We start from the raw sequence: 203,854 nt of genomic DNA on the forward strand, positions 1-203,854 counted from the left end.
GTCATCGGCATGAACGAACTGTTCGCGAAGGACGCAGCGTTCTTCCACGACAACTTCGCGGGCTCGCTCACCAAGCGGGTGCTGAGCTTCGCCACCCGCTTCGAGGAGTTCGGCGACACGCTCACCTTCAACATCGTGGGCAGCTTCGTGCCGCTGGCGTTCGGGTCGGTGGTGCTGTGGCGCTACCAGCCGCTGCTCGTCGTCGCGCTCCTGGCGATGATCGCGGTGACGGCGGTGTGCGTGCTGCCGCTGATCCGCCGCCGGCAGCGGCTGGTCGACCGGCGGGAGGAGGCGATCGCCCGGGTGTCGGGGCATGTCGCCGACAGCCTGATGAACATGGACACGGTCCGGGCGTTCGCCGCCGAGGAGCGGGAGGCCGCCGAACACCGGTCCCGGGTCGCCGAGTCGCGGCGGCGCACCCTGCGCTCCTGGGACTACGGCAACCTGCGCATCGACACCTTCGTCGCGCCGATGTCCGTCGCGACCAACGCGCTGGGTCTGCTGCTCGCGGTGGCGCTGGCCGGCGGCGGGCACAGCGTGGAGGCGGTCGTGGTCGCCTTCACCTACTACACCAACGCCACCCGGATCATGTTCGAGTTCAACCAGATCTACCGGCGCATGGAGAGCTCCATGACGGAGGCGGCCCAGTTCACCGAACTGCTCCTGGAGCCGCCGACCGTGCTCGATCCGGTGATCCCGGAACCGCTCGCGCCCCGGGCCGCCGATGTCCGCTTCGAGAAGGTCTCCTTCACCCACGCGGGTGCCAAACCGCTTTTCGAAGGGCTTGAGCTGGACGTGCCCAGCGGCTCGAAGTTCGGGTTCGTCGGCCGGTCGGGCGGCGGCAAGACCACGCTCACCCGGCTGCTGCTGCGGATGACCGACATCGACGCCGGACGGATCACGATCGGCGGCCAGGACATCAGCCGGCTGCGCCAGGCCGACCTGCGCAGCCAGATCGCCTACGTACCGCAGGACCCGGCGATGTTCCACCGCACCCTGCGGGACAACATCGCCTTCGCCCGGCCCGACGCCACCGACGCCGAGATCAGGCTCGCCGCCGAGGCGGCCCACGTCACGGAGTTCGCCGACGCGCTGCCGGACGGCTTCGACACGATGGTCGGCGAGCGTGGCGTCAAGCTCTCCGGCGGCCAGCGCCAGCGGGTCGCCCTGGCCCGGGCGATCCTGCGTGACGCCCCGATCCTGCTCCTGGACGAGGCGACCAGCGCGCTGGACTCCGAGAGCGAGATGCTGGTCCAGGAGGCGCTGTGGCGGCTCATGGAGGGGCGTACGGCACTGGTGGTGGCGCACCGGCTGAGCACGGTCGCCTCCATGGACCGGCTCGTGGTCCTGGACCGCGGCCGGATCGTCGAGCAGGGCACGCACCACGAACTGCTGGCCGCCGAGGGCGCATACGCCAAGCTGTGGCAGCACCAGTCGGGCGGTTTCCTCGACGAGGGCCCGGCGCGGGCCGAAGTGCACTGAGCGCTCCGCCGGAGGTGCGGGGGTGTGTCGTCGGCCGTCCGCGGCACCGCCGTGGCCGGCCGCACATCGACACAGCCCAGCGCCCCTTCGGGGGCGCTGCCGAACCGTAGTGGACTTTGCTCGGCCCGACCAGGAGACGCAGGCCGGACACGGGCGGGTGGTAGACAGGTGATCATGAGTGACCTGAACGCCCCCGTCCGCCCGGCCGGTGCCCGATGACCGCCGGAACCGACACCCCCGACCGCCGGGGCCGCACCGGACTCGACCGTACCGGCCTGGACCTGACCGGCAACCCGCGCGTGAGGGTCCGGGAGGTGAAACTGCTGTCCAGCCACTGGTACGTCGAGCGGGCCACCACCTTCGACTACCAGCACGCCGACGGCACCTGGCACACCGAGGAACGCGAGACCCACGACCGCGGCAACGGCGCCACGCTCCTCCTCTACGACGCCGAGCGCGAAACCGTCCTGCTCACCCGCCAGTTCCGCTTCCCCGCGTACGTCAACGGCCACCCCGACGGCATGCTGATCGAGACCCCGGCGGGCCTCCTGGACGCCGAGGACGAGCACCCGGAACACGCGGTCCGCCGCGAGGTCGTCGAGGAGACCGGCCACACGGTCGGCGACGTCCAGCACGTCTTCGACGTCTACATGAGCCCCGGCTCGGTCACCGAACGGATCTCCTTCTACGCGGCCGCCTACACCCCCGCCACCCGCACCCACGAGGGCGGCGGCCTGGACGAGGAGGGCGAGGACATCGAGATCCTCGAACTCCCCTTCCGCCAGGCCCTGCAGATGATCCGCACCGGCGAGATCGCCGACGCCAAGACGATCATGCTGCTCCAGTGGGCGGCACTGGACGGCCCGTTCGCGGCACAGCGCTGACGCGCTCGACGCCCTTGACCTGAAGCGCACTTCAAGCTGAAGACTCCCCACCGTGCACCCGGACGCCCGGGTGCACGGACGGAGGAGACGCCATGAAGTACCGCACCATCGGCACCGACCCAGCGGGCCCGCCTGGACGCGGCTCACTGACCGCGCGGCTCCCGTACGACGGCGATCTCGCCGGGGGCCACGGTGACCGTGCCGCCGGCCGGCTTCCCGGACAGCAGCTCCACCGACCCCGCCGCCACCGCGACCTCGGCGCCCTGTCCGGCGTGGTCGATCACGAACACGTAGTCCGCGTCCGTACCGCGCCGCAGGGTGACCTCCACGCCCGCCGGTGCGGTGCGGCCCGCGGCCACGCCCGCTTGCGTACGGATCCGGTCGAGCAGCCCCGCGAGGGTCTCCGCGTCGGGCAGGGTCGCCAGGTACCAGGCACTGCCCGTGCCGTACGCGTGCCGTGTCACCGCGGGGACACCCGACAGCGGGCCGTCGGCGTACGACATGACCACCTCGGCGCCCTCCGGCCGCACCCGCTCCGACCAGAGCGAGCCCGAGCCGCCCTCGCTCAGCCGCACCCGCTCATCCGGCAGCAGCGGGAACAGCTCGTCCGTGCGGACGCCCAGCACGTCCCGGAACGCGCCCGGGTAACCGCCCAGCCGGACATGGCTGTTCTCGTCCACCATGCCGCTGTGGAAGCCGACGGCGAGGGTGCCGCCCGCCTCGGCGAAGGACGTCAGGTTGGCCGCGCCCGCGTCGTCCACCAGGTACAGGCTCGGCGCCAGGACCACCCGGTAGGCCGACAGATCGGCGTCCGGGCGGACGAAGTCCACGGCCACCCCCGCCCGCCACAGCGGCTCGTACCAGGCGCGGACGACGTCCAGGTAGCGCAGTTCGCCGCTCGGCTGGGAGGGGAACTCCACCGCCCAGCGGGCGTCCCAGTCCCAGACGACGGCCACCTCGGCGGTGCCGGTGCTGCCCCGCACCTCCGCCAACGCCCGCAGATCCGCGCCCAGTCGGACCACGTCCCGCCAGATCTGGCTGTCGGTCCCGGCATGGGGCAGCATCGCCGAGTGCCACTGCTCGGCGCCCGCCTTCGCCGCCCGCCACTGGAAGTAGCAGATGCCGTCCGCGCCGTGCGCCACATGCGCGAGCGCGTTGCGGCGCAATTCACCAGGGCTCTTGGCCCGGTTGACGGGCTGCCAGTTCACCGCACCCGTCGAGTGCTCCATCAGCAGCCAGGGCCCGCCCGCCAGCGACCGCATCACGTCACCGCTGAGCGCGATGTCGATCTCCGACTCCGGGTCTGCGGACATCAGATAGTGGTCGTTGGCCACCACGTCCAGCTCCGGTGCCCAGCGCCAGTAGTCGAGGGCGTCGAAGTTGTGCATCACCATGAAGTTGGTGGTGGCGGGGATCGACGGGGCCGCCTCCCGGAGCACGTCCCGCTCCGCCGTGTACAGCGACAGCAGCTCGTCCGAGCAGAACCGGCGCCAGTCCAGCTGGTGCGTCGGGTTGGGTACGGCACCGGTCGCGCGCGGCGGCAGGATCTCGTCCCAGTCGTAGTACCACTGGCTCCAGAAGGTGGTGCCCCAGGCGGCGTTGAGGGCGGCCAGGTCGTCGGCGTACTTCGCGCGCAGCCAGCGGCGGAAGGACTCCGCGCTGGTGTCGCAGTAGCAGGCCGCGTTGTGGCAGCCGTACTCGTTGTGGACGTGCCACATCTTCACGGCCGGGTGGCTCGCGTACCGCTCGGCGATGGCGCCCGCGATCCTGAGCGCGGCCTCGCGGTAGGCGGGGCTGCTCGGGCAGAACGTCTGCCGGCTGCCGTACGACAGGGTGCGGCCGTCGTGGTCCACCGGGAGCGCCTCGGGGTGGGCGCGGAAGAACCAGGCCGGCGGGGCGGCCGTCGGGGTGGCGAGGTCGGCGGCGATGCCGTTCTCGTGGAGGAGATCGAGGATCCTGTCCATCCGTGAGAAGTCGTGGACACCCTCGGACGGCTCCATCAGCGCCCACGAGAAGATGCCGACGCTCACCATGTTCACACCCGCCTCGCGCATCAGACGGACGTCCTCGGCCCACACCTCCTCGGGCCACTGCTCGGGGTTGTAGTCGCCGCCGTAGGCGATGCCCGGGACGGAGAGGGTGCGGTCGGTCATCGGTGAACTCCGGTTGCTCCGGTGAGAAGGCGGCGGGTCGTCTCCACGCCCCACGGGTCGAGGGAGAGCAGCCGGTCGCTGGAGGCGACCAGGCCGCCGACGGCCTCCACATGGGTCGCCCAGCGGGCGCGGGTCTCCACGGCGGGGCGGGCCATCAGACAGTCGGGGTCGTTGATCCAGAGCCGGCCGTGCTGCCACTGGCGGCCGACGCCGGCGAACTCGGCCGGGTCCTGGCCCGGCTGGCTGTAGTCATCGGCCTCGGGGCGGCGGTGCGGGGCCGTGTCGGGGCTGACCCGCATCGCGTCGAACAGGCCGATGGAGGGCAGGATCGGCGCCCCGCAGCCGAGGAGGTAGGCGTCCGCGCCGATCGCCTCGCGGATCAGGGCGATACCGAGGCGGTACGCCGTGAGCGGGTCCGCGCCCGAGTGCCGTACGCCGTCCATCGCGCCCGCGTAGAGGAAGTCGACCTTGAAGTAGTCGTAGCCCTCGGCGCGCAGCGTCGCGAAGACGTCGGTGAGGTAGGCCGCGGCGGCCGGGTGGGTGGTGTCCAGGACGTACAGGTCGTGGCCCCAGTTGCGGCCCGCGTGCAGCGGGTTGCCGTCGGGGTCGCGGACCAGCCAGTCCGGGTACGTCTCGGCGAGGGCGCTCGCCGGGTCGACCAGGAAGGGCGCCGTCCAGATGCCCGCCCGGCGGCCGCGGGCGCGGATGGCGTCCGCGATGCCCCGCCGGGAGCGGAAGCGGCCGGAGAGGTTCAGCCAGTCGCCCAGGGAGCTCTGGTAGCCGTCGTCGATCTGCACCACGTCGATCGGCAGGTCGAGGGTGTCCATCGCCCGCAGGTTCTCGTGGACGTCGTCCTCGGTGACGGCCGTGAAGTACTCGTACCAGGAGCACCAGACGGTGGGTGCCGGGCGGGGGGCCGGCAGGGCCAGGGAGTCCGCCCACCCGGCCAGCGCGGACTGGATGTCCGCGCCGGTCCACTCCTTGACCGGGCCGTCCGCCTCGACCTCGGCGGAGCCGCCCGCGACGGTCAGCCGGACCGACGGCACCTCGTGCAGCGGGTCCGTCCCGGCCCAGAGCCGGACCGGGGAGCCGTCGCCCGGGTCGAGCGCCAGCAGGCCCTCGCCCTGGAAGGCCCCGGCGGGCACACTGCGGCCGGGGCGGTAGCAGACGGTCGCCCAGTTGTCGTTCGTCGGGCGGTACGGGGCCGCGTCGAGGGCGTAGGCGCCGCTGGGCGACCAGGACTGCCAGCCCTCCTCGTGGACACGGGCGGTGCGCGCGTCCACGGGCACGGAGGCGACCGGGGTGAACGGGTTGTGCACGGGGTTCTCTTTCAGAGGGGGGCCGGATCAGCCCTTGGCGGAGCCCAGGGTCAGGCCGCTGACGAACTGGCGCTGGAGCGCGAAGTACACCACCAGCGTCGGGATCGCGGTGAGCAGGGAACCGGCGGCGACCAGGTTGGGGTCGGTGAAGTACTGGCCGGAGAGGTTGTTCAGCGCCGAGGTGATCGGCATGTTCTCTCCGGTCGAGATCAGCACCAGGGCCCAGAAGAAGTCGTTGTAGATCCAGATCGACAACAGGGTCGCCAGGGCCGCCATCGCCGGCCGGCACAGCGGCAGCGTGATCTGCCAGTACAGCCGCCACACCGACGCGCCGTCGACCAGCGCGGCCTCGGTCAGCTCGTGCGGCAGCGAGCGCATGTAGTTGGACAGCACGAACGCGCAGAACCCGGACTGGAACGCCACATGGATCAGCACCAGGCCGAGCGCCGAGTCGTACAGCTTGCCGCTCGCGGTGATGCCCGGCAGGTTCGTCAGCAGGTACATCCGGTACAGCGGGGTGATGATGACCTGCTGCGGCAGCAGGTTGCCCGCCGTGAACACCAGCAGCAGCGCCAGGTTGACCCGGAAGTCGAAGCGGCTGACGTAGAACGCGACCATCGACGACAGGAACAGCGTGAGCAGCACGGCCGGGACCGCGATGATCAGCGTGTTCATGAAGTAGTGGGTCATGTCCGACTGCGTGAACGCGTTCTTGAAGTTGTCGAAGTTCAGCGTGTGCGGCCAGGACAGATAGCCCCGCGCGCTGGTCTCGCTGTAGGGGCGCATGGCCGAGAAGACCGCCCACAGCAGCGGGGCGAGCCAGGCCAGGGCCGCACCGGCCAGGAACACGTGCAGCAGGATGCGGGCGGGGCGGATCGGGGTGCGCTGCTTGCCCAGCGCGCTCACGGTGCTCATGCGCGCCGCTCCTTCCGGAAGGTCGCGATCAGATACGGGATGATCACGATCAGCGAGATGAACAGCAGGACCACCGCGATCGCGGAGCCGTAACCGATGCGGCTCGACTCGCCGATGATGTTGTTGGTCACCAGGATGGAGAGCAACTCGGTGCCCTGGGCGCCCTTGTTGAAGACGAAGACCAGGTCGAAGGCGCGCAGCGCCTCGATGATGGTCACGACCAGGACGACGGTGTTGGTCGGGCGCAGCGTCGGGAAGATGACGTTCTTGAACGTCTGCCACTCGTTGGCGCCGTCCAGGGCCGAGGCCTCCCGCAGCGACGGGTCGACGCTCTTGAGGCCGGCCAGGTAGAGGATCATCATGTAGCCGGCGTGCCGCCAGGACGCGGCGATCAGCACGGCCCACAGGTTGAGCTTCGGGTCACCGATCCAGTCGATGTAGTGGCCGGGTTTGTTGGCGCCGATGATGCTGTTGATCAGACCCGTGTCCGGGTTGTAGATCAGCTGCCACACAAAGCCGATGCAGGCCATCGAGATGACGACCGGCAGGAAGAACGCCGTCTGGTAGACCCGGCTGAACCGGATCTTCTTGTCCAGCTGCACGGCCAGGAAGAGGCCGAACGGGGTCGGGATCAGGATGAGTACGACGAACCAGATGACGTTGTGCTGGACGGCGGGCCAGAACTGCGGGTTGTCGGTGAAGAGCTGTTTGAAGTTGTCGAGTCCGACCCATTTGATGGAGTCGAAGCCGATGCCGTCCCAGGTGGTGAAGGCGAGGAGGATCGAGGCGAGGGCGGTAACCCAGACGAGGACCACATGCAGAATCGTCGGCACGCCCGCCATGAAGGCGAGCGTGATCCGGTCGCGGCGGGTCAGCAGGCGCTTGTGCCCCTGCGGGACCCGCTTCTTTTCGGACGCGCGCCCCGGAGGCGGCACGGCGGCCGCCTCCGGGGACTTCGTGGGGGATTCAGTCGTCATTCAGCAGCTCACTCGGACGCGAAGATCGTCTTCTTCTGCCGCTCGATTGACGAGAGCAGGCTGTCGACCCCCTTGGGGTTCTGCAGGAACTTCTGCAGGCCGGGCTGCATCACCGTGGAGGTGAAGTCCGGGCGGGAGTCGCGGTCCATGAACTGGGTGAGGCTCTTGGCGCCGCTGATCATCGTGTACGCCTTCTTCTGCAGCGCGGTGTACGACGAGGTGTCGGCCTTGCTGGAGGCGGCCACCACGCTGTTGTCGGCCTTGAGGTAGATCGACTCGGCCTCGGGGGTGCCGAGGTACTCCATCAGCTTCACGACGCCGGCGTGGTTCTTCGGGGACTTGCTGACCATGAAGCCGTCGGTGGGCGCCTCGACGGTGTCCTGGCCGTACGCGGAGTTGAGCTCCGGGAAGGCGAAGAAGTCGAGGTCGTCCAGGTCGGCCTTGTTGGTGAACTGCTGGCCCACGAAGGAACCGAGGACGTACATGCCGGCCTTCTTGGAGACCAGGGTCTGGGCGGCGTCCTGCCAGGTGCGGCCCATGAAGCCGTCCTGGTGGTAGGGGAGGATCTCGGCCCAGTGGTCGAAGACGGCCTTCACCTTGGGGTCGGTCCACGCCTCCTTGCCCGCCATCAGGGACTTGTGGAAGTCGTAGCCGTTGAGGCGGAAGTTGATCTGGTCGAAGGTGCCCATCGCCGGCCAGGCGTCCTTGTCGCCGAAGGCGATCGGGACCAGGCCGTCGCCCTTCATCTTCTTGCACAGGGCGACGAACGCCTCCCAGGTGGTGGGGACTTCGTAGCCCTTCGCCTGGAACACGCTCTTGCGGTAGAAGATCGCCCACGGGTACGTGTACAGCGGGACGAAGTAGTACTTGCCGTCCTCGCCCTTGCTGAGCTGCTTCATCGCGTCAGGGAAGTTGTCCCCGATCTTCGCCCACACGTCGTCGATCGGCGAGGCCAGGTTCTTGGCCGCGAAGAACTGCATGCGGTACCCGGCGAACCAGGTGAACACGTCGTCCGGCGTGCCCTGCAGATAGGAGTTGATCTGCTCCTGGAAGGTGTTGTGGTCCTTCGTGTTCACGTCGACCTTGACGCCGGACTGCTTGGTGAAGGCCGCGTAGATCTCCGCGAAGGCCTTCTTCGGCACAGCGTCGGACGAGTTGGAGCCGAGGCTGACGGTCTTCGGGTCGGAGGAGGACCCGCTGCCGCCGCAGGCGGACAGCAGGGGTATGCCGGCACCGGCGAGGAGGGCGGCCGAACCGGCGCCTCGCAGAACGTTTCGGCGGCTCGGACCCGGCACGTGAAGACCGGACGGGGAGATGCGCATGGCGGCTCCTGAGTAACAGGGTTCGGCAAGGGGAAGAGTTGATCTTCGAAAGGTCCCGAAACCGATCAGAAACCAACTCGGCCGAACATCGTGGGCGCAATAACAGCCGCTTGTCCGCTCATGCGTCAATAGCCTGCGTCTCTCTCGCCCGTCTCTTGCCCGAAACGTAATCGACATGGTCGCCTGCCGGTTTGTTGAACGGAGCCGTACGACGGAGCCCCCGGGGGTCGAACTCCGTGGGGGCTCGTGTGCGGGCATGTTGGTTTCCCGTGGCAGGACCAGCGGTTAAACCGGCCGCGGCCGTACCGCCACACAGCGTTCCACGCCCGTCCTACGGCCGTACGAGCAGCTGGAAGTCGAAGGCGTACCGGGAGGCCCGGTAGACATGGCTGCCGTACTCCACCGGCCGCCCGGTGTCGTCGTAGGCCGTGCGCCGCATGGTGAGCAGGGCGGCGCCCTCCTTCTCGTCGAGGCGGGCGGCCTCCTCTGCGGTCGCGCTGCGGGCGCCCACCGTCTGGTGAGCGCTGTGCAGGGTGATGCCCGCCGTGCGCATCATCCGGTACAGGCCGGTCGACTCCAGGCGTTCCGTGTCCAGTTCGAGCAGGGTGGCGGGCAGGAAGTTGCAGAGGAACGCCACCGGCTGGCCGTGCGTACAGCGCAGCCGCTCCAGGACGACCACCTCCGCGCCCTCCGCGATGCCGAGCTGGGCGGCCACCTCGCCGGTCGCCGGGATCCGCTCGTTGCGCAGCACCCGGGTGGTCGGGCCCTGCCCGGCCGACTCCAGGTCGTCGTAGAGGCTGCTCAGCTCCAGCGGCCGCTTCACCTGGCTGTGCACCACCTGGGTGCCCACGCCCCGGCGGCGCACCAACAGCCCCTTGTCGACGAGGGACTGGATCGCCTGCCGGACCGTGGGCCGGGACAGGCCCAGCCGCACCGAGAGGTCGATCTCGTTGCCCAGGAGGTTCCCCGGGGCGAGGGCGCCGTGCTCTATGGCTCCCTCCAGCTGCTGGGCGAGCTGGTAGTAGAGCGGCACCGGACTGCCGCGGTCCAGCGCGAAGTCCAGGGAGTCGAGTGCCGAGACGGTCGCGGCGCGGGCGGAATCACCGGTTCGGGCCACCGGGACACCTCCTTCCGGGGTTCGTGGGGTCACAGGTGCCGACGGCGCTCGGCGCGCCGCCGGTCGTAGTCCTCGCGGGCCCGTACGGCGGCCTCGCGGGCGGCGGTCTCGGCGACCGGCACGTCCCACCAGGCCTCGGCCGGGGGAGCGGTGGGCGCGGGATCCGTCTCGACGTACACGCACGTCGGCCGGTCGCTCGCCCGGGCCGCCGAGAGGGCCTCGCGCAGCTCCCGCACCGTCTTGGCGCGCAGCACCTCCATGCCGAGGCTGGCCGCGTTGGCGGCGAGGTCGACCGGCAGCGGGGCGCCGCCGAAGGTGCCGTCGGCCAGGCGGTAGCGGTAGGCGGTGCCGAACCGCTCGCCACCCACCGACTCGGAGAGGCCGCCGATGGAGGCGTACCCGTGGTTCTGGATCAGCACCAGGTTGACGGGCAGGCCCTCCTGGACGGCGGTGACGATCTCGGTCGGATTCATCAGATAGGTGCCGTCGCCGACCAGGGACCAGACCACCCTGTCCGGGGCGGCCTGCTGGACGCCGATGCCGGCCGGGATCTCGTAGCCCATGCAGGAGTAGCCGTACTCCAGGTGGTATTGGCGCGGCGAGCGGGCCCGCCAGAGCTTGTGCAGGTCGCCCGGGAGCGAGCCGGCCGCGTTGATGACAACGTCGTCATCCCCGACCACGGCGTCCAGGGCGCCGAGCACCTGCGTCTGGGTCGGCACGGCGTCCTCGTCGTCCGCGCGGTAGGCGGCCTCGACGACGGCCTCCCAACGCTCCTTGCCGGCCCGGTACTCCGCCTCGTAGGCCGCGGCCACGCGATGCCCGGCGAGGGCATGGGTGAGGGCGCCAAGGCCCGCCAGCGCGTCGCAGACGAGGGTGCGGGCGGCCAGCTTGTGGGCGTCGAAGCCGGTGATGTTCAGGTTGAGGAAGCGGACGTCCGGGTTCTGGAAGAGGGTGCCGGAGGCCGTGGTGAAGTCCGTGTACCGGGTACCGACGCCGATGACCAGGTCGGCGGTGCGGGCCAGGTCGTCGGCGACGGCGGTCCCGGTGTGGCCGATACCGCCCAGGTTGGCCGGGTGGTCGTGGCGCAGCGAGCCCTTGCCGGCCTGGGTGGAGGCGACGGGGATGCCGGTGGCCTCCACAAGGGCCCTCAGGGCGTCCTCGGCCCGGCTGTGGTGGATGCCGCCGCCCGCCACGATCAGGGGGCGCCGAGCGGCCCGTACGGCGGTCACGGCGTCCGCCAGCTCGACCGGGTCCGGGGCCGGCCGGCGGACCCGCCAGACGCGCTCGGCGAAGAACTCCTCGGGCCAGTCGTACGCCTCCGCCTGGACGTCCTGGGGGAGGGCGAGGGTGACCGCGCCGGTCTCGGCCGGGTCGGCGAGCACCCGCATGGCGTTCAGCGCGGACGGGATCAGCGCCTCGGGGCGGGTGATCCGGTCGAAGTAGCGGGAGACCGGGCGCAGCGTGTCGTTGACGGAGACGTCGAACTCGGCCGGGTGCTCCAGTTGTTGCAGCAGCGGGTCGGGCGCGTGGCTCGCGAAGTAGTCGCCGGGGAGCAGCAGCACCGGCAGCCGGTTGATGGTGGCGAGGGCGGCGCCGGTCACCAGGTTGGTGGCGCCCGGGCCGATGGACGTGGTCACCGCCTGCGCGGAGAGCCGGTCCAGCTGGCGGGCGTGACCGACGGCCGCGTGCACCATCGCCTGCTCGTTTCGGCCCTGGTGGTACGGCATGACGTCGCCGTACTCCAGGAGCGCCTGGCCGATCCCGGCCACGTTGCCGTGGCCGAAGATGCCCCAGGTGCCGGCGATCAGCCGGTGCCGGACGCCGTCGCGCTCGGTGTACTGGGCGGACAGGAACCGCACCAGCGCCTGGGCGACGGTCAGGCAGGTGGTCGGCTGGCTCATGGGGACCTCATTCGGACGGGATGGTGTACAGGGGTACGCCAGGCGGGAGCGGGTAGGGATCGCGAGGCTCCCAGGGTGGGGCGGGATGCCTCTCAGGTGTAGATCGGGACAGGTGGAGCTGTCAATGGTTTGTACTTACATTCGGACCTGAGTGTGAAATGATGTCTTAACAAAGTATTGACAGCGGGCCGCGCAGGGACTTGTATCCCGTCCCAACGCACAGCGCCGACCCGGACCAGTACTTTCCGGGCCGGGTCCGGGATCCTCACGGATCCCCTTCCTCTCCCGTCGCACAGTGAGGTGCAGGCAAGATGGACCGCTCATCCCGTATCCGTCCGCGGAGACTCGCCCCCTTCGTGGCCGTGGCCGCGGCGGCCGCCCTGACCCTCGCCGGCTGCTCCAGCAGCTCCGGAGGAAAGAAGTCGGAGGAGGGCGGCGGGTCCGCCGCCGCCGGCAAGGCGAGCACCCCCCGCATGACGGTCGCGCTGGTCACCCACCAGTCGCCGGGCGACACCTTCTGGGACATCGTCCGCAAGGGTGCCGAGGCGGCCGCGGCCAAGGACAACGTCAAACTCGTCTACTCGGCCGACCCGAACGCCGGCAACCAGGCCAACCTGGTGCAGAACGCGATCGACCAGAAGGTCGACGGGATCGCCGTCACCCTCGCCAAGCCGGACGCCCTCAAGGCCGTCATCGGCAAGGCGACCGCGGCGAAGATCCCGGTCGTCGGGCTCAACTCCGGTGTGAGCGACTGGAAGAAGCTCGGCCTGCTGGAGTTCTTCGGCCAGGACGAGACGGTGGCGGGCGAGGCGCTCGGCAACCGGCTGAACACGGAAGGCGCCAAGAAGGTCGTCTGTGTCATCCAGGAGCAGGGCAACGTCGGCCTCACCCAGCGGTGCGACGGGGTGAAGAAGACGTTCTCGGGGACGACGGAGACCCTGTACGTCAACGGCACGGACCCGACGGCGGTCAGGTCGACGATCACCGCCAAGCTCAAGACGGACAGCTCCGTCGACCATGTGGTCACGCTCGGCGCCCCCATCGCGCTGATCGCCGTGCAGTCGCTGTCCGACGCGGGCAGCAAGGCGCAGATCGCGACCTTCGACCTCAACAAGGACCTGACCGGCGCCATCAGCAAGGGGACCATCGAGTTCGCCGTGGACCAGCAGCCCTATCTGCAGGGCTACCTGGCGGTCGACTCGCTGTGGCTCTACAAGAACAACGGCAACTACATGGGCGGCGGTGAGCAGCCGGTGCTGACCGGGCCGGCCTTCGTGGACAAGTCCAACGTCGACAAGGTCGCCCAGTTCGCCGCGAAGGGCACTCGGTGATCGGTATGAGCCACCAGGTACAGCCGGCGGTGACCACACCGCCGCCGGCCTCCGGCCCCCAGGAGAAGGACGGCCGTACCGCACAACGCCCCCTGGCGCTGCGGGTGCTCGCCCGTCCGGACGTGGGCGTGTTCCTCGGCGCCGTCGCGGTGTACGTCTTCTTCCTGATCGCGGCGCCGCCGGTGCGGGAAGCCAGCTCGATGGCGAACATCCTGTACCAGTCGTCCACCATCGGGATCATGGCCCTGCCGGTGGCCCTGCTGATGATCGGCGGCGAGTTCGACCTCTCCGCCGGTGTCGCGGTGGTCACCTCGGCGCTGACCGCGAGCATGCTGAGCTACCAGCTGACGCTGAACGTGTGGGCGGGCGTGATCGTCGCGCTCGTCGTGTCGCTCGCCATCGGCGCCTTCAACGGCTGGATGGTGGTCAGGACGGGGCTGCCCAGCTTCCTGGTCACCCTGGGCACCTTCCTGATCCTCCAGGGCGTCAACCTCGCGGTCACGAAGCTGGTCACCGGCAACGTCGCCACCGACGACATCAGCAACATGGACGGCTTCGACCAGGTCAGGAGCATCTTCGCCTCCTCCTTCCACATCGGCGGCGTCGAAGTGAAAATCACCATCGTGTGGTGGCTGGTCTTCGCGGCGATCGCCACCTGGGTGCTGCTGCGCACCAGGTACGGCAACTGGATCTTCGCGGTGGGCGGCAACAAGGAGAGCGCCCGCGCGGTCGGCGTCCCCGTGACCTTCACCAAGATCTCGCTGTTCATGCTGGTCGGCTTCGGCGCCTGGTTCGTCGGGATGCACCAGCTGTTCTCGTTCAACACCGTGCAGTCCGGCGAGGGCGTCGGCCAGGAGCTGATCTACATCTCCGCCGCGGTCATCGGCGGTTGCCTCCTGACGGGCGGTGCGGGCTCGGCGATCGGCCCGGTCTTCGGCGCCTTCATGTTCGGCATGGTGCAGCAGGGCATCGTCTACGCCGGCTGGAACCCCGACTGGTTCAAGGCCTTCCTCGGCGTCATGCTGCTCGGCGCCGTCCTGATCAACCTGTGGGTCCAGCGCACCGCGACCAGGAGGTGACCCGATGACAGACAACGGAACCGGAACCCACGGCGCCTTCCTCCAGGACACGGCACCCGCCGAAGGCGCCCCGATCGTCGAACTGCGCGGCGCGGGCAAGTCCTACGGCAACATCCGCGCCCTGCACGGCGTCGACCTCAAGGTCTTCCCCGACCAGGTCACCTGCGTCCTCGGCGACAACGGCGCAGGCAAGTCCACCCTCATCAAGATCATCTCGGGGCTGCACCAGCACACCGAGGGCGACTTCCTCGTCGACGGCGAGCCGGTGCGTTTCACCACCCCGCGCGAGGCCCTCGACAAGGGCATCGCCACCGTCTACCAGGACCTCGCCACCGTCCCCCTGATGCCGGTGTGGCGGAACTTCTTCCTCGGCTCCGAGATGACCAAGGGCCCCTGGCCGGTACGGCGTCTCGACATCGCCAGGATGAAGGAGACCGCCGACCGCGAACTGCGCAACATGGGCATCGTCCTGGACGACCTCGACCAGCCCATCGGCACCCTCTCCGGTGGCCAGCGCCAGTGCGTGGCCATCGCCCGCGCCGTCTACTTCGGCGCCCGGGTGCTGATCCTCGACGAGCCCACCGCCGCCCTCGGCGTCAAGCAGTCCGGTGTGGTCCTCAAGTACATCGCCGCCGCCCGCGACCGCGGCCTCGGCGTCATCTTCATCACCCACAACCCCCACCACGCCTACATGGTCGGTGACCACTTCAGCGTCCTGCGCCTCGGGACCCTCGAACTCTCCGCCGAACGCAGCGAGATCACCCTCGAAGAGCTCACCAACCACATGGCGGGCGGCGCCGAACTCGCCGCCCTCAAGCACGAACTGTCCCAGGTCCGCGGAGTCGACACCGAGGAACTCCCGGAAGAGGAGGACCTCACCGCCCCCGCGGTGACCGGTCCGGAAGGAAAGTCCTGAGCATGGCGAACGCCCTCGACCGCATCCGTGTCGGCTCGGCCCCCGACTCCTGGGGCGTCTGGTTCCCCGACGACCCCCGGCAGGTCCCCTGGGAACGCTTCCTCGACGAGGTCGCCGAGGCCGGGTACTCCTGGATCGAACTCGGCCCCTACGGCTACCTTCCCACCGACCCGGCCCGCCTCACCGACGAGATCGGCCGGCGGAACCTGAAGGTCTCGGCCGGCACGGTCTTCACCGGCCTGCACCGCGGCCCCGCCGTCTGGGACGCCACCTGGGAGCACGTCAGCCAGGTCGCCGCGCTCACCCAGGCGATGGACGCGAAGCACCTGGTGGTCATCCCGTCCTTCTGGCGCGACGACAAGACCGCCGAGATCCTGGAGCCGCACGAGCTGACCGGCGAGCAGTGGGCCCACCTCACCAAGGGCATGGAACGGCTCGGCCACGAGGTGAGGGAGACGTACGGCCTGGACATCGTCGTCCATCCGCACGCCGACACCCACATCGACACCGAGGAGCACGTGGAGCGCTTCCTCGACTCGACCGACACGGACCTGGTCAACCTCTGCCTGGACACCGGCCACTACGCCTACTGCGGCGGCGACAGCGTCAAGCTGATCGAGACCTACGGCGAGCGGATCGGCTACCTCCACCTCAAGCAGGTGGACCCGGCGATCCTGGCCGACGTCCAGGCCAAGGGCACCCCGTTCGGCCCGGCCGTGGCCCAGGGCGTGATGTGCGAACCGCCCACCGGGGTACCGGAGCTGGGCCCGGTGATGGAGGCGGCGCAGCGGCTGGGCGTCGATCTGTTCGCCATCGTCGAGCAGGACATGTACCCCTGCGAGCCGGACAAGCCGCTGCCCATCGCGGTGCGCACCCGGAAGTTCCTGCGGTCCTGCGGCGCCTGAGCCCGGGAACACACGCCGGAACCCGGACGTTCTTCCTGACGACGGGACGAAAGCGAACTCCACCGTCGTGGCGGAGCGTCGCCGCGGCGGAGGAAACGGGCCATGGGGGCGAGGATGACACACGAAGAGCACGCTGAGCCGGTCGTCGACGGTGCTGCCGCGGTGTTGCGGCAGCACCGTTTCGGGGTGTTGCCGGAGCGGATCCGCCCGGAGGACATGGTCGAGACCAGGCCGGCGATCCAGCATGACCCGGACCGGGACGCCTACGACCCGGACGAGTTCGCGGTCCGCTACGGCCTCTGAGCCGGCGGGAGGTCCATCGCGCCGCGGGCGGGCAGGCTCTCGGCGCGGTCCCGCACCGTCTGCCGGGCCGGGCGCGGCTGCCGGCCGAGCAGCCGCGCCGCCTTCTCGGTGCTGTGCCGGTTGCGCCGGCCCGGTGCCGGGGTGCTCTCCCGTGGCGCGGGGCCCCGGAAACGGGCCGCGAGACGCATCGCGAAGTCCGGCAGCCGACGCGTCGGCACCCGCCGTCCGCGCTCGCCGAGGTCTTCTGTGCACGCACCGGTACCCCGCTCGACGTCGGCGCGGCGGACGGCACGCTCAAGCAAGGACATCGACCCGGAGGACGTACTCCTCCAGCTCGGCGTCAGGGGAAATGACGAAGGGGCGGGCCGGGACCGTGCTCCGGTCCCTCTGCCCGCCCCGCCGCCGTGCCCGGTGTCAGGCGCCGCGTACCTCCGCGATCGTCACCGGACGGTGCTCGTGCAGGGACAGCGTGCAGGCCTCCGCGATCCAGCCGGCCTCCAGGGCGTCCTCGACCGTGCACGGGGAGGGCCGGGTGCCGGCCACGACCTCGGCGAACGCGGCGAGTTCGGCGCGGTAGGCCGCGGTGAAGCGGTCCATGAAGAAGTCGTGCGGGGTGCCCGCCGGGAAGGTCACCCCGGGCTCGACCGAACGCAGCGGGAGCTTGTCCTCCAGGCCGACGGCGATCGAGTCCGCGAAGCCGTGCAGCTCCATACGGACGTCGTAACCCCGTGCGTTGTGGCGGGAGTTGGAGACCACCGCGATGGTGCCGTCGTCCAGGGTGAGGATCGCGCCGGTGGTGTCGGCGTCACCCGCCTCCTTGATGTAGTCGGCACCCCGGTTGCCGCCGACCGCGTACACCTCGGTGACCTCACGGCCGGTCACCCAGCGGATGATGTCGAAGTCGTGGACCGAACAGTCCCGGAAGATGCCGCCGGACACCGCGACGTAGGCGGCGGGCGGCGGGGCCGGGTCCAGGGTGGTGGAGCGGACGGTGTGCAACTTGCCCAGCTCCCCGGCCTGGACGGCGGCACGCGCGGCGACGAACCCGGCGTCGAAACGGCGGTTGTAGCCGATCTGGATCGGTACGTCCTTGCCCTGGACGGCCTTGAGTACCTCGACACCGTCACTCATGTGCTTGGCGACGGGCTTCTCGCAGAAAACGGGGATGCCGGCCTCGACGGCAGCGAGGATCAGGGCCGGGTGGGCGTCAGTGGCGGCGGCGATCACCACGCCGTCGATGCCCGCGGCAAGCACGGCCTCGGGCGAGTCCGCCACCTCGCCGCCGAACTTCTCCGCGGCTGCCTTGGCGGCGTCCGCGAAGGGATCGGCAAGAACGAGCGACTCGACCGCGTCGAGCCCCGAGAGGGTCTCGGCATGAAAGGCACCGATACGACCGAGCCCGAGAATTCCAATACGCATGGGCGTCTTACTCCTTGGTGTGTATGCGCCCCCTCAGGGGCGCGGGGAACTGCGCGATCAGCCACAACGCAGCCGCAGACGACCCGCGGCCCGGGGCGGCAACCCCTTTAGTCGAGCCCACCCAGCACGTTCTGGTCCCAGTCGATCACCGACCCGGTCACCACCCCCGACCGCTCCGACAACAGCAGCACCACGAAATCCGCGATCTCGTCCGGTTGGCCGAGCTTCCCCATCGGCAACTTGGACGCGGCCTCTGCCAGCCACCCGTCCCCCGCCCCGTGGAACGCCCGCTGCGTCGCGTCCTCGCCCTCCGTCGCCGTCCAGCCGATGTTCAGGCCGTTGATCCGGACCCGGTCCCAGCGGTGGGCGTGCGCCGCATTGCGGGTCAGGCCGATCAGGCCGGCCTTCGCGGCGACGTACGGCGCGAGATACGGCTGCCCGCCGTGCGCGGACGACGTGATGATGTTGACGACCGTGCCGGGCGCCTTGCGCGCGACCATGTCGGCGACCGCCGCCTGCATCGCGAAGAACGGCCCCTTGAGGTTGATCGCGATGTGCTGGTCGAACAGCTCGGGCGTGGTGTCCAGCAGGGTGCCCCGGGAGGTGAGTCCCGCCGAGTTGACCAGGCAGTCGATCCGGCCGTACGCCTCGATCACCTCACCCACCGAGGCCTTGGCCTGCCCGGCGTCCGAGAGGTCGGCCCGCACGTACAGCGCCTTGCCGCCGGCGGCGGACAGTTCGGCCACCAGGGCCTCGCCGGGCCCGGGGCGGCGGCCGGTGACGGCGACCGTGGCGCCCTCCCGGACCGCGGCCCGCGCGATGGCCGCGCCGACGCCCTGGCTGCCGCCGTTGACGAGGACGATCTTGTCGTCGAGAAGTCCCATCGAATCCTTGGCCTTTCAGCTCTCACGCCGGGCCGCGGCGGCCCGCAGCTCGTCCCGCAGCACCCGGGTCGCCCATCCCTCGCGCAGCGCCCGCCGCACCAGGTCCGCCTGCGAGGGCGGGGCCATGCCGTCGACCGGCGGATCGCTGTCGAGGTTGGTCGGGAACGGGTAGCCCTCGGCGCTCGCGGCGATGACGTGCTCCAGCCAGGCCTCGGCGACTCCCTCCGTCAGGCGCCGGCGCAGCACCGGGTAGACCGCGTTGGTCACCGCCTCCCGGTCCACCGTCTCCATGGCCCGCCCGAAGGCCGAGGACACCTGGAGCAGGTTGGCCATCCGGCGCACGTCGGGGGTCCGGTTGGTGCCGGCCGCGTGGAACACCGCCGGGTTGAAGAACGCCGCGTCGCCCTTTGCGAGGGGCAACTGCACGTGGTGGGCCTTGAAGTAGTCCTGGAACTCCGGCCGCCGCCAGGCCAGATAGCCCGGCTCGTACGTCTGCGAGTACGGCAGGTACATCGTCGGCCCGGACTCCACCGGCATGTCGCAGTGCGCGACCGCGCCCTGGAGTGTGAGCACCGGGGAGAGGCGGTGTACGTGCGCCGGGTAGGCCTCGGCCTGCTCGTCGGAGAGGAAACCGAGGTGGTAGTCGCGGTGCGCGGTCTGCGCCATGCCGCCCGGGTTGACCACGTTGATCTGCGACGTGATCTGGTAGCCGGGGCCCAGCCAGGCCCGGAAGACCAGGGCCAGGACGTCGTTGGCGTAGTAGTCGGCGAACACCTCGGGGTCGTACAGCGCCGTCTTCTCCAGCGCGTTCCACACCCGTTCGTTGGCGCCCGGCTTCGCGAAGTGGTCGCCCGCCCCGGCTCCCGACTCGTTCTGCTCAGAGATCAGCGCGTCGAACACCGCCGTGGCCCGGTCGACGACCTTCGGATCGGGGAACGCGCCCTTGAGGACGACGACGCCCGGGCCGTCGGTGAGGGCGCGCACGAGTTCGGTCCGCACCGCGTGGGGCGCGTCGGCGGTGCGCAGCCGCTCGCTGTCGTAGACGAGCACGTTGCGCTCGACGGCCGAGGCGTACGGATAGCCGGCCGGGTCGGTGCTCCGCTCGACCAGCGCGCGGAAGGTGTCGAGGTCGCAGTCCTGCTGCGAGAGCCAGGCGCGGCCCTGTTCGGCGGCGAGGGACATCGGTGTCCTTCTTTCGGTCATGGCCACGGGCACGGCCACGATCAGGGCCGTGGGAGCGGCGGGGCTCTGTCATTCTTGTCAGTACAAACCCCTCGAACAACCAGCAGTGAGCCATCAAAAACCCCTCAAGGAGCCAGGCCGTGGGCCACCCCTTCCCCATCCGTGAAATCGCACGTCAGGCAGGGCTCAGCGAGGCCACCGTGGACCGGGTGCTGAACGGCAGGGGAGGGGTGCGGGAGAGCACCGTGCGGGAGGTGCGGCAGGCCATCGCCGATCTGGACCGGCAGCGCACCCAGGTCCGGCTGGTGGGCCGTACCTTCATGGTCGACATCGTGATGCAGGCGCCCGAGCGGTTCACCACGGCCGTGCGCGGCGCGCTGGAGGCCGAGCTGCCCTCGCTGCACCCGGCGGTGGTGCGCTCCCGGTTCCACTTCCGGGAGACCGGTCCGGTGGCGGAGCTGGTGAGGACGCTCGACCGGATCGCCCGCCGGGGCTCGCAGGGTGTGATCCTCAAGGCGCCGGACGTCCCCGAGATCACCGCCGCCGTGGGGTGCCTCGGGGCGGCGGGGATACCGGTCGTCACCCTGGTCACCGACCTGCCCGCCAGCGGCCGGCTCGCCTATGTCGGCAGTGACAACCGGGCGGCCGGCGCCACCGCCGCCTATCTCATGGGCCAGTGGCTCGGCGACCGGCCCGGCAATGTCCTCACCAGCCTCAGCAGCGGCTTCTTCCGCAACGAGGAGGAGCGTGAGATGGGCTTCCGCAGCGTCATGCGGGCCGCCCATCCCGAGCGGACTTTGGTGGAGATCGCGGAGGGGCAGGGGCTGGACGCCACCCAGTACGACCTGGTCCGCGCCGCCCTGGAACACGACCCGGAGATCCGCGCGGTCTACTCGATCGGCGGCGGCAACAACGCGACCCTGCGTGCCTTCGCCGACGTGGGCCGGGAGTGCGCCGTGTTCATCGCCCACGACCTCGACCACGACAACACCCACCTGCTGCGCGCGCACCGCCTGTCCGCCGTCCTCCACCACGACCTGCGGCAGGACATGCGCGAGGCCTGCCATCTGGTGATGCGCGCCCAGGGCGCCCTGCCGCCGGCGGGCCCGACCCTGCCGTCGGCGATCCAGGTGGTCACGCCCTACAACATGCCCGCCTCCACGACCCGCTGAGCGCGCTCACAGATTGATCGCGTACGCCTTGCGCAGCGTCTCGTGCACCGTCCACGTCGTACGGTCGCCCTCGCGCAGTACGGCCATGTCCCCGGGGCCCACCGTGAACGTCGCCCCGCCCTCGACCTCGATCGTCGCCGAGCCACTGACCACCACGAACAGCTCGTCCGCCTCGGTGTCGGTGACCACGCCCGGGGTGATCTGCCAGATCCCCCGGACCTGCCTGCCGTCGGCCGACTCCCAGACCACCTTCCCGGTGACCTCGGGCGTGCCGGAGACGATCTGCGCCGGATCCAGCGGGTCGGGTTCGAGTTCGGCGTCGGGGATGTGCAGGGCGAAGCTGTGCGTCGTCATACGGCGACCCTAGCGAGCCCACCGGCACCCTGGGCGTGGACAGGGTGTGGGGCATCGGGCCTGGTGGAAGGACACTTCGTCGGGCTGCCCGGACTGGCGGGAGCGGCGCGCCGGGGTGATCGTGGAGAACATGGCCGACTCCACGGCGGCGGTGGCGGAGCCGCACACGAACGACACCCGCGAGGCCATCCTGTTCGGCGGGGTCTACGGCTCAGTGCTGGCCTCCTCGATGGTCGCCGCGCTCAGCCAGTACGGCCACACCTCCGCCGCCGGCCGCCGCTACGACGCCCTCTGGGTCCTGGTCACCGCCTGCGCCTCCGCACTGGCCCACGGCTACGCCCACTACATCGCCGAGCGGGCCCCGCACCAGCGCTGGGACGCGCTGCGCACCGTGGCCGACGAGTGGCCGCTGGTCACGGCCGTCCTGCCCACGGTCTTCCTGCTCGCGGGCGCCGGCTGGGGCTGGTGGCCGGCCAAGGGCGTGGAGTACCCGGCGTTCGTCCTGAACATCGTGATCCTGTTCGGTCTGGGCCTCGTCACTGCCCGCTGGTCGGCGCGGAGTTGGCCCGCGGCCGTGCTCATCGGCATGCTCGACGCCTTGCTCGGGGTGATCGTGGTGGTGGCCAACGCGCTCATCAAGTAGATCCGGAAACGATCCGGTTCATTGAACGGTAAACGGTTTACGATCACTCAAGGTCACTGTTCCCCCGGGCAAGGAGCCGGTATGACAACCGAAGACGCGGTCACCACCGAGGCCGTCGACAGTCTGCGGGGCACCGACGACCCCCGGCTGCGCGAGCTGCTCGCCGCGCTGATCCGTCATCTGCACGCCTTCGCGCGCGAGACCCGGCTGACCCAGCGCGAGTGGGAGGCGGCGGTCGCGTTCCTCACCGCGACCGGGCAGACCTGCACGGACACGCGGCAGGAGTTCATCCTGCTCTCCGATGTGCTGGGCCTGTCGATGCTGGTCGAGACGATCAACGGGCACAGCGACCCCGGCAGCACCGAGTCGACGGTCCTTGGCCCCTTCCACATGACCGAGTCCCCGGTCCGGGAGCTGGGCGCGGACATCGACCTGGTCGGCACCGGCGAACCCTGCGTGGTAAGCGGTGTGGTCCGGTCCGCCGACGGCACCCCGCTGCCCGGCGCCGTCCTGGACGTCTGGCAGGCCGACCCGCACGGCTTCTACGACGTGCAGCGGCCCGACGTCCAGCCGCCCGGCAACGGCCGGGGCCTGTTCACGGCCGACGGCGAGGGCCGCTTCCGGTTCCGGACCTGCGTGCCCAGCGCGTACCCGATCCCGACCGACGGCCCGGTGGGCGCCCTGCTGAAGGCCACCGGACGGCACCCCTACCGCCCCGCCCACATCCACTTCATCGTCTCGGCCGAGGGACACGCTCCGGTCACCACGCACATCTTCGTCGCCGGCGGTGCGTACCTGGATTCCGACGCGGTGTTCGCGGTCAAGGAGAGCCTGGTCAAGGACTTCACCCCGACCGACGACCCGGCGCTGGCAGGGGAGTTCGGCGTGCCGAACCCGTTCCGGCACGCCCGGTTCGACCTCGTACTGGAGCGCTCGTGAACCCCCTGGACTTCGTGTACGAGACCCGGCCCGTGCGGGTGGTGTTCCGGCGCGGCGCCGCGCTCACCGCGCCCGCCGAGGAGGCTCGGCACCTCGGTCTGCGGCGGCTGTTGGTGCTCAGCGGAGAGCGGGGTGCCGAGACCGCGCGGGCCGTCGCCGACTCGCTCGGGCTCGCCTGCGCCGGCCTGCACACCGGGGCCCGGATGCATGTGCCCGTGGAAGTCGCGGCCCGGGGCGTCGCGGCGGCCCGGGCCGCGGGCGCCGACGGCTGTGTGGCCGTCGGCGGCGGCTCCGCCATCGGCCTCGGCAAGGCCATCGCCCTGCGCACCGGCCTTCCGCTGATCGCCGTGCCCTCGACCTACGCGGGCTCCGAGATGACCCCGGTCTGGGGCCTCACCGAGCACGGCGTCAAACGCACCGGCCGCGACCCCGTCGTCCTGCCGCGCAGTGTCGTCTACGACCCCGAGCTCACCCTCTCCCTGCCCGTCCCGCTCTCGGTGACCAGCGGGATCAACGCCCTCGCCCACGCCGTGGAGGCGCTGTACGCGCCGGACGGCTCGCCGCTGGTCGCGCTGATGGCCGAGGAGGGCGTACGGGCGCTGGCGGGCGCTCTGCCCGCGATCGCCGCCGCCCCCGACTCGGTACCGGCCCGCTCCCGCGCCCTGTACGGCGCCTGGCTGTGCGGGGCCTGTCTGGGCGCCACCACCATGGGCCTGCATCACAAGCTGTGCCATGTCCTCGGCGGCACTTTCGGACTCCCGCACGCCGAGACACACACCGTCGTGCTGCCGTACGCCTTCGCCTTCAACGCGCCCGCCGTACCGGAGGCGGCCGCCGCCGTGGCCCGGGCGCTGGGGGCGGACGACGCGCCGGCCGCCCTGCGGGAGCTGGCGGGCCGACTCGGCGCACCCCGTTCCCTCGCCGAACTCGGTCTGCGGGAAGCCGACTTGGCGGTGGCAGCCGGACAGGTCGCGGGGCAGCCGTACGCCAACCCGAGGCCGGTCACGGCCGACGACGCCCTGAGCGTGCTGCGGGCGGCGTACGAGGGCGGCTCACCGCGCACATAAGGGCCTAGCGGCCCGCTCTCACCCCGTCCAGGGCGATCCCGAGGACGCGGTCGCGCTGGGCGTCGTCCTCGAAGGCCGTCGCCGTGACCCCGGAGACCAGCCGGAGCAGATCGCCGATCTCCATGTCGGTGCGGGCCGCGCCCGCCTTCTGCGCCCGCTCCAGCAGCGGGCCGCCGGCCGCGAACATCGACTCGCGGCAGGTCTGGAAGATCTCCGACTCGCCGTCGAGGGCCTCACGCACCGCCCGCTTGGTCGCCGCGTAGCCCACGAAGCGGTTCAGCCAGGCCGCCAGTGCCTCCCACGGCTCCAGCCTCTCGGACAGTTCCACGGCGGCCTGGCACAGGGCGTTGACCTCGTCCGCGTAGACGCTCTCGAAGAGTTCGCGACGGGTGGGGAAGTTCCGGTAGAGGGTGCCGATCCCCACCCCGGCGCGGCGGGCGACGTCCTCCAGGGAGACGTCCGCGCCCCGCTCGGCGAACGCCTCGCGGGCGGCCGTGATCAGTGCGTCGTAGTTGCGGGCCGCGTCCTTCCGGTGCGGCCGCCGGGACGCGACGATCTCACTGACGGCGAACGGGCTGTCCGTCATTGCTGCCTCCCGTGGGACACGGATGAACCGGAGGGGTTCCTCGACTTCGGTTGAAACGGAGGGTTGCCTCCATTAGAGTGGAGGGGTACCTCCACTTTAGCAGTGGGGAGCGGTATGCCATGGCCGGACGCGGCCCGGTGCCCGCACCCGCGCACGCTCACAGGCATTCCCCTGACATTTCCCTCCGTTCCGATGTCGGAGAGGCTCCTTCATGCCCCGGAAGTCCACCCGCCTCACCTTCGCGGTCCTCGCGACCGGTGCCGGCGTGTTCTCCATGCTCCAGTCGCTGGTCGCCCCGGCTCTGCCGACCGTCCAGCACGCCCTGCACACCTCGCAGTCCAACGCGACCTGGGTGATGACTGCCTATCTGCTGTCCGCCTCCGTCTTCACCCCGATACTCGGCCGGGTCGGCGACCTGACCGGCAAGAAGCGCACCCTCGTCGCCGTCCTCCTGGCCGTCCTGGCCGGCTGTCTGCTCGCCGCCCTCGCACCGAACATCGGCGTCCTGGTCGTCGCCCGCGTCGTCCAGGGCGTCGGCGGGGCCCTGTTCCCGCTCTCCTTCGGCGTCATCCGGGACGAGTTCGCCCCGCGCGAGGTCAGCGGCAGCATCAGCAACCTGTCCGCGGTGATCGCGGCCGGCGGCGGCGTCGGCATCGTGGCCGCGGGCCCCATCGTCTCGGCTCTTGACTACCGCTGGCTGTTCTGGATCCCGGTCGCGGTGGTCGCCGTGACCGTCCTCATCGCCGCACGCTATGTCCCCGAGTCCCCCAAGAGGGCCGAGGGCAGCGTCGGTTGGCTCGGTGCCGGGCTGCTCTCCGCCTGGCTGGTGGCGCTGCTGCTGCCGCTGAGTCAGGCCGGGCAGTGGGGCTGGGGCTCGGCCAAGGTGCTCGGTCTGTTCGGCGTGGCCGTCGTGCTGTTCGCGGTGTGGCTGCTCGCCGAGGCCCGCTCCCGCACCCCGCTGATCGACCTGCGCGTCATGCGACTGCCCGTCGTCTGGACCACCAACGCCGCCGCGCTGCTGTTCGGCGCGGGCATGTACGCGCTCTGGTCCTTCCTGCCCGGCTTCGTCCAGACACCGTCCGCCGCCGGATACGGTTTCGGCGCCGGCGTCACGGCCTCCGGGCTGCTGATGGTTCCGATGCTGATCGCGATGTTCCTCTCGGGCATCCTCAGCGGCCGGCTGGAGCCCCTGGTGGGCGCCAAGGCGCTCCTCACCGCCGGTGCGGCCTTCGGCGCCCTCGCGCTCGGCCTGCTCACCCTGTGGCACACCGAACAGTGGCAGATCGCCGTCGTCTCCGGCCTGTTCGGTCTCGGCATCGGCCTGGCCTTCGCCTCGATGGCCAACCTCGTCGTGGGCAGCGTGCCGCCCGAGCAGACCGGCGCCGCGACCGGTATGAACGCCAACATCCGCACCATCGGCGGCTCCATCGGCGCCGCGCTCACCAGCGTCCTGGTCACCGGCCGGCTCCAGCCCTCCGGGCTGCCGTACGCCTCGGGCTACACCCACGCGTGGGCCCTGCTCACCCTGTTCTGCCTGACCGCCGCCGGGGCCGCGCTCCTCGTCCCGGTCCGCCGCGCACAGCGCGTCACCGCACCGGTCACGGAACGGGCGGCAGCAGCACCGGCACGCGTGCGGTAGTGTTGACCTGCGTGATCACGCGGCACACACCGCGTGACTCCGCAGCGGGACGTGGCGCAGCTTGGTAGCGCACTTGACTGGGGGTCAAGGGGTCGCAGGTTCAAATCCTGTCGTCCCGACTCGTATGAGTCGCAGGTCAGGGCCGGTTTCGGAGGCATCCGAAACCGGCCCTTGATCATTCTTGGGGACCAGTTGGGACCGGCGTCCTTGACCGCGTCAGCGAGTCATGATGATCGGGCCTGGCAGCGAGCGCGGTGCGCGGAGCGTACTGAGGTGTGCGCTTCGCGAATCTCCAGCGGCCCAAGAACGGCGGGCCGTGGGTCGGCAAGGCCGGACGGCGCGTGCTGAAGTAGCCGCCGCTTCCCGAACCGCATCGCGTGATCGCGACGTCAACGCAACTGACACTATTCACTGTTACTCGGGACTTCCGACGGTTCGATCGGGAACTCCACGCCGACCTGGCCAATCCCAGGCTGGTCCGGGCCCAGCAGGCCGCCCGGACGCTGGGAGAGGCCCGTGGCTGGAGCCGCTGGATCACCAGCGACGTGAACCGAGCCCTGGTCATCGTGCTGTCCGGCTTCCGCGAAGGTGAGTCGATCCGATACTCCGAGCTCTTCGCGGCCCTACGAGTCCGTGGGCTTCCCGTCGTGCGGACCGTCGAAGTCCTCGACCTTCTCGGCCTGTTCGCCGACGACCGGGCCCCCGTCGTCGACCGGTGGTTGGAGCGAAAACTCGACGGGATGCCCCCGGGCATCCGTCGCGCCGTCGAAGCCTGGGTTCGCACTCTCCTTGACGGTGGCCCGCGGTCCGAGCCCCGCTCCCGGCATATGACATGGGCCTACCTGGGTGAGATCCAGCCGGTGCTGCTGGAGTGGTCCAGCCGTTACGACCACCTGCGGGAAGTCACCCGGGAGGACATCACCGCCACCCGGGATGCCGTCACTGGCAAACAGCGCGAAACCCGGATTGTCGCCCTGCGGTCACTTTTCCAGCATGCGAAGAAGAACGGTCAGATCTTCCGCAACCCCACGATCCGCATCCATGTCCCCCGCCAGAGCGGTGGCGTTGTCCAGCCTCTCGACCAGGCGGACATCGACGAGGCAATCGGCACAGCGAGCACTCCAGACATCCGGCTCATCATCGCCTTGGCCGCCGCCCACGCAGCACGACCGAAGACGATCCGGACGATGCAGCTGGACGACGTGGACCTGGGCAACCGGTGCATCACTGTCGGCGGCCACGTCCGCCCCCTCGGCGACCTCACGCGCCGTGCCGTGCTGGACTGGCTCGACTACCGCCGCAACCGCTGGCCGAATACAGCCAGCCCGCACCTGCTGATCACCCAGAAGACCGCCGTCGAGCTCGGCCGGCCGGCAAGCTCTGGACCACCCGGGCCACCCGCAACCTCACCGCCACTCTCGAACGACTCCGTGCCGACCGCCAGCTCGAAGAAGCCCTCACTCACGGCGCCGACCCACTCCACCTCGCCCTCGTCTTCGGCATCGATGAGAAGACCGCCATCCGCTACGCAGACTCAGCACGCGCGCTTCTGGGAGAGGCTGCCGAGCAGGTATCGCAGTGAAACCGGCTCGCTTTGCTCAACCTGGTGACGAGATCATGGACAGATGACGTCGACCGAACCAGCAGCCCGCGAGCTTCAGGACCGTGCCGTTCTCTGGAGCATGGGCGAGATCCATGCAACCGATGTCGTCACTGGCGCCTGTGATGCGCTCGTCGCTGGCCTCGACAGTCCCGCCCTGCGGATGCTGGCCGCGTGCACACGCGCGGAGGCAGATTACGACGTCCCCGATCTCCTTCCCCCAGCACTCCATGAATTGGGCCTCACCTTCTACCCAGCGGGCAGCGTTGCCGGACAGGAAGCCGCCGCACGAGCACTCGCCGCCCGGACGCTGGCCGGCGAGCTGACACCACGCGAGCTGGCCTTCCGGATCCACCAGCGCTTCGGGCACAAACTGCCCTTGGTCGAACAACTTGCCAACCTGGACGACGAGTACGACATCCTCGAATACGGCGACAGGACACCGGCACAGGTCGACGCCGAAGTTCTGGCCGAAGCTCTTCGGCTCACTCGGCACCCTCGTGCTGCACCCGAACCCACGGATCCACTGACCTGAAGCACATCGGTGGACCGGTGGGTTCACACTGAAGAGACTTCGGTTTCCGTGAACCCACGCGACTCCCGGCCCTTGTCTCGTATAGCTACGGTGAACGGACATGTAGCGCAGGGTGATACTCGAAGCTGGAACTCGGGGGAGGACCAACGATGCGGCTCTGGCCGAAGCTCGTTGAAGTCCTGCTTTTCGTCGGTGAGCCCGGCGAGCGTTGCGGTCAGTGTGGCGTTGGCGCGAAAGCCGGCCCAGGTCCACCATCGGACGTCGTCGCCGATGCGTGTGATGACGGTGCCGCCGGGGTGGGTGGTGTCGATGGCGGATTCGCGGAGCTGTGCGAGATAGGTGACGGCGCGCTCGGTGAGCTGGACCGGAGGGTCCTGTCCGAGTACGACATTGCGCATGGCTCGGACGAGTTCGTAGGACGCCCCGTCGAGTACGCTGCCGTACCAGCGAGCCTTGCCGCCGCCATCGGCAGATCCGCGTCGCCGGCCAGGTCGTCCCGGCCGGCGACCGCATCGTCATGCTCCTCGCAGTCGGCAACCGTGACCCGCGCCGCTTCACCGCCCCGGACCGCTTCTGGCCGGAACGACCGCACAACGCGCGCCTCTCCTTCGGCGGCGGCGTGCACCACTGCCTCGGCGCGGCACTGGCCCGCATGGAGGGCGAAGCCGCGCTGACTGCGGTCGCGACCCGGCCGGCCGACCCGCGCCTGGTCGCCCACCCCCCTCCCTACCGGCAGAGGGGGCCCGAGGAACTCCGGGTCGCCTGCGATCGCAGCTGTCCGAAGTGTGGAACTCCCGTGCCGGGGACTTCCCGTGCCGCCGCGTCGAGAGGGGCTCGCGTCCCGTTCAGTCGGCCTTCGGTCCGGGCGCTCCCGCCCGCAGTCCGTCCATGACCAGGTCGAAGAGGCGGGCGGCTCGCGCTTCCCAGTCGCCAAGCGGGTCGATCGTGAACAGGCCGTTGATGGCGAGGAAGAAGTCGTCCGCGGTGACACCGGTGCGGATGGTGCCGGCCTTCTCGGCGGCGCGGAGCAGGAGGTCGGACGCGGCGGTCACCGGGGTGTGCTCGGGCTTCGCCGCCGCGCCGGGCGCGCACGTGGCCTGGCGGATCGCGTCGGCCAGGCCGGCCTTGGCCATGGCGAACCGGGCGAGCCGGTCCATCCACTCGCGAAGGGCCCGGTCCGGTTCCCGCGTCTCGAGCAGGTGGACCGCCCAGTCGGCGACCTGCTGCATCTCGTGGCGGTAGATCTCCAGGACGAGCGCCTCGCGGTTGGGGAAGTTGCGGTAGAAGGTGCCCTGGCCGACGCCCGCCTTCTTGGCGATCGCGCTGAGCGGGGTGTCGGCGCAGCGGGTCAGTTCGGCCAGTGCCACTTCCAGGATGCGTTCGCGGTTGCGCTGCGCGTCGGAGCGCAGCGGTGCGTCCTTCTTCTCCGGCACTCGGACCCTCCTCGCGGGCTCGTGGAGGCGCCCGGCCTTGCTAAGCGGACAGCTGTCCGGTACGTTTCCTGGTAACGGACAGCTGTCCGGTTGGACCCATCATAGCCATGGCCGACCCGATCCAGCCATGTACTGAGCTGCCTTTTTGCCTCCCGGCGCATCCAAGTTTCCCTTACGCCTGCGTGCCGGACCGCCTTCTCGGCGCGTTCCGGATCTGTGAAAGAAGGCTGATCATGGCCCCAGCCACCTCGTCGACGCACAGTGCCATCACCCTGAACATCAACGGCGAGAAACACTCCCTTGCCGTCGACCACCGCACCACCCTGCTCGACGCCCTGCGTGAGCGGCTTGCTCTCACAGGCACCAAGAAGGGCTGTGACCAGGGGCAGTGCGGCGCCTGCACGGTTCTGGTCGACGGCCGCCGCGCCGTTTCCTGTCTGCAACTGGCGGTGGCCGTCGAGGGGCGGGAGATCACCACTGTCGAAGGCCTGGCCGACGGCGAACGGCTGCACCCTGTGCAGCAGGCCTTCCTCGACCTCGACGGCTATCAGTGCGGTTACTGCACACCTGGCCAGATCTGTTCGGCCGTCGCGGTGATCGAGGAGCACGCGGCCGGCTGGCCGAGCGCCGTCACCGGCGACGTACGGCCCGAGGCGGGACCGCCGCCGTTGACCGCCGAGGAGATCCGTGAGCGGATGAGCGGCAACCTGTGCCGCTGCGGCGCGTATGTGTCGATCGTCCAGGCGGTCGCCCAGGCGGCCGCGGCCGAGACGAAGGCCACGGAGGCGGCGGCATGAGGGAGTTCGGCTATCAGCGGGTGCACGACGTCTCCGGCGCGGTCGGATTGCTGGACGCCGATCCGGACGCGAGGTTCCTCGGCGGCGGCACCAACCTCGTCGACCTGATGAGGACCGGCGTCGAGCGGCCCGCCCGCCTCGTCGACATACGCGAACTGCCGCTGGACCGCATCGAGTCGACGCCCGACGGCGGCCTGCGGATCGGCGCCACCGTCACCAACAGCGACCTCGCCGCCCACCCCGAAGTCCGCCGCCGCTACCCGGCGTTGACGCAGGCGGTGCTGGCCGGCGCCTCCGGGCAGCTGCGCAACATGGCCACGGTCGGCGGGAATCTGCTCCAGCGCACCCGCTGCGGCTACTTCGCCGACGTGACCCAGCCGTGCAACAAGCGCAACCCCGGCAGCGGTTGCCCCGCCATCGCCGGCGAGCACCACAACGCCGCGATCCTCGGCGCCTCCGACCACTGTGTTGCCGTACACCCGTCGGACATGGGCGTGGCGCTCACCGCCTTCGACGCCGTCGTGTCGTACCAAACGGCCGACGGGCCCGGGGAGTTGCCGCTCGCGGAGTTCTATCTGCCGGTCGGTGACACCCCGCACCGGGAGACCGCCCTGCCGCAGGGCGCGCTGATCACCGGCGTCACCCTGCCGCCCGCACCGGTCGCCGCCACCTCGCGCTACCGGAAGGTGCGGGAGCGGGCCTCGTACGCGTTCGCGATCGGGTCCGTCGCCGCCGCGCTGGACGTCGAGGCAGGAAACGTACGGGAGGTGCGGCTCGCCCTCGGAGCGGTCGCGTCGCGGCCCTGGCGGGCCCGGGAGGCCGAGCGGGTGCTCACGGGCGCACCGGCCGATGCCCGCACCTTCGCCGCCGCCGCGGACGCCGAACTGGCCGCGGCCCGGCCCCTGCCGCACAACGGATACAAGGTGACCCTCATGCGCAACCTCGTGGTGGCCGTGCTGACCGAACTCGCCGAGGAGGCCGCCCGATGACCACCGTCACCCCCCTGAAGGGCTCCGTCGGCACCGCGCACTCCCGCGTGGAGGGACGCGACAAGGTCACCGGCGCCGCCCGTTACGCGGGAGAGATCCCCTTCGCTGAACTCGCCCACGGCTGGCTGGTGTTGTCCACGGTCGCCCGCGGCCGCATCCGCGCGATGGAGACCGACGCCGTCCTGGCCATGCCCGGTGTCCTCACCGTCCTGCACCACGGGAACGCCCCGCACCTCGACACCGACTACGACGGGCTCCTGGGGAACAAGCCCGACCCGTCCATCGCGCTCTTCCAGCATGACCGGGTGCCGCACGCGGGCTGGCCCGTGGCGCTGGTCGTCGCCGAGACGTCCGAGCAGGCGAGGGAGGCCGCGGAGTCGCTCGTGGTGCACTACGACCAGGAGCCGCACGACATCGCGTTCTCCGGCGGGCACCCGGGCGCGTACCCGGCGGCGGGCGCGCCCCACGCCGCGGCCATGACCGCGAAGGGCGACCTGGAGGCCGAACTCGACCGGTCCGCCGTCGTCGTGGACGCCGAGTACACCACGCCCGAGGAACACCACAACCCGATGGAGCCCCACGCGGCGACCGCCCACTGGGACGGCGGCCGCCTCGAAGTCGTCGACTCCAACCAGGGCGCCACCTGGGTGAAGGGCGAACTCGCGAACCTGTTCTCGCTCGACCCGGCAGCCGTGCGCGTGCGCTCCGAACACATCGGCGGCGGCTTCGGCTCCAAGGGCGTGCGCGCCCACCAGGTGGCCGCCGTCATGGCCACGACCCTCCTCCAGCGCCCCGTACGCGTCGTGCTGACCCGCCGTCAGATGTTCTCCCTGGTCGGCTACCGCAGCCCCACGGCACAGCGCGTCCGGCTCGGCGCCGACTCCGACGGACGGCTGCGCGCCCTGGAGCACCGGTCGCTGAACCTCTCCTCGACGGTGCACGAGTTCCTGGAGCCCAGCACCATGCCGGCTCGGGTGCTGTACGACGCCCCGGCCCACCACACGGCCCACCGGATCGTACGGCTCGACGTGCCGACCCCGACCTGGATGCGCGCGCCGGGCGAAGCACCGGGGTCGTTCGCGCTGGAGTCGGCGCTCGACGAACTGGCCGAGAAGTGCGGCGTCGACCCGATCGAGCTGCGCGTCCGCAACGAGCCCGAGACCGGGCCCGTATCGGGGCTGCCGTTCGCCGGCCGCCGTCTGATCGCCTGCTTCCGGGAGGGCGCCCGAAGGTTCGGCTGGGCCGACCGCGATCCGCGTCCCGGCCTGCGCCGCGACGGCCGCTGGCTGCTCGGCACCGGAACGGCGGCGGCCACGTTCCACGCGGGAGCCGTTCCGTCCACGGCCGCGGTGACCGCGGAGGCCGACGGCGGATTCACCGTCCGCATCTCCGCGGCGGACATCGGCACCGGCGCGCGTACGGCCCTCACCCTGATCGCGGCCGACGCGCTGGAGGTGACGCCGGACCGCGTCCGTGTCCTGATCGGAGACAGCGACTTCGGTCCTGCGATGATCGCGGGCGGCTCGATGGGCACCAGCTCCTGGGCCTGGGCGGTCACCGCGGCGGCGGAGGAACTGCGCGAGCGACTCGCCCTGGGCGGCGGCATCCCTGCGGACGGCATCACCGTCCGCTCGGACACCGCGGCGGCCATCGCGGCACTGCCGCAGAAGGAACGGCACTCCTACGGCGCCCACTTCGCCGAGGTCGCCGTCGATGTCGCGACCGGCGAGGTGCGGGTCCGCCGGATGCTCGGCATCTTCGCGGCGGGCCGGATCGTCAACCCGCTGACCGCCCGCAACCAGTTCGTCGGCGGCATGATCTGGGGCATCTCCATGGCCCTGCACGAGGAGGCGGTCCGGGACCGGGCCTCGGGCGCCCACATCGGCGCCGACCTCGCGGGCTACCACTTCGCGGCCAACGCCGACGTCCCGCTCATCGAGGCGGACTGGCTGGGCGAGGACCCGGACGAGGACGACCCCGTCGTCATCAAGGGCATCGGCGAGATCGGCATCGTGGGCGCCGCGGCGGCCATCGGCAACGCGGTCTGGCACGCGACCGGCGTACGCCATCGCAGCCTGCCCATCCGCCCCGACCGCGTCCTGCAGGCAGGTCGAGATGCTTGACCTCGCCGCTGAGTTGAGCGAGTGGGCGCAGGAGGGCCGCGACTTCGCCGTCGCCACGGTGGTGTCCGTCGGCGGCAGCGCGCCGCGCCCTCCCGGCGCCGCCCTCGCGGTCGACAGCGCCGGTACGGTCATCGGCTCGGTCTCCGGCGGCTGCGTCGAGGGGGCCGTTTACGACCTGTGCATGCAGGCCCTCGAGAACGGCGAGCCGGTCCTCGAAACCTTCGGCTACAGCGACGAGGACGCTTTCGCGGTGGGCCTGACATGCGGCGGGGTGATCGAGATCCTGGTCGCTCCGGTGCCGCGGGACGGAGTCGACAGGGACGTGTACGTGTCGGCGTTGTCGGCCGCGGCGAAGGAGGAGCCGACAGCACTGTCCAGGGTGATCCGTGGACCGGCCGAACTTGTCGGCACACCTGTGCACGCACCCGCACAGGGGCGCGGGGCCGTGACATCTGCGGCTCCGCCGCGCGGGCGCGACCAGCCACATCCGGCCCGCACCCTACCCACGACCTTCCCCGTTGATCACATCACCGCCGAGGCCCTGGCCACGCTGACCGCCGGAGGCACCCGCACCGTCGAGATGTCCGAGGACGGCTCCCACTGCCCCGGCGGCCTCACCCTGTTCATCGAGACCCGTGTCCCCCCACCGCGCATGATCGTCTTCGGTGCGATCGACTTCGCCGCCGCACTCGTGCGCGCCGGAAAGCTCCTCGGCTACCACGTGACCGTGTGCGACGCCCGCCCCGTCTTCGCCACCCGGGCCCGTTTCCCCGATGCGGACGAGGTCGTGGTCGACTGGCCGGACCGCTACCTCCGGAGTACGGAGACCGACGCGCGCACGGTCCTGTGCGTGCTGACCCACGACGCCAAGTTCGACGTACCCCTGCTGGAGGCGGCCCTACGGATGCCGGTCGCCTACGTCGGCGCGATGGGCTCCCGCCGTACACACGCCGACCGGGAGCGAAGGCTGCGTGAAGTCGGCCTGGGCGAGGTGGAGTTGGCCCGACTCCGGTCGCCCATCGGCCTCGACCTCGGCGCCCGTACGCCCGAGGAGACGGCGCTGTCCATCGCGGCGGAGATCGTCGCGATCCGGCGAGGCGGGACGGGCGCCCCGCTGACCGGCTCGGGCACGCCGATTCACCGTCGCACGCCGCCCACCGACTCAGCGACTGGAGGCCAGGGGGTCGCAGGTTCATCTCCTGTCGTCGTGCCTTTTCGAAGTCATCTGCCCCAGATCTTCCGGTACGCCTCCCGGTAGCCCGACGGGTCCCAGGCCGAGGCCCCTTCGCTGTCGGCCGCCGTGGAGACATGGACCGGCGCGACGTAACCGCTGGCCGGAAGGCCCGAGAAGGCGCGGTTGAACTCGTCGGCGATCTGCCAGCCCTGCGACGACAACGGCTCGGGGACGGTGGCCGCCTGGTACCGCTCGCTGTTGATGCGCCGGAAGGCGGACGGGTCGCCGTCACCGGCGCCGATGTTGAAGGGCGGCCCTGCGCCCCTCTCCCCGGCCGCGCGGAAGGCGGGGGCGGCGTCGGCGAAGTAAAGGTCGCTGATCGCGACGGAGTAGCTCCACCGGCTCCCGAAGCGGGCGAGGAGGGTGGAGACCTCCCTGGGGGTACGGCTGCTGGTGTCCGGGATCGGGATGTTCTCGTACGACAGCAGCCGCACGCCCGCACAGGCGGCCAGCCCCTTTCTGATCAGCTCGGACTTGTGGCGGGCGAACGGGATCGAGGCGTCGGTGAAGAGGACGACCCCGGCGTTGCCCCGGGAGTGTGCGATGACCCACTGCGCGCTGATCGCGGCGACGTCGTCGACGTCGGTGGTGACGTTGGTGAAGAGCTTGGGTCGCACGCTGGGCCCGGGGGAGGTGACCGCGTGCCAGCCGATGAGCGGGATGCCCGCCGCGGTGGCCCGCGCCACCTGCTGCGAGGTCGAGTCGGGGTCGAAACCGCCGATGACGATGCCCGACGGCCTGAGGCCACGGCCTCGCTCAGTGCCGCCTGGATGCCGGCGGGGGTGCCCTCGCCGTCGATCACCCGGACCTTCCAGCCGATGACGCTCGCGGCCTCCCGAAGGCGCTTCGCGACGCCCGCGACTCCGGGGTTGGTCATGGTCTGCGCGACATACACGACGGTCTTGCCGGGCACCGCCGCGGGGCCGCTGGTGGGCCCGTTCCAGGGGACGTCGGTCCTCTCCGCCCGGGTGACGGCGGCCTGGGCCCGTCCCTGGACGGCGGGGCAGCCGCTCGGGCCGGTGGCGGAGACCGCTGGCCGCCCGACGAGCCCCGCTCACAGCACGCGAGGGCGGTTGCCGTCGCCAGCAGGGCGATGGAGACACATCGCGTCGGGGAGGGTTTGTGATTGCGGCGCACGGAAGCTCCTCGCGGAGGAGAAGGACGCGGGGGACTCATGGCGTGGGGCCCGCCGTGTCACCGTCCCGAGCCGGGGAGGGGGCGGCGGACGCGTCGGTTCCGGTTCAGCGGCGCCACGAGCAGCAGGAACTCATACCGCCCGGCCTCCCCCGTGGCGGCGGAGAGGGCATCCAGATCGAGGTTGTCCAGCAGCGGAACGCCCATCGCGGCCAGGGCCAGGGCATGGACCGGCGAGTGCACACCCTCGACGGGTGAGGGCCGTACGTCATTGTCACCGTCACCGCCGAGCAGCGCGATCCCGCGCTCAGCCAGCAGCGGTACGGCGTCCACATGGAAGCCCGCGCTCGCCGTGTCCGGGTCCCAGGCGCCCAGCTCCGTGCGGCGGCGGACGTGCCCGGACCGCAGCAGCACGGCGTCACCCTCGCCGATCGTCACCCCGAGCGCCCGCTCCGCGGCGGTGATGTCCTCTGCGTGCACCGCTTGTCCCGGCTCCGGCCAGCGGATCCCGAAGACGGCGGGGAGGTCGAGAAGCACGCCCCTGGTGACGAGGGGGCCGAGCGCCGACACCGCTCCGAAGCGGGCGCCCGCGGTGCCGACGACGTCGGCGGCCGTCCGGCCGTCGTAGAGCTGGCCCCGGTAGGCGATATGGCACAGGGCGTCGAGATGGGAGACGCCCTTGCCGTGGTAGTCGGCGGCGATGAAGTCCTTGTGCGCGGTGGGCTCCGGGCTCTCCACGTCACCGAGATCGGTCATGTGGTGCAGCGCGGGCCTGTGGTTGTCGGGGCCGGCCCGGGTGTTCCACGGCAGCGCCAACGGGACGACCACCCCGGACCGCACTTCGGCCGTGGCCCGCCGTACCTGGTCCGCGGTCACCCGGTTCCAGGCGCCGCGGTCGGCGGGCTCCCAGCGGCCCCAGGTACGGACCGCCTCGAAGAGCGTGTCGAATCCCCGCCGGGAGACGGCGGGCCCGTTGCCGGTGACGGCTGATCCGGGACCGGGCGGCTTGGAAGGCATCGGTACTCACCGCTCTCCGGGCGTGACGCGCAGGAGTGTGGCACTTGTGATCGACTCCAGCTTCGCACAGGGGCCTGCGCAAGGAGGCCCAGGTGTGAGCCCCCTAGGTATGGGGCGACCATGGATGGAGACAGCACGCCCGCCGATGTGGCACGAGCCAGAGCACCGGGCGGGAGGGAAGATGAGGGATGGGCACGACGGACTCCTCCCGAGCAGTCGCCGGCCGGACGGCGGCCGATCCCGCCGCGCCGCCCAGCGGTCTGCTGGATCTGCTCAGCGTCGCGGCGGTGGTGCTGAACGCGCAGGGTCAGGTGGTCTTCTGGAGCCCGAAGGCCGAGGAACTGTTCGGCCACAGCGCGGCGGAGGCGCTGGGGCAGTACGCGGCTCAGCTGATGGTCCACGAGGAGCACCGGGACGAGGTCATCGAGCTCTTCGCCCACGTCATGGAATCCGGCCACGACTGGGCCGGCGCCTTTCCGGTCCGGCACAAGGACGGCAGCACCCGCCTGGTGGAGTTCCGCAACATGAGGCTGCTGGACGACCTCGGCGACGTCTACGCCCTCGGCCTCGCCGCCGACCAGGCCACGGTGGAGCGGGTCGAGCGGGATGCCGCCCTGGCCATGCGTCTGGTGTCCCAGTCCCCGATCGGACTGGCCATTCTGGACACGGACCTGCGGTACCTGGCCATGAATCCGGCCCTGGAACGCATCACGGGCCAATCCGCCGCCGAGCGTCTCGGACGGCCGGCCGGCGAGGTCCTGACCTACCTGAACACAGACCCCGAGGCGCGTCTGCGCCGTGTCCTGGAGACGGGCGAGTCGGTCGTGGACCGGCACATCGTCTGCCGTCCGCCCGGCGACCCCGACCATGATCACGCCTGGTCCGTCTCCTACTACCGGCTGGAGGACTCCGGCGGGCGGGTGCTGGGCCTGGCCTATTCCGTCATCGACGTCACTGAGCGGCATCGGGCGGCCGCCGAGGCGGCACAGGCCCGGCAGCGGCTGGCGTTGATCGCCCAGGCTTCCGCCTGCGTGGGTACCACCCTCGATCTGGAGACGACAGCGTGCGAGCTGGCCGACGTCGTCGTACCGGCCCTGGCCGACGTGGCCGCGGTGGACGTACTCGACAGCGCGCTCGACGGCCGGACCGCGCCGGACGACGGCCCGGCCCGCTTCCGCGCCCTCGCCGTCAGCGCGGCCCACGCCGCCGAGGCGGCCCGCGCGGCCGACCCGCCAGGGGAACTCGCCTCCTACGACAGCGACCGCCTGATGACCCAGTGCGTGCGCAACCGTCAACCGGTTCTGCTGCCCCACACCAGCCGCCGGGACCTCGAGCGCATCGCCCGGCATGGTGAGGCCGCCTCCCTCCTGGCGGCGGCCGGGGTGCACTCCTACCTGGCCGTACCGCTGCTGGCCCGGGGCGAAGTCCTCGGCGCCCTCGCCCTCACCCGCACCCGCAACCCCGCGCCCTTCGACGACGACGATGTGTTCCTCGCCTGTGAGCTGGCGGCCCGGGCCGCGGTCTGCATCGACAACGCCCGTGGCTACCAGGCCCAGCGCCATATGGCCCTCACTCTCCAGCGCAGTCTGCTCCCCCAGCTCGCGACGCACCTGCCGGGCCTGGAGATCGCCTGCCGCTACCAGCCCGCCGGCGCCACGAGCGAGATCGGCGGCGACTGGTACGACGCCATACCCCTGCAGGGTGACAAGACCGCCCTCGTCGTCGGGGACGTCATGGGCAGCGGCATCAACGCCGCCGCCACCATGGGCCAACTCCGCAGCGCCGCCCGCGCCTTCGCCGAACTCGATCTCACCCCGGAGGAGGCCCTCTACCACCTCGATCACCTGACCGAAGGAGTGGAGCAGGCCATCACCACCTGCCTCTACTGCGTCTGTGACCCGCACCAGGGCCAGTGCCGGATGTGCCTCGCCGGCCACCTGCCCCCGGCCCTGCTGCGGGCCGGCCACCCGGCGCGGCTGCTGGACCTGCCCTCAGGCGTACCGCTGGGCGTCGGCGGGGTGCCCTTCGAGGCCGCCACCATCGCCTTCCGTCCCGGCGACGAACTGGTCCTCTACACCGACGGCCTGGTCGAGACCCGGAGCGAATCCATCGACGCCCGCCTGGAGACCCTGCTCGACGCCCTCACCGCGACCCGCGGCCACGATCCGGAAGAGACCTGCGAACGCATCCTGGAGATGCTCCGGCCGCCCGGCGGCGAGGACGACGTCGCTCTGCTCATCGCCCGAGCCCGGCCGCTGCGCCCAACGAGACCCGATGCCGGATGGACGATGGACAAGCGGTCTCGGGGACAATCATCGCCATGAACGACCACATGGGCGATGCCGAGAACCGGCTGGCCAGGATCGAGCGGCTGCTGGAGGGCGGCGAGCGCCAAGTGGTGCCCGCCTGGCGCAGAGCCACGCAGGGCGAACCACGGTGGGCCGTGACCGCCGTGATCCTGGTGGCCGTCGCGCTCCAGCTGATGCTGCCGCACCGGCTCGCCCTCCAGCCGTACTGGGCCCTGCCGGCGCTGGAACTGGTGCTGCTGGCCGGCCTGATCGCCGGCAACCCCCGGCGGGTCGAGCCCCGCACCCGGTGGCTGCGTCTGCTCGGCCTGGCCCTGATGTGTGCGATCAGCCTCGCCAACGGCTGGGCGGCGGTCCGGCTGGTGGCGGGCCTGGTGAACGGCACCGAGGGCAAGGACGCCGGACCGCTGCTGCTGACCGGTGGCGGCATCTGGCTGACGAACGTCATCGTATTCGCACTCTGGTACTGGGAGTATGACCGCGGCGGACCGATGGCGCGGGTCCGCGGCCACCACCAGTACGCGGACTTCCTCTTCGTGCAGATGCAGAGCCCCGAGACCGCGCCGCCGGACTGGGAGCCGACCTTCCTGGACTACCTCTACCTGTCCTTCACCAACTCCACCGCCTTCAGCCCGACCGACGTGATGCCGCTGACGCGCTGGGCCAAGATGCTGATGATGCTGCAGTCCTCCGTCTCCCTGGTGACGGTGGTCCTGGTGGTGGCGCGGGCCGTGAACATCCTGCACTGACGGCCGGGCTGCCCTAGGTTCGTCGGTATGAGCGAAGACTCCCTGCGCCTGGTGACGGTCGAGCGCATCGGCACCGGCCGCTTCACCGCGACGAACGCACGCGGCGGCACGATCAGTTTCGGCACCGGTGACGGCACGGCATTCACCCCGGTGGAACTCCTGCTCGCCGCGATCGGTGGCTGCACCGCGGCCGACGTCGATCTCGCCACCAGCCGCCACGCGGAGCCGACCGCCTTCACCGTGACCGTCAGCGGCCAGAAGGTCGGCGACGAGACCGGCAACCGGATGACGGACCTCGCGGTCGGCTTCTCCGTCACCTTCCCGGACGGTGCGTCGGGCGATCGCGCCCGCGCCATCCTGCCCCGGGCGGTCGCCGTCTCCCACGACCGGCTGTGCACCGTCAGCCGCACGATCGAGGCCGGAACGCCCGTGACCGTCTCGGTCGAGGACGACTGATGTGAGTGGGCGGTGTGCCGGTCGTTCGTCATGTCCGGGGCGGCGAACCGGAGGTCAGGGTGCCGTGCTTAGGTGGGGAGGTGAATCGTTTCCCTCTCCTCGGCCGGGCCGCCCGATGAGCACCGCTGAGGCGTTCCCGGTCGGTGCCTCGACCACGCTCGCCGAACTCGCCCGAGACCCGCACCCGCGTCTGGCACGGCTGCGCGCCCATGAACCGGTCTCCTGGCTGCCCGAGTTGAACGGCTGGCTGGTCACCCGCCGCGACCTCGCTCTCGACGTGATGCGGGACTCCGCCACCTTCACCGTCGACGACCCGCGCTTCTCCACCGCCCAGGTCGTCGGGCCCAGCATGCTGTCCCTGGACGGTGCAGCACACACCCGCCACCGTGAGCCCTTCGCCGCTCCCTTCCGGCCCCGCGCGGTGTACGACGGCTTCGCCCCGTTCATCGAGCGGGAGACCGACCGCCTCATCACCGCACTGGAACCGTCGGGTGCCACCGAACTGCGCCGCGCCTTCGCCGGACCGCTCGCCGTCGCCGTCGTCACCGAGGCGCTCGGCTTGGTCGGGGCGACCACGGACACCGTGCTGGCCTGGTACGACGTGATCGTACGGTCCGTCTCGGACATCACCGAAGGACTGGAAGCAGGCTCGGCGGGTGCCGCCGCCTACGCAGAGCTGCGGGCCGCTGTCGAGGCCACGGTCGCCGACCGGCACGCGTCCTCGCTCCTCGTCTCCGCCGCCGGGCGGCTGGAGTCGCCCGAAGTGGCCTCCAACGCGGCGGTCCTGATGTTCGGCGGTATCGAGACCACCGAGGCGATGATCGTCAACGCGCTGCTCCACCTGCTCGGAGACCCGGGCCAACTCGCCCTGGTACAGGCCGATTCGAGCCTGCTGGACGGTGCGGTCGAGGAGTCGCTGCGCCTTGAGCCCGGTGCGGCGGTGGTGGACCGCTACGCCACCCGCGACATCGTCCTCGGCCCGGCCGCCATCCGGCGCGGTGACCTGGTCACCGTCTCCTTGACCGGCGCCAACCGTGACCCGGCGGTCTTCCCCGACCCGGACCGTTTCGACGTCCGCCGGGACAACGCCCGCCTCCAACTGGCCTTCGCTCACGGCCCGCACCACTGCCTCGCCGCGCACCTCGCCCGGCTGGAGACCCGTATCGCCCTCCAGCGCCTGCTCGAACGCCTCCCCGCGCTGCGCCTCGACCCGGAGCGGCCCGCCTCGCCGTACGGCCTGGTGTTCCGCAAGCCCCCCAGCCTGCATGTGCTGTGGTGACGGGCCCGCCTGACTTTCGAGGCCCCTCCGGCCTTAGTACACCGCCTCCAGGATCCCGAGGATCTGCTCCTCGGTCGGCTGCCGGGGCGCGTTTTTGGTGACCGCGTCCGCGAGGGCGCCCGCGGCGATGGGGCGCAGTAGGTGCGGGCTGACGCCGAGGTCGCGCAGCGGCTGCTTGATGCCGAGCGCGCCGGAGACCTCGCGGACGGCGTCGATCGCGGCGCGGGCCCAGTCGCCGTCGGCGGGCGGGGCGAGGCGCAGCGCGCGGGCCGTCTGCTCGTAGGCCTCCCCGGCCGCCGGGGCGCTGAACTCCAGGACCTCCTCCAGGACGGCGGCGAGCGCGACACCGTGCGGGGTGCCGGTGTGGGCGGTCAGCGCGTGCCCGATGCCGTGGACGAGACCGAGCCCGGAGATGGTCAGCGCCTGGCCCGCCAGATGGGCGCCCAGCATCAGCTGGGCACGGGCCTCCAGGTCCGAGCCGTCCCGGTGCGCGGCCGGCAGCCAGCGGCCGACCATGGCCACCGCCTGCGTCGCGTACGCCACCGAGACCGGGTGCCGATGGGCCTCGACCGCTTCGGCGTGGAGTTCGTGCTGCTCGTCGGTGCGGGGGTGCTCGCGGTCGGCGGCCTGGTCTCCCAGTTCCTCGCGCCGGAGACCACGGACCTGGACCTCGCGAAGGCGGCCCGCACCGCGCGCGGTCCGGTGAGCGGCTGACGTTCTCCCGACGCCGGGAAGGCCCCGCAGGCACGAACCTGCGGGGCCTCTCGGCTGTCTCAGACCGCCGCCAGGTCGAACTGCTCGGCATCGACACCGCCGCGCTAGACCGTCGGCGGCCCGGCCAAGGCCGTGAAGACCGGTGCGCCCGTGCTCGTCCTGGGCACGGTGGACAGCGCGACCATCACGGCGACCCAGGTCGTCGTGCAGCGCCACGGCGACGGCGGGATGGCGGCCGCCGAGGCGGCCGGGTAGATCCCCTTCCAGCGGGGGACCCCGTCACCGGACAAGTCGGTCGGACAGATCCGCAGCACCGGGAGTCCCTGGTGGCCCGCTCCGAAGCCCGCGTCACCACCGACCGCCCCGCCCGCTACGCCAAGCAGCTCGCCTCACACCTCGGCCGCCGCTCCCAGGCCAACTGGGACGAGGAGACCGGCACCGGCGGGATCGTCTTCCAGAACGGCGGCACCGGCACCCTCACCGCCACCGAGGGCGCCCTGCTGCTCACCGTGGAGACGGACCCCGAGAACCTCGACCTCCTGGAGGGCGTCGTCGGCCGCCATCTGGTCCGCTTCGGCAACCGCGACGAACTACTCGTCGAGTGGCACCGGGACAACGGCGAGCCGGGCACCACCCAGCGCGACTCCGAGGACCCCCTGCCGCACTGAACTTCTAGTCGAACTGGCTCGGCAGCGGTGCCGGGGTCTTGCCGGACAGGACGTCCTTGAGGCGCTGGGCGCCGTTCCGCACGGCCAGGGCGGTGCTGTCGTGGTCGACGCCGGACAGGCTGCCGTTGGTGACCGCCGCGCCGGAGGCGCCGATGCGCAGCACCGCCACATCCGTCGTGTAGGTGGCGGGCTGGCCCTCGGCGGTGCCCTTGACGGTCACCGTCAGGGCCTCGCGCGCGTCGCCCGACTTCGGCATCTGCGCCGATGCGACCTGCACCGTGCGCTTGCCGCCGTCTTTGCCGGTGGCCGTGAACTGGTTGCACTTCTCGGGCAGGGTCTTCAGCCAGGCCAGCGTGGCGTCCATGGAGGCCGAGCCGTAGTCGCCGACCTGGTACAGCATCCGGGCGTCCTCCGAGGTGAATCCGCTCAGCCCGGAGGCGCCGGTGGCGCGGCCGAGGAGGCTGTCGGAGTAGAGGCCGTCCAGGAGGCGCTGGCAGTCGGCGGCGTCGGACTTGGCGGTCAGGAAGTCGGCCACGTCGACCTTGCCGACCACCATCGTGTTGCGCCAGGTCGCCGCGTCGGTGGCCAGCTGCCAGTTGTCCTCGATGTCGGCCGCAGTGATCAGCGCGGCCTGCGCGCCCGCTCCGGTCAGGGCGGGGGTCGCCGACGCGGACGCGGGGGGGCGCTCCCCGGCTGGCGAGATGGATACGGCCTCGGGGCCGCCGCTCTCGTCCGTACAGGCCGCCGTGGCGAGCAGGGTCCCCGCCGCCAGGGCCGAGGCGAGAACACGCACGGGTCGGGACGGACGGATCATCGCGACTGCCTCCTCGGGAACGCGGTACGTCACTCCGCGGGGCAGCGGTGCTGCGTCACTCCGCGGACAACGGCGGTACGTCCCTCCACGCCACCATCCGGCACGGTCGCCGACCACCCGCGCGTGCCATCCGGGTGAGCGTCATGATCCGGGAGCCGTGATCCGCACCTTCCGGCTGCCGCAGCGCGGGCACACCGCGTCCGTGAGCGGCGACCGCACGGCCCGCCCGGCCTCGTCGACGTACTCCTGGGTGCTCTGCAGGTCCGGGTCGGCGATCGGGTCGGTGAAGAACACCGCCTGGAAGGTCGCCTCCCAGACCTCGCCACACCGCCCGCAGGTGAAGGCGAAGGTCTCGGGTACGGCGCCGGGTACGGGCCCGGGGCCGGGGGGTTCGCACATCGCATCCGGCTCCTGTCGCTCGGCCTGCGTCTCCAGCGGACAGCCGCTTGCCGCCGGCGGCAAACCGGGGCCGGGTGTCCCAGGCGTGGACGCCCCCTTGACGGCACGCGGAGGCCGATCGACACTCCAGATGGGAATCCTAGTGAAAAGGTAGGGAAAGATGGGTCGCCTGCGCACGGTCACCGGCAGACAGCGCCGCGGGAGCCGTACGCCCTTCTCCGCCCCGCTGCTCACCTCCCGCCTGCACATCGATCTGCTGCGCGTGTGCAGCGCCATCAGCCGCACCGGCTGAGCACCCGCTGCCGGCCGTACCCGCCGTATCAGCCGAGCGCCCGCCGGCGGCCGCACCCGCCGAGCGCCCGCCCACCGACGAACGCTTCCGCCGCGCGTACGTCCGCGCGCCGTATCCCGGGGAGACGCATGTCCATCACTCCGCTCGCCGCCCTTCCCTCCGCCCACCCCACGCCCGGCTTCAGGGGCCGCATCGGCCGGGACGCATCCAGCGGCCACTACGCCGTGCCGCGCCGCTACCGGCTCCACCTCGCCACCGCCTGTCCCGACGGCCTCCGCATCGCCGTCGGGCACAGCCTCCTCGGCCTGTACGACTGTTGTCCGGTCACCTACCTGCCCGCCGTCCCGGACTGTCCCGACGGCAGCCACACGGCGCTGCGCCCGCTTTACGAGGCCAGCGCCCACCGCTACTCGGGGCCGGCCCTCGCGCCCGTGCTCAGCGACGACTGGTCCGGCCGTATCGTCAGCACCCACAGCCGGCACATCCTGCGCGACCTGGACCGCCACTTCGGCGACGGTGCCGCCCGGCTGTACCCGTGCGGGGCCGAGGCCGAGATCGAGGAGGTCGAGCTGCTCTGTACGGAGGGCGTCGAGCAGGCCGCCCAGCGCGTCGGCAGCGCGGACGGCGACCCGGAGGCGCTGGACACGCTGCTCGCCACCCTGGGCGAACTGGAGCGCCGGCTGGCCGGGGCGGAGTTTCTGCTCGGCGAGCAACTCACCGCTGCCGACGTGGAGTTGTGGGTCGCCCTGGTGCAGCTGGACACCGTGCACCGCAACCACCTGGACGCCTCCGCCGTGCACCGCATCGCCGGCCACCCGGTGCTGTGGGCCTACGCCCGTCGGCTGGCCGCGCACCCGGCCTTCGGCGCCCACCTCGACCTCGACGGCATCACCCGCCGCCACCACGGCCATTGTCAGGGCCTGGAAGCCGCAGGCGCGGCCGTCCAGATCCTGGACTGGGCCGGCCATGCGGCGGACACCTCCCGCAGGTGAGAGCGGCCCGAACCGTTCCGTCATGCGGACAGGCGTTGACAGCCGTTCGGGCAACTGACTTACTTGCGGCACAGATTGGTCAAGAGCGTCAGCATCGAGCCCTGGCTTGCTGACCGGCAACCCTCGCATCGCGGTGGGGTGCCCCAGGTGACGACCCGACCGGATGACGACGTTCGGTAAGCGCGAGGCCCCCAGGGGCCGCCACAACAGCGACAGGTGACGGACATGTACGCAGCTTCCAGGACGGCCGAGGGCCGCACCCAGGACTGCGTACAGCCGTACCCGAGCCCGCTCGTCGCCGACCGCGCCGTCGACCTGCTCCGTGTCAACAGCGCCTTGTGTAGCCCGTGTACCGCACCGGGCTGTCCCCGCTGCCAGGTCTGACCAGGCCTTTCCGCCTCGCCCGCAGCGCGGCTCCCGCAGCCTCGCGTCCCAGCGTCCTCGACGAGACACCGGCCGCCCCGGTGTGCAGCCGTCCGCCCCGCCCCGTGTCCCGCGCGCCCCCGCGCACCCGTGCCGTGCCCGAACGCGGCCCGGTGCCGCGGCAACCGGCCGTGTGATCCGGGGTGTCCGACTCCGCCGGAGCCCATCATGAGTGAACCCCCAGGCGCCCTGTCCCTGGCCGAGGCGCCGTCGCCCACTGACGTACCGTCAAAGTCTGTCAAAAATCAGCGAGTTCAGCCTTTGCGCCGCCCCGGACGGTGGATCGCCACCGCCGTCGTCCTGGTGGTCGTCGCGCAGTTCGTCCACGGACTGACCGCCAACCCCTTCTACCAGTGGGACCGCTTCCGCTACTGGTTCCTGCGCCCCACCATCCTCGACGGACTCGTCGTCACCCTCGAAGTGGCCGCGCTCAGCGCCGTCCTCGGCCTGCTCGGCGGTATCGTGCTCGCCCTCGCCCGGCTCTCCGGCAGCCCCGTGCTGCGGGCGGTGAGCTGGACCTACACCTGGCTGTTCCGCTCGGTGCCGCTGATCGTCCTGCTGATCTTCCTCTACAACTTCTCCGCCCTCTACAGGACACTGAGCCTGGGCGTGCCCTTCGGCCCGTCCTTCGTCACCTTCGACGAGTCGAAGCTGGCCACCGACCTGGCGATCGCCGTGATCGGTCTCAGCCTCAACGAGGCGGCCTACGCGGCCGAGGTGGTGCGCGGCGGCATCCTCTCCGTCGACCAGGGCCAGCACGAGGCGGCCGCCGCGCTCGGCCTGCCCAAGGGCTACCAGTTCACCCGGATCGTCTTCCCGCAGGCCCTGCGCTCCATCGTGCCGAACTACGTCAACCAGCTCATCGGCCTGATCAAGAGCACGTCCCTGGTGTTCTACGTCTCGCTGCTCGACCTCTTCGGCTCGGTGCAGTCCATGGGCAGCACCTACCCCGGCGACATCGTGCCGCTGCTGCTCGTCGCCACCGTCTGGTACCTGATCCTGACCAGCGCCGTCTCCGTCGTCCAGTACTACGTCGAGCGGTACTTCGCCCGCGGCGCCACCCGCACGCTGCCGCCGACCCCCCTGCAGAGACTCCGCACCGGCCTGGCCGGCCTGCGGAAACGGGCACGCCGGGAGGCCGCCGTATGACCACCGCACCGGACATCGCCCCGGCCGCCCTGGAGATCCACGACGTCCACAAGTCGTACGGCCCCCACCACGTCCTCGACGGCATCGACCTGACCGTCCGCCCCGGCGAGGTCACCGTAGTCCTCGGCCCGTCCGGGTCCGGCAAGTCCACGCTGCTCCGGGTCGTCAACCACCTGGAGAAGCCCGAGTCCGGCTACGTCAGCGTCGGCGGCGAGCTGATCGGGGTCAAACGGCACGGCGACGGGCTCAAGGAGCTCAGCGAACGCGCCATCCTGGCCCAGCGCAGCCGGATCGGCTTCGTCTTCCAGAATTTCAACCTGTTCCCGCACCTGACGGTCCTCGACAATGTCGCGGCCGCCCCTGTCGCCACCGGAAAGCTGACCAGGCCCGAGGCCCAGCGGCTGGCCAAGGAACTCCTCGAACGGGTCGGCCTCGGCGAGCGCGTCGGCGCCTATCCACGGCAGCTGTCGGGCGGCCAGCAGCAGCGCGTCGCCATCGCCCGCGCCCTCGCGCTGCGCCCCGGCATCATCCTCTTCGACGAACCGACCTCCGCGCTCGACCCCGAGCTGGTCGGCGAAGTCCTCGCCGTCATCAAGGACCTGGCGTCCAGCGGCACCACCCTGGTGATCGTCACCCACGAGATCGGCTTCGCCCGTGAGGTCGCCGACCGGATCGTCTTCATCGACGCCGGAAGGATCGTCGAACAGGGCCCGCCCGCCGAGATCCTCGACAATCCGCGGCACGAACGGACCCGGGACTTCCTGCGCAAGGTCCTGTGAAGCAGACCCCTTTCACCTTTCACCGAAACACGAAGGACAGCCATGCCCACGCTCCTCTCCCGACGCAGCCTGATCCGCGGCCTCGCCTCGGCGACCGCCGTCGCGACCCTCGCCACCGGGCTCGCCGCCTGCGGGGGCGACAGCGACGCGGCCACCACGACCGGCAGCGCCAACAACGGCGAGGTCGTCATCGGACAGGTCTCCAACGGCGCCGCCCAGCAGACCACCGTGAAGGTCTCCGAGGTCAAGTCCATCAGCGCCGAACTGCCCGCCGCCGTCCGCAAGAGCGGCAGACTCGTCATGGGCGAGGGCGCCCTGCCCGCCGGATTCCCGCCGCTGGCCTACGTGGGCAGCGACCAGAAGACCCTCACCGGCTCCGAACCCGACCTCGGCCGCCTGGTCGCCGCGGTCCTCGGCCTCACCCCCCAGGTGAAGAACTTCACCTGGGAGAACATGTTCGTCGGCATCGACAGCGGCAAGGTGGACGTCGCCTTCTCCAACGTCACCGACACCGAGGAGCGCAAGAAGAAGTACGAGTTCGCCTCCTACCGGCAGGACAACCTCGCCTTCACCGTGCCGAAGAAGAGCACCTGGAACTTCGACGACAACTACGAGAACCTCGCCGGGAAGACCGTCTCCGTCAGCGCCGGCACCAACCAGGAGAAGATCCTCCTGGAGTGGAAGGCCAAGCTGGCCAAGGAGGGCAAGAACCTCACGGTCAAGTACTACCAGGACAGCAACAGCGTCTACCTGGCCCTCGCCAGTGGCAAGATCGACGCCTATCTCGGCCCCAACCCCGGCATCGCCTACCACAACCGCCAGGTCGCCGACACGCCCAACGCCACCCGCACCGCCGGCACCTACTCCGGCGCGGGCGGAAGCCTCCAGGGCCTGATCGCGGCCACCGCCAAGAAGGACAGCGGACTCGCCAAGCCGCTCGCCGACGCGATCAACCACCTGATCGAGAACGGCCAGTACGCCAAGTGGCTGGCCGCCTACAACCTCTCCAACGAGGCCGTCACCAGGTCCGAGGTCAACCCGCCGGGACTGCCGCTGGACAACTCCTGACGGCCGGTCAGAAGAGAACGTCACCATGACCTTCGAAGCAGCCGACGGTGTCCTCGACAACGCCGTCCGGTCCGCCCTCGCCGGTCCGCACGCACACCTCGCCGAACGCTGCGGCCGGGCCGCCCGCTACCCCGAGGACGTCTACGCCTGCGCCGCCCTCGCCGATCCCGCCGATCCGGACGCCTGGGCCGACCCGCACACGCTCGTCGGCCCCGGAACCACCGTACGGATCAAGCCCGTCAAGGGGGCGCCGCCCGGCTGGGAGGTGGTCGGCGGCGGGGCGGGCGTCCAGTTCGTCGACACCGGACTGCGGGCCGAGCCGGACCCCGAGGCGGTCCGGCTCGGCGCGCACGACGTGCCCGAGATGTTGGACCTGGTGGCCCGCACCGAGCGTGGCCCGTTCCGCAAGCGGACCGTGGAGATGGGCGCCTGTCTCGGCATCCGACACAGGGGGAGACTGATCGCGATGGCGGGTGAGCGGCTGCGGCTGCCCGGGTGGACGGAGATCAGCGCGGTCTGCACCGACCCCGGGCACCGCGGCCGGGGCCTGGCGACCCGTCTGGTGCGCGCGGTCGCCGTCGGCATCCGGGAGCGCGGTGACACCCCGTTCCTGCATGCCGCCCCGGGCAACGCCACGGCGATCCGGCTGTACGAGTCCATCGGCCTCACCGAGCGCCTGCGCACCCGCATCCTGCTGGTGCGCAGCCCGGGAACATCCCCGAAGGCCGGGGCGTTGTGAGGGTTGACGAGATGTGTGAGGCGCCGCCACAGGGCGCCTTGAAAGGGGAGGTGACGGCCGTGACGCGGATATGCCACGCCGTGCATCTCCACTCCCGGCCTCACATCGACCTACAGCGCGTGGCCGGCGCGCTCTGTTGCTCCTGACCCGTTTTCGCTGAAGCCGCACCCGCTTCTGGGTGGGTGGCGTGCGCCCTCGTACGGATCTCCAGGAAGGCACCCTCGTGTCCTCAGCACCCCTTTCTCCCCTGCATCTCGCCGTCGCTCTCGACGGCACCGGCTGGCACCCCGCCTCCTGGCGGGAGCCGGTCGCCCGCCCCCGTGAGCTGCTCACCGCCGGATACTGGGCCGGTCTGGTCGCCGAGGCCGAGCGCGGTCTCCTCGACTTCGTCACCATCGAGGACGGCCTCGGCCCGCAGTCCTCCCGGCCCCTGGAGCCGGACGAGCGCACCGACCAGGTGCGCGGCCGGCTGGACGCCGTGCTCGTCGCCTCCCGGATCGCGCCCCTCACCCACCGCATAGGTCTCGTCCCGACGGTGGTGGCCACCCATACAGAGCCGTTCCACATCTCCAAGGCGATCGCCACCCTGGACTACGTCAGCACCGGCCGCGCCGGACTGCGGGTGCAGATCACCGCCCGGCCCAGCGAGGCCGCCCACTTCGGCCGCCGCACGATCCCGCCCGTCGAGCACTACGAGAGCCCGGTCGTGACCGAGCTCTTCGACGAGGCCGCCGACTACGTCGAGGTCGTGCGCCGGCTCTGGGACAGCTGGGAGGACGACGCCGAGATCCGGGACGCGGCCACGGGGCGTTTCATCGACCGCGAGAAGCTGCACTACATCGACTTCGAAGGCCGCCACTTCAGCGTGAAGGGCCCCTCCATCACCCCGCGCCCGCCGCAGGGCCAGCCCCTGGTCACCGCCCTGGGCCATGGCACCGTCCCCTACCGGCTGGTGGCCCGCCAGGCCGACATCGGCTATGTCACCCCGCACGACACCGGCCAGGCCCGCGCGATCGTCGCCGAGATCCGCGCCGAGCAGGTCGCGGCCGGCCGCTCCGGCGAGCCGCTGCACGTCTTCGGTGACCTGGTGGTCTTCCTCGACGACACCGAGGACCGGGCGGTGGCACGCCGGGAGCGGCTGGACGAGCTCGCGGGCGAGCCGTACACCAGCGACGCCCGGATCTTCGCCGGTACGGCCGACCGGCTCGCCGATCTCCTTGAGGAGTTCGCGGGGGAGGGGCTGACCGGATTCCGGCTGCGGCCCGCCGTCCTCGGTCACGACCTGCCGCGCATCACCGATGACCTGGTGCCCGAGCTCCAGCGCCGCGGCCGCTTCCGGACCGCCTACGAGGCCGACACCCTGCGCGGCCTGCTCGGGCTCGCCCGCCCCGCCAACCGCTATGCCGCCGCCTGAGCCGGACCGGAAGGGACCCACGACATGAGCAAGCCGCTGAAGCAGATCCATCTGGCCGCGCACTTCCCGGGCGTCAACAACACCACCGTGTGGAGCGACCCGGCGGCCGGCAGCCATATCGAGTTCAGCTCCTTCGCACACTTCGCCAAGACCGCCGAGCGCGCCAAGTTCGACTTCCTGTTCCTCGCCGAGGGCCTGCGGCTGCGCGAACAGGGCGGAAAAATATACGATCTGGACGTCGTCGGCCGCCCCGACACCTTCACGGTGCTGGCTGCGCTCGCCGCCGTCACCGACCGCCTGGGACTGACCGGCACCATCAACTCCACGTTCAACGAGCCCTACGAGGTGGCCCGCCAGTTCGCCAGCCTCGACCACCTCTCCGGCGGCCGGGCCGCCTGGAACGTGGTCACCTCCTGGGACGCCTTCACCGGCGAGAACTTCCGGCGTGGCGGCTTCCTGCCGCAGGACGAGCGCTACTCCCGCGCCAAGGAGTTCCTCGCCACCGCGCACGAGCTCTTCGACTCCTGGCAGGGCGACGAGATCCTCGCCGACCAGACCACCGGCACCTTCCTGCGCGACGCCAAGGCCGGCTCCTTCGTCCACCAGGGTCCGCAGTTCGACATCCACGGGCAGTTCAACGTGCCGCGCTCCCCACAGGGCCGCCCGGTGATCTTCCAGGCCGGCGACTCCGACGAGGGCCGCGAGTTCGCCGCCGCCGGCGCCGACGCGATCTTCAGCCGGTACGCCACCCTCGAAGGCGGCCAGGCCTTCTACACGGACGTGAAGTCCCGCCTCGCCAAGTACGGCCGACGGCCCGACCAACTGCTGATCCTGCCCGCCGCCAGCTTCGTCCTCGGCGACACCGACGAGGAGGCGGTGGAGCTGGCCCGCGAGGTGCGCAGGCAGCAGGTCAGCGGGGCCACGGCCATCAAGCACCTGGAGTTCGTCTGGAACCGGGCCCTGTCGTCGTACGACCCGGAGGGCCCGCTGCCCGAGATCGACCCGGACGTCAGCTCGGAGCACATCTCGCGGGGCCGGGCGCAGGTGCGGATGTACCGCGACCCGCTCGCCATCGCCCGGGAGTGGCGGGAGCTGGCCGCCGCCAACGGCTGGTCGATCCGTGACCTGGTGATCGAGACCGGCAACCGGCAGAACTTCATCGGCGCCCCGGCCACCGTCGCCCGCACCATCAGCGAGTACGTCCAGGCGGACGCCAGCGACGGGTTCATCCTCGTCCCGCACATCACCCCGGGCGGCCTCGACGTCTTCGCCGACAAGGTCGTCCCGCTGCTCCAGGAACAGGGCGTCTTCCGCACCGACTACGAGGGCCCCACCCTGCGCGACCACCTCGGCCTCGCGCATCCGGACGAGCCGCGGAGCGAACGGGCGGCGTCGTGAGGTTCCTCGCGATCACCCTGATCGTGCACCGGCCGGATCCGGTCACGGGCGTCCGGAGGCGACCCACGACCGGTTCCGGGAGGTCCTCGACAACGCCGTGCTCGCCGAGGAGCTGGGCTTCGACGGGTTCGGGGTGGGGGAGCGGCACGAGCGCCCGTTCCTCTCCTCCGCGCCGACGGACCTGGGCACCCGTCCTCCACGCTGCCGAGGAGCCCGCGCATGTCTGAGATCCCGCCCGAGGAGTTCGGCTGCACCCGGTAGCGGGCGGAGGAGAGGCGGCGGCCACTGCCGCTGACTGGGCGGCGGTGAAGGGGGGCACGGGTGTACGGGTATGGCCGCGGCACGTATCCCTCCCCCGAAGGCTACGTGCCGCGACCGCTTCCCCCGGTGCCGGACAGTGGTCCGGCCTCCGCGTCACGGCTGTGCCGGTGTCACCAGCACATGACCGCGGTCTCCCCCGACCCCCACGTGGAATGGAGACGGACGCGGACGAAGTAGCGCCGGCCCTTGACGAGCCGGACCCTGATCCCGGTGTTGTGCGGGGTGCCCCCGTCGTCGTGGCCGGCGAGGTAGCGCGGTTCCCCTTCGCGCTCCTCGAAGACCACGACGACGGAGTCGCTCTCTCCGAAGGTGCCCACGCTGTACACGCGGGTCTCCGGCGGCTCCACGGCGAAGTCCGCCTGCTCGCCGGGGCCGAGGCCCAGCGGCGCCGAGCGGAACGGCACCAGCACGACCGGGGCTTCGGCGGGCGGGTACCAGCGGAGCACGAACTCCTTGTCCGCCGGGGACAGCGAGCCCGGCGGGTACAGACCGTTGTGGTGCTGCTCCGGCTCCAGGATCAGCCCCGGACCCAGGGGGAACTGCATCACGGACTGCGGGTCCCACACCGAGCCGTTGGCCTCGGCCGGGTCCAGCTTCCGCAAGATGTTGAAGTCCGTCTTGTCCCGGCTCCAGTGGTTCGGCGGGCCGGCGAGGTCGGTGTAGACCGCCTCGTCGTCCCAGTGGACCCCGGCGAACGGGCTCTGGTGCTCGTGCCGCATCCCGAGCGCGTGCCCGATCTCGTGCAGGGCCGTCCAGCGCCCGCCGGGCTCGGTCAGATCCCAGCCGAGGTTCATGGTGCGCTCGCCCGCGCCCACCGAGAGCGCGTCCCGGCCGACCGCCGACCAGGCCCCGTCGCCCAGTTGGAAGCCGATCCGCAGCTCGGCCTCGCACCGGTCGGAGACCTCGGCGAACGTCACCCCGATGCCGAGGTCCCGCCACTCCCGGAAGCACTCGCGCACCACGTCCCGCTGCTCCTTGGCACCGGCCCACGGCACCCGGCGGGTCTCCCCGGTCCCCGGGACCGGGATCACCGAGGCGTCGGTGTCGGCGTCGAAGAAGTAGTAGTGCAGGGCTGTGCCGTTGACCCACATCCGCCGCCCGCCGACCAGCGCGCTCAGCCGCTCGGCGGCCAGCCCCGGAGCGAACGCCGGGACCGACTGCCGCGGAAGCGAGCAGTAGCGTCGGGTCATGCGCCCAGACTGCCGTTCCCCCGGGCCGGGCGCCTGAGTCGGGGGCTACTCAAGTCCCCCTGTATCAGAGCTGAGTAACGCGACTCATACTCGTGTGACGAGTTACGAACAGGACGCGCGAACCCTCGAACCGCCCTGGCCGTTCACCGGCCGGGAGGACGAACTGGAGCTGGTCAGGCGGTCGCTGGGCATCGGCAGGCAGGGTGTCGTGGTCACCGGACCGGCCGGCGGCGGCAAAACCCGGCTGATCACGGAAGCTGTGCGGGGCATCGACTGCGCCCGCGTGACCGGCACCCCCGAGACCTCCACCCTCCCGTTCGCGGCGTTCGCGCCCCTGCTCCCCGGCCACACCTCGCTGCCCGGCGCGATCCAGCACCTCTCCGGTGTACGGCTCCTGGTCGTCGACGACGCCCATCTCCTCGACGAGGCCTCGGCGGCCCTTGTCCACCAGCTCGCCGTGCACGGCCGCACCCGGCTCGTGGTGGCCGCCGCCGACCCGGGACCCCTGCCCGGCGCGGTCTCCCGGCTGTGGACCGGGGAACTCCTCACCCACCTCGCCCTGGAGCCGCTGCCTTACGACGAGACGGCCCACCTGCTCGCCGGCGGCGGACTGGAACCGCTCACCGTGCGCCGGCTGCACCGGGTGTGCCGGGGCGATCTGCGGTTGCTGCGGGACCTGCTGGGCGCCCTGCGCGAGTCGGGTGCGCTGACCCGGGTGCCGGACACCGGGGAGTGGGCCTGGCGCGGCCCGCTGCCGCTCACCGCGACCGTACTGGACCGGATCGCGCCCCTCCTCGACCGGCCGGACCCCGGTGAGCGCGACACCCTGGAACGCCTCGCCTTCGCCGAGCCCCTGCCGCCGCACCTCGACGACGGCCTCGACCTCGGGATCCTCGAACGGCTGGAGACGGACGGCCTGATCCATGTCGACGACCGGGGCGCCGTCCGCCTCGCTCACCCGCTGCACGCACCCGCGCTGCGGGCCCGCGCGGGCCGGCTCCGGGCCCGCCGCCTGGCCCGCACCCCGAGCCAGTGCGAGCCCGCCCTGAAGGACGAGCAAGAGCAACTCGCCACCTGTGTTGACCAGTTGGACGTACGGGAGGTGCCGGCCCCGGTGGGGGAGTGGCTGGCGGCGGGAGGCCTGCCCGTACCGGCCGGGTACGCGGCCGTGCGTGCCCGGTACTCGCGGCTTCGGGGGGAGCTGCGAGAGGCGGCGGCGTGGGCGAGGGAGGGACTGCGGGCGACGCCGGGCGACGCCTCCTGCCGTACCGAACTCGCCTGCGCCGCCGCCGAGTCGGGGAAAGCTGCCGTAGTGCGCGGGGACGGGGGTCTCGCGCACTACGGCGCAGTACGGCTGGGGGAGCCGGTGGGGGCCGCCGGGCGGCTGGACGGCGTCCTTGCCCAACATGCGGAGGCCCTCGCCCGCGGCGACGGGCCCGCCCTGGACAGCGCCGCCGAGGCGCTGGCCGCCCGCGGTCTGCTGCTGTTCGCGGCGGAGGCCCACGCCCAGGCCGTCCGCGCGCACCGGGACCCGCGCGCCGCCCGGATGTCCCGCACCCGCGCCGTCGCCCTCGCCCGGCGCTGCCAGGGCGCCCGCACCCCGGCCCTGTCCGGCCTGGTCCTCGGTGAACTCACCGCCCGGCAGCGCCAGATCGTCACGCTGGCCGCGACAGGCCTCAGCAACCGCCAGATCGCCGAACGGCTGACCCTCTCCGTACGGACGGTGGGCAACCACCTCTACAGCGCGTACACGCGACTGGGGGCCAGCGACCGGTCGGCGCTGCCGTGGCTGGTGGAGCAGCCCGAGGAGAAGTCGGCGTGAGCGCTCCGCTAGGGGTGCAGTGCGGGGCTGTCTTTTGGGTGCGGCGCCGTTGTGGCTGGTCGCGCAGTTCCCCGCGCCACTGGCGGGGCGCTCAGGCCGCCCCGAAGGCCGCGAACGCCCACCCTGTGGCCTGGTGGACCGCGTCGCCCGGCAGGGCGGCCCGGGCGTCCCGCAGCGCCTCCGCCAGCGACAGACCGGCGCCCAGGCCCTTGTGTAGGGCCAGCATCAGCGGGACCACGGCCGCGTCGTTGACGGGCGCGCTGCTCGCCACCACTCCGGCCGTACCCAGCGGCAGCAACGCCGTGACGAGGCCGAGTAGTTCGTCGGCGCCGACCGAGGCGAGGCGCGCGGTGTCGCAGCTGGAGAGGATGATCCGGTAGGGGCTGCGGGCGAGGCGCTCGAAGTCATGGACGATCAGCGGGCCGTCGGCCATGCGCAGCGAGGAGAAGAGCGGACTGTCGGCGCGGAAGGTGCCGTGGGCCGCGATGTGTGCCAGCGCCGCCCCGTCCAACTCGTCCAGGACGCGAGGCACTTGGGCTTCCGCGTGCTCAAGGATCCGCGCCGTCGCGTACTGGGCCGCCACCTCGGGCACCTCCGCGCCCCCGGTCGCCAGTCCCGGCCCGCGGACCAGCACATGGCGGCCGCCCGGCGGCGGCTCGGTCTCCCGGGCCCGCAGCCAGCTCACCGCCGACGGCGACACGCTGAGCACCCGCTCCCGCAGGGAGGGCAGCAGGGCCCACGGCACCCGGTGCAGCGCCCCCGGCGGGACGATCACCACCGGTCCGGAGCCGAGATGATCAGCCGCCGTGCCCAGCAACAGCTCCTCCAGCCGCCGCCCGGCGGCCTCCACCACCGCGAGCCGTCCCTCCGCGCCCGGATGCGCGAGCCGCCGCAGCCCGGCCTGGACGTGCTCCGCCTCGGCGACCGCCTCCGCCAGCAGGCCGCCCTCGAAGCGCCGTACCCGGCCCTGTCCGCACAGCAGGATGTGCACCCGCCCGTCCATGACGGCGAGTTCGGCCAGTCGGGCGTCACCGAGCCGGTCGAGGAGCCGGGCCGGGTCGAAGCGGTCGCCCTCGCCGGGGGCGTCGCCGCGGATGTGGTGGGTGCGGGAGCGGATCTCCCGTTCCCGGCGGCGCTGTTCGCGCTCCAGGGCGGGCACCGGGCGGCCCTGCCTGCGGGCGTCCTCCGCACGGGACGCGATCTCACGGAACGCGGTGAGCGAGGTGAGCAGGGCCGGGTCGGCGGGCGGCCGGGTCGGGGGAGTGGAGAGCACCGTGGCCCGCCAGCGTTCGCTCCACTCCAGCAGCCGGCGCGGGCCGCCGTGCGCGAGGCTCGCCTGCTGGGCAAGCGCGGCCAGCTCCGCGCCCTGCGCGGTGGCCCGGGCCCGCAACTCCGAGGCGCCCAGGGTCATCCGGTGGTCGTCGAGGACGTCGAGGCCGCGCCGGCAGGCCTCAAGAACGCCCCGCCGTGAACCGGCCGCCCGGGCGCGCAGCGCCTGGGCCGCCCAGCCGGTCATCCGGGCCAGCGGCGGTCCGCCGTGTCTGCTGCGCGCGGCCACCGCGAGATGCCGTTCCGCGTCCGCCGTCCAGCCCAGCGCCAGCGCGATCCGCCCCGCGAGCAGCGAGGCCTCCGGCGCGGCCGGCGCCCCGAACGACGCCAGCTTCTCGGCGACCGCCGCCGTGTCCTGCACCAGCCGCCCCGACGCGGCCCCGCACGCCACCCGCGCCTCGATCAGCACGAGCCGCGCATGCGTCTCCCACCAGGTCCGCCTTTGCCCCGCGAACAGCCGTACGGCGACGGCCGCGCGGGCGATGGCGGTCTGCGCGTCACCCGCCGAACGCGCGGCCCGGGCGGCGGCCAGAAGCAACTCGGCCTTCCGGGTGGACTGCCCGCCCAGCCGGTCCAGAGCCGCGATCGCCGCATCGGCCTCGGCCAGCGCCTCGGGGGCGAGACCGGCCGCCATCAGCACCTCGCAGCGCCGGATGTACAGCATGAACGTAGGCGTGCCCAGCTCGGCGTACCGCTCCTCGGCCTCCGCCAGCAGCCGCAGCGCCGCCGGGATGTCGCCCGACCGGAACGCGGCCAGGCCCCGGCTCTCCACCGCGTCCGCCTTGTCGTGCTCCTGGCCCGTCGTCTCCCACAGCCGCTCCGCCGCCGTGAAGTCCGCGTCCGCCCGGTCCACCGCGCCAAGGGCCAGATGCACCGTGGCCCGCAGCGTCAGTGCCCGGGCCGTCCAGATGACGTCATCGGCCTGCCGCAGCACCGGTATCGCACGCCGTACGTCCTCCAGGGCTTCCCGGTGCCGGCCCAGCACCCACCAGACGTACGCCCGCCGGTACAGCACCTGCGCCCGGTTGTGGCCGCTTCCCAGGGCGACTCCCCGCTCGAAGGCGGCCAGCCCCTGCCGGGTGCGTCCCGCGTGCACCAGGGCGACGCCCAAGGTGGCGAGGACGTCCGCCTCCCGCTCGGGGGAGTCCGCGCGTGCCGCGCAGTCCCGGGCGCGCCGCAGATGGTCCAGGGCGACGCCGAGGTCCCCGAAGTCCCGCTGCCAGATGCCGATGACCTGGTGGGCGACGGACGCGTCCAGCGGCGAGGGATCGGACTGGAGGACCCGCTCCGCCCGCGCCAGGGCCTCGCCGGGGGCGGCGAACACCATCGGCAGCAGTTCCGTTACCGATTCGCTTCGCGCAGTCACCCCTCGGATGGTAGTGGCCTGGGCATACATGCCCCACTGGTTTGGCGCTGTATCAGACGGCGGGCGCGAGACTCTGACTGAAGAACGCCGTTTACGGGGGAGGACGACAGGCCATGGCACCTCGACGATTCCACGAGCAGTTCGACCAGATCCAGCGCTCCATGCCGGACGTTCCACTGGCGATGGGGCCGGACGACTCCGCCGAGTTCTTCTACGAGAAGGGGGTCGTCCTCGCCCGCGACGGCGAAGAGGCACGGGCTGTCGAGGACACCGTGCGCGCCCACTTCACCGCGACCACCGGCCTGGTCGCCGACCACGTGCGCCGGGCGGGCCCGGAGACCAACCGCACCGGGATCACCCGCATCCAGGTCGGCGACCCGAACCACGGCGACCGCACCGGCGACCGCGCCGTCAGCCACGCGCTGCGCGCCCTGCGGGAGGCGGAGGGCCGCACCGGCCGCCGCCTGGTCAGCCGTAACCACGTCGTGTCCACCACGGTCAACGCCTGCAACCCCTGTGAGCCGCTGCCCGCGCTGCTCACCCAGACACCCAACCCGCAGCCGGTGGAGGGCACTTACGACCCCGACACGGCCGTCGGCGTCCTCGTGGTCGACACCGGTCTGGTGCACGACTACCGCACCTACCCGCTCCTCGACCGTGTCCAGGGAGATCCGCAACTGGTTGAGACCGACGCCGACGGAATCCTCCAGCAGTACGTCGGCCACGGCACGTTCATCGCCGGACTCGTCGCCGCCCTCGCCCCCAACACCGACATCACCGTCACCAACACCCTCAACGACGCGGGCGCCGTCCTGGAGTCCGAGTTCGGCGCCAAGCTCTTCGAGGCAGTCGACCGGCACGGCTGGCCGGATGTCATCAGCCTCTCCGCCGGCACCCCGAACGGCAGCACCGACGGACTGCTCGGCGTCGAGAGCTTCATGCAGGCCCTGCGCGACCAGCCCGGCACCCTGCTCGTCGCCGCCGCCGGCAACAACGGCAGCGCCACCCCGTTCTGGCCCGCCGCCTACGCCGACCTGCCCGGCTACGAGAACGCCGTCCTCTCGGTCGGCGCGCTGCGCAGCGACGGCGAGTACGGCGCCTGCTTCACCAACCACGGCGGCTGGGTCAAGGTCTACGCCCCGGGCGAGCAACTCACCAGCTCCCTGGCCGGCTTCGACGCGCCGGTGCCGTACGTGTACCAGCACACCACCTACGAGGCCTGCCGTTTCGGCTTCACCTACGCCTGCACCTGCCAGTACCCGCGCCACACCGGCGTGTTGACCGACACCGGGACCACCGGCCCCGGCAAACCGGACCAAGTGATGTTCGAAGGGTTCGCACAGTGGAGCGGAACGTCGTTCGCCACCCCCATCGCCGCCGGCCTCGTCGCCGCCCGGATGACGGCGCACAAGGAGTCCGACGCGCGCGCCGCGCGCACCCGGCTCCTGGAGAGCATCACGGACTACGCCGAGGTGCGCGGGGCCCATGTAGCGGCGCTCCGCCCGGCGAGCTGGCAGCCGGTCCCGGTCGTACGGCCGGCTCCCGCGGTCTGAGTTCCGGAACACTCCCGTCCACGGCGTACGATGACTTGCCGTACACGAGGGGTGGGACCGTGGACCGAGCAGAGGTCGGCGCGCTGGTCCAGTCCGCCGTCGACGGCGACGCGGCGGCCTGGAAGGCGCTCGTGGAAGGGCTGAGCCCGCTGGTGTGGTCCGTGGTGCGCGCGCATCGGCTCTCCGACGCCGACGGGCACGAGGTGTACCAGACCGTGTGGTTCCGCTTCGCCCAGCACCTGGGCCGCATCCGGGAGCCCGACAAGGCGGGCTCCTGGCTGGCCAGTACGGCACGCAACGAGTGCCTGAAGGTGATCCGTGGGCTGACCCGGCTGCTGCCGACCGACGACCCACAGGTCCTGGACCGGGTCAGCGATGACCGCACGCCCGAACAGTCCCTGATCGACGCGGAGGACCAGGCGGACCAGGCCGAGCGGATCCGTCTGCTGTGGCAGGAGTTCGAGGAACTCGGCGCCCGGTGCAGGCAGTTGCTGCGCGTCCTGATGGCCTCGCCGCCGCCCAGCTATGTCGAGGTGTCCGTGGCGCTGGGCATCGCGGTGGGCAGCATCGGCCCGCTGCGCCAGCGCTGTCTGCGCCGGTTGCGGGCCCGGCTCGACGCGAGGGGAGCGGTATGAGCGACGACGGGTTCCCGGTGGAGGAGGACCTGGGTGGCACCGAGTTCGACGCGGACCTCCTGGAGGAGGAACTGCGCCAGGCGGCCGCCGTCCTCGACCCGCTCCCGGCCGGGCTGCTCCAACTGGCCGTGGAAGCCTATGCGTTGCACGACCTGGACGCCCGGGTCGCCGAGCTGACCTTCGACTCCCTGGTCGACGCCATCCCCGTCAGGGGAGCGGAGGACCCGCCCCGGATGCTGACCTTCCAGGCGGGCGAACTCACCGTGGACGTCGAGGTCACCGGCGACGGGCTGCTCGGCCAGGTGCTGCCCCCGCAGTCGGCGCGTATCGAGGTGCTCGGCGGCACGGCTGCGGCGCGCTCGCTCACGGCCGACGGCATGGGCCGCTTCGCCAGTGACACCCCGCCCGCCGGACCGTTCGCGCTCCGGCTGCGGACCGACGGGGACGTGATCGTCACGGAGTGGCTTCGGGCCTGAGTCCGGCTCCGTCCCACCAGGCGACGGGCAGGGTCCGCGGCCCCCGGATCATCGTCCTGCGGCGCCACTCCACGTCCTCGGGCGGTAGCGCGAGCCGCAGCCCCGGCAGCCGGTCGAGGAGGGTGCCGACCAGCAGCTCGGTCTGCAGCCGGGCGAGGACCGCGCCGGTGCAGTAGTGCGGGCCGTTGCCGAAGGCGAGATGCGGGTTGGGCTCGCGGTCGGGGACGATACGGTCCGGGCCGGGGAAGACGGCCGGGTCGCGGTTGGCGGCGAGATAGGAGACGTACACCGGATCGCCGGCCGCGATCCGGGTGCCGTCGCCCAGCTCGACGTCCTCCAGGGCGATCCGGGCGAGCCCGACCGTGCTGCGGTGCGGGATCCAGCGCAGCAGCTCGTCAAGGACCGGCCCGCGCCCCACCGCCGGATCCCGCAGCCGCGCCAGCAGCTCCGGCCGGGTGAGCATCAGGTACAGCATCTGCCCGCAGTTGTGGGTGACCGCCTCGCCGCCGATCTGCAGCGGACCGGCCAGCCCGACGGCCTCCTCCTCGGCGATCTCGCCCCGGGCCACCGCGCCCCCGAGCAGCGCGTAGACATCGTCGCCCGGGCTGCCGGCCCGCGCGCGTACCGTCTCGGTGATCCAGCCGTACAGCCCCTGCTTGGCCCGGTCGGCGGCCTCGGCGCCGCCGGAGGTGGAGATGATCTGCCGGGTCCAGGCGTGCACCCGCTCCCGGTCCGCGTCCGGCACCCCCATCACCTCGCTGACCACGGCGATCGGGAACGGCTCAAGGACCCGCCCGATCAGATCGGCGGGCGGCCCGTCCCGTACGACGCCGTCGACCAGTTCGTCGAGGATCTCCTGTGCCCGGGGCCGCAGCCGCTTCATCGCGCCGACCGTGAAGGCACCGGCGATCGGCTTGCGCAGCCGGTTGTGGTCGGGCTGGTCGGCCCAGGCCAGCGAGCCCGGACGGGGCTGGAAATGCGGGGCGAGCCGGGTCACCTGGCGCCGGGTGACCTCGGTACGGCTGAACCGCGGGTCGTTGGTGACGGTCCTGACGTCCTCGTACCGGGTGGCGAGCCACGCCCAGCCCTCGCCGAACGGCAACCGGATCCGCGTCACCGGGCCTTCCCGCATCAGGGCGGCGAGGACCGGGTCGAACTCCGTCCCCTCCAGATCGAGCGCCGGCCAGTCCCGTACCGGCGGCGCCACCGGGCAGACGGGCGGGAGCCGCTCCGTCGTGGTGGGCGGCGCCAACTCCGTCGTCGTGAGCTCGGCCGGCTCCGTGGTCGTGGGCCCGGTCATCTCCGTGGTCATGCCTCCACGGTCGTACGGTCCTCACCACGTGTCCTGCGGGAATGCTCCAGCCGGAGGGTCAGCGGCCGACGGAGTCCACGAGCGCGGCGAGGGCGGCGGCGAGCCGGTCCGCTCCCGGCCCCGCCGGACCGCCCGGCTCCGTCATGTAGAGGTCCCGCCGGATCTCGATCATCAGAGCGCCGACCCGCGCGTCCGACCCGTAGAACTCCAGCGGCACATAGGCCCCGCCGAACGGGCTGTCCAGCCCCGTCTCCCCGCACCCCGCGAAGGCCTCGCGCGCCGCCTCCGTCAGCTCGGCCGGGGTGTGGAAGCCGTCCGTGCCCAGACACACCGGCGGCCGCGGACCCGCCCCGTGCAGCTCATAGGGCAGGGCCCGGCTCGGATAGGAGTGCACATCGATCACCACGGCCCGCCCGGTCGCGGCCAGCCGCCCGGCGACGGCCTCCGTCATCGCCCGGGCGTACGGCCGGAAGTACCGCTCGATCAACGGCCCGGGATCGAACGGCTCGTCCCGCAGCACAGCCCGATGCGTGGTCCGCGTGTACACGGCCCCCATCCCGACGGCGAGCATCTCCTCCCGCTCGTCCGGAAACCGCTCCGGATCCACCACCAGCCGCGACAGCCGGTTGACGAACCGCCAGGGGGTCACCCCGGCCAACCCCGCGGCGGCTGCCGCGATGTCCGCCGTATGCGCGTCCGTGATGTGGTCCAACTCCCGCTCCAGCGCGACATCGTCGAGCGCGATGTCCGTGCGCACGCCGGCCGGGACCGCCCGCGCGGAGTGCGGCACATGCAGGATCACGGGCGACTCACCGGCGCCGGGCAGGAGTTCGTACGACGGCTGGGACACGGGCGGCTCCCGGGGTTGTCAGTGGCAGGGTGCAGGATCAAGGTGCCACACCGAGGACCGACGAAGGTGGGGGCAACGGTATGTCGGTCAGCGATCCCCGACCGGACCCACGCGGCCACGGAGGAGTTCAACGCCCTGGAAGCGGAGTTCGAGGCGGCCGGCAGCGAGATCGAGACCGTGGCTCGCGAGGAGACAGGCGGCGACTTCTGGGTCATCGCCCAGGCCTACGGCTTCGAGGACGCGCATCCCGAGGAGCTGATCGAGACCCGCGAGTGGTGAGCCCTCGGTCCGGCACCAGCGGGGCCGCCCCGGGCGTCGCGCACCGACGCCCGCCGCGTTGCCGTTCCGCCCGGCTCCTGGACGCCACACTGCCGGACATGGCTCCGCCCCGGCGGGCGGGATGCCTGCCGGGGCGGAGACTTCAACCAGCAACCCTCAGCGGGTGCTCAGGGCCGGAGCTTCGGCTCAGAGGGACGCGAGCGCCGCGTTCCAGGTGGCCGACGGGCGCATGACCGCGTCCGCCTTGGCCTTCTCGGGCTGGTAGTAGCCGCCGATGTCGGCCGGGGAGCCCTGGACGGCGAGCAGCTCGTCGACGATCTTCTGCTCGTTGGCGGTCAGCGTCTCGGCGAGCGGCGCGAACGCCTTGGCCAGCTCCGCGTCGTCGGTCTGCCGGGCCAGCTCCTGCGCCCAGTACAGGGACAGGTAGAAGTGGCTGCCGCGGTTGTCGATGCCGCCGACGCGACGGGTCGGGGACTTGTCCTCGTTGAGGAAGGTCGCCGTGGCCCGGTCCAGGGTGTCGGCCAGCACCTTGGCGCGGGCGTTGCCGGTGAAGTCGGCGTACTGCTCGAAGGACGGCACCAGGGCGAAGAACTCGCCGAGCGAGTCCCAGCGCAGGTAGTTCTCCTTGACCAGCTGCTGGACGTGCTTCGGCGCGGAACCGCCGGCGCCCGTCTCGAACAGGCCGCCGCCCGCCATCAGCGGGACGACCGACAGCATCTTGGCGCTGGTGCCCAGCTCCAGGATGGGGAAGAGGTCGGTCAGGTAGTCACGGAGCACGTTGCCGGTGACCGAGATGGTGTCCTCGCCGCGGCGGATGCGCTCGACGGACAGCTTCGTGGCGTCGACCGGCGCCAGGATCCTGATGTCCAGGCCCTCGGTGTCGTGCTCCGGCAGGTACTGCCTGACCTTGGCGATCAGCTGCGCGTCGTGGGCGCGGCCCTCGTCCAGCCAGAAGACGGCCGGGTCGCCGGTCGCGCGGGCGCGGGTGACGGCCAGCTTCACCCAGTCCCTGATCGGCGCGTCCTTGGTCTGGCAGGCGCGGAAGATGTCACCGGCGGCGACCGGCTGCTCGATCACGACGTTGCCGACCGCGTCGACCAGGCGGACCGTGCCGGCGGTGGCGATCTCGAACGTCTTGTCGTGGGAGCCGTACTCCTCGGCCTTCTGCGCCATCAGGCCCACGTTCGGGACCGAGCCCATGGTGGACGGGTCGTAGGCGCCGTTGGCCCGGCAGTCCTCGATCACGGCCTGGTAGACACCGGCGTAGGAGGAGTCCGGGATGACCGCGAGGGTGTCGGCCTCCTGGCCGTCCGGGCCCCACATGTGTCCCGAGGTGCGGATCATGGCCGGCATCGAGGCGTCGATGATGACGTCCGACGGCACGTGCAGGTTGGTGATGCCCTTGTCGGAGTCGACCATCGCCAGGGCCGGGCCATCGGCGATCTCGGCGTCGAAGGAGGCCTTGATCTCGGCGCCCTCGGGCAGGTTCTCCAGGCCCTTGAGGATGCCGCCCAGACCGTCGTTCGGGCTGAGACCGGCCGCCTTGAGGGTCTGGCCGTACTTCGCGAACGTCTTCGGGAAGAAGACACGCACCACGTGACCGAAGATGATCGGGTCGGAGACCTTCATCATCGTGGCCTTCAGGTGCACGGAGAAGAGCACGCCCTCCTCCTTGGCACGGGCGATCTGCGCGGCCAGGAAGTCGTTGAGCTGCGCGACGTGCAGCACGGAGGCGTCGACGACCTCGTCCGCCAGGACCGGCACGGAGTCCTTGAGGACGGTGGTGGTGCCGTCCTCGGCGACATGCTCGATCTTCAGGGAGCCGGCCTCGGAGATCACCACGGACTTCTCGGTGGAGCGGAAGTCGTTCTCGCCCATGGTGGTCACATTGGTCTTGGAGTCGGAGCTCCAGGCGCCCATGCGGTGCGGGTGGGTCTTGGCGTAGTTCTTCACCGAGGCGGGGGCGCGGCGGTCCGAGTTGCCCTCACGCAGGACCGGGTTCACGGCGGAACCCTTGACCTTGTCGTAGCGGGCGCGGATCTCGCGCTCCTCGTCGGTCTTCGGGTCGTCCGGGTAGGCCGGCAGCGCGTAGCCCTTGCCCTGGAGCTCGGCGACGGCGGCCTTCAGCTGCGGGATCGACGCCGAGATGTTCGGCAGCTTGACGATGTTGGCCTCGGGCGTCTTGGCAAGGTCGCCCAGCTCGGCCAGCGCGTCCGGGATGCGCTGGTCCTCGTTCAGGTACTCCGGGAAATGGGCGATGATACGCCCGGCCAGCGAGATGTCGCGGATGTCCACGGCGACACCGGCCTGCGAGGCATACGCCTGGATCACCGGCAGGAACGAGTGCGTCGCCAGGGCCGGGGCCTCGTCTGTGTAGGTGTAGATGATGGTCGAGTCAGTCACCGGGTGCTCCGCTCCACGTCTGCAACATTGCTCGACATCAAGATATCTCGTGAACGACCCGGGCTCGACAGGGGTCCGCGACTCGAGAGATCCGATTGTCATACGACAGGCAACCGGATCGGTCAAAAGGGTGGCCATGACAAGCGAGCTAACCTCGCTCGGGCGGCCGGACAGACCCCTGGCCGCCCGAGCGAAAGCGGACCATGAGGTATCGCACCGGAGTGTCGGCCCCGGCGGCCGCCCTGCTCGGTCCGGCGACCGCACCGGCCGCGGGCCCCCGGCCCTCGCGCGCCCCTTCTCCGCCGGCCGCCTGCACAGCCCGCGCGGCGGCCACCACCACGACCACTCGGCCACCCTGTGACCAGCGGCGCCCAACCGGGGTCCCTGAGGCCCGGGGGGAACTCGTTTCCGTCGGTGTCCGAGACGGTCGCGAACCAGGACGTCGCCCACACGGTGAGACGGTCCTTCTCGTGGCTCGTCTCGAACGGATGATCGTTCCAGGTCCCGTACGAGGTGACGTACACGGCCTCCCCGGGGCGCAGCCAGTAGTCCTGCCCGAAGGGCTCCAGCCGGCAGCTGGAGTTCGGTGTCGCCGTCGTGTGCACCGGCATCGGGACCGCGTTGCCCATCCGTCGGATCGCCTCGAAGCCGAAGTCGCCGGCCTCGGGCACATTGGTCTTCAGCGGGCCGACGAGCCGATCGATCGCCGCCCGCCGCGCTCTGCCTTGCTCGCCCACGGGCTCGTCCACGGGTTCGTCCACGGGTCCATGGCGGGCCTTGGAAGGACCGGACTACTCGGTCAGTGCCTCCTCCCCGGTGCGCTGCTGCGGAATCACCACGGCCCCCTGCTGGAGCGCCACCGTGCGGGTCGGGGCCGGGATGCGGATGCCCTCCTCGCGGTAGCGGCGGTGCAGGCGCTTGATGAACTCGTGCTTGATCCGGAACTGGTCGCTGAACTCGCCGACGCCCAGGATCACCGTGAAGCCGATCCGCGAGTCGCCGAAGGTGTGGAAGCGGATGGCGGGCTCGTGCTCCGGAACCGCGCCGGTGATCTCGGTCATGATCTCGGCGATGACCTCGTGCGTGACCCGCTCGACGTGGTCCAGGTCGCTGTCGTAGCTCACGCCCACCTGCACCAGGATCGTCAACTGCTGCTCGGGGCGGGTGTAGTTGGTCATGTTCGACTTCGCCAGCTGGCCGTTGGGGATGACCACCAGGTTGTTGGAGAGCTGACGGACGGTCGTCTGCCGCCAGTTGATGTCCACGACATAGCCCTCCTCCCCGCTGCTCAGCTGGATGTAGTCACCCGGCTGGACGGTCTTGGAGGCGAGGATGTGGATGCCCGCGAAGAGGTTGGCCAGGGTGTCCTGGAGTGCGAGCGCGACCGCGAGACCGCCGACTCCCAGGGCGGTGAGCAGGGGCGCTATGGAGATGCCCAGCGTCTGGAGCACCACCAGGAAGCCGATCGCCAGGACCAGCACCCGGGTGATGTTCACGAAGATCGTGGCCGAACCGGCGACCCCGGAGCGGGACTGGGTGACCGACTGCACCAGGCCGGCGATCACCCGCGCCGCCGAGACCGTCACCGCGAAGATGAGCAGCACCTGGAGACACTGGTTGGTGTGGTGCTGGACCGTCCTGGTCAGCGGCAGCACCGCCGCGGCGGCCGCCGCGCCGCCCGAGAGCGCCGCCCACGGGACCACCGTGCGCAGCGCGTCCACGATGACGTCGTCACCGCTCCAACGGGTCCGCTTCGCATGCTTGGCCAGCCAGCGCAGCATGCCGCGTGACAGAAAGGCCAGCAACAGCCCCGCCGCCAGGGCGATGCCGGCCAGGACCAGGTCATCGACGGTGAGCGCTCGGTTCACCGGTTACCTCCCATTCGGTTGTGCAACCGCTCATCCTGCCGTATTCGCAGGGCCGTATCCGCACAGAGGTTCGCACCGCCGAGCCCGTCCGCCGAGACCGGGCTGGATCCGTCGGCTTGGAGTTCCGCCACACCGCGCTCGGTTGACGCGGCCCGCCGCACGGCGGCAGGCTGTCGCGCAGTGATCGCCAGGGAGGCTCGATGACAGGTCCGGTGCTCGCCGTCGACCAGGGCACGTCCGGCACCAAGGCCCTGGTGATCTGCCCCGAACGGGGCGTCATCGGCACCGGCTTCGTCGCCATACGGCCCCGGCACCTGCCCGGCGGCCTGGTGGAGGCGGACCCCGAGGAGCTCTACGACTCGGTGCTCGTCGCCGGCCGCCGAGCGCTCGCCGAAGCCGGCGAACCGGTCACCGCGCTGGGCCTGGCCAACCAGGGCGGGACCGTCCTGGCCTGGGACCCCGTCACCGGGCGCCCGCTCACCACCGCGATCGTCTGGCAGGACCGCCGGGCCGAGACCGTCTGCGCCGAACTCACCGAACACGCCGACGAGTTGAGAGTACTCACCGGACTGCCCCTCGACCCCTACTTCGCCGCGCCCAAGATGGCCTGGATCCGCCGCCACCTCACCACCGAGGGAGTCGTCACCACCACCGACGCCTGGCTGGTCCACCGGCTCACCGGCGCCTATGTCACCGACGCCGCCACCGCCGGCCGCACCCAACTCCTCGATCTGGACCGGGTGCGGTGGTCGCCCCGCGCCCTCGGCCTCTACGGGCTGTCCGCCGAACGCCTCCCCGAGATCGTCGACAACTGCCAACTCATCGGTACCACAAAGGAGTTCGGGCGTGAGATCCCGCTCGCCGGACTCGCCGTGGACCAGCAGGCCGCCCTCCTCGCCCAGCGGATCACCGGTCCCGGTGGGGCCAAGTGCACCTACGGCACCGGGGCGTTCCTGCTCGCGCACACCGGCGACACCCCTCGGCACAGCACCTCCGGCCTGGTCAGCTGTGTCGCCTGGCGCCTCGCCGGAGAGACCGGTTACTGCCTGGAGGGCCAGGTGTACACGGCCGCCTCCGCAGTACGGTGGCTCACCGACCTCGGTGTGATCTCCGGTGCCGCCGACCTCGACCGGGTCGGCGGCACCGTCCCCGACGCCGGCGGGGTCACCTTCGTCCCCGCGCTGGCCGGGCTCGCCGCTCCCTGGTGGCGCGGTGACCTGCGCGGCTCGCTCACCGGGCTCGGCCTCGATACCGGCCCCGGGCATCTGGTGCGCGCCCTGTGCGAGGGCCTCGCCGCTCAGGTGGTGGAGCTCGCCGAAGCCACCGAGACCGACCTGGGCGCACCGCTGACCGCGCTGCGCGTCGACGGCGGACTCACCCGCTCGGCCCTGCTCATGCAGACCCAGGCCGACCTGCTGCAACGCCCGGTCGAGGTGTCCACGCTGCCCGACGCCACCGCCCTCGGAGTGGGCGCCCTGGCCTACCTCGGCACCGACCCCACCGACTTCCTGCCGGACGGCAGACCGTCCGCCGTCTACGAGCCGCGCATCTCGCCGGGCGAAGCCGCCGACCGCCTGGGCGCCTTCCGGGCGGCCGTCGCCGCGTTGCTCGGATGCGCCGGAGCCGGAGCCGGAGCGTCCGGGTGACGGTCACCGCCGAAGGCCCGCTGCCCTCCGTCCCGTACGACGTGACGGTCCTCGGCGCCGGAGTCGTCGGCAGCGCGATCGCCCGCGAACCGGCCCGTCACCCGCACCTCAAGGTCGCCCTGGTGGAGGCCCAGGACGACGCCGGTCAGGGCACCTCGAAGGCCGACACCGCCATCCTGCACACCGGTTTCGACTCACCCCGGCACCCTGGAGGGCCGCCTGGTCCGTGCGGGCTCCCGACTTCTCGCCGCGTACGCCGCCGAGTCCGGCATTCCGGTCGAACCGGTCGGCGCCGTGCTGGTGGGGTCCTGCGACACGGTCGTCGTCACCGGGGACTTCGTCGCCGAGAACGAACTCGCCCGCCGGGGCCCGGATCACCCTCGCCGACGGGCCGTACACCGACCGCCCGGGTGTCTTCGCCGTCGGCGGTCTGCTGCATCCGGGCCAGGACGCCCGGTCTGCGGTCCGGGAGGGGGCCCGGCCTGCAGCGCGGTGCTGGAGTGGCGGGTCAGTCGCCCGTGAAGGACCCGTGCCGGCCCGCTCCCGCCGCGAAGCGCGCCGCCCCTTGCAGACCTTCCGCCAACACGGCCATGCCATGGCGGACCTCACCGAGCATCGCCGCCGGTTCGTCCAGCCCCTCCTGGTCCAGCACCGACGCCCGGTCGCTGCGGAGACACGCCTGCGGGAACGCGGCGATGGACGCGGCCAGTTCCTCCGCCGCCTCGCGGGAGCGGCCCGGCGGGACCAGGCGGTTGGCCAGGCCCATCCCGTAGGCCTCCGGGGCCGGGACCGGGCGGCCGGTCAGGATCAGGTCCATGGCCCGGGCGGTGCCGATCAGCCGGGGAAGCCGTACCGTGCCACCGTCGATCAGCGGTACGCCCCAGCGGCGGCAGAAGACGCCGAACACCGCGTCCTCCTCGGCGACCCGCAGATCGCACCACAGGGCCAGTTCCAGGCCCCCCGCCACGGCGTGCCCGGCGACCGCCGCGATCACCGGCTTGGACAGCCGCAGCCGGGTCGGGCCCATCGGGCCGTCGCCGTCCTCCGCCACCCGGTTGCCGCGCTCGCCGCCCATCGCCTTCAGGTCCGCACCCGCGCAGAACGTGCCGCCCTCACCCCACAGCACTGCCACCCGGGCCGCGTCGTCCGCCTCGAACTCCAGGAAGGCGGCGACCAGTTCCGCCGCCGTCGGCCCGTCCACCGCGTTGCGCACCTCGGGCCGGGAGAGGACGACCGTCGTGACAGGACCCTTGCGTTCCAGGCGGACCGGCATGCGTTTCCTTCCGTCGGAAGGTCATCCGGGGTCAGATGACCTTCAGTCGCACCAGCGCTCCCAGTGTCAGCGCTCCCGGCAGCAACGGCACCCACACGGTGATGATCCGGTACGCGAGGACGACGGCCGTGGCGACCGCCACCGGGCCGCCCGCGGCCACCAGCGCCACGATCAGCGCCGCCTCCACGGAACCCAGACCGCCCGGAGTGGGGATCAGGGCTACCGCGACCGTGGCCGCCAGGTATGCCAGCGCCATGTGCGCGGGCGGCACCGGAAGGCCAAGTGCCTGCCCCACCGCCACCAGACCGGCCGCCTGGAGTGCGGGGAAGGCGAGCGAGCCGCCCCACAGCGCCAGCGCCCGGGACGGACGCGTGTGCACCGAGCGGGCCTCGCTCAGGGCCGAGCGCACGAAGCGGAACAGGGGCTCGCGCACCCGTCGTACGAGGAACAGCGCGGCCAGCGCCACGGCCACCAGCGCGCCGGCGATGGCCAGGACCGGTCCGACCGTCCCGTCGGGGAGCAGGCTGCCGAGATGCAGGGCGTCCGGGAAGGCCACGAAGAGCACGGCCATCAGGCCCACCCGGGCCACCGACTCGGCGAGCAGGTACAGGGCGAGCGCGGCCGAGGAGGTGGCGAGCGGCACCCCGCACACGGTCATGAACCGCAGGTTGACCGCGCCCGAGCCCAGACCCGTGGGCAGCAGGTGGTTGGCGGATCCGGCCGCGAGCTGGGTCGCCAGCAGCCGCCAGCGGGGCAGCTGCTGGACCACGGCGCCCTGCCGGGTGAAGGCCGCGGCCACCCAGGTCAGACAGGTGGCGGCGCCCGCCGCCAGCAGCCAGGGCCAGGAGGCGTCACGGAGGTGGCCGAAACCCTCGACGAGGACCGACCAGTGCTGCACCGCGATGACCGCGACCAGCAGGAGCGGAATCAGAGTGAGGACGGGCCGCCAGGGGACACGGCGGGCCAGTCGGGGGAGACGGCCCTCACGGAAGCCGGGGAATCTTTCCGCTGTCACACCGGGAGAGGTTTTCCGCGCCGCGCCAACTGCGGGTGGCGGAGGAGGAGACACCGGATGACGGACGGAAAGCGGGTGAGGGGGGAGGCTCATCTGGGCTTTCGCGGAGCCGGGCGGGGCCTTCGGGAGGCTCATCGGATCCTTCGTACGGGGGGTCGGCGGGCGGACATTGACCTCAACGAAGCTTGAGGTCCTACGTTCTCTCCCATGAGTATGGAGACCACCGCCTGGACGCAGCTGCACAGCGTGATGACCGCCCAGCAGGAGCGGCGCCCGTTCGACCGGGCCACGCTGCGCCGTATCGCCGTTTTCGCCCGCCCGCACCGGGGCGGCATAGTCCGTTTCGTCCTGCTCGGGGTGGTGACGGCCCTGCTCGCCGTCGCGACCCCCGTGCTGGCCGGCCATGTCGTCGACGCGATCGTGTCGGGGCACGACACCGGCACGATCGTAAGGCTGTCGCTGCTGATCGCGAGTGTCGCGGTCGCGGAGGCGGCGCTCGGGGTGTTCGGGCGGCGGCTCTCGGCGACGCTCGGGGAGGGACTCATCCTCGATCTGCGAACGGCTGTGTTCGATCATGTGCAGCGCATGCCCGTCGCGTTCTTCACACGTACTCGTACGGGAGCGCTGGTCAGTCGTCTCAACAACGACGTGATCGGCGCCCAGCGTGCCTTCGCCAACACCCTCTCCGGCGTGGTCAGCAACCTGGTCACGCTGCTGCTCACGCTCGCGGTCATGCTCACCCTGTCCTGGCAGATCACCCTGCTCGCGCTGGTGCTGCTGCCGGTGTTCGTGGTGCCCGCCCGCCGGATGGGCGGCCGGATGGCCCGGATGCAGCGCGAGGCCGCCGCGCTCAACGCGGCCATGGGCACCCGCATGACCGAGCGCTTCTCGGCACCCGGTGCCACCCTGATCAAGCTTTTCGGCCGCCCCGAGGAGGAGTCCGCGGAGTTCACGGCACGTGCCGCCCGGGTCCGGGACATCGGGGTGCGCACCGCCACCGCACAGTCGGTGTTCATGACCGCCCTCACCCTGGTCTCCTCGCTGGCCCTCGCCCTGGTCTACGGCCTCGGCGGCTGGTTCGCGCTGCGCGGCACCCTGGAGCCCGGCGCCGTCGTCTCCCTCGCCCTGCTGCTGACCCGGCTGTACGCCCCGCTCACCTCCCTCGCCGGGGCCCGTGTCGAGGTGATGAGCGCGCTGGTCAGCTTCGAGCGGGTCTTCGAGGTCCTCGACCTGAAACCCCTGATCGAGGAGAAACCGGACGCCCGCGAGCTGCCCGAGGGCCCGGTGGCCGTCGAGTTCGAGGACGTCCGCTTCGCCTACCCGGCCGCCGACCAGGTCTCCCTCGCGTCACTCGAAGAGGTCGCGACCCTGGACAGCCGCGGCGGCGCCGAGGTCCTGCACGGCATCTCCTTCCGCGCCGAACCCGGCCAGACCGTCGCCCTGGTCGGCTCCTCCGGCGCCGGCAAGTCCACCATCGCCCAGCTGCTGCCGCGCCTGTACGACGTCGACGGCGGCGCCGTGCGCATCGGCGGCGTCGACGTCCGCGACCTGACCGCCCGCTCCCTGCGCGCCACCCTCGGCATGGTCACCCAGGACGGCCACCTCTTCCACGACACCGTCCGCGCCAACCTGCTGCTCGCCCGGCCGGCCGCCACCGACGAGGAGTTGTGGGACGCCCTCGGCCGCGCCCGCCTCGACGAGGTCGTACGGTCCCTGCCCGACGCCCTGGACACGGTGGTCGGCGAGCGCGGCTACCGGCTCTCCGGTGGTGAGCGCCAGCGCATGACCATCGCCCGGCTACTGCTGGCCCGTCAGCGCGTGGTCATCCTCGACGAGGCCACCGCCCATCTGGACAACACCTCGGAGGCGGCCGTCCAGGAGGCCCTCACCGAGGCGCTGGAGGGGCGGACGGCCGTGGTCATCGCCCACCGGCTGTCCACCATCCGGGCCGCCGACCAGATCCTGGTGGTCGAGGCCGGGCAGATCGTGGAGCGCGGCACCCACGAGGAACTCCTGGTGGCCGACGGGCGGTACGCCGAACTGCACCGCACCCAGTTCGCGGCGGCGCCGACGCCGTGACGGCGCCGTTCACATCATCGTCAGGTTTTCCTGTGATTCCGCAAAGGGAGCGCTCCCGCACTTGACGGCACTGGTCCGGACCTTTAGCTTCACGCCTTAAACAAAGCCTCACGGATGGGCTCAACACCCGGTGAACAACACGGGTGTTGGGCACAAACCGTGCTGCACCCCCCGCGTGAAAGGCCAATCCCCCGCAATGGCCAGACCTCTCCCCACGGCTGCCGCCCTAGCCGCCCTGACCCTCTCCGCAGGCCTGTTCGCCGCGTCCCCCGCGCAGGCCGCCACCGGCACCATCACCGGCCTCGCCGGCAAGTGCCTCGATGTCGCCGGCGCGAGCTCCGCCGACGGTACGGCCGTCCAGCTCTACGACTGCAACGGCACCGCCGCCCAGCAGTGGACCGTCGGCAGCGACGGCACCATACGCGCCCTCGGCAAGTGTCTCGACGTGACCGGCAACTCGACCGCCGACGGCGCCAAGGCCCAGCTGTGGACCTGTACCGGCGGCGCCAACCAGAAGTGGACGGTCACCTCCGCCCACGACATCGTCAACCCGCAGGCCAACAAGTGCCTGGACGCCACCGGCAACTCCTCGGCCAACGGCACCCGCGCCCAGATCTGGACCTGCTCGGGCGGCGCCAACCAGAAGTGGACCGCCCCGGCGGCCGACGGCGGTACCACCCCGTCCTCGCCGATGGCCGTGGCGCCCTACCTGTACAACGGCTGGGGCGACCCGCCGAGCCCCACCACGATCACCAACGCGACCGGGGTGAAGTACTACACGCTGGCCTTCGTCCTCAGCAACGGCTACTGCAACCCCCAGTGGGACGGCAGCCGGGCGCTGACCGGCGGTGTCGACCAGCAGACGGTCAACACCGTGCGTGCCAACGGCGGTGACGTCATCCCGTCCTTCGGCGGCTACAGCGGCAACAAGCTGGAGAGCTCCTGCTCCAGCGCGGGTGAGCTGGCGGCGGCGTACCAGAAGGTCATCAACGCCTACGGCGGTCTCAAGGCCATCGACATCGACCTGGAGGCCGACGCCTACAGCAACGGCACCGTGCAGCAGCGGACCGTGGACGCGCTGAAGACCGTGAAGGCCAACAACCCCGGCCTGAAGGTGTACATCACCATCGGCACCGGCCAGAGCGGCCCCGACACCAGCCTGATCAACCGGGCCGCGTCCTCCGGGCTGACCGTCGACGCCTGGGCCATCATGCCGTTCGACTTCGGTGGCGCAGGGCAGAACATGGGCACCCTCACCACCCAGGCGGCCGAGGGGCTCAAGAACGCGCTGAAGAACGCGTACGGCTACAGCGACGACACGGCCTACCGGGACATGGGCATCTCGTCCATGAACGGCATCACCGACAACAACGAGACCGTGACGGTGGCCGACTTCCGGACCATCCTCGCCTACGCCCAGCAGCACCACCTGGCCCGGCTCACCTTCTGGTCCGCCAACCGCGACCGGCCCTGCACCGGCGGCTCCGCCGACAGCTGCTCGGGCGTGAGCCAGTCCAACTGGGACTACACGCGTGTCTTCGCCGGCTACACCGGCTGAACCCCCGAACAGGAGAACCCGTGCCCAGTCTTCCCCGGCGGCGCAGAGCAACGGCCGCCGCAGCGGTGGCCGTTGTCGCCGCCTCCCTGCTGACCGCGGCCGGCGCCGCCGCCCCCGCGTCCGCGGCCACGCTGCCCACCGGCAACGTCACCCTGCTCAACGCGGCGAGCGGCAAGTGCGTGGACGCCAAGGCGGCCGCCACCGCCGACGGCACCGTCGTCCAGCAGTACACCTGCAACAACACCACCGCCCAGCAGTGGAGTTTCACCACCACCAGCGGCGGCTACGTCCGCATCAACAACGCCAACAAGACCAACGAGGTCCTGGACGTCACCGGCGTCTCCACGGCCGACAGCGCGGCCGTGCAGCTGTGGACCTACGGCGGCGGCAACAACCAGCAGTGGCTGCCGGTGGACGACGGCGGCGGCGCCTATCACTTCGTCAACCGCAACAGCGGCAAGTGCCTGGACGACCCCGGTGCCTCGACCGCCGACAGCGTGCAGTTCGCGCAGTACACCTGCAACGGCACCGCCGCCCAGCGTTTCCAGGTCGTGCCCGTGGCTCAGACGAGCAACCCTGACCTGGGCTCCAACGTGGTGATCTTCGACCCGTCGATGTCGGCCTCGGCCATCCAGAGCAGGCTGGACTCGATCTTCCAGCAGCAGCAGACCAACCAGTTCGGCTCCCAGCGCTACGCCGTGATGTTCAAGCCCGGTGCCTACAGCGCGGACGTGAACGTGGGGTTCTACACCCAGGTCCTTGGCCTCGGTCTGTCCCCGGACGCGGTGTCCATAAACGGCGCGGTGCACGCCGAGGCCGACTGGTTCCAGGGCAACGCCACCCAGAACTTCTGGCGCGGCGCGGAGAACCTCTCCGTCAACCCGACGAGCGGCAGCGACCGTTGGGCCGTCTCGCAGGCGTCCGCCTACCGCCGGGTGCATCTGCGCGGCAACCTCGCCCTGGACGACGGCGGCTGGTCCAGCGGCGGCCTGATCGCCGACAGCCAGATCAACGGGCAGGTCAACTCCGGCAGCCAGCAGCAGTGGCTGACCCGCAACTCGCAGCTCGGCAGCTGGACCGGCTCCAACTGGAACATGGTCTTCGTCGGCAGTACGGGCGTGCCGTCCACCACCTTCCCCAGCCCGCCGGACACCACGGTCGCGCAGAGCCCGGTGACCCGTGAGAAGCCGTTCCTGTACGTCGACGGCGCCGGCAACTACCAGGTGTTCGTGCCGTCCACGCGGTCCAACTCGTCGGGCACCAGCTGGAGTTCCGGTTCCGCCGCCGGCAGCTCGCTCTCACTGGACAGCTTCTACATCGTGAAGCCGGGCGCCACCGCCTCCCAGATCAACGCGGCCCTGACGGCGGGCAAGAACCTCCTGGTCACACCGGGTGTCTACCACCTCGACCAGACTCTGCAGATCAACCGTGCCGACACCGTCGTCCTCGGCCTCGGCCTCGCCACCTTCGTCCCGGACAACGGCGTCACCGCCATGAAGGTCGCTGACGTCGACGGCGTCCAGATCGCGGGCCTGCTCTTCGACGCCGGCACCACCAACTCCAGCACCCTGGTGGAGGTCGGTCCCAGCGGCTCCTCGGCCTCGCACGCGGCCGACCCGACCTCACTGCACGACGTGTACTTCCGCGTCGGCGGCGCGGGCGTCGGCAAGGCCACCACCAGCCTGGTCGTCAACAGCGACAACGTCATCGGCGACCACATGTGGATCTGGCGCGCCGACCACGGCAGCGGAGTCGGCTGGACCAGCAACACCGCCGACACCGGCCTGGTCGTCAACGGCGACAACGTGACGATGTACGGCCTGTTCGTCGAGCACTTCCAGAAGTACCAGACCGTCTGGAACGGCAACGGCGGGCGCACGTACTTCTACCAGAACGAGATGCCGTACGACCCGCCCAACCAGGCGGCCTGGATGAACGGCTCGACCCAGGGCTACGCGGCCTACAAGGTCGCCGACTCGGTCACCAGCCACCAGGTGTACGGACTCGGCAGCTACTGCTACTTCAACGTCAACCCGAGCGTGGTCGCGGCGCACGCCGTCGAGGCACCGAACAACTCGGGCGTCCGCTTCACCAGCATGGTGACGGTCTCCCTCGGCGGTACCGGCACCATCAGCCACGTCATCAACAACACCGGAGGCCCCTCGAACTCCTCGACCAACGTGGCGAACCTCGCCTCGTACCCGTGACCGTCGGTCCCTGAGCGGATCGCGGGTGGCCCGGCGGACGTCCGCCGGGCCACCCGTGTCTTTCAGGACGGCGCGTTGTGCCGGGGCGGTGCCGTCCGCGCCGGGGGCTGGTCCTTCGGCTCCTGGCGGTCCTGGTCGGACCGGTGGCTGCCGCGCAGGGCGGAGGCCACGGCGGAGACCAGGGCCATGCCCGCGGCCACGCCGAACACGATGGCCAGGCCGTGGTGGAACGGACCGGAGACCAGCTGCGGGAAGAAGGTGTGGCCGGTCAGTACGGACCGCTGGGCGCTGGTCACATGGGTCAGGACGCCCTCGGAGGAGAGCAGGTGTTCGATGGGGTTGTTGCCGAGGAACGTCGCGAACAACGTGCTCACCGGCGGCAGTGAGGCGGCGTGCGCGGCGGAGGCGGCCGGCACGCCGTGCGCCGTCAGCCCGCTCTTCAGCGTTCCCGGGAGGGAGGAGGCGAGTCCGGAGACCATCAGGGAGAAGAAGACACCGATGGACAGCGCCGTACCGGAGTTCTGGAAGGTCGAGCGCATGCCCGAGGCGACCCCCCGGTACTCGGCCGGGACGCTGCCCATGATGGAGGACGTGTTGGGCGCCGAGAACATGCCCTGGCCGAGCCCGTTGAGCAGCAGCAGCGCGGCGAACAGCCCGTAGTCGAAATCGACGGGCAGCGCTAGCAGGCCGAGGAAGGACAGCATGACGACCACCAGGCCGGCGGTGGAGAAGAACCGGGCGCCGAACCGGTCCGACAGATAGCCGGAGATCGGACCCGCGATGAGGAACCCGAGCGTGAGCGGCAGCATGAAGATGCCGGCCCACAGCGGGGTGTCCTCGAAGTCGTAGCCGTGCAGCGGCAGCCAGATGCCCTGCAGCCAGATGATGAGCATGAACTGCAGCCCGCCGCGCGCGATCGCGGTCAGCAGGGCGGCCAGGTTGCCGGCGGCGAACGCCCGCACCTTGAACAGGGCCAGGTCGAACATGGGCTCGGCGGCGCGCCGCTCGATGACGCAGAAGGCCAGCAGCAGGGCGACGCCGCCGATCAGGCCGCTCAGGACCAGCGGGTTGCCCCAGCCGGTGGCGCTGTCGCCGTAGGGCTGGATGCCGTAGGTGATGCCGGCAAGCAGGATGCCGGCGCCCGCCGCGAAGGTGATGTTGCCCAGCCAGTCGATCCGCCCGGGCCGGCCCGTCGAGGTCTCGCGCAGGCTCAGGTACGACCAGATGGTGCCGGTGATGCTGACCGGGACGCTTACCCAGAACACGGCACGCCAGTCGACGGCGGCGAGCAGACCGCCCGCGAGCAGACCGAGGAACTGGCCCGCCAGTGCGGTGATCTGGTTGATGCCCAGAGCCGTGCCGCGCTGCCGGGCGGGGAAGGCGTCGGTGAGGATGGCGGCCGAGTTGGCGGTGAGCATGGACCCGCCGAAGGCCTGCACGATCCGCCAGAGGATCAGCCACAGCGCGCCCGCCCCCGCGCGGAACGGATCGAGCGACAGCGCGACCGAGGCGCAGGCGAAGATCAGGAACCCGAGGTTGTAGATCTTCACCCGCCCGAACATGTCGCCGAGCCGCCCGAGCACGACGACCAGGACGGCGGAGACCAGCAGGTAACCCAGGATCATCCACAGCAGATATCCGATGTTGCCGGGTGCGAGCGGGTCGAGGCCGATGCCGCGGAAGATCGCCGGCAGCGAGATGATCACGATCGACGCGTCCATCGTGGCGATCAGCACACCGAGTGTGGTGTTCGAGAGCGCGACCCACTTGTAGCCCGGCCCGGGAGGGGTGTCCTTGTGGCGGGCCGAACGCAGCGAGCCGGGCCACACGCGTGCGCTCACAGCTGTTCCGCCAGCCGGCCGAGGAGCGGCACGGCCGCCCCGAGGATCTCACGCTCCTCGGCGGAGAACGTGTCGAGGACGGCCGCGAGCCCCTGGACCGATTCGGAGCGCCGCTCGGCGAGCATGGCCCGCCCGTCCTCGGTGACGGCCACGATGCTCCGCCGCCCGTCCGCGGCATCGGGAGTACGGCGGACCAGGCCGCGCTGTTCGAGCTGGGCGAGGGTGGTCGCCATGGCCTGCGGCCGCACCCGCTCCATCTCGGCGAGCGACGTGGGGGAGTCGGGTCCGTCGGCGGCGAGCCGGGCGAGCACGGACACCTCCGAGAGCGACACGTCCCCCACCGCGTGGGCCTGCCGCAGCCGCCGCGTCATGCGGCCCACCGCGAGCCGGAGCTCGGAGGCGAGCCGGGTGGCGTCGCCCAGATCGCGTATACCGCCGGCGTCGGCGGCCATGTCTGTCTTCACATGTACTAACACTAGGTTTATCAGCCTGGACTGCTCAACCAGTCATAAGTAAATATGACGCGAGCGGTTCTCAGCCGCAGGTGAGTCGGCCCGCCGTGGCCTTGGCCGCGAGGATTCGGTGTACGGAGGCGGTGACCTTGGTGCGGAAGGAGGCGTCCGTCGCCATCCGGGACTGCACCGCCTGTGCCATCGCCGGCACGGTGGACGGCTTGACCGTGAGGATCATGTCGCCGCCGGCGGCCAGGAAGTCCACCGCCCGCTGCGCCGGGGTGTAGGCACGTACCGCGACCGCCTGGCCGATGTCGTCGGAGATGACGACTCCCTTGAAGCCGAACTTGGTGCGCAGCAGCGAATTGACGGTCGGGGAGAACACGGCCAGGTGCTTCGAGTCGATCTTGGTGTACTTCGCCGAAGAGATCATCACGAACGGCGAGCCTGCGGTGATCGCGCTGCGGAACGGCGTGAGGCTCGCGCTGGAGGTGGTGGTCACCGAGTCGACCACGTTCGCGGTGGTGTCGGTGTTGCCGATGACCTGGCCCAGGCCGGGGAAGTGCTTGACGGTGGTCATGACCCCGGCGTTGCGGAAGCCCGCGGCGAAGGCGCCGGTGTGCGAGGTCACGACGTCGGGGGTGTGGCCGTACTCGCGGTAGTAGCGGCCGATGGGAGCGTTGCGGGTGCCGAGGCTCGCGGGCACCACGTCGGCGACCGGGGCCAGGTTGAGATCGAGACCCGCCGCCTTGAGCTGCCGCGCCCAGGTCTCGGCGCGGGCGCGCAGTGTTGCCGTGCTCCACGTGCCCTGGGTCAGGGCGTTGGGCATGACCGAGAAGCCCGGGCCGTTGAGCACCTGGACCTGCCCGCCCTCCTGGTCGGTGGAGACGAGCATCCCGACCCGTCGGCCGGCGACCGTGTCCGCCTGTGCGCGAATGCCGTCGACGACCTTCTTCGTCGCCGTGGTTCCGGCGGAGCTGCGCCCGGTCAGCATGACGGACCCGACGTGGTAGGTGCGCAGGGTGCGCAGGTCCGTGGTGCTGGGGCGGGTCGCGGCGACTCCGCCCATGAACAGCTGGCCGACTCGTTGTGCCTGGGTCATTCCCGTATAGACCTGGTCGGCGCAGGTGGCGGACGCCGTCGCCACGTATGACGCGGCCGACCGCCCGTGGAGGTCGGCGCCCGGCGGGGCGGGGGCGTCGGGCACGCGGTGGGCGTCCTCCCCCGCGGCCGGCACGCTGCACGCGCCGACGGTGAGCAGGGTGGTGACGAGCCCGACGGCGGTGCGCCGGGCAGCGGAGCCGCGGCCCGCGGGCCGGCGGACGGGTGTCGCCATGGTGCGCTCCTGACTCGTGAGGGGTGCAGGCCACGGGGGACCGGCGGGCCGACGCACGGCATCGGGCACCCTGCGTGGCTCGAAGCCGCCCCGGCGCCTCACGTTACGCCGAACGAGTGCGGTGCGCGCTGTGGCCGCCCCGGTGGCCGATGACCTCGCCGCTCGCACGACCACACCGGCCGCGCGCCCGGGAGAGGGGCCCGGGCCGCCGACTACGGGAGCGGCCGCTGGTCAACAGGGTCACTCGCTGCTCGAAGCTCGGCGCCGGTCAGTCGAGTAGCGCCAGCCGGGCGGTGATGCGCTTGCCCACGGGCTCCCGTCGTGTCTCGAAGCCCTGCACCACCGCCAGCACGATCTCCAGGCCGTGCTGACCCACCCGTCCGGCGTCGGCCGCCCGGGCCAGCGGAAGTGTCGGATCGGAGTCCCACACCTCGATCTCCACCATGCCGTCGGCGACACCCAGGCGCAGCAGCACCGGTCCGGGCGCGTACTTCAGCGCGTTGGTGACCAGCTCGCTGACCACCAGCTGCGCCAGCTCCATGGCGCGAGCCGTCATCGGCAGGCCGTGCTCGGACTGAGCGCGCGTCAGGAAATGCGATGTCTGGTTCCGCGCGTCGGCGATACAGCCGTCCGCCCCGTCCAGAGCGATGGTGACATCGGCAGGTGCAGCATCCGCCATCCGGGAACACTCCTCGGGCGGGACAGACTCCCTGCCGACGATCCGCGATACCCCGTTCATGGGCGCGCGTCTACCCTGCGATCCGCCGTAGTACTCCCGCGCCGCCCGGATTCGAATGCCCCGTCTCGTGCATCGCACTCCCCATCCTTGGGCACGTTGGCTGCAGAAAGGTGACGCGGCCCGGACCGAGGGTGCGGAGGACGCACGTGGTAGACGAACAAGAAGCAATGGAGCGCGGCGAGCTGTCCGTCACCCGGACCGACGTCGACGGCATCACCGTGCTCGGCCTCCGCGGCGAGATCGACTACGAGAGTGTGGGCGCTCTGGCCCAGGCCATGCCTCCGGCGGACCCCACGGCCGGCTCACGGGTCGTCGTCGATCTGAGCGGGGTCACCTTCATGGATTCCAGCGGGATCAACGCCCTGATCGCCGCCCACCAGGTGACTTCGGCCGCGCAGGGATGGCTGCGTCTCGCGGGGGTCCGGGACTCCGTGCTGCGTACCGTGCAGCTGGTGGGACTCGACACCCTCGCCACCTGCCACCCGACCGTGCAGGACGCCATCGCGGCCTGACGACGCCAACGGAAGCGTCCCGACGACGGCCGGCAGGATCCTCCGTTGGCGCACCCCTTCGGCAAACCCACCCGAGTACCCTGGGCCGGCTTCGGTATTCCGGTTTTCCCATCCCGGTTTTCGGTGCTCCGAGATGCTCGGCCAGACTTTGGTTGTCGGGCGACAACTGAGTTAATCTGCGACCGATTTCCCATCGGGCGAGACCGCCGAACGCAGAATCGCCGCTGGTGGGCGGAGCCCTACGGCTCCGGCGAGGTTCCGGGTCCTCGGGGTGGGGACTCTGGGGAGCGGAACGAGGGTGTGCATGAGCGGCACGTCGATGGACGCCCAGGTCCAGGGGCCGGGCGAGCAGGAGTTGCGGCAGCTGCTGGCCGGGCTGACGGCCGTACGGGACGGTGACTTCGGCACCCGGCTGCCGTCCGACGGGCAGGGCCTGCTCGGCGACATCGCCACGGTCTTCAACGGCATGGTCGACCAGTTGTCCCTGTTCACGTCGGAAGTGACGCGGGTGGCACGCGAGGTGGGCACCGAGGGCACGCTGGGCGGCCAGGCGCAGGTCCCCGGGGTCTCCGGCACCTGGGCGGATCTGACCGACTCGGTCAACGCCATGGCGGGCAATCTGACCACGCAGGTCCGTGACATCGCCCAGGTGGCCACGGCGGTGGCCAGAGGCGATCTGTCCCAGAAGATCGACGTGCCCGCGCGCGGGGAGATCCTCCAGCTGAAGGAGACCGTCAACACGATGGTCGACCAGCTCTCCGCCTTCGCCGACGAGGTCACCCGCGTCGCCCGCGAAGTGGGCAGCGAGGGACGACTGGGCGGCCAGGCGCAGGTGCCCGGGGTCGCCGGCGTCTGGCGTGACCTGACCGATTCGGTCAACTTCATGGCAGGAAACCTCACATCGCAGGTCCGCAATATCGCCCAGGTGACGACCGCGGTGGCGCAGGGCGATCTCTCCCAGAAGATCACCGTGGACGCCCGCGGCGAGATCCTGGAACTGAAGAACACCATCAACACGATGGTCGACCAGCTCTCCGCCTTCGCCGACGAGGTCACCCGCGTCGCCCGCGAGGTCGGCACCGAAGGCCGGCTCGGCGGACAGGCGGACGTCAAGGGAGTCAAGGGCACCTGGCGCGACCTGACCGACTCCGTGAACTTCATGGGGGGCAACCTCACCGCGCAGGTCCGCAATGTCGCCCAGGTGGCCACCGCGGTGGCGCAGGGCGATCTCTCCCAGAAGATCACCGTGGACGCCCGGGGCGAGATCCTGGAACTGAAGAACACCATCAACACGATGGTCGACCAGCTCTCCGCCTTCGCCGACGAGGTCACCCGCGTCGCCCGCGAGGTCGGCACCGAGGGCAACCTCGGCGGCCAGGCGATCGTGCGGGGCGTGTCGGGGACCTGGAAGGACCTCACGGACAACGTCAACGTGATGGCGTCCAATCTGACCGGGCAGGTCCGGTCGATCGCCCAGGTCGCCACGGCTGTCGCGCGCGGTGATCTCTCGCAGAAGATCACCGTGGAGGCCAAGGGCGAGGTCGCCGCGCTGGCGGACGTCATCAACACCATGGTCGACACGCTGTCGGCGTTCGCCGACGAGGTCACCCGGGTGGCGCGCGAGGTGGGCACCGAGGGCCGTCTGGGCGGCCAGGCCCATGTGCCGAACGTGGCGGGGACCTGGAAGGACCTGACGGACAACGTCAACTCCATGGCCAACAACCTCACCGGGCAGGTGCGCAACATCGCCCTGGTGACGACCGCGGTGGCCAACGGCGACCTCTCGAAGAAGATCGACGTCGACGCCCGGGGCGAGATCCTGGAGCTGAAGACCACCATCAACACGATGGTCGACCAGCTGTCGTCGTTCGCCGCCGAGGTCACCCGCGTCGCCCGCGAGGTCGGCAGCGAGGGCCGGCTCGGCGGTCAGGCGGAGGTGGAGGGTGTCGAGGGCACCTGGAAGCGGCTGACGGAGAACGTCAACGAGCTGGCCGGAAACCTCACCCGGCAGGTGCGGGCGATCGCCGAGGTCACAAGCGCCGTCGCCGAGGGCGATCTGACCCGCTCCATCACCGTGGTGGCGTCGGGCGAGGTCGCCGAACTCAAGGACAACATCAACTCCATGGTGGAGTCCCTGCGCGAGACCACCCGGGCCAACCAGGAACAGGACTGGCTCAAGACCAACCTCGCCCGCATCTCCAGCCTGATGCAGGGCCACCGCGACCTACCCGTGGTCGCCGAGCTGATCATGGACGAGCTCACTCCACTGGTGTCGGCCCAGTACAGCGCCTTCTACCTGGCGGAGGACACCGAGCGCGGCCATGAACTGCGCCTGGTCGGCTCGTACGGCTATCCGGACGACGCGGAGCGGCCCACCCGTATTCCGGTCGGGCGTTCCCTGGTCGGGCAGGCCGCACGCAACCGGCGTGTCATCACCGTCGAGGAACTGCCGGAAGGCTACGTCAGCATCTCCTCCGGACTCGGGCAGGCCGTGCCCAGCGCCCTGGTCGTGCTGCCCATCGTGGTCGAGGAGCAGGTCCTCGGCGTCATCGAACTGGCCTCGCTGACCCGCTTCACCCAGATCCACCAGGACTTCCTCGCACAGCTGATGCCGACCATCGGCGTCAACCTCAACACCATCGTGGCCAACGCCCGCACCGACGAGCTGCTGGAGGAGTCCCAGCGGCTGACCTCCGAACTGCAGGCAAGGTCGGAGGAGTTGCAGGTACAGCAGGACGAGCTGCAGCGCTCCAACGCCGAGCTGGAGGAGAAGGCTTCCCTGCTGGCCTCGCAGAACCGCGACATCGAGGCGAAGAACCTGCAGATCGAGCAGGCGCGTCAGGAGCTGGAGACCCGGGCGCAGCAGCTGGCACTGGCCTCCAAGTACAAGTCGGAGTTCCTGGCCAACATGAGCCACGAGCTGCGCACCCCCCTCAACAGCCTGCTGATCCTGGCCCAGTTGCTGGCGCAGAACCCCTCGCGCAACCTCACCCCGAAGCAGGTCGAGTACGCGGGCATCATCCACTCGGCGGGCTCGGACCTGCTGCAGCTGATCAACGACATCCTCGACCTGTCCAAGGTGGAGGCCGGCAAGATGGACGTGGCTCCCGAGCGGGTCCCGCTGCGCAAGCTCCTGGAGTACGTCGAGGCGACCTTCCGGCCGATGACGACCCAGAAGAGCCTCGAGTTCACGGTGGCCACCGCGCCCGGCACGCCCGCCGACCTGCTCACCGACGACTCCCGGCTGCGGCAGATCCTGCGCAACCTGCTGTCCAACGCGGTGAAGTTCACCGAGCAGGGCGGCGTACAGCTGCGGATCGAACCGGCCGCCGACCGGGAGGTGCCGCCGGGCGTCCTCCGCGGTGGTGCCGTGGTGGCCTTCCGGGTCGTCGACACCGGTATCGGTATCCCGCACCAGCAGCTGGAGACGATCTTCGGCGCGTTCCAGCAGGCCGACGGGACCACCAGCCGCAAGTACGGCGGCACCGGTCTCGGCCTGTCCATCACCCGGGAGATCGCCCATCTGCTGGGCGGCGCCGTCACCGTCGACAGCACCCCCGGCCAGGGCAGTACGTTCACGCTGTATCTGCCCGTCGCGCGCGCCGACTTCGAGGAACTGCTGGAAACCGGCGGCCGGCCGGTGGAGCAGCCCAGCGACCTCGCCACCTCGGAGGCGGCACCGGCGCCCCGTCTGCTCTCCGGTTCCTTGCCGGTCCCCGAGCACCGCAGGCGCCGTCTCCTGGTGATCGAGGAGCGCCCGCGCGGTCTGCTCAGCCTGGTCGCCGAGCGGGCCGTGGCGGACATCGCGCACGACCCCGCCGATCCGCACGGGGCGATCGACCTCATCACCGCCGTCGGGGCGCAGGAGGCGGCGAGTACGCTCGCGGCCGAACCCTGCCACTGCGTCGTCCTGGAACTGGGCATGCCCGGCAAGGAGGGCGCGGACTTCCTGGAGGCCATGCGGGGCGACTCCGCGCTGGCCAGCGTGCCCGTCCTGGTGCACACCGGGCACCGGGTGGATCTGGCGCAGGAGCAGGCGCTGCGTGCCCTCGCGGGCGGCCGGCCGCTGGACTTCCTGTCCAGTCTGGACGAGCTGCGCGAGCGCATCACCCTGCACCTGTCCGCCGAACAGCCCGGTGACGTGCTGTCGCTGGTGCGCGCCGAGGAGCCCCACCGCCCGGCCGCGCAGGTGGTGGACGACTCCTTCCTCGGCCGGACGGTCCTGGTGGTCGACGACGACGCACGCAACCTCTTCGCCCTCAGCGGAGTGCTGGAACTGCACGGCTTCCAGGTCCTGCACGCCGACAACGGCCGCAAGGGCATCGAGATGCTGCTCGCCCACCCTGACATCTGCCTGGTGCTGATGGACGTGATGATGCCGGAGATGGACGGCTACGCCGCCACCGCGGAGATCCGCGCCATGCCCCAGTACGCGGAGCTGCCCATCATCGCCGTCACCGCGAAGGCCATGCCGGGCGATCAGGAGAAGAGCCTCGCCTCGGGAGCCAACGACTACATCACCAAACCCGTCGACACGAACGACCTCATCGCCCGCGTCCGTCGCTGGCTGGCCGTGTGACAACGCGCCACAGCCGCGGCGTCCACCCGCCGGCCGCATAACGCCCCGGGGCGTCCCAGCCGAGAAACAGGCCCACCGTGAGTGATATCCGTCCATCGCCCGAACCTCCCGATGCCGTCGACAGCACACGGCAAGCCGCCATCGGTGAACGGGACGAGCCCGTCCGGTCGTCCCCCCTCGGCAGGCTGGCGGCGACCGTGGAGCGGCTGCGCCGCGAAGTGCGGGCGGCGCACGCCGAGGCCGACGGGCGTGCCCTGATCGAGCTGGCCAAGGGCATCCTGGTCGAACGGCTGGGCTGCGGCCCGGCGCAGGCGGCCCGGCAGCTGGCCGAGCTCACCGAGCAGGCAGGGGTGACACCGCTCGAGTTCGCGGTCGACGTCATCAACCAGGCCGCACGGGACCGGATGTCGGAGGTGACCGCCGCCTTCTTCGCGGCCACCGCGGCCCATACGGAGGCCGCCGACTCGGCGGGGAGCCAGTCCTCCGCCGTACGGCTGCGGGCCGCCGAGAGCGGTGCGCTGGCCGCCCATGACACCCAGGCCGTGGCCGAATCCCTGCTGGAGCACGCGCTGGCCCCCCTGGGTGCGGAGGCTGTCGCCATCTGGGCACTGGGCGCCGACGGCTCGCTCACCCTGGCGGGCCACGCCGGATTCTCCTCCGCCGAGGCCGGGCGCTGGCGGCATGTGCCGCCCGGGGTGGCGACGGTGGCCCGCCGCGGCCTCGCCGAGCGCTCTGGGCACTGGATCCGTAGCCTGGCCGAGACCGGGCTGCCCTCCATCGGTCAGCACCACCATCCCGAGGGCGGCCGGGTCGCCGCGGCGGCCGGCACCGGCGGGCGCATCCACGGCGTACTGGAGATCGTCTGGCCCGCGCCGCTGGACACGCCTCCCGCGCCGATCGTCCGGCAGGTCGAGGCTCTGGCCGAGCTGTGCGCGCACACCCTGGACACCGGAGCCCTGGACCAGGCCGACGGCGACACCGGCCGGCCCGTCCTGCCCGGTGTCACCGAGCTGATGGACCTGGCCGACGGACTCCACGATCCCGCCCTGGTGCTCATGCCGCACCTGGACGCCGACGGCGATCTCGTCGACTTCCGCATCCACCACGTCAACGGCCGCTTCCTGGACCCCGGCGGCAGGCCTCGGGCCGTCATCAACGGCGCCCTGCTGCTGGAGACCTATCCGATGGCCGCCGGCCACAGCGAGCTCTTCGAGCGGATCGAGCGCGTCTACGCCACCGGCGAGCCCTACCGCGCCCACCGGATGCGGCTCACCGCCCTGGTCGACGACGTCCCCCTGGCGGCGGTCGCCGACATCAACATCAGCCGGCACGGCGGCTGCGTCCTGCTCATCTGGCGCATCGAGGACGAGACGGCCCGCCTGGCCAGCCTGCTCCAGCACGCGCAGCGCCTGGGCCGTATCGGCGGCTTCGAGGAGAACCTCCTCACCGGCGAGATCACCTGGAACGGCCAGCTGTACCACCTCTACGGCAAGCCCGTCTCCGCCGCCCCGGTGCCGCTGGAGGACCTGGCCGCCCATGCCCATCCCGACGACGCCGTCACCATCCGCCGCTTCCTGCGCACCCTGCTGCACCACCGCCGGCCCGCGTCCACGGTCTTCCGCCTCCAGCGCCCCGACGGGGTCACCCGCCACATCCGGGTGGTGGCCGAACCGGTCCTCGACTCCGGCGGGCAGCTGTACGTCGTTCGCGGCGCCTACCAGGACATCTCCGCACACCACTGGACCGAGGTCGCCCTCGCCGTGACCCGCGGCCAGCTCGCCCACACCGAGCAGCAGGCCAGCGAACGCAACCGTCTCACCCTCCAGCTCCAGCACGCCATCATGCCGCCCGCGCAGGCCCCGCTGGAGGTCCCCGGCCTTGACCTGGCCGTGCGCTACCGGCCCGCGGAGACCCAGCATCTGGTCGGCGGCGACTGGTACGACGCGGTCGTGCTGCCGTCCCGGCTGGTGCTGGTGTGCGTGGGCGATGTCGCCGGACACGGCATCGAGGCGGCCACCAGCATGGTCGTCCTGCGCAACGCGCTGCGCGGACTCGCCGTGACCGGCGCCGGACCGGGTCAGTTGCTGTCCTGGCTGAACATGGTGACCCACCACCTGGCCGGTGCCGTCACCGCCACCGCGGTGTGCGGTCTCTACGACCCCGACCGCCACACCCTGCGCTGGGCGCGGGCCGGTCATCTGCCGCCCGTGCTGGTCCGGGGCGGTGAGGCGGAGCCGCTGCCCCTGGTCAAGGGGCTGCTGCTGGGCGCCGTGCCGGAGGCCGTGTACCAGGAGCACGAGGTGCAACTCGCCGTCGACGACACACTGCTGATGTACACGGACGGCCTGATCGAACGCCGTGACCGGTCCGTGGAGGAGTCCCTGGCGCAGATGCTGACGACCGCCCGTACGGTTCCGTCGACCCTGGAGCAGCAGCTGGACCGCCTGCTGACCCACAGCAGATCCGACACCGACGACGACACCTGCCTCGTGGGCATCCGCGTGGCGCCGTGCTGACGCGCTGCGCCCGTTCCGGTGGTGGCCCGAGGGTGCGCTCGCACGGATGATCTGTTCATCGCCGCCACGCGGCCCGGTCGGTCGGCGGCGTCAACCGTGCGATCAGGGGTACCCGTCCCCACGGAGGTATCTGATGTTCGAAGCAGGTGATATCCGAGAGTGGCGCGGTCACGATGTGGTCGACGCCTCCGGGCACAGGGTCGGCGTCCTGGAGTCGGTCTACGTCGACACCGCGACCGACCAGCCCTTCTACGCCACCGTGACGGTCGGCCTGCCCACCCGTCGGCGCCTGGTGTTCGTTCCGCTCGCGAAGGCGACCGTCGGCCCGGGCTACTTGAAGGTCGCCTACGACAAGGACACGGTCAAGAAGGCCCCCGCGATCGACACGGACGGCGAGCTGCCGGCCGCGGAGGAGCCTGCGGTCTTCGCGCACTACGAAATCGACTACACCCCGGGCGCCGGCGGTGAGCGCCGCCTCGCCCGTCGCTGACCCCTCGAAGCCGACAGCCGATAGGAGAGCCCATGAGCCTGTTTCTGCTGCTGATCCTCGTGGCCCTCGTCCTGGGCATCATCGGGTTCATCGCACACGGACTGTTCTACCTGCTGATCATCGGTGCGGTGGTGCTGCTCGCCGACCTCGTCTACGCCGGTTTCCGACTGCGACACGGGGGACGGCACCACCGCGTGGCCCGCTGACCGTCACCTGATCGTGAACAGGTCGATGGCGCCGGTGAGCGTCAGGAGCCGGCTGATGGCCGGACGCAGGGGGCCGATCAGCACCAATTCGCGTCCGGTGGCCCGATGGCGGAGACGGGCCTCGATGAGGGCGTTGAGGAGCATGCTGTCGGCGAAGGTGACCTGCGTCAGGTCAACCGCTGTCACGGGCATCGCCGCACTGTCGGCCGCCTCCCAGGCCTGTTCGAAGCCCTGGACGTCGGCGTAGTCGACTTCGCCGCGCACGGTGATCACAAAGGTCTCCGCGCCGCGGTCGACATGCACTCTCAGTTCGGGAGCCGCGGGCATTCGCGCCATCCTCGTGTCACGGGCTTCCGACGGGTGACGCAGGGAGAGCCCTTTGTTTCGCAGTCCCCGGATTCACGAGACATATCGCACAATTAGGGCGGATCACGTCAATACCGGGGTAGTCGGACGAGGCAAGAACGACCTCGAGAACTGTTGCCGTTTGACAATAATAGCCATGAGGCAACAGAGTAGCCGAGTCGGACGTACACGGGGAAGGACCTGGAATGTTCCGGTGGACGGGGATCGCCCCTGGCACCGGTCATCACCGTCACGGAGCGGTGGTGGCACCGGTGCCGTGAAGGGTTGGTCAGGCGGTCCGGCTGTCGGAGTCAGGGACCTCTTCGGGTATCTGCGTCGCCGCCGCGGCGGCGCAGAAAGCCTCAAGCCCCTCCAGTAGGGCAACACGCTTGGCGGCGGGCATGTCCGCCAACACCTTCTGCAGCTCACTCTCCCGGCGGGCACGCAGATCGGCCAGGAAGGAGCGGCCCCGGCCGCTGAGATGCAGTCGTACCTCGCGTCGATCCTCCGCGCCCACCACGCGCTCGATGAATCCCGCGGCCTGTAGCCGGTCGCACAGTCGGCTCGTGGACGGAGGAGTGGAGGCGAGGGATGCGGCGAGAGTGCGCAGATTGATGCCGTCGTGGTGCTCAAGGATGTGCAGCACCCGCAACTGGGAGGCAGAGGTAGGCGCGGTCGAGGCGCGGCCCCACACAACTTCCAGCAGCTCAGCGGCCTTGGTGGTCACATGTGCGACCTCATCGGGCTCTGGGCGGCGGCGGAAGGCAGTCACGATCACACTCTCGCAGGCACTGGGGCGTCTTTCAGCCTACTAGCAGCCCCCGCCCACGCGGACCCCCTCGGAACGACCGACGCGGCTCTCAGCGGAACCCTGCCTTCCCAGCCGGGCCCGCACCTTGCCGGGAGAAAGAATGGTGCATTCCTCATCGTGAACAGACTCCAGTCGGCTGAGCGTGCTCTGCGCACAGCGGCTCCCCACGAGTTGCTCGACGCCGTCCGCGTCGTGCTGACCGAGTTGTACGGCGCGGAGGCCGTCGAGCTCTTCATGGCGGACTACGGCCTGACAGCACTGCAGCCGGTGTCGGTGAAGCCACACAACATGGAGCCGGTGCCGGTGCATGGCAGCCCGGCCGGCCGGGCCTTCGGTTCGCAGGAGCCCTACTGCGAAGCGGGCCAGGACCGGCGGATGCGCGTCCACCTGCCGGTCAGTGTGCGCGGCGACCGGCTGGGCGTGCTGTCCGTGACGCTGCCCGGCGGCGACGCGGCACGCGGGTGTGTGTCCGAACTGGCCGAGATCGCCGATGTGCTGGCGCACGAGGTGCTCGTGGCCGACCGCGACACGGACCTGTATCTCCAGGCCCGGCGCAAGGACCGGCTCACCCTGGCGGCCGAGATGCAGTGGCAGTTGCTGCCCGGTCGCTCCTGCACCCGGCCCGAGTACGACCTGGGTGGCCAGCTGGAGCCCGCCTACGCCGTCTTCGGTGACAACTTCGACTGGTCCGCCACCGCCGACCGTCTGATGCTGTACGTCACGAACGGCATGGGCGAGGGCATAGAGGCGGCTCTGCTGACCAGCCTCGCCATCAACGCCCTGCGCAATGCGCGGCGCGCCGGAATCCCCATCGCCGACCAGGCCGCCCTGGCCGACCAGGCCGTCTACGCCCACTACCGAGGCCATCGCTATCTGTCCGTCCTCATGTTCGACTTCGACCTGGACACCGGGCGGGTGAGTGTCGTGGACGCGGGCTCCCCGCAGCTCCTGCGGCTGCGCGGCGGCACGGTCGAACGTGTCCCCTTCGAGGCGCAACTGCCCCTGGGCATGTTCGAGGAGACGGACTACGTGGCGCAGGAGTTCGAGGTCGAGCCCGGAGACCGGCTCGTCTTCGTCAGCGACGGCGTGCACGCGGTGCACTCCCCGAGGGGCGAGGCCTACGGGGATCGGGCGCTCGCCCGGGCCATCCACTCCACCCGGCTGTTGCCCGCCGCCGAGGTACCCCGCGCCATCCTGCGCGAACTGGCAGGCTACCGGGGTGAAGCCGTCATGCCCGAGGACGACGCCCTGGCCGTCTGTCTGGACTGGCGCGGGCGCCCCCGACCCTCGTGACCCGGTAGGTGGGTTTCCGTCCGTTTCCCTGCCGGGCGTACGCCTGCCACGTGGGACAAGCCGGCGGCGGAGGGCCTGGTGGTGCCGAGCGGGGCCACCCGGCCCTCGGCCAGGCGTCCGGGCCCTCGGTCCGCCCGGTCGCGGTAGCGCCAGGACAACGTCAGCGCAGACCTCATGGACCACTGTCGCGCCGCCTGGGCTCTCCGCGGTCCTGGGCGGCCAGAAACCCCTGGAGTCCTTGCCCGAGAGCCTCCCGATCAGCCGGCTCCATGGCCCCGAGCACGACGGCCAGCGCGCGCGCTCTACGCTCGGCCACCTCGTCCACTATCCGGTGGCCCTGCCTGGTCAGGAGCAGACGCACCTCACGCCGTTTGCTCGGATGCAGCACGCGCTCCAGCAGACCGGCTGCTTCCAGCCGGTCGCACAGCCGACTGGCGGTGGGCAGGCCGATCTCCATGCCCACCGCCAAGGCGGTGAGGTTGAGACCCGGCTCCTCCTCCAGTATCCGCAGCGCACGCAGCTGGTGCGGGGACAGGCGCAGGCTCGCACTCTGCGCGGCCTCCGACCACAGATGGGTCAGACAGTCCACGGCGTCGGCCAGCGCCGAGGCGAGGGAGACGGGGCCCTCGCGCGGTCCGCCTGATCGGTCGTCCGGGGAGCCACTGAGACCAGTCACGGAGGCATCGCTTTCAGAATCCCGCTGCCATTGCATGTACCACTTATGCAAACGCCGTACCCGGAGAGTCGCCGGGCAAGCACCCTGAGCCGGGCCAGTCGGGTCTTCGCGGCCGGGCGGTGTGGGTACTGAGTTCTGCAGAACCTGATCGCGCGTCCTGGGCAGTCCACGGAGCATGCCGGCTTGCGCAACCTGGCATCGGCAGAAGACCTGCTCGCCGGCCGGCTACAGGCGCTGCTCCAAGTACCGATCGCACACGCGGCCCGGAGAGGGACGTGCGCAGCTCGGCTACGGTACCTAGGGTGGGGAGTGCAGGTCTGTGACCCAGTATGGAGCGAGTGGCAAAGCAGCAGGACGCGCGACGCAATGGCCAGTCCGCGGTAGGCCCCGCCGCGACGAGCGGCGACCGGCGCGGACCGCGCGCACGTCGTCGAGCGTCGGGGATGGACCAAGGGCGGTTCTGAACCATGAGGGATGTACATCGGCTTGAGTCCATCTCGGCGAACCCGGGCAGCGGCACCGTGCTCGCGGCGTGGGAACGGTTCGTGCAGGGCGAGGATCACATCCCGGGTGTCCGACCCCTGGTGGCGATCTCCTGGCATCGCTGCCGGGAGCAGTACAGGGTCGACCCTCACCTCACAGAGGCTCCCGTAGCCGTCGCGGAGCCCGACCATACGCCCGAGCATGACGTCGTCTTCGCTGAGCTGGGTTTCCGTGCCGCCTCCGTGGCACATGAAGTGGGCAACCTCGGCGGCGTCGTTACCGTCACCGATGCCACTGGCCGGATCCTGGCTGAGTGGGGCGATCAAGCCACGCTCGCCAGAGCCGGCGACTCGAATCTGGCGCCTGGGTTCTGCTGGTCCGAGTGCGCGGTCGGCACGAACGGCATGGGCACGGCGCTCGAGGCGCACGGCCCGGTACCGATCAGGGGCGCGGAGCACTGGTGCCAGGCGTTCCACGACTGGGTCTGCGCGGGCATGGCCGTGCGTGACGTGGTGACCAGGGAACCGATCGCGGTCCTGAACATCTGCTGCTGGCGCAGCCGGCTTCCCGCGTCCGCGGAAAGCTGGCTGGCGAACGCGGTCACCATGACCCAGCACCCGCTGAAGAGGCGCGCCCGGGACAGCGGCGCCGAGTTGGTCGCTGCCTACACCCAGGCCAGGGCACGCTCCAGGGCGGCGCTCGCCGCGGTGGACACCGCGGGCAAGGTGGTGATCGCCGACGACATGGCCGGCGTGCTCCTGGGCGTCCCAGCACGCACCCCGGCGGTCGATCCCACACTGCGATGGAACCCCGGGCTGCCGGAATTGATCGCAGCCGTCCGGTATGCCACCAGCCAGGCGGCTCACAATCCCGAGTGGGTCGGCTCCACGCAGATCTTTGCCCATCTCGCCGACGAGCCGACATCGATCACTGTCCGACCCGTCTTCTCGTCCGGACATCTGATCGGGGACCTGGTCTCGTTCGGTTCCTCCGACGGAGCGCAGTTGCTCCAGGCGGAGGGGCCCGCGCACCCCTGCGTGCAGCCACGCCGACTGGTCGCGACGCGCGGCAACCGGATGGTGCTGCTGCGGCTGCCGGAAGTCTCCTTCGCCGAATCGCAGGGAAACGACGTGTGGCTCTCCACCGATCAGGGGCGATTGCGATCCGCCTCTCTGAGCCTGGACAAGCTCGACTGTGAGCTGGCGGATGTCGGCTTCCTGCGCGTGCACCGCCGGTATGTGGTCAACCTCAGCCGCATCCGGGAGATCGAGCGCGGGCTCAAGGGCGAGCTGATTCTGGTCATGGACGACCGGACGAACCAGATGGTGCCGGTCTCCCGGCGGAACGCGTCGGCCGTGCGCCGCGCGCTGGACATCTGAGGAGCCCGGCACGCCCTCTTTTCCCGGAAGGAAGTTCCCGTGTCCGACAGTCCGAACGCCGTGGTCGGCGAGATGGCCCCTGGGAGCGCGGGCGGCCTCGGCCTCTCTGTCTCGGCCGGGCATCCCGGTCGCCCGATCGGGGGTGCGAGCAACCGCGACTGGTGGCCGAAACAGCTCAACCTGACGATCCTCCGGAAACACCCCGCCATGTCCGATCCCATGGGCGGGGACTTCGACTACGCCGCGGAGTTCCGGACGCTCGACCTCGACGCCCTGGCACGGGACGTCGACGAGGTGCTGACGACGTCGCAGGAGTGGTGGCCCGCCGACTTCGGCCACTACGGGCCGCTCGTGATCCGGATGGTGTGGCATTGCGCCGGGACATACCGCGTCGGCGACGGCCGCGGCGGCGCGGGTGCCGGCATGCAGCGTTTCGCGCCGCTGAACAGCTGGCCGGACAATCGCAACCTCGACAAGGCACGCCGGCTGCTCTGGCCGATAAAGAAGAAGTACGGCCGCAAGATCTCGTGGGCCGACCTGATGGTCTTCGCGGGCAACCGCGCCCTGGAGACCATGGGCCTCACGACCTTCGGCTTCGCCGGCGGCCGGGGAGAGGTCTGGGAGCCCGACGAGGACATCTACTGGGGCCCCGAGCGCGCCTGGCTCGGCGACGAACGCCACGGCGGCGTCCGGGAGCTGGAGAAGCCTCTGGCCGCCGTCCAGATGGGCCTCATCTACGTCAACCCGGAGGGACCGAACACCGTCCCGGACCCGCTCACCGCGGCCCGGGACATCCGCGAGACGTTCCGGCGCATGGGGATGAACGACGAGGAGACCGTCGCGTTGATCGCGGGCGGTCACACGTTCGGCAAGTCCCACGGCGCGGCAGACCCGGACGCCCACCTCGGCCCCGAACCCGAGGGCGCCCCCCTTGAGGAGCAGGGCCTGGGCTGGAAGAGCAGCTACGGCACCGGAAAGGGCGCGGACACCATCTCCAGCGGGCTCGCGGGTACGTGGACACCAACCCCGACGAGATGGGACAACAGCTTCTTCGAGACCCTGTTCGGCTACGAGTGGGACCTGGAGCTGAGCCCCGCCGGCCTGTGGCAGTGGATCCCGAGAGACGGCGGCGGGGCCGGCACCGTGCCGGACGCCCACGACCCATCGACGACGCACGCCCCGACGATGCTGACGACGGACCTCGCGCTGCGGATGGACCGGGTCTACGAGCCGATCTCCCGGCGCTTCCTGGAGAACCCGGCCCAGCTCGCGGATGCGTTCGCCCGGGCCTGGTTCAAGCTGACACACCTCGACATGGGCCCGATCCAGCGCTATCTCGGACCGCTGGTCCCCAGGGAGACGCTGCGCTGGCAGGACCCGGTCCCCGCTGTGGACCACGAGCTCGTCGGGGCGGCGGACATCGCCAGGCTCAAGATCCAGATCCTCGCCTCCGGGCTGTCGGTCTCCCAGCTCGTCTCGACCGCGTGGGCGTCGGCCTCGACGTTCCGCGTCAGCGACAGACGTGGCGGGGCGAACGGTGCGCGCATTCGCCTCGAGCCGCAGCGGGACTGGGAGGTCAACGACCCCGACACGCTGGCACGAGTGCTGCGCACCCTGGAGGGGATCCAGGCGTCCTTCAACAGCTCCCAGACCGGGGACAAGAAGATCTCGCTGGCCGACCTCATCGTGCTCGGCGGAGCCGCCGCTGTCGAGCAGGCCGCCGGGACCGCCGGCTACGACGTCCAGGTCCCCTTCACTCCGGGACGCACAGACGCCACACAGGAGTGGACCGATCCGGAGTCCTTCGCCCCGCTCGAGCCGAACGCGGACGGGTTCCGCAACTACCGCGGCAAGGGCAACCGGCTGCCGTCGGAGCACCTGCTGGTCGACCGCGCGAATCTGCTGAACCTGAGCGCGCCCGAGATGACCGTCCTCGTGGGTGGCCTGCGTGTGCTGGGCGCCAACCACCGGCAGTCGCCGCTGGGCGTCTTCACCTCTGTGCCCGGGGCGCTGACCAACGACTTCTTCGTGAATCTGCTCGACACGGGCACGGAATGGACGCCGACATCCGCGACCGCGGAAACCTTCGAGGGCCGTGACCGCGCCACCGGCGAGGTCAAGTGGACCGGTAGCCGCGTCGACCTCGTCTTCGGCTCGAACTCCGAACTGCGTGCCGTCGCGGAGGTCTACGCGAGCGACGACGCACGCGAGAAGTTCGTGCGGGACTTCGTCGCCGCGTGGAACAAGGTCATGAACCTCGATCGGTACGACCTCCCTTGATCGACGCGTCGCAGTGCGGGCCGGCCGCTCTCAACGGTGGCACATCGGGTACGAACGGCAGCTGGTCGCGGACGAACGGCATGTGCCGGCCCGAACCAGGACCCACCTTGTCGGTGTGATTCGTCCGGCGTAGCGTGTTTCTCGACTACTGATTTCGCATCCTTTCCGGTGCTATTCATTCGGCGTGGCGCGCTCCTTGAGTACCGATTACAGCTGGGCATCGGGTGACGCCAAAAGGGAAATCTAGAGGTGTGTGCAACCGGCTGCGTCGTGCCGCTGTCAGTGCGGCCGATGCGAAGTGGACACAGGGATCCGAATGAGGGGAGAGAAGTCCCGATGACGACCGCGCAGAAGCGAGCCGACCTGCTGGACAGTATCGGGTTGGCCGCACAGAACAAGGCAGCGCTGGGCCAGGTGCTGGGAACCGGAAGCATTGGGCAGGCCACCGAGAAACCGGATGGCCACATGGAGGCCACTATTCGCATCCACCCGGATGAGCTGACCTGGGATCCCTCCATTCTGGTCATGCCCCACGGAGGCGATATCGAGCTGGAGCTCGTCAATGACGACCAGAACACGCACTGCGCGCTCCTGCCGAGCAATGGCGACCGGAAGTTCATCTGGCTGGTGAACCATTCGCACGGACACGCGCACCTCAACCTCGACGGGCCGGGCTACTACTGGTACGCCTCGCCCACGGGCAACGACGAGGGACGGGGGCTGACCGGGGCCATCGTCGTCCTGGGCGAAGCTCCGCCAGAGGCTCGCCTCGACCGTCCCGAACAGCCGCGGCCGTAGGAAGAAGTGGGAGGTGGAGGAAATGACTGTCGACTACGCCGACTACGTCGACGCGGGTGAGGCTGTCGATCAGGGAGCCCTGAGCGGTAAGGTCGCGGGCGGGGAGGTCGCGCCGCCGGTAGTGGCCGGCGTCGACTACGAGCGCCTACTCAATGCCCGTGAGGAACCCCAGAACTGGCTCACCTACTACGGCGCCTACAACGGGCAGCGGTACAGCTCGCTGGATCAGATCAACACGGAGAACGTCAAGCGCATCGGCCCCGCGTGGGTCTTCCAGGCCGGCACGACCGGCCTGATCGCGGGCGCGTCGACCTACTCCTTCGAGGCCGCCCCGATCGTCGTCGACGGGGTCATGTTCCTCTCCGGCTGGGACGGCTGGGTGTGGGCCCTTGACGCGAAGACGGGTGTGGAGATCTGGCGGTACAAGCATGCGGTCCCCTTCGACGTGTCCTTGTGCTGCGGGAACGTGAACCGTGGGGTCGCCGTGGCTCAGGGGAAGGTCTTCTTCGTCACGGCGAACGCTCGTGTGCTCGCACTCGACGCCACCACCGGCAAGCGGGTCTGGGACAAGACCTACGGAGACGTCCGGGCCGGGGAGAGCGCCACGGTCGCCCCGCTGATAGTGAAGAACATGGTCATCGTCGGGAGTTCCGGCGGCGAGTTCGGCGTACGCGGCCACCTCGACGCGTTCGACCTCGAGACCGGAGAGCACCAATGGCGCTGCTACACGGTGCCCAAGCCCGGCGAGCCCGGCTCGGAGACCTGGCCCGCCGACGGTGAGGCCTGGGCCCGGGGTGGGGCGAACTGCTGGGTCACCGGCACCTTCGACCCGGAGACGAACCTGCTGTACGTCGGCACCGGCAACCCGGCGCCCGACTTCGACGGAGGTGTCCGCGAGGGCGACAACCTCTTCACCGACAGCATCATCGCCGTCGACGTGGACAGCGGTCAGATCCGCTGGCACTACCAGTGCACGCCGCACGACCTGTGGGACTACGACAGTATCGCCGAGTGCATCCTGTTCGAGCAGGACGGGCGCAGACTGCTCGGGCACTTCGACAAGAACGGCTACTTCTTCGTCCTCGATCGCACGAACGGCGAGAGGGTCCAGATCACCCCCTTCGTGGACCGGATCACGTGGGGAGCGATCACGAGGGACGGCCAGGTGACGGCCAAGGTGTACCCGGACAAGGAGGGCGAACCGGTCCACTTCTACCCGGGTCCGGCCGGCGCCAAGGAATGGACCCATGCGGCCTACAGCCCGAAGACCGGGCTCTTCTACGTACCGGTCCAGGACACCGGTGCCACAGCCACCCGGCGGCGCCGGGAGTTCAAGGAGAGCATTCCGTACTGGGGCGCGGGCGTTCAGGTGGACATCGAGGACATGGCGGGCTCCATCAGCGCGTTCGACGCCACCGGCGAGGAGAAGTGGCGCTGGCGCAACGAACTCCCGATGTGCGCCTCGGTGCTGGCCACCGGCGGTGACCTGGTGTTCGCCGGTGAAGCCTCAGGGGAGTTCAACGCGCTCGACGCCCGCACCGGGGAGCTGCTGTGGCAGTTCCAGTGCGGAAGCGGCCACCACAGCAACCCGACCACATACATGGTCGACGGCAGGCAGTACATCGCCGTGCCGGTCGGTTGGGGCGGCTGGGCCGAGGGGTTCCTCCCCGGGATGCTCGGCGCGGGGCACGGAAGCGCCCTGCTCGTCTTCGCCCTCCCGGAATCGTCGTAGCGCGTGATCGGAGCCTGCCGCAATCCGGGCAGAGAGGAGGTGAATCCATGGAATCTCAGCTCGTCGTGTGGGAGACACCCGAGACGGAATCCCAGCTCGCTGTGTGGGAGACGCCCGAGTTCGACGAGATCGCGGTCGCGGCCGAGGTGACCATGTACCTCGATCGGTTGGAGGAGTAGCGGATCTGGGGCGGCGCCGGATCTGGTCCGGCGCCGCCCGACGGCTCGGAACGGCCACGGACGGCCGCGCCTCCCCGGCACCGGCCTTGCCCTCGCGGACGGGCTGTCCTGCCGGGCGTTCGGCGTTCCTGCCAGGGGTGCGATCGCTGACGCCGGCGCTGCGCGTGGAGATCGAGGAGTGCGAATGCCTGTTGATCGACGGGACCTGCCGGCGCGACGACGCCCCGGGCGGCGGCTTGGCGCAGCTACCGTCGCTGGGCGTGCGGCGGACGATCTTCGTGCACATGAACAACACCAACCCGCTCCTCCTGGAGGACGCGTCCGAGCGGCGTGCCTTGGAGGAGGGCGGCAGGGAAGTGGCCATGGACGGCCTCGAGGTCCAGGTGTAGAGCCGTGACGACGACAAGCACGAGAACCGGCGCCGACGGCTTCGTCGAGACGTTGCGGGCTCACTCGCGGCGGTACCACGACCAGCACCCGTTCCACGTGCGGATGAACGCCGGCCGACTGAGCCGTCGGCAGATCCGAGGGTGGGTGGCCAACCGGTTCTACTACCAGGAGAACATCCCCCGCAAGGACGCCGCGATCCTCTCCAACTGCCCCGAGCTCGACGTCCGCCGGAGCTGGATCCGACGGATCGTCGACCACGACGGCACCGCCGTCGGCGAGGGCGGCATCGAGGCGTGGCTGCGCCTCGGCGAGGCCGTCGGCCTGACCCGCGAGGAGGTCCGGGACCACCGGCACCTGGTACCCGGGGTGCGGTTCGCCGTCGACGCCTACGTGAACTTCGCCGTGACCCGCCCGTGGGTGGAGGCGGTGGCGTCCTCGCTCACCGAGCTGTTCGCGCCCGACCTGATGGCGGCGCGGCTGGCCGCGTTCGAGCGGTGGTACCCGTGGATCGACCCCGAAGGCCTTGCCTACTTCCGTGCCCGCCTGGAGCAGGCCCCCCGCGACTGCGAGCACGCCCTCGAGGTGGTCACCGCACACTGCCTCTCCGCCGAGTCCCAGGCGCGCGCCGTCGACGCGCTGTCGTTCAAGTGCGACGTCCTGTGGAGCCTGATGGACGCCATCGACCAGGCCTACCCGGAGTGACCACCATGGACCCGCCCCGTACCGGAACGACCCGGACCAGTACCAGGACCCCACCCGGCGTCGGGGTGGCCGGCTCGGACCGGCCCCGGTTGGCACGCCATGTCCGGCTGACCTTCTGCCGGACCAGGCAGCGTCAGATTCTGCTGCACCCCGAGACGGTGGTGGTTCTGAACGGCAGCGGCGCGGCCATCCTCGAGTTGTGCGACGGGCGGCACACCGTGGCGGAGATCGTGACCGAGCTGGGCGCTCGCTACCGGACCGTCCCCGAGGACGAGGTGCGACAGTTCTTGACCCGGCTCCTCTCCCGGCGCTGGATGGAGCTCACCGATGGATAGCCCGTTCGGGTTGCTCGCCGAGCTCACCTACCGCTGCCCGCTTGCCTGCCCGTACTGCTCAAACCCGCTGAACATGGCCGGCTACCAGGACGAGCTCACCACCGACGAGTGGCGGCGGGTGCTGGTCGAGGCCGGCGACCTGGGGGTTCTGCAGTGCCACCTGTCCGGCGGGGAACCGCTGCTGCGGCGCGACCTGGTGGAGATCGTGGCGAACGCCCACCACCTGGGCCTTTACACCAACCTGGTGACCAGCGCCCTCGGGCTCTCGCGTCCGAGGGCCGAGGAGTTGCGGGCCGCAGGCCTGGACCACGTGCAGATCAGCATCCAGGCCGACGAGCCGACGGTTTCCGACCGGATCGCCGGGACGCCGTCCTTCCAACGCAAGATCGAGGCGATGGGCGTGGTCAAGGAGCTGGGCTGGCCGCTCACCATGAACGTGGTGCTGCACCGGCACAACATCGACCGCGTCGCCGACGTGCTCAAGCTGGCCGAGGAGGTGGGCGCCGACCGGCTGGAGCTGGCCAACACCCAGTACTACGGCTGGGCCTGGCGCAACCGTGACGCGCTGCTGCCGAGCCGGGCCCAGCTCGAGGCGGCCGAGGTCGTGGTGCGGGCCGCCCGCGAGCGGTTGCGGGACCGCATGGACGTCATCTACGTCATCCCCGACTACTACAGCCGCTACCCGAAGCCCTGCATGGGCGGCTGGGCCTCCCGGCAGCTGACCGTGACGCCGAACGGCGACGTCCTGCCCTGCCCCGCCGCCCAGTCCCTGCCGTTGCCGCGGGCGAGCGTACGGGAGGACCCGCTGGAGCGGATCTGGGCGGAGGCCCCGGTGATGACCGCGTTCCGCGGGACCGACTGGATGCCGGAACCCTGCCGGAGCTGCCCCCGGCGAGAGGTGGACTTCGGCGGGTGCCGCTGTCAGGCGTTCCTGCTCACCGGCGACGCCGCCCGCACCGACCCGGTCTGCTACCTGTCGCCCGATCACGGCCTGGTCGCCCGGGCGGTCGAGGCCGCAAACGCCGATTCACGGGCCGACGATCCTCCGCTGATCCCCCGCCCGCACCGGCCCGGCCTGCCACCTGTGGCCCGACCACGACCCGGTCGCCCGGGGGGTCGAGGCCGCCAACGCTGACTCGCACGACGCTTTTCCACTGCTCCCCTGCCTGCCGGTGGAGCGGGTCACTAGCCCAACCACAACGGCAGCACCGCAGCGGCGATGATCAAGGTCACCCCGCTCAGCAGGTCCGAGCGGATCCGGATGAGGTGTGCCGCGGCCCGCCCGAGCTGCAGCCCGACCAGCGACATCACCGCCGTCATGACGCCGAAGGTGGCGGCCGAGAACCACGGCGAGAGCCCAAGAACCCCCAGGCTCGCCCCGGCGAACAAGTTGTCCAGGCTCAGCGTCAACGGGATGCCGAACAACGCCCACGGGTGGTCCAACTCGTCCGGCTCGGGGTTCCGGAGGGACGAGATGACGAGGTAGAGACCGTACCCGCCGAGCGCGGCCGCGCCGACCACATCGGCGACGGCTCCGACGGACTCCCCGATCTGGTGACCGATCAGCAGCCCGACCAGGGGCATAACCGCGTCCCACAGCCCGAAGGTCAGCGCGACCTGCACCGCGCGCTTCAAACCGAATGGGACCGTGCCGAGCGCGATCGATACCCGGAAATTATCGAGACTGAGTACGAAACCCAGGACCAGTATTTCCCAGATCATGGCGACGCCACTGCCCGATGACGACCGGCGTCGGCGGAAACGACTCTGCCTCGGCAAGTATCCACCATAATTCTACAGAGTATCTCAGATGGTTCGCTCAATAAACCCGGCAAGGCGATTTCCGGAGAATTTTCGACACTACTCGACCGACAGTGGCCAGCGCTTAAAAAGGCTCATTGATTGAACCTTCGCGCCTCATTTTGGCTGACGCTCGCAGGCTCGTTGTGGAGTGGTCGGCGCGATGGCGATCGTCATCGGCGCGGATCCGCGCCGTCCACGAACACAAGGCGTCTACGAATCACATCGTCGGCCTGGGCCCAGCTGTATCACCGCGGTCATGAGCCGGGGGAGCGGTGAAGTCACCGATATGCCGCGACCGATGCCGCTGTGAGTCTGTCCACCGCCCGCGCGACCGCCCCGGTGCTGGAGATCATCGTCAGGTCCGGCCGTCGACCGGGCACGCCAGTCCGGAAACCTACGGTGTGCCGCGTCGATCGCGCGCCCTTCGGCCTCCGCGCTCAGGGCCGGAACTCCCGAACCCTTTCACCGGTGTACGGATTGACCGTGGCGACGGGGCTTCCCTGGGCAGTGACATTGGCGTCCATGGCGCCTCCCTGGGGTCGGGGCACCTCGGTTTCCACGCCCGGACCTGCTCACATCCACTGATGTCTCCGCCGTGGCTCGACCTGCCGTGGACCCTTGCCGAGCGGCGATGCCCTCCGTCTGCGGATGTCGGAGAACCGGCGCGCTGCCGGCTGCACCCAAGGTTCATCGGACGGCAGGGACGACGGCAGCGTGAGCGCCAGCGGATGCTGCGGCAGATGTCGCTGCCGGAGCGGGGCGGACGCAGGGGGCCGCCGGACACCACCGACGGGTGACGCCCGGGCCGTTGCCCGGGCGTCACAGGGCGATGACGTGGAGGTCGACCAGGTCGAGCAGCGCTCGCAGGGCCGAGCTGGGCCGCCGGGTCGACGACGTGCCGAGATGCATGCTCCAGCGGAGCATGGTGCCGGGTACGTCCAGGACGTGCAGGCCGGGGGTGCGGGCAACGGCGAACGCGGGCAGGAAGGCGATACCCAGACCGTGCCGGACCAGTGCCGCCCCCATGCCGATGTCGGGCACTTCCAGTGCCACACGGCGTACGACGCCCCCCGCCGCGAACGCCCGGTCGACCACCTCGCGGTTGCCGTAGCCCGGCGGGAAGTCCACGAAGGGCTCCGCCGTGAGGTCCGCAAGTGCCACCTCCCTCCGCTGCGCGAGCGGATGGGCGGCGCTCACCGCCAGGACGAGCGGGACGGTGGCCAGCTCCCGTGCCTCGATCCCGGCGGGCTTGTGCTCGGGCAGCGACAGGAAGGCCACGTCCAGGTCCCCGCTGAGCAGCGCGTGTGCCAGTCCCGCCGAGCCGGTCGTCGCCAGCCGCAGCCGGACGTCGATCGCCGGATGCCGTGCGTGCAGCTGCCCGAGGAGCGCAGGCAGGTCCACCACCTCGACCGAGGCCATGGCGCCCACATTCACCGTGCCGCGCAGCGTGTCCTGTGCGGCGCGCACGGCGTCCTGGGCCGCCTGGGCGGCGTGCAGGGTGGCCCGAGCCTCCGGCAGCAGTGCCGCGCCCGCCCCGGTGAGCCGGACCTGCTGCGACGTGCGCTCGAACAGCGCGCAGCCGAGCTCGCGCTCCAGGGAGCGGATCGCGGCGGACACCCCGGACTGCACCACGTGCAGCCGACGGGCGGCACGCGTGAAACTCAGCTCCTCGGCGACCGCGATGAAGTGCTCCAGCTGACGTAGCTCCACACGAGAAGTATCACTCGCATTGCTCGAGCCCAGCAAAAACATTCGTTGGCACTGATCCCCGCTGGTGAGGAGGATGGAAAGCGTCATCCACTTCCGCCCGAGGAGGGGTACCCCTGCCTGCCGTTCCGACGCCGCTGAGCCGTCCCACAGCCGACGCTCCCGGGGACCCGGCCCTCCGGATTCCCGCGCCCGCTCCCGGGGACCCGGCCCTCCGGATTCCCGCGCCTGCTCCCGGCGATCCGGCCCTCCGGATTCCCGCGCCCGCTTCCGGCGACCTGCCGCCCCGCGCCCCCGTCCGGCGCCGTGCCCCGCACGCGACCGGCTTCTGGTTCGTGGCGGTGGCCTTCACCGTGCTGATGGCCTTCGGCACCGCGCCGACCCCGCTGTGGCCGCTGTACGAGGCCCGGGACCACTTCGGCGCGACCACGGTCACGGTGGCGTACGCCTCGATGGTCGTGGGCGCAGCGGCCGCCTTCCTCGGACTGGGACACCTGTCGGACCGGCTCGGCCGGCGGCGCATCATCGTCCCGGCGCTGCTGGTCGGCATCGTCGCGTCGGTCGTGCTGATCGTGTGGCGGGACCTGCCGGGGCTGATCGCGGGCCGGATCCTGAACGGTGTCGGACTGGGGCTGATGGCCTCGACCGCGACGACGTACCTGCACGACCTCCACCACGAGGCCCGTCCGGAACGGACGGGTTCGGTGCTGCCCGGCATCGTGGCCACCGCCGCCAACCTCGGCGGCCTGGCCTCAGGGCCCCTGGTCGCCGGAGCCGCCGCCGAGTGGCTTCCCACGCCCCTGATCACCACCCAGGCGATCTTCACGCTCGCCATGGCAGGGTGCCTGGCGCTGGTGCTGTGCACCCCGGAGACCGTGGACCTGGAGCTGCCCGTGGCCGAACCGCCCAGCAGGTTCGTCCTGCGCCCCGGCGGCCGGCGGACGTTCGGCGCGGCCGGCGCGCTGGGCGCTTTCGCCTTCGCGATCCTCGGCCTGATCTCCTCCCTCGGGGCGAGCGTGCTCCATGGCACCCTGCACACCGACTCGCACCTCGTGGTCGGCCTGGCGGCCTTCCTCATGTTCGGTTCCGCGGCGGCCGCCCAGCTGGTGCTGGGACGCCTCCCACTGCCCCGGGTCCTGACCGTGGGGGCAGTGGTCTTCCCGGTCGGCCTGGTCCTGTGCGCCGTCGCCCTCTACCACCCGGCACTCTGGCTCTACCTGGTCGCCGTGTCCCTGTCGGGAGCCGGTTCCGGGCTGCTGTTCAAGGGAGGCGTCGAACGTGCAGTTTCAGTGGCCGAGCCCGCCTCACGCGCGGGGGTCCTCGCCGTGTTCTTCGTCGTCGCGTACCTCGGAATGGGTCTGCCGTCCGTCCTGTTCAGCGTCGCCCTGCGGCACTTCGCCGTGCAGACCGCGATGATCGGCTTCGCGGCGGTCCTCTCCTGCGGCGCCGTGGTGTCGGTCGCCGTCGCGGTGCGCGACCGCGCACCCGGTCCCGGCGCGCTCCCGGCGCAGTCCGCTCGGCCCTCCTGACCTCCCTGCGGCCCATGCGACACCGGTTGTCTGGGAGGCGCGGACGTGGGCACTCGGTGCGGGTGCGCGTGACACGGACCCGCGGCAGACGGGAGGCACGGCATGTCTGCGGAATCGGCCGGAACGATCGTGCTCCCCTCCGGTGAGGAGATCGCGGCGCTCGGGCAGGGCACCTGGTACCTGGGCGAGGACCCGGCCCGGCGTGAACAGGAGATCGCCGCGCTGCGGCTGGGCGTGGACCTGGGCATGACCGTCGTCGACACGGCGGAGATGTACGGCGACGGCGCAGCCGAGGAGCTCGTCGGGGATGCCCTCCGGGGACACCGGGAGGAGGTCTTCCTCGTCAGCAAGGTGCTGCCCGGCCACGCCGACCGGAAGGGCACCGTCGCCGCCTGCGAGGGCAGCCTGCGGCGGCTCCGTGCGGAACGGCTGGACCTCTACCTGCTGCACTGGCGGGGACGGTGGCCACTCGAGGAGACCCTTGCGGGATTCACCGACCTGATGGAGGCGGAGAAGATCCGTTACTGGGGCGTGAGCAATCTGGACGTCGCGGACTTGGTCGAGCTGACCGCCCTCCCCGGTGGTGACGCCGTGGCCGTCGACCAGGTGCTCTACAACCTCTCCCGGCGCGGCATCGAGTGGGATCTGCTCCCCTGGTGCCGCGAGGCCGGGGTGACGGTCATGGCCTACTCCCCGATCGAGCAGGGGCGGCTGCTGAAGGTCGAGGCACTGGGTGCCGTGGCCCGGGCCCTCGGAGCCACGCCGACCCAGGTGGCACTCGCCTGGGTGCTGGAACAGGGGGTTGCCGCGATCCCGCGTTCCGGATCACCCGACCACGTTCGGGAGAACCGTGGCGCGGTGGACCTCCACCTTCCCACCGAGGCGCTCGACGCCCTCGACGAGGGGTTCCCGCCGCCCAGCGGGCCCACGCCCCTGGAGATGCTCTGAAGGAGTTGACAGGATGGCGCGCCCTCCGCTCGTCGTCGGAATGGGGGGTTCGCTGCGCACCCCGTCGACCAGCCTCACCGCACTGTGTGTGGCGGTAGAGGGGGCGGCCGGGGCGGGCGCCGACACCCAGGTGATCGACCTCAAGCGGCTGGATCTTCCGCTCTACACGTCCGAGCACGGGATCCCTCCGTCCGCCTGCCGGCTTGCGGACGCCGTTCAGGCCGCCGACGCCCTGCTGTGGAGCAGCCCGACGTACCACGGGTCGGTCAGCGGCGCGTTCAAGAACGCGGTGGACTGGCTCGCCCTCCTGGCCGACCACGATCCGCCCTACCTGAGCAACAAACCCGTGGGGATGCTGACGACCGCCGGTGGAGTGCAGGGCCTGCAGGCGATCAACGCGATGGAGTTCATCGTCCGGTCGCTGCGCGGCTGGGCCGTACCGCTGGTGTTCGCGGTCCCGCGGTCCTCCCGGGTCTTCGACGGCGATGGACGCCTCACCGACCAGGCGGTCGCGGACCAATTGCGCGGCCTCGGCGCGGAGGTGACCAGGGCGGCCCTTCAGTTCCGGGCGGAGGGCACGTGCGACTACGCGCAGGAGCGGCCGTCCGGGGCAGCCCTGGACTGAGCCCCTGCCACGCAGGGGCGCCGGGGGTCGTCCTTTCTCAGGGCCCCGTCCGCCCCACGGGCCGCCGGTGCTCGCCGCGCGCCCCGAGGCGCCCTGGCGGGAAGTGCGGCAACACGTGCTCGGCCAGTTCGTCGATCACTTCGGCGACCGGGCGGCGGCTGTGCTTGAAGTTGATCATCAGCTGGTCGATGCCGATGTCCTGCCAGGCCCGCATCATCGCCAGGAACGACACCCGGCCCACCGAGAACCCCTGGTGGATGCGCCGGGGCAGGGCCAGCGGGTCCTCGGTCAGGTCCAGATAGGTGGCCTGGGCGTACGGCTTGAACCCACCGCCGTCGCCCCGGGTCAGCTCCCGCCACCGCTCGATGTTCTCGGCCTGCTGCTGGAGCGGCGGGGTGTAGTACAGCCAGCCGTCCGTGTTGTCGGCGATCCACCGGATGTCCTGCCTGCCGCGTCCCGTCATCAGTACAGGGATCCGCCGGTACACCGGCTTGGGCAGCAGATCGGTGCCGCGCATCCGGCCGAGCGGCGACTCCATGTGCGGGAAACGGTGCTCGAGGGCGACACGGAAGTACTCCAGCGACTGCCGGAACCTCTCGGCCCGGCCGCTCAGGTCCTGACCGAAGGCCGGGAACTCCACGGGCCGGTCACCGGTGGCCACCCCGAGCAGGAGCCGTCCGCCTGACAGCTGGTCCACCGAGGCGGCCGCCTTGGCGGTGTGCAATGGGTGCCGCAGCGGCATGACGATGCTGGCGGTCCCCAGTGTGATCGAGGTGGTGCGGGCGGTGAGCTGCCCCAGGTACACCCACGGGTCGAAGACCTGCCCGGCGTCCCCGAAGCTGGGATCCAGCAGCGGCACGTCACGGACCCACACCGAGGCGAAGCCGGCCCGTTCGGCCTGCTGGATCCGCTCGATGTGCCCGGCCAGGGACGGCACGGGCCCGTCGAAGCCCTCCAGTGGCGTTATGGCGCCCACGGTCATCCTGTCGCCGGGGTACGCCCTGGCCATTGCCGCGTGCTCGAAGAACGGCCGCTGCGCCCCGCCTTCGACGTCCACGGGTGCGCCGGCTGAGGGAACTGTCGGTGGTGTCATGCGAGCCTCCGGTGATTTCATGCAGTGTCCGGGTCCGCATCCATGCGCCGCGCCGCGCGGGGGCGGTCGGGCCGTCGCGGAGGTAGTGACTCCTCCTCCTGTCGATTCCGCTCCGGCCGTCACCGTCCGCACAGACCGCACCGACATTTCTATGTTCCGGATGTGGGCCACACCCTGCCTACTCCCGGCGGGAGGAAAGGCGGCGGGCTCGATAGACCTGCGAGCACAAGTGCAGATGGCCTCCGCCCGGAAACGGGACGCCGGCGCCGGTCTGCCGGATGTGCGTCAGGGCCTCATCACGCCGGTGCAACGGGCGGACTGCACCCAGTTCGAGCCGGTCATGGACAAGATCCGCGTTCCTCGCACGGGGCTTGGACGCCCTCGACGCACACGTCGGAGCCCGGGCTACCGACCGAGCACGGCCCGACCGCCCACCGCATCCGCCCCCGGTCGCATCCACGTCCAGATCGCCGAAATGCCCGACGGGGCACGCTACTTGTGAACCGGGCGTGCCGTCACCCGTCACCGCGGCGGCTGGGCGAACCCGGCCAGACCTGCTCCATCGACCTCGGCTGCCCCCCAGCGCGCCGCACCACTCCCCGCCCACCCGCTGCGGGAGTTTCTTCGTGCTTTCGTGCAGCGTTCAAGTCCAAGATCTGGTATCTGGACGTTTGCGCAGCTCAGAGCCTTTTCGGTGCGCCCCGGGTCAGCAGAAGGTCAGCATGCGCCGGAACCTTGTCTCCGCTTGCGGACCTTCCGCCCGCTGTGCGGACGCGGGTGCGCGTGCTCACTGATTTCAATGAGCCACTGCGCATCCAGGCGGTGACGAGGCTTGGTCAAAGGCCTAGGCTTGATCAAGATGCCGGGCGCGAGCTGAACCCTGACCGTCAGTGAACGAGGCCGCTGCCTGGTCACGGCGGCGCAGCCGAGGCACTTGACCGTGGTTGGCCCGGTTGACGCGCACCGTGGCGGCTCCCAAGCTGGTGGCAGGGGCTGGTGGAAAGGACCTCGGCCGTGGGTGGTGGGCAGAGTGAATATCCCCGGCTGCTGACGGCGGCGGAGAGGGCGGCGCCGGTGGAGGCCGTCGACGTGTTCGCAGAGGATCTGCGGCGGCGTTACGACGCTACGAAGGTGTCTTTCCTCATCGTGGACCTGACGGGGAAGGCAGTGGCCCGGCTGTCCACTGCCGGGGAAGTGGAGGATGCGCGGCAGGCGGAGCGGATTCCCCTGTTCGGCAGCGTCTACGAGGTGGTGATCCGTACCCAGCGGCTGTATCAGGAGTCGACAGGCATGGGGCAGCGGGTGATCGTGCCGGTCACCAACCGGGGAGACGCTATCGGGCTGCTGGAGCTGCTCCTGCCGGACGCCCCCGGCGAGGGTGTCCTGGAAGCGGTCGGGGAAGCGGCTCATATGCTGGCCTACGTGGTGATCGCCAACGGGCGCTTCACCGACCTCTACACCTGGGGCAAGCGCTCGCGGCCCCCCACCCTGGCAGCAGAGATCCAGTACCAGCTGCTGCCCCTCTCACTGTCGTGCGAGGCCGCACAGTTCACCCTGTGCGGGAGCCTGGAGCCTTCCGAAGACCTCAGCGGCGACACCTTCGACTACTCTCTGGACCGCGACACCCTGCACGTGTCGGTGACCGATCCCATGGGACACGACATCGACGCCGCCCTGGCCGCCACGGTCCTGGTGGGCGCCCTGCGCGGCGCCCGCCGTGCGGGAGTCGGCCTGGCCGAGCAGGCCCACCTGGCCGACCAGGCTCTGGCCGACCACAACCACGGTCACGCCACCGGGCAGCTGCTGCGCATCAACCTCCACACCGGGCGGGCCCATCTCGTCAACGCGGGTCACCCCTGGCCGCTGCGCATGCGCGAGGGTGCCGCGGAGGCGATCACCTGCGAGGTGGACCATCCCTTCGGGCTGTCCGTGCGTGTGCCCCATCCCTACCGCGTTCAGGACATCGATCTGCGCCCAGGTGACCGTCTGCTCATGCTGACCGACGGCATGCTCGAACATCACGGCGAGAAGGTCGACCTGGTGGCCCTGCTCGAGAGGACCCGGGACCTGCACCCGCGCGAGGCCGCGCTGACCCTGACGTCCGCAGTCCTGGAGGCGGCCGGTGGTCGGCTTGAGGACGATGCCACCGTGATGTGCCTGGACTGGCACGGCCCCAAGCAGACCGAGCGACACGTCAGCTCCGGCGCGGACACGCGGCAAGCCTCAGCCGCCCGTACGGAGCACTAGCACGCGGCTCGCCGTCCTTTCCGCCGAGGGAGGAACCACCGCCGACAACCGCTCGCCCCACCGCTGAGAGGGCATCACCGCCGCAGCATCCTGGCGGGGCTGATCCTCGTGACGGCGACAGCGGCGTACGTGTGGCGGCGCTCGACGCGGCCGAGAGAGTACCCGCTCCAGGAGGCGCGGCGCTCCCCATCGCCGGAGCCGTCACCCACCCCGGTGCGCGGGTCCTGATCCGTCACCTTCCGCCGCCACGGCCGCCCGCACCCGCTGCTCCTCGCGAGCAGAGCCGACGTCCCGTTCCAGGGGTGTGCGGCTCACGGCCGTCGCGAGGTCCTCCAAGGCCCGCTTCTGCAGTTCCGCCCCGCGCCGCACCACCGGGCTCCGGTCCCCGGCGGCGGCGCCCTCCCACGCGTGGAGCGCTTCCTCCACGCGCCCCCAGTCCGGATTCCTGTGCTCGCGCACGTCGGCTGCTGCCTGCGCGGTGTCCGCCTCCAGTGCCTCGGCGAACCGCTCCGCCTCGGGGACGAAACGGCTGTCGGCCCGCGGGACGTGGCTCTCCATGAGCATCGCCGCCCGGCCGAACCCCTTGAGCGCCTCCTGCGCCTCCTGCGCCTCACGCGACGTCAGACCCCTGGGGCGGACCGGTTCCCGCCTTGCCCGGTCGTATGCCTCCTGCCAGGCGGCACGTGCCTCCCTGCTCGCCAGCAGTGCCCTGCGCATGTCGGCGTGATGCTCCCGGGTCGGTTCGGCGTAGTTGCGGAGCACCGCGGCCGCGTAGCGGCCGTTGGCGGCGAGCCAGTCCGCAAGCCGGCCCGGCAGCCGGGGCGTCTCCCACGCGGGGAACACCACGTACGCCAGCATGGCCAGGGCCCCGCCGAGCAGGGTGAGCACCACCCGCTCCGGGACCGTCTGCTCCCATGCCTGGCCGCCCATGCCGAGCAGGAAGACGACGTACGCGGCGGTGAAGCACTGGGAGTAGGCGTAGCCGGTACGGTTCAGCGTGTACGACAGGCCCGCCGAGACCACCGCCAGCGCGCCGAACACATGGGTATCCGGTCCCAGGGCCCGCACCATCCCGGTGGCAAGCGCGACCCCCGCCAGGGTCCCGGCGAGACGGGCCACCGCACGCGCGTACGTCCGGTGGAAGTCCGGCCGCATCACCATCACCGAGGCGATGGGCGCCCAGTAGCCGTGGCCCAGGGGGAGCCGGGCGGCGATCAGATAGCCGAGCGTGGCCACCGCCGCCAGGCGGACGGCGTGCCGGAACACGGGCGAGTCCCGGTGGAGCTCACGGCGGACCGCCCGGACGACGACCGGGACCAGCCGGAACATTGTCGGGCGCACCAGGAACTGGGCGCCCGCGGGGCCGGGCGGCGGGGGCGTCCTCCCGGAGGCGCCGCCGCTCCCGGCGATCTCCAACGCCTCGCCGAGCAGTTCCGCGAGCCGCTCCGCGGCCTGCCGCGCGGACCCCTCCAGCACCTCGTGCTCCTCGTCGACGCGCAGGACGTCCGCGCTCCTAGGTGGCACCTCGGCGGGAGTGCCGCGGCGGATCGAACGGGCGGCCGCATCCAGGACGTCGGCGGCCGCGCCGAGCAACTCCCGCGCGCGGTCCCGCCCGGGTCCCTCCGCCGGGGCGCCGACGTCCGGGTCGGCGAGCGCGGCGACGACCGGCCGAATGCGCTCGGCGAGGCCCCGGGGGCCGTGGAGGACGGGGGGACGGGTGCGGGCCTGTGACGGCGTCACGGCAGCCGCGTCCCGGGCCGTCATCAACGGCTCCGGGTCGAACGGGGCGGTCGGGTCGTGCCGCAGCCGGCGGGCGTAGTCCGCCACGGCGGCCAGGGCGTCGGCAAGCGCGTCACGATGCGCCCCCCAACGCCGGATCGGGAACAGCAAGATCAGCACGGCCTGCACCACGCCTCCGAGCGCGATGACCACGGCGTGCTCCAGGGCTCGCCCGACGCTCGTGGGCAGGGTGACGGTCACCAGCATGCTGCCCACCGTCGTCGCCGCGACGATCCCCGCGGTCGACCCGACGGCCCACGCCATCCCCGCGACAAAGGCCCATACGGCCAGCAGCGGGAGGAACGTCACGAGTCGCCCCGCCGCCAGGTAGCCCACGAAGGTACTGAGCGCCAGACCCGCGCCCGCACCGAGCGCGATCACCTTGCGTGGACGCCAGGTGCGCTGGAAGGTGGCCCCACCCGCGGAGTAGGCACCGAGGGCGGCGGACGCGGCATACGCAGGAGAGGCCAGCCACAGCGCCAACCCGATGACGATCGCCAGCCCAGCAGCCGTGCGCAGCGCGAGCAGGGGCTCCAGCCGCGTCTCCTCGATCCTGAGCCCGGATCGCACGACCTCCCCGAAGGCCCGCAGCCACGTCACGGGTGTGAGCCTAGCCGGAACGCCCTGCCGGGTCGCGTCGGCCTGGTTGAGGTGCGGCAGCCGTCGGGCAAGGAAGCCTCCCACACGGCCCGCGAACAGGCCGGCGGCCGCAGCCGCTGGACGTGCTGCCACTGCGGACACTGCTGAGCGTCCGCCGTCCGTCCCCCGGGCCGGAGCGCGGGCAATCGCCGTTGGTTCAGGTCCGACCGGAGCGCGGGCGGTTGCCCCCAGCCCCGGCCGGAGGACGGGCAGATCGCCACCCGTCCCCGGACCGGTCCGGGTGAAACAGGCGGGACGGCGGCCCCGGGTCTCCTACCGCTTGTGGCCGTTCCCGACAACCACGCACGATCGATCAGCGGAATCTTCGTACGCGGACGACCACCAACCACCAATCACCAACGAATCTCCGACTCAGGTCACCAGCTGGTCACCGTCGTCGTCTTGGAGCATGTGGCGGCGTTCCTGTTCGCGCTTGGAGTAGGCGGCTGCCCGGATCGCCTCGTCGCTCTCCAAGCCTGATCCCAGCGCGCCGCCCACCGTGGCGACCGAAGCGACGAACCAGGACAACGTCCAGTATTCCGCGGCGTGAAGCGGGGCTCGTGTCGTGGAGGCGAAAGCTTGGCCGTTGAGGATGAACAGGGCCCACACCAAGTTGATGACGATCAGACCCACGTAGCAGACAAGCACCCCGATACCCACGGTCATGACCGTCGAGGCGTTGTAGAGCCTCGCCCTCTGCCTCGCCTCCCGCGAGACCTCTGCTGATCGATGCCACAGCTGCGCGTCCACGATCAGCCAGCCGATCATGAGCGCGACAGACCCGACCGTGGCGATCACGAGGCGTGGCGCGCTCAGGGACTCGGCCAGATTCCAGATGGTGGAGTTCACAGTGGCGACCGCTCCCGTGGCGAGTGCGGCCGCCAGGGCCTTCGACAAGCCCGGCACCAACCGCCACGGCCGGTTGGCGCGGACCATACCGACGAGCACCCTCAAGTAACCGCGCGGCCCGCTGACGACGTACCGAAGATCAGCGGTCTCCTCCTCACCGACCTGGCCCAGGTGAACAGGCGCGAGACGACTGACGAACGGCCCCAACAGCGGCTGACTCTGCGGAGGTCCCTCAGCCCCGGTGGCCCGCGGGGCCGCCAAGCTGAGCACGGCTTCTTCCACGGCCCGCCGGGCTCTCGTCTGCAGACGCAAGCCCCCCAGCGGAGGAAGAGACAGCAGCGCCAAGCCGTGTTCGTGACTCAGATCCACAACGAGCTTGCGCCCGTGTGAGTGCAGCGGAAGGTCGGTGAGGGCCACGACGATGTCCCAACTCTCCGCTCTTCCGCGGTCCATGATCCGGCGCATCAAGGTGGGCGGGTCCTCGGTCCCTGTGGTGAAGGGCTCACTGACCACCTCGACGTCGAACCGTCGCCCCTGGCCAGACTTGTCGGCGAGCCGAGCAGGAAGTATCCGGGCCATGCGCTGCGCGATCTCCGTGGGCGCGTCCGGGTCCGCCAGGAGAGCCACGACCGTAACGTCCTGAGACGACACCCGCATGGCTCCTTCTCGTCGGCTGCCCCGCGACCGCCCGTGCCCACAGGATGCCCCCGAGGCATCGCCGACGCCGCGTGACACGCTGGCCCCTGCCAGCAGGTGCAGACGGTACGGTCAGGTCTCCTCGTCCTCCCCGCACAGGGCCTGCTCCACCACCGGGCCGCGGTTGCGTGCGCCACCGCGAACACCCGCTCCGCGCCACCCCGGTCGGCACCGCACGTCGCGCCACCAGCCATCCCGCTTCGGTGTCCAGCCCGGGAGTAACGGCTCGATCCGCGCCCACGGCGCATCGGTCAACGGCGCGCCCGGACCAGCGATTCAATGATCCGAACGAAGCGGCCGGCTTAGGCGGGATGGCCCGCGTCAACTGGCCCAGGCTGGTGTCCACGGGCCTCTTCCGAGCGCTCGCCGGCGTGTTCGACACCGCGGCGTTCGGCCTCGTCAGCAGCGACATCTTGCCGGTCACCTCTACGTGGGGCCGCTCCGCGACGCGGTGTTCACCCGGCTGTCGATCACCGCGCTTTCCCGGTGCTCGTGCACGAGGCGGATCGCCATGGCACACTCACCGACCGCCGAGGCCACCTGTTGACCGGGCCGCTCCTGACGTCGCCGGCGGCGAAGACCCCGGGAAGGGTGGTCTCCAGCACGGGCGGGCCGCGCTGGTTCGACATGTGTCCACATAGACAGGGGTCGAACATCAAGGCGCTGCCGCTGCTGGAGCCCGAGGTCTCCGGTGCCGTGCTGGCCGCCCTGACCGAACAACCCCTGACCGCCGAGGAGGCTGAGCGGAGCGTGGCGATGTTCAAGGCGCTCGGCGATCCGGTCCGGCTGCGCCTGTCCTCGGCGGTGGCCTCGCACCAGGGCGACGAGGCGTGCGTGTGCGACATCTCAGATGTGGGCGTCTCGCAGCCGACCGTCTCCCACCATCTGAAGAAGCTCAAGGAGCCCGGGCTGCGCACCTCCGAGCGGCGCGGCACGTGGGTCTACTACCGGGTCGAGCCCTCGGTCATGGCCGCCATGGGCGCATGCTCGCGACCTGGGGCTGAGCCGCCGGGGCGAGTGCGCCACCGGGAGGCGAACCGCCGCGTTCGCCGGAGGGCGCCGGCGGCGGTCAGACGAAGGCCCCGACTGGTTCGGGGGATCCCCAGCCGGGGCCGATCGAGAGTGGGCGCGAAGGGCGGTCGCCTCGCGGCGGGGGCTCCATAAGGCTTCAGCCGAACGATCGTCCTCATGGGCAAAGGGTGAGGCCCGGGGACACAGTTCCCTTCACGCCCACATACGGATCAACGGTGAAGCACCCTCGAATGTTCCCTGGGAGCAGCTCACACCGGGACTCTCCGGACGCTCGTGTGAGCGGGGCCCGGTGACGGCGCCTGTCGCGCGGTTCCCGGCGCGATCAGGTAGTCAGGAACGGTGAACAAGGACGCGACCGACCCCTTCGTGCATGTCCGGGGCGCCAGTGAGAACAACCTGCGGAACATCGACGTCGACGTTCCGCGGGACGCGATGGTCGCCTTCACCGGCGTCTCCGGTTCGGGCAAGTCCTCGCTCGCGTTCGGCACGCTCTACGCGGAGGCCCAGCGGCGCTACTTCGAGTCCGTAGCACCGTACGCCCGAAGGCTGTTGCAACAGGTCGGCGCACCGCACGTGCAGGAAATCACCGGACTGCCACCGGCCGTGGCCCTGCAGCAGCGACGCGGGTCGCCCACCTCGCGCTCGACGGTCGGCACCATCACCACGCTGTCCAATCTGCTGCGCATGCTGTACTCCCGCGCCGGCACCTATCCGCCCGGGGCCGCACGGCTGGAAGCCGAGTCGTTCTCACCCAACACCGCGGCCGGCGCCTGCCCGGAATGTCACGGACTGGGCGTCGTGCACGACGTCGCCGAGGACCTGCTCGTCCCGGACCCCTCGCTGAGCATCCGCGAGGGGGCGATCGCCGCCTGGCCGGGCGCCTGGCAGGGCGCCAACCTGCGCAGTGTCGTGAGCGGCCTGGGGATCGACATCGACCGACCGTGGCGCAGGCTCAGGAAGAAGGACCGGGACTGGCTGCTTTACACGGACGAGCAGCCCTCCGTGTACATCGAGCCGGAGGAGGACCGCGTCGACTACGGCTACCAGGGCAAGTTCTGGAGCGCCCGCAAGCACGTCATGCACGTCCTCGCCGACTCCAAGAGCGAGAAGATGCGCGAACGGGCGCTCCGGTTCGTCAGGAGTGTGCCCTGCCCCGAGTGTCACGGCAGCGGACTGCGGGCCGAGGCGCTCGCCGTGACCTTCGCCGGACGTTCCATCGCCGAGATCAACGCGATGCCGCTCACCGAGGTCGTGGCGCTGCTGCGGCCCGTCGCGGGGCGGTCCAAGGCCGACGCCACCACGTCGACCGCCCGATCCGGGGAGACGACCGAGGTCGCGGTCCGGATCTGCGGCGATCTGGTCGCGCGGGTCGACGTACTGCTCGACCTGGGTCTCGGATACCTCAGCCTCGGGCGCCGCTCGACGACCCTGTCACCCGGTGAGGCGCAGCGCCTGCGGATCGCCACCCAGCTGCGCTCGGGGCTGTTCGGCGTCGTCTACGTCCTCGACGAACCCTCCGCGGGCCTGCACCCGGCTGACGCGGAACCGCTGCTGGACGTGCTGGACCGCCTCAAGGCGGCCGGCAACTCGCTGTTCGTCGTGGAGCACGACATGGACGTCGTACGGCGGGCGGACTGGGTGGTCGACATCGGACCCGGCGCGGGCGAGGGCGGCGGACGCGTGCTGTACAGCGGCCCGGTCGCCGGTCTTGAGCGGGTCGGGGAGTCGGCCACGAGCCAGTACCTGTTCGGGCGCGCCCAGCCGCTCGACCACCGCCCGCGCACACCGCACGGCTGGCTGCACCTGCGCGGCGTCTCCCGCCACAATCTGCGCGACGTGTCCGTCGACGTACCGCTCTGCGTACTGACGGCGGTGACGGGCGTGTCCGGTTCCGGAAAGTCGACGCTGGTGACGCAGGTGCTCGCCGAGGTCGTCCGCGGCCACCTCGGACTCGTACCCGAGGAGCCCGACGAGGCGCGGTTGGAGGTCGACGTCCAGGACACGTCGGGGGTCGAGTCGTTCGACCGGCTGGTCCTGGTCGACCAACGGCCCATCGGCCGAACTCCCCGGTCCAACCTGGCCACGTACACGGGAATGTTCGACGCGGTGCGCAAGCTGTACGCGGCGACGGACGAGGCCAGGGCGCGCGGCTACTCGGCCGGGCGGTTCTCCTTCAACGTGCCCGAAGGGCGGTGCGAGACCTGCCAGGGCGAAGGATTCGTCGCGGTGGAACTGCTGTTCCTGCCCGGCACCTACGCGCCGTGCCCGACCTGCCAGGGCGCCCGGTACAACGCCGAAACGCTGGAAGTCACCTACCTCGGCAAGAACATCGCGGAAGTACTGGCGCTGTCCGTCGACGCCGCCGCCAAGTTCCTGTCCGCCGTCCCGGCCGCCTCCCGCAGTCTGGAGACGTTGCGCGAGGTGGGACTGGGGTACCTGCGGCTGGGCCAGCCCGCGACGGAACTCAGCGGTGGTGAGGCGCAACGCATCAAACTGGCCACCGAACTGCAGCGAGCCCGCCGCGGGCACGCGCTCTACCTGCTCGACGAGCCGACGGCGGGGCTGCACCCCTCGGACATCGCGCTGCTGCTGCGACAGCTGCACCGACTCGTCGACGCCGGCAACACGGTCGTCCTCGTCGAGCACGACCTGGACACGATCGCCACCGCCGACTGGGTCATCGACCTCGGGCCGGGCGGCGGCGACGCGGGCGGGCGGGTGGTCGCGGCGGGCCCGCCGGCCAAGGTGGCAAGGGCCCGCCGCAGCGCCACCGCGCCCTATCTCGCGGCCCGGCTCGCGCGCTCCTGACGACGGCGCGAGGGGCTGAGCACCGGTCAGCCGGGTTCGGGGCGCAGGGTCGCGCGCGTCGCCATGCTGCGTTCCAGCTTGTGGCGGATATCGCTCGCGAGGTATCAGGGCACCCAGCCGAGACTGGAACAAGACCGGGCTCTGGTCTTCCACGTACCCACCCGAACACCGCAGACCAGCTCCTCGCCGGCTACACCGCCTACACCGACGCCGAGGAGTTCGGCGCCAGCGCCTCGGCCGACGCCCCCGCCACCACCCTGAGCATCCTCAGCTTCATCGGTGGCTCCAGCGGCGGTTGCGGCGCGGCTTTCAGATCACTACCGCCCTCGAACGGCTCGCGCTCCTGCCCAACCCCGGCTGACCAGCAACTCTCCACCGTCCCAACGACAACATCACCCGCCCCGGGAAGTGGAACCCGGCGCCCACCCGACGCGACAACCGGGCCACCGACCTACCCACCGTCAACTGCAAGAGGCGAAAAGGTCCACCGGCTCCGTCGGCGGACCCTCGCGAAAGATCGAGGCTAGTACTCCAGCCGGACTTCTGTATTTCTCCTGGTCGACGGCCTGGCGGTGGGGAGTGTGGCGAGGGCTTGGCACGGGTGGGGCGGTCTTGGGCCGGCCGTCCCACCAACGAGTGCCCGCGCCGCATGTAATGACGGTGCGACGAGCAGTCCATTGTCGTGATCAACGATGTACCGACGAACGCCCGGGACCGCGCCTCGGGCGTGGCGGAGAGGGCTAAACGACACGGAAGCGCTCGGTCGTGTGGTGGAGGAAGAGCACGGGTCGGCCGTGGTCCCTTGCCTCACCGCCGCTGACCCTAGTAGCAACTTGCTCTGAGCCCCTCGACCGGTCTGATGGCCCATCAGGGCTCGGCATCCAATCAGCATCAGACCGGGACGGCTTTCCGTATGTGCCCCTGGTCGACGGCTTCGCGGCAGCTTGAATTGTGCAGATCGCGCAGGCGAGAAGGCTGCTCGCCGCGGCGCACGATGTTCTATGAGGGCTTCGAGTCGAAGGCGTGCCGATGTACAGTGACGAAAGCCCTTGACCTGCAGAAAGCAGGCAGGGAGCCGTCTTCCAGGAGTCCAAAGTGCTGCGTACTCTATTCAAGTCCAAGATCCACCGAGCCACCGTCACCCAAGCCGACCTGCACTACGTGGGATCGGTGACCATCGACGCCGATCTCCTCGACGCCGCCGACCTGCTTCCCGGCGAGCTGGTCCACATCGTCGACATCACCAACGGCGCCCGGCTGGAGACGTATGTCATCGAGGGGGAGCGGGGCTCGGGGGTCGTCGGGATCAACGGTGCGGCTGCCCATCTCGTCCACCCCGGCGATGTGGTGATCATCATCAGCTACGCTCAGGTCACCGACGCCGAGGCGCGTACGCTTCGGCCGCGGGTCGTGCACGTAGACCACGACAACCGCGTCGTGGCGCTCGGCGCCGACCCGTCCGAGCCGGCACCGGGCTCGGACCAGAAGCGCAGCCCGCAGGCCGTCTCGGCCTGACCGGCGGACCAGGAGGGCGACATGAGCGACATCGAGATCCGCGACGACCGGGCGGCGGGCCGTCTGGAGGCGGTCGCCGACGGCGAAGTCGTCGGCCATGTCGAGTACTTCTTGCTGGAGTCGCCCTCCCGGGCCCTGGTGCCGGTCCACACCATCGTGGAACCGGAACACGAGGGGAAGGGCATCGCGGGCTCCCTCGCCCGTGAGCTGTACGCGATCGCCGAGCGCGAGGACACCCCGGTGGCCCCGCTGTGCCCGTACGTCGTCAGGTGGGCCGAACGCCACCCCGACGTCGCGCCGACCCCGGACCCCGAGCTGCTGCGCGCGGCGAAGGAGTGGCTGGTCGCCCACCCCGGCCGCTTCTGAGGAACCGCACATGCTCGCCCTCCTCCACACCTCCCCTCTCCACATCCCCGTCTTCGACGCCCTGCGCGACGAGGACCACCCGGGCCTGGAGCTACGACACCTCGTGGCACCGGAACTCCTGGCCCGGGCCCGCCGGGAGGGCCCCGAGGCGGTGGCGCCGGATGTCACGGCGGCCCTGGAACGGGCGGCGGCGGACGGCGTACGGGCAGTGCTCTGCACCTGCTCGACGATCGGCGAGGTAGCGGAGCAGGCCGCCGACACGGTCCGTGTCCCGATAGTCCGAGGCGACCGCCCGATGGCGACGGCGGCAGTGACAGCGGGCCCCCGCGTCGCCGTACTGGCGACGGTCGAGAGCACCCTGGCTCCCACCCTGGCCCTGCTGCAGGACGAGGCCCGCCGCGCGGACCGCCCGATCCGTGCCCGTGCCCAGGTCGTGCCGCACGCCTGGACCCACTTCGAGACCGGCGATATCGAGGGATGCGCCCGCCTGGTGGCAGCCGCCGCGGACGCCGTGACCGACGCCGACGTGATCGTCCTCGCGCAGGTCTCGATGACCTCGGCCCAGCAGCTGACGACCACGACCGTACCGATCCTCTCCAGCCCACGTCCGGGCCTGGCGGCGGCAGCACAGACGGCACGCAACAACGGCTGACGCCCGCCCGGGCGAGTGCACGGCCCCCGGTCGGGTACGCGGGAACTAAACCCCAGAGGTGAAGTCAAGCCACTGGCTGGAGGACACCATGACGAACCCGCCCCCCACCCCCGCACCCCCCAACCCCCAGCCTCCGGACCCCTACCCCAGCCCGGTCCCCACCCCCGAACCACCCCCAGGCCCTACCCCCACCCCGCCACCCCCAGGCCCCACCCCCAAACCACCATCGCCGGACCCCACCCCCTCCCCGATCCCCCCGGACCCAGAACCCACCCCCACCCCGGAACCGGGTCCACCCCTCACCCGATAACGGCCCTCACCCGAACGCGCCCCCCAAGGGGCGCGGGGAACCGCGCAAAACCCACGACGGCGCCGCACCCGACCGACAAGCTCGGCCCCCCACCCAGAGGGGGGCGGGTGAACTGCGCAAACCCGCAGTTCAGCCGCCCCCCATCTCCAACGGCCAGGCGTAGCTACGCGGTCACCTCGCTACGGTCCCCGCCCCACAGCGTGTGGAACGACCCCTCCCGGTCCACCCTCCGGTACGTGTGCGCCCCGAAGAAGTCTCGCTGCCCCTGCGTGAGCGCCGCAGGCAACCGCTCCGCCCGCAGCGCGTCGTAGTACGCCAGCGCGGCCGAGAACCCGGGCACCGCGACCCCCTCCCGGGTTGCCGCGATGATCACCTCACGCCAGTCGTCCTGCGCGTCGGCGATCTCCCGGGCGAAGGTCTCGTCGGACAGCAGGCTCGGCAGATCCGCCCGCGCGTCGTACGCCGACCGGATCCGGTCCAGGAACGCCGCCCGGATGATGCAGCCGCCCCGCCAGATCGACGACACCGCACCGAGGTCGATGTCCCAGTCGTACTCCTCGCTGCCCGCGGCGATCTCGTGGAAGCCCTGCGTGTACGACACGATCTTCGACGCGTACAGCGCCTGCTCCACCCGGTCGGCGAACGCCGCCGCCTCCGACTCGGAGAGCGCCGTCGGCTTCGGCCCCGCCAGCCCGCGCGAGGCCGCCCGCAGATCCGCGTGGCCCGACAGCGAGCGGGCGAAGACCGCCTCGGCGATCCCCGACACCGGCACGCCCAGGTCGAGCGCGATCTGGACGGTCCAGCGGCCGGTGCCCTTCTGCTCGGCCTGGTCGACGACGACGTCCACGAACGGCTTGCCGGTCGCCGCGTCCACGTGGGACAGCACCTCGGCGGTGATCTCGATCAGATACGAGTCCAGCCGGCCCTGGTTCCACGTACGGAAGATGTCGGCGATCTGCGCGGGGGAGTACCCGGCGACATCGCGCAGCAGCTGGTACGCCTCGCCGATCAGCTGCATGTCGGCGTACTCGATGCCGTTGTGCACCATCTTCACGAAGTGCCCGGCGCCGTCGGGGCCGATGTGCGTCACGCAGGGCGCGCCGTCCTTCGCCTTCGCCGAGATCTTCTCCAGCATCGGGCCCAGCGAGTCGTACGACTCCTTCGGCCCGCCCGGCATGATGCTCGGCCCGTGCAGCGCGCCCTCCTCGCCGCCGGAGACGCCCATACCGACGAAGTGGATGCCCTGCTCGCGCAGCGCCTTCTCCCGGCGGCGGGTGTCCGCGAAGTGCGCGTTGCCGCCGTCGATGATCATGTCGCCGGGCTCCAGGAGCGGTGCGAACTCCTCGATCACCGCGTCCGTCGGATCACCGGCCTTGACCATGATGACCAGTCGGCGGGGCCGCTCCAGGGCCTCCACGAACTCCTTGGCGGTCTCGGCCGCGATGAAGTCGCCCTCGTCTCCGAAGTTCTCCGCCAGCTCGCGTGTCTTCGACACCGTGCGGTTGTGCAACGCCACCGTGTAGCCGTTGCGCGCGAAGTTCCGGGCGAGGTTGCGGCCCATGACCGCGAGACCCGTGACGCCGATCTGCGCCGAAGTGCTCATACCGCCTGCTCCTCAAAGATCAAGTCGATCCCGTAGAACGTGCAAGGAATGCTGCCGCCCCTCATGGCCGCCAGTATTGCCCAAAGGCCATCCTGACTCGCCGTCCGACCGGCCGCACTTGCAGATACGGACCACAGGGGCTGACGCCTCAGTAGTCTCACGAGACACTCCGTACGACCGCCGCGCGGCCCACTGGGATGACGGCGGGTCAAATCCGTTGCAGGCCCTTCCGGTTCACGGCGTGACGGCCGTGCCCCCGGGTGCGAGAGGCGGCTGATTGCTGTCTTGTCATGGCCTGTTCGGGGCGCTTACTTTTGGCCTTCCTGACGCGCGTGGCGAGGGGGCTCTCAGACATGGCCGAACGCGGCCGGCACCGCCGGTACCAGCCGAACAGGATCAATCGCGCCTCGCTCACCGTCACGGCGGGCGGCGCCGGGCTGGCGATTCCGCTGGCCGCCGCCGGGAGCGCCGAAGCGGCCTCCGTGTCCACCTGGGACAAGGTCGCCGCCTGCGAGTCCAGCGGCGACTGGGGCATCAACACCGGCAACGGCTATTACGGCGGGCTCCAGTTCACCCAGTCCACCTGGGAGGCCTACGGCGGCACTCGTTACGCGCCGCGCGCAGACCTCGCCACCAAGGACCAGCAGATAGCCGTGGCAGAGAAGGTCATGGACGGGCAGGGGCCGGGTGCCTGGCCCGTCTGCTCGGTCCAGGCCGGGCTCACCCGCAGTGGCGGCACACCTGACGTGCACACCGAGAGCACCACCACCCGCCCCGCCAAGAGTTCGGTACGGGACGTACAGCCGCAGACCACACCGCAGTCCCGGGCCGGCAAAGCCGAGCTGTACACCGTGGTGCGCGGCGACACGCTCTCCGGGATCGCCGACGAACACGACGTCACCGGCGGCTGGCACCGGCTGTACGCGGCCAACCGCGCCACGGTCGGCTCCGACCCCGACCTGATCCTGCCCGGGCAGCGGCTGAGTCTTACGGGCCGGGCCGCCGCGGCTGCCAAGACCGCATCGTCGGCGAAGAAGGCGGATGCCACCAAGACGGCCAAGGCGGCCAGGACGAAGGCCAAGGCCAGGGCCAAGCCGGAGGCCGGGACCAAGAAGGCCCCCTCCCGCAGCGGTCACTCCCTCGTCGCCCCGGTCGACGCACCGATCGGTACGCCGTATCACGCGTCCGGCCCGTACTGGTCGAAGGGCTACCACACCGGCGTCGACTTCCTCGCGCCCACCGGCACCTCCGTGAAGGCGGTCGAGGCAGGGCAGGTCGTCACCGCCGGCTGGGGCGGTTCGTACGGCTACCAGGTGGTGATCCGGCACGCCGACGGCCGCTACACCCAGTACGCCCATCTGTCGGCCATCTCCGTGCGGGACGGGCAGAGCGTGTCCACGGGCCAGCGGATCGGCCGCTCGGGCTCCACCGGAAACGTCACGGGCCCGCATCTGCACTTCGAGGTGCGGACGGGGCCCGGTTTCGGCACGGACATCGACCCGGTCGCCTATCTCCGGGCCGGTGGCGTCAGGATTTGACCCGCGTCCGGCGCCGGTCCAGCACCTGGCCCGGCAGATAGCCGACGGTGGGGAGCAGGACGCCGGCCATGTCCGCCATCGAAGACGCGGTGCGCTGCTGCGGCATCTCGACCGGCGTCGGTCGGACCTCGCCGTCCACCGACCCGACGAGGGCTCCGTCTCCCACCGCCGCCCGCACTCCCGCCAGGCCCGTCTCGACCAGACCGGCGTTCGCGAGGCCCGCTTCCGCCAGGCCGGCGTTCGCCACGCTGGCCTCGGCCAGGCCGGCGTTTGCCAGGTCCGCCTCGGCCGGGTCGGCCTCCGCCAGATCCGTGTTTGTCAGACCGGCCTGTGCCAGGCCCATCTCCGTCGGACCGGCCTCCGCCAGACCTGCTCCGGCCAGGTTGGCGTTCGCCACGCCGACCTCGGTCAGACCAGCCTTCGCCAAACCCGCTTCCGTCAGACCGGCTTTGGCCATGCCTGCCTCGGCCAGACCGGCTTTGGCCGGGCCCGCTTCCGTCAGGCCGACGTTCGCCACACCCGCTTCCGTCAGGCCGACGTTCCCATGACCGGCCCTCGCCAGGCCCGCTTCCGCCAGTTCCACGAGTGCCTCGACCAGTGGCTCGGGCGATGCCTCGGGCTGCGGCGCCGACTCCGTCGGGTGCGGTGTGCTCTCGATGCGTTCGGTCGTCAGCAGGATCAGGCCGCCCGTCGCCACCACGCCGCAGGCCAGCGCCAGCACCGTGCCCGTCGTGCCGTAGCGGAACGCCTCGTCGAACATCGTGATGCCGACCGCGGCGGCCAGCACCGGGTTGACCACCGTCAGCGTGGCCAGCGGCGAGGCGAGGCCGCCGCCGCGGTACGCGGACTGGGAGATGAGGACGCCGGCGACGGCGTAAACGCCGATCACGCCCAGCCAGAGCAGGTCGGACAGGACGATCCCGCCGTCCCAGTCGATCGCCACGACCTTGGTGAACACCGAGGACATGCCGAAGGCTATGCCGGACGCGACGGCGAGCAGCACGCTGCGTATCGCCGGATGCCGGTGCGCGGCCCGCCCCGCGATCATCAGCGCGACGACCGCCCCGCCGGTGACCAGCGCGACCCCGACCCGGCCGGCGGAGTCCAGGGCGTGCGAGTCGGAGGAGCCCACCAGAGAGAGCAGGCCGGCCAGACCCACGGTGGCCATGACCGCCCCCCGCCAGGCGGTCGACCCGGCCTTGCGGCCGACGAACAGGGCCGCCATGGGCAGCGCGAACACGATGGTGAGCGCGCCCAGCGGTTGGACCAGGCTGAGCGGGCCGTAGGCCAGCGCCACGACGTGCAGCAGGCCACCGAGGCCGTTCAGCGCCATCGCCCCCCACCAGCTCGGGCGACGCAGCGGCGCGTACTGCTCGTCGGGGGAGGTGACCGCGACCTGCTCCTGCACGATCGCTCCGCCGGCGTAGGCGACGGCGGAGACGAAGGACAGCAACACGGACAACGCGAGGGCACTCATGCGGAGCTCCTCTGCGTCAGTCGGAGCCGCAGGGCGGTCCCGCACGGTGAACGGTCGGCTTCCATGAGCGACACTCTGCCCGCCCGAACGCTTCCCGTCGTCGTACCTGAGCACCCAATGCCTCGTACTACCGATGGAGTAGGGGAGGTCTCTGATCATCCCCAGGGTGGGTGACGCCGGGTGGAGGTCCGGGGCGCCTGGCTCCCAACAAGCCTGGTACTACTGCTGTTCGTGGACTTGGACCCCGATCTCGCCGCGCTTCGGCCGCTCGGCGGATTCTTCGTGCTGCGGACACTCCGATCGGCGGCCGGAGAGCCGGCGGCGGCGCGGGTCGCCGAGCTACCGAGCCTCGCAAAGGCTTATAGAAAAGTCACATCGGATGTTTACGGAGATATCCTAACTTTCCGTGTTGGGCTGGTGGCGGACCGTCTCCGCAACCCCGAGCTTCGGGTCGCCGCCTCCATCGCCCACCAGGCGCTGGCCGCCCGGCTCTGGTCCGTCGCCCTCGGCTGCGCTGCCCGCTACGACGGCCTCCCCGACCTGGACCCCCGTCTGCTCCGCTGGGACGCCGGCGCCACCGCCCCCGACGACCTGTGGCTCACCGAGGTGCGCCCGCTGCCCGCGGGCGCCGGACCGGCCACGCTCGCGGACGTCGTCGTACACGGCCATCTCGAACCCCTGGCGGAGGCTCTGCGAGCCCGGTACGGCGTCGCCACCGGGCTGCTGTGGGGCAACGCGGGCTCCGCACTGGCCGGCGCCGCCCGCGAGCTGGACCGCTGGGCACGAGCCGACGGCCGCACCGAGGTAGCCGACCGGACCCGCACCCTCGTCGACGCTCTCTTCGCGCACCCCCTGCTCAGTCCCAGCGGCATCCGCACCGGCCCGGCCTTCCGGCGACGCAGCTGCTGTCTCTACTACCGGGTACCGGGCGGCGGGGTGTGCGGTGACTGTTGTTTCACACAACCACCGGGCTCTTCCCCGCGCGCCGCATCTGGGTGACCATGGAACAACCGGCCGTGGAGATCAGGGGGTTGCGGGTGCGAGTGGGACTGCTGACCCGGGAGTACCCTCCGGATGTCTACGGCGGTGCGGGTGTTCATGTGGAGTTCCTCGCCAGGGAGTTGCGACCTCTGGTCGACCTGGACGTGCACTGCTGGGGCGAGGGCCGCGGGGTCGGCGTCGTCCGGCACCGCCCCTGGTCCGCGCTGGACACCGCCAACGACGCGCTGCGCACCTTCTCCGTGGACCTCGCCATGGCCGCCGGCCTCGAAGGCCGCGAACTCGTGCACTCCCACACCTGGTACGCCAACCTCGCCGGCCATGTGGCCAAGCTGCTGTACGGCGTCCCGCACGTGGTGACCGCGCACTCACTGGAGCCGCTGCGCCCCTGGAAGGCCGAGCAACTCGGCGGCGGATACGCCCTGTCGAGCTGGGCCGAGCGCAGCGCGATCGAGGCCGCCGACGCCGTGATCGCGGTCTCCGGGGCCATGCGAGCGGACATCCTCGGCTGCTACCCCGCCCTGGACCCGGCGAAGGTCCATGTCGTGCACAACGGCATCGACACCGCCCTCTACCGGCCGGACCGCTCCACCGACGTCCTCGCCCGAATCGGCATCGACCCGGGCCGTCCCTACGTGCTGTTCGTCGGCCGCATCACCCGCCAGAAGGGTGTGCCGCATCTGTTGCGGGCCGTACGGGACATCGACCCAGGGGTGCAGGTGGTGCTGTGCGCCGGGGCACCCGACACCCCTGAGATCGACCGGGAGTTTCGCGAGCTCTTCGAGGAGCTGCGCCGGGTCCGCGAGGGCGTGCACTGGATCCCGCAGATGCTGCCGCGCGCGGACGTCATCCAACTCCTCACCCATGCGGCCGTGTTCGTCTGCCCCTCGGTGTACGAACCGCTCGGCATCGTGAACCTGGAGGCGATGGCCTGCGGCACACCCGTGGTGGCGTCCCGGGTCGGAGGTATCCCGGAGGTCGTCGAGGACGGCAAGACGGGGCTGCTGGTCGATCTCGGCGACGACTTCGAGGCGGGCCTGGCCCGGGCGCTGGACGCCGTCGTCGGCGACCGGGAGACGGCCCGGCGGATGGGCGAGGCCGGACGGGAGCGTGCGGTGGGGGAGTTCGGCTGGGACGCGGTGGCCCGGCGCACGGTCCGGCTCTACGAGGAGATCCTCAAGCAGGCGTGACGAACCAGCCGTCTCCCCGAGGAGATCCTCAAGCAGGCGTGACGAACCGGCCGTCTCCGCCAGAAGATCCTCAAGCGGCCGTAACTGGCAGGCCGCCTGTTCGACGCGATGCAGGTGCAGGCTTAGCGGGAGTGCTCCGAGGGCAAGCATGGAGCACCAGGGTGAGGGGAGCGGCCATGCGTCGTGGTGGGCCTTCGGTACTCGGGATCGTGCTCGCGGGCGGGGAAGGCAAGCGCCTGATGCCCCTGACCGCCGACCGCGCCAAACCAGCTGTCACTTTCGGCGGGACGTACCGTCTGGTCGACTTCGTCCTGTCCAACCTCGTCAACGCGGACGTGCTGCGCATCTGTGTGCTGACCCAGTACAAGTCGCACTCGCTGGACCGGCACATCACCACCACCTGGCGGATGTCCAGTCTGCTCGGCAACTACGTCACCCCGGTCCCGGCCCAGCAGCGGCTCGGCCCGCGCTGGTACCTGGGCAGTGCCGACGCCATCCTGCAGTCCCTCAACCTCGTCCATGACGAACAGCCCGACTACGTCGCGGTGTTCGGCGCCGACCACGTCTACCGCATGGACCCCCGGCAGATGCTCCAGCAGCACATCGAGGGCGGCGCCGGGGTCACGGTCGCGGGCATCCGCGTCCCGCGCGTGGAGTCCTCGGCGTTCGGTGTGATCACCCCGGGCTCGGACGGGCAGACGATAGAGACCTTCCTGGAGAAGCCCGCCGACCCGCCGGGGCTGCCGGACGCCCCCGACACCGTCTTCGCCTCGATGGGCAACTACATCTTCACCACCAAGGCCCTCGTCGAGTCCCTGCACCGGGACGCCGAGGACGACGACTCGGTGCATGACATGGGCGGCTCGATACTGCCCCAGCTCACCGCCCGAGGCGAGGCACAGCTCTACGACTTCGGCACCAACCACATCCCCGGCGAGACCAGCCGCGACCGCGGCTACTGGCGGGATGTCGGCACCCTCGACGCGTACTACGACGCCCATATGGACCTGATCGCCGAGCGGCCCGCCTTCAACCTCTTCAACCGCAGCTGGCCCATCTACACGCACTCCTACCAGCTCTCCCCGGCCCGCTTCAACGCCGGCGGCATGGCGAGCGAGTCCATCATCAGTGCGGGCTGCCTGATCCGGGGTCAGGTCACCCGGTCCGTGCTGTCACCGGGCGTGCGCGTCGACCCGGGTGCGGTGGTTCAGGGGTCGATCCTGCACGACAACGTGATCGTGGGCCGGGGCGCGGTGGTGCGCGGCGCGGTCCTCGACAAGAACGTCGAGGTCCCGCCCGGCGCCACCATCGGCGTCAACCCGGACCGTGACGCGGAGCTGTACACCGTCTCCAAGGGCGGGGTGATCGCCCTCGGGAAGGGTCAGCTGGTCTCGTAGCCCCCTCTGCGCCCCCCGGGCCCGGCGCGGTTTCCGCGCCGGGCCCGACCCGTTGCCCGACCCGTTGCCCGACCCGTTGCCCGACCCGTTGCCCGACCGATTGCCCGCCCGTCGCGCGTCCCGTCATGCGACGCGCTGCGCGCGAAAAGCCCTATGTGCCGGGCTTTACAGCCTTTTCCCCTCACGATGCAGGCAACGATGTCGAACCTTCGGAGGTCATCCGACATGAGAGGGACCCGGCGCACACGGCTGTGCCTGGCCGGGGTGCTGACAGCGTCCGCGCTGCTCACCGCCCCCGCCGCAGGGGCCGCCGAACCGACCGACGGCCACCTCACCGACCTGGTGAACCCCTTCATCGGGACCCAGAACGAGGGCAACACCTTCCCCGGCGCGGCCGTACCCTTCGGCATGGTGCAGCTCTCCCCGGACACCGGGCACAGCACCGGCTACGACTACGCGCAGAACCGGATCCGCGGCTTCTCCCTGGTCCATCTCTCGGGCGTCGGCTGCCGCATCGGCGGCGACCTGCCGGTCCTGCCCACCACCGGGGACGTCACACAGACGGACTACGCCCGGTACGCGGCCGGGTTCGACCACGCCGACGAGGAGGCGAGCCCCGGCTACTACCGCGTCGGCCTCGACTCCGGCGTCCGCGCCGAGCTGACCGCGACCGCCCGCACAGGCGTCCAGCGCTACACCTTCCCGGCCACCGACAAGGCCAACGTCCTGCTCAACGCGGCCCAGGCGCTGCACAAGCCGGTGAGCAGCGAGGTCGAGATCCTCGACGACCACACTGTCCGCACGAAGATCACCGGCCATGGTTTCTGCCGGGAGACCGCGCCCTACACCGTCTACACGGTTACCCGCTTCAGCCGCCCCTTCACGGCCTACGGCACCTGGAACGGCACCACGATCACCCCGGGCGCCCGCACCGGAGCCGACGGTGCCTACGTCCGTTTCGACACCACCCGGGACCGTACCGTCGAGGCGACCACCGCCCTGTCGTACGTCGACGCGAGCGGCGCCGAGGTCAATCTGCGCGCCGAGGGCGGCCGTTCGTTCGACGCGGTACGAAGGCAGGCCCGGGACGCCTGGGAGCGGCGGCTCGGTGGGGTGCGCGTCCAGGGCGGCGGTGCGACCCTCCGCCGTACCTTCTACTCGTCCCTGTACCGCGCCTTCCTGGCGCCCAACGTCGGCGACGACGCGGACGGCCGGTACACCGGCTGGGACCGCCGGATCCACCGCGCCAAGGGGTTCACCTACTACCAGAACTGGTCGCTCTGGGACACCTACCGCACCCAGGCCCAGCTGCTCGCCCTGCTCGCGCCGCGTGAGGCACGGGACATGGCGCTGTCGGTGCTGAAGGTCGACGAGGAGGGCGGCTGGCTGCCCAAGTGGGGCTACGGCACGGTCGAGACGAACATCATGACCGGCGACCCGGTCACCCCGTTCCTGACCACCGCCTACCAGATGGGCCTGCTCAAGGGGCATGAGGAGCGGACGTACCGGGCGCTGCGCAGGAACGCCGACGGCGTGCCGCCGGCCGCCAACCCGGGCGTCGGCCGCGAGGCCAACGCCGAGTACCTCGCCGACGGCTTCGCGCCGTACGCCAAGGGCCGCCCGCACGCCAAGGTGGGCGACTCCGACTACGACCACGGCGCCTCCGTCACCCTGGAGTACGCGCTGTCCGACGCGATGCTCGCCCAGATGGCCCGGGACCTCGGCCATGGCGCGGACGCGGCCCGCTACGCCACCCGGGCGCAGAACTACCGCAACATCTTCGACCCCTCCACCGGCTTCTTCCGCGCCCGGGACGCCTCCGGCGCCTTCACCGGCGACCCGGACCCGGCTCGCGGCATCGGCTTCCACGAGGGGACCGCCTGGCAGTACCAGTGGCTGGTCCCGCAGGACCTGCCCGGCGTGATCTCCCTGATCGGCGGCGAGCGCGCCACCAACACGCGGCTCGACTCCTTCTTCGCCTACGACAGGCTGCTCGCCGACCCCGAGAAGACCGCGCGCGAGGTGTGGGTGCACGGCAACGCCTACGCCTACTACAACGCGGCCGTCTACAACCCGATGAACGAACCCGACCTCATCGCCCCGTACACCTATCTCTCCACCGGCCAGCCCTGGAAGACCACCGACGTGGTGCACGCGGCCCTCACGCTCTTCACCGACGGGCCGTCCGGGATGACCGGCAACGACGACCTCGGCACCATGTCGGCCTGGAACGTGCTCTCGTCCATCGGTCTCTTCCCCGTCCAGCCCGGATACGGCACCTGGGGCCTGTCCACGCCCGTCTTCGACCGGGTCGACGTCCGCGTCGACCGCCGCTACTGGCCGAGCGGCGGATTCACGGTCACCGCCCCCGGTACCTCGGCCCGCGACCGGTACGTCCAGACGGCCCGGGTCGACGGATCGGACTACGGCCGGACCTATCTGACGAACGGTTCGCTGCGCACCCTGCGGTCGCTGGCGTTCACGGTCGGCCCGCGCCCGTCAGAGTGGGGTACGTCACCCAAGGGGGCGCCACCGGCCCTCAGGTGACCTCAGGTGTCCCTTGAGTCCCGCCTCTTTCGGAGGAGGCGGGACTTAAACTGCTGTTAACTGAGCGTAGCGTGATCGTACTTGACCGTAATCAGGTGACGGCGATTGACTGCTGATCCACCCTCCGTCCACGCGAGGCAACCCTTGACTGCTGATCTGCTCGCTCCTCTCGATCTGGCGTTCTGGAACATCGAGTCCGACCGGCACCCGATGCACCTCGGCGCACTGGGTGTCTTCTCGGCGCACTCGCCGACCGCCGGCGCCCACGCGGCCGACCTGCTCGCGGCCCGTGCCGCCGCCGTGCCCGGACTGCGCATGCGCATCAGAGACGTCTGGCAGCCGCTCTCGTTCGGCGGCGCGGCACGTGAGACCGACCCGGACTTCGATCCCCTCGACCACGTCCGGCTGCACGCCCCGACCGCCGACTTCCACGCCGTCGCCGGCCGGCTGATGCAACGCCCGCTGGTGCGCGGCCGGCCGCCGTGGGAGGCGCATGTGCTGCCCGGCGAGGACGGGGTGTCGTTCGCGGTGCTGTTCAAGTTCCACCACGCCCTCGCCGACGGGCTGCGCGCCCTCAAGCTGGCCGCCGGGGTCATGGACCCGCTCGACCTGCCCGAGCGCTCCCCCCGCCCGATCGAGGCGGCGCGCCCGATGCCGGTGCTGCCGGACATGCGCAGGGTGCCCGAACTGCTGCGCGGCGCGCTCTCGGACGTGGGCCGGGCCCTGGACATCGGCGCCTCCGTCGCCCTGTCCGCCCTCGGGGTCAGCTCCTCGGCCGCGCTGAGGTCGGAGCCCACCGGCACCCGCCGTATCGCCGGCGTCGACCTCGACATCGACGATGTGCACCGGGTCCGCAAGGCCGTCGGCGGGACCGTCAACGACGTCCTCATCGCCGTCGTCGCCGGCGCGCTGCGCCGCTGGCTGGAGGAGCGCGGCGACGGTACCGAGGGCGTCGCCCCGCGCGCCCTGATCCCCGTCTCCAGGCGCCGCCCGCGCACCGCAACCCCACAGGGCAACCGGCTCTCCGGCTATCTGATACGGCTTCCGGTCGACAACCCCGACCCGCTCGCCCGCCTCGACCGCGTCCGCACGGCGATGGTCCGCAACAAGGACGCCGGCCCCAACCGGGGCGCCGGTGCCGTAGCGCTGCTCGCCGACCATGTGCCCGCGCTGGGGCACCGGCTCGGCGGACCGCTCGTCGGCCAGGCCGCCCGGCTCTGGTTCGACATCCTGGTCACCAGCGTCCCGCTGCCCGGCCTCGGTCTGCGCCTGGGCGGTCAGCCGCTCACGGCCGTCTACCCGCTGGCCCCGCTCGCGCCCGGCCAGTCCCTCGCGGTCGCCATCTCCACCTACCGCAACCAGGTCCACTACGGCCTGGTCGCCGACGCCCGTGCCGTCCCGGACCTCGATGTCCTGGCCCGCGCGGTCACGGACGAGGTGGACTCGCTGATCGCGATCTGCCATCCATGATCCGGTCTGGTTTGGAGGTATTGCCCGGCGCTCCGTAAAATTCCCTGTTCGAAAGCAGGCGCGAGTCGGAGCGCCGCTCGTGGATCAGGGAAGCGGCAGCGCGATGACGGTGACACAGGACGGCCCGACGGCCGAAGACCAGGTGGTCTACGGCCCGGGCATCGACCCCGAGCGACTCGCCGTCTGCCTCAGCGTGCTCGAGGAGCTGGACCGGCTGGAGGTCGACCACCCGGACGCCATCGCGGTGCGCCGGGCCACGGCCGGCGTCTACCGCACGGTCAAGCAGCGCCGCCGTCAGGAGCGCCGGGCCGCCAAGACCGCGCACGACAAGGCGGTCACCGAGGCCACGGCCACCGGCTCCGCCGAGCGCATCGACGACGAGACCGAGGGCCTGCTGCCCTCCTCACGGACGGAGGAGGGCAGGATCGCGGGGATACTCCAGCGCCCGCGCTCCTGCTACACCTGCAAGAGCCGCTATGTCGAGGTCGACTACTTCTACCACCAGCTCTGTCCGGACTGCGCCGACCTGAACCGCGCCAAGCGGGACGCCCGCGCCGACCTCACGGGCAAGCGCGCCCTGCTCACCGGCGGCCGCGCCAAGATCGGCATGTACATCGCGCTCCGGTTGCTGCGCGACGGCGCGCACACCACGATCACCACCCGCTTCCCGAAGGACGCCATCCGCCGCTTCAAGGCGATGGAGGACTCGGCGGACTGGCTGCACCGCCTGGAGGTCGTCGGCATCGACCTGCGCGACCCCGCGCAGGCCGTCGCCCTGGCGGAGCAGGTCACCGAGGCGGGCCCGCTCGACATCCTGATCAACAACGCGACCCAGACCGTACGCCGGCTGCCCTCCGCCTACGCGGCCCTGGTCGACGGCGAGAGCGCCCCGCTGCCCGCCGGTGAACTCCCCGCCCACCACGTCATCGGGGCCTTCAACTCGGGCGCCGTGGACGGCCTCGCCGCGCTGCCCCCCGGCATCAGCGGCCTCGACGCCCAGCAGGTCGCCGACCTGGCGCTGGTCGCGGGCAACGCCAGCGTCGCCCGGCACCTCGACGGCACCGCCATCGACGCCGGCGGCCTCGTCCCGGACGTCGTCGACAGCAACACCTGGGTGCAGACCATCGACCAGATCTCCCCGGTGGAGCTCCTGGAGACCCAGCTCTGCAACTACACCTCGCCGTTCATCCTGATCAGCGCGCTCCGGCCGGCCATGGCCGCGGCGGCGAAGAAGGCGGCGCGCGGACGGTCGTACGTTGTCAACGTATCCGCGATGGAGGGCGTCTTCGGCCGCGGCTACAAGGGCGCCGGACACCCGAACACCAACGCGGCGAAGGCGGCCATGAACATGGTCACGCGAACCAGCGCGACCGAGATGTTCGAGACCGACGGCATCCTCATGACCTCCGTCGACACCGGCTGGATCACCGACGAGCGCCCGCACTACGACAAGCTGCGCCTCGCCGAGGCCGGCTTCCACGCGCCGCTCGACCTGATCGACGGCGCGGCCCGTGTCTACGACCCGGTCGTGCGCGGCGAGCAGGGCGAGGACGTCTACGGGGTCTTCCTGAAGGACTACGAGCCGGGCAAGTGGTAGGCCCCGCTTAATCGTTGGCGGCCTGCGGCACCGGCGCCCTATGGTTCAGGCAGGCGCCGGTGTGCCCGGTGCGCAGGTCGCGCGTTCTTCGTGGTTCGATCCCATACGGGTCCACCCATGGGCCCGTCGCCCATCGGGGGCAGCCGCGTTGCCGACTCGATCTCGGGCACGCCCGGCTCTCACCTCACTGTGTGTGCCGCTCGCACCCGGGTACCGCCGTCCACCAGCACGTCGGCTCCGGTCACCCACTGCGCGGCGTCCGAGCACAGCCACAACACCGCGCCCGCCACGTCCTCGGGCTCTCCTATCCGCCCCATCGGGAGCCCGGCCGCGATCTCCGGCTCCCGCGGCTCCCACATGAACCGGGCCATCTCCGTGCGCACCAGCCCCGGCGACACCGAATTCACCCGTACCCGGGGTGCCAGTTCGCCCGCCAGCTGCTGCGTGAGATGCAGCAGCGCCGCCTTGGTGGTGCCGTACGCGCCCACGTCGGGGCCGACATGCGCCGCGCCCTCCGTGCAGATGTTGACCACCGAGCCGCCGTGCTCCCGCATCCAGCCCCGCCACGCGCACTGCGTGAGTCGCAGCGGCGCCTCGACGTTGACCGTGAACGCCTCCCGCCACGTTCCGAGATCGGCGTCCATGAGCGGTCCGTAGGGACGATTGGTGGCCGCGTTGTTGACGAGGATGTCGAGCCGTCCGAACTCGCCGAGTGCCAGCCGGGTCAGCTCCCGGGCGTGCTCCGGCTCGGCCACGCTCCCGGCCAGACCGGTCCCGCCCAGCTCCGCGGCGGTACGCCGGACCTCGTCCGCGTCCCGCGCGCTCACGCACACCAGCGCACCGGCCGCCGCGAGCGCCCCGGCGACCGCGCGTCCGATCCCGCGCGTGCCGCCGGTGACGACGGCCGCCCTGCCCCTGAGCCCGTACGACGACGTCATTGCCGTACCGTCTCATGACGGGTCGTCAGTCGACAGCCCTGAGGCGGGAGTTACGGGCCGCGACCAGTTCCAGGACGGTCCGCCAGTCCTCCAGGACGCCCGCGTCGAACCCCGCGGCGCGGCCCTCCTCGTCGGCCTGGCGCAGCCGCAGCACGTCGTCGTCGGCCGGGGCGCCGTCCTCGCGTACCAGGTGGTAGACCCGCTCCCCGAGCAGATGCCGTACCGCGTGCGCGGCGCCGTCGGCGGGTCCCAGTAGTTCCTCGATGCCGTGCACCAGGCCGGCGACCTGGAGCTCCTTGTCGGCGGGGCGGCTGCGGCGCAGCAGAGCCGCGGTGCGCAGTGCGCGCTGGTGCCGGCAGGCGTACAGCAGATCCATCAGCTCCTCGACGCTGCGCAGCTCCATGCGTCAGTCCTTCCGCGAGACAGCCGTTGTCCTGTGCCATCGGATCATGTCGAGTTTTCGACCCGGCCAACGCAACCTGAACTGCACAGCCTGTGCAGAGAGCGGAGGTCTGTCCGTTCGAAGGTGTGTTCGATGGTTGGGTCGAGCGAGTGGAGCGTAAACCGGTCATCATGTTACGAAGGGGTGTATTTCCGGGCTGTGGGAGTACGCAGCGACTCGAGATAGTTACACCTTGTTTGCACTCCCTATCGAGCGGACCCTCGCTCATTTGGTTAACCTATAGGGGACGGACAGCAGTAAGGGGTCCCACCCACACCCACGGTCCGTCCCGGGACAAGCCGGTTGACAAGCGGCCTGCTCTCTTGTGAGTTACCGGCGCCACCGCGTCCGAACTGGCCTTCCATCCAGACCCGAGCGGGCGTCGAGCACCGGGAAGCAGACTGTCCGGCACGCCCCGAGGGTGACCGACACATAAGGAGTGCGCGGTGACACCGGAGAAGACGAATCGCGAGCAGCGCCCCAAGGAACGTGCGGAGCGCGCGGGCAGCCGGCCCGGACAGCTCGGCAGCCTCGACGTGTGGGCCCGGTCCGCCCCGATCCGCCTCGCGGGTTACGAGGAGGATCTCGCCGAGCCCCACATCCTGCCCAGCGTGGACTGACCGCCGGTCGATAATCCGTGATCGCCGACGCATGGGCGTGCGAGACTCACGCCCATGCAGATCAGAGCAGCCACCGCGGCCGACTGGCCGCAGATCTGGCCCTTCTGGCACCGGATCGTCGCCGCCGCCGAGACGTACGGCTGGGACCCCGACACCTCGGAGGAGGCGGCCCGCGCCCTGTGGATGAGCCCGGCGAAACGCGTCTACGTCGCCGAGGATCCCACCGGAGCCGTCGTCGGCTCCGCCTATCTCACCCCCAACTACGGGGGCCCCGCCGCGGGCGTCGCCAACGCCGGCTTCATGGTCGACCCCGACCAGGGCGGCCGGGGCATCGGGCGGGCCCTCGCCGAACACGTCCTGGCCGAGGCCCGGGCGCACGGCTACCGGTCCATGGTCTTCAACGCCGTCGTCGAGACCAACCCCGCCGTCGCCCTGTGGACCTCCCTCGGCTTCACGGTCATCGGCACGGTCCCGGAGGCCTTCGACCACCCGAAGCACGGACTGGTCGGCCTCCACATCATGTACCGCGCACTCTGAGCACCGTCATCCCGCGAGCGCCTCGGACACGGCCCACAGCCGGGCCGCGTTGTCCCGGTCCAGGGCGTACGGCGCGACCCCGCCGACGGCACCGGCCCGCTCGGTGACCGGCCCGGCCTCCACGCAGTCCTCGAAGGAGCGACCGCTGACGCCCTCCACCGTCGGCGAGGCGGCCGCACCGAGGTCGCCGCGCCCTGCTCGACCGTCTTCTGCGGCGGCAGCGCGATGGCGCCCAAGGCGACGAAGTCGGCCACCTGCTGCATGTCCACGTGCCGGGCCAGGCTGGTGTCGGCGATGTTGCCCGGCATCAGGGCGTTGGCGGTGATCCCGTCGTCGGCCCAGCGCTCGACGGCGGCGAGCAGGATGTTGACGGTCTTCGACTGCCCGTAGGAGGTCCACGGGTCGTAGGGACGGAACCGGTAGTCCAGGTCGTGCCCGCCCCGCGTCGCCCGACGCGAGGGGGGAGGCTGATTGTCCACGCCTCTCCGCCTTACAGCCGCCCCGCACCACACCCCGCTCGGATCGGCCCAAGAGTGCCGTTTCCCGCAGCCGAGCTGATCCGCTGCCCCCTAGCCGACAGGTGCCGTCCGCTGCCATGGCCGTAGGGTTTCCAGGGTCTGGGCCACCTCCAGCAGGAGCGCCTCCGAGCCCGGCCGTCCCACCAGTTGTACGGCGCAGGGGGCGCCCGAGGGCAGGGTGCCGAACGGGACCGACATCGCCGGCCAGCCGGTGAGGTTCCAGGCCGGGGTCAGGGGCGAGTAGTTGGAGCCGGCCAGCGCGTTGCGCAGCCAGCCGCGCTCGTGCCAGGGGGCCGCCTCCGGGGCACGCCGCGCCAGCGCCGGGGTGAGCAGCACGTCGTACTTGGCGAAGAAAGGGGTGAGCCGGGCGCGCAGCCGCTCCCGGGAGTCGCTCACCCGGACCCCGCGCAGGAAACGGCGGCCGATCGCCGCGTGCACCCGGGTCCGCCGGGTCAGCAGCGCCGGGTCCAGGCCGGCCGCGTCCACGGCCGTCCCCGCGGTCCAGTGCCGGAGCGCGGTGACACCGATCGACATCGGATACGGCGGCTCGGCTCGCCGCACCTGGTGCCCGGTCCCCGCCAGCAGCCCGGCCGCCTGCGCCACCGCGTTCGTATACGGTCTGCTCACGGTCACCCCGACCAGCTGGCTGCGCCGTGAGACGGCGATCTTCAGTGGGCCCGGCCGGCCGCCGCTCTCGAACCCCTTGCCGGCGAGGACGGCCAGCATCAGCCGGGCGTCCTCGACGCTGGTGGCCAGCGGCCCGTTCTCCGACATGCCGAACCAGTCGCCGTTGCCGATCCCGGCCGGGACCACCCCGAACCCCGGCTTGATCGTGACCAGACCGCAGTTGGCCGCCGGGATGCGCAGCGAGCCCATGCCGTCGTTGCCGAGGGCGATCGGCGCCAGCCCGGCGGCGACCGCGGCCGCGCTGCCGCCCGAGGAGCCGCCCGCGCTGCGCAGCGTGTCCCACGGGTTGCGGGTGATGCCGTGGACCCCGTCGGTCGTACCGAAGACACACAGTTCGGGTACGTTCGTCAGCCCCACGACCACCGCGCCCGCCGCCCGCAGCCGGCCCACGGTGACATGGTCGGCGTCGGCAAGCGTGTCCGGTGCCGCGGCCGAACCGCCCAGATGTGCCTCACCGCGCACCGCCAGATTGTCCTTCACTGCCAACGGCACACCGGCGAGGGGGAGTTCGGCGAGGTCGGTACGGGCCGCGACCTCGTCCGCCTCGGCGAGCGCCGCATCGGCCCGGACCTTCCGGAACGCGCCGATCCGCCCGTCCAGCCGCGCGATCCGCTCCAGATGCTCGGCCACCACCTCGCGGGGAGCGACCCGCTTCTCACGTACGGCGGCGGCTATTTCGGCGGCGGTCCGGCCGACCCAGCTGGTCACGGGCGCTCCTGGGATGCGGGAAAGAGGCTTACTCGTCGGTATGGAAGGGCACTCTGCCCGGCCGCGGGCTTCGCGTCGAGAGCGTCCGCAGTCTTCCCGTAGGTCATCCGACCACTGACTCAACTTCCGGGTGTACACACACCATTGACAGGCTTCTGGGCCCGCTTAATCATCAGACATCCGATGAATGGAGCCGCGTATGAGCATGTCTCCTGTTCCAAGACGCCAGATCCTGGGGGTCGCGGCCGGGGTCGCCGCGGCGGCCGCCCTGCCGCTCGCCGCGACGACCGAGGCCCACGCCGCCGAGCCGGCCGCGTCGCCATGGGTCCCCGTCCCCGCTCCGGTCCCCGTACCGCTCGAGTCCCTCTACGACAACGACGGCATCGACACCGCCGACGCCGGGGGCGGTGACTTCGACGGCTCCGGCTACACGTTCCCGGGCGAGGAACTCCCGGCCGGCCGCATCGAGGTGGACGGCATTCCCTTCGACTTCCCCGCCGCGACGGCGGGCGCCAAGAACAACGTTGTCGCGCTCGGCCAGCGCGTCGACCTCCCCAAGGGTCACTACCTGTCCGCCGTCTTCCTCACCGCCGGCAGCTACGGCAACGCCTCCGGCCGGGCCACCGTCCACTACGCCGACGGCACGACCACCACCGCCGGCCTGAGCGGCGGCGACTGGTACTCGGCGGGCGGCCCGCTGGCGGCGCCGTACCGCTACCAGCCGGACGGCGGCAAGGACGAGCACAGTGTCGGGATCGGCACCTCGGAGGTGCCGATCGACCCTCGGCGCGAGGCCGTCGCCCTCACGCTGCCGGTCACCAGTCCGGCCGAGGCCGGTAAGACCGCCCTGCACGTCTTCGCGCTCTCCCTCCAGCCCGTCGCCCAGGGGCGGGCGCTGGCCCTGCGCGACGCCCGCTCCACCAGCTCCCTGCTGGACGCCACCGGCGCCCAGAGCGTCGAAGCCACCGTCGTCAACGCGGGCACCGTCGCGATCCTGGCCCGCGACGAGGTGTCCGTGCGCGTCGACGTCCCCGGCGCCCGCACCGTCGAGCCGGCCCGCATCCGCCGCCTCGACCCCGGCGAACAGGTACGCGTCCGCGTCGGCATCCGCAGCCGCACCGGCACCGCGCCGGGCACCGAGCGGGACGGCACGGTGAGTGTCAGCGGACGTGGTACTCAAGTCGCCGCGACCAGGCGAACTTTGACGCTCGGCACCGCCGACTACCGGCCCACCGAGACCTCGTTGGCCGGCCACCAGGCGCCCTACTGGTTCAACGAGGCCAAGTTCGGCATCTTCATCCACTGGGGCGTCTACTCGGTGCCCGCGTGGGCGCCGGTCGGGGTGCAGTACGCCGAGTGGTACTGGGACCAGATGCAGGACCCGAACAACCCCACCTACGCCTACCACCGGGACACCTACGGCGAGGACTTCGCCTACGACGACTTCATCCCGCGCTTCACCGCCGAGAGGTTCGACCCGCGGGCCTGGGTGGAGCTGTTCCGGGACGCCGGTGCCCAGTACCACGTACTGACCTCCAAGCACCACGAGGGCTTCGCCCTGTGGGACACCAAGGTCTCCGACCGCAACGCCGTGAAGCTGGGCCCGAAACGGGACCTGGTCAAGGAGCTGTTCGAGGCGTCCCGGCGCCATACGCCCGAACTCCACCGGGGCCTCTACTTCTCCATGCCCGAGTGGTTCAACCCCGACAACCCCTGGATGGGCCACGCCCCGCGCAACCCGTACACGCTGGAGCCGCTGCCGTACACCGGATACACCTCCGGCAAGGACTACGTGAGGGACTTCCAGGCCCCGCAGATGCTCGAACTGATCCACGGCTACGACCCGGAGATCATCTGGTGCGACATCGGCGGCGCGAACGACAGCGTCGATGTCCTCGCCGAGTACTTCAACCACGCCAAGAATCGGGCCCGTCCGGTCGACGTGACCGTCAATGACCGCTCGGGCATCGGTTTCCACGACTTCACCACGCCCGAGTACACAACCTACGCCGACACGGTCGTCGCCAAGTGGGAGGCCAGCCGTGGCCTCGACCCCCGCAGCTACGGCTACAACCGGGCTACCCCGGACGACGCCTACATGGCCACCGAGGAGCTCGTGCACAGCCTGGTCGACATCGTCTCCAAGAACGGCAACTTACTGCTCGACATCGGCCCCCGTGCCGACGGCACCATCCCGGAGATCATGCAGACCCGGCTGCGGGAGACCGGCGCCTGGCTCGCGGTCAACGGCGAGGCGATCTACGGCACCACGTACTGGTCGCGCATGGCCCAGCTCGGCGAGGACCTGCGGTTCACGGTCCGCCCCGACGAGGCCTTCTACATCCACTCCCTGACCCGGCCGGGCGCCAAGCTCACCGTCGAGGCTCCGGTGCCGGTCCGCTCCGGCGACAAGGTGACCATGCTCGGCCACGACCGGCCACTGACCTGGACCCTCGCCAACGGAGCACTGGTGATCGACGTACCGGAGTCGGCGCGGAGGGCGGGACAGCACGTGTGGGTGTTCAAGGTGGAATGGCACGGGTGAGTCCGGCAATGGGCTGTCGCGGCCCCTCGGGGCCGCAGCAGCGCTGACCCCGCTGACCCCGCTGGCGGCACCGGCCTCGGCGGTCGCCTAGGAGCGGGCGGCGGGTGCCGTGCTGCCCCGTACCGTCAGCCGGGGCACCGGCACCCGAACCGCCCGGGCCGAGCCGCCGTCCAGCAGGGACGTCAGCTCGTGTGCCGCCACCCGACCGAACTCGGCGCTGTCCCGGGAGAGCGCCGACAGCCAGGGCTTGACCATGCGGCACAGGGCCGAGTCCTCCCAGGAGACGACGGAGACGTCGTCCGGGACCGAGTAGCCGAGTTCGGCGGCCGCCGCGACCCCGGCCACCGCCATCACGTCGTTGTCGTAGATCAGAGCCGTCGGGGGCGGGTCTGTGCGCAGGACACGGCGGGTGACAGCCGCGCCCTCGGCGTCGGAGTAGTCGGTGGTGACCGAGCGGACCTCGGTCAGGCCCCGGCCGTCCGCCTCGGTGCGCAGGGTGCGGATCCGGCGCTGGGTGTGAGCGAGGCCGGGCAGGCCCGCGATGTGCACGATCCTGCGGTGACCCAGCGTCGTCAGCTCGTCGATCACCGATGTCATCGCGGCCGCGTCGTCGGCCCAGACCGTCGACAGCCCGGGGTGGCGTTCGTCGGGGGCGCCGCCGATCACCACGGCGGGCAGGCCGAGTTCGTCGAGCAGGTCGGGGCGGGGGTCGTCGGCGCGCGGGTCCACCATCAGTATGCCGTCGACGCGGTGTTCCGCCCACCAGCGGCGGTACACCGCACACTCGTCGGCCACGTCCTCCGCCATCTGGTAGAGCAGGCCTAGATGGCGTTCGGCGAGCACCTCCTGGATGCCGGAGACCAGTTGGAGGAAGAAGGAGTCCACGCCCAGGGAGTGCGCGGGGCGGGCGAGGACGAAGCCGACCGTGGCCGCGCCCTCGCCGGACAGGGCGCGGGCGGCCGTGCTGGGCCGCCAGCCGAGCTGCTCGGCGACCCGGTGCACCCGGGCCCTGGTCGTCTCGGAGACCCCGGGGCGGCCGTTGAGCGCGAAGGAGACCGCGCTCTGCGAGACTCCGGCCCGGCGCGCGACGTCCTTCATGGTCGGCCGGCGGGCGGGGATGCGTTTCTCCGCCAACTCACTTCCTCATTCGGTCTGGACCGCGATCCACTAATGCGCTTGAGTCCGAACAGCCTAAAGCGTATTAGTGACCGGCCGCAATATGCTCGTAACGCCTTGCTGAGCAGGGACTTTGAGCCACTAATGACTTTAGCTGTGCCGAATCCATTGACTCCTCGTGGAAACGGCGTGCAAGGTCTGGCGCGGCACCTTCGGCCGTCCCCGCTGCAAAGGAGCAACGGACCATGCGTATCTCCCGCAGAGCCCTCGCCCTCGCCGCTGCCGCCTTCCTCGCCCTGCCGCTGAGCGCCTGCGGTTCGGGGGAGGACGGCGGTGGTTCCACCGACGCCTCGGGCAAGGTCGAGGGCGACATCACCTTCCAGACCTGGAACCTGCGCGCGAACTTCAAGGAGTACTTCGAGGGCCTGATCGCGGACTTCGAGAAGAAGTACCCGGACACCCACGTGAAGTGGATCGACCAGCCGGCCGAGGGCTACGCCGACAAGATCAGCGCGGACGCGGCCGGCGGCACCCTGCCCGACGTCGTCAACGTCTCCCCGGACCTCGCCGCCCCGCTCGCCAAGGCGGGCCTCGCCCTCAACCTCGACAAGGCGGCCGGCAAGTACAAGTCCGAGTACCTGTCCGGTGCTTGGGCAAGCCATCGGATACCGGGGATGAGCGGTACCTACGCCTTCCCCTGGTATCTGAACACCGGGCCGCTCTTCTACAACAAGGCGCTGTTCAAGCAGGCCGGACTCGACCCCGAGCAGCCGCCGAAGACATACGACGACCTCTTCGCCGACGCCCTGAAGATGGCGCGACAGAGCGACGGCAAGGTAGCCACCCTCGCCAACGTCCCCACCATCGAGGACTTCGGGCGCTACGGCGTCGAGTTGATGGACAAGCAGGGGACCAGGTTCGCCTTCAACGACGCCAAGGGAGTCGAACTGCTCACCACGTACAAGGAGTTGTACGACGCCAAGGCACTCGACCCGCAGGCGCTGACCGCGACTCCGGAGTCCTCCGGCAAGAAGTTCCTCACCGAGGCCGTCGCCATGAACCCCGGCAGCGCGCTCGACCTGGCCAACTTCAAGAAGCAGGAGCCGAACCTGTACAAGAACATCGGCATCACCGACCAGATCACCAGCACCGGGCACGTCAACATGTACGTGATGGGCGTGATGGTCAACTCCAGGACGAAGCACACGGCGGCCTCCGTCGCCTTCGCGCACTTCGTGACCGACGCACAGAACCAGATGTCCTTCGCCAAAAAGGTCGCCATCTTCCCCAGCACCGCGGGCTCCCTCGACGACCCGTACTTCACCAAGGAGGACGGCACCGACGAGACGAGGGTGCGCATCGCTGCCGCCAAGTCCCTGAAGACCGCGGTCAATTACACGCCAGTGCTGTTCAGCGACCAGATGAAGACCGCGCTGCGCAACGAGGTCGCCAAGGCGTTGCAGGGCAAGGAGAGCCCCAAGTCGGCTCTGGACAACGCTGTCAAGGCCTGCGACCAGCTGCTCCAGCAGCAGGGCTGAGAGGCGAGGCATGGCCGGCGTGTCCCGCGTACGGCGCCAACTTCCCATCAGTCCATGGCTGTTCGCTTCTCCCGGGCTGCTGGTCGTCGGCGCCTTCGTGCTCTATCCGTTCGTCTCGACGGTGGTCAACTCCTTCACCGACCGCCGCACCCTGATCCCCGGCCGGTTCGTAGGCCTGGCCAACTTCCGTGAGCTGATCCACGACGACATGTTCTGGACCGGCCTGCGCAACAGCACGCTGTACATCGTCGTGGTCGTGCCCGCCCTCGTCGTCCTGCCGCTGCTGCTCGCGTTGCTGGTGCAGAAGAACATCCCGGGCATCACCTTCTTCCGGTCCGCCTTCTACACCCCGGTCGTCGCCTCCATCGTCGTGGTCGGCCTCATCTGGGTCTGGCTGCTCGACGAACGCGGCCTGGTCAACTCCCTGCTGGAGACGGTCGGGATCGGCCGGATCGGGTTCCTCAGCGACCAGTGGCTGCTCCTGCTCAGCGCGATGGCGGTCACGGTCTGGAAGGGCCTCGGCTACTACATGATCATTTATCTTGCGGCGCTCGCCAACGTCCCGCGCGAACTGCACGAGGCCGCCGCCGTGGACGGGGCGGGGGCGGTACGCCGCTTCGTCTCCGTCACCGTGCCCGCCGTACGTTCCACGATGGTGCTGGTCGCCGCGCTCTCCTCGGTCGCCGCCTTCAAGGTGTTCTCCGAGGTGTACCTGATGGCGGGCCCGAGCGGCGGCCCGGCCGGCGAGGACACCACCCTCGTGATGCTGGTCCAGCGCACCGGCACCGGACTGACCGGCCGGGTCGGCTATGCCTCGGCGCTCTCCGTCGTCGTCTTCGTCGTCACCGTCGCGCTGATGCTCCTGGTGCTGCGCGCCGACCGGAGGGACCGCTCGTGAGCGCCACCCGGGCACGCTTCACCGACGAGCACGGCCGCCGCGTCCGGATCGGCGAGCTGGTCCTGCGCTATGCACTGCTGCTGCTCGTGCTCGCGGTCACCGTCGGGCCGTTCCTGTGGCAGCTGTCCACCTCGCTCAAGGGGCCGACCGAGGACATCTTCAGCTCGCCCCCGAGCCTTCTGCCCGAGCATCCCACCCTGCACAACTACCAGCGGGTCGCCGACACCATCCCCGTCTGGGACTACGCCCTCAACTCGCTGAAGGTCGCGAGCGCGAGCGTCGTCACCAACTGCGTCGGCTCGGCGCTCGCCGGATACGCTCTGGCCCGCCTGCGCTACCGGGGGCGCCGGATCGCCACCCTTGTCTTCATCCTCGCGATGCTCGTGCCGGTGGAGGGGATCATCATCGCCCAGTTCACCACCATGCGTGAACTCGGCCTCAACAACACCCTGCTCGGTGTCGTGCTGCCCGGCTCCGTCGCCGCCATGAACGTACTGCTGATGCGCAACGCCTTCCTCAACCTGCCCTACGAGATCGAGGAGGCGGCCTACGTCGACGGCGCCGACGTCTGGCAGCGGTTCCTGCGGATCGCCCTGCCGTCGGTCAAGGGCACCGTCGCCGTCGTCGCGATCTTCGCCTTCATGGGCGCCTGGGACGACTTCCTCTGGCCGCTGATCGTGCTCAGCGACCCCTCCAAGTTCACCCTCACCATCGGCCTCAACTATCTGCACGGCACCTTCGCCAACGACGAACGCCTCGTCGCCGCCGGCACCGTGATCGCCGTGGCCCCGCTCATCGCCCTGTTCGCCTGCCTCCAGCGGTACTTCTTCCGCGGGGTCGGCGAAGGCGCCGTCAAAGGCTGAACCCCCGTTCCCGCAAGGAGACCGCATGCCTCCGGCCGCGCGCTTCGGCGTCAACTACACCCCCAGCGAAGGGTGGTTCCACCACTGGCTCGACTTCGACCTGGACTCCGTACGCGCCGACCTCGACTCCATCGCCGCTCTGGGACTCGACCACATCCGGGTCTTCCCGCTGTGGCCCTACTTCCAGCCCGACCGCACCCTGATCCGGCCGCGCGCCGTAGAGCAGCTCGTCGCCCTCGCGGACGCGGCCGCCGAACGCGGGCTCAACGTCAACGTGGACGGCCTGCAGGGGCACTTGAGCAGCTTCGACTTCCTGCCGGCCTGGACCCGGACCTGGCACCGGCGCAACCTCTTCACCGACCCGGAGGTCGTGGCAGGGGAGGCCGCCTATCTCCGCACCCTGGCCGCGGCGCTCGCGGACCGGCCCAACTTCATCGGGATGACGGTCGGCAACGAGGTCAACCAGTTCGCCGCCGGCCCGCATCCGGATCCGGACCGGGCCACCGAGGAGGACGCGGAGCGCTGGCTGGTACGGCTGCTGGCCGCCTGCGCCGAGGCCGCGCCCGGCAGGCTCCATCTGCACGCCTCCTACGACGCCGCCTGGTACCAGGACGACCAGCCCTTCACCCCCGCCCACTCGGCCCGGCTCGGCGACCTCACCGCCGTGCACTCCTGGGTGTTCAACGGCACCGCCCAACGCCACGGCCGCACCGCCCCGCAGACCGAACAGCACGCCGCGTATCTGGTGGAGCTCAGCAAGGCCTGGGCCGAGGACGCGCACCGGCCCGTATGGCTCCAGGAAGTGGGTGCGCCCGCGCCGCTGATCCCCGCCGAGCACGCGGCCGCGTTCACCGAGGCGACCCTCACCGCCGTACTGGACTGCCCCGACCTGTGGGGCGTCACCTGGTGGTGCTCGCACGACGTCAGCCGGAGCCTCGCCGACTTCCCCGAACTCGAATACGGGCTCGGTCTGTTCACCAACGACCGCAAGCCCAAGGACCTCGCGCATGCCCTCGCCGCTGCCGAGCCCAGGGCTGCGAATGCGCGCAGTACAGCACTCGTCGTGCCCTCCGACCCGGCCCGCCGCTCCCGGTGCGCGCCCGGGGGGCCCGTCTTCGACGCCTGGTTCCGGCTGGTCGCCGACGGCGCCCGCCCCACCACCGTCCTCGACACACGCGTGGACGACCAGGACCATCTCGCCGCGCGCGGCATCACCGAAGTCGTCACTCCCGATCAGGTACTCCCCACCCCACCAGGAGGCACCCGCTCGTGAACCCAAGCAGACGCACCGTTCTGATCGCCGCCACCGCCGCGGCCCTGGCCCGCTCACTGCCGGCGACGGCGGCGACCGAGGCGGCGGCCGTCACCCCGCCGTACGCCTCCTACTGGTACCCGGACTCCTTCCCCGCCGGCACCCCGGGCACCGGTATCACCTGGCGCAGCCTGAAGAGCTGGACGGCGGCCGGTGACACGGACCTCGCCTTCAACGCCGCCTGCGTGCCGCTCGCCGCCCGCTTCACCCCGACCCCGGCCAACACCACCGCCCGCTCGGGCCAGGCCCGCATCCAGGCGCTGGTGTCCTTCGGACCGACCTCCGGCAACCCCTCCCAGGGCTCGGCCACCGCCGACTACTACGCCCTCACCCACTGGGCCTACCTGGACGAGCTGGTCTTCTGGGGCGGCTCGGCGGGGGAGGGGCTGATCCTCGCCCCGAACGCGCCGGTCGTCGACGCCGCCCACAGGCACGGTGTGCCCGTCCTCGGTAACATCTTCTTGCCGCCCACCGCCTACGGCGGTCAGCCGCAGTGGACCCGCGACCTGGTCCAGAAGGACTCGACCGGGCACTTTCCCCTCGCTGCCCAACTGGTCGCCGTGGCCGCCGCCTACGGCTTCGACGGCTGGTTCGTCAATGCCGAGACCGGCGGCGGCGACACCGCCCTCGGCACCGACATGCTCGGTTTCGTCACGGAGCTCAAGTCCCTCGCGGCGGCCCGCGGACAGCGGGTGACCTGGTACGACGCCATGACCGTGAACGGCACGGTCAGCTGGCAAGGCGCGCTGAACAGCCAGAACCAGGCCTTCTTCCAGGCCGCCGACGACATGTTCGTCGACTTCCGGTGGAGCGCCTCGACACTCGCCTCTTCGGGTACGAAAGCGATCCAACTCGGCCGCAGCCGCTACGAGTTGTGGGCCGGGATCGACGTCGAATCCAACGGGTCGAACACCTCCGTGAACTGGGAGGCGATCGTGCCCAGAGGCTCGGCGCACATCGCCTCGATCGGCTTCTACCGGCCCGAGTGGACCCGCAACCACCTGCCCGCGAGCCGCACCCCCGGCGACTTCCACGCCGCCGACGACCGGTTCTGGACCGGGCGGTCACTGGACCCGTCCCGGCCGGACAGCTCGGACCCCTGGCGGGCGCCGGCCGTGTCGGTGGCGGACCGGTCGACGGTGTCGGCGGTGCCGTTCGCGAGCGTGTTCAACACCGGGCACGGGCTGCGCTGGTACGAGGACGGCGAGGTCACCTCGGACACGGCCTGGAACCACCTCGGTCTGCAGGACCGGCTGCCGTCCCGGCGGTGGGCGGTACGGACGGACGGCACCAGGCCGGCCGTGACCTTCGACTTCTCCGCCGCCTGGCGGGGCGGCAGCAGCGTGCTGGTCGACGGCGACCTCGACCAGCCGGTGGTCCTTGACCTCTACTCGACACAGCTGCCGATCACGGACCGGACGGTTGTCGAGCTGACGTTCCGGACCGACGCTGGGAGTGTGGACGTCGAGCTGGCCATCGCCACCGCCGAGCCGGGCAGCGCCGGCGCGACACCGCCGTACATCTGTCTGCCGACGGACCAGGGCGACGGTTGGTCGACCGCGACCGTCCCGCTCACCGGACTCTCCGGCACCGTCCACGCCCTCGGCGTCCGCCTCACCGCGACCGACGGTCCCGTCCGGTGGCGGCTCGGCGGGATCGCCGTGCGGGACGCGGTGAGTACCCCTGCCGCACCCGCCGACCCGCGGATCACCGCGGCCGGCGGGGGCGATCTGCGCCTCTCTTGGGACGCGGCGCCCGGGGACCTACGGCACTACTCCCTGCACCGGCTGCTCCCGGACGGCACCCGGCGCTTCCTCGGCGCCACCGGCCAGCGGGCCTACTACCTGACCGGGCTCCAGCCGGAGCAGGGCGAGGTGACGGCACGGTTCGAAGTGCGTGCCGTAGGGGAGCTGTACACCTCGTCGGATCCCGTGACCGTCACGCACACCTGGTAACCGGTAACGAACAAACGGAGCACCCCACATGCATGACGACCGCAGCCTTGTCGAAGCCCGCCTCAGGCGCGTCCTCGACGAGCGCATCCGTCCCGCCGTGTACCCCGAGTCCGTGCCGCTCGACGTTGCCGTGTGGCACGCGCCCGGCGAGCCCGTACCGGTCGCCGAGGGTCTCGCGGCCGAGCCCGGGCCGATCGAGGTGGGCGCCCGGTGGGGTGCTCCATGGGGGACCAGCTGGTTCCGGGTGACCGGAACCGTCCCCGAGGAGTGGGCCGGGCGTACCGTCGAGGCCCTCCTCGACCTCGGATTCGACGAGAACATGCCCGGCTTCCAGTGCGAGGGCCTGGTCTACCGGCCCGACGGCACCCCGGTGAAGGGCCTCAACCCGCGCAACCAGTGGGTCCGCGTCGGCGCCCCGGTGGCGGGCGGCGAACAGGTACGGCTGCACATCGAGGCCGCCTCCAATCCCGTCATCCTCGACTACCACCCCTTCCGGCCCACCTGGCTGGGTGACAAGGACACAGCCGGGCACGAGCCGCAGTACACGCTCACCCGGATGGACCTCGCCGTCTTCGACGAGACCGTGTGGCAGCTGGTGATCGACCTGGAGGTGCTCGGCGAGCTGATGGCCGAGCTGCCGACGGACGCACAGCGCCGCTGGGAGATCCTGCGCGCGGTCGAACGGGCGCTGGACGCGATCGACCTTCAGGACGTCAACGGCACGGCCCAGCAGGCGCGTTCACGACTCACCGATGTCCTGTCCGCCCCCGCCGTACCCTCCGCGCACCGCATCAGCGCCGTCGGTCACGCCCACATCGACTCGGCGTGGCTGTGGCCGCTGCGCGAGACGGTCCGCAAGGTGGCCCGTACGACCGCCAACATGACCGCCCTCATCGAGGACCAGCCCGACTTCGTGTTCGCCATGTCCCAGGCCCAGCAGTGGGCGTGGGTGAAGGAGCACCGGCCCGAGGTGTGGGCGCGCGTGAAGAAGGCGGTCGCGGACGGGAGGTTCGTGCCGGCCGGTGGGATGTGGGTGGAGTCGGACACCAACATGCCGGGTTCGGAGGCGATGGCCCGTCAGTTCGTGCACGGCAAGCGGTTCTTCCTGGACGAGTTCGGCGTCGAGAACGACGAGGCGTGGCTGCCGGACACCTTCGGCTTCGCCGCCGGGCTCCCGCAGATCATCAGGGCGGCGGGCGCCACCCGGCTGCTCACCCAGAAGATCTCCTGGTCCCAGACGAACAAGTTCCCCCACCACACGTTCCAGTGGGAGGGCATCGACGGCACCCGGATCTTCACCCACTTCCCGCCCGTCGACACCTACAACTGCTCCATGAAGGGCAGCGAACTCGCCCACGCCGCACGCAACTTCAAGGACAAGGGCCAGGCCCGGCACTCCCTCGCGCCGACGGGCTGGGGTGACGGAGGCGGCGGCACGACCCGGGAGATGGTCGCCAAGGCGGCCCGGGCACGGAACCTGGAGGGCTCGCCGACGGTCGTCTGGGAGACCCCGCAGGAGTTCTTCAAGAAGGCAGAGGCCGAATACCCGGACCCGCCCGTCTGGGTGGGCGAGCTCTACCTCGAACTGCACCGCGCCACCCTCACCAGCCAGGCCAGGACCAAACAGGGCAACCGGCGCAGCGAACACCTCCTGAGGGAGGCCGAGCTGTGGGCGGCGACGGCGGCGGTGCGGACCGGATTCCCTTATCCGTACGAAGAGTTGGACCGCATCTGGAAGACGGTCCTGCTCCACCAGTTCCACGACATCCTGCCGGGTTCGTCGATCGCCTGGGTGCACCGCGAGGCCCGGGCGGCCTATCAGCGGATCGCCGCCGAACTCGACGAGATCATCGACGCGGCCCAGCGAGCCCTGGCGGGGGAGGGCGAGCGGCCCCTCCTGTTCAACGCGGCGCCGCACAGCAGGAACGGCGTCCCGGCCCTGGGCGCCGGCGAGGAGGAGCCGCCCGAGGAGACGACGGTGTCGGAGCGCCCCGAGGGCGGCCAGATCCTCTCCAACGGCCTGCTGCGGATCGAGATCGACGCCCGCGGCCTTGTCGTGTCCGCGTACGACCTCGCCGGCGACCGAGAGACCATCGCCCCCGGTACGGCCGCCAACCTGCTCCAACTCCACCCGGACTTCCCGAACATGTGGGACGCCTGGGACGTCGACGCCTTCTATCGCAACGCGGTGACGGACCTGACGTCCATCGATGAGCTGACCGTCGCCGAGGACGGCCGTTCGGTGCGGATCACACGGTCCTTCGGCTCCTCCCGCGTGACCCAGGTGCTGTCGCTGCCGCCGGGCGAGCGCCGGCTGCTGATCGACACGGAGGTGGACTGGCACGAGACGGAGAAGTTCCTGAAGCTGGCCTTCCCGCTGGACCTGCACGCCGAACGCTACGCGTCGGAGACCCAGTTCGGGCACTTCCACCGCCCTACCCACACCAACACCTCATGGGAAACGGCGAAGTTCGAGGCCTGCAACCACCGATTCATCCACCTGGACGAGCCGGGTTGGGGCGTGGCGATCGTCAACGACTCGACGTACGGCCATGACGTGACCCGCACGGTCCGCACGGACGGCGACCGGGGGACGACGACCACGGTCCGCGTGTCACTGCTGCGCGCCCCGCGCTTCCCGGACCCCGAGACCGACCAGGGCATCCACCACTTCCGGCACGCACTGGTGCCGGGCGCGGGGATCGCGGACGCGGTGCGGGAGGGGTGGCGGATCAACCTTCCGGAGCGATGGGTAAACGGCGCCGGGGAGGTGGCTCCGCTGGTCACGGTCGACAACGACGGGGTTGTCGTCACGGCGGTGAAGTTGGCTGATGACGGCAGCGGGGATGTCGTGGTCCGTTTCCATGAGGCCCACGGCGGCCGGGCGCGCGCGACGCTGACGGCGGGCTTCGAGGTCGCGGGGGTCAGGGTGACGGATCTGCTGGAACGCCCGCTGGACGAGCAGACCCCGGACCCGGACGGGAACCACGTCTCGCTACGGCTGCGCCCGTTCGAATTGGTGACGCTGCGCTTCGTGGCTCGTTAGGGGCGCTCAACCCCCACCCACGTCCAGCTGTGCCCGCAGCCACTCCTCCACCTCACCCACATGCGCCGCTGCCGCAGCCCTCGCCGCCTCCGGATCCCGGGCGACGAGGGCCCGGTGAATCGCGGCATGCTCCCGCCGGGTACGCGCGAACGCGTCCTCCTCCTGATACCCCCGCCACACCCGAGCCCGGAAGGTCCGCGACGACAGCCCCTCCAGAATCGCGGCCATCGTGTCGTTCCCCGCCGCACCCGCGATCACCCGATGGAAAGCGAGGTCATGCGCGAGGATCTCCTCGGGGTCATCCGTCGCATTCATCGCCGTGAGGTGCTTCTCCACCTCGGCCAGCTGATCGGCCGTGATCCGCGCGGCGGCCAGCGCCGTCGCCGTCGATTCCAGGACCCGCCGCACCTCCAGCAACTCCACCAGCTGTGGCCCGCGTGAGAGATCGGCGACCACACCGAAGGTCTCCAGCAGGTCACCGGCCTCCAGCTGGGTGACGTAGATACCGGAGCCGTGCCGGGCCTCCAGGACGCCGAGGACCGTCAGCGCGCGGATCGCCTCGCGCATGGAGCTGCGGGACATGCCCAGCTGCGCGGCGAAATCCCGTTCCGTCGGCAGCCGCTGGCCCGGCTCCAGGCGGCCCTCCCCGATCATCGCCTTGATGCGCTCGATGGCGCGCTGCGTCACCGTGCCCTTCTGCGGGGCTGTCTCGTCCACACCGCTCCTCCTGTCGCCGGTGCGCCGCAGTCTAACCAGCGATGTGGTCGGACCACTACGGCTCGTTTCACGGAAAAACGCGTCCGCAGGGTGTTGAAGGCGCTGAGTGGTCTGATAAGTATGCGGGCATCTGCTCGAACACGCTCGATGAGGAGCTGCCAGATGCCCGGCAGAACACTGAGGAAGCGGAACAGGTCCCGGATCATCGGCGCGACGGCCGTGGCCGTCGGCGCCTCGCTCGTGCTCGCCGCATGCGGCAGTACCAAGGACACCGGTAGCGGCAGCGCCGGTGGCGGCGGCACCGGCAAGGTCGGGGTGATCCTGCCCCTGCTGACCTCGCCGTTCTGGCAGTCGTACAACGACTACGTACCCAAGATGGCGAAGTCGGAAGGCGTCGAGGCGCTGAAAACGGTCAACTCCAACAGTGACCCCTCGCAGCAGATCACCGACATCAACAACGAGCTGAACCAGGGCGTGAAGGGGCTGGTCGTCGCCCCGCTGGACAGCGCGGCCATCGAGGCGGGTCTCGACCAGGCCGACCGCAAGGGTGTACCGGTCGTCGCCGTGGACGTGGCGCCCGACAAGGGCAAGGTCGCCATGGTGGTGCGCGCTGACAACGTCGCCTACGGCACCAAGGCCTGCGACTATCTCGGCCGGCACGTGACCAGCGGCAAGGTCGTGCAGATCATGGGCGACCTGGCCTCGGTCAACGGCCGGGACCGGTCCGAGGCGTTCCGGGACTGTGTGAAGAAGAAGTACCCGAAGCTCAAGGTCCTGGAGATCCCGGCCAAGTGGGAGTCCGACACGGCCGCGTCCAAGCTGGACACGCTCCTCAACGCCAACCCCGACATCAAGGGCATCTACCTGCAGGCCGGCGGTGTCTATCTCGCGCCGACCCTGCAGACCCTGAAGTCCAAGGGCATGCTCAAGACGGCCGGCCAGAGCGGGCACATAGCGATCGTCTCCAACGACGGCATCCCGCAGGAGTTCGACGCCATCCGCAAGGGCGAGATCGACGCGACCGTCTCCCAGCCCGCCGACGCCTACGCCAAGTACGGCATGTACTACATCAAGGCGGCGATGGAGGGGAAGACGTTCAAGCCGGGTCCGACCGACCACGACTCCACGATCGTCAAGCTGCCCAGCGGCATCCTGGAGGACCAGCTCCCCGCGCCGCTCGTCACCAAGGACAACGTGGACGACCCGAAGCTGTGGGGCAACACGGTCAAATGAGCACGCCACTTGTTGAGGCCCGGGACATCGTCAAGCGGTACGGCCCCACCGTGGCCCTCGCCGAGGGCCGGCTCACCGTCTGGCCCGGCGAGTCCCACGCCCTCGTCGGCCGCAACGGCGCCGGAAAGTCCACCCTGGTCAACGTCCTCACCGGCCTCCAGGCCCCGGACGAGGGCGTGGTCCGCTTCGACGGCGAACCCGCGCCCCCGCTCGCCGACCGGGACGCCTGGCGGAGCAAGGTCGCCTGCGTCTACCAGAAACCCACTGTCGTACCGGAGTTGACGGTCGCCGAGAACCTCTTCATCAACCGGCAGCCACTGCACCGGGGTTTCATCAGCTGGCGGCGGCTGCGGAGCGAGGCCGCCGCCCTGCTCGACACCTGGGACGTCCATGTCGACCCCGAGGCGCGTACCGCCGACCTCAAGGTCGAGGACCGCCAGATGGTCGAGATCGCCAGGGCGCTGAGCTTCGGCGCCCGGTTCATCGTGCTCGACGAGCCGACCGCCCAGCTCGACAACCGGGAGATCGAGCGGCTGTTCAGCCGGATGCGGGCGCTCCAGGACTCGGGTGTGACCTTCCTGTTCATCTCGCACCACCTCCAGGAGGTCTACGAGGTCTGCCAGACCGTCACCGTGCTCCGTGACGCCCGCTGGATCACCACCGCGCCGGTCGCCGAGCTCCCGCGCCGGGCCCTGGTGGAGGCCATGGCGGGGGAGTCGATCGCCGAGCAGGACCACAGCCGCGAGGCGGTGGCGGACGAGTCCCCGGTCGTGCTGGACGTGCGGGGGCTGACCTCACCGTCATACCAGGACATCGACCTCACCGTGCGCCGGGGCGAGGTCGTCGGGATCGCCGGATCCAGCGGCAGCGGCAAGATCGAGCTGGCGGAGTCCTTCGCCGGGCTGTACTCACCGACCGGGGGAGCCGCCCGACTCGAGGGCGAGCGGCTGCCGTTCGGTGATGTGAAAGCCGCCCTGAAGGCCGGTGTCGGCTGTGTGCCGCGCGACCGGCACGGGCAGGGTCTGGTCTTCGGCCTGAGTATCGGCGACAACGCCACCATGAGCGTCCTCGACCGGCTCGGCCGCTTCGGATTCGTCGCCGGCGACCACAAGCGCCGTTTCGCCGACGAGTTGATCGAGCGTCTGGACATCCACGCCGAGGGTCCCGAGCAGCCCGTCTCCGACCTGTCCGGCGGCAACGCCCAGAAGGTCGTCATGGCCCGCGCCCTCGCCTCGGACCCCCGGCTGCTCGTGCTCATCAACCCCACCGCGGGCGTCGACGTGAAGTCGAAGGAGTCGCTGCTCGCCCGGATGGACAACGCCCGCGAGGACGGCACCGCCGTACTGGTCGTCTCCGACGAACTCGACGACCTGCGCCGCTGCGACCGTGTCCTCGTCCTCTTCCACGGCCGTGTCGTCGCCGAGCACCCGGCGGGCTGGCGCGACCACGAGCTGATCGCCTCCATAGAAGGAGTGGACTCCATGCCCCCAGGAGCTGACTCCCCGGCCGAAGGAGTGGACCATGGCTGACACGAAGGCCCCGTCGGCCTCGACCGCCGGCCCCGTGCGCCTCCCAGACGCCCGTGCCGCCAAGAACGTGCTGCTCCGCCGGATCCGTGAACTCGCGCTCGTACCCGCGCTGTTGGTGCTCCTTGTGCTCGGTGCGATCGTCAACGACTCGTTCCTCACCGAACGGAACCTGATCTCCATCCTGGGCGCCTCGGCGGCTCTGGCGATGGTGGTCCTCGCCGAGTCGCTGATCCTGATCACCGGCAAGATCGACCTGTCCCTGGAGTCGGTGGTCGGTATCGCGCCCGCCGTCGGCGCCCTGCTGGTGCTGCCGTCCGCGGAGTCCGGCTGGGGCACCGGGTGGCCGGCCGGGCTCGCCCTGTTCGCCGTCCTCGTCGTCGGCGGGGTCATCGGCGCCTTCAACGGCGTCCTGGTGGTGAAGTTCAAGCTCAACGCCTTCATCGTCACCCTCGCCATGCTGATCGTCCTGCGCGGGCTGCTCGTCGGCGCCACCAAGGGCAAGACGCTGTTCGGCATGCCCGACGCGTTCTTCTCCCTGGCCACCTCCACCTTCCTGCGCGTCCCGCTGTCGGTGTGGCTGGCCGCGGTCGCCTTCGGTGTGGCCGGGCTGATCCTCAAGTACCACCGGGTCGGCCGGGCCCTGTACGCGATCGGCGGCAACGCGGAGGCGGCCCGCGCGGCCGGTATCCGCGTCGACCGGGTGGTGCTCGGGGTGTCCGTCGTCGCCGGTGTCCTCGCCTCGGTCGGCGGAATCATGCAGACCGGCTATGTCGGTGCGATCAGCGCCAACCAGGGCAACAACATGATCTTCACGGTGATGGCGGCGGCCGTGATCGGCGGCATCAGCCTGGACGGCGGCAAGGGCACCATGTTCGGGGCCCTGACCGGCGTACTCCTTCTGGGTGTCGTACAGAACCTGCTCACCCTGGCGCAGGTCCCGTCGTTCTGGATCCAGGCCATCTACGGCGGCATCATCCTCGTGGCCCTCATGATCGCCCGTGTCACCACGGGACGGGCGCAGGACTGATCGACCGGCGTCCCGAACTCCCCCTGACGGAAAGGCAATCCGTGTCCCCGAGCCCCGGCCCCTCTTGTCGCGTCACCGCGGTCGACACCTACGACATCCGCTTCCCCACCTCGCGCGAGCTCGACGGCTCCGACGCGATGAACCCGGACCCCGACTACTCGGCGGCCTATGTCGTGCTGCGCACCGACGCGGCCGACGGGCACGAGGGGCACGGGTTCACGTTCACCATCGGGCGGGGCAACGACGTCCAGGTCGCCGCGATCGACGCGCTGCGGAACCATGTGCTCGGCCGCCCGGTCGACGAGATCTGCGACGACCCCGGAACCCTCTTCCAGGTCCTGATCGGCGACAGCCAGCTGCGCTGGCTCGGCCCCGAGAAGGGCGTGATGCACATGGCGATCGGCGCGGTGATCAACGCCGTCTGGGATCTCGCCGCGCGCCGGGCCGGCAAGCCGCTCTGGCAGCTGCTCGCCGACGCCGAACCCGAGTGGATCGTCCGCCAGATCGACTTCCGCTACCTCACCGACGCCCTCACCCCCGAGGAGGCCCTCGGCATCCTCCGGCGCGCCCGCGAAGGCGCCGACGAGCGCCGGGCCCGGCTGCTGGAGCGCGGCTTCCCCGCCTACACCACCTCCGCCGGCTGGCTCGGCTACGACGACGAGAAGCTCACCCGGCTCGCCGCCCAGGCGGTCGCCGACGGCTTCCAGCAGATCAAGCTGAAGGTCGGCGCCGACCTGGAGGACGACATCCGGCGCTGCCGGGTCGCCCGCTCGGTCGTCGGCCCGGACATCCGTATGGCCATCGACGCCAACCAGCGCTGGAACGTGGACGAGGCGATCCGCTGGACCAGGGCCCTCGCCGAGTTCGACCCGTACTGGATCGAGGAGCCCACCAGCCCCGACGACATCCTCGGCCACGCGGCCGTCCGCCGGGCGGTGACCCCGGTGAAGGTCGCCACCGGCGAACACGTGCAGAACCGGATCGTCTTCAAGCAGCTGCTCCAGGCCGGTGCCCTCGACATCGTCCAGATCGACGCGGCCCGGGTCGCCGGCGTCAACGAGAACCTCGCCATCCTGCTGCTGGCCGCCAAGTTCGGCGTCCCCGTCTGCCCGCACGCGGGCGGGGTCGGGCTGTGCGAACTCGTCCAGCACCTCTCGATGTTCGACTACCTCGCGGTCGCCGCCACCACCGACGACCGGGTCATCGAGTACGTCGACCATCTGCACGACCACTTCCGCGACCCAGTGGTGATCAGGGAGGGTCACTACACGGCACCCACCGCACCGGGCTTCTCGGCCGCCATGCGACCGGAGTCCATCGCGGAGTACACCTATCCGGGCGGCACCTTCTGGGCCGCCGACGCACAGACACAGACGCGGACACAGACGCAGACACAGACGCAGACGGGACAGGCCGCATGACCGACTTCGAGGGCATGAAGGCACTGGTCACCGGCGGGGCCTCCGGGATCGGCAGGGCCACCGCCGAACTCCTCGCCGAGCGCGGTGCCCAGGTCGCCGTCCTCGACCTCGACCCGTCCTCCGTCGAGAAGCCGCTGCTCGGCTTCCAGGCCGACGTCACCGACGACGACTCCGTGCGTACGGCCGTGGAGAGCGCGGTGGAGGCCCTGGGCGGCCTCGACGTCCTGGTCAACAACGCGGGCATCGGCGCCCAGGGCACGGTCGAGGACAACGACGACGACGAATGGCGCCGCGTCTTCGACGTCAACGTCCTCGGCATGGTCCGCACGGCCCGCGCCGCCCTCCCGCACCTGCGCCGCTCGGACCACGCGGCGATCGTCAACACCTGCTCCATCGCCGCCACTGCGGGCCTGCCGCAACGCGCCCTGTACAGCGCCACCAAGGGCGCCGTCTACTCCCTCACCCTCGCCATGGCCGCCGACCACCTCCGCGAGGGCGTCCGCGTCAACTGCGTCAACCCCGGTACGGCGGACACCCCGTGGATCGGCCGCCTCCTCGGCAAGACTCCCGACCCGGCCGCCGAACGCGCCGCCCTGGAGGCCCGCCAGCCCACCGGCCGCCTGGTCTCCGCCGCCGAAGTCGCGGGCGCCATCGCCTACCTGGCGAGCCCCCTGTCGGGCGCCACCACCGGCACCTCCCTTGCGGTCGACGGCGGCATGCAGGGCCTGCGGCTGCGCCCGGCGGGCCAGTGAACGCCCTCGGCCGAAGCGGTGTCCGGGTCAGCCCCCTGGGTCTCGGCGCCGCGGTGATCGGCAACCTCTACACCGAAGTCCCCGAGCGGCAGGCGCACGACACGATCACCGCCGCCTGGCAGCAGGGCATCCGCTACTTCGACACCGCCCCGCACTACGGCCTCGGCCTGTCCGAACGGCGGCTGGGCGAGGCGCTGCGGGAGTACGACCGGGAGGCCTACACCCTGTCCACCAAGGTGGGCCGCCGCCTGGAGCCGGGTCCCGGGGACGGCGACGACCTCGCCAACGGCTTCGCCGTGCCCGACACCTACCGCAGGGTCTGGGACTTCACCGCCGACGGCATCCGCCGCACCCTGGAGGCCAGCCTGGAGCGGCTCGGCCTCGACCGGGTCGACGCCGTCTTCCTCCACGACCCCGACGACCACGCCGAACAGGCCTTCCGCGAGGGCTATCCGGCCCTGGAGAAGCTCCGCTCCGAGGGGATCGTGGGCGCGATCGGCGCCGGCATGAACCAGACGACCATGCTCACCAGGTTCGTCCGCGACACCGACGTCGACGTGGTGCTGTGCGCCGGCCGCTACACCCTCCTCGACCAGAGCGCCCTGGCCGACCTGCTTCCGGCCGCCGAGGAGGGCGGTACGTCGGTGGTGATCGGCGGGGCCTTCAACTCCGGTCTGCTGGCGGACCCGAAGGCGGACGCCACCTACAACTATGCGCAGGTCTCCAACGAGTTGCTCGCCCGCGCACTGCGCCTCAAGGCGCTCGCCGAACAGCACGGCACCACCCTCCGCGCGGCCGCCCTCGCCTTCTGCGCCGCCCACCCGGCCGTGGCGAGCGTGCTGGTCGGCGCCCGCTCGGCGGCCGAGATCGCTGACGGGGCAGCGCAGTTCGCCACCCCGGTCCCCGCCGCCTTCTGGCAGGAACTGCGCGACAGCGCACTCCTGCCCGCGGACACCCCGCTCCCGACAGAGGACCCGTCATGAGAGTCGCCCCGCGAGCTGCCATGACCGTCGACGCCCACCACCATGTCTGGGACCTCTCGGTACGGGACCAGGACTGGATCACCGGAGCCGAACTCCAGCCACTCAGAAGGAACTTCACCGTCGAGGACCTGGAACCCGAGGCACGGGCGGCCGGCGTCACCCGCACGGTCCTCGTCCAGACGATCACCGTCCCGGAGGAGACCCCCGAGTTCCTGGCTCTCGCCGACACCCACGACCTGATCGCCGGAGTCGTCGGCTGGACCGAACTGACCGATCCGGCGATCGCCGACGAACTCGCCCGCCTCCGCGAACTCCCCGGCGGCGCCTATCTGAAAGGCATCCGCCACCAGGTCCAGGGTGAACCCGACCCGGAGTGGCTGCTGCGCCCGGACGTCCACCGGGGCCTGGCCGCGATCACGGCCGCGGGCCTCGTCTACGACCTGGTCGTACAGGCCCACCAGCTTCCGGCCGCTGCCAAGGCAGCCGAGTCCCACCCCGAACTCACCTTTGTGCTCGACCACTTGGGCAAACCCCCCATCGCATCAGGGGCCCTCGACCCCTGGGCCACCGCGGTACGCACCCTCGCCGCCCGGCCCAACACCGTCTGCAAACTCTCCGGCATGGTCACGGAGGCCGACCCCGCATCCTGGACGGTCGACGACCTCCGCCCGTACGCCGAGACGGTTCTGGACGCCTTCGGCCCTGACCGTCTGATGTTCGGCTCGGACTGGCCGGTGTGCGTCCTGGCCGGTACGTACGGCGAAGTATTCGACACGGCAACCCAGTTGATCGGTCTCGACGAACGAACCCGGGTCTTCGAGACCACCGCCACCCGCGTCTACGACCTCTGAGCCGCACCCGCCGGTAGCGTCTACCGTCGCTGAGCCGCGCTCTCCAGCCGTGTCGGCGGCATGAAATCCCGCACATACGTCCGCTCCCAGCACGCGCCCGTCTCCCGCAGCTCCCGCCAACTGGTGAAGCGGTAGCGGAAGAGACGGGCGCGGATGAAGCGCGGGGGCCGGTCCGGCGGGAAGGGGGAGCGGCGCAGCAGCCGTAGGGTGTCGCGGTCGTTCTCCAGGAGCCGCTCCACCAGGCCTCCGAACCAGTCGCCGGCGTACGCGGGGGAGAGGGCGGCGAACCACATCAGCCAGTCCAGGCGGAGGTGATACGGCGCGAACTGGCGAGGCCAGTACCGTGGATCGCCCGGCTTGCCCTTGAACTCGTACTCCCGCCAGTCGGAGTCCTCGCGCGGCGCCTCGTCCAGCGTGCCCTCGACCACCACCTCGTACCGCACCCGGCTGACGCTGCCGAACGCGCCGTAGGTGTTGACCAGGTGGAGCGGGTCGAAGGAGCGGTTCATGACCTGGCGGCGGGAGACCATGTTCACCACCGGGCGGTAGCTCAGGAAGAGCAGCAGCGCGGTCACGGCGAGGACGACGATCTCGTACCAGAGCGGGGCGGGGGCTGCGGAGGTGTGGCCGGTCGGCAGCTGCAGCGCCGACAGGGCCAGCACGATGGTGATCCAGTTCAGCCAGGAGAAGTTGCCGGAGAGCACCAGCCACAGCTGGGTGAGGATCATCAGCGACGCGGCCGCCGTCGCGATCGGCTGGGGAGTGAACAGCAGGACCGGGACCACGAGCTGGGTGAAGTGGTTCGCGGCGACCTCCGCCCTGTGCACCGGCTTCGGCAGGTGGTGGAAGAACCAGCTCAGCGGGCCCGGCATCGGCTGGGTCTCGTGGTGGTAGTAGAGGCAGGTCAGCTTGCGCCAGCAGGCGTCCCCGCGCATCTTGATCAGGCCCGCCCCGAACTCCACCCGGAACAGGATCCAGCGCAGCAGGAAGAGGACGACGACCGGCGGGGCCACCTCGTCGTTGCCGAGGAAGACCGCGAGGAAGCCGACCTCCAGGAGCAGGGACTCCCAGCCGAACGCGTACCAGGTCTGGCCGACGTTGACGATCGAGAGGTACAGCGCCCAGGGGATCAGCCACAGCACCATCCCGGCCCACAGGGGAAGCCAGGAGTCCAGCCCCGCCAGCAGCGCCACCGACACCGCGCAGCCCGCCCAGGCGCAGGCCGCGAAGAAGCGGTCCGAGTAGTGCCAGTGGAAGAGGCTCGGCGCCCGCCTGAAGGGGACCTGGGCGACGAACCTCGGGATCGGCAGCATCCCGCGCTCGCCCAGCAGGGCCCGGAACTGGAGCGCCGCCACCAGGAACGCGACGAGATACACACCGGCCAGCGCCCGCTGGAAGACCAGCCGGCTCAGCCAGTACCCGGGTGCGGTGAACCAGTCCACGGCCGTGCGCCCCTGCCTCTCTCCGGTCTGCGGCCCCGGCATCGCAAAAGGGCCTGTCACCCTGTGTACCGCGTCCCTCCGGTCGCGTAACCCGAGCGAGTGAAGTGGACAACATGGGAGGAATTGCCCGGGAGGGGTTCCCCTGGCATGGTGGCCCCATGGTTGATCGGGGAGCGAGTGCTCCGTCACTCCCGGACGACTGGCCCGCCCACCCGGACCACCCGATCCTGGCGCTCAACCGCATGGGCACCTTCGACTGGGACCTGGACGCCGGCCTGTTCCACATGGACGCCGAAGCGTACGAGGTGTTCGACCTGCTCCCCGAGGAGTACGACGGGCGTCCCGAGAGCCTTGCCGTCCGGGTGCCTCCGCCGGAGGCCAGCCGGCTGGACGCGGTGGTTGCCCAGGCCATCAAGGACGGCAGCGAGAACTACGGGGCGTACTTCCGCATCCGCCGCCGCGACGGCACACCACGCTGGACCCACACCCAGGGCTACATCCGGCGGGACGAGACGGGCCGACCGCGCCGGGTCGTCGGTGTGGTCCGGGACGCCACCCAGGAGCTGGAGGACAGCGAGGCGCGCAGCCTGCGGGCCGCCCAGGACCAGGCACTTCGCCACCAGTCCGGCGTCGTCCAGGTGGTCACCATGGCTCTCGCGCACGCCCGCAGCGTCCAGGACGTCATCGACGCCCTCAAGGACACCCAGGGCATCCCCAACCTGGGCGCGACCAGCCTGGTGATGGGACTGGTCGAGGCCGGCCGGATCCGGCTGGTCGCCGAGGGGCCGGCCGGCAGCTTCGTGCCCGGCACCGGGATCACCCGGATAGACGAGCCCTATCCGATGGGCGAGGTGGTGCGCACCCTCAGCCCGCGCTTCATCGAGTCACCGGAGGAGTTCGCCGAGGGCTACCCGATACTGTGGCCGCACATCACCGGCCTGCACATCACCTCGGCCGCCTACCTCCCCCTCATCGCCCAGGCCCGTCCGATCGGCGCCATGGGCCTGCTCTACAACGACCGCCTCGGCTTCTCCACCGAGGAACGCGCCGTCCTCGTCGCCCTCGGCGGCAGCATCGCGCAGAGCCTGCAGCGGGCCATGCTCTACGAGCAGGAGAAGGACCTCGCCCAGGGCCTCCAGCAGGCGATGCTGCCGCGCACCATCCCCAGCGTGCGCGGCGCCGACGTCGCCGTCCGCTACCGCTCCGCGAGCGCCGGCGGCGCCCTGGGCCGGGACATCGGCGGCGACTGGTACGACCTGATCCCGCTGCCCGGCGGCCGGGTCGGAGCGGTCATCGGGGATGTTCAGGGACATGACACGCACGCGGCGGCCGTCATGGGCCAGCTGCGTATCGTGCTGCGCGCCTACGCCGCAGAGGGCCACGCCCCGGCCACCGTGATGGCCCGCGCCTCCGTCTTCCTGGACGAACTGGACACCGACCGCTTCGCCACCTGCCTGTACGCCGAGGCCGACCTGTCCACCGGCGTCGTCCAGGTGGTCCGGGCCGGGCACATCGACCCGCTGATCCGCGGTGCCGACGGAAGCTGCCGCCGGGTCGCCGTCGAGGGCGGGCTGCCGCTCGGGCTGTCCGCCGAGTTCAAGAGCCTCGAATACCCGGTGACGACCCTGGAGCTCGACCCCGGCGAGACGCTGCTGCTGTGCACCGACGGACTCGTGGAGCAGCCCGGCACCGACCTCGGGGACGGTATGCAGGCCCTGACCGAACAGGTCGCGGAGGGGCCGGAGGACGTGCGGCGCCTGGCCGACAGGCTGATCGAGCTCGCCGAGGCGCGAGGCGGCGACGACGACGTGGCCCTGCTCCTGCTGCGCCGCCGGGGCCCGGACAGCACGCAGGCCGTCGGCCGCCTCCAGCAGCATGTGGCCTCCGGCGACCCCGAGGCGCTCAGCCTGGCCCGGCACATGATCCGCGCCGCCGTCCGGGCCTGGGGCGCCGGGGACCGCGCCGACGAGATCGAGCTGGTCGCCGACGAACTGATCACCAACGCGCTGATGCATACCGAGGGCTCCGCGATCGTCACCCTCAGGGTCCTCGGCGGCGGCGACCGCCGGCTCCGCGTCGAGGTCGAGGACTCCTCCAGCGCCCTGCCCCGGCGGCGCGAGGCGGGGCAGGACGGGGTGTCCGGGCGCGGCCTGCTGCTCGTCGACGAGATCGCCGACGGGTGGGGTGTGGAGGCACGCGGCGGCGGCAAGGCGGTGTGGTGCGAGTTCCGGATGCCGCGGCCCGCCTGACCCCGTGGGCCACGGGTGGCACCCTGGACGCATGCCCGAACTGCCCGAGGTCGAAGCGCTCAAGGACTTCCTGACCGACAACCTGGTCGGCCACGAGGTGGTGCGCGTCCTGCCGGTCGCCATCAGCGTCCTGAAGACGTACGACCCTCCCGTCGGCGTCTTCGAGGGCAGCGAGGTCGTCGCCGTGCACCGGCACGGCAAGTTCCTGGACCTCGAGGGTGACGGCGGCCTGCGCTTCATCACCCACCTGGCCCGCGCGGGCTGGCTCCAGTGGAAGGACCGGCTGCCGGACGGCCCGCCCCGGCCCGGGAAGGGGCCCCTCGCCCTGCGGGTGGCCCTGGAGACCGGCGCGGGCTTCGACCTCACCGAGGCCGGCACCCAGAAGAAGCTCGCCGTGTACATCGTCCGGGACCCGCGGGAGGTACCCGGCATCGCGCGGCTCGGCCCGGACCCGCTCGCCGCCGACTTCGACGAGGCCCGCCTCGCCGGCCTGCTCAAGGACGAGCGACGGCAGCTCAAGGGCGCCCTGCGCGACCAGAGCCTGATCGCCGGGGTGGGCAACGCCTACAGCGACGAGATCCTGCACGCGGCGAAGATGTCCCCGTTCAAGCTGGCCGCGTCCCTGACGCCCGAGGAGGTCCAGGGGCTGTACGAGGCGCTGCGCACCACCCTCACCGAGGCGGTGGAGCGCTCCCACGGCCTGGCGGCGGGCCGGCTCAAGGCGGAGAAGAAGAGCGGGCTGCGTGTCCACGGCCGGACCGGCGAGCCCTGCCCGGTCTGCGGGGGCACCATCCGCGAGGTCTCCTTCAGCGACTCCTCGCTGCAGTACTGCCCGACCTGCCAGACGGGCGGCAAGCCGCTCGCGGACCGTCGGATGTCCCGGCTGCTCAAGTAGCCGGCGGTCACTTGGGGTCCAGGGTCACCAGGCGCTGCCCGTCGGCGTCGCGCACCTCGTAGCGCTCGATCTCGTCGGGGTGCATCGAGGAGCCGCCCGCCATGGTGGACACCCGGTCGTCGTGGTCCCGCTCGGCCCAGGTGGTCACGATCTGCTCGGAGCCGTCCCGGCCGACGGCGACCAGCCGGCAGGAGCGCGGCCCTTCGGCATCCTTGACCTGCAACTCGATGGTGCTGCCCGAGTCCGTGTCCGCCGACTTCACCTGCGCCCACACACCCGACTGCGCGTCGGTGGCCGCGGTGACCTGCACGGCCGGCGGGGCGTCATGACCGGCGTACGTCACGATGCCGGGGCCGACGACCGCGAACACCACCGAGGCGGCGAGGCCGTACAGCAGCCTGCGGCGCTTGGCCCGGTGCCGGCTCGCGACCTCGGCGAGCAGCCGGTCCAGCAGCCGGGGACCCGGCTGGGCCATGGGGTGCACAAAGCGCGGCGTGGCCCTGCGGTACAGCATCAACTGCCGTGCGGTGGGGCCGAATTCGGTCACGTGTGCCGCGCAGCGCGGGCACTCCATGAGGTGGTCCTCGAAGCGGAAGGCCTCCGCCTCGTCCAGCACGCCGAGCGCGTACGCGCCGACGTCGCGATGCCTTTCCAGGGACCTCATGCCGAATCCTCGTGCCGATGGGTGCGGGTGGGGTTACTCACTGCTCCTTGCTCCCACCCGTACGCAGTCGGCCGCTGTTTCACTCAAGGCACGTACAGAATCGTAATCAACGGATTCGGAGCGGCCGGGCCCGCGGATTGGTGCCGATTCAAAAAAGATGGATGGCGAGATGTCCGAGGGGCAGACCGAGCCGCCAGGCTGGGGTCCACACCTTCGGTCCGTCGTCCTCGCCGAACACCGAACCGCCGCCCGGCACCGCGTCCAGGTCGGGTGCGAGCAGCTCGGTCTCCTCCAGCCAGCGCCAGGCCGCCGTGGCCAGATCCAGGTCCGGTGACGGCCCGACAGACGCGACCGCCTCGGCGGCCAGCCAGGCCATACGTTCCCTTACCCAGTGCTGCCACGGCTGGTCGTATGCCGTCAGCGAAAGCCAGTTCTCCAACTGGGACACGACCCGGATGCCCGACAGTTCGCCGTCCGTGTCGGAGAGGAAGATCGTCAGCGCCAGCGCGTCCCGGCCGGCCCGGAACTCGAAGGACGTCGGCGGCATGAGATCGCCGGTGCGCAGCAGTTCGTCGGCGATGTACTCGGCGTACAACCAGGCCATCGGGACCGCCAGTTCCCCGCTTCCGGCCCCGTCCGTGCTCTCTTGACCTCTGTGCAGCATCCCGTCCTGCCTTCCTCCGGTGCGCGCGCGTGGCCCCGACCCCGGGTCCGTCCCTCTCCCGGTGCGGAACACGGATGAAGACAGCTGATTGCTCAAACATGGTCCTCAGCAAGGCGCTTTACCGAGGTTTGACCTGGCTTACGGTTTCATCGCAGGTCGGGTGCATAACCGGGCAGAACCCGGCGCAGGGCGCGCAGCGCATAGTACGCCCGCGACTTCACGGTACCGGGTGGAATCCCGAGGGTCTCGGCGGCTTCCGCAACACTCGCCCCTTGGAAATACACCAGCACCAGGACTTCACGGTGCTCCGGGGTGAGAGTCTTCACAGCCTCCCGCACGTCGAGCGCCGCGGCGGCGCGTTCGGCGTGGTCGCCGATGGCCCGGGTGTTCTCCAGGACGGCGTCGTGCACCTCGGGCGGCCGTGCCTGCCGGGCCCGGCGCGCGTCGATGGCGAGCCGCCGGCCGACCGTCAGCAGCCGGGGCAGTACGGAGTCGAAGCGGTCGGCGCGCAGTGCCTCGGGATGCTGCCAGGCGCGTACGAGGGTCTCCTGCACGAGGTCCTCGGCCCGTTGCCGGTCGCCGTCGCTGAGCCGCAGCAGCAGCGCGAAGAGCGGGCGGCCGTGCTCGCGCTGGAGTGCGGCGAGCTCGTGCTCGGCGGTCGTCGTCCCGTCGGGAAGAGTGGTTCCGGCCGTCATGGCCGTATGGCATCGCAGGGCCGGCCCTGGGGACAGGGGACGCACAGGGATCTGCGGCGGACGGTCGATCGCGTCGGCGAACGGTGCGACGAACGGTCCGTCATCCCCCTTACCCGACCCGGATGGGTCAATCGGGGCGCCTGAGTTGTTTGCGGCCCGGCCCGGCTTCGTACCCATTGATCTGTATATCGGACAAGGCTTGCGACTCTGGGGTGCTCCTGATGATCAATCGCAGACGCCAGGCGGCACTGGCCCTGACCGCCCTGCTCGCCACCGCAGCCGCCTGCCAGAACCACGCACGGCAGGAGAACGCCGCCCCGCCCGGCCAGCCGGCACCCGCCGTGCCCGCTCCCGGTGGTGGCTTCACCCTCGTCGCCTCCGGTGACGTCATGCCGCAGAAGTCCGCGATCGACCACGCGAACCTCGATGCGGGCGGCAACGGCCACGACTTCCGCCCGATGCTCGCCGGCGTCGAACCCGTCGTCTCCCACGCCGACCTGGCCCTCTGCCACCTGGCGACCGTGGCCGACGGGCAGTCCGGCTCTCCCGGTGTCACGTCCCCGCCACAGCTCGCCGAGGGCTTGGCCGCCATCGGTTACGACGGCTGTTCCACCGCCTCCGACCGCGCCCTCGACGGCGGCGCCGACGGCGTCAAGCGCACCCTCGACACCCTGGACGGGGCGGGCCTGCGGCACGCCGGCACCGCCCGTACCCAGGCCGAGGCGGCCACCGTCGCTCTGCTCAACGCGGGCCGCACCAGAGTCGCTCACCTCTCCTACACCTTCGACGTCAACGGCAACCCCCTGCCGCCCGGGCAACCCTGGGCGGTCAACCTCCTCGACGAGAACCGCATCCTCGCCGACGCCCGCGCCGCCCGGCAGGCGGGAGCCGCCGTGGTCGTCGTCTCCGTGCACTGGGGCACCGACGGGCAGGACGCCCCCGACCAGCAGCAGCTCACCCTCGCCAAGCGGCTCACCGCCGCACGGACCGGCGGGCGCCCCGACATCGACCTGATCCTCGGCACCCACGCCCACATCCCGCAGGCGTACGAGAAGGTCAACGGCACCTGGGTGGTCTACAGCCTCGGCGACCAGCTCGCCGGCGAGCTGTACAACCGCCAGGGCCACCAGGACCCGCGCGGCAACCAGTCCACACTCGCCCGCTTCACCTTCACCCCGCCCACGCGCCCCGGCGGCCGCTGGGAGGTGGCCAAGGCCGAGTTCATCCCCCAGCTGTACGACCTCGACGCCGGCCGGGTCGTCGACCTCAACGCGGCCATCGACCAGGGCGCCGACTTCACCGCCGTTCGCGACAGCATCCGGGACGTCGTGCTCAGCCGTGGGGCCGCCAAGGACGGGCTGGTGATGGGGGAGTAGCGGCGGTCACTCCACATCGACGTGGTCGAACGTCCGCAGCAGTTGCTTCAGCACTCGCACGCACGCCGTGATCTCGGCGTCGGTCAGATCGCCGCCGACCTGCCGGTTCAGGGCGTGCTCGCGGGCGAGGATCGCGGTGATCGTGGCGCGGCCCTCGGCCGTGAGCCGGATCAGGGAGGAGCGCTGGTGCGCCGGGTTGGGGATGACCTCGGCCCAGCCGTGCGCCACCGCGTCGTTCACCGTGCGCTGCACGAACTGCCGGCTCAGCGCCATGATCCGGCCCATCTGGGGCACCGTCATGGGCTCGAACCGGCGCAGCAGATCCAGCACGGAGCGCACGCCGACGGAAGCCCCCTCCATCTGCTCGCCCTGCTCGAGCTTGCGGAAGGCACGCCGGTAGAGCGGGCCGATGAGGTCGTACACCTCGGTGATGCGCTCGGCCAGCTCGTCGGGGGCGAGGGGCTTGTCGATGTCGTTCACCCGGCCATCATGCACCGTGCCGTGGTGACACCTCGGGTGTCAAAGTCGTCATGACAACTCAGTTGTCAAAGCCTCGGGAAAATGACACCTTGGTTGTCATGAATGGTGCTGCGGACGTCCGCTTCTTCCCGTCCTCCGACGGCGACCTCGCCTATCTCGACACCGGCTCCGGCGACCCGGTGGTCCTGCTCCACTCCGGATACGTCGACCATCGCTTCTGGGCCGGCCAGATCCCGGCCCTCGCCGCCGAGTACCGGGTGATCGCCCCGGACGTGCGCGGCCACGGGTCCTCCGCCAACGCGAGCAAGCCGTTCCGGTGGGCCGACGACCTCGCCGAACTGCTGCGCCAACTCGACGCCGGGCCCGCGGTCCTGGTCGGTGTGTCGATGGGCGGGGTGATCGCCACCGACACCGTGCTGGAACACCCGGAACTGGTCCGTGCCGTGGTCACCTGTGGCGCGGTCACCGGCGACTTCCGGTACACGGATCCCTGGCACCAGGCACTCCAGGCCGAGTACGCCCGCGCCCTGGGCGCCGGTGACATCGAGGGCTGGCTCGACGCCTTCGTACGGGTCGCGACGGGCGAACACCGTGAACCCGACGCCCTCGACCCGGAGATCCCGCGCCGGCTCCGGGAGATGGCCCGCCACACCCTCTCCAAGCACGCGCCGGGCGAGACGGACTGGCATGTGCGGGTGACCGACTCCTGGCCCCGGGTGCCGAAGATCGACGTCCCGGTCCTCACGATCAACGGCGGCCTGGAACCCGCCGATCTGCTCGCCGCCGCCGAACGCCTCGCCCGCGAGGTCCCCGACGGCCGCGCCGAGATCGTCGAAGGCACCGACCACTATCCGAACCTGGAACGGCCGGACGTCTTCAACGACCTCCTGCTCGGGTTCCTGCGCTCGCTCCGACTAACGCCCGGCCAGCCGTGACCTCTTGTACGAGTAGCCGAAGTAGATCACGCACCCGATCACGAACCAGACCGCGAACCGCACCCAGGTCTGCCACGCCAGGAACGTGATCAGCCAGATCGAGAAGACGACACCCAGCGCCGGCACGAACGGCATCCATGGCGTACGGAAGGTGCGCGGCAGCTCCGGCTGCCGGTAGCGGAGCACGATCACCGCCGTGCACACCACCACGAACGCCAGCAGGATGCCGATGTTGGTGAGTTCGGCCGCCTCGCCGATCGGCACGAACCCGGCGAGGAGCGCCGAGGCCACACCGACGATCCAGGTCACCCGCGTCGGCACGTGCCGCGTCGGGTGCGTCTTCGCGAACCAGCCGGGCAGCAGCCCGTCCCGGGACATGGAGAACCACACACGGGTCACACCCAGCATGAACGTGAACATCACCGTGAGGATGCCGATGATCGCGCCCACCGCGATCACATCCGCGAGCCCGTTCAGCCCCACCGACTTGAACGCCGTCGAGAAGCCGCTCTCCGGGTCGATGTCCTTGTAGTTCTGCATGCCGGTCAGGACCAGACAGGCCGCCACGTACAGCACCATGGAGATCGCCAGCGAGTAGATGATCGCTTTCGGCATGTGCCGCTGCGCGTCCTTCGACTCCTCGGCCGCCGTCGACATCGCGTCGTACCCGAAGACCGCGAAGAACACCGTGGCCGCACCCGTGAACGCCCCGCTGACGCCGAAGGGGAAGAAGGGGTGGTAGTTCGCCGAGTTGATGTGGAACACACCGACACCGACCACCAGCAGCACCACCAGCACCTTGAGTACCACCACGACCGTCTCGAACCGGGCCGCGCTGCGGATGCCGAGGTTGAGCAGATAGGCGATCAGCAGGCAGAGCACGGCGGCGAACAGGTCGACCCGGTGGCCGGCGCCGGTGCCGGGCGCGCCCAGCATCCACCGCGGCAGTTCCGCGCCCATCTGCTCGACCAGGAAGCCGAAGTACCCGGAGATGCCGATCGCGACCACCGCCACGATCGCCGTGTACTCCAAAAGCAGGTCCCAGCCGATGAACCAGCCCGCGAACTCGCCGAGCACCGCATAGCCGTAGGTGTACGCCGATCCCGCCTTCGGGATCAGCCCGGCGAACTCGGCGTACGACAGCGCGGCGCAGGCGCTCGCCAGACCGGCGATGAGAAAGGAGATCAGGACGGCGGGACCGGCCGTGCCGTTGGCGACGGTACCGGCGAGGGTGAAGATGCCCGCGCCGATGATGCCGCCCACACCGATCGCGGTCAGCTGCCACAGCCCGAGCGATCTGTCGAGCCGGGCACCCTCGCCGACCTCGGTCTCCTCGATGTGTTCGATGGGTTTGCGGCGGAGAATTCCTTCACCCGTACGGAGCTTCGCCATGTGCCTCACCTCTTCGCCGATCGCGAACGGCTGACGGCGGATCATGATGGCTCAGGGGCGTCACGGACGGAAGACGCCACGCACGCTCTCGGCCCAGCCGGGCACCCAGGTCCGGGGCGCGGGGCGGGGCGGCCGGGTGCGGGCGAGATGGCCGCGCAGGGCGACCAGCGCCGGGTGCGGGTTGGCGGTGGTCCACACCAGCGAGTGCGGGTAGACGGGGGTCGGGTCGAGCAGCGGGATACGGCGCAGATCGTGACCTTCCGGCCAGACCAGCCGGGTCTGCTCACTGACGAGGGTCGCCAGCGTGTCGGAGCCGGCGACCGCCTCCTGCACCGCCCCGGTGAAGTTGGGGCCCGAGGAGTCGATGGTGAGGTCGAACTCGGCGGCGAGTGAGGCGTAGTACGCGGCCCACTCGGTGCCGTCCACGATGCCCGGCATCCAGATCCGGTGCCCGGCCAGCTCCCCGGGCGAGACCGAGCGACGGCCGGCCAGGGCGTGCCCCGGGCCGGTGAGCAGCTGGACCGGCTCGTCGAGCACCCGGGCCGCCTCGACGCCCCTGGGCAGCGGCCGGCCGGGCATGGCGACGGCACGGAAGGACGCGTCGATCGCACCGGAGCGCAGGGCGGTGAGCGCCGAGTCCACGTCGAAGAGCGTGACGACGTCCAGCGCGATCTCCGGGTGCGCCTCGTGGAAGCCGCGCAGCAGCGTCGCCGGGGCGAGCCGCGACCCGATCACATCGACCCGCAGAGGGCGCCGCCCGGATCGCACGGAGGCGGTCGCGCGCTCCTCGGCCAGCAGCAGCTCGCGTGCGTGCGGAAGGAAGGTCCGGCCGTCGACGGTCAGGTCGGCACCCCGGGCGGTACGGGTGAACAGCCGCACCCCCAGCTCCTTCTCCAGTGCGGCGATCCGCTTGGAGACGGCCTGCTGGGTGACCGCCAGCACGGCGGCGGCCTCCTGGAACTGCCCCGAGTCGGCGACGGCGACGAAGGTGCGTACGGCTCTGAGGTCCACGTCCCCACCGTACAACCGCAGGTTGTGACAGATGGTCGGGGAGTTGTTTGATTCGGCGGCCACCTGCGCGTTTTCATGTCCCGGGTCAACGGGAGGTTGTGCATGGGGCGACGGTTCGGGTGGCTGTGGGCCGCGTACTCGGTGAGTGCGCTGGGCACCTATCTGGCCTTCGACGCGTTCTCGGTGATCGCGGTCATCGCCCTCCACGCCGACTCCGCTCAGGTGGCGCTGCTCGCCGCGACCGGGCCCGCCGTGGGCGCGGTGGTGGCCGTGCCACTCGGTCCGTGGGTGGAGTTCCGGCGCAAGCGGCCGGTGATGATGGCGATGGATCTGGTCCGGTTCGCCGCTCTGCTCACCGTCCCCGCCGCCTACGCGCTCGGCGGGCTCGGCCTCGGCCAGCTGCTGCTGGTGTCGGTACTCGTCGCGGCGGCCGACATCACCTTCAACGCGGCCTCCGGCGCCTTTCTGAAGAACCTCGTACCCGCCGACCGGCTGCTCACCGCGAACGCCCGCTTCGAGTCCTCGAACTGGACCGCGCTGGTCCTCGGACCGCCGCTCGGCGGCGCGGCGATCGGCGTGTTCGGCCCGGTCACCACCGTCGTGGCGAACGCCGTCAGCTTTCTGCTGTCGGCGCTCGGCATCCGGGCCGTCGGCGGCGGTGAGACCCGGCCGGAGCACACCCGCACGGAGCGCCTGCGCGCAGCCGACCTGCTCGACGGCTGGCGGCACATCCTCGGCAGCCCGGAGCTGCGGCCGCTGTTCTTCAACAACCTCGCGGCCAACGCCCTGATCATGGTCGCCGCACCGCCGCTGGCCGTCCTCATGCTCGGCCCGCTGGGCTTCGCCCCCTGGCAGTACGGCCTCGCCTTCGCCGTGCCCTGCCTGGGCGGCCTCCTCGGCTCCCGGACGGCCCGCCCGCTGGCCACTCGGTACGGGCAGCGGCGGGTACTGCGCAGCGCGGCCACCCTGCGCACCGTCTGGCCCCTCGGGCTGGCCTTCGTCCGGCCCGGGCTCCCCGGACTGCTGCTGGTGATGGTCCTGGAGTTCGGCGTGATCACCTGCTCGGCCGTCTACAGCCCGGTGTACGCCACCCGCCGCCTGGAGTGCACCCCGAACGACCGGGTCGCCCGCACCTTGTCCGCCTGGTCGATCACCGGCAAAGCCACCACGGCCGCGCTCACCGCACTGTGGGGCCTGCTGGCGAGCCTCACCGGCCCGCGCACCGCCATCGCCGTGGCCGGTGTCCTGCTCCTGGCGACCCCGGTGCTCCTGCTCGGGGAGCCCCGGAAGGCGGCTACGGTACGACCGTCACCGGCCACCGTCCCGCCTTCACCAGGCGGATCGCCACCGAGCCGATGAACCGGTGGCCGGCCTGCTCGGAGGCGCCCACCACCACCGCGTCCGCCTTCAGTTCGTCGGCCGCCTTCACCAGGCCGGTATAGGGGTCACCGCGGAAGGTGTGGAACTCCCAGCGCACCTCGAATATCCCCTTGAGCCGCTCGGCCGCCTCCCTGACCTGGGCGACCAGTTCCTCCGCGATCTCGTCGGTCGTCTCCGCCACCGGCGCCCCGAGAGCCGCCCCGGCCGCCAGGACCGGCTGCACGTACACGACGGCGAGCAGCGCGTGCTGCCGCCGGGCCAGGCCACCGGCGTAGGAGGCCGCGCGCCACGAGGAGTCCGAGCCGTCGACACCGACCACGATGACCTTGGGGCCGTCCGTGCCCCGCTCGAACTGGTGTTGTTCCGCCACGGTCCGAGGCTATCGGAAACCGCAGGCCCCCCAGGTGCCAGGGGGTGCTCGACGGACGCGTCGCCTCCGGTTGGCGGCGGGCTGGTCGATGGGCGTGTGGGGTGTTGTCGGCGTGGGGCCAGTGGATGGGTGAGTGAGGTCTTGTTCGCCTCGGGCCCGTCGGCGGGCGAGTCGGTTTTGGTTGGTTGTGGGCCGGTGGAGGGGCGGGCCGGGTTCTGCTGGTCGTGGGCCGGCCGACGGACGGGCCGGGCCCGGTTGGCTTCAAGGTGATCGGCGGGCGTGGGGGTGTTGTCGGTCTCGGGGTGCTCGACGGGCGAGGCGGGCGGGTGCTTCCTACAGTCGGAACATGAGTGCCGCCGTGGAGCCCGCGCCGGGGAAGGAGACCGCGGACCCGCCGCGCCCGCCCGGGGGCGGGCGGCTGACCTGGGTGCCGGAGGCCTTCGGGACCTTCTTCGGCGCCCTCGCCCTGCTGTGCGCCCTGCTCTCCTTCATCGCCCCGCTGCGCGCGCTGCTCCGTCCGGTCGTGCACTTCCTCGACGCCGTCGTGGTGCCCGTCAGCCCGAACCTGGCCTACGCCGTCTTCCTGTTCCTGCTCGGCGGCGCCACCGCCGCCCGCAAGAAGGTCGCCTGGTGGCTGGTGGTGATCTACCTCGGGCTGCTGGTGCTGGCGGACGTCCTGACGGTCGTCTCCGGCTTCGACTGGTACTCCTTCAGCTCACTGCTGGTGTGCGGACTCGCCCTGGCCCTGCTGATCGTGGCGAGACGGGAGTTCTACGCCGCCTCCCGCCGGGCCGCCGTACGCCGTGCCCTCGCCGTACTCCTCGTCGGTCTCGTCGTGGCGATCATGGCCGGCTGGGGCCTGGTCTCGCTCTTCCCCGGCTCGCTCCCGCACGGCCAGCACCTGGCCTGGGCGGCCGACCGGGTCTGCGGCGGCCTGGTCGCCGGCGGCAGCTACGGCGGCCGCCCGCCCCGATTCGTCGCCTTCCTCCTCGGCCTCTTCGGCGCCCTCGCCCTGCTCAACGCCGCCGCCACCCTGTTCCGTTCACAGCGCCTGGAAGCGGCCCTGCACGGCGACGAGGAGGCCCGCATCCGAGCCCTGCTCAAGGCCTACGGCGACCGGGACTCCCTCGGCTACTTCGCCACCCGGCGCGACAAGGCCGTGGTCTTCTCACCCAGCGGCAAGGCCGCCGTCACCTACCGCGTCGAGGCCGGTGTCTGCCTGGCCAGCGGCGACCCCGTCGGCGACCCGGAGGCTTGGCCGCACGCCGTCGCCGCCTGGCTGGACGTGGCCCGCCGGCACGCCTGGGTGCCCGCGGTGATGGGCGCATCCGAGGACGGCGCCAAGACCTACGTCCGCGCCGGACTCGGCGCCCTGCAACTCGGCGACGAGGCGATCCTGCCCGTCGCCGGCTTCGACCTCGGCGGCCGCGAGATGCGGGTCACCCGGCAGGCCGTCAACCGGGTCCGGCGCACCGGCGCCACCACCCGTGTGCGCCGCCACGCCACCCTCACCGAGGCGGAGATGGAGGAGGTCGTCGACAAGGCCGACGCCTGGCGGGACACCGAGACCGAGCGCGGCTTCTCCATGGCCCTGGACCGGCTCGGCGACCCCACCGACGGCGACTGCCTGCTGGTGGAGGCGCTCGCCGAGGACGGCCGGCTGCTCGCCCTGCTCTCCTTCGTGCCCTGGGGCGGCGACGGCGTCTCCCTCGACCTGATGCGCCGTGACCGCGCCGCCCCCAACGGGGTGATGGAGTTCATGGTCGCCGACCTGTGCGCGGCCGCCCCCAAACTGGGCGTCCGTCGCGTCTCGTTGAACTTCGCCGTCTTCCGCTCGGTCTTCGAGGAGGGTGCCCGCATCGGAGCCGGACCGGTGCTGCGCCTGTGGCGCGGCCTGCTGCTGTTCCTCTCCCGCTGGTGGCAACTGGAGGCCCTGTACCGCTCCAACGCCAAGTACCGCCCGGAGTGGTACCCGCGGTTCATCTGCTACGGCGAGACCGCCTCCCTGGCCCGTATCGGCCTCGCCTCCGGAATCGCCGAAGGCTTCGTCTCCGTACCGTCCTTGCGCAAACTCTGGGGAAAGGGGCACCCGAAGACCGGACCGCGGCTCGTCGAGGCGCCGCAGTCTTCGCTGGTGCCCGGTCTCGACGGAGGGGACGAGGCCGGGCCCGGCGCACCGGAGACGGGCCTGCCGGACCAGTTCCGCGTCCGGCGCCGGAAGCTGGACCGGCTGCGCGCCAAGGGCGTCGACCCCTACCCGGTGGCGACCGTACGGCCCACCCGTGCCCTCGCCGACGTCCGCGACGGCGAGACGGTCACCGTCGCCGGGCGGATCGTGCTGGTCCGGGACTTCGGGGGCATCGTCTTCGTGACGCTCCGCGACTGGTCGGGCGACCGCCAACTCGCCCTCACCCGGACCCGGTCGGGCCCCGCCCTGGCCCGCTTCACCGCCGACACCGACATCGGCGACCAGATCACCGCCACCGGCCGGGCCGGCCACAGCGACAAGGGCGAGCCCACCGTCTTCGTCACCGACTGGCAGCTCACCGCCAAGTGCCTGCGCCCCCTGCCCGACAAACACCGGGGCCTCGCCGACCCCGAGGCCAAGCTCCGCCGCCGTTATCTCGACCTCGCCACCAGCCCCGCCGCCCGAGCCATCGTGCGCGCCCGCTCCACCGCCGTACAGGCGCTGCGCCAGGGCCTCCTCGACCGCGGCTACCTGGAGGTCGAGACCCCGATGCTCCAGCAGATCCACGGCGGCGCCAACGCCCGCCCCTTCACCACCCACATCAACGCCTACGACCTCGACCTCCATCTGCGTATCGCCCCCGAGCTGTATCTGAAGCGGCTGTGCGTCGGCGGACTGGAGAAGGTCTTCGAACTCGGCCGTACCTTCCGCAACGAGGGCGTCTCCTACAAGCACAACCCCGAGTTCACGATGCTGGAGGCCTACCAGGCGTACGCCGACTACGACGTGATGCTCGACCTCGCCCGCGAACTGGTCCAGGGCGCCGCGACCGCCGCCTTCGGCTCCCCGGTGGCCCGCAAGGAAGGGCGGGAGTACGACATCTCGGGCGACTGGCCGGTCAAGACCGTGTACGGGGCCATCTCCGAGGCGCTGGGGGAGGAGATCGGCCCCGGCACCGAGTTGCTGCGGCTGCACCGGCACTGCGACCGGACCGGTGTGCCGTACACCCCCGACGACGGGCCCGCGGACGTCGTCCTCGAGATGTACGAGCGGCTGGTGGAGGAGCGGACCCAGCTGCCCACCTTCTACAAGGACTTCCCGACCGAAGTCTCCCCGCTCGCCCGGCAGCACCGCACCGACCCGCGGCTCGCCGAACGCTGGGACCTGGTCGCCTTCGGCACCGAACTCGGCACCGCCTACTCCGAACTGACCGACCCCGTCGAACAGCGGCGTCGGCTGACCGCCCAGTCGCTGCTCGCCGCCGGCGGGGACCCCGAGGCGATGGAGCTCGACGAGGACTTCCTCGACGCCCTCGAATACGCGATGCCGCCCACCGGCGGGCTCGGCATCGGCGTCGACCGGCTGGTCATGTTCCTCACCGGTCTGACGATCCGCGAGACGCTGCCGTTCCCGCTGGTCCGCCGCCGCTGAGGCCTCCCCGGTTCCGGGACTCGCCGTCGCTTCCGGGTACTTGACCCATTCTTTCCGAAACCTCCGTTCGCTGGTCCGTGCGGGTGTTTTCGCGCCGCCGCACCGGTGTCTTAGTGGTGCGCCCAAGCCCGGCCGGGCGACTGATGAGTCATGCAGAAGGATCAGTTGTTCACCCGGCGCCGGCTGCTGCTCGCCGGTGCCGCCGCTCTCGGGGCCGCGGGTACCGCGGGAATCGTGCTGGCGAGCGACGGCGAGGAGGCGGCGGGCACAGTCGCCCCGGCCGCCGGCCCGCCGGCCCGCCAGACGCTCAAGTCCTCCGCCTTCCGGCTCCAGCCGCTCACCGGCTACGGCCCGCCGCCCACCGAGCCGCGCAAGCTCAAGGTCCGCAAGGAACCCATCCTGCAGATCTCCGGACGAGGCAGGCGCATGATGCTCACCTTCGACGACGGGCCGAACCCGGCCTATACCCCGCACATCCTGGACACCCTCGCCAAGTACGACGTGCGCGCGATGTTCTTCCTGTGCGGGGAGTGCATCGTCCAGAACCGGGAGCTGGTGGCGCGCATGGCCGCCGCGGGCCATGTGGTGGGCAACCACACCTGGACGCATCCGCTGCTGACCACCATGAAGCGCCGTGAGATCCGCGACGAGATGGAGAGCACCAGTGACGCCATCGAGGACACCTACGGCGAACGCCCCCAGTGGTTCCGCGCCCCCTACGGCGCATGGAACCGCGCGGCCTTCCAACTCGGCGCCGAGATGGGCATGGAGCCCATGGCGTGGACCGTCGACAGCACCGACTGGACGACCCCGGGCACCCGCACCATCGTCGACACGATCGAGAAGGGCGCCGCCCCCGGCGTCGTGGTCCTCTCCCACGACGCCGGGGGCGACCGCTCGCAGAGCGTCCAGGCCCTGCGCGAGTATCTGCCCTATCTGCTGGACAACGGATACCACCTGACCGTGCCGCGCCGCCGGACCTGAACCGGGTTCGGCCCGTCGCCGCGAACGGGCCTTCGCCCGCCCGGCCGGGGCCGCCTCAGCGGGCCTCGACCAGGCGGGCGAAGACCACGACGTTCCCGTCGTAACCGTTCTGCTTCGAGAAACCGCCGCCGCAGGTGATGACCCGCAACTCCGGTGTGCCCTTGGAACCGTAGACCCGGTCGCCGGGGAAGTCGGCCTTCGCGAAGACCTCGATGCCGTAGATCTCGAACACCGCGGTCTTTCCGTCGGTGCGCTCGATCTCGACCCGGTTTCCCTTCTTCAGGGAACCGAGTCCGTAGAACACCGCGGGGCCCTTGGAGTTGTCGACATGACCGACGATCACGGACGTGCCCTTTTCGCCGGGCGAGACGCCCCCGGTGAACCAGCCGGCCAGATTCGGATCGTCCGGCGGCGGCGCGGCGACCCAGCCGTCCGTGTCCAGACCCACCGGCATCACGGGCGCGTCGACCCGGATCGCGGGGATCCTGATCCGGTCCGCCGCCGCGTACGGCAGTGCGTCGGGCGCGGTGGCGAAGGTGTCCGGGAGCGTGCTACGGGTGTCCGGGGCGGCGGCCGAGGCCGGCTGCGGCGGACCGACGTCGAACTCTCCGGAACCGTTCCGGATGAGAGCCAGACCGGTCAGCAGAACAAGCGCTATCACGCCCCAGGGGGCACGCTTGCGCCGCCGCTCCTCCTCTTCGGCCTCTTCGGCCAGCTCGGAAAGTTCGGACGCAGACATTCGCCATCCCCTCTCGACGCGGCCGCTGCGATCTCCGTATCGCCTATGGGAAAACGCTAAGTCCCGCGCGCGCGAGCGGCGACGGGGCGACGGGCGAACGGGTGGCCCGGGCGTATTCCGGTGCGCCATCCGAGTTGCCGTTCTCAGGATTTTTCTGACGGTCCGTGACCTGCGGCAACATCCGATTGTGTGCTTTTCGCTCGGCGTGTCCACTCACCAGGACGGACCATTCTCGAAATGCGGGCGTGTTCAATACATCTGAGGGTCTATTCGGGAGGTGCTTTCTCGCCGATCGACCGGGGACGGTTCCCGGGGCGCCTTCCGCGGAGGAAGAGATGCGAAACTCACGTGCCCTCGCGGCAGCGTGCACGGTGGTCGCCGTGCTCGGAGCCGCCGCCCCCATGGCCGTCGCGGACGGCATGGGCAACGGCGGCGGCCCGGCCAACACCCAAGCCCCGGTCGTCGGTGGGGTGGGCGTCGCCCCCGGGACCGGCGTCGCTCCCGGCGTCGGTGTCGCCCCAGGCGTCGGTGTCGCCCCAGGCGTCGGTGTCGCCCCAGGCGTCGCGGTCCCCGGAGTCGTCGTCCCCGGGTACGGCGTAGGCGGAATCGGCCGGGGCAGGGACGACTTCGGCGGCCGAGGCGGGGACGGCTTCGGTGGGCGGGGCGGTGACGGGCGTGGTGGTGAGGGGTTCGGCGGCGGGCGTGGTGGTGAGGGGTTCGGCCGCGGACGTGGTGGTGAGGGGTTCGGCCGCGGACGTGGTGGTGAAGGGTTCGGCGGCGGACATGGTGGTGAGGGGTTCGGCGGCGGACGTGGCGATGACGGGTTCGGCGGCGGACGTGGCGATGACGGGTTCGACGATGGATTCGGCGGCCGAGGGGACGACGGGCGCTTCGACGACGGATTCGGTGGCCGGGGCAACGGGGTGCGCAACATCGTCGCCCAGCCCAGAGCGATCACGAGCGGCGCCCGCCTCACCGTCACCGTCGACGGCTGCCGCCGCGGTGTCATGACCTCCCGTGCCTTCCGGACGACCGAGCTGTTCCCGTTCGGCGGCGACATGGCGCGCGGTGTCGCCACCATCGACCGGGACGCCCGCCCCGGCCCGTACGACCTGACCGTCCGCTGCGACGGACGGACCCTGACCCGGCCGTCCGCGTTCTTCGTGCTCGGTGGGGTCCGGGGCGGCGTCGGCGGCAGCGTCTCCAGTGGGGCCACCCGGGCCGACATGGCGATCGGCGGTGGGCTGGTGGGCGCGGCCGTGCTCGCCGGCTGCGGGTTCTGGCTGCGCCGTCGGCACGAGAAGCGGCTCTGACCCGTGCGGGCCGTCTTCGCCCCGGCCCCGCAGGACCGGGGCGAAGACCTGGGCGGTCAGGTGGCGAGCCGGGAGGCGATCAGGCACCGTCCGCACCGCCCTCGTCGGCCCGTCGGCGTGCGATGTGGTACGCCGTGCCTACCGAGCCCACGACGAGCGCGGCGCCGAGGCCGATCTCCTTCGGATCGAACCCGCCGACGCTGCCGCCTGCACCTGCCCGCACACCCCGATCGGGCGGGAGAGGCTGCGGGTTGAGCTCCTCACGCCCGCCGGTGCCGCTGTCCGATTGCCGGTCGACAACGTCGTGCGTACCGCTGTCGGTACCGCCGTCTGTGCGTTCGTCAGCCTCGGTGTCCGTGCGTCCGTCGGAGTGGCCATCTGCAAGGCCGTCGGACCGGCCCTCCGTGCGGTCGCCGTCCGTACCGCCGTCACCATGCCCCTGCGACTGGCCGGCGGCGATGCTGAGTTGGGTCGATCCCCTGGTCCCGTCGCAGTCGAAGGTCACCCGGTACGAGGCCCGTGTTCTCGCGTCCCGGTGGACCGTGGCCGCGACCGAGTCCCGTCCCTCCGGGATCCGGACCGTGTCGAACACGTCCGAGCTGACCGTCGCGGCGCCCCGGCAGCCTTCGGCGCGGTTCAGTTGCAGGCTGACCCGGCCGCCGGCCGACACCGTGGACGGCGTGACGTGGAGACCGAAGGAGGTGTGCTGGCCGCTGTCACGGCCCCCGTCGCCCTCGTCGTCCGTGAGGGCGGCCGGAGCGCCGAGGACGAGGGCGCCGACGCCGAGCAGTGCGGCCGAAGCGACGCGTATGGCGTGCATGGTGGTTCCTCCGGTCTCCGAGGAGCTGCCGGCGGATCTGTTCCGCTCGTGCCGGAAACGCACCTCGATGATCGGAACGCTAGGAACATCCGTACACCCGCGCGAACGCAGTAGCGCGAACGGGGGAGGCGAATGGGCCGACCGGGGGATGTGGATACGGCACCCGGGGGACATCCGCGGCGTGGCGCGACGCGTTGTCCCCCGGATGCCTCCGGCTTTCGGGTCACCTAACCCCTGATGTGCGGGAAGAGGTTCAGGAAGGGCTGCGCCGTCGCTGTGATGCCCCGGCTGTAGGGCTCGTCGAAGTCCCAGATGAGGAACAGCATGAAGGCGATCGTCGCGGAGAACAGCCCCGCCAGGATCAGCTCGCGCCGGGTGCGCCTGATCTGCAGGGCGAAGACCATACCGATGGTGACCGCGGCTCCGGTCAGCAGCCCGAACCACACCACGTTCGGCATGGTGGCCCCGGTCGAGTCGGCCCGGGCGCTGCGCGACTGGTCGAGAGCGGCCACCTGGTCCACCAGCGGCTGGTAGGCCTGGGCCTGGAAGTCGGTCTTCGGCTGGTAGTCGGTGACGTCCTGGCGGATCTTCGCAAGCAGGTCGGCGCCTTGCTGGGTGAGACGGCCGTGATCCGCCATCTCCTTCCACTCCTTGCCGACGACCTGCTGGGTGTAGGCGTCGACGTCAGCCCGGATCCGGTCACGGGCGTCGGGCGGATACACCCGTACCCGTTCGTAGATCTCGTGCAGCGCCTGCGCCTCCGCCTGCACATGGTCCTGGGCGGCGCTGCGGGCCTCCCACACCCCAGCCACCGCCAGACCGAGGACGATGGCGTAGATGACGCCGATCCACATGGTCATGTACTCGATGACGTCCGGCGTCTCGGAGGGATCCTCGTCCTCCGCCGCCCTCTTGTGCCGTACGAGGGTGATGATGACCACCACGGCACAGGCCGCGAGCATCGCGAGGACGAGAACAAGCCAATCCGGCAACGGAAGCCTCCTGGAGTGAGCGGGCCGGCCGTCAGCGCGCGCGGAACGCGGCGATGGCGACGATGGCGGGTACGGCGATGAGCAGGACATAGGTGACCGGAGAGGTGCGGTTCGGCGCCGTCGTGCCGGTCGACTGGATGCGGTACGGCGGGTAGGTCACCGGGGTCGGTGAGGGCCGCGGGGTGGGCTTCGGCGACGGGGTCGGGGTGGGCGTCGGCCTCGGCTTGGGCTGGGGAGCCGGTGGCGGGGTGGGCGCCGGCTGCGGGGCCGGCGCCCACCGGGGCGGCGGCGGTGGTGCCGGGGCCGGCGGGGTGGGCTTTGGTGTGGGTTTGGGGGTGGGGGTCGGTCTCGGCGACGGCGTGGGTGTGGGCGTCGGAGTGGGGGTTGGCGTCGGTGTGGGGCAAGGCGGCGGTGTGGGGGGCGGGCAGAGCGGGGGAGTGGGCCAGGAGCCGCCGGCCACGGCCACCGCGTGAGTGCCGTCGGGGCCCGTCGAGGCGTAGGCGCAGGCGTCGGCCGACGCCGTGCCGACCGGGCAGCCCACCAGGGTCCACGTGAGTGTCAGCAAGGCCAACACTCGTGGGACGGGCGCGAGTCGGGTCACTTCGGGTGCATGCACGACCGAGATCATGAGGCGTCGGGTGCCGTCGCACGCCGGAGTGCGGAGGGATTGGCCCGAACGGGGGATATGTACCGTAAACCGGTTTGAATCACATCGGTCGGCGATTGGCTCGAAGCGTACGCCCGTGCGGGACGCGGGCCGAGGGCACGGCGTCCCGAAAGAAATTTGTGCGGCTGTTGAACACTTCGGCCCCCGGTATCCGTACCTGGTGGCGTGCGGCGGCGCACAGGCGCTGCAATATGCAGGCGATTATGGGGAGTTGAAGATGAAGACCTCCTGGAGGAGCGCCTCTCTGGTGGCCACGGCCGCAGGCGTGCTGGCGTTGACGGGGTGTGGTCAGGACAATGTGACCACTCCGTCCTCGGCGGCCCAGAACGTGGGTGCCACGGCTCCGGCCGGTGTCGGCAGCGTGGGCAGTGTGACCAGCCCCTCCACCGGTGCGGGCAACGGTTACGGCGCGGACGGAAGTCAGGCTTCCAGTTCTCCGGCCACGGTCCAGCCCGCGGGCAAGCTGACCGTTGCCAGCAACCCGGATCTGGGCAAGGTGCTGACCGACGGTAGCGGCCTCACCCTCTACCGATTCGACACGGACACCGCCAATCCCCCCAAATCGAACTGCGACGGCGACTGCGCCACCACCTGGCCGCCGGTGCCCGCCGATGACGCCGCGGCCGGCGAGGGCATCGACAAGGCGCTGCTCGGCGAGGTCACCCGCACCGACGGCACCAAGCAACTGACCGTCGGTGGCTGGCCGGTGTACCGCTACGCCAAGGACGTCAACGCCGGTGACGTGAACGGCCAGGGTGTGGGCGGCAAGTGGTTCGCGCTGGCCCCCGACGGCAAGAAGGCCACCCTGGCCGCCCTGCCCGGCCTGTCCGTCCGCAAGGACGCCAAGCTCGGTGACATCGTCGTCGACAAGAACGGCATGACGGTCTACCGCTTCATCAAGGACAAGGCATGGCCCAAGTCCGTCTCGAACTGCACCGGCGACTGCCTGGCGAAGTGGCCGGCCGTCGCGGAGGTCGCCGCCAACGACACCAAGGGCATCCAGAAGAAGGGCCTGATGGGCTTCACCCGGTCCGACAACGGCCAGAAGCAGATGACGGTCAACTGCTGGCCGATCTACACCTTCTCCGGTGACTCGAAGGCCGGGGACACCAACGGTCAGGGCGTCGGCGGCACTTGGTACGCCGTCTCGCCCGAAGGAAAGCTGGTCGGCGCGCCGAGCCAGTAAGGGATCACCTCCCCAGGGTTGATCGCCCCACTCAAGTCCACATTCGACCGCCCGCCCCCTCCGCACCGCACGGAGGGGGCGGGTTCCTGTGCTTTCCAGCGCACCCGCCTGTGCTGTTCAGCGCACCCGCAACCGGCGGAATGCCCGAACACCCCCAAAGCGCACACCGATTTCCCAGGTGGTGACCGGGAACGGACGGTCAATTTCCGGTTCCACTCGCCCAGTTCGCAGGCGATCAGTAGCCTCTGCTCGAACACCGGACCGTCTCAGCCTTGGAGAGATACATGGAGCGTCCCGCCTGGGCCCCACGGAGCATCGACATCTCGGTGCCGAGCGTTTCGCGTATCTACGACTACTACCTGGGCGGTTCGCACAACTTCGAGGTCGACCGGGAAGCGGCCCGCAAGGCGATGACGCACCTGCCGGGCCTGCCGAAGATCATGCAGGCCAACCGCGCCTTCATGCGCCGTGCCGTCCGCTTCGCCGTGGCCGCCGGCATCGAGCAGTTCCTGGACATCGGCTCCGGCATCCCCACCTTCGGCAACGTCCACGAGGTGGCGCAGACGGCGCACCCCGGCGCACACGTGGTGTATGTCGACCACGACCCGGTGGCCGTGGCCCACAGCCAGGCCGTGCTCACGGGCAACGAGGAGGCGGACGTGGTCGCCGCGGACCTCCGCAAGCCCCAGGAGATCCTGTCGAGCCCTCAGGTGGGCCGCCTCATCGACCTGAATCGGCCAGTGGCCCTGCTCCTCGTTGCCATACTGCATTTCGTGGAAGACGCGGACGACCCCTACGGGGCAGTGGCACAGTTGCGCGAGGCACTCGCGCCCGGCAGCCTGCTGATCCTCACCCATGCCTCGTACGAGGGAATCCCGCTGCCACCCGAGCGGGCCGAGAGCGCGGTGGACGTATACAGGGACATTCGCAACCCGCTCATCATGCGCTCGCGCGACGAGATCGCCAGGTTCTTCGAGGGGTACGACATGGTGGAACCCGGACTGGTGCCGATGCCGCACTGGCGGCCGGAGTCGGTGCCGGAGGACGAGGATCCGTATGCCTTCTCCGGATTCGCCGGCGTGGGGATCGCGGCGTGATCGCGGAGCCGGACGGCCCGGAGGACAGACTGCGCCGGTTCGCGACGATCTGGAGCCGGGCGGTGTTCCCGGTGACCTCCACGTCCCTGACCCGACCGGAGTTCGAGGAGCAACTACTTCCGCTGGCCCGCCGGTTGAGCGAGGTGCTGCTGGCGCACGGCTTCGACGCCGAAGAGGCCCGGCAGGTGGGCGCCGCGCTGATCGACGCGCACTGCACCGACCCCGAGGCGCTCACCCGCACCCTCGACTGCGTCGACGCCTATCTGGCCCTGTACTGCGGTGCGGACGGCCCCCAGGACGAGCTGCGGATGCGTTCCTCGCGGATCCAGCACGCGATGGCCGCCGGGTTCGCCCAGGCGCTGCGCGAGCGCACACTGGCCGAGCAGGAGGCCATCGCGCAGGCCGCGTTGCGGGCCCAGGGCGTGGTCGCGCAGGCGCTGCACGCCAGCGAGGCCCGCTTCCGCGCCGTCTTCGAGGGCGCGGCGATAGGAATCGGCATCGCCGATCTGGAGGGCAACGTCCTCCAGGTCAACGGTGCGCTGCTGCGGATGTTCGGCGGCTCCGAGCAGGCCGTGCGCGGCCGCAAGGTCATGGAGTGGGCGCATCCCGAGGACGCGCCCCAGACCTGGCGGCTCTACGAGGAGCTGGTGCGCGGCGACCGCGAGCACTACCACGTCGAGAAGGCGTTCAACCGCTCCGACGGAACGGTCCTGTGGACCAACCTGACCGTCTCCCTGCTCCGGGACGCCGACGGCGACCCGCAGTACCAGTTGGCCCTCATGGAGGACACCACCGAGCGCCGGCTGCTCAATCTGCGGCTGCGCTACGAGGCCACCCACGACGCGCTCACCGGCCTGCCCAACCGCACGCTGTTCTTCGAGCGCCTGGAGAAGGCCCTGGCCGCCGGTGACGGTCAGCGCTTCGGGCTGTGCTACCTCGACCTGGACGGCTTCAAGACCGTCAACGACAGCCTCGGCCACTCGGCCGGCGACCGGCTGCTGGTGGAGGTCGCCGACCGGCTGCAGTCCTGCGCGACCGCGCCCGGCGAGATGGTCGCCCGGCTCGGCGGCGACGAGTTCGTGGCGCTGACCACCGGACCGGCCACCCAACGCGAGGTCGACGACCTGGCCGACCGCATCATGAACGCCCTCATCACCCCGATCAGCATCGACGGCCGCGACCTCATGGTCCGGGGCTCCATCGGCATCGTCGAGGGACCGGCGGGCGAGCGCACCCCGGCCGAGGTGCTGCGCAGCGCCGACATCACGATGTACCGGGCCAAGTCGGCGGGCGGCAACCGTTCCGAACTGGCCGACCCGGAGGCCGACGCCCGCGCCATCACCCGGCACGGCCTCACCACCGCGCTCCCCGCGGCCCTGGACCGCAACGAGTTCTTCATCGAGTACCAGCCGCTGGTCCACCTCGGCGACGGCAGCGTGCGCGGCGCGGAGGCCCTGGTCCGCTGGCTGCACCCGCAGCACGGGGTCCTCGGCCCCGACCGGTTCATCCCGCTCGCCGAACACACCGGCCTGATCGTCCCGTTGGGCCGCTGGGTCCTGGAGCAATCCATCCGCCAGGCCCGCGAATGGCGAGAACGCTACGGCGAGCACACCAGCGCCGGCCCGCTGCGCATCAACGTCAACCTGTCCCCGTGCCAGCTCACCCACCCCGGCCTGGTCCAGGACACGGTGGACATCCTGGAGCGGACCGGAGTGGCCCCCGAGGCCCTCTGCCTGGAGGTCACCGAGTCGGCCCTGATCGGCGCCGACGACGACCTCCTCAAACCGCTGCGCCGCCTCGCCGAGATGGGCGTCGACATCGCCCTGGACGACTTCGGCACGGGCTACTCCAACCTCGCCAACCTCCGCCGCCTTCCGGTGAGCATCCTCAAACTGGACCGCTCCTTCACCCAGAGCATGCAGCAGTTCCCGGCGGACCCGGTCGACCTCAAGATCGTGGAGGGCATCGTCTCCCTGGCCCACAGCCTGGACCTGGCGGTCACGGTGGAGGGCGTGGAGACGGGGGCCCAGGCGGAACAACTCCGGATACTGGGCTGCGACACGGCCCAGGGCTGGTACTACGCCCGTCCGGGCCCACCGGAGCGCCTGCACGACCTGGCGCTGGTGGACGCGACGGGCTGACGACCCGGCGTCCTGTGGGCCCTCAGTCGAGGTGGAAGACCTCCTCGGCGGGGGCCCACCACTCGCCCTCGGCCACGGTGTCCAGCGGCTGCTGGCAGGGGCCGGTCAGGGCCCACCAGTCGCGTGTCACCGGGTCGGCGGCGATCCCCTCGGTGTCGGCGGCGTAGTCGCTGCCCGAGTACTCCAGGTAGCTGAAGAGCAGCCCGTCCCGCAGGAAGATCGAGTAGTTGCCGATGTGGGCACGCTTGAGGGCCGCCAGCAATCCGGGAGGGCGCCCGCAGTTCACTGACGGCGGCCCAGCAGCAGGACGGGCACGCCTTCGCCCGGGCCGACGAGGCCTTCCACGACGCGGTGGGCGCGGCCTCGCACAACGTCTTCCTGAGGTCGAGCGGCGCCGGCGTACGGCGTCTCCCGTCCCAGTCCGACGTACTGCTCTTCCACGGCGACGCATGCGGCGCCCAGAGAGCCCTTCAGGGGCGCGGGGCAGTGTCGATTTGCGGCTCCGCCGCGTGGGCGCGACCAGCCACAACGGCCCCGCAGCCCGCCACGGTGCTGACCACTATGGCGCTCACGATCGGTCACCTCTCCAACAACATCCTCTGCAACTCCCGCGCAGCCCTGGGCGGAGCCACATCACTCCGGTGCGCCAACGCAATGGTCCGATGCAACCCCGGCCGAGCCAACGGAGTGACCCGCAAGCCCCGTCCCGAACGAGCGGCCACCATCCGAGGCACCACGGCCACCCCCAGGCCCGACCGTACAAACCCCAGCACCGCGTCCATCTCACCCCCCTCAACCGCGAAACCCGGCTCGAACCCAGCGGAGCGACACGCCGCGACGGTCAGCTCCCGCAGGTCGTACCCGTGCCGGAACATCACCAGCCGCTCCCCCTCCAGGTCGGAGATCTTCACCCCGCCCCGCCCCCGCCCGGGCGCCGTCGCCTCGGGGGAGGACACCACCACCAGGTCCTCCCGCAACAGCTCGACCGTGGTCAGTGCGGGCGACGCCGGTGGCAGCGGCAGCACGATCAGCGCCAGATCCAGCGCCCCGCGCGCCAGCTCCCGTACGAGATCATGGGAGCCGCTCTCCTCGATCAGCAGCTGGATCCCGGGGTAGCGGTCGTGGAAGGACCGCAGCACGTCCGGCAGCAGCCCGGTGCACAGACTCGGGGTCGCCCCCAGCCGCACCCGCCCGCTCCGCAGCTGCACCAGTTCCTGCACCTCGTGCCGGGCGGTGTCCGCGTCAGCGAGGATCCGCCGGGCCAGCGGCAGCAGCGCCTCGCCGGCGTCGGTCAGCGTGATGTTGCCCCGGGCCCGCAGGAACAGATCCGCCCCCAGCTCCCGCTCCAGCGCCTTGATCTGCTGGGACAGCGAGGGCTGGGCGACATGGACCAGCTCGGCGGCCCGGGTGAAGTGCCGGGTCTCGGCGACGGCGACAAAGTACTGAAGCTGCTGGAACTGCATGCTGACACGATAGCTTCTGGCTATGGAATCGAGCCGGACCATGTCTTGGACCGATCGGGTCCTCGGGCTCTACCGTCCTGAGTATGGCTCTGGCAACGCGGACGGACCGACGGCCGTCCATGGCACGCACGATGTGGGACAGCTCCGTCGGCAAGAAGACCGTGATGGCCGTCAGCGGCCTGATCATGCTGCTCTACCTGGTCGTGCACATGATCGGCAACCTGAAGATCTACTTCGGGGCGGGCGAGTTCAACCATTACGCCCACTGGCTGCGCACCATCGGCGAACCCTTCATGCACTACGAGTGGACGCTCTGGCTCATCCGGATCGTCCTGGTCGTCGCCGTGGTCGCCCACGCCACGTCCGCCTACCAGCTCAGCCGCCGTGACATCAGGGCGCGCCCCACCAAGTACGTGCACAGCAGGCCCCGGGCCGGCTACGCGACCCGCACCATGCGCTGGGGCGGGATCATCCTCGCCCTCTTCATTGTCTGGCACATTCTCGACCTGACCACCGGAACCGTGCACTCCGGCGGCTTCCAGGAGGGCCACCCGTACCAGAACGTCGTGGACACCTTCTCCACCTGGTACGGCAACGTGATCTACATCGTCGCGATGCTCGCGCTCGGCCTGCACGTCCGGCACGGCTTCTGGAGCGCCGCCCAGACCCTCGGCGTCGGCAGCCGCACCCGCGACCGCGCCCTCAAGGCCACGGCCAACGTCCTCGCGCTGCTGCTCACGGCCGGTTTCATCGCCGTACCCGTGGGTGTCATGACCGGAGTGGTGAGCTGAACATGACCGATTTCGTGAACTACACGACCGGCAAAGCCGTCGCCGACGGCAAGGCCCCTTCCGGACCGATCAACGAACGCTGGGACAAGCGCCGTTTCGAGGCCAAGCTGGTCAACCCCGCCAACCGGCGCAAGCACACCGTGATCGTCGTCGGTACCGGCCTCGCCGGCGGCTCCGCCGGTGCCACCCTCGCCGAACAGGGCTACCACGTCGTCCAGTTCTGCTACCAGGACTCCCCGCGCCGCGCTCACTCCATCGCCGCGCAGGGCGGTATCAACGCGGCGAAGAACTACCGCAACGACGGCGACTCCATCCACCGGCTGTTCTACGACACCGTCAAGGGCGGTGACTTCCGGGCCCGCGAGTCCAACGTCCACCGGCTCGCGCAGATCTCCGTCGAGATCATCGACCAGTGCGTGGCGCAGGGCGTCCCGTTCGCACGGGAGTACGGCGGTCTGCTGGACACCCGGTCCTTCGGTGGTGTGCAGGTTTCGCGGACGTTCTACGCCCGTGGGCAAACCGGGCAGCAGCTGCTCCTTGGCGCCTACCAGGCGCTGAGCCGGCAGATCGCCGCCGGGAACGTGGAGATGCATCCGCGCACCGAGATGCTCGACCTGGTCGTGGTCGACGGGCGGGCGCGCGGGATCGTGGCCCGGAACCTGATCACGGGCAAGATCGACACGTACTTCGCGGACGCCGTCGTACTGGCGAGCGGTGGTTACGGCAACGTCTTCTACCTGTCGACGAACGCCATGAACTCCAACGCCACCGCCGTCTGGCGGGCGCACCGGCGCGGTGCCTACTTCGCCAACCCGTGCTTCACCCAGATCCACCCCACCTGCATCCCGCGTACCGGCGACCACCAGTCCAAGCTGACGCTGATGAGCGAGTCGCTGCGCAACGACGGACGGATCTGGGTGCCCAAGGCCAAGGGCGACACCCGGCCCGCGAACCAGATCCCCGAGGACGAGCGCGACTACTACCTCGAGCGCATCTACCCGTCCTTCGGCAACCTGGTTCCGCGCGACATCGCCTCGCGCGCAGCGAAGAACGTCTGCGACGAGGGACGGGGCGTCGGGCCCGGCGGGCAGGGCGTCTATCTCGACTTCGCCGACGCCATCGCGCGGATGGGGCGGAAAGCCGTCGAGGCCAAGTACGGCAACCTCTTCGACATGTACCAGCGGATCACCGACGAGGATCCGTACCAGGTGCCGATGCGGATCTACCCCGCCGTGCACTACACCATGGGCGGGCTGTGGGTCGACTACGACCTCCAGACCACCGTCCCCGGGCTGTTCGCGGTCGGCGAGGCCAACTTCTCCGACCACGGCGCGAACCGGCTCGGCGCGAGTGCGCTGATGCAGGGCCTGGCCGACGGCTACTTCGTACTGCCGGCCACCATCAACGACTACCTCGCCCGCAACCCCCACCAGGAGGCGGTGACGGTCGAACACCCCGTCGTACAGGAGGTGCTGGCCGAGACGGAGGACCGGCTGAACCTGCTGCTGTCCGTCGACGGCGACCGTACGCCCGACTCCTTCCACCGTGAACTCGGCGAACTGATGTGGGAGTTCTGCGGTATGGCCCGGACGGACACGGGGCTGCGCAAGGCACTCGAGCGGATCCCGCAGATCCGCGAGGAGTTCTGGCGGCGCATCAAGGTGCCGGGGACCGGTGAGGAGTTCAACCAGTCCCTGGAGAAGGCCAACCGCGTCGTCGACTACCTGGAGCTGGCCGAGCTGATGTGCCTCGACGCGCTGCACCGCGCCGAGTCCTGCGGCGGTCACTTCCGCGAGGAGTCCCAGACACCGGACGGCGAAGCCGCCCGCAAGGACGACGAGTTCGCGTACGCGGCCGCCTGGGAGTTCACCGGCACCGGGGACGCCCCGGTGCTGCACAAGGAAGACCTGGTCTTCGAGTACGTCCACCCCACCCAGCGGAGCTACGCATGAAGCTCACCCTGCGCGTCTGGCGGCAACGCAACGCCGACGCCGACGGCGCCATGTCCACGTACGAGGTGGACGGGATCTCCTCCGACATGTCGTTCCTGGAGATGCTCGACACGCTCAACGAGGAGCTCATCCTTCGCGGCGAGGACCCGGTCGCCTTCGACCACGACTGCCGTGAGGGGATCTGCGGCGCGTGTTCCCTGGTGATCAACGGGGACGCGCACGGTCCGGAGCGGACCACCACCTGCCAGCTGCACATGCGGTCCTTCAAGGACGGCGACACGATCGACATCGAGCCGTGGCGGGCGTCCGCCTTCCCCGTGATCAAGGACCTGGTGGTCGACCGGACCGCGTTCGACCGGATCATCCAGGCCGGCGGATACATCACCGCGCCGACCGGGTCCGCGCCGGAGGCGCACGCCACGGCGGTGCCGAAGGCCGACGCCGACTTCGCGTTCGAGCACGCGGAGTGCATCGGGTGCGGGGCGTGTGTGGCGGCCTGCCCCAACGGGGCGGCGATGCTGTTCACCTCCGCCAAGATCAACCATCTGAACGTGCTGCCCCAGGGGGCGCCCGAGCGGGAGACGCGGGTGCTGGACATGGTGGCGCAGATGGACGACGAGGGCTTCGGCGGCTGCACGCTGACGGGTGAGTGCGCGACGGCCTGCCCGAAGGGGATCCCGCTGGTGTCCATCACGAGCATGAACAAGGAGTGGCTGCGAGCCACCCGGAAGGCGGGGAAGCGGTAGCGCCGTAGGAGGCGCGTAAATGAACGTTCGCCGACAAGTGCGGACGGGCGGGGCCGGGGCTGGTGCTCCCCGGCCCCGTCTCGCCGTTCGCCAACCATCCCGCCAGGGGCGCGAAACGGCCCGGCCGGGTCACGGTAGCGTTGCTTCAGCGCGTCCATCAGGCCACGCGCGGGGGTGAGCCACCCCCCGATTCCCGGCATTCAGCAGCCGCACATCCCCGGGTCCCGCGCACGTCACGCCGAGTCCAGCCTGCCAAGGAAGAAAGCAGGTGCAGATTTCCTCAGCTTCCGCTCGGCGCAGGAGACCTCCATGACCGCCATGCCCGCCTCACCCCCCGCTCTCGCCGCCCCATCCGGGGACTCCGGCTATCTGGTGCAGCTCGCCCGTGACGAGGACGACGTCCGGGCCGCGCAGCGACTGCGCTACCAGGTGTTCGCCGGAGAGATGGGCGCCCGGCTCGACGGGCCGGAACCGGGTCTGGACGTGGACGCCTTCGACGCGTTCTGCGACCACCTCCTGATCCGGGAAGCCCTCACCGGCGAAGTCGTCGGCACCTACCGACTGCTGCCGCCCGAGCGCGCCGCGGTCGCCGGCCGCCTCTACTCCGAGGGCGAGTTCGACCTGAGCCCGCTCGCCGGCATCCGCTCCGGACTGGTCGAGGTCGGCCGCTCCTGTGTGCACCCCGCCCACCGCGACGGCGCCGTGATCGGCCTCATCTGGGCCGGCATAGCCCGGTACATGGTGGACCGCGGCCACGAGTGGCTGGCCGGCTGCTGCTCCGTCCCGCTCGCCGACGGCGGCGCCCTCGCGGCCGCCACCTGGGAGCGGGTGCAGGCCAAGCACCTCGCCCCGGAGGAGCTGCGGGTACGACCGCTGCGCCCGTGGGTGCCCGAGGGGCCGGCCCCGGAGGGCCGTGCGGAACTGCCCGCGCTGCTCCGCGGCTACCTGCGCCTCGGCGCGTGGGTGTGCGGCGAGCCCGCGCACGACCCCGACTTCGGGGTCGCCGACATGTACGTCCTGCTGTCGATGCGCCGGGTCAACGCGCGCTATCTGCGGCACTTCCTCTCGCTCGTCCCGGCCTGATGAGCGTCTGGCTGCCCAGCGCGCCGTGCACCCCCGGCGCGTGCGTGGAGTCCGCGAGGTCCCTCACGGTCGTGCCCCGTGCCGTGCTGCGGTTCGCCGCGGTCGTGGCCCTGATGCTGGTCGCGATCGTGCTGCTACCGCTCGGGGGGCGGATCCCCGCCGAGTGGGTGCGGCGGTTCTCCCGGGTGGTCGTCCGGGCCGCCGGGGTCCGGATCCGGATCACCGGCCGGGCGCCGGACAGCGGCGGGGTGCTTCTTGTCGCCAACCACATCTCCTGGATGGACATCCCGCTGCTGGCCGCCGTACGGCCCGCGCGGATGCTCGCCAAGAAGGAGATCCGCGAGTGGCCGGTGGCCGGCACGCTGGTGGCCGGCGCCGGAGCGCTGTTCATCGACCGGGACCGGCTGCGCGCACTGCCGGACACGGTCGGCCGGATCGCCGGTGCGCTGCGGGAGGGCGCCGCGGTGGTGGCCTTCCCGGAGGGCAGCACCTGGTGCGGCCGGGCCCAGGGCCGGTTCCGCCGGGCCGTGTTCCAGGCCGCCCTGGACGCCGGTGCGCCGGTGCAGCCGGTGCGGCTCCACTACCGGCTGGAAGCGGGAGAGGGCAGCACCGTGCCCGCCTACGTCGGCGAGGACACGCTGCTGGCCTCCGTGTGGCGAGTGGTGTCGACCCGTGGCCTGGTGGCCGAGGTCGACATACGGCCGCTGATACCGGCCGGCAGCCACCCGGACCGGCGCACCCTCGCCCGCGCCGCCCAGCCGGTGACCCACGAGCCGGCCTGGACGCACGCGGCTCTGGTGAGCCCCGGCATGGGCTCTCAGTGGTCGGTCTCCAAGTGGAGCTTGAGCAGGTCGACGCCGTAGTCGCCGCCGTTGGGCGTGCGGATGATGGTGTGGATGTGCTGCTGGGTCGGCGTGCCGCCCGGACCGCCCATGCCACCGCCGCCGCCCGGCCGGCCACCGGTCGGCATCCGGGTGGGCCGGCCTGTCATCTGCCCGGTGGGCTGCCCCGAGGGCGAGCCCCCTGAGGGCCTGCCGCCATCGCTGCCGGTCCTGGTGCCGTAGGCGAGCTGCATACGCCCAAACTCCAGGGGAAACCTGAAGCGCTTCTGAAGATCATCAGGGGAGGGACCGGGACAGGTAGGGTCCCGTGACACTGCCCTCGGCCCGCGCGACCGCGGCCGGCGGCCCCGCCGCGACGATCCGGCCGCCCCGGTCCCCACCGCCCGGCCCCAGGTCGATCACCCAGTCCGCGCCCGCCACGACCGCCATGTCGTGCTCGACCACCACGACCGTGTGCCCGGCGTCCACCAGCCCGTGCAACTGCCGCATCAGTACCTCCACATCGGCCGGATGCAGTCCCGTCGTCGGCTCGTCGAGGAGGTAGAGGGTGTGCCCGCGCCGGCCGCGCTGCAACTCGCTGGCCAGCTTGATCCGTTGGGCCTCGCCACCGGACAACTCCGTGGCCGGCTGCCCCAGTCGCAGATAGCCGAGGCCCACGTCGAGCAGAGTGCCCAGACTGCGGGCCACGGCCGGGGTGTCCGCGAAGAACTCCGCCGCGCTCTCCACGGTCAGGTCCAGCACCTGGGCGATGTTCCGGCCCCGGTACGGCACTTCGAGCGTCTCGGGGTTGTAGCGGGCCCCGCCGCAGTCCGGGCAGGGCGCGTAGGTGCTGGGCAGGAACAGCAGCTCCACACTGACGAAACCCTCGCCCTGACAGGTCTCGCAGCGCCCGCCGGCCACGTTGAAGGAGAACCGTCCCACACCGTAACCGCGTTCCCGCGCCTGGTCGGTGGCCGCGAACACCTTCCGTACGACGTCGAAAAGCCCGGTGTAGGTGGCCAGGTTGGAGCGCGGGGTGCGGCCGATCGGCTTCTGGTCGACGGAGACCAGCCGGCCGACCCCGTCGAGCTCCTCGGTGATCTCGCCGATCAGCGTCGACTTGCCCGAGCCGGAGACCCCGGTGACGGCGGTGAGGACCCCGAGCGGGAACTCGGCGGTGACTTCACACAGGTTGTGCCGGGTCACCGGGCCGACCTTCAACCAGCCCTCGGCGGAGCGGAGCCGACGTGCCGGAGCGGGCTCGGCCGTGAACAGATGGCGAGCGGTGGCGGACTCCGCGACCCCGGCCAGCTCCGCCACCGGCCCGCTGTGCAGCACCCGGCCGCCGTGCTCACCGGCGCCCGGACCCACGTCCACCAGCCAGTCGGCGCCGCGCACCACATCCAGGTGGTGCTCCACCACGAACACCGAGTTCCCGGCCGCCTTCAGCCGCTCCAGCACCGTGAGCAGCGCCTCGGTGTCCGCCGGGTGCAGCCCGGCCGACGGCTCGTCCAGGACGTAGACGACACCGAAGAGACCGGAGCGCAACTGCGTTGCCAGGCGCAGGCGTTGAAGCTCGCCCGCGGAGAGCGTGGGCGTCGCCCGGTCCAGGCTCAGATAGCCGAGGCCGAGCTCGACGGCCGGGGCGATACGGGAGGTGAGGTCCTCGGTGAGCACCCGTGCGGTTTCCGGCGAGGGGCCGCCGCCGAGCAGTCCGGCCAGCTCGGTCAGCGGCAGGGCTGCCAGATCGGCGATCGTACGGCCCCCGAAGGTCACGGCGAGGGCCTCGGGCCGCAGCCTGCTGCCCCCGCACACCGGACAGGGCGCACTGGTCAGGAACCGCTCGGCCTTCGCCCGCAGAGCCGGGCTCTTGGAGTCGGAGAAGGTCTTCATGACGTACCGGCGGGCGCTCATGTACGTGCCCTGGTACGGCCGTTGGATGCGGTCGGCGTCCCGGACGGGGTGCACGGTGACCACCGGCTGCTCGTCCGTGAAGAGGATCCACTCCCGCTCGTCGACGGGCAGTTCACGCCAGGGCCGGTCCACGTCGTGGCCCAGGGCGTCCAGGATGTCCCGCAGGTTCTTGCCCTGCCAGGCGCCCGGCCAGGCAGCGATCGCGCCGTCCCGGATCGACAGCGACGGGTCGGGGACCAGTGACTCCTCGGTCGTACGGTGCACCCGGCCCAGTCCGTGGCACTCGGGGCAGGCGCCCGCCGCCGTGTTCGGGGAGAACGCGTCGGAATCGAGCCGCTCGGCGCCCGGCGGGTAGTCCCCGGCACGCGAGAAGAGCATGCGCAGGGAGTTGGAGAGGTTGGTTATCGTCCCGACCGAGGAGCGGGAGGTGGGGGCCGAGCGGCGCTGTTGCAGCGAGACCGCCGGCGGCAGCCCGCTGATCCCACCTACCTTCGGCGCCCCCACCTGGTGGATCAGCCTGCGGGCGTACGGTGCGACCGACTCGAAGTAGCGCCGCTGGGCCTCGGCGTAGATCGTGCCGAACGCCAGGGACGACTTCCCCGAGCCGGACACACCGGTGAAGACGGCCAGCACGTCCCGGGGGATGTCCACGTCGACGCCCTTGAGGTTGTGCTCACGGGCGCCACGGACGCGGACGTACGGGTCGTGGGGGCTGTGCATCGGGGGGCTCCGTACGGGCGACTCGCCGGGCAGGGACAAACCCTGCGAGTCTAGCCAGCCGGCCCGTGGGGTTCGTCAGGGCTGCGGCGGGTTGTTCCGGTTCCGCTCCTGCTCGATGTAGTCGTCGGCCCTTTTCTGGCCCATGTCGACCTGGGACTGGTACTTGTTCCCGGTCCGTTGGTCGATCATGTCGCCGCCCTTTTCGACGCCCTGTTTGGCCTGGTCCTCGTGGCCCTTGAGCATCCCTTTGAGCTTGTCCAGCATGGACATGGCAGCCCTCCTCGCTGGTTGAGGCTTCCCCACCAGCGTCACCGGCCCGGGACCGGTCCGCATCTCGGCGGGTGTCCCCGTGCGGGCCCGGCGCGCCTGTGCGAGCTTGGAAGACGCGGAGTCCCGCCGACCGCAGAGCCGACCGCAGAAAGGCCCGGGCCCCATGAGCACTCCCGGTTTCGGATTCGGACGCAGTCCCTTCGAGGAGTTCGACGAACTGATGTCCCGCTTCTTCGGCGGGTCCGGACCGGGCACACCGACCCGCCGCCCGCAGCGCGTCGACATCGGCAGCCTGCTGTCCGAACGGGCACGAGAGCTGGTTGCCGAGGCCCGTGACCTCGCCGCCGTCGAGGGCGGCGAGGAACTGGACGCCAGGCATCTGCTGGCCGCGGCCACCACGCACGACTCCACCCGGCGGTTGCTCACCGAGGCGGGCGCGGACCCCGACCAGCTTCGCGAGCGGCTCACCGCCGGCCACGGCGGCGCCGAGAAGTCGGAGCCAACGACCCTCACCCCGGCCGCCAAGCGTGCCCTGCTGGACGCCTACCAGATCTCCCGCGCCGAGGGCGCCTCCTACATCGGCCCCGAGCACCTGCTGCGCGCGCTCGCCGCGAACCCGGAGTCGACGGCCGGACGGGCGCTCGGCGAGAGCGGCTGGGAGCCGACCCGGATGCCGGTCGAGGGCGCGGCGGAGCGGAAGAGGCCCAGCACCACGCCGACCATCGACGAGTACGGCCGTGATCTCACCGAGGATGCCCGGGCCGGGCGCCTGGACCCGGTGATCGGGCGGGACGAGGAGGTCGAGCAGACCATCGAGGTGCTCTCGCGGCGCAGCAAGAACAACCCGGTCCTGATCGGTGACCCTGGCGTCGGCAAGACCGCCATCGTCGAGGGGATCGCGCAGCGGGTCGTCGCCGGGGACGTGCCCAAGACCCTCGAAGGCAAGCGGCTGGTCTCCCTGGACCTGGCCGGGATGGTGGCCGGCACCAAGTACCGGGGCGAGTTCGAGGAGCGGCTGAAGAAACTCCTCGACGAGGTCCGTGAGCACAGCGACCGACTGGTGCTGTTCCTGGACGAGCTGCACACCGTCGTCGGAGCCGGCGGGGGCGGCGACGGGTCCCTCGACGCGGGCAACATGCTCAAACCCGCCCTCGCCCGAGGCGAGTTGCACCTGATCGGCGCGACCACCGTCGACGAGTACCGCAAGCACATCGAGAAGGACGCGGCCCTGGAACGCCGGTTCGCGCCCATCCTGGTCGGTGAGCCCACCGTCGACGACACCATCGAGATCCTGCGCGGACTGCGCGACCGCTACGAGGCCCACCACCAGGTCCGTATCACCGACGAGGCCCTCGTCGCGGCGGCCGAGCTGTCCGACCGGTACATCACCGCCCGCTTCCTGCCCGACAAGGCGATCGACCTGATGGACCAGGCCGCCGCCCGGGTCCGGCTGCGCTCCAAGACCCCGGCCACCGACACCCGGGACATCGAGGACCGGATCGCCGCCCTGAACCGGGAGAAGGACCAGGCCGTCGCCGACGAGGAGTACGAGCGCGCCAAGGAACTCCGCGACCGGATCCAGGAGGCCGAGGCCGAGCTGGAACAGGCGGGCACGGCCGAGGAACACGCGCCCAAGGTCACCGCCGAGGACATCGCCCAGGTCGTCTCCCGCACCACCGGCATCCCGGTCGCCGAGCTTACCGAGGAGGAGCGGGAGCGGCTGATGAAGCTGGAAGAGCACCTCCACGAGCGGGTCGTCGGCCAGGACGAGGCGATCACCGCCGTCGCCCGCGCGGTCCGCCGCGCCCGCGCCGGCATGAGCGACCCCAACCGTCCGGTCGGCAGCTTCCTCTTCCTGGGCCCGACCGGTGTCGGCAAGACCGAGCTGGCCCGCGCCCTGGCCGCCGCCCTCTTCGGGGATGAGGGCCGCATGATCCGTCTCGACATGAGCGAGTTCCAGGAGCGCCACACGGTCTCCCGGCTGGTCGGCGCCCCGCCCGGATACGTCGGCCACGAGGAGGCCGGCCAGCTCACCGAGGCGGTGCGCAGGCAGCCGTACGCGGTGCTGCTCCTCGACGAGGTGGAGAAGGCGCACCCGGACGTCTTCAACACCCTGCTCCAGCTGCTGGACGACGGCCGACTCACCGACGCCCAGGGCCGGACCGTCGACTTCAAGAACACCGTCGTCATCATGACGTCGAACATCGGCGCCGACCGCATCCTGGCCGCCGGCACCGAGGACTACGCCAAGATCCGCGAAGCGGTGATGCCGGCCCTGCAGCAGCACTTCCGGCCGGAGTTCCTCAACCGCGTCGACGAGATCATCGTCTTCCGCGGCCTGGACCGCACCCAACTGCGCCAGATCGTCGACCTGTTGCTGGAGCACACCCGGCGCCGGCTGCATGCCCAGAACGTCAGCCTCGAAGTCACCGACGAGGCCGCGGGGTTGCTCGCGAACCTCGGTCACCAACCCGACTTCGGCGCCCGTCCGCTGCGCCGCACCATCCAGCGCGAGGTCGACGACCGCCTCGCCGACCTGCTGCTGTCCGGCCAGCTCACGGCGGGCGACCGCGCGTTGGTGGACGCGGCCGACGGCGAGATCGTGATCCGCTCCGGCCAACCGGCCGAGGTCTGATCAGGGGTTCACGATCCCGGCCAGCCGCCGGTAGGAGTCCAGCAGGGCCGGGCGGTCATACGTACTGGTGGTGACGAGCACCTCGTCGGCGGCCGTCTCCTTCAGGACCGTCTCCAGCTCGTGCGCGACCTGGTCCTCGGTACCGGCGAGGTGCCCGGCGAGACCGAACTCGTAGAAGCCGCGCTCCTTCGCGGTCATCGTCCGGGTCTCCACGGCCTCGGCCGGGGGCAGCGGCGGGAAGGTGCCGTGGGTGCGGGAGTACGCCATCGACCAGGCCTCGGGGACGAGCAGCCGGCGGGCCGCCTCGGGGGTAGCGGCGACGGCGACGGTCCCGGAGATCACGACATAGGGCTCGGCCGCCCAGGGGGAGGGGCGGAAGCGGTCGCGGTAGTGGTCTATGCCGCGTCGCATCTTCTCCCGGTTGCGCAGATCGCCGATGACCATCGGCAGTCCGGCGCGGGCCGAGATGTCCGCGCCCTCGCCCATCGCCAGCACGAACGGCGGCACCCGCAGCCCCTCCGCCGGGCGGGCCCGCACCCCGGTCGGTGACGTGCCTTCGAACCAGCCGAGCAGCTCACCGAGTTGCGCCGCGAAGTCCTCGGCGTCGCCCATGTCGCGTCCCAGCGCCTTGCGGACCCCGCCGGTGAAACCCACCGACCGGCCGAGCCCCATGTCGATCCGCCCGGGGAACAGCGACTCCAGCACCCCGAACTGCTCGGCCACGACCAGGGGTTGGTGGTTCGGCAGCATGACACCACCGGTGCCGACCCGGATGGTGCGGGTCGCGGCGGCGACAGCGGCCGCCAGCACGGTCGGCGCCGAACCGGCGACCCCTGGCACCCCGTGATGCTCCGACACCCAGAACCGGTGATACCCGAGCGCCTCCACCTCGCGCGCCAGCGCCACGGTGTCCCGCAGCGCCGCACCGGGGGCGTGCCCCTCCCGGGTGCGCGAGCGGTCGAGGACGGAGAACCGGGTCCGGGCGATCAGCGCGTTCACACAGGGTTCAACACCGGGGCGGCCCCAGGATTCCCGCCGCCGGCCAGGCCCCGGGGTGCGGCCGACCGTGCTCGCAGGCGCGGTGCCGCGGGGCCAGGTGGCGGACGCCGTAGACCGTCATCGGGACGGGCGCCGGGGTGCTCGCCCCCCACTGGGTGCGGCGGTGGCGAGCAGTTGGCGGCCCGCCGTCGTTCCCGCTGCCCGGCGTGGCCGGGGCCGTGGTCACGGCCCGGGGCACCGCCGCTGCAGCCCCGGCGGACGGCGCCCCGGGCCGATGCCGGCGCCCCGACGAGGGCCTGTCTGACGATTCCCGTCGTCGCCCGGAGGGCGGCCTCGCGGTGTCAGGTGCGTGCTCCGGGGGTCCCCCCGGCCGGAGGCTGGGGGAGTTGCCGGGCGTAGGCCCTCGTACTGGACGTACTCGGGTCTGCGCCCGGTGCGGCGAGAGTGCGTG

174 protein-coding genes, 1 tRNA gene, 4 pseudogenes and 1 riboswitch (1 of these 180 only partly in view) are annotated in these 203,854 nt (G+C 71.0%); of the genes and pseudogenes, 112 read left to right on the plus strand and 67 right to left on the minus strand.

All coding sequences use genetic code 11. The features are described 5' to 3' along the window. Positions 1–1,482, plus strand: partial view of an ABC transporter ATP-binding protein gene (locus ABTY98_RS14165; protein ID WP_352221157.1) — the 3' portion only. 336 nt of this gene lie to the left of the window's left edge; the window shows 1,482 of its 1,818 coding nt (coding positions 337–1,818); the start codon falls outside the window, past its left edge; its stop codon occupies positions 1,480–1,482. A gap of 215 nt (positions 1,483–1,697) precedes the next feature. Then, positions 1,698–2,366 carry an NUDIX domain-containing protein gene (locus ABTY98_RS14170; RefSeq protein ID WP_352221158.1) on the plus strand — a complete coding sequence of 223 codons (669 nt, stop codon included), beginning with the start codon at positions 1,698–1,700 and terminating at the stop codon, positions 2,364–2,366. Positions 2,367–2,509: 143 nt separating this feature from the next. On the opposite strand, the gene ABTY98_RS14175 is transcribed toward ABTY98_RS14170, so the two are convergent. From ABTY98_RS14175 to iolD, 7 genes are all read right to left on the minus strand, one after another. Beyond that, complete coding sequence (locus ABTY98_RS14175; RefSeq protein ID WP_352221159.1) at positions 2,510–4,519, minus strand: beta-galactosidase; 2,010 nt, start codon at positions 4,517–4,519, stop codon at positions 2,510–2,512. After that, positions 4,516–5,838 carry a glycoside hydrolase family 36 protein gene (locus ABTY98_RS14180; protein WP_352221160.1) on the minus strand — a complete coding sequence of 441 codons (1,323 nt, stop codon included), beginning with the start codon at positions 5,836–5,838 and terminating at the stop codon, positions 4,516–4,518. Before ABTY98_RS14180 ends, ABTY98_RS14175 begins: the two co-directional genes overlap by 4 nt. Positions 5,839–5,865: 27 nt before the next feature. Further along, complete coding sequence (locus ABTY98_RS14185) at positions 5,866–6,753, minus strand: carbohydrate ABC transporter permease (protein ID WP_352221161.1); 888 nt, start codon at positions 6,751–6,753, stop codon at positions 5,866–5,868. Then, entirely contained in the window at positions 6,750–7,730 is a 981-nt protein-coding gene (locus ABTY98_RS14190) for a carbohydrate ABC transporter permease (protein ID WP_352221162.1), read from the minus strand. Before ABTY98_RS14190 ends, ABTY98_RS14185 begins: the two co-directional genes overlap by 4 nt. Before the next feature lie 8 nt (positions 7,731–7,738). Beyond that, positions 7,739–9,052, minus strand: a complete 1,314-nt coding sequence (locus tag ABTY98_RS14195) for an ABC transporter substrate-binding protein (protein ID WP_352221163.1) — start codon at positions 9,050–9,052, stop codon at positions 7,739–7,741. A gap of 331 nt (positions 9,053–9,383) precedes the next feature. Beyond that, positions 9,384–10,169, minus strand: a complete 786-nt coding sequence (locus tag ABTY98_RS14200; protein WP_352221164.1) for a GntR family transcriptional regulator — start codon at positions 10,167–10,169, stop codon at positions 9,384–9,386. A gap of 29 nt (positions 10,170–10,198) precedes the next feature. Next, on the minus strand, positions 10,199–12,070 hold the full coding sequence (gene iolD, locus ABTY98_RS14205) for a 3D-(3,5/4)-trihydroxycyclohexane-1,2-dione acylhydrolase (decyclizing) (protein ID WP_352221165.1): 1,872 nt from the start codon (positions 12,068–12,070) through the stop codon (positions 10,199–10,201). Between the two features lie 311 nt (positions 12,071–12,381). Here iolD and ABTY98_RS14210 point away from each other — a divergent pair, with 311 nt between their 5' ends. The 5 genes from ABTY98_RS14210 to ABTY98_RS14230 all read left to right on the plus strand — a co-directional run bounded on the left by ABTY98_RS14210 (position 12,382) and on the right by ABTY98_RS14230 (position 16,604). Further along, a complete protein-coding gene (locus ABTY98_RS14210) occupies positions 12,382–13,401 on the plus strand; it encodes a sugar ABC transporter substrate-binding protein (protein ID WP_352221166.1) in 1,020 nt (339 codons plus the stop codon). 5 nt (positions 13,402–13,406) lie between these two features. Further along, positions 13,407–14,480 (plus strand): ABC transporter permease, encoded by a 1,074-nt coding sequence (locus tag ABTY98_RS14215; RefSeq protein ID WP_352221167.1) that lies wholly within the window; start codon positions 13,407–13,409, stop codon positions 14,478–14,480. A 4-nt stretch (positions 14,481–14,484) separates the two neighbouring features. Beyond that, the gene (locus tag ABTY98_RS14220) at positions 14,485–15,396 is read left to right on the plus strand and encodes an ATP-binding cassette domain-containing protein (RefSeq protein ID WP_352221168.1); all 912 of its coding nucleotides are present in this window, start codon (positions 14,485–14,487) and stop codon (positions 15,394–15,396) included. Between the two features lie 2 nt (positions 15,397–15,398). Beyond that, entirely contained in the window at positions 15,399–16,301 is a 903-nt protein-coding gene (locus tag ABTY98_RS14225) for a sugar phosphate isomerase/epimerase family protein (protein ID WP_352221169.1), read from the plus strand. 114 nt (positions 16,302–16,415) lie between these two features. After that, entirely contained in the window at positions 16,416–16,604 is a 189-nt protein-coding gene (locus ABTY98_RS14230; protein ID WP_352221170.1) for a hypothetical protein, read from the plus strand. On the opposite strand, the gene ABTY98_RS14235 is transcribed toward ABTY98_RS14230, so the two are convergent. The 4 genes from ABTY98_RS14235 to ABTY98_RS14250 form a co-directional block, all read right to left on the minus strand. Continuing rightward, positions 16,592–16,912 carry a hypothetical protein gene (locus ABTY98_RS14235; RefSeq protein WP_352221171.1) on the minus strand — a complete coding sequence of 107 codons (321 nt, stop codon included), beginning with the start codon at positions 16,910–16,912 and terminating at the stop codon, positions 16,592–16,594. The two genes, ABTY98_RS14230 and ABTY98_RS14235, sit on opposite strands and share 13 nt — an antisense overlap. 106 nt (positions 16,913–17,018) lie before the next feature. Continuing rightward, positions 17,019–18,023, minus strand: a complete 1,005-nt coding sequence (locus ABTY98_RS14240; RefSeq protein WP_352221172.1) for a Gfo/Idh/MocA family protein — start codon at positions 18,021–18,023, stop codon at positions 17,019–17,021. Between the two features lie 107 nt (positions 18,024–18,130). Further along, positions 18,131–18,907 (minus strand): SDR family oxidoreductase, encoded by a 777-nt coding sequence (locus tag ABTY98_RS14245; protein WP_352221173.1) that lies wholly within the window; start codon positions 18,905–18,907, stop codon positions 18,131–18,133. 15 nt (positions 18,908–18,922) lie between these two features. Continuing rightward, positions 18,923–20,089: a phytanoyl-CoA dioxygenase family protein gene (locus ABTY98_RS14250; RefSeq protein ID WP_352221174.1), complete on the minus strand. Its 1,167-nt coding sequence runs from the start codon at positions 20,087–20,089 to the stop codon at positions 18,923–18,925. Positions 20,090–20,229: 140 nt separating this feature from the next. Between ABTY98_RS14250 and ABTY98_RS14255 the strand changes: the two genes are divergently transcribed. Then, positions 20,230–21,261 (plus strand): LacI family DNA-binding transcriptional regulator, encoded by a 1,032-nt coding sequence (locus tag ABTY98_RS14255; RefSeq protein WP_352221175.1) that lies wholly within the window; start codon positions 20,230–20,232, stop codon positions 21,259–21,261. A gap of 6 nt (positions 21,262–21,267) precedes the next feature. On the opposite strand, the gene ABTY98_RS14260 is transcribed toward ABTY98_RS14255, so the two are convergent. After that, on the minus strand, positions 21,268–21,615 hold the full coding sequence (locus ABTY98_RS14260) for a cupin domain-containing protein (RefSeq protein WP_352221176.1): 348 nt from the start codon (positions 21,613–21,615) through the stop codon (positions 21,268–21,270). Positions 21,616–21,745: 130 nt separating this feature from the next. Here ABTY98_RS14260 and ABTY98_RS14265 point away from each other — a divergent pair, with 130 nt between their 5' ends. The 3 genes from ABTY98_RS14265 to ABTY98_RS14275 all read left to right on the plus strand — a co-directional run bounded on the left by ABTY98_RS14265 (position 21,746) and on the right by ABTY98_RS14275 (position 24,264). After that, positions 21,746–22,258 (plus strand): hypothetical protein, encoded by a 513-nt coding sequence (locus ABTY98_RS14265; protein ID WP_352221326.1) that lies wholly within the window; start codon positions 21,746–21,748, stop codon positions 22,256–22,258. An 81-nt stretch (positions 22,259–22,339) separates the two neighbouring features. Then, positions 22,340–23,197, plus strand: a complete 858-nt coding sequence (locus ABTY98_RS14270; protein WP_352221177.1) for an intradiol ring-cleavage dioxygenase — start codon at positions 22,340–22,342, stop codon at positions 23,195–23,197. A gap of 5 nt (positions 23,198–23,202) precedes the next feature. Further along, entirely contained in the window at positions 23,203–24,264 is a 1,062-nt protein-coding gene (locus ABTY98_RS14275) for a maleylacetate reductase (RefSeq protein ID WP_352221327.1), read from the plus strand. 4 nt (positions 24,265–24,268) lie between these two features. Here the strand turns inward: ABTY98_RS14275 and ABTY98_RS14280 are convergent, their stop codons facing one another. Continuing rightward, complete coding sequence (locus tag ABTY98_RS14280) at positions 24,269–24,850, minus strand: TetR/AcrR family transcriptional regulator (protein WP_352221178.1); 582 nt, start codon at positions 24,848–24,850, stop codon at positions 24,269–24,271. 211 nt (positions 24,851–25,061) lie between these two features. Here ABTY98_RS14280 and ABTY98_RS14285 point away from each other — a divergent pair, with 211 nt between their 5' ends. The 4 genes from ABTY98_RS14285 to ABTY98_RS14300 all read left to right on the plus strand — a co-directional run bounded on the left by ABTY98_RS14285 (position 25,062) and on the right by ABTY98_RS14300 (position 28,624). Then, on the plus strand, positions 25,062–26,489 hold the full coding sequence (locus ABTY98_RS14285) for an MFS transporter (protein ID WP_352221179.1): 1,428 nt from the start codon (positions 25,062–25,064) through the stop codon (positions 26,487–26,489). A gap of 45 nt (positions 26,490–26,534) precedes the next feature. Further along, positions 26,535–26,608: transfer RNA gene (locus ABTY98_RS14290), tRNA-Pro, on the plus strand. A gap of 258 nt (positions 26,609–26,866) precedes the next feature. Then, complete coding sequence (locus ABTY98_RS14295; RefSeq protein ID WP_352221181.1) at positions 26,867–28,099, plus strand: site-specific integrase; 1,233 nt, start codon at positions 26,867–26,869, stop codon at positions 28,097–28,099. A 15-nt stretch (positions 28,100–28,114) separates the two neighbouring features. After that, positions 28,115–28,624 carry a hypothetical protein gene (locus ABTY98_RS14300; RefSeq protein ID WP_352221182.1) on the plus strand — a complete coding sequence of 170 codons (510 nt, stop codon included), beginning with the start codon at positions 28,115–28,117 and terminating at the stop codon, positions 28,622–28,624. A 23-nt stretch (positions 28,625–28,647) separates the two neighbouring features. Here ABTY98_RS14300 and ABTY98_RS42280 read toward each other — a convergent pair whose 3' ends face one another. After that, entirely contained in the window at positions 28,648–29,022 is a 375-nt protein-coding gene (locus ABTY98_RS42280; protein ID WP_502994218.1) for a hypothetical protein, read from the minus strand. Positions 29,023–29,141: 119 nt separating this feature from the next. Here ABTY98_RS42280 and ABTY98_RS14310 point away from each other — a divergent pair, with 119 nt between their 5' ends. After that, positions 29,142–29,516: a cytochrome P450 gene (locus tag ABTY98_RS14310; protein WP_352221183.1), complete on the plus strand. Its 375-nt coding sequence runs from the start codon at positions 29,142–29,144 to the stop codon at positions 29,514–29,516. Here the strand turns inward: ABTY98_RS14310 and ABTY98_RS14315 are convergent. Next, positions 29,470–30,057, minus strand: coding sequence for a TetR/AcrR family transcriptional regulator (locus ABTY98_RS14315; RefSeq protein WP_352221184.1), 588 nt, complete (start codon positions 30,055–30,057; stop codon positions 29,470–29,472). The two genes, ABTY98_RS14310 and ABTY98_RS14315, sit on opposite strands and share 47 nt — an antisense overlap. A gap of 233 nt (positions 30,058–30,290) precedes the next feature. On the opposite strand from ABTY98_RS14315, the gene ABTY98_RS14320 reads away from it, so the two are divergent. The 4 genes from ABTY98_RS14320 to ABTY98_RS14335 are packed head-to-tail and all read left to right on the plus strand — an operon-like array spanning position 30,291 to position 35,224. Next, positions 30,291–30,854: a (2Fe-2S)-binding protein gene (locus ABTY98_RS14320; RefSeq protein ID WP_352221185.1), complete on the plus strand. Its 564-nt coding sequence runs from the start codon at positions 30,291–30,293 to the stop codon at positions 30,852–30,854. Continuing rightward, complete coding sequence (locus tag ABTY98_RS14325; RefSeq protein WP_352221186.1) at positions 30,851–31,843, plus strand: FAD binding domain-containing protein; 993 nt, start codon at positions 30,851–30,853, stop codon at positions 31,841–31,843. Before ABTY98_RS14320 ends, ABTY98_RS14325 begins: the two co-directional genes overlap by 4 nt. Next, positions 31,840–33,966, plus strand: coding sequence for a xanthine dehydrogenase family protein molybdopterin-binding subunit (locus ABTY98_RS14330; protein ID WP_352221187.1), 2,127 nt, complete (start codon positions 31,840–31,842; stop codon positions 33,964–33,966). The genes ABTY98_RS14325 and ABTY98_RS14330 overlap by 4 nt, the downstream gene beginning before the upstream one ends. After that, positions 33,959–35,224 carry an XdhC family protein gene (locus ABTY98_RS14335; RefSeq protein ID WP_352221188.1) on the plus strand — a complete coding sequence of 422 codons (1,266 nt, stop codon included), beginning with the start codon at positions 33,959–33,961 and terminating at the stop codon, positions 35,222–35,224. Before ABTY98_RS14330 ends, ABTY98_RS14335 begins: the two co-directional genes overlap by 8 nt. Here ABTY98_RS14335 and ABTY98_RS14340 read toward each other — a convergent pair. Then, positions 35,188–36,337, minus strand: a pseudogene (locus tag ABTY98_RS14340) (substrate-binding domain-containing protein). The gene ABTY98_RS14335 and the pseudogene ABTY98_RS14340 overlap by 37 nt on opposite strands. A gap of 57 nt (positions 36,338–36,394) precedes the next feature. Next, a complete protein-coding gene (locus ABTY98_RS14345; RefSeq protein ID WP_352221189.1) occupies positions 36,395–37,351 on the minus strand; it encodes a cyclase family protein in 957 nt (318 codons plus the stop codon). A 188-nt stretch (positions 37,352–37,539) separates the two neighbouring features. Between ABTY98_RS14345 and ABTY98_RS14350 the strand changes: the two genes are divergently transcribed. The 4 genes from ABTY98_RS14350 to ABTY98_RS14365 all read left to right on the plus strand — a co-directional run bounded on the left by ABTY98_RS14350 (position 37,540) and on the right by ABTY98_RS14365 (position 42,141). Beyond that, a complete protein-coding gene (locus tag ABTY98_RS14350; protein ID WP_352221190.1) occupies positions 37,540–39,675 on the plus strand; it encodes a SpoIIE family protein phosphatase in 2,136 nt (711 codons plus the stop codon). Further along, the gene (locus ABTY98_RS14355) at positions 39,672–40,406 is read left to right on the plus strand and encodes a hypothetical protein (protein WP_352221191.1); all 735 of its coding nucleotides are present in this window, start codon (positions 39,672–39,674) and stop codon (positions 40,404–40,406) included. Before ABTY98_RS14350 ends, ABTY98_RS14355 begins: the two co-directional genes overlap by 4 nt. A 27-nt stretch (positions 40,407–40,433) precedes the next feature. Next, positions 40,434–40,862, plus strand: a complete 429-nt coding sequence (locus ABTY98_RS14360; RefSeq protein WP_352221192.1) for an OsmC family protein — start codon at positions 40,434–40,436, stop codon at positions 40,860–40,862. A 115-nt stretch (positions 40,863–40,977) separates the two neighbouring features. Continuing rightward, on the plus strand, positions 40,978–42,141 hold the full coding sequence (locus ABTY98_RS14365; RefSeq protein ID WP_352221193.1) for a cytochrome P450: 1,164 nt from the start codon (positions 40,978–40,980) through the stop codon (positions 42,139–42,141). Positions 42,142–42,174: 33 nt separating this feature from the next. Here the strand turns inward: ABTY98_RS14365 and ABTY98_RS14370 are convergent, their stop codons facing one another. After that, entirely contained in the window at positions 42,175–42,684 is a 510-nt protein-coding gene (locus ABTY98_RS14370) for an iron-containing alcohol dehydrogenase (protein WP_352221194.1), read from the minus strand. A 15-nt stretch (positions 42,685–42,699) separates the two neighbouring features. On the opposite strand from ABTY98_RS14370, the gene ABTY98_RS14375 reads away from it, so the two are divergent. The 3 genes from ABTY98_RS14375 (at position 42,700) to ABTY98_RS14385 (ending at position 43,523) form a co-directional block, all read left to right on the plus strand. Continuing rightward, complete coding sequence (locus ABTY98_RS14375) at positions 42,700–42,855, plus strand: hypothetical protein (RefSeq protein ID WP_352221195.1); 156 nt, start codon at positions 42,700–42,702, stop codon at positions 42,853–42,855. A 132-nt stretch (positions 42,856–42,987) separates the two neighbouring features. Beyond that, the gene (locus ABTY98_RS14380) at positions 42,988–43,110 is read left to right on the plus strand and encodes a hypothetical protein (RefSeq protein ID WP_352221196.1); all 123 of its coding nucleotides are present in this window, start codon (positions 42,988–42,990) and stop codon (positions 43,108–43,110) included. A gap of 71 nt (positions 43,111–43,181) precedes the next feature. Next, positions 43,182–43,523 (plus strand): DUF2218 domain-containing protein, encoded by a 342-nt coding sequence (locus ABTY98_RS14385; RefSeq protein ID WP_352221198.1) that lies wholly within the window; start codon positions 43,182–43,184, stop codon positions 43,521–43,523. Positions 43,524–43,527: 4 nt separating this feature from the next. Here the strand turns inward: ABTY98_RS14385 and ABTY98_RS14390 are convergent, their stop codons facing one another. Both ABTY98_RS14390 and ABTY98_RS14395 read right to left on the minus strand, forming a co-directional pair. Further along, on the minus strand, positions 43,528–44,337 hold the full coding sequence (locus ABTY98_RS14390) for a hypothetical protein (protein WP_352221199.1): 810 nt from the start codon (positions 44,335–44,337) through the stop codon (positions 43,528–43,530). A 141-nt stretch (positions 44,338–44,478) separates the two neighbouring features. Continuing rightward, on the minus strand, positions 44,479–44,736 hold the full coding sequence (locus ABTY98_RS14395) for a hypothetical protein (RefSeq protein WP_352221200.1): 258 nt from the start codon (positions 44,734–44,736) through the stop codon (positions 44,479–44,481). A 160-nt stretch (positions 44,737–44,896) separates the two neighbouring features. On the opposite strand from ABTY98_RS14395, the gene ABTY98_RS14400 reads away from it, so the two are divergent. The 10 genes and pseudogenes from ABTY98_RS14400 to ABTY98_RS14445 form a co-directional block, all read left to right on the plus strand. Continuing rightward, complete coding sequence (locus ABTY98_RS14400; RefSeq protein WP_352221201.1) at positions 44,897–45,028, plus strand: putative leader peptide; 132 nt, start codon at positions 44,897–44,899, stop codon at positions 45,026–45,028. Positions 45,029–45,156: 128 nt separating this feature from the next. Next, positions 45,157–46,020, plus strand: a complete 864-nt coding sequence (locus ABTY98_RS14405; RefSeq protein WP_352221202.1) for a glutathione S-transferase C-terminal domain-containing protein — start codon at positions 45,157–45,159, stop codon at positions 46,018–46,020. Positions 46,021–46,097: 77 nt separating this feature from the next. Continuing rightward, positions 46,098–46,209, plus strand: a riboswitch (SAM riboswitch). Between the two features lie 402 nt (positions 46,210–46,611). Beyond that, positions 46,612–47,592: an amino acid ABC transporter permease gene (locus ABTY98_RS14410; RefSeq protein WP_352221203.1), complete on the plus strand. Its 981-nt coding sequence runs from the start codon at positions 46,612–46,614 to the stop codon at positions 47,590–47,592. Then, the gene (locus ABTY98_RS14415) at positions 47,589–48,371 is read left to right on the plus strand and encodes an amino acid ABC transporter ATP-binding protein (RefSeq protein ID WP_352221204.1); all 783 of its coding nucleotides are present in this window, start codon (positions 47,589–47,591) and stop codon (positions 48,369–48,371) included. The genes ABTY98_RS14410 and ABTY98_RS14415 overlap by 4 nt, the downstream gene beginning before the upstream one ends. A 42-nt stretch (positions 48,372–48,413) precedes the next feature. Then, entirely contained in the window at positions 48,414–49,439 is a 1,026-nt protein-coding gene (locus ABTY98_RS14420; protein ID WP_352221205.1) for an ABC transporter substrate-binding protein, read from the plus strand. 25 nt (positions 49,440–49,464) lie between these two features. Then, positions 49,465–50,178 (plus strand): GNAT family N-acetyltransferase, encoded by a 714-nt coding sequence (locus ABTY98_RS14425; RefSeq protein ID WP_352221206.1) that lies wholly within the window; start codon positions 49,465–49,467, stop codon positions 50,176–50,178. A gap of 11 nt (positions 50,179–50,189) precedes the next feature. Continuing rightward, positions 50,190–50,324 carry a putative leader peptide gene (locus tag ABTY98_RS14430; protein ID WP_352221328.1) on the plus strand — a complete coding sequence of 45 codons (135 nt, stop codon included), beginning with the start codon at positions 50,190–50,192 and terminating at the stop codon, positions 50,322–50,324. Positions 50,325–50,401: 77 nt separating this feature from the next. Beyond that, positions 50,402–51,592, plus strand: coding sequence for an LLM class flavin-dependent oxidoreductase (locus ABTY98_RS14435; RefSeq protein ID WP_352221207.1), 1,191 nt, complete (start codon positions 50,402–50,404; stop codon positions 51,590–51,592). A 24-nt stretch (positions 51,593–51,616) separates the two neighbouring features. Further along, entirely contained in the window at positions 51,617–52,990 is a 1,374-nt protein-coding gene (locus ABTY98_RS14440) for an NtaA/DmoA family FMN-dependent monooxygenase (protein WP_352221208.1), read from the plus strand. After that, a pseudogene (locus ABTY98_RS14445) lies at positions 52,987–53,168 on the plus strand (LLM class flavin-dependent oxidoreductase); the annotation flags it as partial. The gene ABTY98_RS14440 and the pseudogene ABTY98_RS14445, both read left to right, overlap by 4 nt. A gap of 253 nt (positions 53,169–53,421) precedes the next feature. On the opposite strand, the gene absR1 reads toward ABTY98_RS14445, so the two are convergent. Then, positions 53,422–54,501, minus strand: coding sequence for a beta-glucuronidase AbsR1 (absR1, locus tag ABTY98_RS14450; RefSeq protein WP_352221209.1), 1,080 nt, complete (start codon positions 54,499–54,501; stop codon positions 53,422–53,424). Between the two features lie 94 nt (positions 54,502–54,595). On the opposite strand from absR1, the gene ABTY98_RS14455 reads away from it, so the two are divergent. Beyond that, entirely contained in the window at positions 54,596–56,323 is a 1,728-nt protein-coding gene (locus tag ABTY98_RS14455; protein ID WP_352221210.1) for a LuxR family transcriptional regulator AbsR2, read from the plus strand. A 91-nt stretch (positions 56,324–56,414) separates the two neighbouring features. On the opposite strand, the gene ABTY98_RS14460 is transcribed toward ABTY98_RS14455, so the two are convergent. Next, positions 56,415–59,018, minus strand: a complete 2,604-nt coding sequence (locus tag ABTY98_RS14460; protein ID WP_352221211.1) for a CHAT domain-containing protein — start codon at positions 59,016–59,018, stop codon at positions 56,415–56,417. Positions 59,019–59,131: 113 nt separating this feature from the next. Here ABTY98_RS14460 and ABTY98_RS14465 point away from each other — a divergent pair, with 113 nt between their 5' ends. The 3 genes from ABTY98_RS14465 to ABTY98_RS14475 are packed head-to-tail and all read left to right on the plus strand — an operon-like array spanning position 59,132 to position 61,682. Continuing rightward, a complete protein-coding gene (locus ABTY98_RS14465; RefSeq protein WP_352221212.1) occupies positions 59,132–60,571 on the plus strand; it encodes a S8/S53 family peptidase in 1,440 nt (479 codons plus the stop codon). A gap of 35 nt (positions 60,572–60,606) precedes the next feature. Then, positions 60,607–61,206 (plus strand): RNA polymerase sigma factor, encoded by a 600-nt coding sequence (locus ABTY98_RS14470; protein WP_502994219.1) that lies wholly within the window; start codon positions 60,607–60,609, stop codon positions 61,204–61,206. After that, positions 61,203–61,682, plus strand: a complete 480-nt coding sequence (locus ABTY98_RS14475) for a hypothetical protein (RefSeq protein WP_352221213.1) — start codon at positions 61,203–61,205, stop codon at positions 61,680–61,682. Before ABTY98_RS14470 ends, ABTY98_RS14475 begins: the two co-directional genes overlap by 4 nt. On the opposite strand, the gene ABTY98_RS14480 is transcribed toward ABTY98_RS14475, so the two are convergent. Both ABTY98_RS14480 and ABTY98_RS14485 read right to left on the minus strand, forming a co-directional pair. Next, positions 61,660–62,994 carry a cytochrome P450 gene (locus tag ABTY98_RS14480; protein ID WP_352221214.1) on the minus strand — a complete coding sequence of 445 codons (1,335 nt, stop codon included), beginning with the start codon at positions 62,992–62,994 and terminating at the stop codon, positions 61,660–61,662. The genes ABTY98_RS14475 and ABTY98_RS14480 overlap by 23 nt on opposite strands. A 58-nt stretch (positions 62,995–63,052) precedes the next feature. Continuing rightward, on the minus strand, positions 63,053–63,844 hold the full coding sequence (locus ABTY98_RS14485) for an N-formylglutamate amidohydrolase (RefSeq protein ID WP_352221215.1): 792 nt from the start codon (positions 63,842–63,844) through the stop codon (positions 63,053–63,055). Between ABTY98_RS14485 and ABTY98_RS42285 the strand changes: the two genes are divergently transcribed. Continuing rightward, positions 63,785–64,123: a DUF5713 family protein gene (locus ABTY98_RS42285; RefSeq protein ID WP_502994221.1), complete on the plus strand. Its 339-nt coding sequence runs from the start codon at positions 63,785–63,787 to the stop codon at positions 64,121–64,123. The genes ABTY98_RS14485 and ABTY98_RS42285 overlap by 60 nt on opposite strands. 186 nt (positions 64,124–64,309) lie before the next feature. Here ABTY98_RS42285 and ABTY98_RS14495 read toward each other — a convergent pair whose 3' ends face one another. Further along, positions 64,310–66,526 carry an NADP-dependent isocitrate dehydrogenase gene (locus ABTY98_RS14495; RefSeq protein WP_352221216.1) on the minus strand — a complete coding sequence of 739 codons (2,217 nt, stop codon included), beginning with the start codon at positions 66,524–66,526 and terminating at the stop codon, positions 64,310–64,312. 791 nt (positions 66,527–67,317) lie between these two features. After that, positions 67,318–68,394 (minus strand): mechanosensitive ion channel family protein, encoded by a 1,077-nt coding sequence (locus tag ABTY98_RS14500; protein WP_352221217.1) that lies wholly within the window; start codon positions 68,392–68,394, stop codon positions 67,318–67,320. A 200-nt stretch (positions 68,395–68,594) separates the two neighbouring features. Between ABTY98_RS14500 and ABTY98_RS14505 the strand changes: the two genes are divergently transcribed. Beyond that, a complete protein-coding gene (locus ABTY98_RS14505) occupies positions 68,595–70,040 on the plus strand; it encodes an FGGY family carbohydrate kinase (RefSeq protein WP_352221218.1) in 1,446 nt (481 codons plus the stop codon). After that, positions 70,007–70,303, plus strand: a pseudogene (locus ABTY98_RS14510) (FAD-dependent oxidoreductase); the annotation flags it as partial. The gene ABTY98_RS14505 and the pseudogene ABTY98_RS14510, both read left to right, overlap by 34 nt. A gap of 245 nt (positions 70,304–70,548) precedes the next feature. On the opposite strand, the gene ABTY98_RS14515 reads toward ABTY98_RS14510, so the two are convergent. Together ABTY98_RS14515 and ABTY98_RS14520 are read right to left on the minus strand one after the other, a co-directional pair. Then, complete coding sequence (locus tag ABTY98_RS14515) at positions 70,549–71,313, minus strand: crotonase/enoyl-CoA hydratase family protein (RefSeq protein ID WP_352221219.1); 765 nt, start codon at positions 71,311–71,313, stop codon at positions 70,549–70,551. A 31-nt stretch (positions 71,314–71,344) separates the two neighbouring features. Then, a complete protein-coding gene (locus tag ABTY98_RS14520) occupies positions 71,345–72,328 on the minus strand; it encodes a lysylphosphatidylglycerol synthase transmembrane domain-containing protein (RefSeq protein ID WP_502994223.1) in 984 nt (327 codons plus the stop codon). Positions 72,329–72,541: 213 nt separating this feature from the next. Here ABTY98_RS14520 and ABTY98_RS14525 point away from each other — a divergent pair, with 213 nt between their 5' ends. The 3 genes from ABTY98_RS14525 (at position 72,542) to ABTY98_RS14535 (ending at position 78,172) form a co-directional block, all read left to right on the plus strand. Continuing rightward, positions 72,542–74,407, plus strand: coding sequence for an ABC transporter ATP-binding protein (locus ABTY98_RS14525; RefSeq protein ID WP_352221331.1), 1,866 nt, complete (start codon positions 72,542–72,544; stop codon positions 74,405–74,407). A gap of 196 nt (positions 74,408–74,603) precedes the next feature. Next, positions 74,604–75,965, plus strand: a complete 1,362-nt coding sequence (locus ABTY98_RS14530) for a ricin-type beta-trefoil lectin domain protein (protein WP_352221220.1) — start codon at positions 74,604–74,606, stop codon at positions 75,963–75,965. A gap of 20 nt (positions 75,966–75,985) precedes the next feature. Continuing rightward, complete coding sequence (locus ABTY98_RS14535; protein WP_352221221.1) at positions 75,986–78,172, plus strand: pectate lyase-like domain-containing protein; 2,187 nt, start codon at positions 75,986–75,988, stop codon at positions 78,170–78,172. Positions 78,173–78,234: 62 nt separating this feature from the next. Here ABTY98_RS14535 and ABTY98_RS14540 read toward each other — a convergent pair whose 3' ends face one another. The 4 genes from ABTY98_RS14540 to ABTY98_RS14555 all read right to left on the minus strand — a co-directional run bounded on the left by ABTY98_RS14540 (position 78,235) and on the right by ABTY98_RS14555 (position 82,480). After that, positions 78,235–79,893, minus strand: a complete 1,659-nt coding sequence (locus tag ABTY98_RS14540; protein WP_352221332.1) for an MFS transporter — start codon at positions 79,891–79,893, stop codon at positions 78,235–78,237. Between the two features lie 116 nt (positions 79,894–80,009). After that, positions 80,010–80,477, minus strand: coding sequence for a MarR family winged helix-turn-helix transcriptional regulator (locus tag ABTY98_RS14545; protein WP_352221222.1), 468 nt, complete (start codon positions 80,475–80,477; stop codon positions 80,010–80,012). A 70-nt stretch (positions 80,478–80,547) separates the two neighbouring features. Further along, positions 80,548–81,801, minus strand: a complete 1,254-nt coding sequence (locus tag ABTY98_RS14550; protein WP_352221223.1) for a glycoside hydrolase family 3 N-terminal domain-containing protein — start codon at positions 81,799–81,801, stop codon at positions 80,548–80,550. Positions 81,802–82,069: 268 nt separating this feature from the next. After that, the gene (locus ABTY98_RS14555) at positions 82,070–82,480 is read right to left on the minus strand and encodes an ATP-binding protein (RefSeq protein WP_352221224.1); all 411 of its coding nucleotides are present in this window, start codon (positions 82,478–82,480) and stop codon (positions 82,070–82,072) included. A 206-nt stretch (positions 82,481–82,686) separates the two neighbouring features. Here ABTY98_RS14555 and ABTY98_RS14560 point away from each other — a divergent pair, with 206 nt between their 5' ends. From ABTY98_RS14560 to ABTY98_RS14580, 5 genes are all read left to right on the plus strand, one after another. Beyond that, positions 82,687–83,052, plus strand: coding sequence for an STAS domain-containing protein (locus ABTY98_RS14560; RefSeq protein ID WP_352221225.1), 366 nt, complete (start codon positions 82,687–82,689; stop codon positions 83,050–83,052). A gap of 304 nt (positions 83,053–83,356) precedes the next feature. Then, a complete protein-coding gene (locus tag ABTY98_RS14565; RefSeq protein WP_352221226.1) occupies positions 83,357–87,631 on the plus strand; it encodes a HAMP domain-containing hybrid sensor histidine kinase/response regulator in 4,275 nt (1,424 codons plus the stop codon). Positions 87,632–87,771: 140 nt separating this feature from the next. Continuing rightward, entirely contained in the window at positions 87,772–90,147 is a 2,376-nt protein-coding gene (locus tag ABTY98_RS14570) for a SpoIIE family protein phosphatase (RefSeq protein WP_352221333.1), read from the plus strand. A gap of 133 nt (positions 90,148–90,280) precedes the next feature. After that, positions 90,281–90,637 carry a PRC-barrel domain-containing protein gene (locus ABTY98_RS14575; protein WP_352221227.1) on the plus strand — a complete coding sequence of 119 codons (357 nt, stop codon included), beginning with the start codon at positions 90,281–90,283 and terminating at the stop codon, positions 90,635–90,637. Between the two features lie 32 nt (positions 90,638–90,669). Beyond that, positions 90,670–90,843 carry a hypothetical protein gene (locus ABTY98_RS14580; protein WP_352221228.1) on the plus strand — a complete coding sequence of 58 codons (174 nt, stop codon included), beginning with the start codon at positions 90,670–90,672 and terminating at the stop codon, positions 90,841–90,843. A gap of 3 nt (positions 90,844–90,846) precedes the next feature. Here the strand turns inward: ABTY98_RS14580 and ABTY98_RS14585 are convergent, their stop codons facing one another. Together ABTY98_RS14585 and ABTY98_RS14590 are read right to left on the minus strand one after the other, a co-directional pair. Beyond that, positions 90,847–91,170, minus strand: a complete 324-nt coding sequence (locus ABTY98_RS14585; protein ID WP_352221229.1) for an STAS domain-containing protein — start codon at positions 91,168–91,170, stop codon at positions 90,847–90,849. A gap of 307 nt (positions 91,171–91,477) precedes the next feature. Next, positions 91,478–91,966 (minus strand): MarR family winged helix-turn-helix transcriptional regulator, encoded by a 489-nt coding sequence (locus tag ABTY98_RS14590; RefSeq protein WP_352221230.1) that lies wholly within the window; start codon positions 91,964–91,966, stop codon positions 91,478–91,480. Positions 91,967–92,116: 150 nt separating this feature from the next. Here ABTY98_RS14590 and ABTY98_RS14595 point away from each other — a divergent pair, with 150 nt between their 5' ends. Continuing rightward, positions 92,117–93,292: a PP2C family protein-serine/threonine phosphatase gene (locus ABTY98_RS14595; protein WP_352221231.1), complete on the plus strand. Its 1,176-nt coding sequence runs from the start codon at positions 92,117–92,119 to the stop codon at positions 93,290–93,292. A gap of 172 nt (positions 93,293–93,464) precedes the next feature. On the opposite strand, the gene ABTY98_RS14600 is transcribed toward ABTY98_RS14595, so the two are convergent. Next, on the minus strand, positions 93,465–93,968 hold the full coding sequence (locus ABTY98_RS14600) for a MarR family winged helix-turn-helix transcriptional regulator (RefSeq protein ID WP_352221232.1): 504 nt from the start codon (positions 93,966–93,968) through the stop codon (positions 93,465–93,467). Positions 93,969–94,489: 521 nt separating this feature from the next. Between ABTY98_RS14600 and ABTY98_RS14605 the strand changes: the two genes are divergently transcribed. The 9 genes from ABTY98_RS14605 to pqqE all read left to right on the plus strand — a co-directional run bounded on the left by ABTY98_RS14605 (position 94,490) and on the right by pqqE (position 103,381). Next, complete coding sequence (locus ABTY98_RS14605; RefSeq protein WP_352221233.1) at positions 94,490–95,830, plus strand: DNA-binding protein; 1,341 nt, start codon at positions 94,490–94,492, stop codon at positions 95,828–95,830. 135 nt (positions 95,831–95,965) lie between these two features. Continuing rightward, positions 95,966–98,110 (plus strand): catalase/peroxidase HPI, encoded by a 2,145-nt coding sequence (katG, locus tag ABTY98_RS14610; RefSeq protein WP_352221334.1) that lies wholly within the window; start codon positions 95,966–95,968, stop codon positions 98,108–98,110. 336 nt (positions 98,111–98,446) lie between these two features. Beyond that, complete coding sequence (locus ABTY98_RS14615) at positions 98,447–98,908, plus strand: MSMEG_3727 family PQQ-associated protein (protein WP_352221234.1); 462 nt, start codon at positions 98,447–98,449, stop codon at positions 98,906–98,908. Positions 98,909–98,930: 22 nt separating this feature from the next. Continuing rightward, the gene (locus tag ABTY98_RS14620; RefSeq protein WP_352221235.1) at positions 98,931–100,640 is read left to right on the plus strand and encodes a PQQ-dependent dehydrogenase, methanol/ethanol family; all 1,710 of its coding nucleotides are present in this window, start codon (positions 98,931–98,933) and stop codon (positions 100,638–100,640) included. A gap of 47 nt (positions 100,641–100,687) precedes the next feature. Next, a complete protein-coding gene (pqqA, locus tag ABTY98_RS14625; RefSeq protein WP_352221236.1) occupies positions 100,688–100,819 on the plus strand; it encodes a pyrroloquinoline quinone precursor peptide PqqA in 132 nt (43 codons plus the stop codon). A gap of 137 nt (positions 100,820–100,956) precedes the next feature. Then, positions 100,957–101,208, plus strand: coding sequence for an MBL fold metallo-hydrolase (locus ABTY98_RS14630; RefSeq protein ID WP_352221237.1), 252 nt, complete (start codon positions 100,957–100,959; stop codon positions 101,206–101,208). A 4-nt stretch (positions 101,209–101,212) separates the two neighbouring features. Beyond that, positions 101,213–101,911, plus strand: a complete 699-nt coding sequence (gene pqqC / locus ABTY98_RS14635; RefSeq protein WP_352221238.1) for a pyrroloquinoline-quinone synthase PqqC — start codon at positions 101,213–101,215, stop codon at positions 101,909–101,911. Positions 101,912–101,916: 5 nt separating this feature from the next. After that, positions 101,917–102,246, plus strand: a complete 330-nt coding sequence (gene pqqD, locus ABTY98_RS14640; RefSeq protein WP_352221239.1) for a pyrroloquinoline quinone biosynthesis peptide chaperone PqqD — start codon at positions 101,917–101,919, stop codon at positions 102,244–102,246. Beyond that, the gene (pqqE, locus tag ABTY98_RS14645) at positions 102,239–103,381 is read left to right on the plus strand and encodes a pyrroloquinoline quinone biosynthesis protein PqqE (protein WP_352221240.1); all 1,143 of its coding nucleotides are present in this window, start codon (positions 102,239–102,241) and stop codon (positions 103,379–103,381) included. The genes pqqD and pqqE overlap by 8 nt, the downstream gene beginning before the upstream one ends. Positions 103,382–103,431: 50 nt before the next feature. Here the strand turns inward: pqqE and ABTY98_RS14650 are convergent, their stop codons facing one another. Both ABTY98_RS14650 and ABTY98_RS14655 read right to left on the minus strand, forming a co-directional pair. Then, positions 103,432–103,968, minus strand: a complete 537-nt coding sequence (locus ABTY98_RS14650; protein WP_352221241.1) for a manganese efflux pump MntP — start codon at positions 103,966–103,968, stop codon at positions 103,432–103,434. 900 nt (positions 103,969–104,868) lie between these two features. Next, positions 104,869–105,759, minus strand: coding sequence for a LysR family transcriptional regulator (locus tag ABTY98_RS14655; protein WP_352221242.1), 891 nt, complete (start codon positions 105,757–105,759; stop codon positions 104,869–104,871). Positions 105,760–106,091: 332 nt separating this feature from the next. On the opposite strand from ABTY98_RS14655, the gene ABTY98_RS14660 reads away from it, so the two are divergent. From ABTY98_RS14660 to ABTY98_RS14670, 3 genes are all read left to right on the plus strand, one after another. Further along, entirely contained in the window at positions 106,092–107,285 is a 1,194-nt protein-coding gene (locus ABTY98_RS14660; protein WP_352221243.1) for an MFS transporter, read from the plus strand. A 102-nt stretch (positions 107,286–107,387) separates the two neighbouring features. Then, positions 107,388–108,233, plus strand: a complete 846-nt coding sequence (locus ABTY98_RS14665) for an aldo/keto reductase (RefSeq protein WP_352221244.1) — start codon at positions 107,388–107,390, stop codon at positions 108,231–108,233. Positions 108,234–108,246: 13 nt separating this feature from the next. After that, positions 108,247–108,858, plus strand: a complete 612-nt coding sequence (locus ABTY98_RS14670) for an NADPH-dependent FMN reductase (protein ID WP_352221245.1) — start codon at positions 108,247–108,249, stop codon at positions 108,856–108,858. Between the two features lie 37 nt (positions 108,859–108,895). Here the strand turns inward: ABTY98_RS14670 and ABTY98_RS14675 are convergent, their stop codons facing one another. Continuing rightward, the gene (locus tag ABTY98_RS14675; protein WP_352221246.1) at positions 108,896–109,951 is read right to left on the minus strand and encodes an LLM class oxidoreductase; all 1,056 of its coding nucleotides are present in this window, start codon (positions 109,949–109,951) and stop codon (positions 108,896–108,898) included. Between the two features lie 1,074 nt (positions 109,952–111,025). Here ABTY98_RS14675 and ABTY98_RS14680 point away from each other — a divergent pair. After that, a complete protein-coding gene (locus tag ABTY98_RS14680) occupies positions 111,026–112,198 on the plus strand; it encodes a PP2C family protein-serine/threonine phosphatase (RefSeq protein ID WP_352221335.1) in 1,173 nt (390 codons plus the stop codon). Positions 112,199–112,399: 201 nt separating this feature from the next. Here ABTY98_RS14680 and ABTY98_RS14685 read toward each other — a convergent pair whose 3' ends face one another. Together ABTY98_RS14685 and ABTY98_RS14690 are read right to left on the minus strand one after the other, a co-directional pair. Continuing rightward, positions 112,400–114,577, minus strand: coding sequence for an FUSC family protein (locus ABTY98_RS14685; RefSeq protein WP_352221247.1), 2,178 nt, complete (start codon positions 114,575–114,577; stop codon positions 112,400–112,402). Between the two features lie 411 nt (positions 114,578–114,988). Next, on the minus strand, positions 114,989–116,122 hold the full coding sequence (locus tag ABTY98_RS14690) for a hypothetical protein (RefSeq protein WP_352221248.1): 1,134 nt from the start codon (positions 116,120–116,122) through the stop codon (positions 114,989–114,991). Positions 116,123–116,788: 666 nt separating this feature from the next. Between ABTY98_RS14690 and ABTY98_RS14695 the strand changes: the two are divergent. The 6 genes and pseudogenes from ABTY98_RS14695 to ABTY98_RS14720 all read left to right on the plus strand — a co-directional run. Further along, a pseudogene (locus ABTY98_RS14695) lies at positions 116,789–117,142 on the plus strand (ArsR/SmtB family transcription factor); the annotation flags it as partial. Between the two features lie 390 nt (positions 117,143–117,532). After that, on the plus strand, positions 117,533–120,001 hold the full coding sequence (gene uvrA, locus ABTY98_RS14700) for an excinuclease ABC subunit UvrA (RefSeq protein WP_352221249.1): 2,469 nt from the start codon (positions 117,533–117,535) through the stop codon (positions 119,999–120,001). An 80-nt stretch (positions 120,002–120,081) separates the two neighbouring features. Beyond that, on the plus strand, positions 120,082–120,528 hold the full coding sequence (locus tag ABTY98_RS14705; protein ID WP_352221250.1) for an LxmA leader domain family RiPP: 447 nt from the start codon (positions 120,082–120,084) through the stop codon (positions 120,526–120,528). Positions 120,529–121,096: 568 nt separating this feature from the next. Further along, complete coding sequence (panD, locus tag ABTY98_RS14710) at positions 121,097–121,516, plus strand: aspartate 1-decarboxylase (protein WP_352221251.1); 420 nt, start codon at positions 121,097–121,099, stop codon at positions 121,514–121,516. Positions 121,517–121,537: 21 nt separating this feature from the next. Next, a complete protein-coding gene (locus ABTY98_RS14715) occupies positions 121,538–121,882 on the plus strand; it encodes a GNAT family N-acetyltransferase (protein ID WP_352221252.1) in 345 nt (114 codons plus the stop codon). Positions 121,883–121,892: 10 nt separating this feature from the next. Continuing rightward, a complete protein-coding gene (locus tag ABTY98_RS14720; protein ID WP_352221253.1) occupies positions 121,893–122,534 on the plus strand; it encodes an aspartate/glutamate racemase family protein in 642 nt (213 codons plus the stop codon). Between the two features lie 473 nt (positions 122,535–123,007). Here ABTY98_RS14720 and gnd read toward each other — a convergent pair whose 3' ends face one another. Then, on the minus strand, positions 123,008–124,447 hold the full coding sequence (gnd, locus tag ABTY98_RS14725) for an NADP-dependent phosphogluconate dehydrogenase (protein ID WP_352221254.1): 1,440 nt from the start codon (positions 124,445–124,447) through the stop codon (positions 123,008–123,010). 353 nt (positions 124,448–124,800) lie between these two features. Here gnd and ABTY98_RS14730 point away from each other — a divergent pair, with 353 nt between their 5' ends. Then, a complete protein-coding gene (locus tag ABTY98_RS14730) occupies positions 124,801–125,985 on the plus strand; it encodes a transglycosylase family protein (protein WP_352221255.1) in 1,185 nt (394 codons plus the stop codon). Here ABTY98_RS14730 and ABTY98_RS14735 read toward each other — a convergent pair. Beyond that, on the minus strand, positions 125,975–127,462 hold the full coding sequence (locus tag ABTY98_RS14735) for a DMT family transporter (protein ID WP_352221256.1): 1,488 nt from the start codon (positions 127,460–127,462) through the stop codon (positions 125,975–125,977). The two genes, ABTY98_RS14730 and ABTY98_RS14735, sit on opposite strands and share 11 nt — an antisense overlap. Before the next feature lie 231 nt (positions 127,463–127,693). On the opposite strand from ABTY98_RS14735, the gene ABTY98_RS14740 reads away from it, so the two are divergent. The 6 genes from ABTY98_RS14740 to ABTY98_RS14765 all read left to right on the plus strand — a co-directional run bounded on the left by ABTY98_RS14740 (position 127,694) and on the right by ABTY98_RS14765 (position 136,662). Beyond that, the gene (locus ABTY98_RS14740) at positions 127,694–128,461 is read left to right on the plus strand and encodes a (2Fe-2S)-binding protein (RefSeq protein ID WP_502994227.1); all 768 of its coding nucleotides are present in this window, start codon (positions 127,694–127,696) and stop codon (positions 128,459–128,461) included. Positions 128,462–128,499: 38 nt separating this feature from the next. Then, entirely contained in the window at positions 128,500–129,651 is a 1,152-nt protein-coding gene (gene glgA / locus ABTY98_RS14745) for a glycogen synthase (protein WP_352221337.1), read from the plus strand. Positions 129,652–129,827: 176 nt separating this feature from the next. Then, positions 129,828–131,048: a glucose-1-phosphate adenylyltransferase gene (glgC, locus tag ABTY98_RS14750; protein WP_352221257.1), complete on the plus strand. Its 1,221-nt coding sequence runs from the start codon at positions 129,828–129,830 to the stop codon at positions 131,046–131,048. Positions 131,049–131,273: 225 nt separating this feature from the next. Further along, positions 131,274–133,595 (plus strand): GH92 family glycosyl hydrolase, encoded by a 2,322-nt coding sequence (locus tag ABTY98_RS14755; RefSeq protein WP_352221258.1) that lies wholly within the window; start codon positions 131,274–131,276, stop codon positions 133,593–133,595. 144 nt (positions 133,596–133,739) lie between these two features. Further along, positions 133,740–135,065 (plus strand): wax ester/triacylglycerol synthase family O-acyltransferase, encoded by a 1,326-nt coding sequence (locus ABTY98_RS14760; RefSeq protein WP_352221259.1) that lies wholly within the window; start codon positions 133,740–133,742, stop codon positions 135,063–135,065. A gap of 103 nt (positions 135,066–135,168) precedes the next feature. After that, positions 135,169–136,662, plus strand: coding sequence for an SDR family NAD(P)-dependent oxidoreductase (locus ABTY98_RS14765; protein ID WP_352221260.1), 1,494 nt, complete (start codon positions 135,169–135,171; stop codon positions 136,660–136,662). Between the two features lie 179 nt (positions 136,663–136,841). Here the strand turns inward: ABTY98_RS14765 and ABTY98_RS14770 are convergent, their stop codons facing one another. Both ABTY98_RS14770 and ABTY98_RS14775 read right to left on the minus strand, forming a co-directional pair. Beyond that, the gene (locus ABTY98_RS14770; RefSeq protein ID WP_352221261.1) at positions 136,842–137,600 is read right to left on the minus strand and encodes an SDR family oxidoreductase; all 759 of its coding nucleotides are present in this window, start codon (positions 137,598–137,600) and stop codon (positions 136,842–136,844) included. Between the two features lie 25 nt (positions 137,601–137,625). Beyond that, positions 137,626–138,003 (minus strand): hypothetical protein, encoded by a 378-nt coding sequence (locus tag ABTY98_RS14775; protein WP_352221262.1) that lies wholly within the window; start codon positions 138,001–138,003, stop codon positions 137,626–137,628. Between the two features lie 485 nt (positions 138,004–138,488). Between ABTY98_RS14775 and ABTY98_RS14780 the strand changes: the two genes are divergently transcribed. Then, positions 138,489–138,662 carry a hypothetical protein gene (locus ABTY98_RS14780; protein WP_352221263.1) on the plus strand — a complete coding sequence of 58 codons (174 nt, stop codon included), beginning with the start codon at positions 138,489–138,491 and terminating at the stop codon, positions 138,660–138,662. A 54-nt stretch (positions 138,663–138,716) separates the two neighbouring features. After that, a complete protein-coding gene (locus tag ABTY98_RS14785) occupies positions 138,717–139,199 on the plus strand; it encodes a GNAT family N-acetyltransferase (protein ID WP_352221264.1) in 483 nt (160 codons plus the stop codon). Between the two features lie 6 nt (positions 139,200–139,205). Here the strand turns inward: ABTY98_RS14785 and ABTY98_RS14790 are convergent, their stop codons facing one another. Both ABTY98_RS14790 and ABTY98_RS14795 read right to left on the minus strand, forming a co-directional pair. Next, positions 139,206–139,358, minus strand: a complete 153-nt coding sequence (locus tag ABTY98_RS14790; RefSeq protein ID WP_352221265.1) for a hypothetical protein — start codon at positions 139,356–139,358, stop codon at positions 139,206–139,208. A 410-nt stretch (positions 139,359–139,768) separates the two neighbouring features. Then, positions 139,769–141,112 (minus strand): amidase, encoded by a 1,344-nt coding sequence (locus ABTY98_RS14795; RefSeq protein WP_352221266.1) that lies wholly within the window; start codon positions 141,110–141,112, stop codon positions 139,769–139,771. Positions 141,113–141,317: 205 nt separating this feature from the next. Between ABTY98_RS14795 and ABTY98_RS14800 the strand changes: the two genes are divergently transcribed. Beyond that, positions 141,318–143,657, plus strand: a complete 2,340-nt coding sequence (locus ABTY98_RS14800; RefSeq protein WP_352221338.1) for an alpha-L-fucosidase — start codon at positions 141,318–141,320, stop codon at positions 143,655–143,657. Between the two features lie 87 nt (positions 143,658–143,744). Here the strand turns inward: ABTY98_RS14800 and ABTY98_RS14805 are convergent, their stop codons facing one another. Beyond that, positions 143,745–144,755 (minus strand): LacI family DNA-binding transcriptional regulator, encoded by a 1,011-nt coding sequence (locus tag ABTY98_RS14805; RefSeq protein WP_352221339.1) that lies wholly within the window; start codon positions 144,753–144,755, stop codon positions 143,745–143,747. 263 nt (positions 144,756–145,018) lie between these two features. Between ABTY98_RS14805 and ABTY98_RS14810 the strand changes: the two genes are divergently transcribed. Genes ABTY98_RS14810 through ABTY98_RS14835 form a run of 6 tightly spaced genes read left to right on the plus strand, consistent with a single transcriptional unit; the run spans position 145,019 to position 154,385 of the window. Then, complete coding sequence (locus ABTY98_RS14810; RefSeq protein ID WP_352221267.1) at positions 145,019–146,311, plus strand: ABC transporter substrate-binding protein; 1,293 nt, start codon at positions 145,019–145,021, stop codon at positions 146,309–146,311. 10 nt (positions 146,312–146,321) lie between these two features. Continuing rightward, on the plus strand, positions 146,322–147,209 hold the full coding sequence (locus ABTY98_RS14815) for a carbohydrate ABC transporter permease (RefSeq protein ID WP_352221268.1): 888 nt from the start codon (positions 146,322–146,324) through the stop codon (positions 147,207–147,209). Next, positions 147,206–148,072: a carbohydrate ABC transporter permease gene (locus ABTY98_RS14820; protein ID WP_352221269.1), complete on the plus strand. Its 867-nt coding sequence runs from the start codon at positions 147,206–147,208 to the stop codon at positions 148,070–148,072. The genes ABTY98_RS14815 and ABTY98_RS14820 overlap by 4 nt, the downstream gene beginning before the upstream one ends. Positions 148,073–148,097: 25 nt before the next feature. Continuing rightward, entirely contained in the window at positions 148,098–149,345 is a 1,248-nt protein-coding gene (locus ABTY98_RS14825; RefSeq protein ID WP_352221270.1) for a glycoside hydrolase 5 family protein, read from the plus strand. Next, entirely contained in the window at positions 149,342–151,339 is a 1,998-nt protein-coding gene (locus tag ABTY98_RS14830) for an endo-beta-N-acetylglucosaminidase (RefSeq protein WP_352221271.1), read from the plus strand. The genes ABTY98_RS14825 and ABTY98_RS14830 overlap by 4 nt, the downstream gene beginning before the upstream one ends. Before the next feature lie 28 nt (positions 151,340–151,367). Continuing rightward, positions 151,368–154,385 carry an alpha-mannosidase gene (locus ABTY98_RS14835; RefSeq protein ID WP_352221272.1) on the plus strand — a complete coding sequence of 1,006 codons (3,018 nt, stop codon included), beginning with the start codon at positions 151,368–151,370 and terminating at the stop codon, positions 154,383–154,385. A 6-nt stretch (positions 154,386–154,391) separates the two neighbouring features. Here ABTY98_RS14835 and ABTY98_RS14840 read toward each other — a convergent pair whose 3' ends face one another. After that, positions 154,392–155,102 carry a FadR/GntR family transcriptional regulator gene (locus ABTY98_RS14840; protein ID WP_352221273.1) on the minus strand — a complete coding sequence of 237 codons (711 nt, stop codon included), beginning with the start codon at positions 155,100–155,102 and terminating at the stop codon, positions 154,392–154,394. 162 nt (positions 155,103–155,264) lie between these two features. Here ABTY98_RS14840 and ABTY98_RS14845 point away from each other — a divergent pair, with 162 nt between their 5' ends. Genes ABTY98_RS14845 through ABTY98_RS14875 form a run of 7 tightly spaced genes read left to right on the plus strand, consistent with a single transcriptional unit; the run spans position 155,265 to position 162,898 of the window. Further along, positions 155,265–156,335 (plus strand): sugar ABC transporter substrate-binding protein, encoded by a 1,071-nt coding sequence (locus ABTY98_RS14845; protein WP_352221274.1) that lies wholly within the window; start codon positions 155,265–155,267, stop codon positions 156,333–156,335. Further along, positions 156,332–157,864, plus strand: coding sequence for a sugar ABC transporter ATP-binding protein (locus ABTY98_RS14850; RefSeq protein ID WP_352221276.1), 1,533 nt, complete (start codon positions 156,332–156,334; stop codon positions 157,862–157,864). Before ABTY98_RS14845 ends, ABTY98_RS14850 begins: the two co-directional genes overlap by 4 nt. Beyond that, positions 157,857–158,891 carry an ABC transporter permease gene (locus ABTY98_RS14855; RefSeq protein WP_352221277.1) on the plus strand — a complete coding sequence of 345 codons (1,035 nt, stop codon included), beginning with the start codon at positions 157,857–157,859 and terminating at the stop codon, positions 158,889–158,891. Before ABTY98_RS14850 ends, ABTY98_RS14855 begins: the two co-directional genes overlap by 8 nt. A gap of 41 nt (positions 158,892–158,932) precedes the next feature. After that, the gene (locus ABTY98_RS14860) at positions 158,933–160,312 is read left to right on the plus strand and encodes an L-fuconate dehydratase (protein WP_352221278.1); all 1,380 of its coding nucleotides are present in this window, start codon (positions 158,933–158,935) and stop codon (positions 160,310–160,312) included. Beyond that, entirely contained in the window at positions 160,309–161,064 is a 756-nt protein-coding gene (locus ABTY98_RS14865) for an SDR family NAD(P)-dependent oxidoreductase (RefSeq protein ID WP_352221279.1), read from the plus strand. Before ABTY98_RS14860 ends, ABTY98_RS14865 begins: the two co-directional genes overlap by 4 nt. Continuing rightward, a complete protein-coding gene (locus tag ABTY98_RS14870) occupies positions 161,061–162,047 on the plus strand; it encodes an aldo/keto reductase (RefSeq protein ID WP_352221280.1) in 987 nt (328 codons plus the stop codon). The genes ABTY98_RS14865 and ABTY98_RS14870 overlap by 4 nt, the downstream gene beginning before the upstream one ends. A gap of 20 nt (positions 162,048–162,067) precedes the next feature. Beyond that, complete coding sequence (locus ABTY98_RS14875) at positions 162,068–162,898, plus strand: amidohydrolase family protein (RefSeq protein WP_352221340.1); 831 nt, start codon at positions 162,068–162,070, stop codon at positions 162,896–162,898. Positions 162,899–162,918: 20 nt separating this feature from the next. Here ABTY98_RS14875 and ABTY98_RS14880 read toward each other — a convergent pair whose 3' ends face one another. After that, the gene (locus tag ABTY98_RS14880; protein WP_352221281.1) at positions 162,919–164,340 is read right to left on the minus strand and encodes a lipase maturation factor family protein; all 1,422 of its coding nucleotides are present in this window, start codon (positions 164,338–164,340) and stop codon (positions 162,919–162,921) included. A 158-nt stretch (positions 164,341–164,498) separates the two neighbouring features. Between ABTY98_RS14880 and ABTY98_RS14885 the strand changes: the two genes are divergently transcribed. After that, the gene (locus ABTY98_RS14885; protein WP_352221282.1) at positions 164,499–166,589 is read left to right on the plus strand and encodes a SpoIIE family protein phosphatase; all 2,091 of its coding nucleotides are present in this window, start codon (positions 164,499–164,501) and stop codon (positions 166,587–166,589) included. 31 nt (positions 166,590–166,620) lie between these two features. Then, positions 166,621–167,484, plus strand: coding sequence for an Fpg/Nei family DNA glycosylase (locus ABTY98_RS14890; RefSeq protein ID WP_352221283.1), 864 nt, complete (start codon positions 166,621–166,623; stop codon positions 167,482–167,484). Between the two features lie 7 nt (positions 167,485–167,491). Here ABTY98_RS14890 and ABTY98_RS14895 read toward each other — a convergent pair whose 3' ends face one another. The 3 genes from ABTY98_RS14895 to ABTY98_RS14905 form a co-directional block, all read right to left on the minus strand. Further along, positions 167,492–168,148: a zf-HC2 domain-containing protein gene (locus ABTY98_RS14895; protein ID WP_352221284.1), complete on the minus strand. Its 657-nt coding sequence runs from the start codon at positions 168,146–168,148 to the stop codon at positions 167,492–167,494. 148 nt (positions 168,149–168,296) lie between these two features. After that, positions 168,297–168,812 carry a hypothetical protein gene (locus ABTY98_RS14900; RefSeq protein WP_352221285.1) on the minus strand — a complete coding sequence of 172 codons (516 nt, stop codon included), beginning with the start codon at positions 168,810–168,812 and terminating at the stop codon, positions 168,297–168,299. A gap of 146 nt (positions 168,813–168,958) precedes the next feature. Next, the gene (locus ABTY98_RS14905; RefSeq protein WP_352221286.1) at positions 168,959–169,507 is read right to left on the minus strand and encodes a sigma-70 family RNA polymerase sigma factor; all 549 of its coding nucleotides are present in this window, start codon (positions 169,505–169,507) and stop codon (positions 168,959–168,961) included. A 221-nt stretch (positions 169,508–169,728) separates the two neighbouring features. Here ABTY98_RS14905 and ABTY98_RS14910 point away from each other — a divergent pair, with 221 nt between their 5' ends. Beyond that, the gene (locus ABTY98_RS14910; RefSeq protein ID WP_352221287.1) at positions 169,729–170,883 is read left to right on the plus strand and encodes a CapA family protein; all 1,155 of its coding nucleotides are present in this window, start codon (positions 169,729–169,731) and stop codon (positions 170,881–170,883) included. A gap of 6 nt (positions 170,884–170,889) precedes the next feature. Here ABTY98_RS14910 and ABTY98_RS14915 read toward each other — a convergent pair whose 3' ends face one another. Next, positions 170,890–171,363 (minus strand): MarR family winged helix-turn-helix transcriptional regulator, encoded by a 474-nt coding sequence (locus tag ABTY98_RS14915; RefSeq protein ID WP_352221288.1) that lies wholly within the window; start codon positions 171,361–171,363, stop codon positions 170,890–170,892. A gap of 98 nt (positions 171,364–171,461) precedes the next feature. On the opposite strand from ABTY98_RS14915, the gene ABTY98_RS14920 reads away from it, so the two are divergent. After that, entirely contained in the window at positions 171,462–172,298 is an 837-nt protein-coding gene (locus tag ABTY98_RS14920; RefSeq protein ID WP_352221290.1) for an alpha/beta fold hydrolase, read from the plus strand. Here ABTY98_RS14920 and ABTY98_RS14925 read toward each other — a convergent pair. After that, the gene (locus tag ABTY98_RS14925) at positions 172,278–173,690 is read right to left on the minus strand and encodes an amino acid permease (RefSeq protein WP_352221291.1); all 1,413 of its coding nucleotides are present in this window, start codon (positions 173,688–173,690) and stop codon (positions 172,278–172,280) included. The genes ABTY98_RS14920 and ABTY98_RS14925 overlap by 21 nt on opposite strands. 60 nt (positions 173,691–173,750) lie before the next feature. Then, complete coding sequence (locus ABTY98_RS14930) at positions 173,751–174,701, minus strand: LysR family transcriptional regulator (RefSeq protein WP_352221292.1); 951 nt, start codon at positions 174,699–174,701, stop codon at positions 173,751–173,753. 102 nt (positions 174,702–174,803) lie between these two features. Between ABTY98_RS14930 and ABTY98_RS14935 the strand changes: the two genes are divergently transcribed. Continuing rightward, positions 174,804–176,060 (plus strand): MFS transporter, encoded by a 1,257-nt coding sequence (locus ABTY98_RS14935; protein ID WP_352221293.1) that lies wholly within the window; start codon positions 174,804–174,806, stop codon positions 176,058–176,060. Here the strand turns inward: ABTY98_RS14935 and ABTY98_RS14940 are convergent. Continuing rightward, a complete protein-coding gene (locus tag ABTY98_RS14940; RefSeq protein WP_352221294.1) occupies positions 175,996–176,451 on the minus strand; it encodes a universal stress protein in 456 nt (151 codons plus the stop codon). The two genes, ABTY98_RS14935 and ABTY98_RS14940, sit on opposite strands and share 65 nt — an antisense overlap. Positions 176,452–176,797: 346 nt before the next feature. Between ABTY98_RS14940 and lysX the strand changes: the two genes are divergently transcribed. Both lysX and ABTY98_RS14950 read left to right on the plus strand, forming a co-directional pair. Further along, a complete protein-coding gene (gene lysX, locus ABTY98_RS14945) occupies positions 176,798–180,070 on the plus strand; it encodes a bifunctional lysylphosphatidylglycerol synthetase/lysine--tRNA ligase LysX (RefSeq protein WP_352221295.1) in 3,273 nt (1,090 codons plus the stop codon). 150 nt (positions 180,071–180,220) lie between these two features. Beyond that, positions 180,221–181,054, plus strand: coding sequence for a polysaccharide deacetylase family protein (locus ABTY98_RS14950; protein ID WP_352221296.1), 834 nt, complete (start codon positions 180,221–180,223; stop codon positions 181,052–181,054). A gap of 55 nt (positions 181,055–181,109) precedes the next feature. Here ABTY98_RS14950 and ABTY98_RS14955 read toward each other — a convergent pair whose 3' ends face one another. Both ABTY98_RS14955 and ABTY98_RS14960 read right to left on the minus strand, forming a co-directional pair. Continuing rightward, positions 181,110–181,793 carry a class F sortase gene (locus ABTY98_RS14955; protein ID WP_352221297.1) on the minus strand — a complete coding sequence of 228 codons (684 nt, stop codon included), beginning with the start codon at positions 181,791–181,793 and terminating at the stop codon, positions 181,110–181,112. A 344-nt stretch (positions 181,794–182,137) separates the two neighbouring features. Then, positions 182,138–182,578, minus strand: a complete 441-nt coding sequence (locus ABTY98_RS14960; RefSeq protein WP_352221298.1) for a hypothetical protein — start codon at positions 182,576–182,578, stop codon at positions 182,138–182,140. 138 nt (positions 182,579–182,716) lie between these two features. Between ABTY98_RS14960 and ABTY98_RS14965 the strand changes: the two genes are divergently transcribed. Continuing rightward, complete coding sequence (locus ABTY98_RS14965; RefSeq protein ID WP_352221300.1) at positions 182,717–183,106, plus strand: hypothetical protein; 390 nt, start codon at positions 182,717–182,719, stop codon at positions 183,104–183,106. A gap of 79 nt (positions 183,107–183,185) precedes the next feature. Here the strand turns inward: ABTY98_RS14965 and ABTY98_RS14970 are convergent, their stop codons facing one another. The 3 genes from ABTY98_RS14970 to ABTY98_RS14980 form a co-directional block, all read right to left on the minus strand. Beyond that, positions 183,186–183,926, minus strand: a complete 741-nt coding sequence (locus tag ABTY98_RS14970) for a hypothetical protein (RefSeq protein WP_352221301.1) — start codon at positions 183,924–183,926, stop codon at positions 183,186–183,188. Between the two features lie 227 nt (positions 183,927–184,153). After that, complete coding sequence (locus ABTY98_RS14975) at positions 184,154–184,918, minus strand: bestrophin-like domain (protein ID WP_352221303.1); 765 nt, start codon at positions 184,916–184,918, stop codon at positions 184,154–184,156. Positions 184,919–184,949: 31 nt separating this feature from the next. Then, positions 184,950–185,078 (minus strand): hypothetical protein, encoded by a 129-nt coding sequence (locus ABTY98_RS14980; protein ID WP_352221304.1) that lies wholly within the window; start codon positions 185,076–185,078, stop codon positions 184,950–184,952. A 724-nt stretch (positions 185,079–185,802) separates the two neighbouring features. Between ABTY98_RS14980 and ABTY98_RS14985 the strand changes: the two genes are divergently transcribed. The 3 genes from ABTY98_RS14985 (at position 185,803) to ABTY98_RS14995 (ending at position 190,009) form a co-directional block, all read left to right on the plus strand. Beyond that, complete coding sequence (locus ABTY98_RS14985) at positions 185,803–186,771, plus strand: SCO0930 family lipoprotein (protein WP_352221305.1); 969 nt, start codon at positions 185,803–185,805, stop codon at positions 186,769–186,771. Between the two features lie 284 nt (positions 186,772–187,055). Next, positions 187,056–187,868, plus strand: coding sequence for an SAM-dependent methyltransferase (locus tag ABTY98_RS14990; RefSeq protein ID WP_352221306.1), 813 nt, complete (start codon positions 187,056–187,058; stop codon positions 187,866–187,868). After that, positions 187,865–190,009 carry a putative bifunctional diguanylate cyclase/phosphodiesterase gene (locus tag ABTY98_RS14995; RefSeq protein WP_352221307.1) on the plus strand — a complete coding sequence of 715 codons (2,145 nt, stop codon included), beginning with the start codon at positions 187,865–187,867 and terminating at the stop codon, positions 190,007–190,009. Before ABTY98_RS14990 ends, ABTY98_RS14995 begins: the two co-directional genes overlap by 4 nt. 22 nt (positions 190,010–190,031) lie before the next feature. Here the strand turns inward: ABTY98_RS14995 and ABTY98_RS15000 are convergent, their stop codons facing one another. Beyond that, positions 190,032–190,271, minus strand: a complete 240-nt coding sequence (locus ABTY98_RS15000) for an L-rhamnose mutarotase (RefSeq protein WP_352221308.1) — start codon at positions 190,269–190,271, stop codon at positions 190,032–190,034. A gap of 316 nt (positions 190,272–190,587) precedes the next feature. Then, a complete protein-coding gene (locus ABTY98_RS15005; protein WP_352221309.1) occupies positions 190,588–191,472 on the minus strand; it encodes a LysR family transcriptional regulator in 885 nt (294 codons plus the stop codon). Positions 191,473–191,591: 119 nt separating this feature from the next. On the opposite strand from ABTY98_RS15005, the gene ABTY98_RS15010 reads away from it, so the two are divergent. The 5 genes from ABTY98_RS15010 to ABTY98_RS15030 all read left to right on the plus strand — a co-directional run bounded on the left by ABTY98_RS15010 (position 191,592) and on the right by ABTY98_RS15030 (position 196,907). Further along, the gene (locus tag ABTY98_RS15010) at positions 191,592–192,263 is read left to right on the plus strand and encodes a succinate dehydrogenase (RefSeq protein WP_352221341.1); all 672 of its coding nucleotides are present in this window, start codon (positions 191,592–191,594) and stop codon (positions 192,261–192,263) included. A gap of 2 nt (positions 192,264–192,265) precedes the next feature. Continuing rightward, complete coding sequence (locus tag ABTY98_RS15015) at positions 192,266–194,215, plus strand: fumarate reductase/succinate dehydrogenase flavoprotein subunit (protein WP_352221310.1); 1,950 nt, start codon at positions 192,266–192,268, stop codon at positions 194,213–194,215. Beyond that, on the plus strand, positions 194,212–194,961 hold the full coding sequence (locus ABTY98_RS15020; protein WP_352221311.1) for a succinate dehydrogenase/fumarate reductase iron-sulfur subunit: 750 nt from the start codon (positions 194,212–194,214) through the stop codon (positions 194,959–194,961). The genes ABTY98_RS15015 and ABTY98_RS15020 overlap by 4 nt, the downstream gene beginning before the upstream one ends. Positions 194,962–195,270: 309 nt before the next feature. Next, positions 195,271–196,044, plus strand: a complete 774-nt coding sequence (locus ABTY98_RS15025) for a GNAT family N-acetyltransferase (protein ID WP_502994228.1) — start codon at positions 195,271–195,273, stop codon at positions 196,042–196,044. After that, on the plus strand, positions 196,044–196,907 hold the full coding sequence (locus ABTY98_RS15030; RefSeq protein ID WP_352221312.1) for a lysophospholipid acyltransferase family protein: 864 nt from the start codon (positions 196,044–196,046) through the stop codon (positions 196,905–196,907). Before ABTY98_RS15025 ends, ABTY98_RS15030 begins: the two co-directional genes overlap by 1 nt. Here ABTY98_RS15030 and ABTY98_RS15035 read toward each other — a convergent pair. From ABTY98_RS15035 to ABTY98_RS15045, 3 genes are all read right to left on the minus strand, one after another. Continuing rightward, on the minus strand, positions 196,862–197,119 hold the full coding sequence (locus tag ABTY98_RS15035; protein ID WP_352221313.1) for a hypothetical protein: 258 nt from the start codon (positions 197,117–197,119) through the stop codon (positions 196,862–196,864). The genes ABTY98_RS15030 and ABTY98_RS15035 overlap by 46 nt on opposite strands. A gap of 43 nt (positions 197,120–197,162) precedes the next feature. Next, positions 197,163–199,499 (minus strand): ATP-binding cassette domain-containing protein, encoded by a 2,337-nt coding sequence (locus tag ABTY98_RS15040; RefSeq protein WP_352221314.1) that lies wholly within the window; start codon positions 199,497–199,499, stop codon positions 197,163–197,165. A gap of 75 nt (positions 199,500–199,574) precedes the next feature. Then, on the minus strand, positions 199,575–199,769 hold the full coding sequence (locus ABTY98_RS15045; RefSeq protein ID WP_352221315.1) for an antitoxin: 195 nt from the start codon (positions 199,767–199,769) through the stop codon (positions 199,575–199,577). A gap of 163 nt (positions 199,770–199,932) precedes the next feature. Here ABTY98_RS15045 and ABTY98_RS15050 point away from each other — a divergent pair, with 163 nt between their 5' ends. Beyond that, positions 199,933–202,404 carry an ATP-dependent Clp protease ATP-binding subunit gene (locus tag ABTY98_RS15050; RefSeq protein ID WP_352221316.1) on the plus strand — a complete coding sequence of 824 codons (2,472 nt, stop codon included), beginning with the start codon at positions 199,933–199,935 and terminating at the stop codon, positions 202,402–202,404. On the opposite strand, the gene ABTY98_RS15055 is transcribed toward ABTY98_RS15050, so the two are convergent. After that, on the minus strand, positions 202,405–203,403 hold the full coding sequence (locus tag ABTY98_RS15055; RefSeq protein ID WP_352221317.1) for an LLM class flavin-dependent oxidoreductase: 999 nt from the start codon (positions 203,401–203,403) through the stop codon (positions 202,405–202,407). Positions 203,404–203,854: the final 451 nt, after the last annotated feature.

It is taken from the genome of Streptomyces sp. NPDC096040, from assembly GCF_040303265.1.
In the GTDB taxonomy this organism is placed as follows: domain Bacteria; phylum Actinomycetota; class Actinomycetes; order Streptomycetales; family Streptomycetaceae; genus Streptomyces.

Bases quoted from the DNA above. Each gene is read 5' to 3' on its own strand.
- ABTY98_RS14170 (WP_352221158.1), top strand. From the start codon at position 1,698: ATGACCGCCGGAACCGACACCCCCGACCGCCGGGGCCGCACCGGACTC.
- ABTY98_RS14175 (WP_352221159.1), bottom strand. From the start codon at position 4,519: ATGACCGACCGCACCCTCTCCGTCCCGGGCATCGCCTACGGCGGCGAC.
- ABTY98_RS14185 (WP_352221161.1), bottom strand. From the start codon at position 6,753: ATGAGCACCGTGAGCGCGCTGGGCAAGCAGCGCACCCCGATCCGCCCC.
- ABTY98_RS14190 (WP_352221162.1), bottom strand. From the start codon at position 7,730: ATGACGACTGAATCCCCCACGAAGTCCCCGGAGGCGGCCGCCGTGCCG.
- ABTY98_RS14195 (WP_352221163.1), bottom strand. From the start codon at position 9,052: ATGCGCATCTCCCCGTCCGGTCTTCACGTGCCGGGTCCGAGCCGCCGA.
- iolD (WP_352221165.1), bottom strand. From the start codon at position 12,070: ATGAGCCAGCCGACCACCTGCCTGACCGTCGCCCAGGCGCTGGTGCGG.
- ABTY98_RS14210 (WP_352221166.1), top strand. From the start codon at position 12,382: ATGGACCGCTCATCCCGTATCCGTCCGCGGAGACTCGCCCCCTTCGTG.
- ABTY98_RS14215 (WP_352221167.1), top strand. From the start codon at position 13,407: ATGAGCCACCAGGTACAGCCGGCGGTGACCACACCGCCGCCGGCCTCC.
- ABTY98_RS14220 (WP_352221168.1), top strand. From the start codon at position 14,485: ATGACAGACAACGGAACCGGAACCCACGGCGCCTTCCTCCAGGACACG.
- ABTY98_RS14225 (WP_352221169.1), top strand. From the start codon at position 15,399: ATGGCGAACGCCCTCGACCGCATCCGTGTCGGCTCGGCCCCCGACTCC.
- ABTY98_RS14230 (WP_352221170.1), top strand. From the start codon at position 16,416: ATGACACACGAAGAGCACGCTGAGCCGGTCGTCGACGGTGCTGCCGCG.
- ABTY98_RS14235 (WP_352221171.1), bottom strand. From the start codon at position 16,912: ATGTCCTTGCTTGAGCGTGCCGTCCGCCGCGCCGACGTCGAGCGGGGT.
- ABTY98_RS14240 (WP_352221172.1), bottom strand. From the start codon at position 18,023: ATGCGTATTGGAATTCTCGGGCTCGGTCGTATCGGTGCCTTTCATGCC.
- ABTY98_RS14245 (WP_352221173.1), bottom strand. From the start codon at position 18,907: ATGGGACTTCTCGACGACAAGATCGTCCTCGTCAACGGCGGCAGCCAG.
- ABTY98_RS14250 (WP_352221174.1), bottom strand. From the start codon at position 20,089: ATGTCCCTCGCCGCCGAACAGGGCCGCGCCTGGCTCTCGCAGCAGGAC.
- ABTY98_RS14260 (WP_352221176.1), bottom strand. From the start codon at position 21,615: ATGACGACGCACAGCTTCGCCCTGCACATCCCCGACGCCGAACTCGAA.
- ABTY98_RS14265 (WP_352221326.1), top strand. From the start codon at position 21,746: ATGGCCGACTCCACGGCGGCGGTGGCGGAGCCGCACACGAACGACACC.
- ABTY98_RS14270 (WP_352221177.1), top strand. From the start codon at position 22,340: ATGACAACCGAAGACGCGGTCACCACCGAGGCCGTCGACAGTCTGCGG.
- ABTY98_RS14280 (WP_352221178.1), bottom strand. From the start codon at position 24,850: ATGACGGACAGCCCGTTCGCCGTCAGTGAGATCGTCGCGTCCCGGCGG.
- ABTY98_RS14285 (WP_352221179.1), top strand. From the start codon at position 25,062: ATGCCCCGGAAGTCCACCCGCCTCACCTTCGCGGTCCTCGCGACCGGT.
- ABTY98_RS14300 (WP_352221182.1), top strand. From the start codon at position 28,115: ATGACGTCGACCGAACCAGCAGCCCGCGAGCTTCAGGACCGTGCCGTT.
- ABTY98_RS42280 (WP_502994218.1), bottom strand. From the start codon at position 29,022: ATGCGCAATGTCGTACTCGGACAGGACCCTCCGGTCCAGCTCACCGAG.
- ABTY98_RS14310 (WP_352221183.1), top strand. From the start codon at position 29,142: ATGCTCCTCGCAGTCGGCAACCGTGACCCGCGCCGCTTCACCGCCCCG.
- ABTY98_RS14320 (WP_352221185.1), top strand. From the start codon at position 30,291: ATGGCCCCAGCCACCTCGTCGACGCACAGTGCCATCACCCTGAACATC.
- ABTY98_RS14325 (WP_352221186.1), top strand. From the start codon at position 30,851: ATGAGGGAGTTCGGCTATCAGCGGGTGCACGACGTCTCCGGCGCGGTC.
- ABTY98_RS14330 (WP_352221187.1), top strand. From the start codon at position 31,840: ATGACCACCGTCACCCCCCTGAAGGGCTCCGTCGGCACCGCGCACTCC.
- ABTY98_RS14335 (WP_352221188.1), top strand. From the start codon at position 33,959: ATGCTTGACCTCGCCGCTGAGTTGAGCGAGTGGGCGCAGGAGGGCCGC.
- ABTY98_RS14345 (WP_352221189.1), bottom strand. From the start codon at position 37,351: ATGCCTTCCAAGCCGCCCGGTCCCGGATCAGCCGTCACCGGCAACGGG.
- ABTY98_RS14350 (WP_352221190.1), top strand. From the start codon at position 37,540: ATGGGCACGACGGACTCCTCCCGAGCAGTCGCCGGCCGGACGGCGGCC.
- ABTY98_RS14355 (WP_352221191.1), top strand. From the start codon at position 39,672: ATGAACGACCACATGGGCGATGCCGAGAACCGGCTGGCCAGGATCGAG.
- ABTY98_RS14360 (WP_352221192.1), top strand. From the start codon at position 40,434: ATGAGCGAAGACTCCCTGCGCCTGGTGACGGTCGAGCGCATCGGCACC.
- ABTY98_RS14365 (WP_352221193.1), top strand. From the start codon at position 40,978: ATGAGCACCGCTGAGGCGTTCCCGGTCGGTGCCTCGACCACGCTCGCC.
- ABTY98_RS14375 (WP_352221195.1), top strand. From the start codon at position 42,700: ATGGGCCTCGACCGCTTCGGCGTGGAGTTCGTGCTGCTCGTCGGTGCG.
- ABTY98_RS14390 (WP_352221199.1), bottom strand. From the start codon at position 44,337: ATGATCCGTCCGTCCCGACCCGTGCGTGTTCTCGCCTCGGCCCTGGCG.
- ABTY98_RS14395 (WP_352221200.1), bottom strand. From the start codon at position 44,736: ATGTGCGAACCCCCCGGCCCCGGGCCCGTACCCGGCGCCGTACCCGAG.
- ABTY98_RS14400 (WP_352221201.1), top strand. From the start codon at position 44,897: ATGGGTCGCCTGCGCACGGTCACCGGCAGACAGCGCCGCGGGAGCCGT.
- ABTY98_RS14405 (WP_352221202.1), top strand. From the start codon at position 45,157: ATGTCCATCACTCCGCTCGCCGCCCTTCCCTCCGCCCACCCCACGCCC.
- ABTY98_RS14410 (WP_352221203.1), top strand. From the start codon at position 46,612: ATGAGTGAACCCCCAGGCGCCCTGTCCCTGGCCGAGGCGCCGTCGCCC.
- ABTY98_RS14415 (WP_352221204.1), top strand. From the start codon at position 47,589: ATGACCACCGCACCGGACATCGCCCCGGCCGCCCTGGAGATCCACGAC.
- ABTY98_RS14420 (WP_352221205.1), top strand. From the start codon at position 48,414: ATGCCCACGCTCCTCTCCCGACGCAGCCTGATCCGCGGCCTCGCCTCG.
- ABTY98_RS14425 (WP_352221206.1), top strand. From the start codon at position 49,465: ATGACCTTCGAAGCAGCCGACGGTGTCCTCGACAACGCCGTCCGGTCC.
- ABTY98_RS14430 (WP_352221328.1), top strand. From the start codon at position 50,190: ATGTGTGAGGCGCCGCCACAGGGCGCCTTGAAAGGGGAGGTGACGGCC.
- ABTY98_RS14440 (WP_352221208.1), top strand. From the start codon at position 51,617: ATGAGCAAGCCGCTGAAGCAGATCCATCTGGCCGCGCACTTCCCGGGC.
- absR1 (WP_352221209.1), bottom strand. From the start codon at position 54,501: ATGACCCGACGCTACTGCTCGCTTCCGCGGCAGTCGGTCCCGGCGTTC.
- ABTY98_RS14465 (WP_352221212.1), top strand. From the start codon at position 59,132: ATGGCACCTCGACGATTCCACGAGCAGTTCGACCAGATCCAGCGCTCC.
- ABTY98_RS14475 (WP_352221213.1), top strand. From the start codon at position 61,203: ATGAGCGACGACGGGTTCCCGGTGGAGGAGGACCTGGGTGGCACCGAG.
- ABTY98_RS14480 (WP_352221214.1), bottom strand. From the start codon at position 62,994: ATGACCACGGAGATGACCGGGCCCACGACCACGGAGCCGGCCGAGCTC.
- ABTY98_RS42285 (WP_502994221.1), top strand. From the start codon at position 63,785: ATGCAGGATCACGGGCGACTCACCGGCGCCGGGCAGGAGTTCGTACGA.
- ABTY98_RS14505 (WP_352221218.1), top strand. From the start codon at position 68,595: ATGACAGGTCCGGTGCTCGCCGTCGACCAGGGCACGTCCGGCACCAAG.
- ABTY98_RS14515 (WP_352221219.1), bottom strand. From the start codon at position 71,313: ATGCCGGTCCGCCTGGAACGCAAGGGTCCTGTCACGACGGTCGTCCTC.
- ABTY98_RS14525 (WP_352221331.1), top strand. From the start codon at position 72,542: ATGGAGACCACCGCCTGGACGCAGCTGCACAGCGTGATGACCGCCCAG.
- ABTY98_RS14530 (WP_352221220.1), top strand. From the start codon at position 74,604: ATGGCCAGACCTCTCCCCACGGCTGCCGCCCTAGCCGCCCTGACCCTC.
- ABTY98_RS14540 (WP_352221332.1), bottom strand. From the start codon at position 79,893: ATGGACGCGTCGATCGTGATCATCTCGCTGCCGGCGATCTTCCGCGGC.
- ABTY98_RS14550 (WP_352221223.1), bottom strand. From the start codon at position 81,801: ATGGCGACACCCGTCCGCCGGCCCGCGGGCCGCGGCTCCGCTGCCCGG.
- ABTY98_RS14555 (WP_352221224.1), bottom strand. From the start codon at position 82,480: ATGGCGGATGCTGCACCTGCCGATGTCACCATCGCTCTGGACGGGGCG.
- ABTY98_RS14565 (WP_352221226.1), top strand. From the start codon at position 83,357: ATGAGCGGCACGTCGATGGACGCCCAGGTCCAGGGGCCGGGCGAGCAG.
- ABTY98_RS14575 (WP_352221227.1), top strand. From the start codon at position 90,281: ATGTTCGAAGCAGGTGATATCCGAGAGTGGCGCGGTCACGATGTGGTC.
- ABTY98_RS14580 (WP_352221228.1), top strand. From the start codon at position 90,670: ATGAGCCTGTTTCTGCTGCTGATCCTCGTGGCCCTCGTCCTGGGCATC.
- ABTY98_RS14585 (WP_352221229.1), bottom strand. From the start codon at position 91,170: ATGCCCGCGGCTCCCGAACTGAGAGTGCATGTCGACCGCGGCGCGGAG.
- ABTY98_RS14615 (WP_352221234.1), top strand. From the start codon at position 98,447: ATGACGACCGCGCAGAAGCGAGCCGACCTGCTGGACAGTATCGGGTTG.
- ABTY98_RS14620 (WP_352221235.1), top strand. From the start codon at position 98,931: ATGACTGTCGACTACGCCGACTACGTCGACGCGGGTGAGGCTGTCGAT.
- pqqA (WP_352221236.1), top strand. From the start codon at position 100,688: ATGGAATCTCAGCTCGTCGTGTGGGAGACACCCGAGACGGAATCCCAG.
- pqqD (WP_352221239.1), top strand. From the start codon at position 101,917: ATGGACCCGCCCCGTACCGGAACGACCCGGACCAGTACCAGGACCCCA.
- pqqE (WP_352221240.1), top strand. From the start codon at position 102,239: ATGGATAGCCCGTTCGGGTTGCTCGCCGAGCTCACCTACCGCTGCCCG.
- ABTY98_RS14650 (WP_352221241.1), bottom strand. From the start codon at position 103,968: ATGATCTGGGAAATACTGGTCCTGGGTTTCGTACTCAGTCTCGATAAT.
- ABTY98_RS14665 (WP_352221244.1), top strand. From the start codon at position 107,388: ATGTCTGCGGAATCGGCCGGAACGATCGTGCTCCCCTCCGGTGAGGAG.
- ABTY98_RS14670 (WP_352221245.1), top strand. From the start codon at position 108,247: ATGGCGCGCCCTCCGCTCGTCGTCGGAATGGGGGGTTCGCTGCGCACC.
- ABTY98_RS14675 (WP_352221246.1), bottom strand. From the start codon at position 109,951: ATGACACCACCGACAGTTCCCTCAGCCGGCGCACCCGTGGACGTCGAA.
- ABTY98_RS14690 (WP_352221248.1), bottom strand. From the start codon at position 116,122: ATGCGGGTGTCGTCTCAGGACGTTACGGTCGTGGCTCTCCTGGCGGAC.
- ABTY98_RS14715 (WP_352221252.1), top strand. From the start codon at position 121,538: ATGAGCGACATCGAGATCCGCGACGACCGGGCGGCGGGCCGTCTGGAG.
- ABTY98_RS14720 (WP_352221253.1), top strand. From the start codon at position 121,893: ATGCTCGCCCTCCTCCACACCTCCCCTCTCCACATCCCCGTCTTCGAC.
- gnd (WP_352221254.1), bottom strand. From the start codon at position 124,447: ATGAGCACTTCGGCGCAGATCGGCGTCACGGGTCTCGCGGTCATGGGC.
- ABTY98_RS14730 (WP_352221255.1), top strand. From the start codon at position 124,801: ATGGCCGAACGCGGCCGGCACCGCCGGTACCAGCCGAACAGGATCAAT.
- ABTY98_RS14735 (WP_352221256.1), bottom strand. From the start codon at position 127,462: ATGAGTGCCCTCGCGTTGTCCGTGTTGCTGTCCTTCGTCTCCGCCGTC.
- glgC (WP_352221257.1), top strand. From the start codon at position 129,828: ATGCGTCGTGGTGGGCCTTCGGTACTCGGGATCGTGCTCGCGGGCGGG.
- ABTY98_RS14755 (WP_352221258.1), top strand. From the start codon at position 131,274: ATGAGAGGGACCCGGCGCACACGGCTGTGCCTGGCCGGGGTGCTGACA.
- ABTY98_RS14765 (WP_352221260.1), top strand. From the start codon at position 135,169: ATGACGGTGACACAGGACGGCCCGACGGCCGAAGACCAGGTGGTCTAC.
- ABTY98_RS14770 (WP_352221261.1), bottom strand. From the start codon at position 137,600: ATGACGTCGTCGTACGGGCTCAGGGGCAGGGCGGCCGTCGTCACCGGC.
- ABTY98_RS14775 (WP_352221262.1), bottom strand. From the start codon at position 138,003: ATGGAGCTGCGCAGCGTCGAGGAGCTGATGGATCTGCTGTACGCCTGC.
- ABTY98_RS14785 (WP_352221264.1), top strand. From the start codon at position 138,717: ATGCAGATCAGAGCAGCCACCGCGGCCGACTGGCCGCAGATCTGGCCC.
- ABTY98_RS14800 (WP_352221338.1), top strand. From the start codon at position 141,318: ATGTCTCCTGTTCCAAGACGCCAGATCCTGGGGGTCGCGGCCGGGGTC.
- ABTY98_RS14805 (WP_352221339.1), bottom strand. From the start codon at position 144,755: ATGAAGGACGTCGCGCGCCGGGCCGGAGTCTCGCAGAGCGCGGTCTCC.
- ABTY98_RS14810 (WP_352221267.1), top strand. From the start codon at position 145,019: ATGCGTATCTCCCGCAGAGCCCTCGCCCTCGCCGCTGCCGCCTTCCTC.
- ABTY98_RS14815 (WP_352221268.1), top strand. From the start codon at position 146,322: ATGGCCGGCGTGTCCCGCGTACGGCGCCAACTTCCCATCAGTCCATGG.
- ABTY98_RS14825 (WP_352221270.1), top strand. From the start codon at position 148,098: ATGCCTCCGGCCGCGCGCTTCGGCGTCAACTACACCCCCAGCGAAGGG.
- ABTY98_RS14835 (WP_352221272.1), top strand. From the start codon at position 151,368: ATGCATGACGACCGCAGCCTTGTCGAAGCCCGCCTCAGGCGCGTCCTC.
- ABTY98_RS14845 (WP_352221274.1), top strand. From the start codon at position 155,265: ATGCCCGGCAGAACACTGAGGAAGCGGAACAGGTCCCGGATCATCGGC.
- ABTY98_RS14850 (WP_352221276.1), top strand. From the start codon at position 156,332: ATGAGCACGCCACTTGTTGAGGCCCGGGACATCGTCAAGCGGTACGGC.
- ABTY98_RS14855 (WP_352221277.1), top strand. From the start codon at position 157,857: ATGGCTGACACGAAGGCCCCGTCGGCCTCGACCGCCGGCCCCGTGCGC.
- ABTY98_RS14865 (WP_352221279.1), top strand. From the start codon at position 160,309: ATGACCGACTTCGAGGGCATGAAGGCACTGGTCACCGGCGGGGCCTCC.
- ABTY98_RS14875 (WP_352221340.1), top strand. From the start codon at position 162,068: ATGACCGTCGACGCCCACCACCATGTCTGGGACCTCTCGGTACGGGAC.
- ABTY98_RS14885 (WP_352221282.1), top strand. From the start codon at position 164,499: ATGGTTGATCGGGGAGCGAGTGCTCCGTCACTCCCGGACGACTGGCCC.
- ABTY98_RS14890 (WP_352221283.1), top strand. From the start codon at position 166,621: ATGCCCGAACTGCCCGAGGTCGAAGCGCTCAAGGACTTCCTGACCGAC.
- ABTY98_RS14895 (WP_352221284.1), bottom strand. From the start codon at position 168,148: ATGAGGTCCCTGGAAAGGCATCGCGACGTCGGCGCGTACGCGCTCGGC.
- ABTY98_RS14900 (WP_352221285.1), bottom strand. From the start codon at position 168,812: ATGCTGCACAGAGGTCAAGAGAGCACGGACGGGGCCGGAAGCGGGGAA.
- ABTY98_RS14905 (WP_352221286.1), bottom strand. From the start codon at position 169,507: ATGACGGCCGGAACCACTCTTCCCGACGGGACGACGACCGCCGAGCAC.
- ABTY98_RS14910 (WP_352221287.1), top strand. From the start codon at position 169,729: ATGATCAATCGCAGACGCCAGGCGGCACTGGCCCTGACCGCCCTGCTC.
- ABTY98_RS14920 (WP_352221290.1), top strand. From the start codon at position 171,462: ATGAATGGTGCTGCGGACGTCCGCTTCTTCCCGTCCTCCGACGGCGAC.
- ABTY98_RS14925 (WP_352221291.1), bottom strand. From the start codon at position 173,690: ATGGCGAAGCTCCGTACGGGTGAAGGAATTCTCCGCCGCAAACCCATC.
- ABTY98_RS14935 (WP_352221293.1), top strand. From the start codon at position 174,804: ATGGGGCGACGGTTCGGGTGGCTGTGGGCCGCGTACTCGGTGAGTGCG.
- lysX (WP_352221295.1), top strand. From the start codon at position 176,798: ATGAGTGCCGCCGTGGAGCCCGCGCCGGGGAAGGAGACCGCGGACCCG.
- ABTY98_RS14950 (WP_352221296.1), top strand. From the start codon at position 180,221: ATGCAGAAGGATCAGTTGTTCACCCGGCGCCGGCTGCTGCTCGCCGGT.
- ABTY98_RS14955 (WP_352221297.1), bottom strand. From the start codon at position 181,793: ATGTCTGCGTCCGAACTTTCCGAGCTGGCCGAAGAGGCCGAAGAGGAG.
- ABTY98_RS14960 (WP_352221298.1), bottom strand. From the start codon at position 182,578: ATGTCCGCCGCCGAACCCTTCACCACCACGTCCGCGGCCGAACCCCTC.
- ABTY98_RS14970 (WP_352221301.1), bottom strand. From the start codon at position 183,926: ATGCACGCCATACGCGTCGCTTCGGCCGCACTGCTCGGCGTCGGCGCC.
- ABTY98_RS14985 (WP_352221305.1), top strand. From the start codon at position 185,803: ATGAAGACCTCCTGGAGGAGCGCCTCTCTGGTGGCCACGGCCGCAGGC.
- ABTY98_RS14990 (WP_352221306.1), top strand. From the start codon at position 187,056: ATGGAGCGTCCCGCCTGGGCCCCACGGAGCATCGACATCTCGGTGCCG.
- ABTY98_RS15005 (WP_352221309.1), bottom strand. From the start codon at position 191,472: ATGCAGTTCCAGCAGCTTCAGTACTTTGTCGCCGTCGCCGAGACCCGG.
- ABTY98_RS15010 (WP_352221341.1), top strand. From the start codon at position 191,592: ATGGCACGCACGATGTGGGACAGCTCCGTCGGCAAGAAGACCGTGATG.
- ABTY98_RS15015 (WP_352221310.1), top strand. From the start codon at position 192,266: ATGACCGATTTCGTGAACTACACGACCGGCAAAGCCGTCGCCGACGGC.
- ABTY98_RS15020 (WP_352221311.1), top strand. From the start codon at position 194,212: ATGAAGCTCACCCTGCGCGTCTGGCGGCAACGCAACGCCGACGCCGAC.
- ABTY98_RS15025 (WP_502994228.1), top strand. From the start codon at position 195,271: ATGACCGCCATGCCCGCCTCACCCCCCGCTCTCGCCGCCCCATCCGGG.
- ABTY98_RS15030 (WP_352221312.1), top strand. From the start codon at position 196,044: ATGAGCGTCTGGCTGCCCAGCGCGCCGTGCACCCCCGGCGCGTGCGTG.
- ABTY98_RS15035 (WP_352221313.1), bottom strand. From the start codon at position 197,119: ATGCAGCTCGCCTACGGCACCAGGACCGGCAGCGATGGCGGCAGGCCC.
- ABTY98_RS15040 (WP_352221314.1), bottom strand. From the start codon at position 199,499: ATGCACAGCCCCCACGACCCGTACGTCCGCGTCCGTGGCGCCCGTGAG.
- ABTY98_RS15045 (WP_352221315.1), bottom strand. From the start codon at position 199,769: ATGTCCATGCTGGACAAGCTCAAAGGGATGCTCAAGGGCCACGAGGAC.
- ABTY98_RS15050 (WP_352221316.1), top strand. From the start codon at position 199,933: ATGAGCACTCCCGGTTTCGGATTCGGACGCAGTCCCTTCGAGGAGTTC.